General features: G+C 72.9%; 215 protein-coding genes, 3 tRNA genes and 3 pseudogenes (2 of these 221 only partly in view). 73 read left to right on the forward strand and 148 right to left on the reverse strand.

The features are described 5' to 3' along the window. The 3 genes from thyX to AB0C17_RS01040 form a co-directional block, all read right to left on the reverse strand. Positions 1–308, reverse strand: the 5' end (the start) of a protein-coding gene (gene thyX / locus AB0C17_RS01030) for an FAD-dependent thymidylate synthase (protein ID WP_357382768.1). 430 nt of this gene lie to the left of the window's left edge; only the first 308 of its 738 coding nucleotides appear in the window; it begins with the start codon at positions 306–308; its stop codon lies beyond the left edge, outside the window. A gap of 124 nt (positions 309–432) precedes the next feature. Next, positions 433–1,038: a DUF2752 domain-containing protein gene (locus AB0C17_RS01035; protein WP_357382494.1), complete on the reverse strand. Its 606-nt coding sequence runs from the start codon at positions 1,036–1,038 to the stop codon at positions 433–435. Further along, positions 1,028–2,257: a crosslink repair DNA glycosylase YcaQ family protein gene (locus AB0C17_RS01040; RefSeq protein ID WP_357382492.1), complete on the reverse strand. Its 1,230-nt coding sequence runs from the start codon at positions 2,255–2,257 to the stop codon at positions 1,028–1,030. The genes AB0C17_RS01035 and AB0C17_RS01040 overlap by 11 nt, the downstream gene beginning before the upstream one ends. A gap of 95 nt (positions 2,258–2,352) precedes the next feature. On the opposite strand from AB0C17_RS01040, the gene AB0C17_RS01045 reads away from it, so the two are divergent. Further along, on the forward strand, positions 2,353–2,898 hold the full coding sequence (locus AB0C17_RS01045) for a GNAT family N-acetyltransferase (RefSeq protein ID WP_357382490.1): 546 nt from the start codon (positions 2,353–2,355) through the stop codon (positions 2,896–2,898). Here the strand turns inward: AB0C17_RS01045 and AB0C17_RS01050 are convergent. After that, entirely contained in the window at positions 2,803–4,107 is a 1,305-nt protein-coding gene (locus tag AB0C17_RS01050; protein WP_357382488.1) for a glycosyltransferase family 87 protein, read from the reverse strand. The genes AB0C17_RS01045 and AB0C17_RS01050 overlap by 96 nt on opposite strands. A 35-nt stretch (positions 4,108–4,142) precedes the next feature. Between AB0C17_RS01050 and AB0C17_RS01055 the strand changes: the two genes are divergently transcribed. After that, on the forward strand, positions 4,143–4,721 hold the full coding sequence (locus tag AB0C17_RS01055; RefSeq protein ID WP_357382486.1) for a GNAT family N-acetyltransferase: 579 nt from the start codon (positions 4,143–4,145) through the stop codon (positions 4,719–4,721). 113 nt (positions 4,722–4,834) lie between these two features. Here AB0C17_RS01055 and AB0C17_RS01060 read toward each other — a convergent pair whose 3' ends face one another. The 19 genes from AB0C17_RS01060 to rimP form a co-directional block, all read right to left on the reverse strand. Next, entirely contained in the window at positions 4,835–5,302 is a 468-nt protein-coding gene (locus tag AB0C17_RS01060) for a GNAT family N-acetyltransferase (RefSeq protein WP_357382484.1), read from the reverse strand. Positions 5,303–5,375: 73 nt separating this feature from the next. Continuing rightward, positions 5,376–6,137 carry a 4-hydroxy-tetrahydrodipicolinate reductase gene (dapB, locus tag AB0C17_RS01065; RefSeq protein ID WP_357382482.1) on the reverse strand — a complete coding sequence of 254 codons (762 nt, stop codon included), beginning with the start codon at positions 6,135–6,137 and terminating at the stop codon, positions 5,376–5,378. Positions 6,138–6,189: 52 nt separating this feature from the next. Further along, positions 6,190–7,530, reverse strand: coding sequence for a pitrilysin family protein (locus AB0C17_RS01070; RefSeq protein ID WP_357382479.1), 1,341 nt, complete (start codon positions 7,528–7,530; stop codon positions 6,190–6,192). 154 nt (positions 7,531–7,684) lie between these two features. After that, complete coding sequence (locus AB0C17_RS01075) at positions 7,685–10,048, reverse strand: polyribonucleotide nucleotidyltransferase (RefSeq protein WP_357476200.1); 2,364 nt, start codon at positions 10,046–10,048, stop codon at positions 7,685–7,687. Between the two features lie 220 nt (positions 10,049–10,268). Continuing rightward, entirely contained in the window at positions 10,269–10,538 is a 270-nt protein-coding gene (gene rpsO / locus AB0C17_RS01080; RefSeq protein WP_013284678.1) for a 30S ribosomal protein S15, read from the reverse strand. A 181-nt stretch (positions 10,539–10,719) separates the two neighbouring features. After that, the gene (locus tag AB0C17_RS01085) at positions 10,720–11,646 is read right to left on the reverse strand and encodes a bifunctional riboflavin kinase/FAD synthetase (protein WP_357382475.1); all 927 of its coding nucleotides are present in this window, start codon (positions 11,644–11,646) and stop codon (positions 10,720–10,722) included. A gap of 31 nt (positions 11,647–11,677) precedes the next feature. Next, entirely contained in the window at positions 11,678–12,562 is an 885-nt protein-coding gene (gene truB / locus AB0C17_RS01090) for a tRNA pseudouridine(55) synthase TruB (protein ID WP_357382473.1), read from the reverse strand. A gap of 138 nt (positions 12,563–12,700) precedes the next feature. Beyond that, complete coding sequence (locus AB0C17_RS01095) at positions 12,701–14,023, reverse strand: MATE family efflux transporter (RefSeq protein WP_357476202.1); 1,323 nt, start codon at positions 14,021–14,023, stop codon at positions 12,701–12,703. Positions 14,024–14,070: 47 nt separating this feature from the next. Beyond that, positions 14,071–14,580 (reverse strand): adenylate kinase, encoded by a 510-nt coding sequence (locus tag AB0C17_RS01100; protein WP_357476204.1) that lies wholly within the window; start codon positions 14,578–14,580, stop codon positions 14,071–14,073. A gap of 534 nt (positions 14,581–15,114) precedes the next feature. Further along, positions 15,115–15,324, reverse strand: coding sequence for a DUF6186 family protein (locus AB0C17_RS01105; RefSeq protein ID WP_357382766.1), 210 nt, complete (start codon positions 15,322–15,324; stop codon positions 15,115–15,117). Next, positions 15,324–15,731 carry a hypothetical protein gene (locus tag AB0C17_RS01110; RefSeq protein WP_357382467.1) on the reverse strand — a complete coding sequence of 136 codons (408 nt, stop codon included), beginning with the start codon at positions 15,729–15,731 and terminating at the stop codon, positions 15,324–15,326. Before AB0C17_RS01110 ends, AB0C17_RS01105 begins: the two co-directional genes overlap by 1 nt. Positions 15,732–15,803: 72 nt before the next feature. After that, positions 15,804–16,823: a bifunctional oligoribonuclease/PAP phosphatase NrnA gene (locus tag AB0C17_RS01115; RefSeq protein ID WP_357476206.1), complete on the reverse strand. Its 1,020-nt coding sequence runs from the start codon at positions 16,821–16,823 to the stop codon at positions 15,804–15,806. Further along, positions 16,820–17,308, reverse strand: a complete 489-nt coding sequence (gene rbfA, locus AB0C17_RS01120; protein WP_357382463.1) for a 30S ribosome-binding factor RbfA — start codon at positions 17,306–17,308, stop codon at positions 16,820–16,822. The genes AB0C17_RS01115 and rbfA overlap by 4 nt, the downstream gene beginning before the upstream one ends. A gap of 172 nt (positions 17,309–17,480) precedes the next feature. Further along, positions 17,481–17,774 (reverse strand): DUF503 domain-containing protein, encoded by a 294-nt coding sequence (locus AB0C17_RS01125; protein ID WP_357476208.1) that lies wholly within the window; start codon positions 17,772–17,774, stop codon positions 17,481–17,483. Between the two features lie 41 nt (positions 17,775–17,815). Then, entirely contained in the window at positions 17,816–18,859 is a 1,044-nt protein-coding gene (locus AB0C17_RS01130; protein WP_357467365.1) for an SAM-dependent methyltransferase, read from the reverse strand. A gap of 82 nt (positions 18,860–18,941) precedes the next feature. Then, complete coding sequence (infB, locus tag AB0C17_RS01135) at positions 18,942–21,947, reverse strand: translation initiation factor IF-2 (protein WP_357382459.1); 3,006 nt, start codon at positions 21,945–21,947, stop codon at positions 18,942–18,944. Positions 21,948–22,040: 93 nt separating this feature from the next. Next, the gene (locus AB0C17_RS01140; protein WP_357382457.1) at positions 22,041–22,376 is read right to left on the reverse strand and encodes a YlxR family protein; all 336 of its coding nucleotides are present in this window, start codon (positions 22,374–22,376) and stop codon (positions 22,041–22,043) included. A 15-nt stretch (positions 22,377–22,391) separates the two neighbouring features. Beyond that, positions 22,392–23,438 carry a transcription termination factor NusA gene (gene nusA, locus AB0C17_RS01145; protein ID WP_357382455.1) on the reverse strand — a complete coding sequence of 349 codons (1,047 nt, stop codon included), beginning with the start codon at positions 23,436–23,438 and terminating at the stop codon, positions 22,392–22,394. Continuing rightward, positions 23,435–24,085, reverse strand: a complete 651-nt coding sequence (gene rimP / locus AB0C17_RS01150; protein WP_357382453.1) for a ribosome maturation factor RimP — start codon at positions 24,083–24,085, stop codon at positions 23,435–23,437. Before rimP ends, nusA begins: the two co-directional genes overlap by 4 nt. 262 nt (positions 24,086–24,347) lie before the next feature. Here rimP and AB0C17_RS01155 point away from each other — a divergent pair, with 262 nt between their 5' ends. From AB0C17_RS01155 to AB0C17_RS01180, 6 genes are all read left to right on the forward strand, one after another. After that, on the forward strand, positions 24,348–24,797 hold the full coding sequence (locus tag AB0C17_RS01155; RefSeq protein WP_357382764.1) for a hypothetical protein: 450 nt from the start codon (positions 24,348–24,350) through the stop codon (positions 24,795–24,797). A gap of 53 nt (positions 24,798–24,850) precedes the next feature. Beyond that, a complete protein-coding gene (locus tag AB0C17_RS01160) occupies positions 24,851–25,291 on the forward strand; it encodes a ferritin-like domain-containing protein (RefSeq protein ID WP_357382762.1) in 441 nt (146 codons plus the stop codon). Positions 25,292–25,360: 69 nt separating this feature from the next. Further along, positions 25,361–25,942 (forward strand): PadR family transcriptional regulator, encoded by a 582-nt coding sequence (locus AB0C17_RS01165; RefSeq protein ID WP_357382451.1) that lies wholly within the window; start codon positions 25,361–25,363, stop codon positions 25,940–25,942. 19 nt (positions 25,943–25,961) lie between these two features. Continuing rightward, on the forward strand, positions 25,962–26,693 hold the full coding sequence (locus AB0C17_RS01170; RefSeq protein WP_357382449.1) for an ABC transporter ATP-binding protein: 732 nt from the start codon (positions 25,962–25,964) through the stop codon (positions 26,691–26,693). Further along, positions 26,690–29,368 (forward strand): ABC transporter permease, encoded by a 2,679-nt coding sequence (locus AB0C17_RS01175; protein ID WP_357382447.1) that lies wholly within the window; start codon positions 26,690–26,692, stop codon positions 29,366–29,368. The genes AB0C17_RS01170 and AB0C17_RS01175 overlap by 4 nt, the downstream gene beginning before the upstream one ends. A 50-nt stretch (positions 29,369–29,418) precedes the next feature. Further along, entirely contained in the window at positions 29,419–29,886 is a 468-nt protein-coding gene (locus AB0C17_RS01180) for a nitroreductase family deazaflavin-dependent oxidoreductase (protein ID WP_357382445.1), read from the forward strand. Between the two features lie 8 nt (positions 29,887–29,894). Here the strand turns inward: AB0C17_RS01180 and AB0C17_RS01185 are convergent, their stop codons facing one another. Continuing rightward, a complete protein-coding gene (locus AB0C17_RS01185; protein ID WP_357382443.1) occupies positions 29,895–30,149 on the reverse strand; it encodes a hypothetical protein in 255 nt (84 codons plus the stop codon). Beyond that, entirely contained in the window at positions 30,146–30,466 is a 321-nt protein-coding gene (locus AB0C17_RS01190; protein ID WP_357382441.1) for a DivIVA domain-containing protein, read from the reverse strand. Before AB0C17_RS01190 ends, AB0C17_RS01185 begins: the two co-directional genes overlap by 4 nt. Before the next feature lie 214 nt (positions 30,467–30,680). Here AB0C17_RS01190 and AB0C17_RS01195 point away from each other — a divergent pair, with 214 nt between their 5' ends. Both AB0C17_RS01195 and AB0C17_RS01200 read left to right on the forward strand, forming a co-directional pair. After that, complete coding sequence (locus AB0C17_RS01195) at positions 30,681–31,751, forward strand: helix-turn-helix transcriptional regulator (protein ID WP_357382439.1); 1,071 nt, start codon at positions 30,681–30,683, stop codon at positions 31,749–31,751. After that, on the forward strand, positions 31,736–32,230 hold the full coding sequence (locus tag AB0C17_RS01200) for a hypothetical protein (RefSeq protein ID WP_357382437.1): 495 nt from the start codon (positions 31,736–31,738) through the stop codon (positions 32,228–32,230). The genes AB0C17_RS01195 and AB0C17_RS01200 overlap by 16 nt, the downstream gene beginning before the upstream one ends. A 19-nt stretch (positions 32,231–32,249) precedes the next feature. Here the strand turns inward: AB0C17_RS01200 and AB0C17_RS01205 are convergent, their stop codons facing one another. Both AB0C17_RS01205 and map read right to left on the reverse strand, forming a co-directional pair. Continuing rightward, complete coding sequence (locus AB0C17_RS01205; RefSeq protein WP_357382435.1) at positions 32,250–32,966, reverse strand: VIT1/CCC1 transporter family protein; 717 nt, start codon at positions 32,964–32,966, stop codon at positions 32,250–32,252. Then, positions 32,963–33,820 (reverse strand): type I methionyl aminopeptidase, encoded by an 858-nt coding sequence (gene map, locus AB0C17_RS01210; RefSeq protein WP_357382433.1) that lies wholly within the window; start codon positions 33,818–33,820, stop codon positions 32,963–32,965. The genes AB0C17_RS01205 and map overlap by 4 nt, the downstream gene beginning before the upstream one ends. A gap of 94 nt (positions 33,821–33,914) precedes the next feature. Here map and AB0C17_RS01215 point away from each other — a divergent pair, with 94 nt between their 5' ends. Both AB0C17_RS01215 and AB0C17_RS01220 read left to right on the forward strand, forming a co-directional pair. Next, the gene (locus AB0C17_RS01215) at positions 33,915–34,229 is read left to right on the forward strand and encodes an STAS domain-containing protein (RefSeq protein ID WP_357382431.1); all 315 of its coding nucleotides are present in this window, start codon (positions 33,915–33,917) and stop codon (positions 34,227–34,229) included. Between the two features lie 374 nt (positions 34,230–34,603). Further along, positions 34,604–35,227: a DUF4352 domain-containing protein gene (locus AB0C17_RS01220; protein ID WP_357382429.1), complete on the forward strand. Its 624-nt coding sequence runs from the start codon at positions 34,604–34,606 to the stop codon at positions 35,225–35,227. A 107-nt stretch (positions 35,228–35,334) separates the two neighbouring features. Here AB0C17_RS01220 and AB0C17_RS01225 read toward each other — a convergent pair whose 3' ends face one another. The 8 genes from AB0C17_RS01225 to AB0C17_RS01260 all read right to left on the reverse strand — a co-directional run bounded on the left by AB0C17_RS01225 (position 35,335) and on the right by AB0C17_RS01260 (position 45,596). Beyond that, positions 35,335–36,582, reverse strand: coding sequence for an FUSC family protein (locus AB0C17_RS01225; RefSeq protein WP_357382427.1), 1,248 nt, complete (start codon positions 36,580–36,582; stop codon positions 35,335–35,337). Between the two features lie 54 nt (positions 36,583–36,636). Further along, entirely contained in the window at positions 36,637–40,305 is a 3,669-nt protein-coding gene (locus AB0C17_RS01230; protein WP_357467341.1) for a SpoIIE family protein phosphatase, read from the reverse strand. 205 nt (positions 40,306–40,510) lie between these two features. After that, the gene (locus AB0C17_RS01235; RefSeq protein ID WP_357382423.1) at positions 40,511–41,230 is read right to left on the reverse strand and encodes a gamma-glutamyl-gamma-aminobutyrate hydrolase family protein; all 720 of its coding nucleotides are present in this window, start codon (positions 41,228–41,230) and stop codon (positions 40,511–40,513) included. Positions 41,231–41,241: 11 nt separating this feature from the next. Beyond that, positions 41,242–42,009, reverse strand: a complete 768-nt coding sequence (locus tag AB0C17_RS01240; protein ID WP_357382421.1) for a 3-oxoacyl-ACP reductase — start codon at positions 42,007–42,009, stop codon at positions 41,242–41,244. Between the two features lie 5 nt (positions 42,010–42,014). Then, positions 42,015–43,370: an aldehyde dehydrogenase family protein gene (locus AB0C17_RS01245; protein ID WP_357382419.1), complete on the reverse strand. Its 1,356-nt coding sequence runs from the start codon at positions 43,368–43,370 to the stop codon at positions 42,015–42,017. Between the two features lie 119 nt (positions 43,371–43,489). Then, positions 43,490–44,854 carry a glutamine synthetase family protein gene (locus tag AB0C17_RS01250; RefSeq protein ID WP_357382416.1) on the reverse strand — a complete coding sequence of 455 codons (1,365 nt, stop codon included), beginning with the start codon at positions 44,852–44,854 and terminating at the stop codon, positions 43,490–43,492. A 200-nt stretch (positions 44,855–45,054) separates the two neighbouring features. Then, a complete protein-coding gene (locus AB0C17_RS01255) occupies positions 45,055–45,303 on the reverse strand; it encodes a flavin reductase (protein ID WP_357382414.1) in 249 nt (82 codons plus the stop codon). Then, positions 45,303–45,596 (reverse strand): hypothetical protein, encoded by a 294-nt coding sequence (locus AB0C17_RS01260; protein WP_225980672.1) that lies wholly within the window; start codon positions 45,594–45,596, stop codon positions 45,303–45,305. Before AB0C17_RS01260 ends, AB0C17_RS01255 begins: the two co-directional genes overlap by 1 nt. Before the next feature lie 408 nt (positions 45,597–46,004). Here AB0C17_RS01260 and AB0C17_RS01265 point away from each other — a divergent pair, with 408 nt between their 5' ends. Together AB0C17_RS01265 and AB0C17_RS01270 are read left to right on the forward strand one after the other, a co-directional pair. Then, positions 46,005–46,805 carry a helix-turn-helix transcriptional regulator gene (locus AB0C17_RS01265; RefSeq protein WP_357382412.1) on the forward strand — a complete coding sequence of 267 codons (801 nt, stop codon included), beginning with the start codon at positions 46,005–46,007 and terminating at the stop codon, positions 46,803–46,805. Beyond that, positions 46,796–46,990: a DUF397 domain-containing protein gene (locus tag AB0C17_RS01270; RefSeq protein WP_357382410.1), complete on the forward strand. Its 195-nt coding sequence runs from the start codon at positions 46,796–46,798 to the stop codon at positions 46,988–46,990. Before AB0C17_RS01265 ends, AB0C17_RS01270 begins: the two co-directional genes overlap by 10 nt. Before the next feature lie 40 nt (positions 46,991–47,030). Here AB0C17_RS01270 and AB0C17_RS01275 read toward each other — a convergent pair whose 3' ends face one another. The 6 genes from AB0C17_RS01275 to pcaF form a co-directional block, all read right to left on the reverse strand. Beyond that, complete coding sequence (locus AB0C17_RS01275) at positions 47,031–47,408, reverse strand: nuclear transport factor 2 family protein (RefSeq protein ID WP_357382407.1); 378 nt, start codon at positions 47,406–47,408, stop codon at positions 47,031–47,033. A gap of 30 nt (positions 47,409–47,438) precedes the next feature. After that, a complete protein-coding gene (locus AB0C17_RS01280; RefSeq protein ID WP_357382405.1) occupies positions 47,439–49,013 on the reverse strand; it encodes an amino acid permease in 1,575 nt (524 codons plus the stop codon). 262 nt (positions 49,014–49,275) lie between these two features. Further along, positions 49,276–49,776, reverse strand: coding sequence for a DUF456 domain-containing protein (locus AB0C17_RS01285; RefSeq protein WP_357382403.1), 501 nt, complete (start codon positions 49,774–49,776; stop codon positions 49,276–49,278). Positions 49,777–49,864: 88 nt separating this feature from the next. Then, positions 49,865–52,015 carry an EAL domain-containing protein gene (locus AB0C17_RS01290; protein WP_357382401.1) on the reverse strand — a complete coding sequence of 717 codons (2,151 nt, stop codon included), beginning with the start codon at positions 52,013–52,015 and terminating at the stop codon, positions 49,865–49,867. Between the two features lie 4 nt (positions 52,016–52,019). Continuing rightward, a complete protein-coding gene (locus AB0C17_RS01295) occupies positions 52,020–52,838 on the reverse strand; it encodes an SAM-dependent methyltransferase (RefSeq protein WP_357382399.1) in 819 nt (272 codons plus the stop codon). Positions 52,839–52,953: 115 nt separating this feature from the next. Continuing rightward, a complete protein-coding gene (gene pcaF, locus AB0C17_RS01300) occupies positions 52,954–54,159 on the reverse strand; it encodes a 3-oxoadipyl-CoA thiolase (RefSeq protein WP_357382397.1) in 1,206 nt (401 codons plus the stop codon). A 99-nt stretch (positions 54,160–54,258) separates the two neighbouring features. Between pcaF and AB0C17_RS01305 the strand changes: the two genes are divergently transcribed. From AB0C17_RS01305 to AB0C17_RS01320, 4 genes are all read left to right on the forward strand, one after another. Next, on the forward strand, positions 54,259–55,224 hold the full coding sequence (locus AB0C17_RS01305; protein ID WP_357382395.1) for a glutathione S-transferase C-terminal domain-containing protein: 966 nt from the start codon (positions 54,259–54,261) through the stop codon (positions 55,222–55,224). Beyond that, positions 55,217–55,885, forward strand: coding sequence for a DUF998 domain-containing protein (locus AB0C17_RS01310; RefSeq protein WP_357382393.1), 669 nt, complete (start codon positions 55,217–55,219; stop codon positions 55,883–55,885). Before AB0C17_RS01305 ends, AB0C17_RS01310 begins: the two co-directional genes overlap by 8 nt. 137 nt (positions 55,886–56,022) lie before the next feature. Further along, a complete protein-coding gene (locus AB0C17_RS01315; RefSeq protein ID WP_357476410.1) occupies positions 56,023–57,303 on the forward strand; it encodes a dicarboxylate/amino acid:cation symporter in 1,281 nt (426 codons plus the stop codon). A gap of 66 nt (positions 57,304–57,369) precedes the next feature. Continuing rightward, entirely contained in the window at positions 57,370–58,437 is a 1,068-nt protein-coding gene (locus AB0C17_RS01320) for an NADH:flavin oxidoreductase/NADH oxidase (RefSeq protein WP_357467323.1), read from the forward strand. Between the two features lie 88 nt (positions 58,438–58,525). Here the strand turns inward: AB0C17_RS01320 and AB0C17_RS01325 are convergent, their stop codons facing one another. The 7 genes from AB0C17_RS01325 to AB0C17_RS01355 all read right to left on the reverse strand — a co-directional run bounded on the left by AB0C17_RS01325 (position 58,526) and on the right by AB0C17_RS01355 (position 68,731). Continuing rightward, positions 58,526–62,011, reverse strand: coding sequence for an ABC transporter ATP-binding protein (locus tag AB0C17_RS01325; protein WP_357476210.1), 3,486 nt, complete (start codon positions 62,009–62,011; stop codon positions 58,526–58,528). A gap of 90 nt (positions 62,012–62,101) precedes the next feature. Beyond that, on the reverse strand, positions 62,102–62,695 hold the full coding sequence (locus tag AB0C17_RS01330) for a TetR/AcrR family transcriptional regulator (protein WP_357382387.1): 594 nt from the start codon (positions 62,693–62,695) through the stop codon (positions 62,102–62,104). Positions 62,696–62,705: 10 nt separating this feature from the next. After that, the gene (locus AB0C17_RS01335; RefSeq protein WP_357476213.1) at positions 62,706–64,856 is read right to left on the reverse strand and encodes a YhgE/Pip domain-containing protein; all 2,151 of its coding nucleotides are present in this window, start codon (positions 64,854–64,856) and stop codon (positions 62,706–62,708) included. Then, on the reverse strand, positions 64,853–65,560 hold the full coding sequence (locus AB0C17_RS01340) for an ATP-binding cassette domain-containing protein (RefSeq protein WP_357476215.1): 708 nt from the start codon (positions 65,558–65,560) through the stop codon (positions 64,853–64,855). The genes AB0C17_RS01335 and AB0C17_RS01340 overlap by 4 nt, the downstream gene beginning before the upstream one ends. Positions 65,561–65,652: 92 nt before the next feature. After that, positions 65,653–66,492: a GNAT family N-acetyltransferase gene (locus AB0C17_RS01345; RefSeq protein ID WP_357382381.1), complete on the reverse strand. Its 840-nt coding sequence runs from the start codon at positions 66,490–66,492 to the stop codon at positions 65,653–65,655. A 55-nt stretch (positions 66,493–66,547) separates the two neighbouring features. Then, positions 66,548–67,774, reverse strand: coding sequence for an MFS transporter (locus AB0C17_RS01350; protein ID WP_357382379.1), 1,227 nt, complete (start codon positions 67,772–67,774; stop codon positions 66,548–66,550). Between the two features lie 138 nt (positions 67,775–67,912). Further along, a complete protein-coding gene (locus AB0C17_RS01355) occupies positions 67,913–68,731 on the reverse strand; it encodes a methyltransferase domain-containing protein (RefSeq protein ID WP_357476217.1) in 819 nt (272 codons plus the stop codon). A 129-nt stretch (positions 68,732–68,860) separates the two neighbouring features. Here AB0C17_RS01355 and AB0C17_RS01360 point away from each other — a divergent pair, with 129 nt between their 5' ends. After that, positions 68,861–69,535, forward strand: coding sequence for a helix-turn-helix domain-containing protein (locus AB0C17_RS01360; protein ID WP_357467309.1), 675 nt, complete (start codon positions 68,861–68,863; stop codon positions 69,533–69,535). A gap of 56 nt (positions 69,536–69,591) precedes the next feature. On the opposite strand, the gene ispG is transcribed toward AB0C17_RS01360, so the two are convergent. From ispG to AB0C17_RS01390, 6 genes are all read right to left on the reverse strand, one after another. Further along, positions 69,592–70,767: a flavodoxin-dependent (E)-4-hydroxy-3-methylbut-2-enyl-diphosphate synthase gene (gene ispG, locus AB0C17_RS01365; RefSeq protein WP_216932527.1), complete on the reverse strand. Its 1,176-nt coding sequence runs from the start codon at positions 70,765–70,767 to the stop codon at positions 69,592–69,594. A 9-nt stretch (positions 70,768–70,776) separates the two neighbouring features. Further along, positions 70,777–72,021 carry a site-2 protease family protein gene (locus tag AB0C17_RS01370; RefSeq protein ID WP_357382372.1) on the reverse strand — a complete coding sequence of 415 codons (1,245 nt, stop codon included), beginning with the start codon at positions 72,019–72,021 and terminating at the stop codon, positions 70,777–70,779. Next, complete coding sequence (gene dxr / locus AB0C17_RS01375) at positions 72,018–73,241, reverse strand: 1-deoxy-D-xylulose-5-phosphate reductoisomerase (RefSeq protein WP_357382370.1); 1,224 nt, start codon at positions 73,239–73,241, stop codon at positions 72,018–72,020. The genes AB0C17_RS01370 and dxr overlap by 4 nt, the downstream gene beginning before the upstream one ends. Before the next feature lie 129 nt (positions 73,242–73,370). After that, complete coding sequence (locus AB0C17_RS01380) at positions 73,371–73,997, reverse strand: Uma2 family endonuclease (RefSeq protein WP_357382368.1); 627 nt, start codon at positions 73,995–73,997, stop codon at positions 73,371–73,373. A 269-nt stretch (positions 73,998–74,266) separates the two neighbouring features. Beyond that, on the reverse strand, positions 74,267–75,496 hold the full coding sequence (locus AB0C17_RS01385) for a PP2C family protein-serine/threonine phosphatase (RefSeq protein ID WP_357476218.1): 1,230 nt from the start codon (positions 75,494–75,496) through the stop codon (positions 74,267–74,269). Positions 75,497–75,558: 62 nt separating this feature from the next. Then, complete coding sequence (locus AB0C17_RS01390; protein ID WP_357382364.1) at positions 75,559–76,104, reverse strand: GNAT family N-acetyltransferase; 546 nt, start codon at positions 76,102–76,104, stop codon at positions 75,559–75,561. Positions 76,105–76,155: 51 nt separating this feature from the next. Between AB0C17_RS01390 and AB0C17_RS01395 the strand changes: the two genes are divergently transcribed. Beyond that, a complete protein-coding gene (locus AB0C17_RS01395) occupies positions 76,156–76,998 on the forward strand; it encodes a YhjD/YihY/BrkB family envelope integrity protein (RefSeq protein WP_357382362.1) in 843 nt (280 codons plus the stop codon). 9 nt (positions 76,999–77,007) lie between these two features. Here AB0C17_RS01395 and AB0C17_RS01400 read toward each other — a convergent pair whose 3' ends face one another. Both AB0C17_RS01400 and AB0C17_RS01405 read right to left on the reverse strand, forming a co-directional pair. Beyond that, complete coding sequence (locus AB0C17_RS01400) at positions 77,008–78,177, reverse strand: alkaline phosphatase PhoX (protein ID WP_357382360.1); 1,170 nt, start codon at positions 78,175–78,177, stop codon at positions 77,008–77,010. 106 nt (positions 78,178–78,283) lie between these two features. Further along, a complete protein-coding gene (locus tag AB0C17_RS01405) occupies positions 78,284–78,700 on the reverse strand; it encodes a 50S ribosomal protein L7/L12 (RefSeq protein WP_357382358.1) in 417 nt (138 codons plus the stop codon). A 68-nt stretch (positions 78,701–78,768) separates the two neighbouring features. On the opposite strand from AB0C17_RS01405, the pseudogene AB0C17_RS01410 reads away from it, so the two are divergent. The 7 genes and pseudogenes from AB0C17_RS01410 to AB0C17_RS01440 form a co-directional block, all read left to right on the forward strand. Further along, positions 78,769–79,632: pseudogene (locus AB0C17_RS01410) on the forward strand (NAD(P)-binding protein); the annotation flags it as partial. Further along, the gene (locus AB0C17_RS01415) at positions 79,536–81,014 is read left to right on the forward strand and encodes a recombinase family protein (RefSeq protein WP_357476220.1); all 1,479 of its coding nucleotides are present in this window, start codon (positions 79,536–79,538) and stop codon (positions 81,012–81,014) included. The pseudogene AB0C17_RS01410 and the gene AB0C17_RS01415, both read left to right, overlap by 97 nt. A 434-nt stretch (positions 81,015–81,448) precedes the next feature. Then, the gene (locus AB0C17_RS01420; RefSeq protein ID WP_357476222.1) at positions 81,449–81,604 is read left to right on the forward strand and encodes a hypothetical protein; all 156 of its coding nucleotides are present in this window, start codon (positions 81,449–81,451) and stop codon (positions 81,602–81,604) included. Positions 81,605–82,131: 527 nt separating this feature from the next. Continuing rightward, positions 82,132–82,500, forward strand: a complete 369-nt coding sequence (locus AB0C17_RS01425; RefSeq protein ID WP_357476224.1) for a hypothetical protein — start codon at positions 82,132–82,134, stop codon at positions 82,498–82,500. A gap of 588 nt (positions 82,501–83,088) precedes the next feature. Continuing rightward, the gene (locus AB0C17_RS01430) at positions 83,089–83,334 is read left to right on the forward strand and encodes an HNH endonuclease signature motif containing protein (RefSeq protein ID WP_357476227.1); all 246 of its coding nucleotides are present in this window, start codon (positions 83,089–83,091) and stop codon (positions 83,332–83,334) included. Between the two features lie 1,560 nt (positions 83,335–84,894). Next, positions 84,895–86,067, forward strand: a complete 1,173-nt coding sequence (locus AB0C17_RS01435; protein ID WP_357476229.1) for a phage major capsid protein — start codon at positions 84,895–84,897, stop codon at positions 86,065–86,067. A gap of 169 nt (positions 86,068–86,236) precedes the next feature. Beyond that, on the forward strand, positions 86,237–87,304 hold the full coding sequence (locus tag AB0C17_RS01440) for a phage portal protein (RefSeq protein WP_357476231.1): 1,068 nt from the start codon (positions 86,237–86,239) through the stop codon (positions 87,302–87,304). Positions 87,305–87,741: 437 nt separating this feature from the next. Here the strand turns inward: AB0C17_RS01440 and AB0C17_RS01445 are convergent, their stop codons facing one another. Beyond that, positions 87,742–88,044, reverse strand: coding sequence for a hypothetical protein (locus tag AB0C17_RS01445; RefSeq protein WP_357476233.1), 303 nt, complete (start codon positions 88,042–88,044; stop codon positions 87,742–87,744). Positions 88,045–88,416: 372 nt separating this feature from the next. Between AB0C17_RS01445 and AB0C17_RS01450 the strand changes: the two are divergent. Then, positions 88,417–89,355: pseudogene (locus AB0C17_RS01450) on the forward strand (FAD-dependent oxidoreductase); the annotation flags it as partial. A 53-nt stretch (positions 89,356–89,408) separates the two neighbouring features. On the opposite strand, the gene AB0C17_RS01455 reads toward AB0C17_RS01450, so the two are convergent. Further along, positions 89,409–90,998: a Rieske 2Fe-2S domain-containing protein gene (locus AB0C17_RS01455; RefSeq protein WP_357476235.1), complete on the reverse strand. Its 1,590-nt coding sequence runs from the start codon at positions 90,996–90,998 to the stop codon at positions 89,409–89,411. A 247-nt stretch (positions 90,999–91,245) separates the two neighbouring features. Here AB0C17_RS01455 and AB0C17_RS01460 point away from each other — a divergent pair, with 247 nt between their 5' ends. Then, positions 91,246–91,470, forward strand: a complete 225-nt coding sequence (locus AB0C17_RS01460; protein ID WP_081635946.1) for a hypothetical protein — start codon at positions 91,246–91,248, stop codon at positions 91,468–91,470. A gap of 78 nt (positions 91,471–91,548) precedes the next feature. On the opposite strand, the gene AB0C17_RS01465 is transcribed toward AB0C17_RS01460, so the two are convergent. From AB0C17_RS01465 to AB0C17_RS01510, 10 genes are all read right to left on the reverse strand, one after another. Next, positions 91,549–92,799, reverse strand: coding sequence for a DivIVA domain-containing protein (locus AB0C17_RS01465; protein ID WP_357382351.1), 1,251 nt, complete (start codon positions 92,797–92,799; stop codon positions 91,549–91,551). A gap of 22 nt (positions 92,800–92,821) precedes the next feature. Continuing rightward, the gene (gene rlmN / locus AB0C17_RS01470) at positions 92,822–93,967 is read right to left on the reverse strand and encodes a 23S rRNA (adenine(2503)-C(2))-methyltransferase RlmN (RefSeq protein WP_357382349.1); all 1,146 of its coding nucleotides are present in this window, start codon (positions 93,965–93,967) and stop codon (positions 92,822–92,824) included. 104 nt (positions 93,968–94,071) lie between these two features. Then, positions 94,072–95,379, reverse strand: coding sequence for a phosphatidate cytidylyltransferase (locus AB0C17_RS01475; RefSeq protein ID WP_357382347.1), 1,308 nt, complete (start codon positions 95,377–95,379; stop codon positions 94,072–94,074). Positions 95,380–95,633: 254 nt separating this feature from the next. Next, positions 95,634–96,191, reverse strand: coding sequence for a ribosome recycling factor (gene frr, locus AB0C17_RS01480; protein WP_030504243.1), 558 nt, complete (start codon positions 96,189–96,191; stop codon positions 95,634–95,636). Positions 96,192–96,279: 88 nt separating this feature from the next. Continuing rightward, positions 96,280–97,047, reverse strand: coding sequence for a UMP kinase (gene pyrH / locus AB0C17_RS01485; protein ID WP_357382344.1), 768 nt, complete (start codon positions 97,045–97,047; stop codon positions 96,280–96,282). A 155-nt stretch (positions 97,048–97,202) separates the two neighbouring features. After that, on the reverse strand, positions 97,203–98,030 hold the full coding sequence (tsf, locus tag AB0C17_RS01490; protein WP_357382342.1) for a translation elongation factor Ts: 828 nt from the start codon (positions 98,028–98,030) through the stop codon (positions 97,203–97,205). Positions 98,031–98,158: 128 nt separating this feature from the next. Further along, complete coding sequence (rpsB, locus tag AB0C17_RS01495) at positions 98,159–99,049, reverse strand: 30S ribosomal protein S2 (protein ID WP_357476237.1); 891 nt, start codon at positions 99,047–99,049, stop codon at positions 98,159–98,161. Between the two features lie 236 nt (positions 99,050–99,285). Beyond that, positions 99,286–100,329, reverse strand: coding sequence for a hypothetical protein (locus AB0C17_RS01500; RefSeq protein ID WP_357476239.1), 1,044 nt, complete (start codon positions 100,327–100,329; stop codon positions 99,286–99,288). 95 nt (positions 100,330–100,424) lie between these two features. Then, positions 100,425–100,940, reverse strand: coding sequence for a hypothetical protein (locus AB0C17_RS01505; RefSeq protein WP_357476241.1), 516 nt, complete (start codon positions 100,938–100,940; stop codon positions 100,425–100,427). Between the two features lie 20 nt (positions 100,941–100,960). Next, positions 100,961–101,176: a hypothetical protein gene (locus AB0C17_RS01510; RefSeq protein WP_357476243.1), complete on the reverse strand. Its 216-nt coding sequence runs from the start codon at positions 101,174–101,176 to the stop codon at positions 100,961–100,963. Positions 101,177–101,328: 152 nt separating this feature from the next. Here AB0C17_RS01510 and AB0C17_RS01515 point away from each other — a divergent pair, with 152 nt between their 5' ends. Genes AB0C17_RS01515 through AB0C17_RS01525 form a run of 3 tightly spaced genes read left to right on the forward strand, consistent with a single transcriptional unit; the run spans position 101,329 to position 104,385 of the window. Then, positions 101,329–101,688, forward strand: coding sequence for a YraN family protein (locus tag AB0C17_RS01515; RefSeq protein WP_357382332.1), 360 nt, complete (start codon positions 101,329–101,331; stop codon positions 101,686–101,688). A 1-nt stretch (position 101,689) separates the two neighbouring features. Next, positions 101,690–103,210 carry a YifB family Mg chelatase-like AAA ATPase gene (locus tag AB0C17_RS01520; RefSeq protein ID WP_357476245.1) on the forward strand — a complete coding sequence of 507 codons (1,521 nt, stop codon included), beginning with the start codon at positions 101,690–101,692 and terminating at the stop codon, positions 103,208–103,210. Further along, positions 103,207–104,385 (forward strand): DNA-processing protein DprA, encoded by a 1,179-nt coding sequence (locus tag AB0C17_RS01525; RefSeq protein ID WP_357382328.1) that lies wholly within the window; start codon positions 103,207–103,209, stop codon positions 104,383–104,385. The genes AB0C17_RS01520 and AB0C17_RS01525 overlap by 4 nt, the downstream gene beginning before the upstream one ends. A gap of 5 nt (positions 104,386–104,390) precedes the next feature. Here AB0C17_RS01525 and AB0C17_RS01530 read toward each other — a convergent pair whose 3' ends face one another. Further along, complete coding sequence (locus AB0C17_RS01530; protein ID WP_357382326.1) at positions 104,391–104,732, reverse strand: hypothetical protein; 342 nt, start codon at positions 104,730–104,732, stop codon at positions 104,391–104,393. A 398-nt stretch (positions 104,733–105,130) separates the two neighbouring features. On the opposite strand from AB0C17_RS01530, the gene AB0C17_RS01535 reads away from it, so the two are divergent. Beyond that, a complete protein-coding gene (locus AB0C17_RS01535; protein ID WP_357382324.1) occupies positions 105,131–106,111 on the forward strand; it encodes a tyrosine recombinase XerC in 981 nt (326 codons plus the stop codon). 119 nt (positions 106,112–106,230) lie between these two features. Continuing rightward, positions 106,231–107,412: an aminotransferase class V-fold PLP-dependent enzyme gene (locus AB0C17_RS01540; protein WP_357390574.1), complete on the forward strand. Its 1,182-nt coding sequence runs from the start codon at positions 106,231–106,233 to the stop codon at positions 107,410–107,412. 13 nt (positions 107,413–107,425) lie between these two features. On the opposite strand, the gene AB0C17_RS01545 is transcribed toward AB0C17_RS01540, so the two are convergent. Then, positions 107,426–107,956: a M23 family metallopeptidase gene (locus AB0C17_RS01545; RefSeq protein WP_357390578.1), complete on the reverse strand. Its 531-nt coding sequence runs from the start codon at positions 107,954–107,956 to the stop codon at positions 107,426–107,428. 227 nt (positions 107,957–108,183) lie between these two features. Between AB0C17_RS01545 and AB0C17_RS01550 the strand changes: the two genes are divergently transcribed. Beyond that, on the forward strand, positions 108,184–108,843 hold the full coding sequence (locus AB0C17_RS01550; RefSeq protein WP_357390572.1) for a class I SAM-dependent methyltransferase: 660 nt from the start codon (positions 108,184–108,186) through the stop codon (positions 108,841–108,843). Further along, positions 108,840–109,946: a sulfite oxidase gene (locus tag AB0C17_RS01555; RefSeq protein ID WP_357467288.1), complete on the forward strand. Its 1,107-nt coding sequence runs from the start codon at positions 108,840–108,842 to the stop codon at positions 109,944–109,946. The genes AB0C17_RS01550 and AB0C17_RS01555 overlap by 4 nt, the downstream gene beginning before the upstream one ends. A 25-nt stretch (positions 109,947–109,971) precedes the next feature. Here the strand turns inward: AB0C17_RS01555 and AB0C17_RS01560 are convergent, their stop codons facing one another. From AB0C17_RS01560 to proS, 12 genes are all read right to left on the reverse strand, one after another. Continuing rightward, complete coding sequence (locus tag AB0C17_RS01560) at positions 109,972–110,295, reverse strand: DUF2469 domain-containing protein (RefSeq protein ID WP_011905215.1); 324 nt, start codon at positions 110,293–110,295, stop codon at positions 109,972–109,974. Next, positions 110,292–111,173: a ribonuclease HII gene (locus AB0C17_RS01565; protein WP_357390568.1), complete on the reverse strand. Its 882-nt coding sequence runs from the start codon at positions 111,171–111,173 to the stop codon at positions 110,292–110,294. The genes AB0C17_RS01560 and AB0C17_RS01565 overlap by 4 nt, the downstream gene beginning before the upstream one ends. After that, positions 111,167–111,634 carry an NUDIX hydrolase gene (locus AB0C17_RS01570; protein WP_357390566.1) on the reverse strand — a complete coding sequence of 156 codons (468 nt, stop codon included), beginning with the start codon at positions 111,632–111,634 and terminating at the stop codon, positions 111,167–111,169. Before AB0C17_RS01570 ends, AB0C17_RS01565 begins: the two co-directional genes overlap by 7 nt. Before the next feature lie 90 nt (positions 111,635–111,724). Then, positions 111,725–112,357 carry a signal peptidase I gene (lepB, locus tag AB0C17_RS01575; RefSeq protein ID WP_357390564.1) on the reverse strand — a complete coding sequence of 211 codons (633 nt, stop codon included), beginning with the start codon at positions 112,355–112,357 and terminating at the stop codon, positions 111,725–111,727. After that, the gene (gene lepB, locus AB0C17_RS01580; RefSeq protein WP_357390562.1) at positions 112,354–113,235 is read right to left on the reverse strand and encodes a signal peptidase I; all 882 of its coding nucleotides are present in this window, start codon (positions 113,233–113,235) and stop codon (positions 112,354–112,356) included. The genes lepB (AB0C17_RS01575) and lepB (AB0C17_RS01580) overlap by 4 nt, the downstream gene beginning before the upstream one ends. Positions 113,236–113,403: 168 nt before the next feature. Further along, positions 113,404–113,763 carry a 50S ribosomal protein L19 gene (gene rplS, locus AB0C17_RS01585; protein ID WP_013284591.1) on the reverse strand — a complete coding sequence of 120 codons (360 nt, stop codon included), beginning with the start codon at positions 113,761–113,763 and terminating at the stop codon, positions 113,404–113,406. A gap of 143 nt (positions 113,764–113,906) precedes the next feature. Continuing rightward, entirely contained in the window at positions 113,907–114,695 is a 789-nt protein-coding gene (gene trmD / locus AB0C17_RS01590) for a tRNA (guanosine(37)-N1)-methyltransferase TrmD (RefSeq protein ID WP_357390559.1), read from the reverse strand. A 14-nt stretch (positions 114,696–114,709) separates the two neighbouring features. Further along, positions 114,710–115,249 (reverse strand): ribosome maturation factor RimM, encoded by a 540-nt coding sequence (rimM, locus tag AB0C17_RS01595; RefSeq protein ID WP_357390557.1) that lies wholly within the window; start codon positions 115,247–115,249, stop codon positions 114,710–114,712. Next, a complete protein-coding gene (locus AB0C17_RS01600; RefSeq protein WP_030500803.1) occupies positions 115,249–115,509 on the reverse strand; it encodes an RNA-binding protein in 261 nt (86 codons plus the stop codon). The genes rimM and AB0C17_RS01600 overlap by 1 nt, the downstream gene beginning before the upstream one ends. Beyond that, positions 115,484–115,942 (reverse strand): 30S ribosomal protein S16, encoded by a 459-nt coding sequence (gene rpsP / locus AB0C17_RS01605; RefSeq protein ID WP_357390555.1) that lies wholly within the window; start codon positions 115,940–115,942, stop codon positions 115,484–115,486. The genes AB0C17_RS01600 and rpsP overlap by 26 nt, the downstream gene beginning before the upstream one ends. A 242-nt stretch (positions 115,943–116,184) precedes the next feature. Next, complete coding sequence (locus AB0C17_RS01610) at positions 116,185–116,832, reverse strand: DUF402 domain-containing protein (RefSeq protein WP_357390576.1); 648 nt, start codon at positions 116,830–116,832, stop codon at positions 116,185–116,187. Positions 116,833–116,907: 75 nt separating this feature from the next. After that, positions 116,908–118,323, reverse strand: a complete 1,416-nt coding sequence (gene proS, locus AB0C17_RS01615; RefSeq protein ID WP_357390553.1) for a proline--tRNA ligase — start codon at positions 118,321–118,323, stop codon at positions 116,908–116,910. A gap of 70 nt (positions 118,324–118,393) precedes the next feature. On the opposite strand from proS, the gene AB0C17_RS01620 reads away from it, so the two are divergent. Both AB0C17_RS01620 and AB0C17_RS01625 read left to right on the forward strand, forming a co-directional pair. After that, positions 118,394–118,924, forward strand: a complete 531-nt coding sequence (locus tag AB0C17_RS01620; protein ID WP_357390551.1) for a hypothetical protein — start codon at positions 118,394–118,396, stop codon at positions 118,922–118,924. A 25-nt stretch (positions 118,925–118,949) separates the two neighbouring features. Further along, a complete protein-coding gene (locus AB0C17_RS01625; RefSeq protein ID WP_357467281.1) occupies positions 118,950–119,543 on the forward strand; it encodes a TetR family transcriptional regulator in 594 nt (197 codons plus the stop codon). Positions 119,544–119,584: 41 nt separating this feature from the next. On the opposite strand, the gene AB0C17_RS01630 is transcribed toward AB0C17_RS01625, so the two are convergent. The 8 genes from AB0C17_RS01630 to ftsY form a co-directional block, all read right to left on the reverse strand. Further along, positions 119,585–120,667, reverse strand: coding sequence for an amidohydrolase family protein (locus AB0C17_RS01630; RefSeq protein WP_357390548.1), 1,083 nt, complete (start codon positions 120,665–120,667; stop codon positions 119,585–119,587). 18 nt (positions 120,668–120,685) lie between these two features. Then, positions 120,686–121,264, reverse strand: a complete 579-nt coding sequence (locus tag AB0C17_RS01635) for a Uma2 family endonuclease (RefSeq protein ID WP_357390546.1) — start codon at positions 121,262–121,264, stop codon at positions 120,686–120,688. A gap of 67 nt (positions 121,265–121,331) precedes the next feature. Further along, positions 121,332–122,885, reverse strand: a complete 1,554-nt coding sequence (ffh, locus tag AB0C17_RS01640) for a signal recognition particle protein (protein ID WP_357390544.1) — start codon at positions 122,883–122,885, stop codon at positions 121,332–121,334. Positions 122,886–123,071: 186 nt separating this feature from the next. Further along, complete coding sequence (locus tag AB0C17_RS01645) at positions 123,072–125,336, reverse strand: [protein-PII] uridylyltransferase (RefSeq protein WP_357476248.1); 2,265 nt, start codon at positions 125,334–125,336, stop codon at positions 123,072–123,074. Between the two features lie 17 nt (positions 125,337–125,353). Continuing rightward, complete coding sequence (locus tag AB0C17_RS01650) at positions 125,354–125,692, reverse strand: P-II family nitrogen regulator (protein WP_174537509.1); 339 nt, start codon at positions 125,690–125,692, stop codon at positions 125,354–125,356. 25 nt (positions 125,693–125,717) lie between these two features. Then, positions 125,718–127,073: an ammonium transporter gene (locus AB0C17_RS01655; protein ID WP_357390540.1), complete on the reverse strand. Its 1,356-nt coding sequence runs from the start codon at positions 127,071–127,073 to the stop codon at positions 125,718–125,720. Positions 127,074–127,240: 167 nt separating this feature from the next. Further along, positions 127,241–128,104 carry an aminoglycoside phosphotransferase family protein gene (locus tag AB0C17_RS01660; protein ID WP_355015018.1) on the reverse strand — a complete coding sequence of 288 codons (864 nt, stop codon included), beginning with the start codon at positions 128,102–128,104 and terminating at the stop codon, positions 127,241–127,243. Between the two features lie 8 nt (positions 128,105–128,112). Next, entirely contained in the window at positions 128,113–129,303 is a 1,191-nt protein-coding gene (gene ftsY / locus AB0C17_RS01665; RefSeq protein WP_357390537.1) for a signal recognition particle-docking protein FtsY, read from the reverse strand. Between the two features lie 148 nt (positions 129,304–129,451). Between ftsY and AB0C17_RS01670 the strand changes: the two genes are divergently transcribed. The 5 genes from AB0C17_RS01670 to AB0C17_RS01690 all read left to right on the forward strand — a co-directional run bounded on the left by AB0C17_RS01670 (position 129,452) and on the right by AB0C17_RS01690 (position 134,383). Next, the gene (locus AB0C17_RS01670; RefSeq protein ID WP_357390535.1) at positions 129,452–131,164 is read left to right on the forward strand and encodes an alkaline phosphatase D family protein; all 1,713 of its coding nucleotides are present in this window, start codon (positions 129,452–129,454) and stop codon (positions 131,162–131,164) included. A 13-nt stretch (positions 131,165–131,177) separates the two neighbouring features. After that, positions 131,178–131,603 (forward strand): MarR family transcriptional regulator, encoded by a 426-nt coding sequence (locus tag AB0C17_RS01675; protein WP_357390533.1) that lies wholly within the window; start codon positions 131,178–131,180, stop codon positions 131,601–131,603. A gap of 103 nt (positions 131,604–131,706) precedes the next feature. Further along, positions 131,707–133,296: an MDR family MFS transporter gene (locus tag AB0C17_RS01680; protein WP_357390531.1), complete on the forward strand. Its 1,590-nt coding sequence runs from the start codon at positions 131,707–131,709 to the stop codon at positions 133,294–133,296. A gap of 2 nt (positions 133,297–133,298) precedes the next feature. Next, on the forward strand, positions 133,299–133,787 hold the full coding sequence (locus tag AB0C17_RS01685) for a universal stress protein (protein WP_357390529.1): 489 nt from the start codon (positions 133,299–133,301) through the stop codon (positions 133,785–133,787). Between the two features lie 68 nt (positions 133,788–133,855). Further along, positions 133,856–134,383 (forward strand): DinB family protein, encoded by a 528-nt coding sequence (locus AB0C17_RS01690; RefSeq protein WP_357390527.1) that lies wholly within the window; start codon positions 133,856–133,858, stop codon positions 134,381–134,383. Between the two features lie 6 nt (positions 134,384–134,389). Here the strand turns inward: AB0C17_RS01690 and AB0C17_RS01695 are convergent, their stop codons facing one another. From AB0C17_RS01695 to AB0C17_RS01705, 3 genes are all read right to left on the reverse strand, one after another. Next, positions 134,390–135,007: an HAD-IA family hydrolase gene (locus AB0C17_RS01695; protein ID WP_357390525.1), complete on the reverse strand. Its 618-nt coding sequence runs from the start codon at positions 135,005–135,007 to the stop codon at positions 134,390–134,392. Next, positions 135,004–138,603 (reverse strand): chromosome segregation protein SMC, encoded by a 3,600-nt coding sequence (gene smc, locus AB0C17_RS01700; RefSeq protein ID WP_357467258.1) that lies wholly within the window; start codon positions 138,601–138,603, stop codon positions 135,004–135,006. The genes AB0C17_RS01695 and smc overlap by 4 nt, the downstream gene beginning before the upstream one ends. A gap of 315 nt (positions 138,604–138,918) precedes the next feature. Then, positions 138,919–139,113 (reverse strand): hypothetical protein, encoded by a 195-nt coding sequence (locus tag AB0C17_RS01705; protein WP_013284566.1) that lies wholly within the window; start codon positions 139,111–139,113, stop codon positions 138,919–138,921. A 373-nt stretch (positions 139,114–139,486) separates the two neighbouring features. Between AB0C17_RS01705 and AB0C17_RS01710 the strand changes: the two genes are divergently transcribed. Beyond that, positions 139,487–140,605, forward strand: coding sequence for a CAP domain-containing protein (locus tag AB0C17_RS01710; protein ID WP_357476251.1), 1,119 nt, complete (start codon positions 139,487–139,489; stop codon positions 140,603–140,605). A gap of 77 nt (positions 140,606–140,682) precedes the next feature. Next, positions 140,683–141,552, forward strand: coding sequence for an endo alpha-1,4 polygalactosaminidase (locus AB0C17_RS01715; RefSeq protein WP_357390109.1), 870 nt, complete (start codon positions 140,683–140,685; stop codon positions 141,550–141,552). Positions 141,553–141,761: 209 nt separating this feature from the next. Here AB0C17_RS01715 and AB0C17_RS01720 read toward each other — a convergent pair whose 3' ends face one another. The 11 genes from AB0C17_RS01720 to AB0C17_RS01770 all read right to left on the reverse strand — a co-directional run bounded on the left by AB0C17_RS01720 (position 141,762) and on the right by AB0C17_RS01770 (position 153,641). Further along, positions 141,762–143,984, reverse strand: coding sequence for an MMPL family transporter (locus tag AB0C17_RS01720; protein ID WP_357476253.1), 2,223 nt, complete (start codon positions 143,982–143,984; stop codon positions 141,762–141,764). A gap of 239 nt (positions 143,985–144,223) precedes the next feature. Then, on the reverse strand, positions 144,224–145,081 hold the full coding sequence (gene mutM / locus AB0C17_RS01725; RefSeq protein WP_357390105.1) for a bifunctional DNA-formamidopyrimidine glycosylase/DNA-(apurinic or apyrimidinic site) lyase: 858 nt from the start codon (positions 145,079–145,081) through the stop codon (positions 144,224–144,226). Further along, positions 145,074–145,865, reverse strand: coding sequence for a ribonuclease III (gene rnc, locus AB0C17_RS01730; RefSeq protein ID WP_357390103.1), 792 nt, complete (start codon positions 145,863–145,865; stop codon positions 145,074–145,076). The genes mutM and rnc overlap by 8 nt, the downstream gene beginning before the upstream one ends. After that, the gene (locus AB0C17_RS01735; RefSeq protein WP_357390119.1) at positions 145,862–146,821 is read right to left on the reverse strand and encodes a phosphate acyltransferase PlsX; all 960 of its coding nucleotides are present in this window, start codon (positions 146,819–146,821) and stop codon (positions 145,862–145,864) included. Before AB0C17_RS01735 ends, rnc begins: the two co-directional genes overlap by 4 nt. 132 nt (positions 146,822–146,953) lie before the next feature. Further along, positions 146,954–147,127, reverse strand: coding sequence for a 50S ribosomal protein L32 (gene rpmF, locus AB0C17_RS01740; protein ID WP_073830392.1), 174 nt, complete (start codon positions 147,125–147,127; stop codon positions 146,954–146,956). Between the two features lie 5 nt (positions 147,128–147,132). Continuing rightward, positions 147,133–147,696 (reverse strand): YceD family protein, encoded by a 564-nt coding sequence (locus AB0C17_RS01745; protein WP_013474351.1) that lies wholly within the window; start codon positions 147,694–147,696, stop codon positions 147,133–147,135. Positions 147,697–147,820: 124 nt separating this feature from the next. Beyond that, positions 147,821–148,318, reverse strand: coding sequence for a hypothetical protein (locus tag AB0C17_RS01750; RefSeq protein WP_262014767.1), 498 nt, complete (start codon positions 148,316–148,318; stop codon positions 147,821–147,823). A gap of 277 nt (positions 148,319–148,595) precedes the next feature. Beyond that, entirely contained in the window at positions 148,596–149,072 is a 477-nt protein-coding gene (coaD, locus tag AB0C17_RS01755; protein WP_357390100.1) for a pantetheine-phosphate adenylyltransferase, read from the reverse strand. Continuing rightward, positions 149,069–149,632, reverse strand: coding sequence for a 16S rRNA (guanine(966)-N(2))-methyltransferase RsmD (rsmD, locus tag AB0C17_RS01760; protein ID WP_357390098.1), 564 nt, complete (start codon positions 149,630–149,632; stop codon positions 149,069–149,071). Before rsmD ends, coaD begins: the two co-directional genes overlap by 4 nt. A 197-nt stretch (positions 149,633–149,829) precedes the next feature. Further along, positions 149,830–152,031, reverse strand: a complete 2,202-nt coding sequence (gene recG / locus AB0C17_RS01765) for an ATP-dependent DNA helicase RecG (RefSeq protein WP_357390096.1) — start codon at positions 152,029–152,031, stop codon at positions 149,830–149,832. Beyond that, positions 152,028–153,641 (reverse strand): DAK2 domain-containing protein, encoded by a 1,614-nt coding sequence (locus AB0C17_RS01770; protein WP_357467246.1) that lies wholly within the window; start codon positions 153,639–153,641, stop codon positions 152,028–152,030. Before AB0C17_RS01770 ends, recG begins: the two co-directional genes overlap by 4 nt. Before the next feature lie 210 nt (positions 153,642–153,851). Here AB0C17_RS01770 and rpmB point away from each other — a divergent pair, with 210 nt between their 5' ends. Next, complete coding sequence (gene rpmB / locus AB0C17_RS01775; RefSeq protein ID WP_013284551.1) at positions 153,852–154,043, forward strand: 50S ribosomal protein L28; 192 nt, start codon at positions 153,852–153,854, stop codon at positions 154,041–154,043. Between the two features lie 218 nt (positions 154,044–154,261). Continuing rightward, positions 154,262–155,518 (forward strand): ATP-grasp domain-containing protein, encoded by a 1,257-nt coding sequence (locus AB0C17_RS01780; protein WP_357390092.1) that lies wholly within the window; start codon positions 154,262–154,264, stop codon positions 155,516–155,518. Here the strand turns inward: AB0C17_RS01780 and AB0C17_RS01785 are convergent. Both AB0C17_RS01785 and AB0C17_RS01790 read right to left on the reverse strand, forming a co-directional pair. Further along, complete coding sequence (locus AB0C17_RS01785; protein WP_357390090.1) at positions 155,515–155,982, reverse strand: GNAT family N-acetyltransferase; 468 nt, start codon at positions 155,980–155,982, stop codon at positions 155,515–155,517. The two genes, AB0C17_RS01780 and AB0C17_RS01785, sit on opposite strands and share 4 nt — an antisense overlap. Positions 155,983–156,133: 151 nt before the next feature. After that, a complete protein-coding gene (locus AB0C17_RS01790) occupies positions 156,134–157,084 on the reverse strand; it encodes a thiamine-phosphate kinase (protein ID WP_357390088.1) in 951 nt (316 codons plus the stop codon). Positions 157,085–157,247: 163 nt separating this feature from the next. On the opposite strand from AB0C17_RS01790, the gene AB0C17_RS01795 reads away from it, so the two are divergent. Next, entirely contained in the window at positions 157,248–157,481 is a 234-nt protein-coding gene (locus AB0C17_RS01795; protein ID WP_088646044.1) for an Lrp/AsnC ligand binding domain-containing protein, read from the forward strand. Then, complete coding sequence (locus AB0C17_RS01800; RefSeq protein WP_357390086.1) at positions 157,482–158,072, forward strand: DUF3515 domain-containing protein; 591 nt, start codon at positions 157,482–157,484, stop codon at positions 158,070–158,072. Between the two features lie 38 nt (positions 158,073–158,110). On the opposite strand, the gene AB0C17_RS01805 is transcribed toward AB0C17_RS01800, so the two are convergent. Beyond that, on the reverse strand, positions 158,111–159,214 hold the full coding sequence (locus AB0C17_RS01805; protein WP_357390084.1) for a D-alanine--D-alanine ligase family protein: 1,104 nt from the start codon (positions 159,212–159,214) through the stop codon (positions 158,111–158,113). 166 nt (positions 159,215–159,380) lie between these two features. Then, a complete protein-coding gene (locus AB0C17_RS01810; protein ID WP_357390082.1) occupies positions 159,381–159,599 on the reverse strand; it encodes a hypothetical protein in 219 nt (72 codons plus the stop codon). A gap of 233 nt (positions 159,600–159,832) precedes the next feature. On the opposite strand from AB0C17_RS01810, the gene AB0C17_RS01815 reads away from it, so the two are divergent. Together AB0C17_RS01815 and AB0C17_RS01820 are read left to right on the forward strand one after the other, a co-directional pair. Beyond that, entirely contained in the window at positions 159,833–160,684 is an 852-nt protein-coding gene (locus tag AB0C17_RS01815; protein ID WP_357390080.1) for a helix-turn-helix transcriptional regulator, read from the forward strand. Next, a complete protein-coding gene (locus tag AB0C17_RS01820) occupies positions 160,681–160,881 on the forward strand; it encodes a DUF397 domain-containing protein (RefSeq protein WP_357390078.1) in 201 nt (66 codons plus the stop codon). The genes AB0C17_RS01815 and AB0C17_RS01820 overlap by 4 nt, the downstream gene beginning before the upstream one ends. 11 nt (positions 160,882–160,892) lie before the next feature. On the opposite strand, the gene AB0C17_RS01825 is transcribed toward AB0C17_RS01820, so the two are convergent. The 5 genes from AB0C17_RS01825 to AB0C17_RS01845 form a co-directional block, all read right to left on the reverse strand. Beyond that, the gene (locus AB0C17_RS01825; RefSeq protein WP_357390076.1) at positions 160,893–161,942 is read right to left on the reverse strand and encodes an ROK family protein; all 1,050 of its coding nucleotides are present in this window, start codon (positions 161,940–161,942) and stop codon (positions 160,893–160,895) included. 85 nt (positions 161,943–162,027) lie between these two features. Further along, a complete protein-coding gene (locus tag AB0C17_RS01830) occupies positions 162,028–162,819 on the reverse strand; it encodes a putative protein N(5)-glutamine methyltransferase (protein WP_357390074.1) in 792 nt (263 codons plus the stop codon). A gap of 172 nt (positions 162,820–162,991) precedes the next feature. After that, a complete protein-coding gene (locus AB0C17_RS01835; protein ID WP_357476255.1) occupies positions 162,992–164,110 on the reverse strand; it encodes a cystathionine gamma-lyase in 1,119 nt (372 codons plus the stop codon). An 11-nt stretch (positions 164,111–164,121) separates the two neighbouring features. Continuing rightward, positions 164,122–165,129 carry an NAD(P)H-dependent glycerol-3-phosphate dehydrogenase gene (locus tag AB0C17_RS01840; RefSeq protein ID WP_013284538.1) on the reverse strand — a complete coding sequence of 336 codons (1,008 nt, stop codon included), beginning with the start codon at positions 165,127–165,129 and terminating at the stop codon, positions 164,122–164,124. After that, a complete protein-coding gene (locus AB0C17_RS01845) occupies positions 165,126–165,851 on the reverse strand; it encodes a lysophospholipid acyltransferase family protein (RefSeq protein ID WP_357390070.1) in 726 nt (241 codons plus the stop codon). Before AB0C17_RS01845 ends, AB0C17_RS01840 begins: the two co-directional genes overlap by 4 nt. Positions 165,852–165,947: 96 nt before the next feature. Here AB0C17_RS01845 and cofC point away from each other — a divergent pair. The 4 genes and pseudogenes from cofC to AB0C17_RS01865 form a co-directional block, all read left to right on the forward strand. Further along, positions 165,948–166,556: pseudogene (gene cofC / locus AB0C17_RS01850) on the forward strand (2-phospho-L-lactate guanylyltransferase); the annotation flags it as partial. A gap of 39 nt (positions 166,557–166,595) precedes the next feature. After that, complete coding sequence (locus AB0C17_RS01855) at positions 166,596–166,793, forward strand: cold-shock protein (RefSeq protein ID WP_357390117.1); 198 nt, start codon at positions 166,596–166,598, stop codon at positions 166,791–166,793. 216 nt (positions 166,794–167,009) lie between these two features. Further along, complete coding sequence (locus tag AB0C17_RS01860) at positions 167,010–169,148, forward strand: RNA degradosome polyphosphate kinase (RefSeq protein ID WP_357390115.1); 2,139 nt, start codon at positions 167,010–167,012, stop codon at positions 169,146–169,148. A 7-nt stretch (positions 169,149–169,155) separates the two neighbouring features. Continuing rightward, positions 169,156–170,073 (forward strand): NUDIX hydrolase, encoded by a 918-nt coding sequence (locus AB0C17_RS01865; protein WP_357390068.1) that lies wholly within the window; start codon positions 169,156–169,158, stop codon positions 170,071–170,073. Positions 170,074–170,107: 34 nt separating this feature from the next. Here AB0C17_RS01865 and AB0C17_RS01870 read toward each other — a convergent pair whose 3' ends face one another. The 4 genes from AB0C17_RS01870 to leuC all read right to left on the reverse strand — a co-directional run bounded on the left by AB0C17_RS01870 (position 170,108) and on the right by leuC (position 175,102). Further along, positions 170,108–172,141, reverse strand: coding sequence for an endonuclease/exonuclease/phosphatase family protein (locus AB0C17_RS01870; RefSeq protein ID WP_357467203.1), 2,034 nt, complete (start codon positions 172,139–172,141; stop codon positions 170,108–170,110). A gap of 134 nt (positions 172,142–172,275) precedes the next feature. After that, positions 172,276–172,896 carry an HU family DNA-binding protein gene (locus AB0C17_RS01875; RefSeq protein ID WP_357388141.1) on the reverse strand — a complete coding sequence of 207 codons (621 nt, stop codon included), beginning with the start codon at positions 172,894–172,896 and terminating at the stop codon, positions 172,276–172,278. 160 nt (positions 172,897–173,056) lie between these two features. After that, positions 173,057–173,644, reverse strand: a complete 588-nt coding sequence (gene leuD, locus AB0C17_RS01880) for a 3-isopropylmalate dehydratase small subunit (RefSeq protein ID WP_357388143.1) — start codon at positions 173,642–173,644, stop codon at positions 173,057–173,059. Between the two features lie 15 nt (positions 173,645–173,659). After that, on the reverse strand, positions 173,660–175,102 hold the full coding sequence (gene leuC / locus AB0C17_RS01885; RefSeq protein WP_357388145.1) for a 3-isopropylmalate dehydratase large subunit: 1,443 nt from the start codon (positions 175,100–175,102) through the stop codon (positions 173,660–173,662). A gap of 49 nt (positions 175,103–175,151) precedes the next feature. Here leuC and AB0C17_RS01890 point away from each other — a divergent pair, with 49 nt between their 5' ends. After that, positions 175,152–175,838 (forward strand): IclR family transcriptional regulator, encoded by a 687-nt coding sequence (locus tag AB0C17_RS01890; protein ID WP_013284529.1) that lies wholly within the window; start codon positions 175,152–175,154, stop codon positions 175,836–175,838. A 320-nt stretch (positions 175,839–176,158) separates the two neighbouring features. On the opposite strand, the gene AB0C17_RS01895 is transcribed toward AB0C17_RS01890, so the two are convergent. The 4 genes from AB0C17_RS01895 to AB0C17_RS01910 form a co-directional block, all read right to left on the reverse strand. After that, positions 176,159–176,231 (reverse strand) — tRNA-Glu (locus AB0C17_RS01895). 152 nt (positions 176,232–176,383) lie between these two features. Next, a tRNA-Glu gene (locus AB0C17_RS01900) sits at positions 176,384–176,456 on the reverse strand. Between the two features lie 77 nt (positions 176,457–176,533). Then, positions 176,534–176,605 (reverse strand) — tRNA-Gln (locus AB0C17_RS01905). Positions 176,606–176,712: 107 nt separating this feature from the next. After that, complete coding sequence (locus AB0C17_RS01910; protein ID WP_210898861.1) at positions 176,713–177,516, reverse strand: fumarylacetoacetate hydrolase family protein; 804 nt, start codon at positions 177,514–177,516, stop codon at positions 176,713–176,715. A gap of 215 nt (positions 177,517–177,731) precedes the next feature. Between AB0C17_RS01910 and AB0C17_RS01915 the strand changes: the two genes are divergently transcribed. Next, complete coding sequence (locus AB0C17_RS01915) at positions 177,732–179,393, forward strand: hypothetical protein (RefSeq protein WP_357476257.1); 1,662 nt, start codon at positions 177,732–177,734, stop codon at positions 179,391–179,393. A 34-nt stretch (positions 179,394–179,427) separates the two neighbouring features. Next, positions 179,428–180,312, forward strand: a complete 885-nt coding sequence (locus AB0C17_RS01920; protein ID WP_357388152.1) for a 3-methyladenine DNA glycosylase — start codon at positions 179,428–179,430, stop codon at positions 180,310–180,312. 25 nt (positions 180,313–180,337) lie between these two features. Here AB0C17_RS01920 and AB0C17_RS01925 read toward each other — a convergent pair whose 3' ends face one another. The 9 genes from AB0C17_RS01925 to AB0C17_RS01965 form a co-directional block, all read right to left on the reverse strand. Beyond that, a complete protein-coding gene (locus AB0C17_RS01925) occupies positions 180,338–181,459 on the reverse strand; it encodes a cellulose binding domain-containing protein (RefSeq protein ID WP_357476259.1) in 1,122 nt (373 codons plus the stop codon). 87 nt (positions 181,460–181,546) lie between these two features. After that, positions 181,547–182,119 (reverse strand): GNAT family protein, encoded by a 573-nt coding sequence (locus AB0C17_RS01930; RefSeq protein WP_357476261.1) that lies wholly within the window; start codon positions 182,117–182,119, stop codon positions 181,547–181,549. Between the two features lie 49 nt (positions 182,120–182,168). Further along, positions 182,169–182,594 (reverse strand): alternative ribosome rescue aminoacyl-tRNA hydrolase ArfB, encoded by a 426-nt coding sequence (arfB, locus tag AB0C17_RS01935; protein ID WP_357388158.1) that lies wholly within the window; start codon positions 182,592–182,594, stop codon positions 182,169–182,171. Between the two features lie 9 nt (positions 182,595–182,603). Further along, a complete protein-coding gene (locus AB0C17_RS01940; protein ID WP_357388160.1) occupies positions 182,604–182,900 on the reverse strand; it encodes a hypothetical protein in 297 nt (98 codons plus the stop codon). A gap of 140 nt (positions 182,901–183,040) precedes the next feature. Continuing rightward, entirely contained in the window at positions 183,041–183,901 is an 861-nt protein-coding gene (locus AB0C17_RS01945) for a trypsin-like peptidase domain-containing protein (RefSeq protein ID WP_357388162.1), read from the reverse strand. 39 nt (positions 183,902–183,940) lie between these two features. Continuing rightward, complete coding sequence (locus AB0C17_RS01950; protein ID WP_357388164.1) at positions 183,941–184,900, reverse strand: VWA domain-containing protein; 960 nt, start codon at positions 184,898–184,900, stop codon at positions 183,941–183,943. Beyond that, positions 184,897–185,913, reverse strand: a complete 1,017-nt coding sequence (locus tag AB0C17_RS01955) for a DUF58 domain-containing protein (RefSeq protein WP_357467176.1) — start codon at positions 185,911–185,913, stop codon at positions 184,897–184,899. Before AB0C17_RS01955 ends, AB0C17_RS01950 begins: the two co-directional genes overlap by 4 nt. Continuing rightward, positions 185,910–186,959: a MoxR family ATPase gene (locus AB0C17_RS01960; RefSeq protein WP_357476263.1), complete on the reverse strand. Its 1,050-nt coding sequence runs from the start codon at positions 186,957–186,959 to the stop codon at positions 185,910–185,912. Before AB0C17_RS01960 ends, AB0C17_RS01955 begins: the two co-directional genes overlap by 4 nt. Before the next feature lie 189 nt (positions 186,960–187,148). Then, positions 187,149–187,676, reverse strand: a complete 528-nt coding sequence (locus AB0C17_RS01965) for a hypothetical protein (protein WP_357467173.1) — start codon at positions 187,674–187,676, stop codon at positions 187,149–187,151. A gap of 276 nt (positions 187,677–187,952) precedes the next feature. Here AB0C17_RS01965 and AB0C17_RS01970 point away from each other — a divergent pair, with 276 nt between their 5' ends. After that, a complete protein-coding gene (locus tag AB0C17_RS01970) occupies positions 187,953–188,933 on the forward strand; it encodes an endonuclease/exonuclease/phosphatase family protein (RefSeq protein ID WP_357476265.1) in 981 nt (326 codons plus the stop codon). Position 188,934: 1 nt separating this feature from the next. Here AB0C17_RS01970 and cimA read toward each other — a convergent pair whose 3' ends face one another. Continuing rightward, positions 188,935–190,533, reverse strand: a complete 1,599-nt coding sequence (cimA, locus tag AB0C17_RS01975; protein ID WP_357388174.1) for a citramalate synthase — start codon at positions 190,531–190,533, stop codon at positions 188,935–188,937. Positions 190,534–190,847: 314 nt separating this feature from the next. Between cimA and AB0C17_RS01980 the strand changes: the two genes are divergently transcribed. From AB0C17_RS01980 to AB0C17_RS01995, 4 genes are all read left to right on the forward strand, one after another. Then, a complete protein-coding gene (locus AB0C17_RS01980) occupies positions 190,848–191,408 on the forward strand; it encodes a peroxiredoxin (protein ID WP_030500869.1) in 561 nt (186 codons plus the stop codon). Positions 191,409–191,410: 2 nt separating this feature from the next. Then, a complete protein-coding gene (locus AB0C17_RS01985; RefSeq protein WP_357388176.1) occupies positions 191,411–191,941 on the forward strand; it encodes a carboxymuconolactone decarboxylase family protein in 531 nt (176 codons plus the stop codon). A gap of 192 nt (positions 191,942–192,133) precedes the next feature. Then, positions 192,134–192,598: a PRC-barrel domain containing protein gene (locus tag AB0C17_RS01990; protein ID WP_357388178.1), complete on the forward strand. Its 465-nt coding sequence runs from the start codon at positions 192,134–192,136 to the stop codon at positions 192,596–192,598. 50 nt (positions 192,599–192,648) lie between these two features. After that, on the forward strand, positions 192,649–193,389 hold the full coding sequence (locus AB0C17_RS01995; protein WP_357388180.1) for a tyrosine-protein phosphatase: 741 nt from the start codon (positions 192,649–192,651) through the stop codon (positions 193,387–193,389). 101 nt (positions 193,390–193,490) lie between these two features. On the opposite strand, the gene AB0C17_RS02000 is transcribed toward AB0C17_RS01995, so the two are convergent. Continuing rightward, a complete protein-coding gene (locus tag AB0C17_RS02000) occupies positions 193,491–194,585 on the reverse strand; it encodes a branched-chain amino acid aminotransferase (protein WP_357388182.1) in 1,095 nt (364 codons plus the stop codon). Between the two features lie 189 nt (positions 194,586–194,774). Then, positions 194,775–195,806 carry a 3-isopropylmalate dehydrogenase gene (locus tag AB0C17_RS02005; RefSeq protein WP_357388184.1) on the reverse strand — a complete coding sequence of 344 codons (1,032 nt, stop codon included), beginning with the start codon at positions 195,804–195,806 and terminating at the stop codon, positions 194,775–194,777. 217 nt (positions 195,807–196,023) lie between these two features. Here AB0C17_RS02005 and AB0C17_RS02010 point away from each other — a divergent pair, with 217 nt between their 5' ends. Together AB0C17_RS02010 and AB0C17_RS02015 are read left to right on the forward strand one after the other, a co-directional pair. Then, positions 196,024–196,896, forward strand: coding sequence for an FAD:protein FMN transferase (locus tag AB0C17_RS02010; RefSeq protein ID WP_357388186.1), 873 nt, complete (start codon positions 196,024–196,026; stop codon positions 196,894–196,896). A gap of 325 nt (positions 196,897–197,221) precedes the next feature. After that, entirely contained in the window at positions 197,222–197,575 is a 354-nt protein-coding gene (locus tag AB0C17_RS02015; protein ID WP_357388188.1) for a hypothetical protein, read from the forward strand. Between the two features lie 60 nt (positions 197,576–197,635). Here the strand turns inward: AB0C17_RS02015 and serA are convergent, their stop codons facing one another. From serA to AB0C17_RS02040, 5 genes are all read right to left on the reverse strand, one after another. Continuing rightward, positions 197,636–199,234, reverse strand: coding sequence for a phosphoglycerate dehydrogenase (serA, locus tag AB0C17_RS02020; RefSeq protein ID WP_357388190.1), 1,599 nt, complete (start codon positions 199,232–199,234; stop codon positions 197,636–197,638). Between the two features lie 315 nt (positions 199,235–199,549). Further along, entirely contained in the window at positions 199,550–200,563 is a 1,014-nt protein-coding gene (ilvC, locus tag AB0C17_RS02025) for a ketol-acid reductoisomerase (protein WP_357388192.1), read from the reverse strand. 58 nt (positions 200,564–200,621) lie between these two features. Next, positions 200,622–201,137, reverse strand: coding sequence for an acetolactate synthase small subunit (gene ilvN, locus AB0C17_RS02030; RefSeq protein ID WP_357388194.1), 516 nt, complete (start codon positions 201,135–201,137; stop codon positions 200,622–200,624). Next, positions 201,138–203,033 carry an acetolactate synthase large subunit gene (locus AB0C17_RS02035; RefSeq protein ID WP_357388196.1) on the reverse strand — a complete coding sequence of 632 codons (1,896 nt, stop codon included), beginning with the start codon at positions 203,031–203,033 and terminating at the stop codon, positions 201,138–201,140. 180 nt (positions 203,034–203,213) lie between these two features. Then, positions 203,214–205,649 carry a bifunctional diguanylate cyclase/phosphodiesterase gene (locus AB0C17_RS02040; RefSeq protein ID WP_357467135.1) on the reverse strand — a complete coding sequence of 812 codons (2,436 nt, stop codon included), beginning with the start codon at positions 205,647–205,649 and terminating at the stop codon, positions 203,214–203,216. Positions 205,650–205,759: 110 nt separating this feature from the next. Between AB0C17_RS02040 and ilvD the strand changes: the two genes are divergently transcribed. After that, positions 205,760–207,607: a dihydroxy-acid dehydratase gene (gene ilvD, locus AB0C17_RS02045; RefSeq protein WP_357388200.1), complete on the forward strand. Its 1,848-nt coding sequence runs from the start codon at positions 205,760–205,762 to the stop codon at positions 207,605–207,607. 82 nt (positions 207,608–207,689) lie between these two features. Further along, a complete protein-coding gene (locus tag AB0C17_RS02050; protein ID WP_357476268.1) occupies positions 207,690–208,412 on the forward strand; it encodes a hypothetical protein in 723 nt (240 codons plus the stop codon). 92 nt (positions 208,413–208,504) lie between these two features. Here the strand turns inward: AB0C17_RS02050 and AB0C17_RS02055 are convergent, their stop codons facing one another. Together AB0C17_RS02055 and AB0C17_RS02060 are read right to left on the reverse strand one after the other, a co-directional pair. Then, positions 208,505–208,678, reverse strand: a complete 174-nt coding sequence (locus AB0C17_RS02055; RefSeq protein WP_357388203.1) for a hypothetical protein — start codon at positions 208,676–208,678, stop codon at positions 208,505–208,507. 44 nt (positions 208,679–208,722) lie between these two features. Beyond that, the gene (locus AB0C17_RS02060; RefSeq protein WP_357388205.1) at positions 208,723–209,418 is read right to left on the reverse strand and encodes a TetR/AcrR family transcriptional regulator C-terminal domain-containing protein; all 696 of its coding nucleotides are present in this window, start codon (positions 209,416–209,418) and stop codon (positions 208,723–208,725) included. Between the two features lie 83 nt (positions 209,419–209,501). On the opposite strand from AB0C17_RS02060, the gene AB0C17_RS02065 reads away from it, so the two are divergent. After that, on the forward strand, positions 209,502–210,239 hold the full coding sequence (locus AB0C17_RS02065) for a DUF4386 domain-containing protein (protein ID WP_357388207.1): 738 nt from the start codon (positions 209,502–209,504) through the stop codon (positions 210,237–210,239). Here the strand turns inward: AB0C17_RS02065 and AB0C17_RS02070 are convergent. The 6 genes from AB0C17_RS02070 to AB0C17_RS02095 form a co-directional block, all read right to left on the reverse strand. Further along, the gene (locus AB0C17_RS02070) at positions 210,236–211,930 is read right to left on the reverse strand and encodes a SulP family inorganic anion transporter (RefSeq protein WP_357388209.1); all 1,695 of its coding nucleotides are present in this window, start codon (positions 211,928–211,930) and stop codon (positions 210,236–210,238) included. The genes AB0C17_RS02065 and AB0C17_RS02070 overlap by 4 nt on opposite strands. Further along, positions 211,927–212,265 (reverse strand): metalloregulator ArsR/SmtB family transcription factor, encoded by a 339-nt coding sequence (locus AB0C17_RS02075; protein ID WP_091419334.1) that lies wholly within the window; start codon positions 212,263–212,265, stop codon positions 211,927–211,929. Before AB0C17_RS02075 ends, AB0C17_RS02070 begins: the two co-directional genes overlap by 4 nt. A 77-nt stretch (positions 212,266–212,342) precedes the next feature. Next, positions 212,343–214,790 (reverse strand): glycoside hydrolase family 2 protein, encoded by a 2,448-nt coding sequence (locus AB0C17_RS02080; RefSeq protein WP_357476270.1) that lies wholly within the window; start codon positions 214,788–214,790, stop codon positions 212,343–212,345. Further along, positions 214,787–215,647, reverse strand: a complete 861-nt coding sequence (locus AB0C17_RS02085; RefSeq protein ID WP_357388213.1) for a carbohydrate ABC transporter permease — start codon at positions 215,645–215,647, stop codon at positions 214,787–214,789. Before AB0C17_RS02085 ends, AB0C17_RS02080 begins: the two co-directional genes overlap by 4 nt. Further along, on the reverse strand, positions 215,644–216,657 hold the full coding sequence (locus AB0C17_RS02090) for a sugar ABC transporter permease (RefSeq protein ID WP_357388215.1): 1,014 nt from the start codon (positions 216,655–216,657) through the stop codon (positions 215,644–215,646). The genes AB0C17_RS02085 and AB0C17_RS02090 overlap by 4 nt, the downstream gene beginning before the upstream one ends. Before the next feature lie 70 nt (positions 216,658–216,727). Beyond that, positions 216,728–218,011, reverse strand: coding sequence for an extracellular solute-binding protein (locus tag AB0C17_RS02095; protein WP_357388217.1), 1,284 nt, complete (start codon positions 218,009–218,011; stop codon positions 216,728–216,730). Between the two features lie 348 nt (positions 218,012–218,359). Here AB0C17_RS02095 and AB0C17_RS02100 point away from each other — a divergent pair, with 348 nt between their 5' ends. Then, positions 218,360–219,385 (forward strand): LacI family DNA-binding transcriptional regulator, encoded by a 1,026-nt coding sequence (locus tag AB0C17_RS02100; RefSeq protein WP_357388219.1) that lies wholly within the window; start codon positions 218,360–218,362, stop codon positions 219,383–219,385. 11 nt (positions 219,386–219,396) lie between these two features. On the opposite strand, the gene AB0C17_RS02105 is transcribed toward AB0C17_RS02100, so the two are convergent. Continuing rightward, the gene (locus tag AB0C17_RS02105; protein ID WP_357476272.1) at positions 219,397–221,751 is read right to left on the reverse strand and encodes an EAL domain-containing protein; all 2,355 of its coding nucleotides are present in this window, start codon (positions 221,749–221,751) and stop codon (positions 219,397–219,399) included. A gap of 571 nt (positions 221,752–222,322) precedes the next feature. Between AB0C17_RS02105 and AB0C17_RS02110 the strand changes: the two genes are divergently transcribed. After that, entirely contained in the window at positions 222,323–222,706 is a 384-nt protein-coding gene (locus tag AB0C17_RS02110; RefSeq protein ID WP_357388223.1) for a PH domain-containing protein, read from the forward strand. Positions 222,707–222,713: 7 nt separating this feature from the next. Here AB0C17_RS02110 and AB0C17_RS02115 read toward each other — a convergent pair whose 3' ends face one another. Beyond that, positions 222,714–223,640, reverse strand: coding sequence for a 2-hydroxyacid dehydrogenase (locus AB0C17_RS02115; protein ID WP_357388225.1), 927 nt, complete (start codon positions 223,638–223,640; stop codon positions 222,714–222,716). Between the two features lie 143 nt (positions 223,641–223,783). Between AB0C17_RS02115 and AB0C17_RS02120 the strand changes: the two genes are divergently transcribed. The 3 genes from AB0C17_RS02120 to AB0C17_RS02130 form a co-directional block, all read left to right on the forward strand. Continuing rightward, positions 223,784–225,589: a SpoIIE family protein phosphatase gene (locus AB0C17_RS02120; protein ID WP_357476274.1), complete on the forward strand. Its 1,806-nt coding sequence runs from the start codon at positions 223,784–223,786 to the stop codon at positions 225,587–225,589. 86 nt (positions 225,590–225,675) lie between these two features. Beyond that, a complete protein-coding gene (locus AB0C17_RS02125) occupies positions 225,676–226,851 on the forward strand; it encodes a PQQ-dependent sugar dehydrogenase (RefSeq protein WP_357388229.1) in 1,176 nt (391 codons plus the stop codon). A gap of 54 nt (positions 226,852–226,905) precedes the next feature. Then, on the forward strand, positions 226,906–227,094 hold the 5' portion of the coding sequence (locus tag AB0C17_RS02130) for a metallophosphoesterase (RefSeq protein ID WP_357476277.1). 1,425 nt of this gene lie beyond the right edge of the window; 189 of the gene's 1,614 nt are visible here — the first part of the coding sequence; the start codon lies at positions 226,906–226,908; its stop codon lies off the right edge, out of view.

A 227,094-nucleotide genomic window follows, 5' to 3' on the forward strand; every position in this document is an offset into this window, starting at 1 on the left:
TGGGACAGCTGCGAGTAGGAGAAGTGCCGGTGCCGGATCAGCTCGTGCGTGAACGACCGGGAGACGCCGCTGAAGTAGAAGCTCACCGAGCCGTGCTCCAGCACGCTCAGGTGGCCGACCTCGAGGATGTGCGCCAGGTAACCGGCGTTGGTGGCGGTGGCCGGGTTCGGCTTCTTCCAGCTCTGGTAGCAGGCCCGGCCGGCGAACTCGGCGAGCGCCTGCCCGCCGTCGGCGTCGGTGGACCAGGGCACCTCTTCCGGCGCCTGGAACTGGGTCCACGCGATCAACTTGACCTGGGGCTGAACCATCTCCGGCATTCCTGCGACTGTAGTTGGCCCGCGCCCGGCGCGGAAATCGGGCACGCGGCCGGCCAGCGGGCGCTCCGCCCAGGTGTCCAAGATCCCGGACAGCGGAGCGCTCCGGCGGAGAAGGCTAGACGTAGAGCGAGGTGAAGGGAGCCCACGGCAGGTTACGGGCGACCGAGAAGACCGCCCAGGCGGCCAGGAACACGCCGACGACCTTGGGGCTGAACTGCGCCTCGGGCAGCTTCCAGCCGAACGCCCGGTTGCCGGCCCAGGCCACGAAGAGCCAGGTCAGGAACGGCAGCGCGAAGACGAACAGGAAGTGGTGCCGGGCCGCGGCGGGCAGGTCGCCGTGCAGCACGTACCAGAGGGCGCGGGTGCCGCCGCAGCCCGGGCAGTCCAGCCCGGTGGTGAGCTTGAGCAGGCAGGACGGCGGGGCGTCCGGGTCGCTGCGGGTCGGGTCGCTGATCATCGCGTACGCGATGCCGACGCCGACACAGCCGAGCGCGGCGAGCGGCACCGCCCAGCGCGGGGCGCGGGCGTGCAGGCGCAGCACCATCCGGGTGAACCGGTCGGTCTCGACCGGCTGGTACGCCACCGGGTAGGGCCACGACCCGTCGGGAGCCTGCGGCCCGTGCGGGTACGACAGGTGCGGGTGCGGCTCGGTGTCCGGGCGCGTGTGCGGGTCGGTCGCGGTGGCAGGCCGGTCAACGCTCGTCACGCGCTCACCGTACACCCGCCACGCCCACCAGCGCGGCGGCCAGCGGCCCCGCCAGGTCGCCCGCGACGGGCGGGGCGACCGCGTCCAGGCCGAGCCAGCCGGCCAGCCGGTACAGCTCGGCGGCGAGCGCCACGGCGGTCTCCCCCGGATCGGCGCCCGGCTCGACCCAGGCGGCGGGCACCAGCAGCACCCCGGCCTTCCGGTCGGCCTTGAGGTCGACCCGGGCGGTGAAGCGCTCGCCCTGGCGGAACGGCAGCACGTAGTAGCCGTAGACCCGCTGGGGCGCCGGCACGTAGATCTCGATCCGGTAGGTGAAGCCGAACAGCCGCTCGGTGCGCGCCCGCTCCCAGACCAGCGGGTCGAACGGGCTCACCAGCGTGTTGCCGCGGACCCAGCGGGGCAGCCGCGCGTCGGCGTGCAGGTAGGCCTGATGCCGCCAGCCCTGCACCGTGACCGGGGTCAGCTCGCCCGCCTCGACCAGCTCGGCCACCGCCCGCCGCGCCCCGGCGACCGGCAGCCGGAAGTAGTCGCGCAGCTCCGGCTCGGCGGCCACGCCGAGCGAGCGGGCGGCCATCAACACGAGCGTGCGGTGTGCCTCGGCGTCGGCCGGGGTGGGCGCGTCCAGCACGGCGGCCGGCAGCACCCGCTCGGGCAGGTCGTAGCGGCGGGCGAACGAGTTGGTGCGGTCGGCGGCGGTGACCTCGCCGGCCCAGAACAGGAACTCCAGCGCCCGCTTCACCGCCGACCAGTTCCAGCCCCAGTTGCCGGTCTCCCGGGGCGCGTCGTGCTCGATCTCGGCGGCGGTCAGCGGACCCCGGGCGGCCACCTCGTCGCGGACCCAGGCGACCAGCTCGGGCTGCTCCTGCGCGATCCGGCGCATCCCGCCCCACGCGTCGTCGCGAGCCTTCGCCATTCGCCAGCGCAGCACCGGGTGCAGCCCGACCGGCACCAGCGAGGCCTCGTGCGCCCAGTATTCGAACAGCTCGCGGGGGCTGCGGTAGGCGGCGGAGTCGAGCAGGGCCGTCGGGTAGGGCCCGAGACGGCTGTAGAGCGGCAGGTAGTGCGCCCGCTGGAGCACGTTCACCGAGTCCATCTGGATCAGCCCGACCCGGTCGAGGACCCGGCGCAGGTGCCGCCGGGTGGGCACGCCGGTGGGCGCCGGGTCGGCGAAGCCCTGGGCGGCCAGGGCGATCCGGCGGGCCTGGGCAAGGGAGAGCGATTCCGGTGCGGCCATCGTCGGCGACCCTAATCCAGACCTCCGACACGACGGGTCCAGGTCGCCGGGAGCGGCGGCTGGACCGATCGCCCGTCGGGGCATAGAACGGACAGGTGCTCACCATCCGCCGGGAGGAACCGGACGACGCCGAGGCGGTCGCCCGGGTGCACGTCCACGGCTGGCAGGCCGGTTACGCCGGGATCATGCCCGCAGAGGTGCTGAACCGGCTGAACCCCCGCGCCTGGGCGCAGCGCCGGCGCGACCTCGGCACCGCCGACCCGGAGCACCCGTTCACCACGCTGGTCGCCGAGGACGACGGGGTAGTCGTCGGGTTCACCACGTTCGGGCCGTACCGGAACAACCAGGACCGCGGCGACCTCGACCCGGCGCACGGCGAACTGGTGGCCATCTACCTGGAGCCGGCGCACTGGGGCTCGGGGGCCGCCCGGACGCTGCTCGCGGCGGCCCGCGACGGCCTGGCCGAGCGCGGCTGGACCGGGTACCGGCTGTGGGTGCTGGCCGACAACGCCCGGGCCCGCCGCTTCTACGAGCGGGCCGGGCACTCACCTGACGGGGAGGAGTCCACCTACGCGGTGCCGTTGCACGGTGGACGCGCCCCGATCCTGCTCCGCGAGCTGCGGTACACCGCCGGAGGCTGACCCGGCCGGGACGTCCACGCCGTGCCGCTCACCGCCGGCCGGTGTGAGCCAGCGGCGAATCGGCAGCCCCAGCAGCAGCGCCAGGCTGATCCACACGTATGTGTTGCTGCCGAGGAACCCGTCCACGCCGGAGAAGTCCTTCTCCCAGGACCAGACGATCCGGCTGCACAGGAGCGCGTACCCGATAAACGCGGCGGCCAGCAGCAGACGGCGCCGGCGGCTGCGCGCGGGCGCCGCCATGCCGTTGTCGACCAGCAGGATCAGACCCGGCAGCAGCCAGACCAGGTGGTGCACCCAGGTCACCGGGCTGACCAGGCACATCACCGCGCCGGTGAGGGCCAGGCCGGTGGCCTCGTCGCCGGCGGCGACCGCCGCCCGCGACCGCCACGCCCACACCACGAGCGTCAGGAGTACGAGCACCAGCCACGCGATCGTGCTGGGGTGCTGCGGGTCGAGCCGGGCCACCACCCCGCGCAGCGACTGGTTGGAGACGAACGCCAGCTCACCGACCCGGTCGGTGTTCCACAGCGCCTCGGTCCAGAACTCCCGGGAGGCGTCGGGGAACAGCCCGGCCGCCACCAGCGTGGCCACGGCGGCCGTGCCGACTGTCGTCAACGCGGCCCGCCAGCGGCCGGTGACCAGCAGGTAGACGATGAAGATGCCGGGCGTCAGCTTGATCGCGGTGGCCAGGCCGATGCCCACACCCGCCCAGCGGCTGCGCGCCGGCAGCAGCCACAGCAGGTCCACCGCCACCAGGAACAGCAGCAGCATGTTGACCTGACCGAAGTTGACCGTCTCGCGCATCGGCTCGTACGCGGCGGCCAGGCAGAGCGCGACCGCGAGCGCGAACCAGCGGGTCCAGCCGGACCGGCGGGCCACCGGGTCCAGCAGCCGCCAGATCACCACGGCGCTGGCCAGCACCGTCGCGGTCACGCTGACCGTGATCGCCGCGATCCACGGCAGGTACGCCATGGGCAGCATCACCAGCGCGGCGAACGGCGGATAGGTGAAGCCGTACTGGGTGCCGGGGCGCAGGAAGTCGTAGATCTCCCCACCGTCACGAGCCCAGAAAGTCAATGCGCCGTAGTAGACCTGGAGGTCGAAGAAGCCGTGCCGGACCGCCGCCACGGAGAGGAACACGGTGACCGCCGCGGCGAGCGCCGCCACGGCGACGACCTGCGTGATCGTCCGCCCGGCACCCTGCGCCACAGTCACCCTCCTCGCCCTGCGTAGGCTCACGTGCCATGGCTGCAGGCTACGTCCGGCCCGCGCGTCCCGAGGACGCCGGCGAGATCGCACGCATCCAGCTCGCGACCTGGCGGGTCGCGTACCGCCGGATCCTGCCACGGCACGTGCTCGACAACCTCGACGAGGCGTACCTCGCGCGGCGGTGGAGCGCGGCGGTGCAGGAGCCGCCCTCGGGCGCGCACCGGGTGCTGGTCGCCGTCGAACAGGCGGCGCAATCCTATCTGGTGGGGTTCGTCGCCTCCGGTCCGGCCGATGCCGACGCGCTCGCCCCGGACGAGCCGGCCGAGGCGCTCGGCTCGGGCGTCGCGGCGGTGACCGACCTGCTGGTCGAGCCCCGGTGGGGGCGGCGCGGGCACGGCAGCCGGCTGCTCGCCTCGGCCGTGGAGCACTGGCGGGAGGACGGGCTGACCCGGGCGGTGGCGTGGGCGTTCGACGCCGACGCGGCGACCCGCGACTTCCTCGGCTCGACCGGCTGGGAGCCGGACGGCGCGACCCGCGCGCTGGACGTGGACGACATGCTGGTCCCCCAGCTCCGCTTCCACGTGGCGACCGCGGAGGAAGACCCGACCGCGTAGCGATGAGTTCCGCTCGTCTCGCCGGTCCACCCTCACGTGGTGGGCCGGCGGTCCCGGCACGGGGCAGGACCGCCGTCACCCCCGCCCGCACGCGGGCGAGCCCGGGTGACGGGTCAGGCCGGGCGGAGTTCGGCCACCAGCTCGTCGTCCTCGAACGCGCCCGTGGGGCGGAACCCCAGGGCCGTGTAGAGGGCGGCGGCGGGCCTGTTGTCGGGGTGGTAGCTCAGGCGGATCGGCTCGCCCGCCTCGGCGAGCCAGCCGGTGAGCGTCCGCACCGTGGCACCGCCCAGCCCCCGGCCCTGCTCGGCGGCGTCGATCACCATGCCGCCGATCCAGCGCGACCCGTCGTCGTCCACGCCCCACATGACGTGGCCGACGACCGTCTCGTCGGCGTAGACCGCGAGCGAGTTCCAGACGTCCGAGCGCTCGGTCAGCAGCAGGTAGCGGGCGGCGAGCGCGGCCACGAAGGCACGCTGGTCGTCGCGCGGCGCGACGTCCGCCACGGCCCGCCAGTTGTCGTCGTCCACCGGCCGCAGCGTCACCCGGCGGCCGGTGCGGTCGGAGTGTCCGGAATCGATCATGGACGCAGCCTAGGCTGGTGGCCCCGACCAGGCAAAACGGTTTACCGCAGCGGGCCGGGGCACGCGCGGCGGGTCAGTCGAGCAGGGCGTCCAGGCCGACCGTCAGGCCGGGCCGGCGACCCACCTCCCGGACCGCGAGCAGCACGCCGGGCATGAACGACACCCGGTCGTACGAGTCGTGCCGGATGGTCAGCGTCTCGCCCGTGGTGCCGAACAGCACCTCCTGGTGGGCGACCAGGCCGGTGGCGCGTACCGCGTGCACGCGTACCCCGTCGATGTCGGCGCCCCGCGCGCCCGCCACCTCGTCGCGGGTGGCGTCCGGCGCGGGCCCCAGGCCGGCGTCGGCGCGGGCGGCGGCGATCAGCCGGGCCGTGTGGGTGGCGGTGCCGCTCGGCGCGTCCAGCTTGCGCGGGTGGTGCTGCTCGACGATCTCGACCGACTCGAAGTAGCGGGCAGCGCGCGCGGCGAACTGCATCATCAGCACCGCGCCGATGCCGAAGTTGGGGGCGATCACCACGCCCACGCCGGGACGGCCGGCGAGCCACTCGCGTACCTGGTCGAGCCGCTGCTCGGTGAAGCCGGTGGTGCCGACCACCGCGTGCACGCCGTGCTCGACACACCAGCGCAGGTTGTCCATGACCGCGTCGGGGGTGGTGAAGTCGACGACCACCCCGGCACCCGCCTGCGCCACCGCGTCCAGGTCGTCGCCCTGGTCGACCGCGGCCACCAGTTCCAGGTCCGCCGCGGAGTCGACCGCCTTGCAGACCTCCATGCCCATCCGGCCCCGGGCGCCCAGCACACCGACCCGGGCCACCGTGTTCTGCTGCTCAGTCACGGGCCACAACCTATCCCAGCGCGCGGCGCGCGGTCCGGCGGACCGGTACGGCTCAGCCCGTGACCGTGAAGCTGCCGGAGTCGAACGGGCCGACCACCGCGAGGGACATCGGCCGGCCGAGCAGCTCGGCGGCGAGTGTGTTCACGTCCGCGAGCGTCACCGCGTCCACCCGGGCCAGCAGGTCGTCCACCGGCATCAGGTTGCCGTAGAGCAGTTCGCCCTTGGCGAGCCGGCTCATCCGCGAGCCGGTGTCCTCCAGCCCCAGCACGAACGAGCCCTTGCTCATCCCCTTGCCCCGGGCCAGTTCCGCCTCGGTGATCCCCTCGGCGGCCACCCGTGCCAGCTCGGCGCGGATCAGGTCCAGCACCTCGTCCACCTTGCCCGGCGCACAGCCGGCGTAGACGGCGAACACGCCGCTGTCGGCGTACTGGCTGGCGTAGGAGTAGACCGAGTACGCCAGCCCTCGCTGCTCCCGGATCTCCTGGAACAGCCGGCTGGACATGCCGCCGCCGAGCACGTTGTTCAGCACGCCGAGGGCGAACCGCCGGTCGTCGGTGCGGTCGATCCCCGGGCAGCCGAGGATGACGTGCGCCTGCTCGGTCTCCTTCGGCTCGACGAGCGTGGCGGCCGGCTTGGTGCGTACCGCCGGGGTGGCCGCCCGGTGCGGCGCCGGCGCGGCCGGGTCGGTGTCCAGCGGGGTGCCCCGCAGCGCCTGCCGGACCAGCTTGACCACTGCGGCGTGGTCGAGGTTGCCGGCGGCGGCGATCACGATCTGCGGGGCGGTGTAGCGGCGGCGGTAGAAGCCCTGGATCTGCCGCCGCGTCATCGGCGTGACCGTCTCCTCGGTGCCGGAGATGAGCCGCCCCAGCGGGTGGTCGCCGTAGACCGCGCGGGCGAACAGGTCGTGCACCTCGTCGCCCGGCTCGTCGTCGTGCATGGCGATCTCTTCGAGGATGACGCCGCGCTCGGTCTCCACGTCGGCGGCGGCCAGCACCGAGTCGGCGACCGCGTCACACATCACGTCGATGGCCAGCGGCAGGTCCTCGTCCAGCACCCGCGCGTAGTAGCAGGTGTATTCCTTCGTGGTGAAGGCGTTCGTCTCGCCGCCCACCGCCTCGATCTCGGCGGAGATATCCAGCGCGCTGCGCTTGTTTGTGCCCTTGAACAGCAGGTGCTCCAGGAAGTGCGCGGCGCCGGCCTGCGAGCCGGTCTCGTCACGCGAGCCGACCGCAACCCAGATGCCGAACGACACGCTGCGCATCGCCGGGATCGCCTCGGTGAGCACCCGCAGCCCGCTGGGCAGCACGGTACGGCGGACGGTGCCGCCGAGCGGGTCGTCGCTGAGCGTGCGGGTGACCGCGCGGGACGCCGAACCCGGCCCGGTCGACGTCACCCCCCGTCCCGTCGAGGCGGCTGACGAACTCACGAGCACCTGCTCTCCGGATGACGAGGAACGGCGGGACGTACGACGGCTCCAGCTCGCGCGGGCGACCTGGAGCCGTGGGCCGGCCCGGGTGACGCGGAGGTCACCCGGGCCGGTCGGTGGATCAGCTGTGCCGGGTCCGGCGACGCGGACGGGACTCGCCGCCGCCCTCGCCACCCTCGGAGCGACCCTCGCCGCCCTCGGAACGGCGCTCCCGGTCACCCCGGTCACGCGGGCCACGGTCGCCGCCGCGGTCCCGGCCGGACGGACGGTCGCCGCCGGCGGCCCCACCCGCGGCCGGCGCCTCGGCGCCCTCCGGGCGGATCTTGTCCAGGTAGATCTTGCCGCGGGCGTCGATGTCCGCGATCTCCACCTCGACCTTGTCGCCGACGTTGAGGAAGTCCTCGACCTTCTCGACCCGCTTGCCGTCGCCGACCTTGGAGATGTGCAGCAGGCCGTCGCGGCCCGGCAGCAGCGAGATGAAGGCGCCGAAGGCGGCGGTCTTCACCACGGTGCCGAGGAACCGCTCGCCGACCTTGGGCAGCGTCGGGTTGGCGATCCCGTTGATCCGCTCGACCGCCGCCTGGGCGGCCGGGCCGTTCGTCGCGCCGACGTAGATCGTGCCGTCGTCCTCGATCGAGATCTCGGCGCCGGTCTCGTCCTGGATCGCGTTGATGGTCTGGCCCTTCGGGCCGATCACCATGCCGATCTTATCGACCGGGATCTTGACGGTGGTCACCCGCGGCGCGTAGTCCGACATCTCGGCCGGCGCCTCGATGGCCCGCTGCATCACGTCGAGGATGGTCTGCCGGGCCTCGTGCGCCTGCTGCAGCGCGGCGGCCAGCACGTCCGACGGGATGCCGTCCAGCTTGGTGTCGAGCTGGAGCGCGGTGACGAAGTCCCGGGTGCCGGCGACCTTGAAGTCCATGTCGCCGAACGCGTCCTCGGCGCCGAGGATGTCGGTGAGCGTCACGTACTGGGTCTTGCCGTCGACCTCGTCGGAGATGAGGCCCATGGCGATGCCGGCGACCGGCGCCTTCAGCGGCACACCGGCCGAGAGCAGGCCCAGCGTCGAGGCGCAGACCGAACCCATCGAGGTGGAGCCGTTGGAGCCCAGCGCCTCGGAGACCTGCCGGATGGCGTAGGGGAACTCCTCGCGCGAGGGCAGCACCGGGATCAGCGCCCGCTCGGCGAGCGCGCCGTGGCCGATCTCGCGCCGCTTCGGCGAGCCGACCCGGCCGGTCTCACCGGTCGAGTACGGCGGGAAGTTGTAGTTGTGCATGTAGCGCTTGCGGTTCTCCGGGGACAGCGTGTCCACCATCTGCTCCATGCGCAGCATGTTCAGCGTGGTGACGCCCAGGATCTGGGTCTCGCCGCGCTCGAACAGCGCCGAGCCGTGCACCCGCGGCAGCACGCCGACCTCGGCGGTCAGCGGACGGATGTCACGCGGGCCGCGGCCGTCGATGCGGACCTGCTCGCGCAGCACCCGGTTGCGGACCTCGGACTTGGTCAGCGAACGGAACGCGGCGGAGAGCTCCTTCTCGCGGCCCTCGAACCGGCCGGTCAGCTCCTCGGCGACCTTGGCCTTGATGCGGTCCAGGGCCTCCTCGCGGTCGGCCTTGCCGGCGATCTTCAGCGCCTCGGCGACGTCGGCGCGCGCCACACCGGCCACCGCGTCGTACACGTCGTCCTGGTAGTCCAGGAAGATCGGGAACTCGGCGACCGGCTTGGCGGCCACCTCGGCCAGCTCGCTCTGCGCCCGGCACAGCTCACGGATGGCCGGCTTGGCGGCCTCCAGGCCACTGGCCACGATCTCCTCGGTCGGCGCGGTGGCGCCGGCCGAGATCAGGGCCACGGCGTTCGGGGTGGCCTCGGCCTCGACCATCATGATCGCGACCTCGCCGTCGGCCAGGGTGCGGCCGGCCACGACCATGTCGAAGGTGGCCCGCTCCAGCTCCTCCAGGGTCGGGAAGGCGACCCACTGGCCGTCGACGTTCGCGACCCGGGTCGCGCCGATCGGGCCGGAGAACGGCAGGCCGGAGAGCTTGGTCGACATCGACGCGGCGTTGATCGCCACGACGTCGTACGGGTGCTGCGGGTCGAGCGCGAGGATGGTCTCGACGACCTGGACCTCGTTGCGCAGGCCCTTGACGAACGACGGGCGCAGCGGCCGGTCGATCAGCCGGCAGGTGAGGATGGCGTCCTCGCTGGGCCGGCCCTCGCGGCGGAAGAACGAGCCGGGGATGCGGCCCGCGGCGTACATCCGCTCCTCGACGTCCACGGTCAGCGGGAAGAAGTCGAACGACTCGCGCGGCTGCTTGCCGGCCGTGGTGGCGGAGAGGACGACCGTCTCGCCGAGCTGGGCGACGACGGAGCCGGCGGCCTGGCGGGCCAGACGGCCGGTGGAGAAGGTGATCTCGCGGGTGCCGAAGGCCCCGTTGTCGATCACCGCGGTGCGGGATTCGGTGCCGAGGTTGGTCTCGGTCATGTGCTGTGGTGCTCCTTCGCGTCGTCGGCCGACGACACGGGAACTGCTCAGGCGGCCGGTCTTCGATCGAAGCGCCCGGGATGGCCGGCGTCGTGCCGGGATTCCCGGGGGCCACTACCGGAGACCGGTGCTGACCGGCTCCCTCTTCGGGTGTCGCGCGGCCGGGTTCTTCGGTGGTACCGCAACGGGGGAGCGGCCAGGCGGCCACTCCCCCGTCAGGTCATCGGCGCAGGCCGAGCCGCTCGATGAGCGACCGGTAGCGGTTGATGTCCTTCTTCTGGACGTAGTTCAGCAGCCGGCGGCGCCGGCCGACCAGCAGCAGCAGCCCACGGCGGCTGTGGTGGTCGTGCTTGTGCACCTTCAGGTGCTCGGTGAGCTCCGCGATCCGCTTGGTCAGGACCGCGACCTGCACCTCGGGCGAGCCGGTGTCGCCCTCGGCGGTCGCGTACTCCTGGCGGATCTTGGCCTTGGCTTCCTGGTCGAGCGCCATGTTCTCCCTGTTTCGTGGGTCATTCGATGAGGTCCGGAGCGGTCGTGGTGACCGGTGCAACGGACCGGTTCCTCGCACCCGCGGCGTCGTGCAGGCACGCGAGGCCCCCGTCGGTCAGCCGACGTCTCCGCCAGCCTACCAGCCCTCGCGCCGGACGGCCGGTCAAGGTGGCCCAGGCGGGTCAGAGCACCGCCCGGCGGGTGCGCTCCACGTCCTCGGCGATCTGGGCCACCAGCGGCTCGATCGCGTCGTACGTCCGCTGTTCACGCAGGTGCGCCACGAAGTCCAGGGCCAGCCGCTCGCCGTACAGGTCGCCGGCGAAGTCCAGCGCGTACGCCTCCACCCGCCGCTCCCGCCCGGAGAACGTCGGGTTGGTGCCGATCGACACCGCCGCGGCCAGCGGCTCGCCGTCGCGGCGCACCAGCCGGGCCGCGTACACGCCGTCGGCCGGCACCGCCGCGTACCTGTGGGTCAGCAGGTTGGCCGTCGGGTAACCCAGCTCACGTCCGCGCTGGTCACCACGGACCACCACGCCCTCGACCCGGTGCGGGCGGCCCAGCGCCGCCGCCGCCGCGCCCACGTCGCCCGCGTCGACGCAGGACCTGATGTACGTGGAGGAGAAGACCGTCCCCCGCTCGGCGACCAGCGGCGCCCCCTCGACGGCGAACCCGAAGGTGCTGCCCAGCCGCTCCAGCAGCGGAACGTCGCCCGCGGCCCGGTGCCCGAACCGGAAGTTGTCGCCGACCACCACCAGCGCGGCGTGCAGGTGCTCGACCAGGACGTCGTGCACGAACGCCTCGGGTGGCAGCCGGGAGAACTCGACTGTGAACGGCACCACGCAGAGCACGTCCACGCCGAGCGCCTCGATCAGCTCGGCCTTGCGGGCCGGCTCGGTCAGCACCGCCGGATGCGAGCCGGGGCGCACCACCTCGGCCGGGTGCGGGTCGAACGTCACCACCACCGACTTGACGCCCAGCTCCCGGGCCCGCGCCACGGTGTGCCCGATGGTGGCCTGGTGCCCCCGGTGCACGCCGTCGAAGACGCCGATGGTGACCACCGAGCGGCCCCAGCCGCCGGGTGCCGCCTCGTACCCCCGCCACCGCTGCATGCCGTTCCTCCCCTGTCCGCCCGCGTGCCGTTCAGGCCGGGGCCAGCACGATCTCCGCGCGGGCCCGACCGTCCCGCTCGCTGACGATAGCGATCAACCCGCCCGCCGGGTCGAAGACGGCGTACGGCCCGGTGATCCCGGCCGGCGTCAGCGGCCCGCCGTGGGACAGCACCCGGGCCTCGTCGGCGGTGGCGTCCCGGCGCGGGAAGAACCGCTCGGCGGCGGCGTCAAGCGGCAGGTTCACCACGTCCGGCGCGCGTGCTTCGAGCTGGTCGAGCGTGGCCGCCTCGGCGAGCGTGAACCCGCCCACGGCGGTCCGGCGCAGCGCGGTGAGGTGGCCGCCGACGCCGAGCGCGGCCCCCGCGTCGCGGGCCAGCGCCCGGATGTACGTCCCGGACGAGCAGGTCACGTCCACGTCCACGTCCACCACGTCCGGGGTGTCCCGGCGGATCGCGCGCACCTCCAGCCGGGACACGGTGACGCGCCGGGCGGGCAGGTCGACCGCCTCGCCGTCGCGGACCCGCTTGTACGCCCGCTGTCCGTTGATCTTGATGGCGCTCACCGCGCTCGGCACCTGGTCGATCTCGCCGGTGAGGGCGGCCAGCGCGGCGCGTACCCCGTCGTCGGTGACCGCGCCGGCCGGGGTGGTCGCGACCACCTCGCCCTCGGCGTCGTCGGTGACTGTGGACTGCCCCAGCCGGATCGTCGCGGCGTAGCTCTTGCCGGCGCCGATCACATAGGTGAGCAGCCGGGTCGCCCGCCCCACGCCGATCACCAGGACGCCGGTGGCCATCGGGTCGAGCGTGCCGCCGTGACCGACGCGGCGGGTACGGGCCAGCCGCCGGATGCGGGCCACCACGTCGTGCGACGTCATGCCGCCGGGCTTGTCGACCACGATCAGACCGTCTGTGCTCACGACCGCCAAGCCTGCCAGACGCCGGTGATCGGCCCTGCGGGGGATACCGCCGGCCGCCGGGGCCACCGACGCGGACCGACGCCCTGTACGACCTGGACCGCCCGATCAAGGGCCCCAACCCGTGCTGAGGCCGGGTGGTCAGCGCACCGCGCCGACCACCGCCCACGCGCCCGAGCGCATCCGCAGCAGCAGGCCGGCCAGCCGCAGCACCACGAACAGCGTCAGCCCGGCCCAGATCCCGCCCAGCCCGAGGTCGAACCCGTAGGCCAGCCAGATCGCCGGCAGGAACCCGCCGAACGCGCAGACGATGGTGAGGTTGCGCAGGTAGCGCACGTCGCCCGCGCCGATCAGCACCCCGTCCAGCGCGAACACCACGCCGCCGATCGGCTGGAGCGCGACGAACCAGGGCCAGGCCGTCATGGCCTGCTCGCGTACCTGCGGATCCGAGCTGAACCACGCCGGCACCACGCCGGCGCCGGCGGCGATCAGCACCGCGAAGGCCACGCCGCACAGCCCGCCGAGCAGCGCGACGCGGCGGGCCAGGAACCGCGCGCCGGCCGCGTCGCCGCCGCCGAGCGCGGCGCCGACGAGCGACTGCGCGGCGATGGCCAGGGCGTCGAGCACCAGCACGGTGAAGAACCACAGTTGGACGGCGATCTGGTGCGCGCCCACCGCGGCGGCGCCGAAGCGGGCCGCGACGGCGGTGGCGGACAGGAAGCTGGCCTGGAACGCGACGCCCCGCACGAGCAGGTCCCGGCTGAGCACGAGTTGCTGCCCGATCACCCGGGGCCGGGGACGCAGCGAGACCCGCTCGCGCACCAGCGCCGCCGCGAACAGGACACCGGAGAGCGTCTGCGCGATCGCGTTCGCCACCGCCGAGCCGACCAGGCCGAGCCCGGCCGGATAGACCAGCAGCGGGCAGAGCAGCGCGGAGAGCAGGTTCGGGCCGAGCACGAACAGCAGCGGGCGGCGGGTGTCCTGGATGCCGCGCAGCCAGCCGTTGCCGGCGGCGGCGAGCAGCAGGCCGGGCGCGCCGAGCGCCGCGACCCGCAGCCATCCGGCGGCGGCGTCGGCCACCTCGCCGGGGCCGCCGACGAGGGTACGCGCCAGCGCGCCACCACCGATCCCGATGGCGATCGCCACCAGCACTCCGGTGGCCAGCGCGAGCCACGACGCCTGCACGCCCTCGGCCACCGCGGCGGCCCGGTCCCCCGCACCGAAGCGGCGGGCCGATCGCCCGGTGGTGCCGTACGCGACGACGGTGCCGACCCAGGCGGTGAGCGTCATGACGGTGCCGCCGACGGCGAGCGCGGCCAGCGGCACCCGGCCGAGGTGACCGACCACCGCGGTGTCGACCAGGACGTAGAGCGGCTCGGCGGCCAGCACCACGAGGGCGGGCAGCGCGAGCGCGGCGATCCGCCGCGGCGAGGCGGTGACGGCGGGGGCGGCAGTGGTGCTCATCGCCGCCGATCCTGGCACGCCCCCAGTAAGGTCCGCAAGGCGCGGTACTACTTACCCACGTCGGCCAGGAACCGGGCCGTGTCACGGCGCCCCCGCAGGCGGCGCACCGGCAGCCCGGGGGCGTGCTCGGACAGCGCGGCCAGCACCCGGGGCCGGGAGTCGCGGGGGTAACGCCAGACGTAGGGCAGGAAGTCGAGATCGAGCCGCTCCAGACAGCCCTCGGGCCGGTCGGGGCGGGACGCGGCGCGATGCACCCACCGGCGGCGGACGATCCGGACCAGGCAGCGCAGCCGGGAGGTGTCGCAGAGCACCAGCAGGTCGGCGCGGGGCAGCCGCAGGTCGAGCGTGCTCGCGTAGTTGCCGTCCATCACCCAGGCCGGGCGGGCGGCGAGCGCTGCCACCTCGGCGCGGAAGTCAGCCGGGGCGGAGGCGGTCCAGCCGGGGCGCCAGTAGTGCCGGTCGAGGTGGATCAGGGGAAGGTCGAGTCGCCGGGCCAGTTCACCGGCGAGCGTGCTCTTGCCGGCGCCGGAACTGCCGACCACGAGGATGCGTCGCACCGGGCGACGGTAGCGCGGGAGCGGTTTCCGCGCGGCGGTGACGTCGGCGGCGGGCTGCGGGTGCGGCCCGGCCGGCGTCACCGCCGGACGGCGTACGTCACTGACGGGTGTCCATCGAGGTCTGCAGCGCGCGGCGCATCTGCTCGCGCGCCTCGTCGGTGGTGGTCTCGGTCCGCGGCTTGCGCTTGCTGGGCATCTGAAGGTCCTTCCAGGGTGCGGACCGCCGGGACATGGCGGTCCTACGGGCGCCCGGCGCTCCGGGTCGGCGCGACGACACATCGCGCCACGACCGGGAGTCGTCGGCGGCTGAACGCCCGGCAGCGGTCCGGGATCACCGGAGCGGCTCGCCTGGCAGCGGGAGCCCGGGTCGGTCTGACCCTGGAGGGAGGCGAGGCCGGGTGCGGCACCACCGCCCGTGACCAGCGCCGCGAAGCGCCGGTCCCGCACCCAAATTAACGTTCACTTTCCAGATGCTGCCCACTGTTCCCGAAATGCGGAAAGATCAATGTCGTCGTCCCGCCCCGGCGAGGGCGGTCAGCGGGCCAGGAAGTGCCAGCCCAGCCACCACCAGAACCCGAACAGGCCGATCCGGCCGACCGGCACCGGGCCCACCTCGTAGCGCATCACGAACGCGCAGACGTCTGCCATCGACGGGATCCGCGAACCCTCCCGGCGCGCGGCCCACTCGACGACCGCGAACAGCACGATCGAGACTCCGAACCCGCCGATCGCCAGTGCCCGCATCATCGGCGCACCAGTCCCCAGAACGTGGACAGCCACGCGAACCAGGCCGCCGAACGGACCAGGCTGTCCTCCAGCAGCGGATCGGCCAGCCGGGAGAAGGTGGGGAAGTCGTCGCCCGCCGCCATCACGAACGTCGCCCCCTCGAAGACCCCGAAGACGGTCACCGGCACCAGCCACCAGAGCGCGACCGACGGCAACCGGCGCGGCGCCGGACGCCGGGGCACCCGGTTGCTCAGGCCGACCCAGATCAGCCCTCCGCCGGTGGTGACGATGTAGAGGTTCGCGGCGGTCGAGAAGGACGGCATCTGGCCGCCGACGAGGGACAGGCAGATCAGCACCGGCACGGAGACGACCGGCCGGTCCCAGGCCCGGGGCGCCTCGACGGTGAGCTCACGGGGATGATCCATCAACCGATTGTCCCCAGCGTCACGCACGGCGGAAAGCCCGGCACGCGTCGTGCTCCCCCGAAAACGCGCCGATCAGCTCACACTTGCGGTGGCCAGCTCCGCGCGGATCAGCCCGACCACCTCGTCGAGCGCCCCCCGCCCGGTGAAACCGGCGGCGAACCGGTGCCCGCCGCCGCCGAGCGCCACCGCCACCGCGCTCACGTCCACCGCGCCCTTGCTGCGCAGCGACACCGCCCACTCGGCCTCGCCCGCCTGCTTGACCACGCAGCTCACGTCCGCCTCGGCGGTGCAGCGCACCGAGTCGATCAGCGCCTCCAGCACGTACGCGGGCTGGTCGTGGCGGACCAGGTCGTCGCGGGTGGCGTACGTCCAGACGAGGCCGTGCCCGGCGGCCGCAGCCGGTTCCAGCGTGGCCCGGCCGAGCACCTCGCCGAAGAGGCGGACCGCGCCGAACGGGCGGGTGTCGAAGACCCGCCGGGAGATGTCGCCCGGGCGGATGCCGGTGGCCACCAGGCGCGCGGCCGTCTCGTGCACGGCCGGGGTGGTCGCCTCGAAGCGGAACGAGCCGGTGTCGGTGGCGAGCGCGACGTACATCCCGGTGGCGATCTCCGCGTCCAGCGGCACGCCGAGCCGGTCCAGCAGCTCCAGCGCGACCACCGAGGTGGCGGCGGCGTGCGGGTCGACCAGGCTGATCCGGCCGAAGCCGCTGTTCGAGGCGTGGTGGTCGAGCACCAGCGACGTGCCAGCCGTGTCCAGCCGGTCGGCCAGGTCGCCCAGCCGGGACTCGCTCGCCGCGTCGAAGCAGATCACCAGGTCCGGCGCCGGGTACGCGTCGTCCTGCGGCACCAGCAGATCCACGCCGGGCATCCAGCGGAACGGCTCGGGCACCTCCGGCGGGCCGGGGAAGGTGGCCTGGAGATCACGTACGCCGAGCCGGCGCAGGCCCAGCCCGAAGCCGAGCATGCTGCCCAGCGCGTCCCCGTCCGGGTTCACGTGGCAGATCAGCAGCACCCGCGCGTCGGCGGGGAGGTCGCGTACCGCCGCGACGGCGGCGGCCCACGCGGTCTCGGTGGGCCCGGCGGCCTCGGTCACCGGCTCTCGCCGGCGCGCGGCTCGTCGTCGTCGGCGTCCCCGGCCGGGGCGTCGTCGGCGTCCTCGTCGTCCTCGACCCGGTACGGCTGGGCCTCACCGGCGTACGAGGCCTTGGCGGCCAGCCGCTGCACCTCGGCGTCGGCGGTACGCGCGGCCGCGAGCAGATCGTCGATGTGCTTGACCTGGTCCTGCACGTCGTCGAGGACGAAGGTGAGCGTCGGCGAGTGCCGCAGCCCGAGCGCCTTGCCGACGGTGCTGCGCAGCATGCCGTTGGCGCTCTCCAGCGCGGCGGCGGTGCTCGCCTGGGCCGCCGCGTCGCCGAGCACCGTGTAGAAGACTGTGGCGTCGCGCAGGTCGGCGGTGATCCGGGCGTCGGTGATCGTGATCATCCCGAGCCGGGGGTCCTTGATCTGGCTACGCACCACCGACGCGACGAGTTCCCGGATGCGCTCCGCGTGCCGGCGAACCTTTGCCTGATCCGTCATGTCCCCCACCTCCGGGATCACCTTTACCCACGACGACGCCGGATCTCCGTGCGATCCGGGCCGTCGGCCGGAGACGGGGCGCGTGGGCGCCGCCGGGTCCGACCGCCCAACGCTGAAGAACACTACCCGCGCCCGGCCGGCGCCCGCGCGGCACGGCCGCAGTGCCGCGCGGTCAGTCGTCCGTGCCGTGCAGGCGACGGCGTACCGACAGCAGCTCGGTCTCCGGGCGGGCGGCGACCAGCCGCTCGCAGGAGTCGAGCACCTCGCGGACATGAGCCGGCTCGGCGGCCACCACGGCCACCCCGATCTCGGCCCGGCCGTGCAGGTCCAGCGCCCCCACCTCGGCGGTGGAGACCTCGAACTTGCGCAGCGCGGCGACGATCGGCCGGACGTACGACCGCTTGGCCTTCAGGGAGCGGGAGTCACCCGGGAGCAACAGGTCGAACAGCGCGGTTCCGGTATACACGGCGAGCAACGGTACGCCGGGCGGCGCACCCCGGCACCCGATTAAGGCGCGACCGCCACCAGCACGTCCCGCTCGATCGCCTGGTCGACCCGGTGTGCGAAGTCACCGAAACCGGGGCCGTCCAGCACCCGCAGCCCGGCGTCGGCCAGCACCGCCTCCGCCCGCGCCCGCGGCGCCACGTGCGTGTTCCAGGACAGCCCGAGCGCGCCACCCGGGCGCAGCAGCTCCCGCCACACCGGCACGGCGGCGGTGAGCAGCTCCAGCGGGCTGCGGGACAGCCCCTGACCGGTACGGCTGCCGTGCGCCACCCCGTACGGCGCGTCGGTGACGATCACGTCGGCGCAGCGGGCGCGCAACGCCTCGCGGGCCCGGGTGGTGTCGGTGTTCAGCACTGTGATCCGCTGCGTGGCGCCGGCCCGGTGCTCGTCCCGCGACGGTGCGACGACGGCCTCGAACCGGCGGGCGACCAGCTTGCGGTCCCGGCGCACCGACGTCGACTCGGTGGTGTGCTTGAGCCGCTTGCGGCGCAGCCAGGTACGCAGGAACGCCGCGTACGCCTCCACGTCCTGACTGTCACGCTCGATGCCGATGCCGTCGTAGCCGTACATGAGCGCCTGGTTGAGCGTGGTGCCCCGGCCGCAGAGCGGGTCCAGCACCACCACCGGCCCGTCCAGCATCCGCGGCGCGGCGGCGGAGGCGAGCACAGTGACGTTGAGCAACAGGCGGGTGAACTGCTCGTTCGTCTTTCCGGCGTACTTGGGGATGGTGATCAGGTCGGAGTCGTACCGGGCCAGCGGGCGCAGCGGCACCGGCCGCAGCAGGTCGTCGCCGACCCGCTCGAACAGCGCGTACGCCGCCGACAGGTTCGCCAGGTAGGCCAGGTCCCGCTCGCCGAGCCCGGGTTCGGCGGTGCCGAACGTCAGGTACTCCACCCCGCCGATCTCCGTCACCTCCGCGTCGGCCGGTACGGCGCCGAGGACGCCGGAGCCGGCGAACACGGCCAGTTCGGCGCGGGCCAGCCGGGCCGCCGCGTCGGCGTAGACGCGGTTGGCGGAGGGGGCGAGGAGTAGTGCGTACCGGATCACGCCGCAGATTGTCGCAGCCTGCGGAGACGGCGACGGCCGGGGCCCGAAGGCCCCGGCCGCCGGCCGGTCGTACGCGTGGTCGTCAGGCGCGCGGCTTCTCGCGCATCTCGAACGTCTCGATGACGTCGCCGACCTGGACGTTGTTGTAGCCGCCCAGCGTCAGACCACACTCGAAGCCCTCGCGGACCTCGGTCGCGTCGTCCTTGAACCGCTTCAAGGAGCTGATCGTGAGGTTGTCCGCCACGACCGCACCGTCCCGCAGCAGCCGCGCCTTGGCGTTGCGGCGGATGAGGCCGGACCGGACGATACAGCCGGAGATGTTGCCGATCTTGGACGAGCGGAAGACGTCGCGGATCTCCGCGGTGCCCAGCTCGACCTCCTCGTACTCCGGCTTGAGCAGACCCTTGAGCGCGGCGTCGATCTCCTCGATGGCCTGGTAGATGACGGTGTAGTACCGGATCTCCACGCCCTCGCGGTCGGCCATCTCGCGGACCTTGTTCGAGGCCCGAACGTTGAAGCCGATGATCGTGACCGCCTCGGACGAGGCGCTCGCGAGCATGACGTCGCTCTCGGTGATCGCACCCACGCCCCGGTGGATGATCCGAAGCTGGACTTCCTCGGGGATGTCGAGGTTGAACAGCGCGTCCTCGAGCGCCTCCACCGAACCGGAGACGTCGCCCTTGAGCACCAGGTTGAGCGAGGTCTTCTCGCCCTCCTTGAGCTGCTCCATGAGCGTCTCGAGAGTGGCCCGGCCACGGGAGTTGGCGAACGAAGCCGCCCGCCGCCGTGCCTGCCGCTGCTCGGCGATCTGCCGCACGGTCCGGTCGTCCTCGGCGGCCAGGAAGGTGTCACCCGCACCCGGCACCGTGGTCAGACCCAGCACCATGACCGGACGCGCCGGACCGGCCGAGTCGACCGGCTTGCCGTTCTCGTCCAGCATGGCCCGCACGCGGCCGTGCGCCCCACCGGCGACGATCGAGTCACCGGCACGCAGGGTGCCCTTCTGCACCAGCACGGTCGCCACCGCGCCACGGCCCTTGTCCAGGTGCGCCTCGATGGCGACACCCTGCGCCGGCCCGTCGATCGGAGCGGTCAGCTCCAGCGACGCGTCGGCGGTCAGCAGCACGGCCTCGAGCAGTTCCTCGATGCCGATGCCGGGCTTGGCCGCCACGTTGACGAACATGGTCTCGCCGCCGTACTCCTCGGCGACCAGGCCGTACTCGGTCAGCTGCTGGCGGACCTTGTCCGGGTTCGCCTCGGGCTTGTCGACCTTGTTGACCGCGACCACGATCGGCACGTCCGCCGCCTTGGCGTGGTTGAGCGCCTCGATGGTCTGCGGCATCACGCCGTCGTCCGCCGCCACCACCAGGATCACGATGTCCGTGACCTGGGCGCCACGGGCACGCATGGCGGTGAACGCCTCGTGACCCGGGGTGTCGATGAACGTCACCGCGCGGTCCTCGCCCTCGTGCGGGACGTGGACCTGGTAGGCGCCGATGTGCTGGGTGATGCCACCCGCCTCGCCGGCCACCACGTTCGCCTTGCGGATCGCGTCGAGCAGCTTGGTCTTACCGTGGTCGACGTGACCCATGACGGTCACCACCGGCGCACGGCTGACCAGGCGGTCCTCCGCGACCTCGGCGTCGAGGTCGATGTTGAACTGCGCGAGCAGCTCGCGGTCCTCGTCCTCCGGGCTGACGATCTGCACGTCGAAGCCGAGGTGCTCACCCAGCAGCTGCAGGGTCTCGTCGGAGCACGACTGGGTCGCCGTCACCATCTCGCCCAGGTTGAACATCTCCTGGACCAGCGAACCCGGGTTGGCGTTGATCTTGTCGGCGAAGTCCGACAGCGAGGCGCCACGGGACAACCGGACGACCTGACCCTGACCGCGGGGCGCGCCCGAGGACATGGTCGGCGCCGACAGGTTGTCGAACTCCTGTCTGCGCTGCTTCTTGGACTTGCGACCACGGGTCGGCCGGCCGCCGGGACGCCCGAAGGCACCCGCCGCGCCACCGCCACGGCCACGGCCGCCGCCGCCGGGACGGCCACCGCCGCCGACCGGACCACCCGGACGGAAACCACCGCCGGGAGCACCGCCACCGCCGCCGGGACCGCCGCGGTAACCACCGCCACCGCCGCCACCACCGGGACCGCCGCGGTAACCACCGCCACCGCCACCGCCGCCGGGACCGCCGCGGTAACCACCGCCGCCGCCACCGGGACGACCGGCGCCACCGCCGGGTCCGCCACGACCGCCACCGGGGCCGCCGGGACGGCCGGTGGTCGGGCGCTGGCTCGGCATGGAGGCCGGGCTGGGCCGAGGCGGCATCGAGGCCGGGCTCGGCCGCGGCGGCATACCGGCCGGGCTGGGACGGGGACCGCCCGCGCCCGCGGCCGGGGGCCGCTGCTGCTGCCCGCCCTGGATACCGAACGGGTTGTTACCGGCGCCACGCGCCGGCGGACGCCCACCGGGCCGGGCACCGGGGCCCTGACCCTGTCCCGGACCACCGGGACGGCCGGCGGCCGGGGAACCCGGACGCGGCGGCATGGCGTTCGGGCCGGGACGCGGGCCGGGACGGGGACCGCCCTCGGCCGGAGGCTCCCGGCGTACGGTCTCGCGCTGCTGCTGGCGGGCGGCCTGGGCGGCCTTGACCGCGGCCTCCTGCTCAGCCTTGAGCGCGGCGGCACGCGCCTCGGCGGCCGCCACTTCGATGTCGTGCGCGCTCGCCGGCTTGGCGACCGGAGTCGCCGGCTGCGGCGGGCCGGGGACCGGGCCCTTGGGCTTCGGTCCAGGGGTCGGCGCGGCCGGACGCCGGGGCGGCATCGGCCTGGCCGAGACCCGGGGGGCACCCGGGGTCGGGGTGGGCGTCGGGGTCGGTGCCGGGCCACTGGGCGCGGCAGCCGGCGGACCGGCGGGCGCCGACGAACCGGCTACGAACGCGCTACGCAGCCGTCGGGCGACAGGCGCCTCGACGGTGCTGGACGCGGACTTCACGAACTCGCCCATCTCCTTGAGCTTGGCGAGAACGGTCTTGCTTTCGACCCCGAGCTCCTTGGCAAGCTCGTGTACGCGGGCCTTTCCTGCCACTGCACTCCTCACTCCGAGGTCGTGCGGGCAGCACCCGCAGCGACCTCACTCCTGCACTTGAAGCCTGGTCATTTCAGGGACTTCATCGTGTGCTCATGTCGGTCGTCCTACCTTGCTAGCGACCCTCGACCGGTCGGGTTGACCGGTCGTCGGGGGTTGCGCGTCGACGTGCTCCGCAAGCGCACCGTGGTCGGGGACCCCGGTGAGGCGCAGTGCCCGCCCGAAGGCGCGGCGACGCACCGCCTGCGCGAAGCAGGCCGGATCAGGGTGCATGTTCGCTCCCCGACCCGGCAGTCTGCGGGCCGGATCGGGCCGGAGGCTGGAATGACCAGCCTCGTCACCGATCGCGACGACCCGCAACAACTCGCTGGCCGGCGCTCGTTTCCGGCAGCCCACACAGGTGCGCTCCGGCAGCGCGCGTCGTGCCACTGAGAAAGTCTACCCCTAGCTGCCCGAGATCGCGCCGCCCGGCTCCCGTACGTGATCAGCTCCGCCCCGGCCACCGCCCGGCGCGGCGGTCTCCGCGTCGGACCGGATGTCGATGCGCCAACCGGTCAGGCGTGCCGCGAGGCGGGCGTTCTGCCCTTCCCGGCCGATCGCGAGCGAGAGCTGGAAGTCCGGGACGGTCACCCGGGCGGTACGGGTGGCCAGGTCGACCACCTCGACCCGCAGCGCCTTGGCCGGCGACAACGCGTTGCCGACGAACGTCGCCGGGTCGTCCGACCAGTCGATGATGTCGATCTTCTCGCCGTGCAGCTCGCTCATCACGGCGCGCACCCGCTGGCCCATCGGCCCGATGCAGGCGCCCTTGGCGTTCACGCCGGGCGTGGTCGACCGTACGGCGATCTTCGTACGGTGACCTGCCTCACGCGCGATCGCGGCGATCTCCACGGTGCCGTCGGCGATCTCCGGAACCTCCAGCGCGAACAGCTTCTTCACCAGCGCCGGGTGCGTGCGGGACAGCGTGATCTGCGGCCCGCGCATGCCCTTGGCGACGTGCACGACCACGCAGCGGATCCGCTCGCCGTGCTGCGGATCCTCGCCCGGGACCTGCTCGGACTGGGGCAGGACGCCTTCCAGCTTGCCCAGGTCGACGCTGATGATGCCCTTCTCCCGGCGCGTCTCGTGCGCCTGCACCACGCCGGTGACCAGGTCACCGTCGCGGCCGACGTACTCGCCGAAGTGCACCTCGTCGGTGGCCTCGCGCAGCCGCTGGAGGATCACCTGCTTGGCGGTCATGGCGGCGATCCGCCCGAAGTCGTGCGGTGTGTCGTCCCACTCCCGGGTCACCGTGCCGTCGGCGTCCAGTTCCTGCGCGAAGACCGAGGCGGCCCCGCTCTTGCGGTCGATCTCCACCCGGGCGTGCGGCTCGGCGCCGTCGGTGTGCCGGTAGGCGGTCAGCAGCGCGGTCTCGATCGCCGCGAGGATCGTGTCGAACGGGATCTCCCGCTCGCGCTCCAGGGCGCGCAGCGCCGCGAGGTCGATGTTCACCTCTCCTCGTCCTCCAGATCTTCGTCGTCGTCGGTGTCGTCACCGAAGTCCTCGTCGGCCAGGTCGTCCAGGCGGTTGAACTCCACCTGGACCCGGCCGGGCCCGAGTTCGGCGTACGGGTGTTCGGCGGGGCCGGCGTCGGTCTCCAGCACCACGCGTTCGTCGTCGGCGGCCGTGATGCGGCCGGTGAGCTGGCGGTCCCCCGCGTCGCCGCGGACGGTGACCTTTACCAGCCGCCCGGCGTTGCGCCGCCAGTGCCGGGGCAGGGTGAGCGGGCGGTCCACGCCGGGCGAGCTGACCTCGAGCTGGTACTCGCCGGCGACGATGTCGCCACCGGCCTCCTCGGCCGCGTCCAGCGCCGCCGAGACCGCGCGGGAGACGTCCGCCACGGCGTCCAGGTTGATCCCGCCGTCGGCGTCCACGATCACCCGGACCACGTGCCGCCGGCCGGCGCGGGAGACGGAGAGGTCCTCCAGGTCGTAACCGGCCGCCGTGACGACCGGTTCGATCACCTCGCGCAGCCGGTTGCGGCGGGCGGCGAGGTCGCCGCGGGGTGCGCCGCTCCGGTCCGTGCCGCGGGGCCCGTCGGACCGGCGGGGCCGCCCGGCGGGCCCCGTCGGCCGGGTGGCACGGCCACGCTGCGTCATTGCGCGCACCTCTCCTGCTGTTGCCACGACCCGCGGGCCGTGTTGTCCGGGCCGGTGCGGGCGTTCGGCCCGCCATACCGGCGCGCCACCGGGGCGTCCGCGCCCGGTGGTTGCGCAGAGCGTAACGCTTGTGGCCGTCGACGGACCCGGCGGCGCACCGAGACCCTGACCCACAAGGCAGCGCGGATGGTGTTGACTCTGTCAGGTGGGGATCGGCAGAACACCAACCAACCAGGTCGGAGCGGGGCATTCCCGGCGCTGGCTGCTACGCGCCGGCGGGCTCGTGGCGCTCGGCGGCGCGACGGCGCCGCTGACCGGTTGTGATCTTTTCGACCGCGACAAGGAGCCACCGGCGCCGGACGCGCTGGAGCCGCTGGCCGCCGAGGCGCTCGCGCTGGAGGCCCGCTACCGGGCCGCCGCCACCGCCGCGCCGGCGCTGGCCGGGCGGCTCACCCCGATCGCCGACGCGCACCGGGCGCACGCCGAGGAGCTACGCCGGGTGATCGGCCGGCCGGCACCCTCCGGCGCCCCGGCGGCCGGGGCCTCGGCGAGCGCGCCCGCCCCCGACGCCGTGCTTCCCGAGCTGCGCCGGGCCGAGCAGGAGGGCCGCGTGAACGCGGCCCGGGCGTGCGCCGAGGCGCCGGCCGAGCGGGCCGCGCTGCTCGGTTCGATCGCCGCCGCGCGCGCCACCCACGTGGAGGCACTCAAGTGAACGAACGCACCGAGCGGAGCGAGGGCCGTGCGGGCACGCCCGGCCGGAACAGCGTGAACCCGACGAACGGCCCGGCCACGGCCCTCGCCGACGCGCTCGCCGCCGAGTACGCGGCGATCTGGGCGTACGGGGTGATCGGCGTGCACCTGACCGAGGCGGCGCGTACGGCGGCCCGCGCCGCCGAGGCGGCCCACCGGTCCCGCCGCGACGCGCTGCTGCTCCAGCTCGCCGAGGGTTCCGGGCAGGTGCCCGCCGACCGGGCCGGATACGCGCTGCCCTATCCGGTGACGGACCGGGCCAGCGCGCTGCGCCTGGCGGTGGAGATCGAGGAACGGACGGCCGGGCACTGGCGGGCCGCGCTGCCGCACACCACCGGCGCGGACCGCAACACCGCGCTTGCAGCGCTCACCGACTGCGCGTTGCGCGCCACCCGCTGGCGCCGCACGGCGGGCGTGACACCGGTCACCGTCGCGTTCCCGGGCCGCCCCGCGTGAGCGTGCGGCCGGTCACCCGGCGGAACCCTCCGGTTGCGTAGCGCATACCAGGTATGCATACTCACGACCATGTCCATCCGTCACGGCCTGCTCGCCCTGCTCGAACGCGGTCAGATGTACGGCTACCAGCTCCGTGCCGCGTTCGAGGAGTCCACCGGGTCGACCTGGCCGCTGAACATCGGACAGGTCTACACCACGCTGGCCCGGCTGGAACGTGACGGCCTGGTGCGCCCGCTCCCGGAGAACGAGAGCGGGCAGCGGCCGTACGAGATCACCGACGCCGGACGCGCGGACCTGGCGCTCTGGTTCGCCACGCCGATCAGCCGCGCCGACCGCCCCCGCGACGAACTGTCGATCAAACTGGCGCTGGCGCTCACCACCCCGGGCGTCGACGTGCGGGCGGTGGTGCAGACCCAGCGCACCGCCACCATGCGCGCGCTCCAGGAGTTCACCCGGTTGAAGTACACGAGCGACAAGCCGGAGGATCTACCCTGGCGGCTGGTGCTGGACGCGATGATCTTCCAGACCGAGGCCGAGGTGCGGTGGCTCGACCACTGCGAGACGAGCCTGGTCCGGCACCGCCCGGCGCCGATCCGGGCGGTCGACCACTCCGAGGCGGTGGACCGGGCCGGCGACGAAGCCCGCCGGTGACCCGGCACGGGAGGCACTGATGGACCCGATCGACGGGGTGCTGGAACTGCGGGACGTACGCCGGACCCACGGCGCCGGCGAGGCCGCCGTGCACGCGCTGCGCGGCGTGAGCCTGACCGTGCGGGCCGGTGAACTGGTGGCGGTGATGGGCCCCTCCGGGTCCGGCAAGTCCACGCTGCTGGCGCTGGCCGGCGGCCTGGACCGGCCCACCGGCGGCGAGGTGGTGGTCGAGGGCGAGGCACTGGTCGGGCTCTCCGCCCGCGAGCTGGCCCGGCTGCGCCGCCGCCGGATCGGATACGTCTTCCAGGACCTGAACCTCCTCGGCAGCCTGACCGCCGTGGAGAACGTGGCGCTGCCGCTGGAACTGGACGGCACCGGCGTACGGGCGGCCCGCCAGTCGGCCCTGGCCGCGTTGCGCGAGGTCGACCTGGAGGACCTGGCCGACCGCTTCCCGGACCAGATGTCCGGCGGCCAGCAGCAGCGGGTGGCGATCGCCCGGGCCCTCGTCGGCGAGCGCCGCCTGGTCCTCGCCGACGAGCCGACCGGCGCGCTGGACTCCCAGACCGGCGAGGCGGTGCTGCACCTGCTGCGCCGCCGGGTGGACGCCGGAGCGGCGGGGGTGCTGGTCACCCACGAGGCCCGGCACGCCGGCTGGGCGGACCGGGTGGTCTTCCTGCGCGACGGCGTGATGGTCGACTCGACCGCCCCGCTGATCGGCGTCGACCACCTGCTCAGCGGCAGCATCCGGTGACCGGCGGCCGCCTCGCCGCCGTAAACGGGTCGTGGCGGACCGCGCTGCGGATCGCCCGCCGGGAGGCCCGGCGGGCCCGGCGGCGCACGCTGCTGGTGCTGGTGATGATCGCGCTGCCGGTGTTCGGCCTCAGCTTCGCCGCGGTCAGCTACGACATGGGCGATCTGACCCGGGCCGAGCGCATCGAGCGCCAGCTCGGCGGCGGCGACGTCGCGCTGCGCTGGGAAAGCCTGGTGCCTGTGACGCAGGACGCCTGGGGCGAGTCGGCCTGGCCGGTCCAGGGCGAATGGGTCGGCCGGACCCGCCCGGCGACCGCCGAGGAGGTGCGCGCGCTGCTGCCCGAGGGCAGCCGGGTCGCCCGCACGCGCTGGTGGATGACGTTCTCGACGCGGGTCGGCCGGCACGTCGAGTCGATCGAGGCGCGCGCCCTGGACCTGACCGACCCGCTCACCCGGCCGCTGGCCGAGGTACGCGACGGCCGGCCGCCGGTACGCCCCGACGAGATCGCGGTCAGCCCGGCGGCGCTGCGCCGGCTCGAGACCCGCATCGGCGACCCGGTACGCAGCATCGACGGCGCCACGTACCGGGTGGTCGGGGTGGTGGAGTACCCGGACAACCTCCGGGACGTGGTCACGATGGCCGGGGTGATCCCGGAGGCCGCGGTCGGCAGCGACACCTGGCTGGTGGACCTGCCCGGCCCGCTGGACCCGGGGCTCGTCGACCGGCTGAACGCGCAGGGCATCCAGGTCGTCGTCCGTGACCCGCTGCCGGGACGGCAGGAGTTCACCCGCGGCATGCGCGTACCGGACGCTGACGAGGCCGGCGTCGTCGGAGTGGTCGGCGGGCTGGGCCTGCTGGAGGTGGTGCTGCTGGTCGGCCCGGCCTTCGCGGTGAGCGTCCGGCGTCGGCGGCGGGACCTCGCGCTCGTCGCGGTGGCCGGTGGCGACGCCTCCCACCTGCGCCGGATCGTGCTCGCCGACGGGGTGGTGCTCGGCGCCGGCGGGGCCGCCCTCGGCCTGCTGCTCGGCATCGGCGCCGCGTTCGCCGGCCGGCCGCTCGTCGAGCAGTACGTGCTCGGGGAGCGCCTCGGGGCGTACCGGATCTTCCCGAGCGCGCTGGTGGCGATCGCCGCGACGGCGGTGCTGGCCGGGGTGCTGGCGGCGATGGCGCCGGCCTGGACGGCGGCCCGGCAGGACGTGGCGACCGGCCTGGCCGGCCGGCGCGACGCGACCCGGCCACGCCGCCGCTGGCTGCTGATCGGGGTGGCGCTCACCGTCGCCGGAACCGCTCTCGCCGCGTTCGCCGCCGGCCGCACCTCGCAGACCGGTGTGCTGGCCGGCGTCGCCCTGGGTGAGCTGGGGCTGGTGTTCTGCACCCCGACGCTGGTCGGGGTCCTGGGCCGGGCCGGCCGGCTGCTGCCGCTGACGCCCCGGCTCGCGTTGCGCGACGCCAGCCGCAACCGGTCGTCGGCCGCGCCCGCCATCTCGGCGGTGATGGCCGCGGTCGCCGGAAGCGTCGCGATCGGCGTCTACGTGGCGAGCGACGAGACCCGCTCCCGGGAACTCTGGCAGCCGGGCCTGCCGCCGGGGAACGTGCTGCTCACCCACTCCGGCGACATCCCGGCGGATCCTCCGTCGGCCGACGTCGTCGCCACCCGGGCCCGCACCGTCCTGCCCGACGCCACTGTGACGCCCGTCGCGATTCCCGGCTGCGCCGGCAGCGTCCGGGAGAAGGACGACTGCGCCGCGTACGCGGTCGTTCCGCCCGAGCAGCGCTGCCCGTACACCTCCTCCGACCCGGTCCCCGACTCGGCCCGGCGCGATCCGCGCTGCGTGATCCCCTTCCAGGAGCCGGTCGACGTGTACCTGCCGGTGCTCGTGGACGACGGCGCCGCGCTGGCCCCACTCACCGACGCGCCCGCCGACGAACTGGCCGCCGCGCGCCGGACGCTCGCCGCCGGGGGCGTGGTGGTCACCGACGCCCGGCGGGTGACGGACGGGCAGGTCCGGGTGGAGGTCAACTACAACTCCGGCGGCCCGCCCACCGGGCGTCTCCTGCCCGGGTACGCGCTGCGCGGCGGTCTCAGCGTCGACCGGCTGGTGCTCTCCCCCGCCGCCGCGGACGCGCTCGGCCTGTCCGCCGTGCCGTTGGGCTACCTGCTGGACACCGCCGGCTCGCCCACCGAGCAGCAGACCGAGATGCTGACCGACGAGCTGTTCGAGATCGGGCCCATGTCGGCGCAGGTGGCGACCGCCGACCCGCCGTCGGACCAGCGGCCGATGCTGCTCCTGCTGGCGGTGGCCTCCGGGGTGATCACGCTCGGCGCCGCCGCCGTGGCCACCGGCCTCGCCGCGGCCGAGGGCCGCCGGGACCTGTCCACGCTCGCGGCGGTCGGCGCCGATCCCCGGGTACGACGCCTGCTGTCGCTCTGCCAGGCCGGGGTCATCGCGGTCCTCGGCTCCGCACTGGGCATCGTCGCCGGGCTCGGCTCCGCCGTGGTCGTCCTCGCCGCGCTCAACCAGCGGTACGCGGACTCCTGGCCGGTGCAGCCGCCGTACCCGGTGACGGTGCCCGGCGTGACGCTCGCCGCGCTGGTCGTGGTACCGCTGGTGGCGATGGGCGGCGCCGCGCTGTTCACCCGGTCCCGCCTGCCGATCGAACGCCGCCTCGACTGACTGACCGTCCGAGGGATGACGGACCACGGTGCGGGCGGCACACTTGTCGGATGTCAGCCCTGGGATCCCTCACCCGCCGTCTCGGTCACCAGCGTTGGTTCGGCGCCACCATGCGCCTGCTCGTCCCGGCCGACCGGCTGGTCGGCCGGATGACGAAAGGGCGCGTGGTCGCCTTCGGGCTGGTGCCCACGCTGGTGCTCACCTCCACCGGCCGCCGCTCCGGCAAGCCCCGCAGCAACCCCCTGGTGTACGTCCCCGACGGCGACGCCTACGTGGTGATCGGCTCGAACTGGGGGCAGCAGCACCAGCCGTCCTGGACGTTCAACCTGATGGCCAACCCGGGCGCCGAGGTGGACGTCAAGGGGCGCCGGATCCCGGTCACCGCCGAGCAGGTCACCGGCGAGGAACGGGAACGGCTGTTTCAGCGGCTGGTGCAGGAGTGGCCCGCGTACCGCACGTACGTCGAGCGGGCCGGTGGCCGCGAGATCCGCGTGTTCCGGCTGGTCCCGAACGCCTGAGCGAGGGCTCACCGTGGCCGGAGTCGCGACGAGCAGTCGCCGTCGTGATCCGGTCGGAGCAGGCAGCGGCGTCCCTCGGCCAGGTTGCGGTCGCAGAAGACCCAGTGCCGCACGTTCTGATCGTCCTCGGGAGAGACGCTGGTGCCGCCTGGTTCGGTCTGCGGGAGGACGTGGCTCCAATGTGCGACCACACGGGCGAGTCGCTGCGCAGACACGAGGTCGTTGACGACCATCGGCAGATGGATGATCCACCGCTCGGTCATCGCTCCTGCTCCTGCTCCCGCCCGGCCCGCGCACGGGCCTGCTCGGACTGCCAGCGCCGCAGGGCGTCCTTCACCCGGCCGGTCTCCCGGCGGCTCTCGGCCAACGCGTCATAGACCGTCGCGAGATCGCCCGCCACCAGGTCCAGGAACTCCCGGACCTGTTCGGGATCGAGCCCGCGTCGGCCCAGCGGTGCGGAGCTGAACGTTCGTTCCCGTACCTGCCAGGGGCGCAGCGTCTGGTACGCCGCAGAGCGATAGCACATCGCATGGCGCTCGGGCCGACGGTCGCGTCGGCGTCGGAACGGGATGATCCTCATCGAACCTGTCCTTCGTCGGTGCCATCCGGCCGTGGAGAGCGGGCCGATTACAACCCGCTCCCGGCACCTGTCGTCGCAGCGTGATCGCGGTACGCCGACAGGGCTCACACGGGCCGCTCCGAATAGGTCGGCGTGGGTAGCATCCCGATTACGCAGAGCAGGGGCAGCGGTGAGCAGTGGGCCCACACGCAAGCCCACAGCCGGAGAGGGCGGCATGGACCGTTTCGGGGACATACTCAGGCAGCATCGGGTAGCCGCGGGTTGGTCACTGCGGAAGTTCGCCGACCTCATCAGGTACGACTTCGGCTACCTCGGGCAGATCGAGCGTGGCGACCGCCCCGCCAACCCTGCCGTCGTGGCCGCCTACGACCGGGCGCTGTCGAAGAACGGCTCGCTCAAGAAGGCGTACGACAGCAGCTGTGCCGACGACATCGACATGCCGAGAAGGTCGGTCCTCCAAGCCATGACTTCGCTCGCCGCTCTTCCCACAGTCGACCGGCTGGTCGGCTGGGAGGCGCTGCGGCACGGCCTCGACACAGCGGTCGACGTCGGCTCCGACGCGTGGGGAGAAATCGTCGCCTCCTACGGCACGGCCTACTATCGCCAGCCACACGACCAGCTGATGACCCAACTCGGCCGGGATCTGACAGTCCTCCAGCATCAACTCGCCGCAGCTGACGATCGGCGCCGCCCACAGCTGCTACGTGCCGCCGCGGCGCTGTCGGTGATCGTCGCGCTCAGCCTCGTCGCGTCGGGACACGCCCTGCTGTCGAGGAGATGGTGGGCCAGCGCCCAGAGAGCCGCCGACGAATCCCGCGATCCCGACACACGAGTCCTGACGCGTGCCTGGGACATCGTCAACGGCTGCTACGACGGTCGACGGCCTGACGCCGTCGTCACGATCTCCGAAGAGGTCCTGCCGCTCGTCGCCAGGCCGTCCGCAGCCACTTGCGGTCTGCTGGCGGGCCGGGCGCAGGCGCTCTCCCTCGCCGGCCGGCACGACGAGGCGGTCGCGACCGTGCGTCATCTGAGCGAGCAGATCGAGAAGCTCCCGGCAACCGTCGTCGGGGACGTCGAGTCGCTGTGGGGCTGGCCGGAACACCGCCTGCGGCCCTGCGGCGGTTCCCGGCGGACGTGCTGGCGGTCGCCGTACACGGTCCGCTCGCGCACGGCGACGACGACGGCGGCGGGGACCGCGAGGTCGGCCTGCTGGTCGTCACCTACCGGCCCGGCGCCGGGCCGCCGCCCGCCACGCGGCGGGTGGACGGGGTGCTCGTCGACCTGACAGTGGCCGGGGCGGACGACTACCTGCGCCGGGCGACGACGATCACGTCCCGCTGGCCGCTGGCAGCGGACCGGTACGTGACCACCCGCGCCCTGCACGATCCGACCGGCTGGCTGCGGAAGCTGCGCGACGAGCACCTGGCGCGGCTGGCGCGGGCCCGGCCGGCCGAGTTCACCGGTGTCGCGCGGCAGGCGTGGTACCGGGGCAGCGCGGCGCACGCCCGCGCGTTGCGGCTGGCCGAGTGGTACGAGACGGACCAGGCGCTGCTGATGCTCGGCGAGGCGCGGCTGGCCGCCGCGACGGTGCAGGGACTGTTCAGCCGCACCTACTTCCGCGACCCGGGGGACGCGGTGCGGCGTACCGGGCTGGCCGGGGCGGACATGACGGAGGTCGGCGCGGTGCTGACCCGGCAGGCCGAGGAGCTGGCCGCCCGGGGACGGCCGGTCGACGGCACCATCGACGACCTGCTGTCCGGTTGACGGCCGGGGTGGCTCAGCCTCAGCCGATACCGCCGCTGACGCCGATCAGCGCGCCGATCAGGTAGGTCGCGCCGGCCGCCAGCGCGCCGAGCAGCAACTGCCGCAGACCGGCACGCCACCAGGCGCGGTTGGTGAACCGGGCCACGATCGCACCGGCGACGAAGAGGCCGACGCCGCCGACGGCGAGCGCCAGCCAGAGGCTGGTGAAGCCGAGAAGGTACGGCAGCAGCGGCACCAGCGCGCCGATCGAAAAGCAGACGAACGACGAGATCGCTGCGGCCCACGGGCTGGGCTGGTCGTCGGGGTCGACGCCCAGCTCCTCCCGTACGTGCACCCGCAGCGCCTCCTCCGGGTTGGCGCGTACCGCCTCGGCGACCTGTGTCGCCAGTTCGCGGGACAGTCCACGGGCGACCCAAGCGTCTGCGAGTTCCCGGGCCTCGGCCTCCGGGTGGCGTTCCAGCTCGCGCCGCTCCTTGGCCACCTCGGCGGCGACCTGCTCGTTCGCCGACCGGACGCTCGTGTACTCGCCGAGGCCCATCGAGATGGCGCCGGCCACCAGGCCGGCCGCGCCGGTGAGCACCACGCTGCGCGGCGACACCCCGCCGCCGCCCACACCGGCGATCAGCGCGATGTTGGTGACCAGCCCGTCCATCGCGCCGAAGACGGCCGGACGCAGCCAGCCGCCGGAGACGTCCGCGTGGTGCGCCTCGCGCAGTGCCGCAGGGGTGTCGGTCACGGCAGCGTCAGGATCTCGTAGCCGTCGTCGGTCACGACGATGGTGTGCTCGAACTGGGCCGTCCACTTGCGATCCTTGGTGACGACCGTCCAGCCGTCGTCCCACATGTCGTACTGGTAGGTGCCGAGCGTGATCATCGGCTCGACGGTGAACGTCATGCCGGGCTCCATCACGTCGGTGGGGCGCGGGCTGTCGTAGTGCGGCACGTAGAGGCCACTGTGGAACGCCTCGCCGATGCCGTGCCCGGTGAAGTCGCGGACCACGCCGTAGCCGAAGCGCTTCGCGTACGACTCGATCACCCGGCCGATGACGTTGATCTGCCGCCCCGGCGCGATGGCCTTGATGCCGCGCATCATCGCCGTGTGGGTCCGCTCGACCAGCAGGCGGGCCTCCTCGCTCACCTCACCCACGCAGAACGTCGCGTCGGTGTCGCCGTGCACACCGTCTAGGAACGCGGTGACGTCGACGTTGATGATGTCGCCGTCCTGGAGCACCGTGGTGTCCGGGATGCCGTGGCAGATCACCTCGTTGAGGCTGGTGCAGCACGACTTGGGGAAGCCCCGGTAGCCGAGCGTCGACGGGTAGGCGCCGTGGTCGCAGAGGAACTCGTGCACCACCCTGTCGATCTCGTCGGTGGTCACCCCGGGCTTGCAGTGCTCTCCGGCGAGCTGGGTGGCCTGCGCGGCGAGACGCCCGGCCACGCGCATCTTCTCGATGGTCTCCGGCGTCTGCACGTGCGAGCCGCGCCACTCCTGCGGGCGCTTCTTACCCACGTACTCCGGGCGCGGGATGTGGGCGGGAACCGCTCGCCACGGGGAGAGCGTGCCGGGGGTCAGCGGCGCACGGACGGTCATGCTCCAAGCCTATCGCCGGGGCGGATGTGCCCCTCGCCACAGGCCCGCCGGGCAGATTATTGCCGTGCCGCAAACGCTGTGCCATTGTTGCTCCGTGGATCAAGGGGGCGCGGCGCCCGTCTTCTCCGTGACGGCGCAGGTCGACGGCGACCAGGTGCGCGTCCAGGTGACCGGCGAGGTCGACATGGCGACCGCCGACACCATGTTCCAGACCGCGCTCCGCGAGCCTGCCAAGCAGCTCACGCTCGACCTGCGGGCGGTCACCTTCTTCGACTCGGCCGCCATCCACGCGGTGGTCCGGCTCGCGCAGCGGTTCCCGGCCGCGCTCACCGTGCTGCCGTCCCCGCAGGTCCGGCGCGTGCTCGACATCTCCGGCCTGGGCGACCAGGACTGGCTCGCCCGCACCTGACCGCGCGGAACCTGTCCGGATTCCGGAGGCGTGCTCGCCCGTTCCGGCCATTCCCCTACGACTGCGGTGGAATTCTCGCGGCCGTCGAGGTCACGGTGCGCGAACTGTTCGGGTGAACGCGGTCGGGCACCGGACAATGAACGATCTATGCGGGCCAAGGGCTATGTGGCAGCGTCGGTGATCGCCTCCGCGGGGCGCGGGGGCACATCTCCTGGGAGCGCATCACCATGACCGCACCGCATAACCCTGGCTCGTACCCGCCACCGCCCGGTCCCCCGGGCTCCTATCCCCCGCCGCCGCCCGGTCCCCCTGGCGCGTATCCGCCTCCGCCCGGTCAGCCTGGCTTCGGACCGCCGCCGAAGAAGAAGTGGCTCATGCCGGTGCTCATCGGTGTCGCCGTCGTCGTGGTGTTCTGCTGCGGTGGACCGGCCCTGCTCGCCCTGACCGGCGACGACAAGAGCCCCGGCGCGGCCGGCAGCGGCGCTTCCGTCGCCCCTGCTGCTGACGGCGCCGGGCTGGCCTCGACCTCCGCTCCCACCTCGGCCGCCGCACCACCGCCGGTCAAGAGCGAGAAGCCCGCCGACGCGCCGAAGGTCTACCGGATCGGCGACACGGTACGCGGTGGTGACTTCGAATTCACCGCACACAGCATCAAGTGCGGCATCGCCAAGGTCGGCAGTGACTTCCTCAACAAGAAGGCGCAGGGCAGCTTCTGCCGGGTCGTCCTGACCGCGAAGAACGTCACCAAGAAGGCGAAGCTGTTCCACGCCGACGGCACCGTCAGCGCACACGACGGACGCGGCCGGGAGTACGAGGCCGACGGTGAGGCGGCGATCTACGGCAACGAGGACGGCGAGGGCTTCCTCGACGAGATCAACCCGGGGAACGCCGTGAAGGCGAACGTCTACTTCGACGTACCGAAGGGAACGAAGCTGGTGAAGCTGGTGTTCGACGCCGGGCTTTTCACCCTCGCCGAGGACGCGGAGGTCATGCTCTGACCGGCACGCCAGCCTGACCTGGACGACGTCTCCTGTGCCGGAGCAGGTCCAAGGCCCAGTTCCCGGTTGAGAGCTGGGCCTTGGACCGCGACTCGGTTGCCCTCCGGCTAAGAGGCCTCTCCCATCCCGGGCGACAGGCCCTGCCCCGGTTCCGGCCGCCCCGGACCCGACGCGGGGTGCCGCTCTCCCGTCTCCCCCGCGGTGTCCGGGGCGAGATCACGACGCAACGACTCGGCGTCGCGCTTGCGCACCCCGCTCGCCCGGATCGTGTTCACCGCGATGATGGTGAGTTCGTTCGCCACGTTGATGCCGCCGACGCGCAGACCGCTGCGCAACGCCTCCTGGGCCAGACGGAGGGCCGACATCGCGGCCCGCTGGGATCGGGAGGGCCGGTCGGTGGACGGGGACCAGCCCGCAGCGACGGTGCGCGCGGCCTCGGCCAGGCACCGCACGGCCTCGGCGAGCGACGGCGGAACGGGCTCGTCGTCACGGATCGCGCGTTCGAGGTTGAGCGCGACGTCGCGGCTGTGCAGCAGGGACCGGATCATGAGGATGGCGCCGTGCCGCCACCCCTGCAGCGCGCTCTGGTTGTGCCACCGTAGCGGCGAGATGCGGACGACCTCGTCGGCTGCCGACAGCACGGTCTCCACGTCCGAGGTGTCGAGCCGGCGCAGGGTGTCGAGGACCTGACGGGCCAGCTCGGCGTCCCGGGCCAGGGCCGCGTCGGCCAGGCGGTCCAGCCCGGCGGCCATCTGGTTGAGCAGGGGCCGGCCGGCCCGCCGGATCCGGTAGATCGGGTTCAGGGGCAGCACCACGACCGCGACCAGGATGCCGACCGCCCCACCGACGACGCCGTCGAGGAAGCGGGGCAGCGCGATGTCGGTCCGGGCCGGGAACAGCACGGCGATCACCATCGCGCTGCCGCCGACCTGGGTGACGAACGCGCCCTCGTCGCTGAGCAGGACGGCGACGAGGATCGCGGCGGCGACGATGACGCCGATCTGTACGTATCCCTGCCCGACCCAGGAGACCAGCAGGTCGCCCAGCATGATGCCCACCGCCACGCCGGCGACCAGCAGCAGCGTACGGCGGAAGCGCTGGCTCACCGAACTGGCGATGGTGCCGACCGCGACGGCGGGCGCGAACAGCGGTTGCGGGTTGTGGATCAGGTCCTTCGCGACCCACCACGCGACTGCGGCGGCCACCCCGCACTGCACCGCCACGAGCAGGCTCAACCGCACCCGCCGCAGCCGATCCCGCACAGTGTCCCGGCCGGTACGGCGAATCGCCGTCCACGCCGCACCTACCGGGTCGTTCCCGCTGCCGTGGGAAGGACGGAACGGCTCACGCCCCATGAGGCGATCCTAGTAATTTCGCCGCATTTGATCCGCTTTACGCGGCAAACAGCCTCAGTCCCGGTCGGTCAGCCGGCGGCGCAGCGTCAACTCGGTGCCCTCCTCGGTACGGGTCACGTTCATCTCCCCCAGCGCCTGGATCAGCGCCAGCCCGCGTCCCCGGAAGCTCGACCCGCTCGACTCCCGCCAGCGCCCGCTGTCCCGGATGGTCGCGGTGACCGTGCGGTCGGCGATCGTCACCTCGACCTCGATCGTCGGTTCCGCCGGGTCGACCGGGTGTTCGATCGCGTTCGCCGCCGCCTCGGACACCGCCACCGTCAGGTCGAACAGGTCGGTCTCGCCGACCTGGTGGGCGACGAGGAAGTCCTCCAGCCGCTTGCGCAGCACGCTGAGCCGGGTCGGGTCGGCGGGCAGGCGCAGCGCGAACCGGTTCAGTTCGGCCGCCTCCAGCGCGAGCACCGCCACGTCGTCGTGCCGGGACCGCCCGGCCACCCGGGCCATGACGGCGTCGACCAGGTCCGCCACGTGCCCGGCGCGCGTCGACGCGTCCGCCCGCAACTGGCCCAGCCCGGCGTCGATGCCGGCGGAGCGGTCCTCGATCAGGCCGTCGGTGTAGAGCAGGAGCCGGTGGCCCGGGGCGATCTCCCCCTCGGCGGCCGGGTAGACGGCGCCGGGGATCGCGCCGATCGGCGGTCCGAGGGCCCGATCGTGCAGGAACGCCACGTCGTCTCCTCGGATCAGCAGGGGTGAGGGGTGGCCCGCGCTGGCGTACCGGATCCGCCCGGTGCGCGGGGAGAAGCCGAGGCAGACCACTGTGGCGAAGGAGCCGCTGCCGGCGGAGTGGACCAGCCGGTTGAGCCGGGTCAGCGCCTCCCCCGGGTCGTAGCCCTCCAGGACGTACGCCCGCAGCGCGTTGCGGAGCTGGCCCATCGCCGCGGCGGCCCGCACGCCCTTGCCCACCACGTCGCCGATGACGAGCACCAGGTCGTCGTCGGGGGTGGCCATCACGTCGTACCAGTCGCCGCCGACCTCCACGTCGGCGCTGCCTGGCAGATAGCGGCTGGCCACCACCGCGCCGGGCAGCTGCGGCAGCGTACGTGGCAGCAGGCTGTGCTGGAGCGTGGTGGCGATGTGGTGCTCGGCCTCGTAGAGCTGGGCGTTCTCCAGCCGTACGCCGACCAGCCGGGCCAGCTCGGTCAGCGCCGCCTCCTCGGTGCCGCCGCCCTCCCGGCGCCACACCAGCAGCTCGCCGAGCTGCTCGCCGGAGGTGCCGGTGAGCGGCAGCACGACGCTCGGCTCGGCGGGCAGGTCGCCGCCGGCGTCCTCCTCGTGGCGGGCCCCGGTGGCGGTGACCCGGACCCGTCCGGCCTCGGCCAGGCGCAGCGCGTGCCGGGCGGCCACCCGTACCACCTCGGCGGTGGACCGGGCGGTGTTGATCTCCACGGCGGCGTCGGCGAGTGCCCGCAGCCGGCGGATGATCTGCCCGCGCAACTGGCCCAGCTCGACGTTGGCCCGCACCCGGGCCACCAGCTCCTGACTGGAGAACGGCTTGGTCAGGTAGTCGTCCGCGCCGGTGGACAGGCCGGCGACCTCCTCGGCGGCGCCGGCCCGCGCGGAGAGCAGCACGATCGGCACGTGCCGGGTGGCCGGCTCGGCCCGCAACGCGGCGACCAGCCCGAAGCCGTCCAGCCGGGGCATCATCACGTCGGTCAGCACCAGGTCGAACGGGGTCTCGACGGCCAGCCGCAGCGCCTCCACGCCGTCCGGCACGGCCACCACCTCGTACGCCGGGGAGAGGAGCCGGCAGACGTGCTCGCGCAGGTCGGGGTTGTCGTCGGCGAACAGGATGCGGCCGGACCCACCCGGCGAGCCGGACGGCTCCGGCAGGCCGGTGGGACGGGCCACCTCGTCGGTCCAGAGTGCCGTCTCGGCGACGTACAGGCGGGCCTGCTCCGGTTCGCTGAGCGGCACCGGCGACAGCGCGGCCACCCGGTCGGCGGGCAGGTGCGCGTACCCGAACGGCAGTGTCACGGTGAACGTGGTGCCGCGGTCGACGACGCTGCGCGCGGTCACCGTGCCGCCGTGCATCTCGACCAGCTCGCGGACCAGCGCGAGCCCGATGCCGGTGCCCTCGTGGGTACGGGAGCGGGCGCCGGCCACCCGGTGGAACCGCTCGAAGACCTGCGGCAGTTCCTCCGGCGCGATGCCGACGCCGGTGTCGGACACCTCCAGGACGGCGGCGCCGTCGGTCGCGCGGACCCGGACCCGGATCTCGCCGTCGAAGGTGAACTTGACCGCGTTCGACACCAGGTTGAGGACGATCTTCTCCCACATGTCCCGGTCGACGTAGACCGGCGCGGGCAGCGGCGGGCAGTCCACCACCAGGCGCAGCCCGGCCCGCTCGGTGGCCGAGCGGAACGTGCTGGCCAGCCGGGACGTGTGGTCGGACAGGTCGGTGGGCTGGTAGCGGGCGGCCAGGCGGCCGGACTCCAGCCGGGAGAAGTCGAGCACCGTGTTGACCAGCTTGAGCAGGCGCAGCCCGTTGCGGTGCATGACGGTGAGCCGGTCGAGGTAGCGGTCCGGCAGCTCCCGGTCGGCGAGCATCTCCTCCATCGGTCCGAGCACCAGCGTGAGCGGGGTACGGAACTCGTGGCTCACGTTGGCGAAGAAGTTGGTCTTGGCGCGGTCCAGCGCGGCCAGCTCGGCGGCGCGGGCGCGTTCCTGCTCGTACGCCCGCTGCTTGCCCACGGCCCGGGACACCTGCGCGGCGACCAGGTCGACGAAGTCGCGGTAGTCGTCGGTGAACGGCAGCCGGCGCGACACCCCGAGCAGCAGTACGCCGGCCGGCTCGTTCGTGGCCGTCAGCGGCAGCAGGAGCGCCTGGTCGGCGGCGTCCGGCGGCACCGCGCCCGGCAGCTCGGCGGTGGCGATCCAGCGCGGCTCGGTGAACGGCTCGCCGTCGGGCAGGCCGGGCGGCGGACCGGCGACGGTGGCCGGATCCACGCCCGAGCAGCCGCCCGGCACGAGTGTGCCGCGCTCGTCGGCGAACCACAGCGCGCTGAACGGCACGTCGGCGCGGTGGGCGTCGAGCACCCGAGTGACGGCTTGGCCCAATTCGAGCAGGCCCGGCACGTCGCCCAGCTCGTTGCCCAGCTCGGCGAGGGCGCGCAGCCGGCGCTCGCCGAGCACCCGGCCGGTGGTCTCGTTGACGAAGCAGAACAGACCGCCGACGGTGCCGTCAGCGCTGCGGATCGGGTCGTACGAGACGTCGAAGTAGACGTCCTCCAGGAAACCGTGGCGGTCGAGCACGAAGGGGTGGTTCTCGCCCCGGTACGGCACGCCGGTGCGGCGCACGCCGTCCAGCAGCGGGCCGAGCACGTCCCAGGTCTCCGCCCAGTGCCGCCGGGCGGGCTGCCCGATCACGGCCGGGTGCTTGTCGCCGATGGTCGGCCGGTAGGCGTCGTTGTAGAAGGCCAGGTGCTCCTCGCCCCAGAAGACGACCATCTGGGCGCGGGACGACAGCATGGTGCTCACGGCGTGGCACAGCGCCGCGGGCCAGCGGTCCGGGCTGCCGAGGGCGGTGGTGGACCAGTCGAAGCCGCGCAGCCGGCCGCCCATCTCACCGCCGGCGGCGAACGCCGCGGCGAGCAGCGGCGGTAGTGACGCCTCGCCGGCCGCGGGGGACGAACGACCGTCCTCCCCGCCCCCGTGGGCCGAGCTCATGTAGCCTCCCGCTCCGGCCATGATCGTGACGGCCGGCGATGCTCCGCCGACCGTCCCCGCCTACTACCCCGACGGAGGAGCAACGTAACGCACCCGCACCGTTCGACGCTGGTTACCTCGGCCTCATCCTGGCGTAACCGACGGCCCGGTGCGACTCGGGCGGTCACCGCCCCGGCGACGGGACCGCCGATCCGCCCGTCCCCACCTACGAAACGCGGGTGTGTGATCTGGCCGACACGGCGGCCCGGACCAGCGCGACCACCGGCCGCGGATCCGGTTCGTTCTCCGGATGCCACTGCACCCCGAGCACGAAGCGCCGCGCCGGATCCTCCACCGCCTCGATCACCCCGTCGCCGGCCCAGCCGGTGACCGCCAGGCCGCCGGGGTCGGCCACCGCCTGATGGTGGTACGAGTTGACCCGGTCCACGCCGGCCATCACCCGCCCGGCCAGGCTGTCCTCGGCGAAGCGCACCGGATGCGACCCGTAGACGCCCGGCGCGGGACGGTGCCCGTCGTGCCCGACCACGTCCGGCAGGTGCTGGTGCAGCAGACCGCCGTACGCCACGGCGAGCAACTGCATGCCCCGGCACACGCCCAGCACGGGCAGGTCGGCGGCGAGCGCGGCGGTCAGCAACGTCGTCTCCCCGGCGTCGCGCTCCGGCCGGCTCTCGGTGCGCGGGTCCGGCGGCTCGCCGTACCGCTCCGGGCCGACGTCCGCGCCGCCGGCCAGCAGCAGCCCGTCCAGCAGCCCCAGCACGTCCGCGTCGAGATCGTCAGGGGGCAGCACCACGGCCCGGCCGCCGGCAGCGGTGACCGCCCGGACGTACGCGTGCGGCACGAGCGTCGCCGGTACGTCCCGCCACACCGCCCAGCCGGCCGGCTCGACGTACGCGGTGATGCCGATGACCGGCCTTCTCGCGCTCACAGTGCGCGCTCTCACAGGGGTGTGACGTAGGCGCCGGTGATGCCGCCGTCGACGACGAACTGCGCGGCGGTCATGAACGACGCGTCGTCGCTGGCGAGGAACGCCACGGCTGCGGCGATCTCGGTCGGATCGCCGAACCGGCCCATCGGCACGTGCACCAGCCGCCGGGCGGCCCGCTCCGGGTCCTTGGCGAACAGCTCCAGCAGCAGCGGCGTGGCCACCGGCCCGGGGCACAGCGCGTTGACCCGGATGCCCTCGCGGGCGAACTGCACGCCCAGCTCCCGGGTCATCGCCAGCACCCCGCCCTTGCTCGCCGTGTACGCGATCTGCGACGTGGCCGCGCCCATCAGCGCCACGAACGAGGCGGTGTTGATGATCGAGCCCTTGCCCTGCCGGCGCATGTGCGGGATGACGTACTTGCAGCACAGGTAGACGCTCGTGGTGTTGACCCGCAGCACCCGCTCCCATGCGTCCAGGCCGGTCTCCAGGATCGAGTCGTCGTCCGGCGGCGAGATGCCGGCGTTGTGGAACGACACGTCCACCCGGCCGTGCCGCTCCACCACCCCGTCGAACAGGTCGCGGACCGCCGTCTCGTCGGCCACGTCGGCGGCCACGAACTCGCCGCCCACCTCCTGCGCGGCCCGGGTGCCGGCGTCGGCGTCGATGTCCACGCACACCACCCGGGCGCCCTCGGCGGCGAAACGCCGTACGGTGGCCAGCCCGATGCCGCTGCCCGCGCCGGTCACCACCGCCACCCGGTCGGAAAGCCGTCCCTGCACTGTGATCACTCCTCGGTGCCGATGAACACGTTCTTGACGTCGGTGAAGGCGTGCAGCGCGTCCGGACCCAGCTCCCGGCCGAGGCCGGAGCGCTTCATCCCGCCGAACGGGGTCCAGTAGCGCACCGAGGAGTGCGAGTTGACGCTGAGGTTGCCCGACTCGACCGCGCGGGCCACCCGCACCGCCCGCCCGACGTCCCGGGTCCAGATCGAGCCGGAGAGCCCGTACTCGGTGTCGTTGGCGAGCCGGATCGCGTCCGCCTCGTCGTCGAACGGCAGCACCGAGACGACCGGGCCGAATATCTCCTCCCGCCAGTGCCGGTCGGCCGGGGAGCCGGCGAGCAGCACCGTCGGGGCGTGCCAGAAGCCGGGGCCGTCGGGGCACGAGCCGGTGAAGGCCACGTCCGCCCCGTCGACGTACCCGGCGACCCGGTCCCGGTGCGCGGCGGAGATCAGCGGGCCCATCTCGGCCGTGTCCCGGGACGGGTCCTCCACCCGCACCGCCCGTACGGCTGGTTCGAGCAGTTCCAGGAACCTGTCGTACGCCTGGCGCTGGACCAGGATCCGGGAGCGGGCGCAGCAGTCCTGGCCGGCGTTGTCGAAGACCGCGTACGGCGCGGTGGCCGCCGCCTTCTCCAGGTCCGCGTCGGCGAAGACGATGTTCGCCGACTTGCCGCCCAGCTCCAGCGTCACCCGCTTCACCTGGGCGGCGCAGCCGGCCATGATCCGGGTACCGACCTCGGTCGAGCCGGTGAAGCAGATCTTGCGGACCGCCGGGTGGGTGACGAACCGTTCGCCGACCACGCTGCCCCGGCCGGGCAGCACTGTGAACACGCCCTCGGGCAGGCCGGCGTCGCGGGCCAGCTCGGCCAGGCGCAGCGCGGTGAGCGGGGTCAGCTCGGCCGGTTTCAGCACCACCGTGTTGCCGGCGGCGAGCGCCGGGGCGAATCCCCAGCCGGCGATCGGCATCGGGAAGTTCCACGGCACGATCACGCCGACCACGCCCAACGGCTCGTGGAACGTGACGTCGAGCCCACCGGGCACCGGGATCTGGTGCCCGGTCAGCCGCTCCGGCGCGCCCGCGTAGTAGTCGAGCACGTCGCGGACGTTGCCCGCCTCCCAGCGCGCGTTGCCGATGGTGTGCCCGGCGTTGCGCACCTCAAGGAGCGCCAGTTCCTCCAGGTGCGCGTCGACCTGTGCGGCGAACCGCCGCAGCAGCCGCCCCCGATCCCCGGGCGCCACCCGACGCCACCCCTCGAACGCGGCGGAAGCCCGCGCGACGGCCGCGTCCACGTCGTCAACGGAGCACCCCGGAACGACCCCGATACCGGCCCCGTCGACGGGCGAAATCACCTCACCCACGCGCGTCCCCCTCCCCCTCGCCCCCGCGATCTTGCACTTGCCGCCCCGGCAAAAGTCGCATGACACCCGCACCCGGGGCCGCAAGTGCAAGATCGGCGCGGAGACTGGGGGCGGACACCTCAGAGGCGTTCGAAGCCACGGGTCAGTTCCCAGTCCGTCACGGCGGCGTCGAAGGCGGTCAGCTCGACCTTCGCCTGGTTGGCGTAGTGGTCGGCCACCTCGTCGCCGAACGCCTCCCGGGCCACTGTCGAACGCTGCCACAGGTCCAGCGCGTCGCGCAGCGTGGTCGGCACCCGCTCGGCGTCCGGGTCGTCGTACGCGTTGCCGGTGCACTCGTCGGCCAGCTCCAGCTCGTTCTCGATGCCGTGCACCGCGCCGGCCACCAGCGCGGCGATCGCCAGGTACGGGTTCACGTCGGCCCCCGGCACCCGGTTCTCCACCCGCATCCCCTGCCCGTGCCCGACCAGCCGCAGCGCACAGGTGCGGTTGTCGGTGCCCCAGCGCAACGCGGTCGGCGCGAACGAGCCGGGCTGGTAACGCTTGTAGGAGTTGATGTTCGGCGCGAAGAACAGGCTGAACTCGCGCATGGTGGCCAGCAGCCCGGCCAGCACCCGCTGCCCGGTGACGCTCAGGTGCGCCGGCCCGTCGCCCAGCATGGCCGAGGAGCCGGACGCGTCGCGCAGCGAGAAGTGGATGTGGCAGGAGTTGCCCTCCCGCTCGTTCGGCTTGGCCATGAACGTGATCGACATGCCCTCCTGGGCGGCGATCTCCTTCGCGCCGTTCTTGTAGATGACGTGGTGGTCGGCGCAGCGCACCGCCTCGTCGTACCGGAACGCGATCTCGTGCTGGCCGAGGTTGCACTCGCCCTTCGCGCTCTCCGGGGTCAGCCCGGCGCCGGCCATCTCGGTGCGGATGCGGCGCAGCAGCGGCTCGACCCGGGCGGTGCCCAGCAGCGAGTAGTCCACGTTGTACTGGTTGGCCGGGGTCAGGTCGCGGTAGCCACGCTGCCACGCCTCCTCGTACGAGTCGCGGTAGAGCACGAACTCCAGCTCGGTGCCCGCGTACGCGGTGAGCCCGTGCGCGGCCAGCCGGTCGAGCTGGCGGCGCAGGATCTGCCGGGGCGAGGCGACCACCGGGCCGGAGCCGTCCAGCCACTCCAGGTCGGCGAGCAGCAGCACGGACCCGGGCTGCCAGGGCGTCCGGCGCAGCGTCTCCAGGTCGGGGCGCATGGCGAAGTCGCCGTAGCCGCGTTCCCAGCTCGACATCGCGTACCCGTCGACGGTGTTCATGTCGACGTCCACGGCGAGCAGGTAGTTGCAGCCCTCGCTGCCGTTCGCGACCACCTGGTCGAGGAAGTAGGGCGCGTGGAACCGCTTGCCCTGCAGGCGCCCCTGCATGTCGGTGAGGCCGAGCACCACCGTGTCGATCTCACCCTCGGCGACGGCGACCCGCAACTGTTCCAGCGAGAGCGGCGTTGGTTTCATCAGGGGCCTCCATCACCAAGGTCTACTGGCAAACCGGATCACCGTCAATGCCCCGGCGGGGCCGGGTGCGAAACCGAGGAGAGCGCATGCGCCGTCGTACCGTCGCGGTCGTGGCCGGCGACGACCGCATCCTCCGCTTCCCGCCCGCCCACCGCCGCGCCACGAGCTGACCCTGGGGTACGCGGACAGCCCACCCGGCGTCAGCCACGAACCCGCGCCCAGTCCAGGAAACGGCGGTGCAGGTCCGGCGCGTGGTCGGGATTCAACTGGGCGAGTTGTTCCCGCGCCTCGGCCATCAGCCCGCCGAGATGGAGCAGCAGCGCGGTGCGGTCCTCCCGGTACTCGACGAGTAGCGACAGCCGGGCCGGCTGGCAGGGCCACTCCGCGCCGCAGTTGCGGCACCGCCAGAGCGGACGCATAGGCAGGTGCGGAACCACGCGACGGCCCATCACCGCAGCCTTCGAGCGATTGCACGCGCCTCGTCGTCGCTGAGCGGAAGGAACCAGAAGAACCGCCTGACGATCTCGGGCGGTTCGGGCCCCTCGACTCGGCCACGCAGATCCCGGATCGCGCCGCGCACGAGGAACGCCATCATCCGGATGAGCGCTGCCGGATCGAGCTGATCGCGCGGAATGCGACGCAGAGTGGGACACGGCCACGGCTCCTGACAGCGCTCGCATTTCCAGTCCGGCTGGTACCCGATGTGCCCGATGGCGCTGAGGACACCGACCAGAGCCGTCACCAACGGCCCCCGTTCGCCCGCCACTCCTGCGCCCGTGTCAGACGACCGGGGCTGCCCGGGCGAACCGTGGGAAACACCCGGGTCGGCTCGCGCATCCACGCCGGCAGGTTGCTGCCGGGGTCGCGCTTCGGCAGGGTGGGCAGCTCCCGGGTACGGCACCGGAACCATCGGACACGCACATCGGCCTCCTCGTTGTATGGAGGGGGCCGCCCGGCATCGTCGGGACCGGGCGGCCCCGGGCTGGAATCCGCCCGTGCTCGCCTGCGACGAGCGGATCCGCATGCGTGACAGTCTGGTGAGGACACCGCTACGGTCGGAAGGCATCGAGCCTGGTCACGGCGCACGAGTGAAGCACCGGGCCGGCCGGCAGATGTCGAATGAAGTTCACGCACGGACTGTGGAGGAACTGTGGAGGAACCGACAGCCGATCTCATCCGATCGCAGCTCCGCCGCCTACGGAACGTTGCCGGTCTCAATCAGGAGGAATTCGGCCGGTTGGTCCACTACTCGCCGTCAATGGTGTCCGCCGTCGAAACCGGCAGCCGTCCGTACGACCGGCTCTTCTTGGCTCGTGCCGACGAGGTGCTGAACTCCGGCGGCCTGCTGGTGTCCCTGCTCAAGATGGCCGAACGCGAGGGCTTGCCGTCCTGGCTCCGACCATGGCTCGATGCCGAACGCAACGCTCGACAGCTCCGGTGCTTCCACCCGACTCTCGTTCCAGCCCTGCTTCAGACGGAGAACTACGCCCGAGCGGTGATTCGCTGTGACGACCTACTCAGCGATGCCGACGTGGAGAGCCGCGTGGCAGCCCGCATGGATCGCCAGGAAGTCCTGCGGCAGCCGTCTCCGCCCCAGCTCGTCGCTGTACTCGACGAGGGAATGCTGCACCGCCGCGAAGAGAGCTTCCGTGGGCTGATGGCTCAGCAGATCGAGCACCTGGTCGTCTGTGCCGAGCGCCCGCACATCAGTATTCACGTGCTTCCACTACAGGTCGGGTTGCACATCGGCTTGTCCGGTCCGTTCACTCTGGCGAGAGGCGCGGAGGGCGGTTGGGTCGCCAGCATGGAATGCCAGCTCACCACGAGCGTGATCGACGGTGACGCCGACGTGGCTACGCTTCTGTCGAGATGGGAGATGATCCGGAGTGAAGCTTTGCCCCGCCGGCAGTCTCTCGAGCTTCTGAAAGAGGTGGAGACGTCATGGATGTGAGCGGCGCGACCTGGCGAAAGGCGACCCGGAGTGGCAACACCGACTGCGTCGAGGTGGCTGACAACCTGACGGAAGTGGTGCTGGTACGCGACTCCAAGGACCGGGACGGCGGGACGCTCCACGTCACCCCGACATCGTGGCGGTCGTTCGTCACACTGGCCAAGCAGATGGGGCCTGCGACCTGACCGACAAAGCCATCGCCAAGATCTCCGGACAGCCCAGCGCTCACATCGGCTGGACCCAGGCGGCTCGCCACTGCGGGGACGGGTCCTGGCCGAGGCTGGTCCAGTACTCCCGGCCCTCGACGATCCGCCCGTCGCGCACGGTCCAGAACGACGCGACCCGGTGCACGCCCATCCCCTCGTGCGGCACCTCCACCTCGGACACCACCGTCTCCCCGGACGCCACCACCCGCAGTACCCGGATCGACCAGCCCTCCGGGTACTCGGCGTTGATCTTCACGTAATTGTCGCGGCCCACGATCCGCTCGGCGCTGGCCGGCCACTCCACCACCACGTCGTCGGCCAGCAGCTCGCCGACACCGGTCCAGTCGCGGGCCTGCATGCGATCCCACAGCGCGCGTACCACCGCTTCCGCATTCATAGGCCGGATCATGGCAGGCCCCACCGACAGCTACGACGGCTCGGCGGGCTCCGGCTCCGGATCCGCCTGGTCGACGGTACGGCGCGGGCCGGTGAACCACTTGCGGGCCGAGGCGTACCACCAGATGGCGACGCCGAGCAGCACGCCACCGATCGCGATCGGCGCGTAGTTCACCGCCGTCCAGCTGAAGTCGGGATTGCCGGGCACACCGGCCGGGACGATGGGCAGCACGAAGTAGACCGAGATGACGGCGATCTCGACCACCGCGATCCAGCCGAGCAGCTTGTAGCGCCGGCCCAGGGTCCACGGGCCCGGAGTGAACCGGTCGCCCATCCGCAGCCGCAGGAAGATCGGGATGATGAAGGACAGGTACAGCCCGATCACCGCGACCGAGACCACCGCGTAGAACGCGACCGGGATGCCGCCGCGCTGGTAGAGCGCGGGCAGCGTGAGCACCAGCCCGGCCAGCGTCGCGCCGATGATGGCGTTCACCGGCGTGCCGTTGCGGTTGACTGTCGACCAGAGCCGCCAGCCGGGCACCGCCCGGTCGCGGCTGAACGCGTACGCCATCCGCGACATCGACGTCACGCAGCTCATGCCGCAGAAGAACTGCCCGATGGTGGAGATGATGATGACGGCCTTGAAGAAGAACGGCGTCAGCGCTGACTCGAAGATCGCCCCGGAGAAGCCGCCCGCCTCGTTTATCGCGTCCACGTCGGTGGCGGCGAACAGGAACGCCAGCAGCAGGATCCAGCCGCCCACCGCGGAGTAGAAGATCGACCGCCACAGCCCCTGCGCGGCGGCCTTCGACGCGCCGCGCGTCTCCTCCGAGACGTGCGCGCAGGCGTCGAAGCCGGTGATCGTGTACTGCGTGAGCAGGAAGCCCAGCGGCAGCACGTAGAACCAGAACGCCAGCCCGCCGGTGTCGCCGTCGCCGAAGCCGGAGTTGTTGAACCGCTCGGTGAAGACGAACTGGAAGCTCTGGTGCTTGTCCGGGACCAGGACCAGGATCAGCACCACGGCGGCCGCGCCGGCCACGTGCCACCAGACCGAGACGTTCTGGAGTACGTCGATGATGTGGTGACCGTAGATGTTGATCAGCCCGTGCAGCGCGAGGATCACCACGAACAGCCCGAACGTCTGGTGCCCGGTCCCGGCCCAGCCGTCGAACAGCGCCGACAGCGTCAGGTTGAGGAAGGTGGCGCAGCCGTAGTCGACCGACGCGGTCACCGCGACCAGCCCGATCAGGTTGAGCCAGCCGGTGAACCAGCCGTGCACCGGCCGGCCCATGGTCGCCGCCCACCAGTAGATGCCGCCCGCCGTCGGGTACGCCGACACCAGCTCGGCGAGGCAGAACCCGATGATCAGGATGAACAGCGAGATCAGCGGCCAGCCCCAGGAGATCGCCACCGGGCCGCCGTTGTTCCACGCCTGGCCGAACGTGGTGAAGCAGCCGGCCAGGATCGAGATGATGGAGAACGAGATCGCGAAGTTGGAGAAGCCGCTCCACTTGCGGCGCAGCTCCTGCTTGTAGCCGAGTTCGGCGAGTCGTCGGGCGTCGTCGTCCATCGGCTGCTCGGCGGTCGGCGCGGGCGTCGTGGCCACTGCACACCTCCTCGAGGCGATCCTCGTGCGAGTGCTCGCAGTGTGCTCCCAGCCGATCAAGCCGGTCAATACGTACCCCGGTAATTGCGTTGTGGCCGGATCCCGCCGCGGGCATCATTGTGGGCGTGACCAGGCCCGACCCGACGGGCCGGCACCGGGCGCTCGGCAACGCCCGGTCCGCGGCGGCGCGCGGCGTCCACCTCTCTCTCACTGATGTACGGCGATCGGCCGTACCCTCCGGACGCCCCGCGCCGCCGCACCTCTAGACGAACAGCAGCCCCGCGACCCACAGCGCGGCGATCATCAGGCCGGCGGTGAACTCCAGGACCATCGACAGGCCGGCCGCCTTCAGCGCCTGCACGGTGGCCGGCCAGGCGAGGCGGGTGTCGCCGAGCCGCAGCCGCTCGGCGCCGAAGATCCCGCCGACGAAGCCGATCGGCAACCCGACCACCGGGATGACGAAGAACCCGACCACGCCGAGCAGCCCGCCGGCCAGCAGCGACATGGTGGGCACCCCGGTCCGCTTCAGATTCCGCCCCGGCCAGAGGTACTTCAGCACGGTGCCGCCGGCGGCGATCACTGTGGCGGCGGCGAGCACCGCCCAGCGGCCCGGCCCGGCGTCGCCGAACAGCGTCCACACCAGCACGCCGCCCCAGCACAGCGGCAGTGCCGGCAGCCCCGGCACGATCACCCCGGCCAGCCCGGCGACGATCGCCAGCGCGGCGACCACTGACACCACGGCCTGCGAATCGGTGAGGCTCACCGGATCTCCCTTCCTCGCCTGCCGCGTGCGCGGAAGGTGTTAAGCGGGGCCCCCTGCTATACCGGAGGCGTTAATAGGGGGCCCTTCCTTACCCGCCCAGGCGGGCGCGGATGCCGTCGGCGGGCATGGGGGCGCCGAACAGCCGGCCCTGCCCGGTGTCGCAGCGCAGCGCCCGCAGCCGTTCCGCCTGCACCTCGGTCTCCACCGCCTCGGCCGTCACCGACAGCTCCAGCGCGTGCGCCAGCCGGACCAGCGCGTCCACGATCCGCTCGTCCCGGTGGTCGGCGACCTCGTCCCCGCCGTCACCCCTTATCCCCTCGACGAACGGGCCGGCCAGCTTCACGCAGTGGATCGGCAGCCGCCGCAGGTACGCCAGGTTCGAGTAGCCGGTGCCGAAGTCGTCGATGGCCAGCCGCAACCCGAGGTCGGCGAGCTGGTGCAGCGTCCGCAGCGGCTCCCCGGCGCTGCCCATGACGGCGCTCTCGGTCAGCTCCAGCTGCAACAGCTCGGCCGGCAGGCCGGTGTGCTGCAACGCCTCGGCCACCGTCTCCACGATCGCCGCGTCGTCGGCCTGCCGGGCGGCGAGGTTGACGCTGACCACAGGCGTCGTGTCCGGGTACGCGCGCCGCCACGACTCGGCGTCGCGGCACGCCTGACGCAGCACCCAGGCGCCGAGCCGGACGATCAGACCGGTCTCCTCGGCCAGCCCGATGAAGCGATCCGGCCCGATCAGCCCCAGCTCCGGGTGCTGCCAGCGCACCAGCGCCTCGACCGCCACCATCGTGCCGTCCAGCAACGACACGATCGGCTGGTAGTGCAGCACGAACTCGCCCCGGTCCAGCGCGGCGGGCAGGTTGGCGGCCAGCGCGGAGCGGGCGATGTCGGCGGCGCTGCGCTCCGGGTCGTACACCGCCCACCTGCCCCGGCCCTCCGCCTTGGCCCAGTAGAGCGTGGTGTCGGCGGCCTTCATCAGCTCGCCGGAGCTGGTCTCGGCCGCCGGGCAGTCCACGATGCCGATGCTCGCCGACACGGCGAGCTGCTGGTCGCCGACGTGCACCGGCGCGGAGACGGCGGCCAGGGCCAGCTCGGCGACCTCCACCGCGTCGTCGATGCCGCCGTCGGAGTCGACAAGGATGACGAACTCGTCACCGCCCATCCGGGCCACCAGGTGGCCGCGCCCGGCCACGCAGTCGCTGAGCCGGCGGGCGATCACCTTGAGCAGCCGGTCGCCCAGGTCGTGGCCGAGGCTGTCGTTCACCGCCTTGAAGCCGTCCAGGTCGATGAAGCAGAGCCCGACGCGCTGGTCCGGGCCCGCGCCGTCGAAGACCCGGCCCAGCTCCTCGAAGAACAGCGTCCGGTTGGGCAGGCCGGTCAGCGGGTCGTGCAGCGCCTGGAAGCGCAGCCGCTGCTGCAACTCGTACCGCTCGGTGATGTCCTCCACCATGGCGACGGTGAACCGGGGCCGGCCGTCGTCGTGCCGGATGAGCGAGACCGCGAGGTCGGTCCAGACCACGCTGCCGTCCTTGCGGTAGTAGCGCTTCTCCACCCGGGCGCTGTCCCGCTTGCCCTCGATCAGCTCCTGGTAGACCTCCCACATCCCGGCCGCGTCGTCGGCGTGGAACAACGCCGACACGTTCATCCGCCGCATGTCCGCGACGGTGTAGCCGAGCATGTCCGCGAAGGACTGGTTGACCTCGATGATCTGCCCGTCGACCCCGGCGATGCCGATGCCGATGACAGCGCCGGTGAAGACGGCCCGGAAGCGCGCCTCGCTGTCCCGCAGCGCCTGCTCGACGGTGTCCCGGGCCTGCCAGGCGGAACGGGCGATCCGCTCCTGCTGGCTGAACACCCGGTCGCGCAACGCGCGGGCGAAGCCGGCGGCGAACGCGCCCTGGAGCAACGCGACCCGCTCGCGCAGCTCGGGCGACTCCGTGCGGGACGGCAGCACCCAGGGCAGGAACCGGTCACCGAACGCCTGCACCGACCAGTCGAGCACGCCCGGCTCGGTGAGATGCGCCTCGACCAGGGCACGCCCCACCTCCTCCGCCGGGAAGGCGGAGAAGGTGGGGGCGAGCAGGGCCTCGCCGAGCCGCTCGGTGAGCGGCACCAGCAGGCGCTCGGTCTCGGCCGCGCTCAGCGGCACGAACCCGATGCGGCGCACCGCGCGAGCCCACTCGGCTGCGTACGCGGCGGCGCCGGGCCGGCTGACGTCTCCCCCGTCGCTGTCCGGGGCGCGCACGGGCTCAGCCGGCGACGCGGTCGTGCCGGGCCACGCCGCCGAAGGCGCCGAACCGCTCCGGGTGCTCGTCCACGTCCGACGGCGCGTCGGGCCGCCACAGCGGCATGTGCACCACGCCCGGTTCGAGGATCGTCCAGTCGCCGAAGAAGCCGGTGATCTCGGCCCGCGAGCGCAGCGTGATCTCGGTGGCGGTACGCGCCGACAGCCGCTGCGCGTCCAGCATCTCCTGCGGCTGGTCCTCGAACGTGGAGTGGGAGATGACCAGGTAGCTGCCGGGTGCGGCGGCGGCGCGCAGCGTGGCCAGGATGTCGGCCGGGCGGTCGGCGTCCGGCACGAAGTGCACCACGCCGGCGAGCAGGATGCCCAGCGGCCGGTCGAAGTCGATCAGGCCGCTGGCCCCGGCGTGCTCCAGGATCAGCTTCGGCTCGCGCAGATCGGCCAGGATCGCGGTGGCCCGGTCGTTCCCGGCGAGCAGTTCGTGGCTGTGCGCCACCGCGACCGGGTCGATGTCCACGTACACGATGCGGGCGTCCGGGTCGGCGGCCTGGGCGACCTCGTGCACGTTGCCGACGGTGGGAATGCCGGAGCCGATGTCGAGGAACTGGTCGATGCCGGCGTCGAGCAGCACCCGTACGGCCCGGCGCAGGAACTCCCGCCCGGAGCGCATGGTGGCGGCCAGGTTCGGCGTCATGGCCGCGATCTGTTCGGCGAGCTGCCGGTCGATCTCGAAGTTGTGCGCCCCACCGAGGAAGTAGTCGTAGACCCGGGCGGCGCTCGGCCGGGTCAGATCGATCTCGGTGGGCAGGCTCTCCGGCGTCTGCATCGCTCGGTCCCCCAGGTCGTCGTCCGCCGTCGATGGCGGATCATGTGGTCCAGACCACTCTAGGCCGGTACGGCCAGGTATGGGAGATCCACAAGAGGCGATGCTGCCGCCGGTGTCAGGCGTCCGACTCCAGCAGCAGCGAGATGCCCTGGCCGACGCCGACGCACATGGTGGCGAGCGCCCGCCGACCGCCCCGGCGGCGCAGTTCCAGCGCGGCGGTCAACGCCAGCCGGGCGCCGCTGGCGCCGAGCGGGTGACCGAGCGCGATCGCCCCGCCGCCCGGGTTGACGTGCTCGGCGTCCTCCGGCAGCCCCAGCTCGCGCAGCACCGCCACCGACTGCGCGGCGAACGCCTCGTTCAGCTCGATCACGTCCACGTCGGCCAGCGACAGGCCGGCACGGTCGAGCAGCTTCCGGGTCGCCGGGACCGGCCCGATGCCCATGATCCGTGGCGGTACGCCTGCCGACGCGGCGCCGCGTACCCGGGCCAGCGGGGTGAGGCCGTAGCGCTCGACGGCGGCCGCGGAGGCGACGAGCAGCGCGACGGCGCCGTCGTTGACGCCGGAGGAGTTGCCGGCGGTCACGGTGCCGCCCTCGCGGAACGGGGTGGGCAACGCGGCCAGCTTTTCCAGCGTCGTCTCGCGGGGGTGCTCGTCGGCCTCGACCAGCTTCGTCTCGCGCCTGCCGGCGGGCACCGTCACCGGGACGATCTCCTCGGCCAGCCGGCCGTCGGCCTGCGCCTTGGCGGCCCGCTGCTGCGACCGGTACGCGAAGGCGTCCTGCGCGGCCCGGTCCACGCCGAACTCGGCCGCCACGTTCTCCGCCGTCTCCGGCATCGAGTCGATGCCCCAGCCCTCGCGCATCAGCGGGTTGACCAGCCGCCAGCCGATCGTGGTGTCGTACACCTCGGCGGTACGGGCGAACGGCGTGGCCGCCTTCGGCATGACGAACGGCGCGCGGCTCATGCTCTCCACGCCGCCGGCCACCACCAGGTCGGCGTCCCCGGCGACGATCGCGCGGGCGGCGGAGGCGAGCGCGTCCAGGCCGGAGCCGCAGAGCCGGTTGACGGTGCTGCCCGGCACCTCCTCCGGCAGGCCGCCGAGCAGCGCGGCCATCCGGGCCACGTTGCGGTTGTCCTCGCCGGCCTGGTTGGCGCAGCCCAGGATCACGTCGTCGGTACGCGCCCAGTCGACCGAGGGGTGGCGGGCCACCAGCTCGCGGATGACGTGCGCGGCCAGGTCGTCGGGGCGGACCCCGGCCAGCGCGCCGGCGTACCGGCCGATCGGGGTACGGACTCCGGCAACGAGATAGGCCACTGTCATCGCGCGTACGTCCTTCGAGGGTGGGGAAGGGGTCGGTCGGCGGGTCGCGGGGGTACCCGGCGCCAGGATATCCGTGACCGGAGCGGATAGGTTTGCCGCATGTCCGGGGCCCAGTTCAGCGCAGAGACAAGCGGCGGCGGCGCGTTCGTCCGCCAGCCCAACCGGTTCACCGGCCGGGTCACCCCGCACTCCACGTCACCCGAGGGCGGCGGGCCGGACGAGGCGGGACGCTGGCCGCTGGAGGCGGGCCGCTACCGGCTGATCTGGTGCCGGGCCTGCCCGTGGGCGCACCGGGCCCGGATCGTGCGCGGCCTGCTCGGCCTGGACGAGGTGATCTCGCTGGGCACCGTCGACCCGATCCGGGACGAGCGGGGCTGGCGGTTCGCGCTCGACCCGGACGGCTTCGACCCGGTGCTCGGCGTCGGCTTCCTGTCCGAGGCGTACCTGTCCACCGACCCGGACTACACCGGCCGGGTGACGGTGCCGGCACTGGTGGACACGCTCACCGGACGGGTGGTAACGAACGACTATCCGCAGCTCACGCTGGACTTCTCGACCGAGTGGCGACGGTTCCACGCGCCGGACGCCCCGGATCTCTACCCGGTCGAGCTGCGCCCGGAGATGGACGCGCTGATGGCGGAGATCCACCGGGACGTCAACAACGGTGTCTACCGGTGCGGCTTCGCCACCTCACAGGAGGCGTACGACGAGGCGTTCACCGCGCTGTTCGCCCGCCTCGACGCGCTGAGCGAGCGGCTGGCCGGGCGGCGCTACCTGATGGGCGACACGATCACCGAGGCGGACGTGCGCCTGTTCACCACGCTGGTGCGCTTCGACGTGGCGTACCACGGGCACTTCAAGTGCAACCAGCGCAAGCTCACCGAGATGCCGGTGCTGTGGGCGTACGCGCGGGACCTGTTCCAGACACCCGGCTTCGGCGAGACGGTGGACTTCGACCACATCAAACGGCACTACTACGCCACCCACGACATGATCAACCCGACCCGGATCGTGCCGCTCGGCCCGGATCTCTCCGGCTGGACCACCCCGCACGGACGTGGCTGAGGGCACACCGCGCCGGATCGCCGCCGCGTTCGCCGCCGTCTGCCTGGTGGCCGGTGTGACAGCGGTGACGATCGCGGTGGTCGCCGGTCCCGTTCCCGGCCCGTCCGCGTACGTCAGCGAGGCCGGCATCACCGACAGCGGGTACGCCGGGGCGTACCGGATGGGGATCTTCTCGGTGGCCGCGTCGCTGCTGCTGCTCGCCGGGGCGCTGCCGCCGGGGTTGCGCGCGGCGGCCGGCCTGCTCGGCGCCGGCGCGGTGGCCACTGTCGTCTCCGGCGCGGTGACGTGCAGCGAGGGCTGCCCGCTGCCGCCGTTCGAGGCGCCCACGGTGGCCGACCTGGTGCACGGCGGGGCCAGCATCGTGGCGACCGCCGCGGTGGTGCTCGCCATGCTGGTGCTGCTGTTCTCCCCGGCGGCGGACCGGGGGCTGCGGCGGATCGCCACGGTCGGCGCGGCGCTGGCGCTGCCGGTGGCCGCGGTGGTCGCGGCGGCCCTGCTGCTGGTCGGGCGCAGCGCGCTCCTCGGGGTGTCGGAGCGGGTGCTGCTCGCCGTGGTCGCCGCCTGGGGACTGGCCACCTCCGGCTACCTGGCTGTAAGGAGCCTCACCGGCAACGGTCCTTCCCTTCCGGCCCGGGACGGGAGTAACGTGTCGCGACGATGACCAATGTCTGGTGCCTCACCGAGCGCCTGTACGTCGATCTCCGACGGCAGGCCAGCGGCGTCTGTCCGGCGTAGCTCCACGCCCCGACGCCCGCTTTTTCCTCTCCAGACCCTGGATCAGTCCTCATGACCTCCGCCCTGCGCAGAATTCCCTTCTCCGTCCAGATCCTGCTGGGCCTCGTGCTCGGCGTGGCGCTCGGTTTCCTCGCCCGCGCCGCCGACCTCGCCTGGCTGACCAGCACGCTCGACACCGTCGGCGGCCTCTTCGTCCAGCTGCTCAAGCTCGCCGTGCCGCCACTGGTCTTCACCGCCATCGTGGTCAGCGTGGTCAGCCTGCGCGGCGTCGCCAACGCCGCCCGGCTCGCCGTCAAGACACTGCTCTGGTTCGCCGTCACCGCGCTCATCGCGGTGAGCATCGGCATCGGCCTCGGCCTGCTCACCAATCCCGGCCGGGGCGTCGACCTGGACCCGGCCGGCGCCACCGCGCCGAAGACCACCGGCTCCTGGATCGACTTCCTCACCGGCATCGTCCCGACCAACCCGGTCGGCGCGTTCGTCGAGGGCAACGTCCTCCAGATCGTCTTCCTCGCCCTGGTGGTGGGCGCCGCCGCGCTGCTGGTCGGTGACGCCGCCGAGCCGTTCGTGGCGCTCAACCGCTCGCTGCTGTCGATCGTGCAGAAGGCGCTCTGGTGGGTCATCCGGCTCGCCCCGATCGGCACGCTCGGCCTGATCGGAAACGCCGTCGCCTCGTACGGCTGGGACCTGCTCGCCCCGCTCGCCAAGTTCACCACAGCCGTCTACGTCGGCTGCGCGATCGTGCTGTTCGTGGTCTACCCGGTGCTGCTGGCGGTGGCCGGCAAGCTCAACCCGCTGCGCTTCTTCGCCGGCGCCTGGCCCGCCATCGAGCTGGCGTTCGTCTCCCGCTCCTCGGTGGGCACCATGCCGGTGACCCAGCGCTCGGTCGAGCGCCTCGGCGTCCCCCGCGAGTACGCCTCGTTCGCGGTGCCGTTCGGCGCCACCACGAAGATGGACGGCTGCGCCGCCATCTACCCGGCGCTCGCCGCGATCTTCGTGGCGCAGGTGTTCGGCGTGAACCTCGGCGTCACCGACTACCTGCTGATCGCGTTCGTCTCGGTGGTCGGCTCGGCCGCCACCGCCGGCCTGACCGGCGCGATCGTCATGCTGACGCTGACCCTGAGCACGCTGGGCCTGCCGCTGGCCGGGGCCGGCCTGCTGCTGGCCATCGACCCGATCCTGGACATGATCCGCACCGCCACGAACGTGGCCGGGCAGGCGGTGGTGCCGACCATCGTGGCCGCCCGGGAGGGCACGCTCGACCGGGCCGCGTACGACTCGGCCGGCAAGCGCGACCTCATCGAGCCCGCCGAGACCGAGCGGCTCGACCCCGTACCCGCCTGATCCACACCCAACGGGTGCGTCTCCCACCGGAGGCGCACCCGTTGCCCATGACCGGAGGATCCGAGAATGAGCGCCCTGTTCACCCCGCTCGCCCTGCGCGGCGTCACCCTGCCCAACCGGATCGCGCTGGCGCCCATGTGCCAGTACAGCGCCGACCCCGACGGGCTGCCCACCGACTGGCACCGCGTCCACCTGGGTTCCCGGGCGGTCGGCGGGACCGGCCTGGTCATCACCGAGGCGACAGCTGTGGTGCCCGAGGGCCGGATCAGCCCTCAGGACACCGGCCTCTGGTCCGGCGCGCACGTCGACGCGTGGCGGCCGATCACCGCGTTCGTCGCCGAACACGGCGCGGTTCCGGCCGTGCAGCTCGCGCACGCCGGGTTCAAGGCGTCCACGTACCGGCCGTGGGCGCCGGCGCGTGGCGGCGTGCCGGACGCCGAGGGCGGCTGGACCCCGGTCGGACCTGGTGACCAGCCGTTCGTGCCGGACTACCGCACGCCCACCGCGCTGGACGAGGCGGGCATCGCGGCAGTGGTGGACGCCTTCGCCACCGCCGCCGGGCGGGCGCTCGACGCCGGGTTCGCCGCCGTGGAGATCCACGCCGCGCACGGCTACCTGCTGCACGAGTTCCTGTCCCCGCTGACGAACCGGCGCACCGACGGCTACGGCGGTGACCGGGCCGCCCGGATGCGGCTCACGCTGGAGGTGGCCCGCGCGGTACGCGCCACGGTCGGCGAGTCCGTGCCGGTGCTGACCCGGATCTCCGCCACCGACTGGACCGACGACGGCTGGACCGTCGAGGACAGCGTGGTGCTCGCCGGGGAACTCGCCGCCGCCGGGGTCGACCTGGTCGACACCTCCTCCGGGGGCGCGGCGGTCCAGGCGTCCATCCCGGTCGGACCCGGCTACCAGGTGCCGCTGGCGGCCCGGATCCGCCGCGATGCCGGGGTGCCGACCGGCGCGGTGGGCCTGATCGTCGAGCCCGAGCAGGCCGAGCAGATCGTCGCCGGCGGCGAGGCGGACCTGGTGCTGCTGGGCCGCGAACTGCTGCGCGACCCGTACTGGCCGCTCCGCGCCGCCGCCAAGCTGGGCGCCACCCCGACCTGGCCCAACCAGTACGCCCGAGCCTTCTAGCCTTGAGCGTCGATCATGAAGTTGGCGGCGTTCTGCGTCCGATTTGTCGCCGCCAACTTCATGATCGACAGGGCGGAACCCCGGGCGGTCAGCCGGCCAGGTGGTTCCAGCGGGGTTCCAGGTCGGTCCAGGTGCCCTGGTCGGCCACGGTGCCGTCGATCAGCACCACCACGTGGTCGGCCCGGACCAGCGCGGCCCGCTTCGCGGTCGAGCCGACCACAGTCACGCCGTGCTCGCGCAACGCCGCCCACAGCGCCAGCTCCGTGCTGACGTCCAGCGCCGACGACACGTCGTCGGCCACCAGCAGCTCGGTACGCGGGGCGAGCGCGCGGGCCAGCGCCAGCCGCTGGAGCTGACCGCCGGAGAGCCGGGTGCCCTTGTGCCCGATCAGCAGCCCGAGCCCGCCCCCGGCGGCGGCCAGGTCGTGTTCGAGCTGGGCGGTCGTGACCGCCCCGGCGGCGTCCACCTGGTGGCCGAGCGCGATGTTGTCGGCCACCGTGCCGGAGAGCACCCGGGGCAGCTGGCCCACGTACCCGACCTGGTTGGGGCGCAGGAACATCTCCGGCTCGGTGACCGGGTCGCCGTTCCAGCGCAGCTCGCCGACGTGGTGCACGATCCCGGCCAGCGCCCGCAGCAGCGACGACTTGCCGGACCCGACCGGGCCGACGACGAGCACCAACTGCCCGCGCTCGACCACCAGGTCGACGTCGCGGACGGCGAGCATGCCGTCGGAGTGCAGCGCGCCGAAGCCGGACAGCTCCAGGCGGCGCAGCGGGTGCCGGGGCGGCGGCTCGGGCGCGGGCGCGGTGCCGGCGACCAGGTCCAGGCCGGGCACCGGCGCCGCGTAGACGGCCTCGCCGGTCATCGCCACCGTCCGCCTGGTCCACACCCGCGCCGACGGGTACTGCGACACCAGTGACGCGGTGGTCCACGCGAACCAGCGGGCCGCGCCCAGTGTGGACACCGCCACCAGCGTGGCGCCGGCGGACAGCCCACCGGCCAGGTAGAGCGCCCACGCGCCGATCGGCAGCAGGCCGCTGGCGACCGACGGGGTGGACCGGGCCCACACCTGCATCGCGATCTCGCGCCGCTGCCGCTCGCTGCGTACCTCGTCCAGCCGGGCGAGGTGGCGCAGCACCGGGCGGGTCGCGCCGGCCAGCTTCACCGTACGGGCGGCGGACAGCGCGGAGACCAGCGCGGTGGCGAACGCGGCGCGCGCCTTCACCGTGCCGGCCGCGGTGCGTTCCAGCCGGGGACCGAACAGCGTCGCCGCCAGCCCGGAGACCACCATCGTGCCGACGAAGAACAACGCCGGTACGAGGCTGCCGGTCACCAGCGTCATGGTGACCACGATGACCAGCGAGATGAACTGGTCCATCAGGTTGTCGGCCAGGTGCACCACCCGGTCGGTGTCGCCACCCTGGGCCACCACCTCGGCCGGGGTGTGCCCGCTGACCCGGCGCGCGCCGGTCTGCCCGTGCACCAGCCGGGCGCTGATCCGCAGCATCTGCCGGATCCACCACTGCGGGAACCACAGGTTCGTCAGGTACGGCAGCGGCAGCACCACCAGCAGCGCGGCCACGATGCCCAGCGCCGGCAACCACGGGTCACCGCCGCCGACCAGGTCGGCCCAGAGCCAGGGCAGGACCGCGCCGTCCATCCCGAGGACAGTCATCACGATGAACAGGCCGACCGAGATCAGGCCGTACCGGGGATCGTTGGTGCCCAGCCGGAGGATCTCCCGCATGGTCCGCGCGGGCGGCGCGGGCGGCGCGGGCGGCGGGTCGGCTCGCGGCACGGCGACCGGCCGCGTCGCGGGCGCGGCAGGCGTGGCGGGCGCGTCGTCCCAGGCGGGCGCGTCGAGCAGTTCCACCCCGCCGCGCCGGGTGCCCACCCCGGCGTACGCACCGGCGTGGCTGGTGGCGAGCAGCTCGGCGAAGCGGGCGGACTCGCGCAGCGGACCGGCCTCCAGCACGGCGCCGTCGGCCATCACCACCACCTCGTCGCAGCGGCGCACCGAGGAGAGCCGGTGCGCGATGACGATGCCGATCCGGTCGGTGAGCAGCCGTTCGGTGGCCTCGCGGACCCGGTTCTCGGTGACCGGGTCGAGCCGCGCGGTGGCCTCGTCGAGGATCACCACGTGCGGGTCGCGGACCAGGATGCGGGCGAACGCGACGAGCTGCTCCTGCCCGGCGGAGAGCACATGGCCGCCGTCGCCGAGCCGGGTGTGCACCCCGTCGGGCAGTTCGGCGATCCAGCCGGTCAGGCCCAGCTCGGCCAGCGCCCGTTCGGCGGCGTCCAGCAGTTCCGGGTCGAACAGCGCCACGTTCTCGGCAAGCGTGCCGGCCAGGATCTCGGTGCGCTGCGGCACCACGGCGATCCACCGGCGCAGCTCCTCGACGTCCAGGTCGACCAGGTCGGTGCCGCCGAGGAACACCGTGCCACGCGGCACCTCCACCGCCCGGGTGAGCACCTTGGCCAGCGTCGACTTGCCCGAGCCGGTACGCCCGACGAGCGCGTACGAGCGGCCGCGGACGAAGTCGAGGTGCACGTCGCGCAGCGCCGGCCCACGGTCGTCCCCGCCGGCCGGGTAGCGGTAGGTGAGCCCGCGCACGGTCAGGTCGCCGTCGACCGGGGTGGCCCCGCCGTCCGGCTCCTGCGGCGACCCGGCCAGCAGTTGCACCCGGCCCCACGCGCCGAACGCCTGCTGCAGGTGCGGCACCCAGCGGGCGATGTGCTCGACAGTCGCGCCGAACGCGATGGCCAGCAGCCAGATCGCGGTGAGCCGGGCGGCGTCCACCCGGCCGGTGGCGAGCGCCCACGCGCCGCCCAGCACCACGCCGGCGATGCCGACCCGGACCGCGCCGGCGGCGGCCGCGGTGACCCGGGCGGAGAGCCGGAACACCCGGACGCACCTGGTGATCACCTCGGCCGCGCGACGGGCGTAGAGGCGCAGCACGTACGGCCGGGCGAGGCTGGTGCGAACGTCGTCCTGCCCGTGCACCGCCTCCTCCATCACGGCGGCGAGGTCGGACCACGCCTCCTCCTCGGCCATCCGGGCCGGGGCGATCCGGCTGGTCGGGCGGCGCAGCGTCACCGCGAGCAGGGTGGTGAGCGCGATCATGCCGACGCCTGCGGGCCACCAGACGATCAACGCGCTGACCGCCGAGAGGGCGCAGACCGCGAGGCCCTGCGCCAGCCGTACGCCGGTGTTCCGCATCTCGGCGGCGACCTGGTAGACGTCGTTGTCGATCCGGTCGAGCAGTTCGCCGACCGGTGTGGTCTCCAGGGTGGGCAGGTCCTGGCCGAGCGCGACCCGGCAGAGCCGCCGCCGCACGTCGGCCGACCAGTCGGCGGTGAGCCGGGCCATGATCAGGCCGATGAGCAGGTCGGTGACGACAGCGGCGACGAGCGCGACGGCGAGCGCGACGAACCAGCCGGACGAGCGGAGCACCAGCACCGGCCCGGCCAGCGCGGAGGCGGCCGCCTGACCACCGGCGCCGAGCACGATCAGCAGCAGGACCGCCGCCATCCGCCGGGGTGCCGTGGCCCAGAGATCTCGGAGCAGGCGCATGGGAGGTCCTCCGGACTCGGATCGGTGGGGGCGGTGCCCCCACCCTCACCCTTCCGGCGGCCCGGTATCAACCGAATTACCGACCGCTGGTCAGGTCCGGGCGACCCGCCGGACGATGCCGAGCAGCGACTCCTGCACCTCGTCGATCGGCCGCTCCGGCGAGAAGACCAGCCAGTCCACAGCCACCACCAGCCCGACACCGAACAGCGCCGAACTCGCGGTACGCACGTCCAGGTCGGCGGGGAGGTCGCCGCTGTCCACCCCGGCCTGCACCGTGTCGGCGATCACCGCGATGGCCTCGCCGCGCAGCAGCCGCAGCGTCTGCTGCCACTCCCTGTTGGTCCGCCACATCTCCGAGAGCAGGAGCTGGGCGAAGGCGCGGTAGCGGCGGATGTACTCCAGCTGGGCACGGACCAGCGCGCCGAGCGCCTCCAGCGGCGGCAGCCCGTCGACGGCGGCCCGGAAGTCGGCGGTGAGCAGGCCGATGCCGTGCCGCAGCAGCTCCTCGAACAGGACGGTCTTGGACTCGAAGTTGTAGTAGACGGTCCCCTTCGCCACACCGGCCCGGGCCGCGATGTCGTCCACTGTGGTGGCCGAGAAGCCCTGTTCGGCGATGAGGTCCACCGCCGCCACGAAGAGGCGCTGGCGGGTGTCCTCGCGTCGGCGCGTCCGTCCGTCCGTCACCGGCTCATCCTCACATGGTCAGTTCGGGGTGCAGCTTCGACGGGGTCAGCCGGCGGGACCGGCGGGCCGCGCCGACGGTGAGCGCCATCGCGCCCAGCCCGAACGCGAGCAGCACCAGCGCGGCCTCCACCACCGGGGCGGTCGTGCCGCCGTTGATGGTGTGGCGCAGGCCGTCCACCACGTACGTCATCGGCAGCCAGGGGTGGATGGCCTGGAAGAAGCCGGGCGAGGTCTGCACCGGGTAGGTGCCGCCGGAGGAGGTGAGCTGGAGCATCAGCAGCGCCAGCGCGGCCAGCCGCCCGGCCGGGCCGAGCGCCACGCCGAGCAATTGCATGATCGCGGTGAACGCCAGCGAGGTGAGGGCGAGCAGCCCGAATGTCGCCGGCCCGTGCCTCGGGTCGAGCCCGAGCGCCAGCGTGACCACCGTGTAGAGCACCGCGACCTGGGCCAGGCCGATGCCGGCGGCGGGGAGCCACCCGGCGAGCACGACCCGCCAGCCGGGCGCGCCGGACATCACGTGCCGCCGGTTGACCGGCCGCAACAGCATGTACGTGATCATCGCGCCGACCCAGAGCGCCAGCGACAGGAAGTACGGGGCGAAGCCCACGCCGTACGAGCCGGCCGGGTTCTGCGAGTCGCGGATCAGACCGACCGGGTCGCCGAGCACCTCGGCGCGACTGGCCGCGTCGTCGTACCCGGGAAGTTTCCGTTCGCCGGCGGCGAGCCCGTCGGCGAGCTCGCCCGCGCCGCCCTCCAGCCGGGTCAGCCCGTCGACCAGCCGGTTGCTGCCGCTGCCGAGCTGGGCCAGGCCGCCGTCGAGCTGGCGGGCCCCGCTGGAGAGCCGGTAGAGGCCGCCGCGCAACTGGTTCGCGCCGGTCGACGCGTCGCCGAGCCCGTCGCGGAGCTTGGCGCTGCCCTGCGCCAGCGTGGTCAGCCCGCCGGCCAGCTCGTTCACCTTGGCCCGGGCGGAGGCGACGTCGTCGGCCAGGTGCGGTGCGGCGGCGGCCACCTCGCGGGCGGTCCTGGCGACGTCTGTCATCTGCTGGCGCAGCGTGGCCATGTCGGTCTTGTTCAGCGCTGCCACCACTGAGCGCGCCTGGGTGACGGCCCGGTCGGCGGCCGTGCGGGCGGCGGCGAAGTTCGGGTCGTCGGCCAGCTCGGGATGTTCCTTCGCGACCGCGTCGAGCCGGTCGCGGACCTCCTCGGCGGTGGCGACCACCTCGGCGGCCTTGCCGGGTAGCGCGTCCAGCCCGGCGGCGAGCTGCTGCGCGCCGTCGGCGACGAGCGTGGCCGCCTTCTGGATCCGGTCGGCGTTGCGGCGCAGCACCGGCTCGTACTTGTCGGCGGCGGCGTTGACGGTGGCCGCCGCGGCCTTGGTCTCGGTGGCCGCGCGGCCGGCGCCGTCGGCGAGCTGGGCGGCGCCGGTACGCAACTGGTCGAGGCCCTTGGCGAGCTTGTCCGCACCCTGGACCGACTGGTTGAGTCCGCCGGCGAGCTGCCCGGCGCCGTCCTCGGCGTCACCGAGGCCGTCGGCGAGCTGGCCCGCACCCCGCTGGGAGCTGCCGAGCCCGTCGGCGATCTTCCCGGCGCCGTCGGCGGCGCGGCCGGTCTCGGCCTTGGCGTCGGTGAAGCCGATCAGCATCTTGTCGAAGTACGTGGCGGCGGTGCTCTGCGCGGCGGCGGCCCGGATCTCGCTGAACGCCGACCTGGCGAGCAGCCCGGAGAGGTAGTTGGTGGCGTCGTCGTTCACCACCTTCAGCTCGCCCTGCCGGGCCGGGCGGTCCGGTTCCGGGCCGGCGGCGAGGGTGGCGGAGAAGTCCTCCGGAATGGAGAAGACCAGGTGGTAGCGCCCGTCGCGCAGCCCCTTCGTGGCGTCGGCCTGGTCGGTGACGGTCCAGCCGAACACCTTGCGGTCGAGCAGCTTCTCGGTCAGGTCGCGGCCGGCGTGCACCTCGCTGCCGTCACCGGCGGTGGCCGGGCGGTCGGCGTTGACCAGGGCGACCGGGATCCGGTCCATCTTCCCGTAGGGATCCCAGAACGCGTACAGGTAGAGCGCGCCGTAGAGCAGCGGGACGATGGTGAGCACGGCCAGGGCGGCGCGCGGCAGCCGGCCCCGGGTCATCCGGCGCAGCTCGAACAGGGCGAGTCGCAGGACGCTCATGCAGGCACCTCGGCGGGTTCGGTGGGCACGGTCAGGACGGGGATCGGCGGCGCCGGATCGCCGATGCGGTGCACTGTGGCGGCCACTCCGGGTTCGACGGCGCGGGCGCTGGCGACCACGGCGTACCCCTGGCCGGCGAGGCGTTCCAGCGCGCCCCACATCCACTCCCGCTCGGGACGGTCGGCGCCGGCGTCCACGTCGTCGGCGACGATCAGGCTGGGGCCGCCGAGGCTGGCCAGCACCAGGCCGAGCACCTGCCGCTCGACCGGGGTGAGGTCGCGGCCGTACCGGTCGGGGTCCAGGGGCGCGTCGGTGAGTCCGGCACCGGCGATGGCGGCGGCGTAGGCGTCTCGGCGGTAGGCCCGGCGGGCCCGCACCGCCGCCACCGGGACCAGCCGGCGCCGGCGGCGCGGCACCGGGCCGAGCAGCAGCAGGCGTTCGGTGATGTGCTCGGCGACGGTGAGCGTCGGGTCGGGTTCGTGCACGCCCGCCACCTGGCCGAGCGCGGCCGGGCCCCGGCGGCGCAGCTCGCCGTGGTTGTGCGGGAAGCGCCCGGCCAGTGCGAGCAGCAGCGAGGTGCGCCCGCTGCCGGGCGGGCCGGTGACGGCGTGCAGCTCACCGCTCGCGGCGGTGAGGTCGACGTCCCAGTAGACCCAGCCCCGGCGGGTGCGCAGCCCCAGGCCGCTGGCCTCGACGATGTTCATCCCGCTCCCGAATTCTGAACTGACTAGTCAGTATAAAACATGCCCAGCATAACGCCGGGTGTCCGGTTCGGGACCTCTGGCGGGAGTGATCCTCAGAACAGCACTGTGGCGAGCGTGCCCACCGGGCGGAAGCCGCAGCGCTCGTAGACCCGCCGGGCGGGGAGGTTGAAGTCGTTGACGTAGAGACTCACTGTGGGCGCGACCCGGTCCAGCGCGTCGCGGACCACCGCGGCCATCGCGGCGGTGGCGATGCCCCGGCCGCGCCACTCCGGCGCCACCCAGACGCCCTGCACCTGCGCGGTCCGGCGGGTCACCACGGCAAGCTCCGCCTTGAAGACCACCCGCCCGTCGACGAAGCGGGCGTAGGCGCGGCCGGCGCGCACCAGCTCGGTCACCCGCCGCCGGTAGCCGCGCCCGCCGTCCTCGGCCAGCGGCGACACCCCGACCTCCTCGGTGTACATCGCCACCGCCGCCGGGAACAACCGGTCGACCTCGTTGCCGCGCACCCGGCGCACGTGCGGGTCGGGCGCCACGGCGGGCAGCGCGTCAGTCGCCAGCAGCGGCTGGTTCGGGCGTACGTCCCGAGCCGGTCCCCAGTGCGCGGAGAGGCGGTCCCAGAGCCCGAGCACCGCGTCGGCGCGGCCCACTATCGAGGAACAGAGCCGCTCCTCGGCGCTCAACTGGTCGGCGAACGCGGTCACCGCCGACTCGGACGCGAGCACCGGGGTCAGGTTGCCGCCCAGCCAGCAGATCGACTCCAGGTTGCGGCGGGCGCCGTAGCCGAGGATCCGCGCCTCGGCCCGCCACCACGCCAGCCCTCGTGCCGCCACCCGCTCGGCGACCTGCGCGCCGGCGTACGGGTCGAGATCGAGCAGCCGCTCGACCGCGCGGCGCTCCGACTCCCCCAGTTGGCGTACCGGCATCGTGAGCACGGTTACCAGCCTGCCAGATCCACCCCGGCACACGCGGCCCGACCGGGCACCCCGCTCAGGCGGCCGGCACCGGCAGCGGCTCGGGTACGGCCGGCCGGGTCCGGGCGGCCCACCGCACCACCGGCGGCACCAGCGCGCCGAGCAGCAGGAAGACCACGCCGAGCACCAGCCAGCCGGGCACGCCCCACCCGATCGCCAGCGTGGTCACCACCACCGGGGCGACCATCGAACCGAGTTGCATGCCCATGCCGTACGCGCCCTGGTACTGGCCGTGCGCGTGCGCCGGGGCCAGGCCGAAGGAGATGCCCCAGCCGGCCGCCGCGTGCCACAGCTCCCCCACGACGTGCACCAGCGCACCGGCCAGCAGCAGCGGCACCGCCACCGTCACCGGCACGCCGCCCCCGGCCGCGAACAGCACGCAGGCACCGGCGAGCAGGATGCCCGCCCGGCGGGCGGCCCGGCCCGCGCCGGTCAGGTCCTCGGTGCCCCGCGAGGCGCGGACCTGGAACAGGATCACCACCACCGTGTTGACGAGCAGGCAGACGGAGATCAGCCAGTTCGGCGCCGTGGTGTGCCCGGCGATCCACAGCGGCAGGGCGATGTTGATCAGCGAGAAGTGCATGGACATGAGCCCGTCCAGCACGGTGAAGGCGAGGAACGGGCGGTCCCGCAGCGCGATCAGCCGTGGCCCGTGCGCCGGGGCGGGCATCGGGGGCACGGGCGGGAGCCGCAGCAGCACCGCCGCCGCCAGCACATAGGTGGCGGCGTCGAGCAGGATCAGCGTGACGTACGCGCCGCGGGTGTCGGCTGCGAGCGCGAACCCGGCCAGCACCGTGCCCACCGAGATCCCGACGTTGGTGACCGCGCGGAGGTAGGCGCGGGTGCGTACCCGCTGGTCGGGCGGGACAGCACCGGCGATCAGCGCGCCCCGGGCGCCCCGCGTGCCCGCGTCGGCGACCGCCATCAGCACACCGACGACCAGGAAGCCGGCGAACGAGCGCACCGCGACCAGCGCGACGGTGCACCCGGCCGAGGCGAGCAGCGCGGCCAGCTGGAGCCCACGCGGGCCGAGGCGGTCGGCGAGGTAGCCCATCGGCGTGCTCGCCACCAGGCTGACCAGCGCGGTGAGCGTGAGCGCCACACCCACCTGGGCGACAGTGAGCCCGACCGACCGGGTGAGGAACAGCGCGCTGGCGGTGAGCCACGTGCCCCGCCCCACGGTGTTGACGAGCGTGGAGAGGGCGAGGGTCCGGGACGGGCCCGGCTCAGGAAGCAGGCGCACGCCAGAAGCTTAACAGTACGTACGTACGGTTTGCAGCCGAGTTCTGCGGGCGTCTTGTCCCTCTCCGCCATCCGCGCCGAGTCCGGGTGAGCACCGCTGCCGCGACGGCACACCGGCCGGACGGCGGCCGGCGTGCCGTCAGGCGCGGCGCGCGGTGAAGAGCAGGTACTCCCAGCGCATCACGCCGCCGTCCAGGTGCCGGGCGGCCAGGTCCGTCAGCGCGCGGTCGAGCCCGGCCGTGCGCTCCGGGTCGCCCGCGTTCGCCCGGTAGACCGCCACCGTGGGGCCGTAGTGGGTGGCGAAGAAGTCCCGGAACTGTCCCGGAGTCGCGAACCGGTTCACCACCACGGCGTCGCGCCCCAGCGTGAGCGCGTCCACCCGGTCGCCGAACAGCTCCCGGACGTGGTCCTCGTCGCCCCAGAGCGGGGGCGGCTGCGCGCCCGGCGGCGGTGGCGGCGCGTACGGCCGCATGGCCGCGAACAACTGGCCCACGAAGCCCTCCGGAGTCCAGTTGACCAGGCCGATCGTGCCGCCCGGCCGGCACACCCGCAGCACCTCGTCGGCGGCGACCCGGTGCCGGGGCGCGAACATCACGCCCACACAGGACAGGACCGCGTCGAACGCGGCGTCGGCGTACGGCAGCGCCTCCGCGTCCGCCTCCTCCCAGGCCAGCGTCAGGCCCTCCCGCTCGGCCGACGCCCGCCCGACCGCGAGCAGCTCCGGGGTGAGGTCACTGGCCACCACCTCCGCACCGGCCCGGGCCGCCGGCACCGCCGCGTTGCCGGTCCCGGCCGCCACGTCCAGCACCCGCATGCCCGGCGCCACCCGTGCCGCCCGGACCAGCGTCGCCCCCAACTGCGGGATCACCTGCGCGGCCACGGCGGAGTAGTCGCCCATCGCCCACATCGCGCGGTGCCGGGCCTTCACCCCCGCGTCCCGCTCCCGTTCCTCGATCATCAGTCGCTCCTCACCTGTCGTCTCTGCCAGGGACGCTAGGCAGCGGACGACCCGGCCCCCAGTACGAGATCTGTACCGCTTCCGACAGGCAGCTGGCCGGACCTTCGAGCCGGGCGTAGCGTGCCCGCCATGGGGGCCTCCTACCACCAGTTCTGCCCCGTGGCGAAGGCCATGGAACTGCTCGACGAACGGTGGACGCTGCTCGTGATCCGGGAGCTGGTAAGCGGCTCGGAACGCTTCAACGAGCTGCGCCGGGGACTGCCCCGGATGTCGCCCACACTGCTGTCCCGCCGGCTGCACCAGCTCGTCCGCGCCGGGGTGGTGGAGCGGCGGGTCGACGGCGCCGGCGTGCGCTACGTCCCGACCGCCGCCGGGCGCGAGCTGCGGCCCGTGCTGGAGGCGCTCGGCGCCTGGGGCGTGCGCTGGATCGGCGAGCTGGGCGACGCCGACCTGGACCCGAAGCTGCTGCTGTGGGACATGCACCGGCACGTCGACCACGACGCGGTCCCGCCGGGGCGTACCGTCGTGCGGTTCCGCTTCCGGGACGTGCCGGCGGCGCAGAGCGACTGGTGGATGGTGATCGCCGGAGGTGAGGCCGACGTCTGCGACGTCGACCCCGGGCACGACGTGACGGTGACCGTCACGGCGGACCTGCGCGCCCTGGTCCAGGTCTGGCTGGGCGACCTGGAGTGGGCTGCGGCGCTGCGCGGCGGCGCGGTGGAGGTCACCGGGCCGGAGGCGCTGCGGCGCGCCGCGCCCGGCTGGTTCACCCTCTCCCCCTTCGCCGCCGTGCCCCGGCCCTGAGACGGCGCGTGCGGCCGTCCCCGAGGGGAACGGCCGCACGGCGACGCGGAAGTGGATCAGTGCACGGTGACTGTGGCGCCGCCGGGCACCAGGTCGCGCAGTTCCTCGGGGATCTCGGCGCCCATCTCGTCGGCGATCCGCAGCGCCTCCTCGATCAGCGTCTCCACGATCTGCGCCTCGGGCACGGTCTTGACGACCTTGCCCTTGACGAAGATCTGGCCCTTGCCGTTGCCCGAGGCCACACCGAGGTCGGCCTCCCGGGCCTCACCCGGGCCGTTCACCACGCAGCCCATGACCGCGACGCGCAGCGGCACCGGCAGGCCCTCCAGACCGGCGGTGACCTCCTCGGCCAGCTTGTAGACGTCGACCTGTGCCCGGCCGCAGGACGGGCAGGAGACGATCTCCAGGCCGCGCTCACGCAGGCCCAGCGACTCCAGGATCGCGGCGCCGACCTTGATCTCCTCGACCGGCGGGGCGGACAGCGACACGCGGATGGTGTCCCCGATCCCCTCGGCCAGCAGCGCGCCGAACGCCACCGCCGACTTGATCGTGCCCTGGAACGCCGGGCCCGCCTCGGTGACGCCGAGGTGCAGCGGGTAGTCGCACTTCTCGGCCAGGAGCCGGTACGCGCGGATCATCACCACCGGGTCGTTGTGCTTGACCGAGATCTTGATGTCCCGGAAGCCGTGCTCCTCGAACAGCGAGCACTCCCACAGCGCCGACTCCACAAGCGCCTCGGCGGTGGCCTTGCCGTACTTGGCCAGGAGGCGCTTGTCCAGCGAGCCGGCGTTGACGCCGATCCGGATCGGCACGCCCGCGTCGCCCGCGGCCCGCGCGATCTCCTTGACCTTGTCGTCGAACTGCCGGATGTTGCCCGGGTTCACCCGCACCGCGGCGCAGCCGGCGTCGATCGCCGCGAAGACGTACTTCGGCTGGAAGTGGATGTCGGCGATCACCGGGATCTGCGACTTGCGCGCGATCGCGGGCAGCGCCTCGACGTCGTCCTGCGACGGCACCGCGACCCGGACGATCTGGCAGCCGGACGCGGTCAGCTCGGCGATCTGCTGGAGCGTGGCGTTGACGTCGGCGGTGAGGGTGGTGGTCATGGACTGCACCGAGACCGGCGCGCCACCACCGACCGGCACCGAACCGACCATGATCTGGCGGCTGGCCCGGCGCGGGGCCAGCGGCGGCGGCGGTACGGGGGGCATACCGAGACTGACAGCGGTCACTTCAGGCACTCACCTTGAGAAGAGCGTGATGGGGTTGATGACATCAGCGGTGATGGTCAGCAGCGTGAACGCGCCACCGATCAGGATCACCGCGTACGTGAAGGGCATGAGTTTGAGGTAGTCGACGCGGCCGGGGTCGGTGCGGCCGATGCGCGCGTAGAGCCAGGACCGCGCCCGTTCGAACCAGGCGATGGCGATGTGGCCGCCGTCCAGCGGCAGCAGCGGCAGCAGGTTGAACACGCCGATGAAGAAGTTCAGCGACACGAAGAGCATGAAGAACACCATCCAGGCGTTGTTCTCCACGGCCTCGCCGCCGAGCCGGCTCGCGCCGACCACGCTGATCGGGGTGTCCATGTCGCGCTCGCCGCCGGTGATCGCGTTCCACAACGCGGGCACCTTCTGCGGGATGCGCTGCATGGCGTGGGCCGTCTGCACCGCCATGTTGCCGGTGAAGTCGGCGGTGGCGCCGAACGCGGCGATCGGGCCGTACTCCACCCGGGTCGGGGTGCTGGGCGAGAGCGCCACGCCGAGCGCGGAGACCGACGAGGTGGCCCCCTTCGGGTCGTTCAGCGGCGGGCGCTGCACCGCGGCCAGGTCGACCTTGGCGTCCTGCGACCGGCCGTCGCGCACGAAGGTGACGGTGGCCGTGCCGGGCGGGGTGGCGCGGACCACGTCCTGCATGTCGCCCCAGGTGGAGACCGGCTTGCCGTTCACCGCGGTGATCCGGTCGCCGTCCTTCAGCTGGGCCCGCGCGGCCGGGCTGGCCGGGTCGCCGGACTCGCAGGCGCGCACCTTGTCCACCGTGACGCACGGCGTGAGGGCGACCACCGCCGGCTCGGCCCGGTAGCCGGCCTCGGTGCTGGGGAACTTCGGGTTCGGCAGCCCGACCGACACCGCGATGATCCAGAGCGCGATCAGGGCCAGGGCGAAGTGGGTGATCGAGCCGGCGGACATCACGATCGTCCGCTTCCACACCGGGTAGCGCCACATGGCGCGCTTCTCGTCACCCGGCTCGACGTCGTCGTCCTGCGGCGTCATCCCGACGATCTTGCAGAAGCCGCCGAGCGGGATGCCCTTGACGCCGTACTCGGTCTCGCCCCGCCGGAACGACCACAGCGTCGGGCCGAAGCCGACGAAGTAGCGCGTGACCTTCATCCCGAACGCCTTGGCGGTCAGCATGTGACCCGCCTCGTGCAGGCTCACCGAGATGAGAATCGCCAGGGCGAACAGCACCACCCCGAGCAGATAGCTCATCGAGCTCCTTCCCCCGACCCGACGATGATCTCCTGGGCGTGCGCCCGTGCCCACGACTCGGCGGCGAGCACGTCCTCGACGGTACCCGGTTCGTCGAAATCGGGAGCGTCCTCCAGCACTCGCTGGAGGGTGTCGACGATGCCGAGGAACGGCAGCCGACCCGCGACGAACGCGGCCACGCACTCCTCGTTCGCCGCGTTGTAGATCGCCGGACGGCAGCGCCCGGCCTCACCCGCCGCCTTGGCCAGCGCCACCGCCGGGAACGCCGCGTCGTCGAGCGGGAAGAACTCCCAGGTGTGGGCGGTGGTCCAGTCGACCGCCGCGGCGGCGGCGGGTACGCGGTCCGGCCAGCCGATGCCCAGCGCGATGGGTAGCCGCATGTCCGGCGGGCTGGCCTGGGCGAGCGTGGAGCCGTCGGTGAACTCGACCATCGAGTGGATCACCGACTGCGGGTGGACCATCACCTCGATGTCGGCGTACGGCACGTCGAACAACTCGTGCGCCTCGATCACCTCCAGCGCCTTGTTGACCATCGTGGCGGAGTTGATCGTGACGACCGGGCCCATGTTCCAGGTCGGGTGCGCCAGCGCCTGCTCCGGCGTGACCGCTGTCAGCTCGTCGCGCCGCCGCCCCCGGAACGGGCCGCCGCTGGCGGTGACCACCAGCCGCCGCACCTCGCCCCGGGCGCCGCCACGCAGACACTGCGCCAGCGCCGAGTGCTCACTGTCAACAGGAACGATCTGGCTGTGACCCGGATGTCGCGAGAGCGCGGCCTTGACCAGCGGGCCGCCGGCCACCAGGGACTCCTTGTTGGCCAGGGCGAGGGTACGCCCGGCGTGCAGCGCGGCCAGCGTCGGCGGCAGGCCCAGCGAGCCGACCACGCCGTTGAGGACCACGTCGCACGGCCACTGCGCCAACTCGGTCATCGCGTCCGGACCGGCCACGATCTTGGGCAGCTTGAAGTCGCCGGTGGCCCAGCCACGCCGGCTCGCCTCCGCGTAGAACGCGAGCTGGAGATCCTGCGCGGCGGACGCGCGGGCCACGCCGACCGCCTCCACGCCCAGCTCCAGGGCCTGCGTGGCGAGCAGTGCCACGTTGCCGCCACCCGCGCCCAGCGCCACCACCCGGAAGCGGTCCGGGTTGCGCTTGACGATGTCGATGGCCTGGGTGCCGATCGAGCCGGTCGAACCGAGCAGCACGAGATCTCGGGGAGTGGTCACCGGCCCATTGTTCCCCAGCGCCTCACCCCGGTTCGTCCCGGAGTGCCCGGCGGCATGATCGACTCCACTTCACCGAGGTGGCGGCATCAGCGGCGCCGCGATGCCACCACTTCGGCGAATCGGTGTTGATCACGCCTGGGGTGCCTCCTCGTCGAGCAGGTCGGCCGGATCGACGCTGAACTCGAACGGCTCCCGCATCACGAACGTCGTACCGGCCGCCGCGGCCGCCAGCGGCCGGTACTCACCCTCAGCCAGTTCGTAGAGGGCGAGCGCCGGCACCCGGTTGCGCAGGTCGACCCGGAGGAAGTACGGCACACCGGCGGCCGCGTACTCCCGTGGCCGGTCGATCACGTCCTTGCGCCGGCTGCCGGGCGACACGATCTCACCGAGGAGCACGGCCTGGCCGATGTCGACGGCGGATCGACCACCGCCCGAGGACCGCAGCACGGCGATGTCGGGGATGAACAGATCCTTGCCGGAAACCAGGTTGATCTCGGGGTAGACCCAGAGCCCGCTGCGCCGGGCGGCCCGGTGCAGCCGATACGGCAACTCGCGTTCGACCGACTGATGGTCGATGCCGGCATGTGGTGTCACGATCACGCTTCCGCTCAGGACCTCGACCTTCGGGCCGTTGGTCTCCGGCAGGAGATCGAGAGCGAGCTGCGCGGTCCAGGGCTCGTCGCGCCAGCGGAGCACGTCGAACGACGGCTCGGCCGGCTGCGGCGCCGGCTCGGGCGCGAATGCGGCCTGGGCCATCAGGCTCACCCCCTCAGCGGATAATCGTGCTACCACTCACCCTAGCGGCGCTGTCCCGTTCCGCCCTGCTCGCACACGTTGTCCGTCCCCTCCCGGCCATCACCACCGCGTACACCCTCGGGGTGCCGGTGGCGAACTCGCGCGCCCACAGGCCCCATCGACCGGCGTACGGCGCTCAGCGCTCCCGCCACAGCCGACCCGATCGCACGCCTCGGCCGGGGTCGGTCATCCGCCCGTGGCGCACGTGCGGCTGGCGCTGCAGGACGAGGCTACGGAGACACGATCGTCCTGTCGGGCGCGGTGAGGTGCTCCAGGTGCCCCAACGGCAGGTGCGGGGGCTGCCACTCCAGGAACATCGCGGTGGCGTCGTCGTCGAGCTGGTCCTGCTGGTAGGCGAGGACGGCGCGCACCAGCCGGCGCATCGTCTCGGGGCTGGGCAGCCGGTCGTTGAGGGCACGCTCGACGAAGTCGACAAGTCGGTCCAGCCCGAACCGTTCACCGTCGTCGCCCCGGGCGTCGGTGATGCCGTCGGTGTAGGCGAGGACGCGGTCGCCCGGGTGTAGCGCCTCCTCGTGCGCCCGCGGACGCCGCGTCGACAGGTTGCCCAGCCCGAGCGGCAGCGCGGTCGGCCCGGGCAGTGCCCGGACGGCCTTGCCGTCCCGCAGCAGCATGGCGCCGGGGTGGCCGGCGTTGATGATCCGCAGCAGGCCGGTCCGCCGGTCGAGTTCGGCGAGCAGCGCGGTCGCGAACATGCCGGGGTGTTCGGAGCGGACCCACCTGTCGATGCTGATCGCCGTGTCGATCAGGTCGAGACCGGTGCGCCGGGCGTTGCGGTACGCGCTGACCACGAGCGAGGCCATCGCGCTCGCCTTGATCCCGTGCCCGCAGGTGTCGAAGAGCCCGACGCTGAGCACGTCGCCGTTGAGCGCGTAGTCGAAGATGTCCCCGCCGACGTCGTAACACGGTTCGAGAACGGCGGTGACCACCAGGTCGTCCGTCGCGAAGGTCAACGGCGGCAGCAGCCCCCACACGATCTCGGCGGCGACCTGCATCGGCAGGCGGCGGCGGATCCGTTCCACGACGTCGCCGTAGAGCCGGCGGTTCACCAGGACCTGGGCGACGGCGACCGCCACCTCCCAGGCCGGCCGGTCCAGCGCGGGGTCGCTGGCGCGCGACGACACGATCTCCAGCGCGCCCAGCCGTTCGCAGCCGAGCAGCAGTGGCACCCAGAGCCGGTCCGGGTGGTCGGGAGCGCGCTGCACCTGGAGGCCGGTGAACGCCCGACCGGCCAGCGTCGTCTCGATCGTGAGCTCGTCCCGAGGCGCGCCCGCGCCGACCAGGGGTACGAGCGAGGACTGTGTGTAGTCGGCCAGGTAGATCACCATGTCGGTGGCCCCGATGGCGGGAGCGACCCGGTTCACCAGGAGCGACAGGTCGTCCGGACCACCCCGGGCGGCGTTGAGGTGCAGCCAACGCGCCGCGTCGCCACCGTCGACCATCCGCGCCTCCCCCGTGTCTCCACCACCGTAGGAGGCCGAGGGCGAACTGCCAACGGCGCGGCTCAGGTCGGGCGTTCCAGGACGAACGTCTCCAGTTCGGCGCCGCCGTACCAGTCGGTGCGCACACCCACGTGCGTCATGCCGAGCCGCCGGGCCACCGCCATCGACGGGTCGTTCCCGGCCATCACCACCGCGTACACCCTCGGGGATCCGGCGGCGAACTCGCGCTCCAGCACCGCACGGGCCGCCTCGGTCGCGTAGCCGTTGCCCTGGGCGTCCGGGTGCAGATGCCAGCCGACCTCGATGTCGTCGGTCAGGGTGACGCCGTCACGTCCCGGCAGCGGCTTGAGCAGGACGCTCCCCGCCACCGGCCCACCGTCGCGCGGCTCGACCGCCCACAGACCCCAGCGACCGGCGTACGGCGCCCAGCGCTCCCGCCACGACCGGACCCGCTCGCACGCCTCGGCCGGGTTGGTCATCCGGCCCTTGCCGCCGCCCAGCCAGCGCATCACCTCGTCCCGGGAGTAGATGTCGTAGACCCGGGCCAGGTCGTCCGGCGACTCGGTCCAGTCGCGCAGCACCAGCCGGTCGGTCGTGGCGATCGTCATGCCGCCGGATCGTAATGCGTGGCGCGGTGCCGTACGGGGAACGACAGGGCGATGGGCGACGGGTGGGAGCGGACGAAGCGGATCACGGCTGCGGCGTTCCGGCCGGTCCGCGGCCGGGACCTGTCCCTGCACGCCGCCGCGATCACCTTCTACGGCGCGATCGCCGTGGTGCCGGTGGCACTGCTGGCGATCTGGCTGACCGGGCTGCTCGCCGGAGCGGACCGGGTGCGGCGGCTGACCGGGTACGCGATCGACACGCTGCCCACCGAGATCGGCGCGAACCGGGCGGTGGCCGCGCTCGTCGAGGCCGGGCTGGGGCTGACCCCGCTGCTGGCGCTGGCCTCGCTGCTGCCCGCCTCGCTGTACGGGGAAGGGCTGCGCCGCGCGTTCGTCTCGGTGGCCGAACCGCGCGCCGAGTCCGGTGCGCTGGTCGGCTGGCGGGGCCGGCTGCTGCTGCTCCCGCTGCTGGCACCGGCCCCGGCGCTGCTGCTGTCGATCCTGCTGGCGCTGCCGCTGACCACCCGGCTGGTGCGCCAGGGCGGCTGGCTCGGCGCGCTCGGCGTGGTGTTGTCGTTCCTGGCGGTGTGGCTGGTGCTCACACCGGTGCTGATCTGGGTGTTCCGGGTGGTCGGCCCGGCCTCGCCGGACTGGCTCTCCACAGTCGGCCTGGGCTCGTTCACGGCCGCGAACCTGTCCGGCTTCCTGCACGGGTTCGTGCTGTTCTGCTCGCTGCCGCTGGACCTTGGCGTGCCGTTCGGCGGCTTCGACGAGATCGGCGGCGGCGTGGCGGTGCTGCTCTGGCTCTACCTGTTCCACGTGATCGTGCTGTCCGGCTACTCGGCCACGCTGGCGGCGAGCCGGTGGCGGGCCGCCCGGGTGGCGGCCCGCGCCTGACGGCTGCGGTCAGCGCCGGAACGGGCCGCGCACCTCGTACGTGATGCCGCCGGTGCCGGCCCGGGCGCCGCTGGCGCCGCGTTGCGAGGAGAAGTAGAGCCGGCTGCCGTCCGGGGAGAACGCCGGACCGGTGATCTCCGACTCGGACTGCCCGAGCAGCCGCAGGAACGGAGCCACCACACCGGCCGGCGTGATCACGTTGATCTCCATGTTGCCGCCGTCCTCGGCCACGTAGAGGTCACCGCCCGGGGTGCCGGTGATGTTGTCCACCCCGGTCAGGGGCGCGGCACCGGCCGGCACCAGCGAGTCGTCGTACGCGAGGTCGAGCCGCTGGTTCGCCGCGTCGTACGCCCACACCCGGTTGTCGCCCTTCGTGGTGAACCAGCAGGTGCCGTCGGCGTACCAGCAGCCCTCGCCGCCGTCGAACTCCTGCGCCGCGCCCACCTGGAAGCGGGTGGGCACCGGGAACCCGTCGCGGTCCGGCAGGTCCCGCCAGGTCACCGGGCCGGTCACCTGGCCGTCCGGGGCGCAGAGCACCTGGACCTTGCCGGTACGCAGGTCACCCCAGGTGTCCGGGACGAAGCGGTAGAAGCAGCCGTCCGGCTCGTCCTCGGTCAGGTAGACCACCCGCCGCACCGGGTCACAGGCCGCCGCCTCGTGCTTGAAGCGGCCCATCCGGGTCCGCTCCTCGCCAGAGCGGCCGCCCTCCGGCCACGTCTCGAACACCCGGCCCAGCGGCACCTCCTCGCAGGACAGCCACGTCCCCCACGGGGTCGGCCCGCCGGCGCAGTTGACGTTGGTGCCGCCGAGGATCCGGTACGCGGCGGCGATCGTGCCGTCGGCGGCGAACCGCACCGCCGAGGCACCGCCGACGAGCGGGACCTCGGAGTTGGAGACGTAGATCCAGCCGTCGCCGGACGGGAAGCAGGCGCCGCCGTCGGGCGCCGGGTGCCAGGTGTACGAGGTGCCGGCGACCCGCTGCCCGGAACGCGCGATCACCCGGCTGGTGAAGCCCGCCGGCAACTGGAGGCCGTTGGCGTCGGCGGCGAGCAGGTCGCCGTACGGGCCGGCGCCGGGCTGGGCGGGCTGGGCCGGGGCGGCCGCGGCGGCCCAGAGACCACCGGCGAGAGCGGCGGCGCCACCGGCGGCGGTGGCACGCAGGACGGTACGACGATCCATCGGGGGGTGACCTTCCCGGAGGCGGTGGGTGTCTCCTCGACGGTAGAACGGAAACGCATCGACCGCCGCCACTACAGGGTGAACGACTGGTGACGGCGCTCCGGGGTCAGAGGCTCTCGACGTACCGCTTGGCGTCGGCCAGCGACATGTGCGTGTGCTCCCGTACCACCTTGATCGCCTGGATCTTCTTCCCCCGGTGCAGCAGCCGCGCGGCCTCGGCCCGCACCGCCTCGTCAACGCCCTTTCCGGGCGCCGGGGCGCCGGGCGGCCAGGTGCCGCCGGCCGCCAGCGCGTCCACCGCCCGCTTCGCGTCCAGCAGCGACAGCCCGGTCTGCTCGCGCATCACCTTGACCGCCTCGACCTGACGACCCGCGTGGATCAGGCGGAGCACCTCGGCCTGCCCGCCGGCGGGACGATCAGCGGCGACCAGATCCCGGGGACGGTCGCGCCGCAGCACGAGCAGGAGGAGGAGCACCACCACGACGAGCGCCACCGCGAGCGCGACCTGGACAGCCGGGGACATGCCGGGAACGGTAGCGCCCCGCCGCGAGCCCTCCCGCCGGGGTCCCGCCGCAGTTACGCTCCGATCCTATGAGCGACGCGAGTGAGCTGCCGTCCCGCGCCGACGTCGTGGTGGTCGGCGCCGGGCACAACGGCTTGGTCTCGGCGATCCTGCTGGCCCGCGCCGGCCTGGACGTGCTGGTGCTGGAGGCGTCAGGCGTGATCGGCGGGGCGACCCGCACCGAGAACCCGTTCCCGAAGGTGCCGGGGCTGCGTCACTCCACCGGGTCGTACCTGCTCGGGCTGATGCCGCCGGAACTGCTGGCCACGCTGGACGTGAGCATCCCGGTGCTGCGCCGCGACCCGCACTACTTCCTGCCCACGCCGGGTGGGCTCGGCTCGCCGTACCTGCTGGCCGGCAGCGACGTGGCGGCGAGCCGGCGGCAGCTCGCGGAGATGTTCTCCCCCGCCGACGTCGCCGCCGACGACGCGCTGCACGCCGAGCTGGCCCAGCTACGGGAGGACCTCGCCCCGGCGTGGCTGGCCGAGCCGCTGCCGGTCGAGGAGACCGCCGAACGCTACGTGCGGCCCGCGCTGCGGCGGGTCTTCGTCGACCTGGTGCGCAGCTCGGTCGCCGACCACCTGGCCCGCTTCGACTTCCGCTCCGAGCTGCTGGTCAGCATGTACGCGGTCACCGACGGCCTGTCCGGGCTCAACGCCGGGCCGGACGACCCCGGCACCGGCCACAACTTCCTGGTCGGCAACTATGGCAAAATGTCGACATGGCTTCCCCCTTGCAGAGCGGGCCCACCGGCCCCGTGACCGCCGTTTATGTACGCATCTCGATTGACACTGAGGTGTCCGTCAGCCTTGAGGCTCAGGAAGCGGAGTGCTTGGCCCTCTGTGAGCGCAACGGCTGGACTGATGTTGAGGTGTACCGGGATGAGTCCCGGTCGGCTAGTAACGCTCAGAAGGTGCGGCCCGCGTACCGGCAAATGGTTGCCGACGTGAAAGCGGGCAAGGTGGCCCGGATTGTGTTCCGTGATGATGACCGGCTAGTGCGGCAGCCTATCGAGCTTGAGCAGCTTATTTACGTTCTTGAGGAACGGGGCGTGCCGCTGTATTTCGCCCACGGCAGCCTGTTGGATTTAACCACCCCGGAAGGCCGGGTTGCGGCCCGTATGGGTGCCGCTATGGCTCGCCTTGAGGTTGAGAAGAAAAGCAAGCGGCAGAAGTCTTCTAACCGGCAGCGTGTCGCCAACGGTTCCCCGGTGGGCACCGTTCGGCCGTTGGGTTACCAGCGGGCCCGTAAAGACGGGGTTGCCACGTTCACGATTGTTCCGGCGGAAGCGGAAGCTATCCGGTGGGCGGCTGAGCATGTCCGCGCCGGGGGAACGCTGATGAGTGTTGCCCGGGAATGGACGGCCCGGGGAATCATGACCCCTAAGACGGGGAAGCCGTATACGTGGATGGCTGTTAAGGGTGCGCTGACGAACCCGTATCTTGCGGCGAGGATCGCCTACCAACCCACCAGCATTCTCACGGCCGGTCAGTCTGACCGGGCCCCTAAGTACCGGGTTGAAACTGTCCCCGGCAATTGGGAACCCATCCTGTCGTACCAGGAATGGACGGACCTTGTCGCGCACGTTACCCGGGTCCGTCAGGCCACGGGTAACAACGTGAAATACCTGGGTGGCGGTATCTACGTTTGCGGCATGTGCGGGCAGCCTGCCCGCAACAATTGGACCCGTACCCGCACCGGGGCTAAGAAGCGTGTCTACCGTTGCGCTGAGAAGTGTTGGCAGCTTCGGGCGGAACAGATTGACGCTTACGTGACGGCTACCGTGGTTGAAATGCTGACGGCTGAGGATTTGGGCCAGGGTGGCGACCAGGGGCCCACGGTTGACCGGGAAGCGTTGGACGCTGAGCGGCGGGAGCTTGAGGGGGAGCTAACCGCGCTTATGGATATGTTCAACCGGCGGGCCCTCACGGTGTCTCAGCTTGAGCAGGGCAATAAGCGAATCCTTGCCCGGTTGGCTGAGATCCAAGACGCGCTAGCGGAGCCTGAGCCGGGGGCGTTGCCGGAGAGTGTGCCGGTGACGGTAGAGCAGTTTGAGGCTTTGACTATTGAGCAGCGGCGCATGCTGGTTAAGGCTGTCACTGGCTCTGTACGTATCTTCCCGGCCGGAAACGTTGTGCTTCCGCCTACGGCGGTTTACGTGCACATCTATGACCGGCGGGGACGGTTGCGGCCGTTGCCGACCGGGCCGGATGAGTACGCGGTGTTCCAGCGTCAGGCGGAGCACGCTAAACGGTACGGGAGAGCGGTTGACTAAACCGCCTCAGAGGTTCTGAGAGCCGTTGAACGGCCCCGGCGGGTAGTCAGGTACCCCCGGGGCTTTTTCGTGCCCCAGGGAGGCTTACAGGGCTTTCCCGTTTACACGCTGCCGCCGGGGACTGTTACAGCCGTGGGATGCTTGACGGCTGCCAGGATTCCCGAGCGTTGGGGGCCCGTATTCTGTGACCGCAACGGCCCAACTGCGGGGCCTTGTGTAACAGGTTTTGGGCGAGTTTTCGGCCGTTTCCCCTGCTCACAGTTGGTTGTGATCGGAGTCACTCCTGCAACCATCCGGTTTTACATCCAGACATATACGGGTGAGGTGCCGATTTAATGCGGCACCCGTGAGGGGCCCACATGGGCCCTTTCTTTGTTTCAACGTCCAACAGGCTTGGCTACCGCCATGCCTCAAGCAAGCAAGGGAGATAGTTGATGCTTACGTTCGGAACCCTGCTCGGTCTGTCCCTGGGGTTGATTATCGGCCTGCTGTTCGGGGTGCTGTTGATGCTGCATGTCACCCGCCCTGAGCGCACCTACTACGCCTTTAGGGCCGACTGCGTTAAGGGGGTTCGCCGTGGCGACCGTTGAGCGGTTCACCAACGAAACCCGCCGGTGCCCGGTGTGCCGGGAAAGGTTGCACGTTTACCTGTTCGCCTACCGGAACCGTAGGACCGGTGAGCGGGATTTCTCCCGCTGCCTGCCCTGTAAAAGCGCTGAGGGGGTCAAGTGACTGAGGAAATGATGGCGCTGCTGCGTCGGCTGGTTGTCGCCACCGAGGAAGGGAACGCGCTTAAGCGTATTGAGATGCGCCGCCGGGGGTTGCTGCCGGATGACGGCCGACCCCCTAAGCGGTAACAGCGGGAAGGTAGCAAGCAAGCATGAGAGAACCGACGTGCCCGCATGGCACTAAAACACTTTCCCCCCGGGGAGACTTTTGGAACTGCCCGGCTATCGGGATGGGTTCATGTCCGCCGGAACCGGTGAACGAGGCTGCCACTGGTGCCACCGGGCACCAGGAGGTGACCACTACGACCGGGGCCCCGGCGGGGGGCCCTGCGGTTCCCGGGGTGGTCGAGGGGAAGCCAACCCGGAAGCCACCCACGGGACCACCGAGGATGCGCGGTGACTGGCGTATCCGGTGGCGGCAAGCCGTGATGTTGGCTAAGCGGCCCAACGGCCGGGGGTTGACCATGACGGCGCTTAGGGCTGCCGTCGCTATCTCTGATTCGTTCGCTGACAAGCCGGTGCCGCCGCCTACACGCGGCACATGGGTTTCTCAGGATGAGTTGGTGCGCCGTACCGGTCTGTATGACCGGAAGGAGTTTAAGAGCGGCTACCGGGAGTTGGTTGATGCCGGGTTGTTGCGGGTGCTGACCGGCAATCAGGCGGAAGCGCACGTTGCCGCCGCAATGGGTGACAGCTACGACGCTGGCAAGCGTCCTCAAAACCGAACCGTTTACATTCCCCTACTTCCCGAAAGCTAGGGGGGTCACCACCCCCCTAGGGAGGGGGGGTCACCACCCCCCGGGTGGGGGGGGTAAAGGAGGGGGGGTGGTCACCCCGCCATATCTCTCTAAAGAGAGAGGGAACCTCTAACGAGGTTCCTACTAGCTATAAACCAAAAAGGGGCCTAACGGCCCCGTCTGTATAGCGAACTACGTTCGCAGCTTCGCTCTCAGCCTGACGGCTGACGCTCGCTATGCCGGGGTGGAAGTGAAACGACAACCACGGCTTAACAGGTTGCTTCGCTTGAGGCTACGCAACCTTTAACCCACCCAGGGAACGGCAGAGCCTAGCTCTGCCTACTACTACGGCAACCCTTGAGGGGTTGCCTACTACTGGCAACACCTATTCAACCCACCCAGGAACACTAAGAAAGAGTTCCGCGTTGATCTTGAAGGGGGTGGGAAGCTATCAGCTTCAACACCTGCACTAAGTGCCGGAAGCTAATCCCGATGGGCACCGGCTCACGGTGCCCGGGATGCAAACCTAAGCCGTTCGCTGGTGTGCAACGGCCGTACGCCTACAGCCGCAGCCACCCGCCGGAATGGTACGGCCCTAGGGCTAGACGCATGCGTGCCGCTTTCCTGGCAGCTAACCCGAGGTGCCATGAGTGCGGCGCACACGCCACGCACGTTGACCACACAATCCCGGTCAGTTCCCGGCCGGATCTGTTGATGGACGTAGACAACTGGCGTCCGCACTGTGCCACCTGTTCGGCACGGCAGGGTGCCAGGATCGCTAACAGCCGACGGAATAGCGGCAACAGTAAGCGGCCTTCCGCGCGACCTGACCCGTACTCACCAGACGTGCTGTAAAACCCGCTGAGACGCACGGAGAGCGCCTAACAGACGCGGCGTAGGGAATGGGTAGGGTCGGCCGGTACGGGCCCTCAGAATGGCTTACAGCGGGCTACCTTGTACGCGGGCACCAGCGGACCGGCCCCGCCGGGGGTTATCCGAAACTTTCCCGCACTTTCCCATAGTCCCAGCTCCCCACCCGCATTTTTGTGGGCGTGACTTCGTGACATTCGCGTCACGTTCTGGCGCTATCCGGGGCCTGAGCTGGGGAAACGCGAAAGCAACTGTGACAACTGCCGTGACATTCGCTGTCACGTTTTCAGCAAGCAAGGAGGTTTGCCATTCACAACTTCAAGAAGTGTCGTGTCTGCGGTTCCCCGGTCAGGGGCAACCGCTTTTATTGCCCTGAGATGGAGTGTCAGCGTCGCGCGGCGGCTGACAGGAAAGCGCGTAGCCGTGCCGGTGTGTCTAAGCCTCACCGGCCACCCCCGGCCGTAGGTGAGGCGCACCAGGGCCATGACCAGGGTTGGACGCTTGACGCTTTCCTAGGCGCACACCCTCACCCCGGCCGTTATGAGCACGCCACATTTGGCGGAACTATCGGGAACCACGGGTTCCCGTTGGATGAGGTTTACAGATTCCTCACGGAAGCGTCCGGTTGGCTTCCGGGGCCTGTTCCGCCGCCGTCACCGTATTACCTGCCGGATCACCTTGAGGACGCTTTCAAGATGTGGAGGGCTGCCCGATGAACCGTAGCCGTGATTACCGTTGGTGTTCCGTTCACCGGGTGGGTCACCCGCTTGCCGGTGGGGACTGCCCGGAATGGTTGGACGCTCTCAGCGTCCGTGAGGCTGTGCTAGAGCAGCGGCGGCAGGAATGGCGACGGGGCAAGAATCGTAACCAGCGTTACCGGAACTGCATCGTTTGTGGCCGCCGGTTTGACGGTGGGGCCCCTAAGCGTGGTCGGCCTCAAGAGATGTGTTCGGCTGCCTGTCAGGAGATCCGGGATAACGATTTGCGGAAGCTGCGGCGCGCGGGTGTCAAAACCCGCCGGAAGCGGCCTGCTCACGGTTTGCGTACCCGGGGTGTTCTGAGGGCCACCCCGGAACTGTTGGACTTTCTGGGCGCGTTCCCGGATGGCTGGTCATACGAGACACAATCCGCCGAATAAATCAGTATAGGTGAGTGAGCAGACTCCTGGGTTGGGTGAGCCCTGCGGGAAAGGGGGTCCGGTGCTACGGCACCGGGCCCCCTTTTTGTTGTGTATCTACGAGGGAAGGGGCCACTAGTGGAGAGCCTTGTTTGTGCGTTCCGTGAGCTGGACGCGAACGATCTTGATTGTATGGCTGGCGAGTTTTACGAGCGCACCGTTAAGTGCCTTGAGGATGGTAAGGGAAATTGGGCGCGGGTGTATGCGCTGATCGCGTGCGCAGCAATTGACGCCCTGAACGCTAAGTAACGGCCGGCCGAACTGTGCGTCACAACTGAATAGCTAACTCCATACCAACTGAATAAGCAACTCACACGTCAGCCGTCCCATCCGGGGGCGGCTTTTTTTGTTGATTGGAGCTAACAGCTTTGACTATTCGTGCTGCGGCTGAGCTTGCCGGTAAGCGTGCCACCCTGGTTGAGAACCTGATTCAGATTGCCGATAACGGCACCCTTCCGGTTGAGTCGCGTAACGCTGCGCTTGACGCTCTTACCCCGGCTGTGACTGCCACCGAGGCGGCCCCGGTTGAGAACCGTGCCGCTGTTGACGCTGAGCAGCGTTCCGTGATCGCTGCCAACCCGGTTGGTCTGCCTGGCGCCCGCACTGAGGTGCGTGCCGGTGACCTGCTCGCGGCTGAGATGCGCGCTATCGGTGGCGCTGCCGGTATGGGTGCCGCTTTCACCCCGGCCGATAACGCCACGTTCGTTCTCGATTTTCTGGCTAAGCAGTCTGTCATCTTCCGTTCCGGTGTGAACGTCATTCGCACCACGGGTGACAGCATCATTCTTCCGCACCTGACTTCGGATGGCACGGCCGGTGCCGTCGCTGAGGCTGGCACCATTCCCCTGTCGGACCCGAACGCGGAAAGCCTTACCGCTGTCCCCCGGAAGTTCGCTCAGGGTGCCCGCGTCGCAAACGAGGTTCTGGCTGACAGTAAGCCTGCCGCGCTGGATGCTCTGGCTAAGAGCCTGATTCGTTCGGTCGGACTCGCGTACGACCTTTCCGCGTTTGAGGGCAACGGCACTGCGCCTAACGTGCGTGGCCTTAAGAACGTTTCCGGTATCGGCGCTGTTTCGATGGGTGCCAACGGTGCTGCCCTGACCAATCTCGACCCGATTGCGGACGCGCTGGGAATGCTGGCGGAGGCGAACGCGGATGAGGAATCGGCCGTGATCGTTATGGCCCCTAAGGTGTGGAAGGCCATTCTTAAGCTGAAGGAGGCGACTGGTTCCAACAAGTCGCTTATTCAGGACAGCGCCGGTAGCGCGTCCGGTGGTGTTACCCGGGCCCTGTTCGGTCGGCCGGTGTTCCTGTCCGGCAACCTGAGCACCAATGAGACCCAGGGCACCGGAACCAACGCTTCGTCGGTTTACGTCTATGTGCCGTCGGAGGTGTACGCGGTTGTCCGTGAGGATGCGGTTTTCGACGTTAACCCGTACGTCTACGGCGCGACTGACGAAACCCTGGTGACCGCGAAGATGCGTGCTGATCTGCTGGTGCCGAACCCGGGTGCCGTGGTTCGTATCGCTGGCGTTCTCTAATTCATTCCGTGAGGTGCCCGGCCCTATTTGGGGTCGGGCCCTTTCCCTGTAAGGAGGTGGCCCTATGGGGTTTTGGGATCGAATGAGGGAACGTCGGGCAGCACCAGCGGCCACTAGCGGTACTCTTTCCGCTCTCGCCAACCAGGGCCCCACATGGTCCGGGGTGGCTGTGAGTCAGGAAACGGCGCTTTCGCTGTCAGCCGTTTACACCTGTGTTTCGTTGATCGCTGACGCTGTTGCGGCTTTGCCGGTTGACGCGGTGCGGAATACCGGTGACACCCGTAAGCCGGTTACCGGGCCGGTGTGGCTGAGTCAGCCGAACCCGTTTGATACGCCGTTCGACTTTTGGCAAAAGGTCATGACGTCTCTGTTGACGGACGGGAACGCTTTCGTTCGTGTCTTCCGTGGCGGCAACGGGAAGGTTGTTGCTGTGCTGCCGCTTGACCCCCGGACGGTGCGGGTTGAGTTGACGGAAGACGGCTCGGGGGTGCTTTACAGGGTCGCTGACGTGACCCTGACCGGCCGGGACGTTATCCACGTTAAGGGGTTCGCTACGGCGAACAGTCTGCGCGGCCTGTCGCCGCTTGAGAATGCGCGGCAAACCATTGGTGCTGGTTTGGCTACTGAGGAATACGCGGCGCGTTTCTTCGCTCAGGGTGCCACGGTTTCCGGGGTTGTCGAGCACCCCGGCAACCCTAAGCCGGATGAGGTTGCCATGATGGCGCGGATGCTGCGGAAGTCTCACAAGGGCGTCAAGCAGAGCCACGGTATCGGCATTCTCACGGGCGGTGCCACATGGAAGCAGGTTTCGGTGACCCCGGAGCAGGCGCAATTCCTTGAGACTCAGCGTTTCAACCGGCTAGCTATCGCCGGGGTTTTCCGGGTGCCCGCTTACATGCTTGACCCGACTACGGCTAGTTCGTGGGGTTCCGGTGTGGAGGAACAGCACAACTGGTTTGTTACGCAAACGTTGATGCCGTGGCTGGTGCGTATTGAGCAGGCTTTCTCCGCTCTGTTGCCTGCCGGTCAGGGTTTGCGGTTCAACGTGAATGCGCGGATGCGGGTTAAGACGGTTGAGCGTTACGAGGCTTACCGGACCGGCATCCAGGCGGGTTTCTTGTCCGTTGATGAGGTGCGGGCCCTTGAGGACCGGGAACCACTTCCCGGCGGTAAGGGAAGCACGTTCGTCCAGCCGTTGCATATTCCCCCCACCGGGGAGTCCGGCGACACCAACTAAGTAGCCCCCGGGCCCCGTGATGGGGCCCGGGGCCATTTTTTGTTTGGGGAGGATTCCTGTGGATGAGCTTATGTATGACTGGCCCGGGTGGGTTCTGCTGCATTCTGAGCGGCAGGGTGAGTGCCTTATCTGGCGGGGTGAGTTCCGGTCTAAGGATGCGCTTTGCTGGTTTACGCTCCCGGACGGGAAGCGTGTAAACGTCCGGCTGTTTCTGATGCATGAGCCGGGAGACCCGCACGTTAAGCGGTTCCGCACGTCTTGCGGCTATCGGCGCTGCATTCATCCGGCGCACCAGGCGTGGCAGTTTTTCCGTGGGCCCGGGGTTGATCTGTCCGGGGTGTGCCCGTCGGGCCTCCTAGAACGGCCGTAGGGGCGACGAACGGCCGGGGTGGCACCTCTACCTACCCCCGGCCGTCGTCGGGTGTTGTGGCGGCTTGTCAGCCGCCCGGTTTCGGGGCGGTCCACGCTAGGAACCTGTCGAACAGTTCCCCGGGCTGCGGGCCCGGGTTCGGGTTGAGTGCCAACAGGTCGCCGGTGGCGTCGAACAGACACGACGACATGTAGACGGACAGGGACACCCGGTCTTGTCGGTACTCGATCCGTAGCAGCATCCGGGCCGTGGCGCACGGCCAGGGGGCGGCGCACACCCGGCACAGCCACAGGGGCCGCATCGGCAAGTGCTGGTAGACGCGGTGAACGTTGCTCAGGGGGTGGCGTTTGCTGTGCTCGCTGGTGGGCATACCGCGATGTTTCCCGGCCCCTTTACGGGTCGTCAAGGGGGGCTAGTTGACGTGTCGTAAAGGTTCACGTTCGGAAGGTTCGGCCAATGGCGGCCCCGGTTATGGCTATGGCTGAGATTGCCGAGTTCCTAGGCATCTCCCGGCAGCGTGCCAACACGCTTGCCGACCGGCCCGACTTTCCGGCACCGCTGGCTCATCTGACGGTGGGCCGGGTGTGGGCTACCGAGGACGTGCGTGCGTGGGCTGCCCGGCGTCGCGCGGAGCTTGAGGGTGACACGACGCTAGACGGCTGAATCCCTTACGCCGCAACGGTTCCAGCCCTCGCCGGGGGCCCGGCAGGGGTCACGACACGCCGTCACACGTTTGTTCATGTTCGCGGTGCACAACATGTGCCGGCTGCCGGGCGCGGACGGCACCTGGATGATCACCCGGGGCGGCATGGGCACGGTGTCCCGCACGTTCGCCGAGGCCGCCGTGCGCGCCGGGGCGCGGATCGTGGCCGACGCGCCAGTCACCGCGATCCGGCTGGCCGGAGGCGCCGCCGCCGGGGTGACGCTCGCCGACGGGCGGGAGGTGGACGCCCCGGTGGTGCTCGGCGCGTGTGACCCGTACCGGCTGATGGAGCTGCTGCCCGACGGCGCGCTCCCGGCGGAGCTGGGCGCGCGGATGGCGGCGGTCCGCCGCCCCGGCACCACACTCAAGCTCAACCTGGCGCTGACCGGGCTGCCGCGCTTCTCCTGCCTGCCGGAGGACGCGCCGAGCCCGTTCGGCTCGACCATCCACCTGCTGCCCGGCTCGGCGTCGCTGGTCGGCGAGGGCGGCGAGTCACCGATGGCCGCGCTGCGCGGCATGTGGGCGGACGTGCGGGCCGGACGGCTGCCGGACGAGCCGACGATCGAGTGGTACCTGCACACCACTGTCGACCCGTCGCTGTCCGACGACGCCGGGCACCACTCGTCGGCGCTGTTCGTGCAGTCGGTCCCCTACGAGCTGGCCGGCACCACCTGGGAGGCCGCGCTGCCCGGCTACGTCGAGCGGCTGATCGCGATCTGCGAACGGTACGCCCCGGGCGCCGGTGACCTGGTCGCGGACGCGGTGCCGCTGCCGCCGCCGGGCATCGAGGCGCACTTCGGCATCACCGGCGGGCACATCCACCACGTCGACAACACGGTGTCGTTCACCGACCGGATGCCGTACGCGACCGGTGTGGACGGCGTGTACGCGGGCAGCGCCGGCTGCCATCCGGCGGGCAGCGTGATCGGCGCGGCCGGGCACAACGCGGCCCGCCGCATCCTCGCCGACCTGGGTTGAGTCCTCCCGGCCGTCGGGCGCCTCCTGGCCGGCGGACGGCGGCGGCGGAACCGTCAGACGGCCGCTTCCCCGGCCGGTGCCGGGGTCTCCGCGTCGGCGCGGTGCGCGCGGATCTTGTGCCCGACGCTGGTCAGGCAGCGCCCGCTGGCCAGGTCGAACTTCCAGCCGTGCAGCTGGCAGGTGAGCTGGTCACCCTCGACGATGCCGAACCGGCTCAGGTCCGCCTTCAGGTGCGGGCAGCGCCGCTGCACCACCCAGCCGTCGAGCGTGATGTCCTCGGCGTCGACCGCCCGCTCGTGCTCGTCGTACCAGCCCTCTGCGTACTGGAGGCGCTCCTCGGACAGGCACTTGAAGAAGGCGTAGACGAACTCGTTGTACTGGCCGATGCGGGCCGCGGAGAAACGGCAGGAGAGGAAGAGCGAGTTGACCCAGTCCACCTCGCCGATGTGCAGCAGGTGCTCGATCAGCGCCCGCTCGGTACGGAAGCGGTAGCGGACCTTCTCGTCCGCGTACGGCCGGACCTCCTTGCCCGGGAAGTCCACCACGATGGATTCAATGGTCTTTCCGCCTGTGCCGTCAGTGCCGACCAGGTCGAAGCGGACCGGCCCGCCGACGCCCTTGGCCAGGTAGATCGACTCGTCGAGCAGCGGCTCGATCCGGCGCTTCATCTCGCCCAGCACGTCCACCTCGGGGTGCCGCCAGGACGCCTTCTCGGCCTCGATGACCGGGCGCTTGCGCTCCCGCATCTCCTCCAGGTGGGCGACCTTGTTCGCGAAGAACTCCTCCACCGGCACCGGGTGCGTGGTGGTCGCGCCCTCGGTGGTGATCTCCGAGACGCTGCCGGGCAGCAGCACGACGCCGTTGGTGCCGCCGACCTTGGCGTACTCCGACAGGAACACCGACTGGTCGGGGAAGATGTTGCCCTCGTCGCCGAAGATGTCGTTGAACTGCCACAGGTCGTCGTCGAGGAAGCACGGCGGGCCGGCGATCGGGAAGACGTGGTCGGCCTTCAGGTCGTCGATGTAGCGCCAGGTGCGGTCGAACTGCCGGTCCCGCTTCTGCTTCCCGAACGCCGTCTTCGCCGCCTGCGGCAGCTCGTAGACCATCGGGTACCAGATCGCGCCGGAGAACTGGAGCATGTGCGCGTGCACGTGGCCCAGCTCGGCGAACACGGTCAGGTCGGTCGGGCGGGCGTCGTTCTGGTTGAGCAGCCGGACGCCGTCGTACTCGACCCAGAGCGAGGAGTCGCCGATCGGGCCGTCGGTCGGGCTGGTCAGCGCCTGAATCATGATCTTCAGGCCGCCGGGCAGCTCCACCACCTGCTCGTTCGGGGCCTTGAGGAACTTCGTGAAGCCCAGCTCCCGGAACTCGTCCTCCATCTCCGAGGTGGGGAACTCGGGCAGCAGGACGGTGGCGTCCTTCGACACGAAGTCGCGCAGGTGCTTCGCGTCGAAGTGGTCCCGGTGAAGGTGCGACACGTACAGGTAGTCGACCTGGCCGAGGGTGGCCCAGTCGAGCTGGGAGTTGTCCGGGAAGGGGAACCACGAGGCGAAGTAGGCGGGGTTGACCCACGGGTCGCACAGGATGCTGCCCGCGGCCGTGTCGATCCGCATGCTGGCATGCCCCGTACCGGTCACTCGCACCGCAGTCCTCCTCAAAAAGGCATCAGGTGTACGTCAAGACGCTACCGGAGGCAGTGTGCTCGCCGTTCCGCGACGCCGGTAGTGGCCTTCCGCCCCGACCGGGACGGGACCAACGACCCGGGCCGGCCGGACGGTCCGCTGTCGCCCGCCCGGGTCATCCCCGGCACAGGAGGTCGGACCCTGCGCCGGGCCCGGTTACCGGCGTGCCAGACTGATCGGAGATCCGATCGCGAGGGAAGGACCGACAGTGGCAGGAGACGAGCCGGTAACCGCGCCAGATCAGCACAAGCCCGGACACCGCAAGTCCGGACGGATCGGTGCGGTGCTGTCGGCGTTGGCCTTGGTTCTGATGGCGTTCTGCGGGATCGAGGAAGGCCGGGTGGAGCACATCTGGCTGTTCGGGATCGCCGGGCTGCTGATCGCCATCGTCATCGGCGACGCCGTGCTGCGCCGCAACGGCCTGCGGTCCTGACGCGCGGCGCCCACGGTAGTGCGCGAAGGGCCCGCCCCCTGTCCGGGGGGCGGGCCCTTCGTCGTCTCGTGACCGCCGTCAGCGGCCGAGCAGGATGTCCTGCACGTCCTTGAGCGCGGCGTCGACCTCGGCCTCGAAGTAGCCACCGGGCACCAGCCCGAAGCGCAGCGTGTCGAGTTCCTTCGGGCTCACCGGCATCGGGTTGCGCCCCTGCATGCCCCCGAGCAGCGTCTCGAAGAACCGGTCGACCTGGTCCGGGTCGTACCCGCTGCCGAACCGGCGGACCTGGAAGCTGCGCCGGATCTGGTCGACCCGGTGCAGGTCGCTGCCGGGCGGGCCGGCCATCGGCGGCCCCACCATCGGCGGACCGGCGACCGGCGGACCCACGAGCGGCGGGCCGGTCATCGACGGGCCCGGGCCGTAGCCGTGGTCCGGCGGACCGTAACCCGGGTCCGGCGGGCCGTAGCCGGGCTCGGGAGCGCCGTAGCCCTGCTGCGGCAGCGCGGGCGGACCACCAGGGCCACGACCACGCAGCTCGCGCTCGGGCATGCGGATCTCGGCGGTCATGTCGGCCCGTCCCCGCCGGCCGGCCTCGAACCCGTCGAAGCGGTCCTCCGGGCCGCCGTATCCACCGGGGCCGCTGTCCGGACCGTAGCCGCCCGGGCCGCTGTCCGGCGGACCGTATCCACCAGGGCCGTTGTCCGGGCCGTACCCACCGGGGCCCTTGTCCGGGCCGTACCCACCGGGACCGTTGTCCGGGCCGTAGCCGCCCGGGCCGGGCGGCAGACCGCGCGGCGGCGGGCCGCCGTGCCCCATCGGCGCACCCGGGCCCATCGGGCCGGGGCCACCCGGGCCACGCGGGCCGTCGTAGCCACCGCGCGGGCCGTCGTAGCCACCGGCGAACGCGCCGGTCGGCTCGTCGTAGCGGCTGCCGTAGCGGTCGGCGGGCGGGCCGGGCTGGGCCGGCATCTGCCGGGGCGGCATCGGCGGCTGCGGCACCGGCGACATGCCCCGGTCGTCGCGCATCGGTGGGCCCAGCCGGTCGGCCATCCGGGGGTCGCCACCGCGCCCGGCCGGTGCGCCACCGCGCTCCTCCAGCTCGGCGAGCTGCCGCTCGACCCGGTCGAGGTGCAGGTCGACCTGCCACTCGTCGTAGCCGTTGAACCGGACCCGGAAGACGACGTCGTGGACCTCCTGGGAAGCCACGGGCGCGCCGACCGGCTGGCCTTCGAGTGTCGCCTCGACCCGGTCCAGGAAGGCGTCGACCTCGTCGACCTTGTAGCCCCGGCGGAGTGCCTTACGCCGGAAACGCTGACCCTGACTCGCCACTATGTCTCCTGGTCTCGTACCGCTACGCCGTTGCCGCGCGTGAGTCGCCGTCCGTGTCCTCGGCGGCGGCGAGCTGCCCACAGGCCCCGTCGATCTCGCGTCCCCGGGTGTCGCGCACCGTGGTCGACACACCGGCGTCGCGCAACCGCCGGACGAACTCCCGCTCGACCGGCTTCGGGCTGGCGTCCCAGCGGCTGCCCGGGGTCGGGTTGAGCGGGATCAGGTTCACGTGGGCCAGCTTGCCGGCCAGTAGCCGCCCGAGCAGATCGGCTCTCCACGGCTGGTCGTTCACGTCCTTGATCATCGCGTATTCGATGGACACGCGACGTCCCGTCGTGGCCGCGTAGTCCCACGCCGCGTCCAGCACCTCGGACACCTTCCAGCGCTGGTTGACCGGGACGAGTTCGTCGCGCAGCTCATCATCGGGGGCGTGCAGCGACAACGCAAGGGTCACCGAGAGGTCTTCGCTGGCCAGTCGGCGGATCGCCGGCACCAGGCCGACTGTCGAGACCGTGATGTGCCGCTGCGACAGGCCCAGCCCCTCCGGCGCCGGGGCGACCAGCCGGCGGATCGCCGCCACCACCCGCGAGTAGTTGGCGAGCGGCTCGCCCATGCCCATGAACACCACGTGCGACAGCCGCGGCGGGGACCCGGCCACCACGCCGGAGGCGGCCACACCGGCCAGGTAGACCGCCTGGTCGACGATCTCGGCGGTGGACAGGTTGCGGGTCAGCCCGGCCTGGCCGGTGGCACAGAACGGGCAGGCCATGCCGCAGCCGGCCTGGCTGGAGATGCAGACCGTCACCCGGTCCGGGTAGCCCATCAGCACGCTCTCCACCAGCGAGCCGTCGTGCAGCCGCCAGAGCGCCTTGCGGGTCGCGCCGTCGTCGCAGGCCAGCTCGCGCACCGGGGTCAGCAGCGTGGGCAGCAGCTCGCCCGCCAGCCGGTCCCGGGTCGCCGCCGGCAGGTCGGTCATCCGCTCCGGGTCGCGCACCAGGCGGCCGAAGTAGTGGTTGGAGACCTGCTTGGCACGGAACGCGGGCTCACCCAGCTCGGCGACGAGCGCCTGCCGGCCGGGCAGGTCCAGGTCGGCGAGGTGGCGGGGAGGCATCGAGGGCCGGCGGCCGCGGGCGTCGGGGTCTACGGAGATCAGCGGGAGACTCGTCATGGCGCGTCCAGTCTGACACGCTCCCGCCCGGACGCACCCGTCCGTACGTGTCGAATCGCCCCCGGCCGGCCGGGCCGCCCCGGCTCGACGCCGTGATTCATGCCTCAGCCCGTCACCGGGACGAAGACCGCGAGCAGCAGGTACGCCACCGGCACGGCGAACAGGATCGAGTCGAGCCGATCCATCAGGCCGCCGTGCCCGGGCAGCAGGTTGCTCATGTCCTTGACGCCGAGATCCCGCTTGATCATCGACTCGGCGAGGTCACCGAGCACCGCCGCGACCGAGATCGCCATCCCGAACAGCGCACCCCACCAGGGGGCCACGTCGAACAACGCCCACAGCAGCGCCGCGCTGCCCGCCGCCGCGGCGGTCACCGAGCCGGCGAAGCCCTCCCAGGACTTCTTCGGGCTGATCGTGGGAGCCATCGGGTGCTTGCCGAACGACACGCCCGCGGCGTACCCGCCGGTGTCGGAGAGCACCACCGCCGCCAGCGTCACCAGCACGCGCAGGGCCCCGTCGCCCGGCGCCGCCGCGAGCATGGCCGCGAACCCCGCGAGGAACGGCACGTACACCGCGATCAGGGTGGCCGCGGTGAGGTCACGCTGGTAGTCACCGGGCCCGTCGCCCAGCCGCCAGATCATCGTGCCCAGCACCGTGACCAGCAGCCCGAGGCAGAGCGCGTCGGGCCCCGCGTACCAGGCCAGACCCACTGTGATCACGCCACCGGCGACGAGCGGCGCCAGCGGGGGGTGGGCGCCGCTGCGGCGCACCGCGCGGGCCATCTCCCAGATGCCGATGCCCACCGCGGTCGCGAGCACGGCGAGGAACGCCGGCATGAAGAAGAACAGCGGCACCACGACCGCCGCGCCGAGGGCCACCCCGACACCGATCGCCGCCGGCAGGTTGCGCCCCGCCCGGGACGTCTTCGGCGCGACGGTCGGCGGACGCTCCGGGCTCGCCCGCCGCCGCCCCCGGCCCCGGCGACCGGCCGGCGGCTCGGGCTCGGGCACCGGCGCGGGCTCGTCGCGTACCGCCGGGATCTGGTCGGTGGGCTCGTCCCGCACCGGCGCGATCTGCGCGGTCGGGTACTCGTCGTCGCGTGCGGGCTCGCCCCACGGGCCGTCGTGCTCCGGCCCGGTGGGCCGCCCACGGTCGCCGGCCGGCGGTCCGTCGTACCGGCCCGGGCCGTCGTGGTGCCGCGAGGTCGTCGGGTACGCCCCGGCGTACGTCTCCGTACCCGGGTAGGTGTCCGGGCGGGCGTAGGTGTCCGGCTCGGCGGGTGAGGTGTGCGCGGCCGGGCCGGGTCGCCAGGGACCGGGCTCCAGGTCGGTGTCCGGCCAGGGCAGGGCCGGGGCGGCCGGGCGGTCCCAGCCGCGCGGCTCGGTGCTGCCGTAGGGGTCGGGGTGGGACATCACGCACCGGCAGCCGGTACGAGAGCCACCACATGACGCAAGACCAAGACCATCCCCTACCGGCGTGAGACTTCCTGTTTACCGACCGACGGCCGGGCGACTCCCGCCGTTCACCCCGTGGTGGTCGGGAATCGTGCCGAGCCTACTGCACCCGCCGGAGCGCCGAGGGTGTGCGCCGCCGGGCACGACGACGGCACCGGGCCGCCGCCCCGACGGGCGACGGCGGCGCGGTGCCGTGCGAGGTACGCGGGTGCTCAGACCTCGAGCAGCTCGCTCTCCTTGTGCTTGACCAGCTCGTCGACTCCTGCGACGAAACGGTGGGTCAGGTCGTCCAGTTCCTTCTCCGCGCGCCGGCCCTCGTCCTCGCCGACCTCGCCATCCTTGACCAGGCGGTCCAGCTCCTCCTTGGCCTTGCGGCGGATGTTGCGGACGGCGACCTTGGCCTCTTCGCCCTTCTGCCGGGCGACCTTGATCATCTCCCGGCGCCGCTCCTCGGTCATCTGCGGCAGGACGATGCGGAGCTGGTTGCCCTCGTTGTTCGGGTTGGCCCCGAGGTCCGAGTCGCGGATCGCCTTCTCCATGGCGCCCAGCTGCGAGTTGTCGTACGGCTTGATGATCACCATGCGGGGCTCGGGCACCGCGATGGAGGCCATCTGCGGCAGCGGGGTCGGGCTGCCGTAATAGTCGATGACGATCCGGGAGAACATGGCGGCGTTGGCGCGTCCGGTACGGATCCCGCCGAACTCCTCCTTGGCGTGCTCGATGGCACGCTCCATCTTCTCCTCCGCCTCGAGGAGGGTGTCGTCGATCACCGGTCTCCTCGCCTCCTTCTGTCGCTCGTCGGGTGTGGTGCGGGTGCTGCCGTGGCAGAGAGGGACCGTTGCCGGTCCGGCGGGCCGGTCAGGCCGTGATCAGGGTGCCGATCTTCTCACCGCCGACGGCGCGGACGATGGTGTCGTCGCCCTGCGCGCCGAAGACCAGCATCGGCAGGCCGTTCTCCATGCAGAGGCTGAACGCGGCGGCGTCGGCCACCCGCAGGTTACGGCGCAGCACCTCGGAGAAGGTGATCGAGTCGAGCTTGCTCGCGGTCGGGTCGATCCGGGGGTCGGCGGTGTAGACCGCGTCCACGCCGTTCTTGCTCATCAGCACCACGTCCGCGCGGATCTCCAGCGCCCGCTGGGCGGCCACCGTGTCGGTGGAGAAGTACGGCATGCCGGCGCCCGCGCCGAAGATGACCACGCGGCCCTTCTCCAGGTGCCGGATCGCGCGCAGCGGGATGTACGGCTCGGCGACCTGGGCCATGGTGATCGCGGTCTGCACCCGGGTCTCGATGCCCTCCTTCTCCAGGAAGTCCTGGAGGGCCAGGCAGTTCATGACCGTGCCGAGCATGCCCATGTAGTCGGCGCGGGCCCGGTCCATGCCGCGCTTCTGCAGCTCGGCGCCGCGGAAGAAGTTACCGCCGCCGACCACCACGGAGACCTGCACGCCGCGGCGCACCACGGTGGCGATCTGCCGGGCGATGCCCTGCACGACGTCGGGGTCGACGCCGATCGCGCCGCCGCCGAAGACCTCGCCGGAAAGCTTCAGCACCACCCGGCGGGACCGACCGGGCGGAGGTGCGGTCGGATCCTCCACCGCCAGGTTCCGGTCACTCACAACCTGCGTCATCCGCCCCGCCCCTTCTCCCCGCGCATCGCGCGGTGTCGCGTACGTGCCCCTGCCGACCCTATGTGACGAGGAGGCCGCGGTGCCTGTCGCGTACACCGGCGGCCTCCTCGTCGACGTCTCCCCTGTGCCCGGGCCGGACGGCCCGGCGCGGCGGCTCAGGCCTGGCCGACCTCGAACCGCAGGAAGCGCGTCACCTCGATGCCGGCGTCGGCCAGCACCTGCTTGACGGTCTTCTTGTTGTCGGCGACCGACGCCTGCTCCAGCAGGACGAAGTCCTTGAAGAAGGCGTTGACCCGGCCCTCGACGATCTTCGGCAGCGCCGCCTCGGGCTTGTTCTCCTCGCGGGCGGTCTGCTCGGCGATGCGCCGCTCGGACTCGACGGTCTCGGCCGGCACCTCGTCGCGGGTGAGGTACTTCGGCCGCATCGCGGCGATCTGCATGGCCACGGCGCGGGCATCGGCGTCGGCCGCCTCGTCGCTCTTGCCGGTGAACTCCACGAGCACGCCGACCGCCGGGGGCAGGTCCTGGCTCTTGCGGTGCAGGTAGACGGCGGTGGTGCCGTCCAGCTTGGCGAAGCGGTTGAGCACCAGCTTCTCGCCGATCTTGGCGGACTGCTCCTGGATCAGGTCGGCCACGCTCTTGCCGTCGATGCTGCTGGCGAGCAGCTCCTCGGCGTTGGTGGCGCCGCTGGCCACGCCGTGCTCGACCAGCTGCTGGGCCAGCGCGATGAAGGCGTCGTTCTTGGCGACGAAGTCGGTCTCGCAGTTGAGCTCGAGCAGCGCCTGGCCGGAGTGGGCGATGAGGCCGTTGGCGGCGGTGCGCCCGGCCCGCTTGCCGACGTCCTTGGCGCCCTTGACGCGCAGGATCTCGACGGCCTTGTCGAAGTCGCCCTCGGCCTCGGTCAGCGCCTTCTTGGAGTCCATCATGCCGGCGCCGGTGAGGTCGCGGAGCTTCTTGACGTCCGCGGCGGTGAAGTTGGACATGACTCTCTCTTCGGTGTCAGTGAGGTGGTCTGGGGTGCTGGTTACCCGTTTCCGGGCCGGTGCTGCCCGGCGTACCCGTCACGTCCCCACCGCCGGCGATTCCCGGCGGTGGGGACGCGACGGCGAGATCACTCCGCGGCGGCGGTCGCCGGCTGCTCGGCGGCAGGCGCGGCGGGCTCGGCGGCAGGCGCGGCCGGCTCGGCGGCGGCGGCGGGCTGCTCGTCGGCCTTCTTCGGCTCCTCGAGCAGCTCGCGCTCCCACTCGGCCAGCGGCTCGCCGGCGGCGACCTGGCCGGCCTCGGGCTTCTCGTCCGCGCCCCGGTTACGGCCGGAACGGGCGATCAGGCCGTCGGCGACGGCGGCGGCGACGACCTTGGTCAGCAGCTCGGCCGAGCGGATGGCGTCGTCGTTGCCCGGGATCGGGAAGTCGACCTCGTCCGGGTCGCAGTTGGTGTCGAGCACGGCGATCACCGGGATGCCCAGCTTGCGGGCCTCGTCGACGGCGATGTGCTCCTTCTTGGTGTCGACGATCCACACCGCGGCCGGGAGCTTCTGCATGTCCCGCAGACCACCGAGGGTCTTGGTCAGCTTGATCTTCTCGCGGGAGAGCTGGAGCGTCTCCTTCTTGGTGTAACCGGCGGCGGTGCCGCTCAGGTCACCCAGGGCCTCCAGCTCCTTCATCCGCTGCAGCCGCTTGTACACGGTCTGGAAGTTGGTCAGCATGCCACCGAGCCAGCGGTGGTTGACGTACGGCTGGCCGACCCGGGTCGCCTGCTCGGCGATGGCCTCCTGGGCCTGCTTCTTGGTGCCGACGAACAGGATGCTGCCGCCACCCGCGACGGTGGTGCGGACGAACTCGTACGCCTTCTCGATGTAGTCGAGCGTCTGGCGCAGGTCGATGATGTAGATACCGTTGCGCTCGGTGAAGATGAAGCGCTTCATCTTCGGGTTCCAGCGCCGGGTCTGGTGCCCGAAGTGCACACCGCTTTCCAGCAGCTGACGCATGGTCACGACGGCCATGGTGGGTTACTCCTACGTTGTCCCTGGTTGTCCGTCCGGCCGGCGGCCGGACGCCTGGCGCCCGGTCGCCGGCCAGGGTGGGCCCGGTACGTCATACCGGGACCAGGGAGGCCGTCGCCCCACGGAGAGACCGTGGAGAGGGCACGCGAGGTCGACCGCGCGAGGCGGTCGCCAGTCGACCAGTGTACGCGCCCTCTCCGCTGCCCGGCCCCCGGGTGCGGAGCACGCCCGCCCGGTCAGCCGGCGGCGAGCGCGGCGGCCAGGAACAACACCAGCCCGACGGTCAGGTACGCCGTCGGCGGGCGCAGCCAGCCCCGGCTGCCGTCGGCGAGCGCCAGCCCTCCGGTGCGCAGCCCGTACAGGCCGGTGCCGAAGATCGGCAGGCCCACCACCAGGAACATGCCCACCACGACGTGCGACGTCGACACCGGGTCACCGAAGATGCCGTGCAGCAACACCCGCACCGCCGGCACCTCCAGCACCAGCACGAGCACCGCCAGCAGGACCGCCAGCGCCGGGCGCCGGGTCCGGTAGACGCCGTCACCGGGCGGCGGCCCGTCCGGGCGCGGCAGCACAGCGGGCATCGGACCGGTCGGCATCTCCAGCGGGTGCGGGGTCGCCGCCGGCTGGGCGGGACCACCCGGGCGCTCGCCGATCCGCAGCGGAGTGGGCTCGCCGGGGTTCAGCCGACCGGCGGCGGAGGGCTCGGCCCCGTCCGGGCCCACGGCGCCGGGCGCGGCCGGCTCGACCACCGGGTAGCCGCCGACCGGGCTGAGCCGGGGCTGGTCGACGCCGCCGACCGCGCTCCGGGCGTCGGCGCCCCCGGCCGGGTCGCTGCCGTGGGCGATGAGGCCGTACGGGTCGGCGCCGGCCGGGGAGACGCCGGCCGGGGTGGCCGTCGGCGTACCGAGCGGGCTCGCCAGCGGGTTCCCGTGCGCGGCGGTGCCGAGCGCGTCGACGCCGCTGCGGGACACCGAGCCGAGCGGGTCGGCCGACTCGCGCGCCGCGCGGCGGGCGGCTCGCGACCCGGGCAGCTCCCCGGAGACCTCCGGGTCGTCCGGCCGCTGCGACCGCCAGCTGCTCGTGTCGTCCACCAGCGGATCGGCGGCGGAGTACCGGCCCGGCTCGGCGTACCGGTTCTCACCGGCCCGCTGCTCAGGCGTGCGGTAGTCGTCGTCGCGGTAGCGGGGCTCACCCGCGGCGCGCCAGTCCGACTCGTATCCGCGGTCGCCCCAACGCGACCCCTGCTCATCCTCGGAATAGCTCCGTCGTCCGTCCACGACCGGCACGGTATGCGACACGCACCAGCCGCGCCATTCGGACACCCGGCTATATCGGCCCAGGTCAGCACCGATATCGAGGGGTCGCCGCCGCACTACTTTGGGTAGTCGTGCGATGTGAAGGTCGGTGCGGCACCCGGGTACGGGAAATCGTCGGGGAAGGCGGTCACCACGGCTTCGCGGTTGAGCACGTCGACCAGGAAGTGCGCCAGGCAACCGTCGAACAGGTGCCACTCGTCGAAATCCCGGGCGCCGTTCACCGCGATGCGCCACCGATCCGGCGCGTCGCCCGGGTCGCGCACCCAGTAGACGGTGTCTCCGTTGTCGGTCAGGGCCGCCGCCGTCAGACCGTCGACCGGTGCGGGTAGTGCCTCCCCGCTGGAGGCGTACGCGCGCAGCACTTCGGCGGCCTCCGCGACACCGCGCGCGAGGTCCAGCCGCGCAACCGGATGGCCGGGCGCGAGCAGCGCCAGGAAGTCGTCGAACTTCCCCGGCCCGTACCGGTCGACGAGATCCTTGTAGTCCCCGGGGAGTGCGGAATCGAGCGAGCGCTCCACCGCCGGCCAGTCCGGCGGCGCGCTCAGGCGGGCCGGAGGCGGCACCATCCGCACGAGCCGCTCGACGTACCGGTTCACGCGAGCCTGAAGTCACTTCTGGTGACCCCGTACTCGCCGGGCACCACCAGGTAGTTGAAGCGCAGGCCGGGGAGGCCGGACTCCTCGACACCCAGGTTCAGGGCGAGCACTGCCGCATCCGTCCTCCGAACCCTGGATTCGGCGTCCGCCTCGCGGAACTCCGCGATCCCGCCGCAGGCCGAAGCGTCGAACGACGTGTTCCGAGCTGCCACGGCACTCCACTCTCGCTGTCGGACCGGCTCATCATGCCTGTCCCTAGCAGATCGACGACATGATCGTCGTTCCGTCCACAGGCCCACCCCTGTCCACAGGCCACCGGACCGGACCACCCGCGATCAGGGACGCCGGTCGCATCCTGACCGGCATGACGAACCGGAACCGAGCCGTCGGGGCGTACGGCGAGCGGTGCGCGCTGCGGCACCTGATCGAGACGGGCCTGCGCCCGGTCGCCCGCAACTGGCGCTGTCCCGAGGGCGAGATCGACATCATCGCCTGGGACGGCCCGGTCCTCGCCATCTGCGAGGTCAAGACCCGCCGTACCGAGCGGTTCGGCTCCCCCGCCGAGGCCGTCGTGCAGGCCAAGGCCCGTCGGCTGCGCGGCCTGGCCGCCCGCTGGCTCGCCGAGACCGGCACCACCGCCGACGAGGTCCGCTTCGACGTCCTCTCCGTCCGGCTCCCGCTCACCGGCCCCGCCCGCGTCGAACACCTCCGCGGCGCGTTCTGACATGGGGTACGCGAAAGTGCTGAGCGTCGGCCTGGCCGGAGTCGCCGGGCACCTCGTCGAGGTCGAGGCCGACCTGGCTCCCGGACTGCCCGCCGTGATCATCTCCGGCCTGCCCGACACCGCCCTGCACGAGGCGCGCGACCGGGTCCGCGCCGCGATCGTCAACTCCGGCCAGAAGTGGCCCAACCGTCGCATCACCCTCAACCTGCTCCCCGCCACCCTGCCGAAATACGGCTCGGCGTTCGACCTCGCCATCGCGCTCGCCGTCCTGGCGGGCTCGGGTGAGCTGCCGCCGGTGGCCCTGGACGCCACCGTCGTGCTCGGCGAACTCGGCCTCGACGGCGCGGTACGCCCCGTCCGCGGCACGCTGCCCATGGTCGCCGCCGCCGCCCGCGCCGGGCACACCCGCGTCGTCGTACCCGCCGGCAACGCCGCCGAGGCGGCGGTCATCCCGGGCGTACGGGTGCACGCCGTCGACACCCTGCACCGGCTCGTCGCCCACGTCCGCGACGGCAGCCCGCTGCTCACCCCACCCGCCCACGTCCCGGGCGGCGGCACCGTCGGGCCCGACCTGGTCGACGTGGCCGGGCAGCCGCTCGGACGGCGCGCACTGGAGATCGCCGCCGCCGGCGGCCACCACCTCGCGCTGCTCGGTCCGCCCGGCGCCGGTAAGACCATGCTCGCCGAGCGACTGCCGTCGATCCTGCCCGAACTGGACGACGAGGCAGCTCTGGAGGTGACCGCGCTGCACTCGATCGCCGGCCTGCTGCCACCCGACGGCGGCCTGCTGCGCCGTCCCCCGTTCCAGGCGCCACACCACACCGCCACGGTGCCCGCGCTCGTCGGAGGCGGCTCCGGGCTGGCCCGGCCCGGCGCGGTGTCGCTCGCCCACCGCGGGGTCCTGTTCCTCGACGAAGCGCCCGAGTTCAGCAAGGGCGCGCTGGAGGCGTTGCGGCAGCCGCTGGAGAGCGGCCGGGTGCGGGTGGCGCGTACCCGGGGCGCCACCGAGTACCCGGCCCGCACCCAACTGGTGCTGGCGGCCAACCCCTGCCCCTGCGCGAAGCCCTCCGGTGACGTCGACTGCGAGTGCCCGCCGCTGACCCGGCGGCGCTACCTGGGACGCCTGTCGGGTCCGCTGCTCGACCGGGTGGACGTGCAGGTCCGGTTGACCGCGGTACGCGCGGCGGAGCTGCTGCGCACCGACGCCGCGCACGAGTCCTCGGCCACCGTCGCCGCCCGGGTCGTCGCCGCGCGGCACGCCGCCGCCGACCGTTGGGCGGCCACCGGGCACCGGGTCAACGCCGACGTTCCCGGCCCGTACCTGCGCCGGCCGCCGTGGCACCTGCCCGCCCGGGTCACCACGGATCTGCGCCGCCGGCTCGACACCGGTTCGCTGTCCGCGCGCGGCTACGACCGCGTACTCCGTCTCGCCTGGACCATCGCCGACCTGGACGGGCGGGATCGGCCCGGCCGCGACGACGTGGCGGAGGCCATCCAGCTCAGGACGGGAGAGGTCGCGTGAGCGCCGACGACCACCGGCTGGCGCGGGTCGCGCTCACCTGGCTCGCCGAGCCCGGCACCCGGTCGGTGTACGCCCTGGTCAAGCGGATCGGCCCGGTCGCCGCGCTCGACCTGCTGCTGTCCGGCGAAGCGCCGGACCGGGCGCTGCGGTCGGCCGTCGCGGCGCGCGGCGCCGCCGGTGACGCCCGGACGGTCGCCGCCGACGCGCTGGCGCGCGGCGAACGACTCGGCGCCCGGCTGGTCACCCCGGACGACGACGAATGGCCCACCCAGGTCGGGGACCTGCGCCGGCTGGCGATGTCCGGGGCCACCCGGCGGGTCGACGTGGAGACCGATCCGCCGCTCTGCTTCTGGGTACGCGGCGCGTGGCCGCTCGACGAGGCGCTGGCACGCTCGGTGGCGGTGGTCGGCGCCCGGGCGGCCACCCCCTACGGCGCGCACATCGCCACCGAGCTGGGCTACGGCCTCGCCGATCGGGAGTGGACAGTCCTGTCCGGTGGCGCGTTCGGCATCGACGCCGCGGCGCATCGCGGGGCGTTGACAGCGGGCGGGCGCACCGTCGCCGTGCTCGCCTGCGGCGTGGACCGCCCGTACCCGATGGGCAACGCCGCGCTGTTCGACCGCATCGCCGACACCGGCCTGCTGGTGAGCGAGTGGATTCCCGGCGCGGAGCCGCTGCGCCCACGATTCCTCATCCGCAACCGGGTCATCGCCGCGGCGACGAACGGCACGGTGCTGGTCGAGGCCGCCGCCCGCAGCGGCGCCACCCAGACGCTCAACCGGGCGCTCGGCCTGCACCGCCCGGCGATGGTGGTGCCGGGCCCGGTGACCTCGGCGATGTCCGTCGGCGGGCACGAGGTGCTGCGGGAACACCCACGGGCCCGGCTGGTCACGAACGTCGCGCACGTGCTGGAGGAGGTGGGGCGCATCGGGTACGACCTGGCCCCGCCCGCCCGGGCCCCCGAACGTCCACGGGACCGGCTCGACGAGGAGGCCACCCAGGTGCTGGAGGCGCTGCCGCGCCGCCGGGCGCTGGACCTGGAGAGCGTCGCGGCACGCGCCGGCGTGGACCTGCGCACCGCCATGCGCAAGCTGTCCATGCTGGAGGAACTGGCGATGGTGGTACGCCGCGACGACGGCTACGCGCTCGCACCCCCACCGGCCGCCCGCACGTGACCGCCTCAGTCGCCCTCGAACCGGATCTCGGCGTCGCGGCGCTCGGCACATCGGCGGACGAGCCGGGCCAGCCGGTGCACGTGGTCGACCTCCGCCTGCGCCCGGGCCACCTCGGCCAGGCACCGCAGCTCGGCGAGCAGGTGCGGCATCCGCTCGGTGCCCACTGTCAGCTCACCGAGCGGGTCGACGCGGTCCAGCAGCGGGGTCCGGCCACCGCCGCGCACACGCTTGAGCAGGTCGAGCAGCAGATCCTGCGGATCCGCCACGACCTCGATCGAGACGTACGCGGGCCGGCGACGGCTGTCGCCCGCCGACACCTGCCGGTAGAGGACGGCGTCCACTCCCACTCTCGGCCCTCCTCGTAGCGGCGTCACCGACGCGGGGACGCGTTCGTCTGATCGCGGCCGGATCGACCTCCGTCGGGGCCGGTCCGGGCCACGCTGCCCGCCGGTCGCCGCACCGGAGCGTGCCGCAGCATGAGTTTCCCCTGTCCAGACCCGCTTTTGCCACCCCACTCAGCGCGTCGGCGGGTAATCCACGCCGGGAAGAAGCGGACGGCAGTGGCGGACGGCACAACGCACGGGCGACGGCCCGGCCCACCGCGAGGACGGAAACGGTAGCCGGGCGGCACGGCGAGCGGCGGGGCGGCGGCACGGCGAACGTGGGCGCTCCGGCCTTACGCTGGGGCGGTGATCGCTGTCCGCCACCGCCGCCGCGACCGGGTGCGCCCGGACCGGACGCCGCGATGAGTCAGCGGCGGCGTGGCACGCGGGACGCGCACGAGGAGCTGCCCGCGTCGATGCGCGAGGCGGTGGACGACTTCGCCGACCACCTGTCACGGGTGCGCAACCGCTCCGTCCACACCGTCCGGGCGTACGTCACGGACCTCGTGTCGCTGCTGGATCACGCCGTCCGGATGGGCTGCGCCGACCTGCCGGAGCTGGACCTGGCAATGGTGCGTAGCTGGCTGGCGAAGCAGCGGACCATGGGCGCGGCCCGGACGACCATGGCGCGGCGTGCCGCCTCGGTCCGCACGTTCAGCGCCTGGGCGCACCGGACCGGCCTGCTCGCCGACGACGTGGCCGCGCCGCTGGCCAGCCCCCGGGCCCGGCGGGAACTGCCCACAGTGCTGCGGGCCGACCAGGCCGCCGTCCTGATGGAGGCGGCCCGGCCCGCGGACGCCCCGCAGCCCGTGGAGACGGCGGGTGCGGACACACCCGCTGCGGTGCTGCTGCGTGACCGGCTGCTGCTGGAGCTGCTCTACGGCACCGGGGTACGCGTCAGCGAGGCGTGCGGCCTGGACGTCACCGACGTCGACCAGGCCCGCCGGGTGGTACGCGTGCTGGGTAAGGGCGGGCGGGAACGCTCGGTGCCCTACGGGGTGCCGGCCCAGCGGGCGCTCGACACCTGGCTGCGCGACGGCCGGCCCGTTCTGCTGACCCCGGGCTCGGGCCGGGCGCTGCTGCTCGGGGCTCGGGGCGGACGGCTCAACCCGACCACGGCGCGACGGATCGTGTCCGGCTGGGCCGGTGCCGCGGGGGTGCCGCGGGTGACGCCGCACGGGCTGCGCCACTCCGCCGCGACGCACCTGCTCGAAGGGGGCGCGGACCTGCGGGCCGTGCAGGAGTTGCTGGGGCACTCGTCGCTCGCCAGCACCCAGATCTACACGCACGTCTCGGTGGAGCGGCTCCGCGCCGCGTACCGCCAGGCGCACCCCCGCGCCTGACCGCAGAAAGCGTCGGTGGAACGTCATGGGTGTCCGCGGGGCCGGGAGACACCCATGACGTTCCACCCGAGCGGGCGAATCCGGCCGGGGCATGATCCATCCCGGGCTAGGATCGGTGGATGACGGTGCCGCAGCCGCCCGAGCCGATTCCCGGGGCTCGGCTGCTCTTCTCCCTCGATCCCTCCGTCAGTCACCTCAACCACGGCTCGTTCGGCGCCGTACCGATCGCCGTGCAGCGCGCCCAGCAGCGCCTGCGCGACGAGATGGAGGCCAACCCGCTGCGGTTCTTCACGCAGGGCCTGGTCGACCGGATCGCCCACGCACGGCGGCACCTGGCCGCGTTCCTCGGCGCCGACCCGGACGGCACCACGCTCGTCGGCAACGCCACCGCTGGCGCGGCCGTGGTGCTGCAGTCGCTGGCCCTGCGCCCCGGCGACGAGATCGTGACCACCGACCACGGGTACGGCGCGGTGGCGCTGTCCGTCGCCCGGGAGTGCGCCCGCACCGGTGCGGTGTCCCGCACCCTGCCGGTGCCGTTGACCACCACCGACGAGGAGGTGGTCGAGATCATCCGCGACGGGCTGCGCCCCGGGCGCACCAGGCTGCTGATCGTCGACCAGCTCACCTCGCCGACCGCCCGGCTGTTCCCCACCGCGGCGATCGTCGCGGTGGCCCGGGAGCAGGGCGTGCCGGTACTGGTCGACGCCGCCCACGCACCGGGCATGCTGCCGGCCACCGTCGCCTCCGTCGGCGCCGACTTCTGGGTCGGCAACCTGCACAAGTGGGCGTACGCGCCACGCGGCACCGCCGCGCTCGTGGTGGCCCCGCAATGGCGGGAGAGGATCCAGCCGCTCGTCGTCTCGTGGGAGCAGGACAGCGGCTTCCCGGTCCGGGTCGAGTGGCAGGCGACGCTCGACTACACCGGCTGGCTGGCCGCCCCGGTGGGCCTGTTCACGTTGCGCAGCCTCGGCGTGGACCGGGTACGCGCACACAACGCGGCGCTGGCCGCGTACGGGCAACGGGTCGTCGGGGACGCACTCGGTGTGGCGCCCGAGCGGCTGCCGGAGCCCGGCGGGCCTGCGGTCGCCATGCGGCTCGTGCCGCTGCCGCCCGGTGTCGCGACGACGCTCGACGCGGCCCGGGAGCTGCGGACCCGGATCGCCGAACGGCTCTCCGCCGAGGTGTCGATCGCCGGCTGGAACGGGCGCGGCTACCTGCGGCTGTGCGGCCAGGTCTACAACACCCCCGACGAGTACGACCGGCTGGCCGTCCGGCTGCCCACGCTGCTCGCCCAGGGCTGAGCGATACACCCGATCACCCGGCGGGGACGGGGTGCAGCGGGAGCAGCCGGACCCGACCGAGCCCGAGCAGGGCCAGCGGGTCGAGATATTCGGTGTCGCGTCGCAGTCCCCAGTGCAGGCAGGCCGCCCCGGCGCAGCCCTGATGCCCGGCGAGCAGGTCGCCGACCGGCGCGCCGGCGGCCACCGGCGTGCCGGCGGTGAGCCGGGAGCGGACCGGTTCGTATGTGGTGCGCAGCCCGTCGGAGTGGCCGACGGTGAGCACCGGCCGGCCCGCGACGATGCCGGCGAACAGGACGGTCCCGGCGCCGGCAGCCAGCACCGGCGCGCCGGGAGCGGCGGCGAGGTCGACGCCCCGGTGCCCGGACAGCCAGGGCTGCGGCGGCGGGTCGAACCGCCGCACCACCCGCGGCGCACCCGTCAGCGGCCACCGGAACCGCCCGCCGGGCGCACCCCGAAGTCCCGCAGCCGATCCGCCCGCCGCCGAAGCCCCGGAGCCCGGGACAGCCGCAGGAGACCCCGGCAACGGCCGGACCGAGGACGACAGCGCCGCCCGGGACGGCACGGAGACACCCGGCAGGCAGACGACGAGGCACAACACCACCAGCCCGGCCCTGCCCGCTACAGAGATCGAGGAACGCACGCCGACCACCCTGCCGCCCCGGGCACCGTCCCGCGAACCCCACCCGGCCGCCCTGTGGACGGCGCACCGCCTGTGGACGAGCGCCGAAATCGGGGCCGATCTGCTAGGCCCTGGACGCCTATGCTGGCCGGGTGACGAAGGACTGGTACGCCTGGCACAGCGACTACGACCAGCCCGAGTCCGCACTGGCGCGGCGGCTCGCCGAGGTGCGGCAGCGTGTCTCCGACGCCCTCGACGCGGCGCCGCCCGGTCCGCTGCGCGCGCTGAGCCTCTGCGCGGGTCAGGGGCGCGACCTGATCCCGGTGCTGGCCGCCCACCCCCGGGGGCGCGACGTGACCGCCCGCCTGGTCGAGCTGGACCCACGAAACGCCGATCCGGCCCGCCGCGCCGCCGCCGACGCGGGGCTCACCGGCGTGGAGGTGGTGACCGGGGACGCCTCGCTGACCGACCGCTACGCCGATCTGGCCCCGGCGGATCTGGTACTGGTCTGCGGCATCTTCGGCAACATCGGCGACGACGACATCCGGGCCACGGTGCGGCACTGCGCCTCGCTCTGCGCCACCGGCGGCACCGTGCTGTGGACGCGGCACCGGCGCGAGCCGGACCTGGTGCCGGTCATCTGCGAGTGGTTCGCCGAGGAGGGCTTCGAGCCGGTCGCTGTGGGCAGCCCGGCCGACGGTGTGGGCGTCGGCGCGCACCGCTTCACCGGCACGCCGCGCCCGCTGGCGCCGGGGGTGCGGATGTTCACGTTCGTGGGCTACGACGTGCTGGAGCGGACGGAGCAGGAATGACCACAGTGGACGATGTCAGTCTGCCCTCCCGGGTGGCCGGGCCGGACGAGGCGATCAGCGTCGAGGAGCTTCAGCTCGCCGCGCGCAACCACGGCATCCCACTGGAGGCCCTGCGGTACGACGTGACCCCGGCGGGCCTGCACTATCTGCTCATCCACTACGACATCCCGGACGTCGACCCGGCCGCGTACGCGCTGGGCGTGTCCGGCGCGGTCGAGCGTCCACTGCGGCTGGACCTGTCGGCGCTGCGCGAACGGCCCCGGGTGACCCACCGCGTGACGCTGGAGTGCGCCGGTAACGGCCGGGCGCTGCTGCGTCCCCGCCCGGTCAGCCAGCCCTGGCTGGTGGAGGCGGTGGGCAACGCCGAGTGGACCGGTACGCCGCTGGCGCCGCTGCTGCGCGAGGCCGGCATGTCCGGCGACGCGGTCGACGTGGTGTTCACCGGCGCGGACCACGGGGTGGAGCGCGGTGTCGAGCAGGACTACCAGCGGGCGCTGCCGGTGGCCGACGCGCTGCGCGAGGAGGTGCTGCTGGCGTACGAGATGAACGGCGCTCCCCTGCTGCCGCAGCACGGGGCGCCGCTGCGCCTGATCGTGCCCGGGTGGTACGGCATGGCACACGTGAAGTGGCTGCGCGACATCACTGTGACGACTGAGCCGTTCGACGGCTACCAGAACGCGGTGGCCTACCGGCTGCGGCGCGACGCCGACGACCCGGGCGTGCCGGTGACCCGGATCGAGCCGCGCGCGCTGGTGCGTCCGCCCGGCTTCCCGGACTTCATGTCCCGCACCCGGGTGCTTCGTCCGGGACAGTGCACTCTGGACGGTCGGGCCTGGTCCGGCCACGCGCCGGTGACCTCGGTCGAGGTGACGGTGGACGGCGGCGAGACGTGGACACCGGCGCTCCTCGACGAGCCGGCCGCCGGCGAGTGGGCGTGGCGCCGCTGGTCCGTGAGCTGGACGGCGACGCCGGGGCGCTACGTGCTCGGCGCCCGGGCGACCGACGCCTCGGGGCGCACCCAGCCGGTCGAGCAGCCGTGGAACCGGGGCGGGTTCGCGAACAACCTGGTGCAGCGGGTCGAGGTGGTCGTGCCGGCGGAGTGAGCCGGGGGCGTTGCGCCGCCTGCGGTCAGCTCCCGAATCCGGAATCTGCGGGAAGCGAGATGTCGGGCTTTTCGAGCTCTTCCACATTGACGTCCTTGAACGTCATCACTCGCACATTCTTGACGAAACGGGCAGGACGGTACATGTCCCACACCCAGGCGTCGTGCATCTCGACCTCGAAGTAGACCTCGCCGTCGGAGTTGCGCACGTGCAGGTCGACCTGGTTGGCCAGGTAGAAACGGCGCTCGGTCTCCACCACGTAGGAGAACTGGCGGACGATGTCCCGGTACTCCCGGTAGAGCTGCAGCTCCATCTCGGTCTCGTACTTCTCGAGATCTTCCGCGCTCATCGCACTCCGCCTTCCATGACCACATCTTCCCCCACCGACGCCGGAGGTCGCGGCTGCTCGCCCAACGCCACGCCGACGGTACCCCCTGACACGCCGCAGCGCCCCATCGGCTCGTCCGGGCGGCCGGCGAACGCGCCGGGCGACAGCCCTGGCAGCCCGGCCACGGGCTCGGATGGCGCCCCGTCGGCGCCGGCACCCGCCGGACGGCGGGCGCGGGGAGGCCGGCCGTCCCGCCCGGAGACGGCGGCCACGTTCACGTACGAGAAGCGGTGTTCCCGGCAGGGCCCGAGCGCGCGCAGCGCGGCGCTGTGCTCGGCGGTGATGTAGCCCTTGTGCTCGGCGAACCCGTAGCCGGGGAACCGCCCGTCCAGCTCCACCATGATCCGGTCCCGGGTGACCTTCGCCAGCACGCTCGCCGCCGCCACACACGCGGCCACCCGGTCGCCCTTCCAGACCGCCAGGCCCGGCACGTCCAGCCCGTCGACGCCGAAGCCGTCGGTCAGCACGTACTCGGGGCGGGTGGTGAGCGAGGCGAGCGCCCGGCGCATCGCGGCGAGGTTGCACACGTGCAGTCCGCGCGCGTCGACCTCCTCGGCCGGGATGACGACCACGGCGTACGCCAGGGCCCGTGCCACCACCTCGTCGTGGACGCGCTCGCGGGCGGCGGCGGTGAGCAGCTTCGAGTCGGCCAGTTCGTCGATCTCACCACGCCGGCCCTCGGGCAGGATCGCGGCGGCGGCCACGAGCGGCCCGGCGCAGGCGCCGCGACCGGCCTCGTCGGCGCCCGCCACGTGCCGGAAGCCGCGCCGTTGCAGGGCCCGCTCCAGCGCGTAGAGGCCGCCGTCGCGGCGGACCACGGTGCGCGGCGGGGTCAGCACGCGCCACCTCCGGTCAGTACGGCGCCGAGCCGGCCGGGCAGGTCCGGCGGGTAGTAGCGCTCGGTGCAGGCGGCCAGCTCGGCGACCGGCCACCAGCGGTGCCCGTGCACGCTCGCCCGCTCGACGTCGTTGAAGCCCGCGGTGTCGACCTCCCAGCCCGGCACCCGGACCAGGTAGAACTGCTGCTCCTGGCGGTACCAGACGCCATCGAACGGGAACTCGACGATGTCCGACCAGACCGGCGTGCCCAGCTCGGCCGGGGCCAGCCGCAGACCGGTCTCCTCGGCCAGTTCCCGGGCGGCGCCGTCGGCCGGGGCCTCCCCCGGCTCCAGCCCGCCGCCGGGCGTGAACCAGTAGCGGTGGCCCGGCCGGGCCGGATCACTGCCCTCGAACAGCAGCACCCGGTCGGACGCGTCAACCAGCAGCACCCGGGCCGCGCGACGAGGGGTGTAGACGGTCACCGGACCAGCCTGCCAGACGCCTGTGACGAACGACCACGCCCTCCCGCCGCCGACGCCGGGCCGGCGTGCCGGAGCGTGGCGCGGACCCGCTCAGGGATTGGGGATCCCGTCGAACTGCTCGGGCACGGTGAGCCAGGTCGCACGGCTGACCGGCCAGAAGATGGTGAACGCCCGGCCGACGACCTCGCCCTCGGGGATGGTGGCGACGTTGATGTCCTCGCCCGACTGCTGCCAGTGCTCGAGCGAGTCGCCGGACGCCTCCCGGTGGTCGCCCATGACCCACAGGCGCCCCTTCGGCACGGTGATGTCGAAGTCCTGGTCGGCGGGCTTGTTGCCGGGGAAGATGAACGGCTCGTCGATCGGCTTGCCGTTGATGATCAGCCGTTCCTGGCCGCCGGTGCGGTCGCAGCAGACCACGTGATCGCCGCCGACGCCGATGACCCGCTTGATGAAGTCCTCGCCGTCGGGGTTGCCGCTCCACTCGGTGGGGGCCTTGAAGACGATCACCTCGCCCCGGTGCGGCGACCGGAAGTCGTAGACCAGCTTGTTGACAAGCACCCGATCGTCGATCTTGAGGGTGTTCTCCATGGACGGCGACGGGATGAAGAAGGTCTGCAGCACGAAGGCACGCACCAGCACCGCGACCAGGATCGCCACGCCCAGGAGGATGGGCAGCTCCTTCCAGAAGGAGCTGCGGGGCTTCTCGGTCTGCTCGTCGATCACGGGAGGAGCCTACGTCGCCCGGTGCGGCGCGGTCGCCCCGAACCCGCCAGAACGGTGAGCGTCGCCGCGACCGGAAGGATCAGGACGACTCCGCCCACCGGGTCGGGATCGACCGGGACCGGCCCGGCCGGCGCGGCCTCCGCGCGCGGCACGCTGGTGAACGTCTCCGGTACGGGCAGTGTGGTCCACCGCTGCGACGGCCAGACGATCATGAAGGCGCGGCCGACCACGTTCTCGATCGGCACCGGCCCCTGACATCGGGCGTCCTGCGAGACGAGCCGGTGGTCACCCATCACGAAGATCTGCCCCGGCGGCACCACCACCTCGGTGAACTGCCGCGACCGGCACTCCTTGGGGTTCGGCGGCAGGTCGACCGGGGAATCTTCGGAGACGTACGCCTGCTCGTCCAGCGGCACCCCGTTGACCACCACCCGGCCGTCGTCGCAGCACCAGATCTTGTCGCCCGGTACGCCGATGACGCGCTTGATGAAGTCCTTCTCGCCAGGGCGGCTGACGCCCACCAGGTCGCCGAGCGTACGGCCGACCCGGCCGGCGAAGTTCGTCGGCGGCGCGGGCGCCTCCTGGGCGACCCAGCGGTCGGTGCCCCGGAACACCACCACCTCGCCGCGGACCGGGTCGCGGACGTCGTAGACGACCTTGTTGACGAGCACCCGGTCGCCGACGAGCAGCGTGTCCTCCATCGACCCGGAGGGGATGAAGAACGCCTGGAGCAGGAAGGTGCGGATCAGCACCGCGAGGCAGAACGCCACGATCAGCAGCAGCGGCAGCTCCTGCCAGAGCGGCATCTGGCGGCGGCCACGCCGGGCTCGCCGGCGCCAGGGATCGACGGCACCGTCCTCGTCAACCATCTGCACCATGCCACTCTCCGGTCCGCGGAAACGACACTACCGCCCGGGAGTCCCCTCGGAGACCCCACGGGCGGTAGTGGACCGTTTCGCACCGTCCGGTCGCGCCCGTACCGACCAGAGTAATGCGATCCGGTCGATACGACATCCGCGCAGCTCGGGCGGCGTGGCGAACGAAAGTCAGTTCGCCGGCTGCTTCTCCCGCAGCTCCTTGATCTTGGCCTTCTTGCCGCGCAGCTCACGCAGGTAGTAGAGCTTGGCGCGACGCACGTCACCGCGGGTCACGACCTCGATCCGGTCGATGCCGGGGCCGTTGAGCGGGTAGGTCCGCTCGACGCCGACGCCGAAGCTGACCTTGCGGACCGAGAAGGTCTCGCGCAGACCGTCACCCTGGCGGCGGATGACGACGCCCTGGAAGATCTGGACCCGGGACCGGTTGCCCTCGACGACTCGCGCGTGCACCTTGACGGTGTCACCGGCACGGAAGTCGGGCAGGTCGGTACGCTTCGACTGGGCGTCAAGGGCGTCCAGGATGTTCATCGCTGCGTCCTCGTGAGGCTCACGGCGCATCGTCAGTCGATGCGCGAACGGGTGATTCTGACCCCCGGGTGGTGACCGGCGAGGCCGGCCCCGGTCGAGGGTCCTCGCAACCACCCACGGCGTGGACGGATGCGGCAACCCCTCTACTTTGCCACATGCTCCGGTGGCGAGGAAAATCCGCCCCGGTCCAGCGCCGCCCGGTCCCGCTTGTCGAGCGTCTCCGGGGGCAGCGCGCCGATCATGTCGGGGCGGCGCTGCGCCGTGCGCAGCAGCGACTCGTCGCGCCGCCAGCGGTCGATCCGGGCGTGGTCGCCGGAGCGCAGCACCTCGGGCACGTCCAGCCCGCGCCAGCTCGCCGGCTTCGTGTAGAGCGGGGCCTCCAGCAGGCCGTGCGCGTGCGACTCCTCGTCCAGCGAGCCGGCGTTGCCGAGCACACCGGGCAGCAGCCGGGTGACCGCCTCCAGGATCACCAGCACGGCCACCTCGCCGCCGAAGAGCACGTAGTCGCCGAGGGAGACCTCGGTCACCGGCATCCGGGTCGCGGCGTGGTCCAGCACCCGCTGGTCGATGCCCTCGTACCGGCCGCAGGCGAACAGCAGGTGCGACTCGGCGGCCAGCTCGTGCGCAAGGGCCTGGGTGAACGGGACGCCCGCGGGCGACGGCACGAGCAGCCGGGGCAGCGTGTGCCCGTCCGGGCTCAGCTCGTCCGGCGCCAGCGCGTCCAGCGCCTCGCCCCACGGCTCCGGCCGCATGACCATGCCGGGACCGCCGCCGTAGGGCGTGTCGTCGACGGTGCGGTGCACGTCGTGGGTCCAGGTCCGCAGATCGTGTACGGCCAGCCGCAGCGTGCCGTTCGCGCGGGCCTTGCCGATCAGCGACAGGTCCAGCGGGGCGAAGTACTCGGGGAAGATCGACACGATGTCGACGCGCATGCGGTGGGCTCCAGCTAGAGGTCGAGCAGGCCACCGGGCAGGTCGACGACGACGCGACCGCCGGCCAGATCCACCTCGGGCACTATCGCCTTGACGAACGGGACCAGCGCGGTACGCCCCTCGGGCCGCCGCAACACCAGCATGTCGGACGCGGGCGCGTGGTCGATGCGGGCCACCTCGCCCACGTGCTCCCCGTCCCGGGTGACCACGGCGAGGCCGACCAGCTGGTGGTCGTGGAACTCCTCCGGGTCCTCCGGCGGGGCCACGTCGGCGCTGTCCACGCCGAGCAGCGTGTTGCGCAGCGCCTCGGCGACGTCGCGCCCCAGCACGCCCTCGAACACGACGAGCAGGCGGCCCTGATGCCAGCGGGCCGACTCGACGGTGAGCGTCGGCGGCACCCGCCAGGCGCCGGGCTCCGACGGGGTCACCCCCGGCTCGGTGGTCAACACCGAACCGGGGGCGAACCGTGCTTCGGGCTCATCGGTGCGCACTTCCACGGTGACCTCACCGCGGATGCCGTGCGGCTTGCCGATCCGGCCGACGACGAGAAGCATCAGTACGAGTCGACGATGTCGACGCGTACCCCACGCCCGCCGATGGAGCCGATCACCTGGCGCAGCGCCTTGGCGGTCCGGCCGGACCGCCCGATCACCGTGCCGAGGTCCTCGGGGTGCACGCGGACTTCGAGGCGCTTGCCCCGACGGGAGTCGACCATGCGCACCCGGACGTCGTCCGGGTGGTCGACGATGCCCTTGACCAGGTGCTCCAGGGCGGGACGCAGTGCCATGTCAGGCCTGCTCGCCGGACTCGGCACTGGCCTGCTCCTCGGCCTTGGGGGCCTCGGCCTTCGGCTCCTCCGCCTTGGCGGCGGCCTTCTTGGCCGGCTTGGCCGGGGTGTCCGCCACGCCGGCGGCGGCCTTCGCCTCGGCCTCGTACGCCGCCTTGCGGTCGGCCCGCTCGGGGGCGACCTTCAGCGGCGGCGGCGCGGGCAGGCCCTTGAACTTCTGCCAGTCACCGGTCAGCTCCAGCAGGCGCTGCACGGCCTCGCTCGGCTGGGCGCCGACCGAGAGCCAGTACTGGACCCGCTCCGACTTGACCTCGATCACCGAAGGGTCTTCCTTCGGCTGGTACACACCGACGAACTCGATCGCGCGACCGTCACGCTTGGTACGCGAGTCGGCGATGACGATGCGGTACTGCGGGTTGCGGATCTTGCCCATCCGCAGGAGCCGGATCTTTACGGCCACAGTTGTTTCGCTCCTGTTGCGATCTCACCGGCCCGTACGGGCGGTGTGGCGGGTGAGCGCCGACCGGCACAGTGGGGTTTGGGCCGGAGACTGCTCGGTGAACTGGCGACGCGCCCGGGTTAGAGGGCGCCGGACGCGCGCCGGATACCAGCGACCCATTCTGCCAGATCCGGCCCCGAACACTCACACCGGACCCGGGCACCACGCCCGGGGCGGGCCGGGTCGTGACGGAGGACACCGGTTCAGCGCACCGGCGGGCGGTCCCACCCGGGCGGAAATTCGTTCGGTACGTCCCATTCCGCGGGTGGGGTGAAGTCGCACCAGGTGCCGTCGAACGGGAACTCCCCCGCCTCGGCGATCCGGATCACCCGCTCGCCCTCGGCGCGTACCGCCTTCTCGTCGGTCACCCAGTAGTGCTCCGGGAACGCCAGCCGCTCGGCGAACTCGTCCTCGTCCTTCCACTCCCAGCTCAGGTCCGGGTGGACCACGACGTCGAGGTCCTGGTCGATCATGTCGACGCCGGCCACCGCGCTGTCGTCCCAGCGGACGCCGGGCTCCTCCAGGTTCACGTACCAGTTCTGGAAGCGGCCGTCGGCGTCACGGAACCACCAGACCGAGTGGGCCGCGCCGGTGGGCAGGAACTTCAGCACCGGCGGGCCGTTCCACCGCCCCCGGGAGAGCCGGTAGGACGACGTCACCCACTCGGCGAACGGCACGGCGCGCATGCCCAGGCCGGCCGCTGTCACCTCGTACGCGACGGGCGTGCCCCGGGGCACCCAGAGCAGCAGCCCGCGCTCGTCGTCGGAGACCACGCGGGCCGACCGGACCCAGCCGATCCGGCCGTGCCGGACGTTCCGGTGCATGATCAGCCGCCCCGGCTCGAACCGCACACTCACCCCCGCCGTCGTGTTAACAAGGGCCCCCGCCTATGCAGAATGCGTTAAGAGGGGGCCCTTCCTTACACCTCAGTACGCGCGGGCGAGGATCGCCACCAGGTCGGGCTCGTCCTCCGAGTCCGGCACCGAGCCGTCGGCGCGCACCAGGCAGCGGACCGTCACGCCCTGGCCGTTCGCCTCGGCCTCACCCTCGACGCCGACCGCCGACCACGGCACCCGCGCCCAGCCGGTGGCGGACGCCTCGATCGCCTCGGCCAGCGTCGACACCTCGACGGTGCGGGACCGGCGGAACTCCAGCGCCTGGTCGTGCAGCGCCCGTTGGTCGGCCTCCAGCGCGGCCACCACCGCGCCGACCAAGTCGGCGACCGGCGTCGGGGCCTTCGAGCCGTCCGTACGCCGGACCACGACCGCGTTGCCGGCGGCCAGGTCACGCGGGCCGACCTCGACGCGGACCGGGTAGCCGCGCAGCTCGGCGTCGACGGCGCGGCGGCCGAACGCGGTGTCGGTGCGGTCGTCCAGCGCCACCCGCACCCCGGCGTCACGCAGCGCGTCGTGGAGCTTCCGGGCCGCCTCGGCAGGGCCGCCCGGGCCCTCGCCGTCCTTGACGACCATCACGTACGCCTGGACCGGCGCCAGCTTCGGCGGCACCCGCAGCCCGTTGTCGTCGCCGTGGCACATGATCAGGCCGCCGAGCATCCGGGTGGACGTGCCCCAGGAGGTCGTCCACGCGTGTTCCCGGCCACCCTCGGCCGAGGAGTAGCTGATGTCGAACGCCTTGGCGAAGTTCTGGCCCAGCTCGTGGCTGGTGCCCAGCTGCAGCGCCTTGCCGTCGCCCATCATGCCCTCGCACGTGTACGTGGCGGTGGCGCCGGCGAAGCGCTCCCGGGCGGTCTTCAGGCCGACCACCACCGGGATGCCGAGCACGTTGACCATCAGGTCCTCGTACGCCTCGTGCAGGATCCGCCGCGCGTAGGCGCGCGCGTCCTCGCGGGTGGCGTGCGCGGTGTGCCCCTCCTGCCAGAGGAACTCGCTGGTACGCAGGAAGATCCGCGGGCGCAGCTCCCACCGGACCACGTTGGCCCACTGGTTGAGCAGCAGCGGCAGGTCGCGGTACGAGTCGATCCACTTGGCCATGAACTCGCCGATGACCGTCTCGCTCGTGGGGCGCACCACCACCGGCTCGGCGAGCTGCTTGCCGCCACCGTGCGTGACCACCGCCAGCTCCGGCGAGAAGCCCTCGACGTGCTCGGCCTCCCGCTTGAGGTAGCTCTCCGGGATGAACAGCGGGAAGTACGCGTTCTCCGCGCCCGCCGCCTTGATCCGGGCGTCCATCTCGGCCTGCATCCGCTCCCAGATGGCGTAGCCGGCCGGTCGGATCACCATGGTCCCCCGGACCGGGCCGTTGTCGGCCAGCTTCGCCTTGGCGATCAGGTCCTGGTACCAGCGGGGAAAGTCCTCCGCACGGGGAGTGAGCACGCGTGCCATGACCGCACATCCTATGCGTCCCGTGACGGGCCGGCGCAGCCGGGCGCGCCCCCCACTACCATCTGCCGTCATGCTCCTCCCCACCCCCGACCCGGCGCCGGTCCTGGCCCCGCTCGCCGCCCGCTGGGTGGCCTGGGTGGCCGCCCACCGCCAGCCGGTCAACCCGCTCAAGGACACCACCGGCCGGCACGGCGGGCGTCACCAGCCCGACGACGTGTGGTTCCTCGCGGGCACGCAGGGCGGCGGGGTCGCCCGGCGTTGCGTGGTGCCGGCGGGCCGCCCCCTGTTCTTCCCGGCGATCTGCTGCTGGCGGGTCGGCCGCCGGGACGACCCGGTCCCGCCGATGCCCCATGCCGAAGGGCACGCCGAGCTGGACGGGGTCGCGGTGCCGGTGCACCCGGCGGGCTCACCCGCCTCGTTCCCGGTGCGGGGGTTCTTCAACAACGTCGTCACCGCGTGGCCGTGGCCGGTACACGTCTCCTGCTGGGGCCTGTGGGGCCTGGTGCCGCCGCCCGCGCCGGGGACGCACCACCTGACCTTCGGCGGCCACGACGGCGGGCCGTTCCGGGTCGAGGCGGAGTACGAACTCGTGGTGCGCTGAGCGGCGACCGTAGACTTCGATCATCATGCCTAAGCCGAGGAACGTCACGCCGGTGCGTGGCACGATCGTCGACGCCGCACGGTCGCTGACCGTCACGACGGGTTGGGCCGGGGTCCGGATGGGTGCGGTCGCGAGCGCGGCCGGGGTGAGCCGGCAGACGGTCTACAACGAGTTCGGCACCAAGGCGGGCCTGGGCGAGGCGCTGGCCCGGCACGAGGTGGACCGGTTCGTCGGCCAGGTCCGGTCCGCGCTGGACGAGCACGACTCCGACGTGCGTGCGGCCGCGTACGCGGCGATCCACCGCACCCTCGCCTCGGCCGCCGAGAACCCGCTGGTGAGGGCGGTCCTGACCAGCACGCCGGGCGGCTCGGAGGAGCTGTTGCCCTATCTGACCACCCGGTCCGAGCTGGTGCTCGCCGAGGCCGCGAGGGCGCTGCTGGAGTGGACCGGTGAACGCCTGCCCGACGCCGACCCGGCGGCCCTGGCGTTCGCGGCGGACAGCGTCGTACGCCTGGTGGTGAGCCACATCGTGCTGCCCGGCGGCCCGGTCGACGAGACCGCCGACCGGCTGGCCGGCCTGGCGGTCCGCCTGTTCCTGACGGCGGCCACGACCCGCTAGGCCGGCCGACGGCGGCAATCGGCCAGCGGACGGCCGGCCCGTCAGCGGACGACGCGGCCGCGCAGCACGATCCGGCTGGGTGCCCGGACCACGCGCAGGTCGCGGCGCGGATCCTCGGGGTAGACCACCAGGTCGGCGAGGCCGCCCTCGACCAGCCCGGGGAAGCCGAGCCACTCCCGGGCCCGCCAGGAGGCGGCGGCGAGCACGTCCGGGGCGGACATGCCGGCCTGCTCGTGCAGCAGCATCATCTCCTCGGCCGCGAGCCCGTGGTCGATGCCGCCGCCCGCGTCGGTCCCGACGTAGATCGGCACGCCCGCCTCGTGCGCGGCGCGCACCACCTCGGGGAAGCGGTCGCGTAGCGCGAGCATGTGGTCGGCGTACCCGGGGAACTTGGGCCGGGCCTGCTCCGCGATGTGACCGAACGTCCGAATGTTGATCATCGTGGGGACCAGCGCGGTGCCCTGCCGGGCCATCAGGTCGATCAGGTCGAGGCTCAGCCCGGTGCCGTGCTCCACCGAGTCCACCCCGGCCCGCACCATGATCTCCACGGCCGACTCGGAGAACGTGTGCACCGCCGCGCGTACCCCGGCGGCGTGTGCGGCGGCGACCGCCGCGGTCATGGTGTCGGCGTCCCAGGCCGGCGCCAGGTCGCCCACTCCCCTGTCGATCCAGTCGCCGACCAGCTTGACCCAGCCGTTGCCGGCCGCGGCCTGCGCGGCCACCGCCGCGGCGACCTCCGCCGCGCCGACCTCCACGCCGATGTCGCGCAGGTAGCGCTTCGGCGGGGCGACGTGGCGGCCCGCGCGGGCCAGTCGCGGCAGGTCCGGCTCGTCCTCCAGTTCGGGGTACGGGTACGGCGACCCGGCGTCCCGGATCGCCAGCACGCCCGCGTCCCGGTCGGTCCGGGCCAGCTCTCGCGCCTGGTCGAGGGAGGTGATCGGGCTGCCGCCGCGGGCGATGCCGATGTGGCAGTGCGCGTCGGTCAGGCCGGGCAGCACGAAGCCGCCGTCGGCCACCGTCTCGGCGCCGGGCACCGGTTCGAATGTGACCCGGTCGCCGACCAGCCAGACGTCCCGGACCTCGTCGTCGGGAAGGAACACACCGCGCACGTGCAGAGCAGCCATGTGCACAGTCCTACCCGATCAGTCCTCCTCGCCGGCGAGCAGGTCGTCGCGGCGCGCGGTCAGCGCCGGCAGGTCGACCGAGACCTTCCAGGGCCGCTCGGTGACGAACAGGTCCTCGGCCTGACTGACCTGCTTGTACTCGCGATTGGCGCCGAGCACGTACTCGGTCAGCGTGATCTTCTCCTTGACCGGGTCGAGCACCCAGTAGGAGCGGACACCGGCGTGCGCGTAGACCCTGGCCTTGTCGTACATGTCGCGGAAGGTGGAGGTCGGCGAGATGACCTCGACGGCGAGCACAGCGTCCTCGACCGGCAGCGGGCTCCGGTTGGCGTTACCCCGCACGACCGCGACGACGTCCGGCCGAGGCTCGTTACGGCGGTCGACCCGCATCGACAGATCGATCCCGACCTGGTACTCCTTCGGGCAGTTCACGCGGAGCGCGAGCAGCAACTCGACGCACATGTCCTGGTGCAGCAGAGTGGGCGACGGCACGATCAACCTTCCGTTGATCAGTTCGTACGGAAGGTCCTTGGGCAGCTCGCCCAGGTCGTCGACCGTCCACTCGTGCCGCTCCGGCAGGATCGGGGCCGCGGTCATTGACATCTCCTTCCAGGGGGCGACATCACTTTAAGAGACAGCGATGTCGCCCACCGTCACCGACACGCTAGCGAGGGCCCTTGTCGCCGCCCTTGCCGAGCTTGTTGAAGTCGATCTTCGGGAGCTTGAAGCCCGGCGGCAGGCCCTGCCCACCGGCCAGGTCGCCCGGGTCCAGGCCCGGCGGCAGCTGCGGCATCCCGCCCGGGAAGCCGCCCGGCATCCCGGCGCCGGTACGCGGCCGTCCGCCGCCCTTGGTGCCCTTACGCTTGTTCTTCGGCGACTTGGTCGCCTTGCGCCGGCCACCGCCGGGCAGGCCCATCATGCCGCCCATCTGCTTCATCATCTTCTGCGCGTCGGTGAAGCGGTTGAGCAGCTGGTTGACGTCCATGACGGTGACGCCGGAGCCGTTCGCGATCCGGGCCCGGCGGGAGCCGTTGATGATCTTCGGGTTGGTGCGCTCGGCCGGGGTCATCGACCTGATGATCGCGGTGACCCGGTCGAAGTGCTTGTCGTCCAGCTCGGCGAGCTGGTCCTTCATCTGCCCCATGCCCGGCATCATGGCCAGCACGTTGGCGATCGGGCCCATCCGCCGGACCGCGATGAGCTGATCGAGGAAGTCCTCCAGCGTGAAGGTCTCCCCGCCCATCAGCTTGGCGGTCATCTTCTCCTTCTGATCGGAGTCGAAGGCCGCCTCGGCCTGCTCGATCAGGGTGAGGACGTCGCCCATGCCGAGGATCCGGCTGGCCATCCGGTCCGGGTGGAAGACGTCGAAGTCCTCCAGCTTCTCGCCGGTGGAGGCGAAGAGGATCGGCTGGCCGGTCACCTCGCGGACGGAGAGCGCGGCGCCACCGCGGGCGTCGCCGTCGAGCTTGGACAGCACCACGCCGGTGATGCCGACGCCGTCGCGGAACGCCTCGGCGGTGCGCACCGCGTCCTGGCCGACCATCGCGTCGATGACGAAGATGACCTCGTCGGGCTGGACCGCGTCGCGGATGTTCGCGGCCTGCTGCATCATCTCGGTGTCGATACCGAGCCGGCCGGCGGTGTCGACGATGACGATGTCCCGGGCGGCGCGGCGGGCGTGCTCGATCGAGTCGCGGGCCACCTGCACCGGGTCACCGACGCCGTTGCCGGGCGCCGGGGCGTACACCTCGACCCCGGCCCGGCCACCGAGCACCTGGAGCTGCCCGACGGCGTTGGGACGCTGGAGGTCGGCGGCGACGAGCAGCGGCTGGTGGCCCTGGCCCTTGAGCCAGCGGGCCAGCTTGCCGGCGAGCGTGGTCTTACCGGAACCCTGGAGGCCGGCCAGCATGATCACGGTCGGCGGGTGCTTGGCGAACTGGAGCCGCCGTCCCTCGCCGCCGAGGACCTTGATCAGCTCCTCGTTGACGATCTTGACGATCTGCTGAGCCGGGTTGAGCGCCTGGGAGACCTCGGCGCCGCGCGCCCGCTCCTTGACGTTCGCGATGAAGCCCTTGACCACCGGCAGGGCGACGTCGGCCTCCAGCAACGCCATCCGGATCTCGCGCGCGGTGGCGTCGATGTCGGCGTCGGTGAGCCGGCCCTTGCCGCGTAGCTTGGTGAAGATCCCGGACAGGCGGTCACTCAAGGTGTCAAACACGCGAACATCCCGTTTGTCGTTTTCGGCGGGCACATGCTGCCGGGCCGGTGGTCCAGCCCACCGTTAGGGTAGCCCGCCGCCCGCACCCCCGCTCCGGCCCGGCCGTCCACGGGCCCGCACCGCTCGTCGGCGGGGTGTTAACAGGGGCCCCTTCCTCTACCGGAGGCGTTAACAGGGGGCCCTTCCTTACACGGAGCCCAGCACGGCGGCCTCGATCCGCGCCCGTTCCTCGTCCGGGGGCCAGCCGCCGACCAGGTAGAACGCGTCCACCACGTCGCCGCCGAGCGTCGAGATCCGGGCCGCCCGCACCTGGGCGCCGGCCTCGTCCAGCGCGCAGGTCACCCGGTACAGCAGCCCGGCCGCGTCGGCGGCCCGCAACTCCAGCAGGACCGCGTCGGTGGCCGCCTCCCGGTGCCACACCACCCGGGGTGCGGCGCCCTGGCTGCGGGCGGCCAGCGCCCGGCCACGCAGCCGCTGGATGACCGAGACGTCGCCGCCGACCGCGCGGCGCAGGTCGGCGCTGAGCGCGATCGGGTCCGGGGCCAGCCCGTAGCGCGGCTGCACCCGGCACTCGACAAGGGCCCGGCCGTCGACTGTGGCGGCGTCCGCGGAGATCACCTCCAGGCGGTGCAGCGCCAGGCACCCGGCCACCGTCGCGAGCAGCCCGCGCCGATCGGCGGCGGCGACCGACACCCGATCCTCCCGCAGGTGTACGACAGGCAGCGGCCCGGCCACGAGCACCGGGTCCGGGGCCGGCGGGGCGGGCACCACGCCGGTGTCCAGCGTGGTCCGCACCCGGCTCACCAACTCGGCGATCAGCCGGCCCTTCCAGCCGGACCAGGCGGCCGGGCCGGTGGCGGCGGCGTCGGCGCGAACCAGGGCGTGCAGCAGTTCCAGCGTGCCGGTGTCACCGACGCGCTCGGCGACCCCGGCGACGGTCTTCGGGTCGGACAGGTCGCGCCGGGTCGCCACGTCGGGCAGCAGCAGGTGCAGCCGGACCAGCGTCCCGATGAGCGCCGCCTCGTCCGGCGGCAGCCCGATCCGGGTGGCGACCGCCTCGGCCAGCGGCGCACCGACCACGGAGTGGTCGCCTTCCAGCCCCTTGCCGATGTCGTGCAGGAACGCGCCGAGCAGCAGCAGGTCGGGGCGTTCCACGTCGCGGGTGTGCCGGCTGGCCTCGTACGCGGTCTGCACGAGGTGCCGGTCGAGCGTGAACCGGTGCACCGGGTTGTGCTGGGGCAGGCTGCGCATCCGGGTCCACTCGGGCAGCCAGCGGTCGATCAGCCCGTACCTGTCGCAGGTCTCCCAGGCGGGCACCAGGCCGGGACCGGCCCCGAGCAGGGTGATCAGCGCGGCCCGGGCCGCCGGTGGCCACGGCGCGGGCAGCGGTGGGCAGTACGCGGCCAGCCACTCGCAGGTGGCGCGCGCGATGGGCAGCCGGGTGGTGGCGGCAGCGGCGGCCACCCGCAGTGACAGGCTCGGGTCGGGGCGGGCCCCGATGGCGGTACGGGCGAGCACCAGTTCGCCGTCCTGCTCCACCACGTCCCGGGCGACCGGGCGGCGCAGCGGGCGGCCCGGGGCGGCGCGGTGCCGGCCGGAACGGAGCCGGTCGGCGGCGCGCCAGGCGTCGTCCAGGGCGTGGCTGACGGTGCGGGCGTCGCCGGCCACCAGCCGCAGGAGCGCGTCGCCGTCCTCGGCGCCGAGCAGCCGCGCCACGCCGTCGCGCTCCTGCGCCACCAGGCGGTCGACCCGCCGGCCCACCTGCTGGTGCAGCGCGTCGCGGGTGTCCAGCAGCCGCCGGTGCGCGGCGTACACGGCCGGGCGGAGCGCGTCGGTGACCCCGGCGGTGGCGATGGCCCGCAGGATGCCCACGTCCCGCAGCCCGCCGGCCGCCTCCTTGAGGTCCCCTTCGAGCAGGAACGCCAGCTCGCCGTGCGCCTCCCACCGGGCGGCGGTGATCTCGCGCAGGCCGGGGAGCTGGCGGATCGCGGTCCGCCGCCAGTGGTCGGTGGCGGTCCGGGCGAGCTGGTCGGTCAGGGCCGGGTCGCCGGCCACGTGCCGGGCGTCGAGCAGGCCGAGGGCGACCTTGACGTCGTCCTGGGCCACCGACAGCGCCTCGGCGACGGTACGCACCGAGTGGTCCAGCCGCAGCCCGGCGTCCCAGATCGGATACCAGAGCGACGCGGCCAGCTCGTCGATGCCGGGTACCCCGGCGTGCAGCAGCACCAGGTCGAGGTCGCCGTAGGGGGCGCACTGCCGGCGGCCCAGCCCGCCCACCGCCACCAGCGCGACTCCGTCCCGGGCCGGGAAGGTCCGGCGCAGCCAGGCCTCGAGCGCCTCGGCCCGCGCGATCCGGGCCGGCTCACCGATGCCGCCGGGTACGCCGACGACCTCGTTGACCACGGGCACGTCGTCCCCGGTGGGGGCGGCGGCCGTGGTCAACGAGGTCATGTCAGCGGGTTCGGCCGTCAGAGGGCGTCGAGCCCGCGCTCGCCGGTGCGTACCCGGACGACCTCCTCGACGCCGGTCACCCAGACCTTGCCGTCGCCGATCTTGCCGGTCCGGGCGGCGCCGACGATCGCGTCCACGATCTTGTCGACGTCGATCTCGTCGGTGAGCACCTCGACCCGGATCTTGGGCAGGAACTCGACCGTGTACTCGGCACCCCGGTAGACCTCGGTGTGCCCCTTCTGCCGGCCGTAGCCCTGGACCTCGCTGACCGTCAGCCCGGCCACGCCGAGCGCGTGCAGGGCCTCCTTCACCGCGTCCAGCTGGTACGGCTTGATGACCGCGGTCACCAGCTTCATGTCCAACCCCTCCATCCCAGGAACGTTAACCGGCGACCTTCTCGCTTACCGGCGCGGACTCGTCGGCCTCGACGGCGGGCTCCGAAGCCGGCTTGCCGGCGCCGATCCCGGCCATCGCGAACGCGCCACCGCTGCTGCCCGTGGTGGGCGACAGGTCGTAGCCGCTCTCGGCGTGCTCGGCGATGTCGATGCCGTCGACCTCGGCCTCGGCGGAGACCCGGAAGCCGATCGTCTTGTCGATCACGAAGCCCAGGACGAAGGCGACCACGAAGGAGTAGACGGTCACGATCAGCGCGCTGATCGCCTGCTTGCCGAGCAGCGTGGCGTCGCCGCCGACGAACAGGCCGTCGGTCTCCACCAGCGAGCTGACCGACGCGGTGCCGAACAGGCCGATCCAGAGGCAGCCGATCCAGCCGCCGACGAAGTGCACGCCGACCACGTCGAGCGAGTCGTCGTAGCCGAGGCGGTACTTCAGGCCGACCGCGAGGGCGCAGACCGCGCCGGCCACCACACCCAGCAGCACCGCTGCGGCCGGGGTGATGAACGCACAGGCCGGGGTGATGGCGACCAGACCGGCGATGGCGCCGGAGGAGGCACCGACCAGGGTCGGCCTGCCGTCGCGCACCCACTCCACCACGATCCAGCCGAGCAGCGCCGCGGCGGTGGCGACCTGGGTGTTGATGAACGCCAGCGCGGTGACCCCGTCGGCGGTCAGCTCGGAGCCGGCGTTGAAGCCGAACCAGCCGAACCACAGCAGCGCGGCGCCGAGGGCGACCATCGGGACGTTGTGCGGCTTCATGCTCTCGCGCGGCCAGCCGACCCGCTTGCCGAGCACCAGCACCAGCGCGAGGGCCGCGGCACCGGCGTTGATGTGCACGGCGGTACCACCGGCGAAGTCGAGCGCGCCGATGTCGCCGCCGATCAGCCCGCCGCCCCAGACCATGTGGGCGACCGGGAAGTAGACCAGGGTGGCCCAGCCGAACGCGAACAGCAGCCAGCCGGCGAACTTCGCCCGGTCGGACAGCGCGCCGCTGATCAGCGCCACGGTGATGATCGCGAACATCATCTGGAAGGCGATGAAGACGTAGATCGGGATGCCCGTCTCGCCCCACAGGTCGTTCTCGCCGACGAAGGTCTTGGTGCCCAGGTACTGACCCAGGTCACCCCAGAACTTGCCGCCCTCGCCGAAGGCGACGGTGAAGCCGTAGAAAAGCCACAGGATGCTGACGAGCCCGATGGACGAGAAGCTCATCATCATCATGTTCAGAACGCCCTTGGACCGGTTCAGGCCGCCGTAGAACAGCGCGAGACCGGGGGTCATGAGCAGCACGAGGGCAGTCGAGACAAGCAACCAGGCAGTGTTCCCGGTGTCGATCTCCACGCTGCCTCCTCTCGTTGTCGTATTCCTCCCTCCGACTGAAGACCTGGCAGCATCGCCCGTCAGCCGGTTGCGCGGAAGCTTTGTCGCCGGCTGTTTCCTTCAGCGACACCGCGCGATTTCCGACGCGTGACGGGTTGTTTCCGGCGTGTGAAGAACGCCGATCTTGCTCAGCGGAGCGCGGCCTCCAGCTGGTGCCGCTCGTAGTCGAGCAGCCGCAGGTCGCGCATGGGACGACGCAGGTGACCCTTGTGGACGATCCGGACGAACGCCGGCTCACCGGCCGCGGCCATCCGCCGGATGCCCTCGACGTGGTCGACGATGCGCTTGCGGATGGTCCGGATGAGGCGGTGCCGGTCGCGCGGGATCAGCCCGTACGCGTCGGCGAACAGCCGCAGCCGGCGCGCCCGGTCCGGGTGCTTCCAGCCGAGCGTTATCGAGTCGCGGTCGGAGAAGATCGGCACCCAGGTCCAGGCCGCGTACGCCACGTCGTAGATGCGGGCACCCGGCGAGGCGAGGTCGAAGTCGATCAGACCCAGCGTGCCGTCCGGCCGCCAGATCACGTTGTGCGGCGCGGCGTCGTGATGGCAGATGACCTCGGTGTCCGGCGGGGGCGGCCCGAACGAGCGCCAGACCGCGCCGGGCGGCGGAGTGAAGCCGTACTGCGCGTCGTGGAACATCCGCAGCATGGTGGCCACCGTGACCAGGGCCTCGTCGGTCACCCAGTGCGGGGCCAGCGGGTACTCCCCGCACTCCCCCTCCAGGTACGACAGGACCTCCCGGTTGCGCTCGTCCATGCCGAGCGCCCGGGGAGCGCCGGTGAAGCCGACGTACTCCAGGTGGCGCAGCAGCGCGTGCACGGAGGGCGTCCACGGGCCGGCGTTGCGCCGGACCGTGTCTCCCACACGGACCACGGTGCTCACGTTCCCGCCGTGCAGCGGGATCTCCTGCGAAGTCACGTACGGTCTCCCGAGGCGTGGCGACGGGTGGCTGGGGTCGCGCCACCCCGCGTAGGCGCGATCGTCAGTCGTCACGGGAGAGGCTACGCGTCCCGGGCGAGCGGCTCGGTGCCGAGCAGCGCGTCGACGAACTGTGCCGGGTCGAACGGGGCGAGGTCGTCCTTGCCCTCGCCGAGGCCGACGAGCTTGACCGGGATGCCGAGCTTGCGCTGCACGGCGATCACGATGCCGCCCTTCGCCGTGCCGTCGAGCTTGGTCAGCACCACGCCGGTGACGTTCACCGCCTCGGTGAAGACCCGCGCCTGCTCCAGCCCGTTCTGGCCGGTGGTGGCGTCGAGGATCAGCAGTGTCTCGTCGATCGGGCCGTGCTTCTCCACCACCCGCTTGACCTTGCCCAGCTCGTCCATCAGGCCGACCTTGTTCTGCAGCCGGCCGGCGGTGTCGATGAGCACCGTGTCCACGCCGGTGTCGATGCCGCGCTTGACCGCGTCGAACGCGACGCTCGCCGGGTCGGCGGCCTCGGGCCCGCGGACCGTCTCGGCGCCCACCCGGCCGCCCCAGGTCTCCAGCTGGTCGGCGGCGGCGGCCCGGAACGTGTCGGCCGCGCCGAGCAGCACGCTGCGGCCGTCCGCGACGAGCACCCGCGCGATCTTGCCGCAGGTGGTGGTCTTGCCGGCGCCGTTGACGCCGACCACGAGCACCACCGCCGGGACGCCCTCCTTCGGCGCGGTGCGCAGCGAGCGGTCCAGCGTCGGGTCGAGCGCGTTCACCAGCTCGGCGGCGAGCAGCGCCCGCAGTTCGTCACCGGTACGGGTGCCGAGCACCCGGGTCCGCTCGCGCAGCCGGTCGACGATCTCCCGGGTGGCGTCGATGCCGACGTCGGCGGTGATCAGGCTGTCCTCGATCTCCTCCCAGGTGTCCTCGTCCAGCCGGTCGCGGCTGAGCAGGCCGAGCAGGCCCTTGCCGAAGACGTTCTGCGAGCGGGACAGCCGCGACCGCAGCCGGACCAGCCGGCCGGCGGTCGGCTCCGGCACCTCGACCGGGGGCGCCTCGACCGGAGGGGCGGGCGGCGCCTCGACCACCACGCCGGTGGTGAGTTCCGCCTCCGGGGCCTCGACCGGCGGGCCGGCCAGGTCCTCCTCCGTCCGGGTGTCGACCTCCGTGCGCGGCAGCGGCGGCTGCGGGCGCCGGCGCAGCCGGGGCACCACGAGGCTCAGGCCGCCGATGATCAGCACGCCGAGCAGGGCGAGAGCGACGAGGAGGTATTCCGTCATGCCCGAAATCCTGTCAGATGGCGGCGACGGCGTCCCACTCACCGCCTCGGCACGCGAACAACCTGCGGGTACGCTCGCACCGGAAGGCGTACCGCAACCGCCGGCCGGGTAGGGAACAGCCGAAACGATCTTGTCGGAGGTGGATGTCGTGCCCGGTTCCCGCCTGCTCATCGGCCCGTTGCTGCGCCGGGTCGTCGACACGCGGGCGACCGTCTGGGTGGAGACCAGCTCGCCCGCCGTGGTCACCGTCCGCACGGCCGACGGCGCCACCGGCAGCGCGCCCACCTTCTCCGCGTACGACCACCACTACGCGATCGTCGTGGTGACCGGGCTCACCCCGGACAGCGCCACGACGTACGAGGTGCTGATCGACGACGAGGTGGCGTGGCCGCTGCCGGACTCGTCGTTCCCGCCCAGCGTGATCCGGACCCGCGCGCTCGACGACGCCGACCAGCCGGTGCGCCTGCTGTTCGGCTCCTGCCGGGAGACCACCCAGCACTCCACCGCGCGCAAGCTGCCGCCGGACGCGCTGGACGCGTACGCCCGGCGGGTGATGGCCGCGCCCGAGCAGGCCGTGCTGCCCGACCTGCTGGTGCTGCTCGGCGACCAGGTGTACGCGGACGAGACCTCGCCCACCGTGCGGCGGCTGCTCAAGCGGCGCCGGAAGCGGCCGAAGGACGCCCCGGCGACGCAGGTGGTCAGCTTCGACGAGTACACGAAGCTCTATCTGGAGTCGTGGCGCGACCCGGAGATCCGCTGGCTGCTCTCCACCGTGCCGAGCGTGATGATCTTCGATGACCACGAGGTGATCGACGACTGGAACACCTCGCAGTCGTGGCGCGCGGACATGCGCGAGCAGCCGTGGTGGGCCGAGCGGATCCGCAGCGGCCTCGCCTCCTACTGGGTCTACCAGCACCTGGGCAACCTGAGCCCGGACGAGATCGCCGCCGACCCGGTGTACGCGAAGGTGATCGCCGCCGAGGACGCCACCGGTGTGCTGCACGAGTTCGGCGAGCGGGTCGACAAGGAGGCCGACCTGGCGCACGACACCGAGCGCTGGCGGGCCGTGCAGTACCAGTGGAGCTACGCGCTGGACCTGGGCCGCACCCGCCTGGTCATGCTGGACAACCGGTCCAGCCGGGTGCTGCTGCCCGGCAGCCGGGCGATGCTGCCGCCGGGCGAGTGGTCGTGGTTCCTCGACCAGGCGCACGGCGAGTACGACCACCTGGTGGTGGGCAGCTCGCTGCCGTGGCTGCTGCCGCCGGGTATCCACCACGTCGAGGCGTGGAACGAGCGCCTGGCCGACTCCAGCCGTCAGTGGGTGGCCCGGCTCTCCGAGCAGATCCGCCGGGCCCTGGACCTGGAGCACTGGGCGGCGTTCCGGCGCTCGTTCGAGGCGCTGGGCGAGCTGTTCGCGCGGCTGGGCAGCGGCACCGCGCCGCGCACCGGGGCGCGGGTGGGCGCCGGGCCGGCGTACGCGCGACCGGCGTCGATCAGCGTGCTCTCCGGCGACGTGCACCACTCGTACGTGGCGCGGGCCCGCTTCGCCGACCGCGACGTCCGCACGCCCGTGCACCAGCTCACCTGTTCGCCGATCCACAACCAGGTGCCCGCCGGCATGCGACCGCTGATGACGCTGGGCTGGAATCCGGGGCCGGCCGGGGCAACCCGGGCGCTGGCGCGTTCGGCCGGGGTACGCCGCCCGCCGGTGCGCTGGCGGAAGCTGGCCGGGCCCTATTTCGGCAACGCGGTGGCCACGCTGACCCACCAGGGGCGCAAGGCGGCCGTGGTGATCGAGGGCACGACCAGCGACGGCGAGCTGCGGCCGGTGGCGCACCAGCAACTCAGCGACGGGGACTGAGTACCCTCTGAGCGTGGACGAGACGCTGCGCGCCGTGGAGCACGAGTTGACCGCGTTGCTGCGCAGGGGCCGGGCGTTGTCCTGGGAGATCGCCCGCGAGGTCCACCCGAATCTGGAGCCCAACGCGTACGGCCTGCTGCTCTGGCTGCGCCGCTCCGGCTCGATCCGGCTCACCGACCTGGCCGCGAAGCTGGGCATCGGCAAGGGCACGCTCAGCCGCCAGATCGGCGGTCTGGAGGCGCTGGGCCTGGTCCGCCGCGACCCGGACCCGACCGACCGGCGGGCGGCCCAGCTCAGCCTGACCGACGAGGGCACCCGGCGGTTCGACGCGGCCCGGGCGGCCCGACTCGGACAGATACGACGTTCGCTGGAAAGCTGGCCGCAAGAGGACGTGGCGGCCTTCGCCCGGCTGATGCACCGCTTCAACGAGTCGTTCTAGCCCTCGGCGGGAGGGAACAATCCCGGCCCGGCCCTGGTTGTTGCTCAAGGCAACGACTTCGGTTGCCCGAGGCAACCTTCTCCCCACACGGAGGCAACCCACGATGACCCAGGCGACCGCGCCCGTGCGGGCGACCGCCGTCGACATGTCCCACCGGCAGATCCTGGAGGCACTCTCCGGCCTGCTGCTGGGCATGTTCGTCGCGATCCTCTCCTCCACCGTCGTCTCCAACGCGCTGCCACGGATCATCACCGACCTGCGCGGCGGCCAGTCCGCGTACACCTGGGTGGTCACCTCGACGCTGCTCGCGACCACCGCGACCACGCCCATCTGGGGCAAGCTGTCCGACCTGTTCAGCAAGAAGCTGCTGGTCCAGATCTCCCTGGTGGTGTTCGTGCTGGGCTCGGTGCTCGCCGGGCAGGCACAGACCACAGGCGAGCTGATCGCCTGCCGGGTGGTGCAGGGCGTCGGCGCGGGCGGCCTCACCGCCCTCGCCCAGGTGATCATGGCGACGATGATCGCCCCGCGCGAGCGCGGCCGGTACAGCGGCTACCTCGGCGCGGTGATGGCAGTCGGCACCATCGGCGGCCCGCTGATCGGCGGCGTGATCGTGGACACCTCCTGGCTCGGCTGGCGCTGGTGCTTCTACGTCGGCGTGCCGTTCGCCGTGCTCGCACTGATCGTGCTCCAGCGGACGCTGCGCCTGCCGGTGGTCAAGCGCGAGGTGAAGATCGACTGGTGGGGCGCCACGCTCATCACCGCAGCCGTCTCGCTGCTGCTGGTCTGGATCACCCTGGCCGGTGACCGGTACGACTGGATCTCCTGGACCAGCGGCGCGATGGTGGCCGGTGCGGCGGTGCTCGGCGTGCTCGCCGCCCGGGTCGAGACGCGTGCCGCGGAGCCGATGATCCCGCCGCACCTGTTCCGCAACCGCACCATCACGCTCGCCGTGATCGCCAGCATCGCGGTCGGCGTCGGCATGTTCGGCGCCTCGGTGTTCCTCGGGCAGTACTTCCAGATCAGCCGCGGCGCCAGCCCGACCATGTCCGGCCTGATGACGCTGCCCATGATCGGCGGCCTGCTGGTCTCCTCGACGGTGGTCGGCCGGATCATCACCAGCACCGGCCGCTGGAAGAGCTGGCTGGTCATCGGCTCGGTGCTGCTCACCGCCGGCTTCGCGCTGATGGGCACCATGCGCGCGGACACCCCGTACTGGCGTCTCGCCGTGTTCATGGCGCTGATCGGCCTCGGCGTCGGCATGAGCATGCAGAACCTGGTGCTCGCCGTGCAGAACACGGTCCGCCCGGACGAGCTGGGCGCCGCCAGCTCGGTGGTGGCGTTCTTCCGCAGCCTCGGCGGCGCGATCGGCGTGAGCGCGCTCGGCGCGGTGCTCGGACACCGGGTCACCGGCTACCTGGCCGACGGCCTGAGCCGCCTCGGCGTCCCGGCCTCCGGGTCCGGTGGCGGCGGGCTGCCGGACGTGCACACGCTCCCCGGCCCGGTCCGCACTGTGGTCGAGGCCGCGTACGGGCACGCCGCCGGTGACATCTTCCTGGCCGCCGCCCCGTTCGGGCTGCTCGCCCTGATCGCCGTGGTCCTCATCCGGGAGGTGCCGCTGCGCCGCAGCAACGCCGAGCCGGTCCCCGCCGTGCGGGAGACGGCCGAGGCCGTCCCGGCCGGAACGAAGGACTGACGATGGACGCCGCGGAACGCGAACGGTACGGCCCGCGGACCCGTCCGCTGCCCTACGAACGGGGTACGGACGGGCCACGGGTGGTGCTCGTCGGCGTGGACGGCAGCCGCACCTCGATGCGTGCCGCCGCGTACGCCGCCGGACTGGCCCGGCGGCAGGGCGCCACGCTCGTGGCGGTGTTCGTCAGCTCGCCGGCCACCTACAGCGCGATGCTCTCCGGCGTGGTGGCCGGGGCGGTCCAGCAGACCCACGACGAGCTGGCCGACGAGCTGCGCGCCGAGTGCCGGCGCGGGGCCGAGGAACTGGACCTGCCGGTGACGTTCCTGTGCCGGCGCGGCGACGCCTACACCGAGCTGTGCCGGGCCGCCGACGAGCACCGGGCCGACATGGTGGTGGTCGGCTCGTCCGAGCAGGCCGGGCACAAGCTGGTCGGCTCGGTCGCCACCCGGCTGGTGCGTACCGGCCGCTGGCCCGTCATCGTGGTGCCCTGAGGGTGTAAGGAAGGGCCCCCCGTTAACGCCTCGCGTTGTACAGGGGGCCCCTCTTAACATCTGCGCCCATGACCTGGACCGTTCCTGAGATCGACCGCCGCCACGAGCCCTACGTCGCCGACGAGCGCACCATGCTCGAAGGCTGGCTCGACCACCATCGCGACACCCTGGTGCACAAATGTGCCGGGCTGACCGCCGAGCAACTGCGTACCCGAAGCGTGGAGCCCTCCGGGCTGACGCTGCTCGGCCTCGTCCGGCACATGGCCGACGTGGAGCGCTGGTGGTTCCGCGTCCGCGCCACCGGCCAGGAGCTGCCCGACCTCTACGACTACGACGCCGACCCGGACGCGGACCTCAACCATGTCGCCGACGCCGACCCGGCCGAGGCGTTCGCCACGCTGCGCGCCGAGATCGAGGCGGCCCGGGCGGCAGTGGCCGGCCTGCCGCTGGAGCACACCTTCCACCACCGCCGGGGCGACGCCACGCACGAGATCAGCCTCCGCTGGGTGTACGTCCACATGATCGAGGAGTACGCCCGGCACAACGGCCACGCCGACCTGATCCGGGAACGCATCGACGGCGTCACCGGCGCCTGACCCGGCTCAGTACGCCAGGGCCGCCCGCAGGTAGCGCAGGTCGGCCGGGCCGCTCCACCGGTGCGCGGACAGGCCGGCCACCCGGGCGCCCGCCACCGCGCGGTCCTCGTCGTCGACGAACAGCACCCGCCCCGGCGGCGTCCCCAGCGCCTCGCAGGCGGCCTGGAAGTACTCCTTGGCCGGCTTGTGCACCCCGACGACCGAGGAGTTCACGATCACGTCCAGCTCGCCGGTCAGGTCCAGCGCGGCCAGGTCGGCGTCGAGCAGGTCGGTGGCGTTCGTGCCCAGCCCGACCCGGATGCCGCCCGCCCGCACCTCGCGGATGAACGCCAGCACGTCCGGGTCGACCTCGCCGCGGTAGCTCTGCCACTCCTGGACCGCGGCGCGGGCCCGGTCCGCGCCGACCACGGGGGTCAGCGCGTCGGCCACGCTCACCATCCACTGGGCGTGGCTGACCTGGCCGGTCAGCACCGGCTGGAGCAGCCCCCAGGACATCGCGATCTCACCGAGGACCCCCTCGGTCAGCCCGTACTCCCGCTCGACGCCGGCGGCCACCGCCGGATCCCAGCGGCGCAGCACGCCGTCGAAGTCCACCAGGAGCGCCGTGGCGCGTTCCCGACTCACTCGCTCGTCACCTGTTCCTCGTCGTCGGCCCGGTTGAGCCGCTGGCTGATCACCTGGGTCACGCCGGCGCGCATGGTCACCCCGTAGAGCGCGTCGGCGATCTCCATGGTCCGCTTCTGGTGCGTGATCACGATCAGCTGGCTCTTCTCCCGCAACTGTGCCAGCAGCGTGATCAGGCGGCCCAGGTTCACGTCGTCGAGCGCCGCCTCCACCTCGTCCATGATGTAGAACGGGCTGGGCCGAGCGCGGAAGATCGCCACGAGCATCGCCACCGCGGTGAGCGACCGCTCCCCGCCGGAGAGCAGCGAGAGCCGCTTGATCTTCTTGCCCGGCGGACGGGCCTCGACCTCGACACCGGTGGTGAGCAGGTCCTCCGGGTCGGTGAGCACCAGCCGGCCCTCGCCGCCGGGGAACAGCACCGTGAAGACCTGCTCGAACTCCCGGGCCGTGTCCTCGAACGCGCTGGCGAAGACCTCGAGGATCCGGTCGTCCACGTCCTTGACCACGGTGAGCAGGTCGCGCCGGGTCGCCTTGAGATCCTCCAGCTGCTCGGAGAGGAACTTGAAGCGCTCCTCCAGCGCGGCGAACTCCTCCAGCGCCAGCGGGTTCACCTTGCCCAGCAGGGCGAGTTCCCGCTCCGCCTTCGCGGCCCGCTTCTCCTGCACCGGGCGCTCGTAGCGCACCGGGTCCGGCACCGGACGGCCGTCTTTCTCGGCCAGCGCCACGTCCGCGTCGGTGGGCGGGACCGGCCGGTCCGGGCCGTACTCGGCGACGAGCGTGGCCACGTCGAGGCCGAAGTCCTCGGCGGCCTTCGCCTCCAACTGCTCGATGCGCATCCGCTGCTCGGCGCGGGCCACCTCGTCACGGTGCACCTGGCTGGTGAGCCGTTCCAGCTCGGCGGCGAGGCGCTTGGCCGCGCCGCGTACCTCGGACAGCTCGGCCTCGCGGGCGGCGCGTTCGCGGGCGACGGCGTCGCGGTGCTCCTCGGCCCGGGCGATCGAGACGGTGAGCCGGCTCAGCGCCTCCCGGGCGCCGCCGACCACGGCCCGGGCGATCTGGGCCCCGCGGGTGCGGGCCGCGCGGCGGGCGGCGGCGCGCTCCCGCGCCGCCCGCTCGGCGGTGGCCTGCCGGGCCAGCGAGTCGGCCCGCCCGGCGATCGAGGCCACCCGCTCCTCGGCGGTACGCACGGCGAGCCGGACCTCCATCTCGTTCTGCCGCGCCTGCGGCACCATGGCGGCGAGCTGGTCGCGTTCCTCGGTGGACGGTTCGGCGTCGATCGGGGTCGCCTCGGCCAGCCGCAGCCGTTCCTCCAGCTCGGCGAGCGCGGCGAGATCCCGTTCCCGGGCCGCCTCGGCGCGGGAACGGGACTCGCCCAGCCGGTCGGTCTCCGCCTTGGCCGAGCGGGCGGCGGCGCCCAGTTCGGCGAGGCGGCGCGCGGCGGCGTTGCGGTGGCTCTCCGCCTCCCGCTTGGCGGCGGCGGCGTGCTGCACGGCCTCCTTGGCGGTGGCCACCTCGGCGCGCGCCTCGGCCAGTTGCTCCCGCAGCTCGGCGGCGGTGCGTTCGGCGGTGGCCCGGTTGGCCCGCGCCTCCTCGACGGCGGCCTGCACCTCGATGAAGCTGGGCGCCTTGGCCGACCCGCCCGCAGCCGCGTACGCGCCGACCACGTCGCCGTCCGGGGTGACCGCGCGCAGCTCCGGGTTCGCCGCGACGAGCGCGGACGCGGCGGCCAGGTCGTCGACGAGCGCCACGTCGCGCAGCGCCCGGTGCACGGCGGGGCGGATCGCGGCCGAGCACTCCACCAGGTCGGGGGCCCAGCGGGTGCCCTCGGGCAGCTTCGGGCGCAGCGCGTCGGCGGAGCCGTCCATGCCCGGTCCGGCGGGGCTGCCGACGAGCAGCCCGGCCCGCCCGGCGTCGGAGATCTTGAGCAGCCGCATCGCCTCGACCGCCTCGTCCACGCCGCTGACCGCCACCGCGTCGGCCAGGCCGCCCAGCGCGGCGGCGAGCGCCGCCTCGTCGCCGGGGGCGACGGTGAGCAGCCCGGCGAGGCTGCCGAGCAGGCCGGGCACCTGGTCGGCGCGGGCCAGCAGCTCACCGGCACCGTCCTTGCGGCGCAGGCCCATGGCGAGCGCCTCCTCGCGGGCCTTCCAGGTGGCGGCGTCCTTCTCGGCGGCGCGCTCCCCGTCGGTCAGGCTGCGCACCGCCGCCTGGGCCCGCTCGTGCACGGCCACCGCCTCGTCGTGCCGGGCGTCCAGGTCGGCGTTGTCCCGGTCGGCCTCTGTGGACTGCTCGGCGACCGCGTCCAGGTCGGCCTGCGCCTTCTCGGCGCGGCCCAGCGCGTCGGTGTGCGCGGCGGCGAGCCGTTCGATCTCCTCACCGGCGCTCGTGGTCCGCGCGCGGGCGGAGTTGACCTGGCCGGTGAGGCGGGCCAGCCCTTCGCGCCGGTCGGCGATCGCCTTCGCGGCGGCGACCAGCTCCCGCTCTGCGGCGGCGAGCTGGCGTTCCAGCTCCTGTCGGTGCTCGACCGCCTCGGCCAGGCGGATCTGGTCCTCGGTGAGCGCGGCGCGCAGTTCCTCCTCCTGCTCGCGGATCCGCCGCGACTCCGCCTCCAGCTGCTCCGGGTCGCGCCCGGGGCGCTCGTCGTCGCCGGCGGCGCTGAGATGACGCAGCCGCTCCCGGGCCAACTGCTCGATCGAGCGGAACCGCTCCTGGAGCGCGGAGAGGCGGTACCAGGTGTCCTGCGCCGCCGCGAGCAGCGGGGCGTCCTCGGCCAGCGCCGCCTCCAGCTCGCCGAGGCGGCCCTGCACCTCGCCGTGCTCGGCCTCGATCAGCTCGCGCCGCTCGCGCAGCGCGGTCTCGTCGGCGATCTCCTTGTCCAGCGTGGTCCGCAGCGTGTGCAGGTCGTCGGCGAGCAGCCGCAGCCGGGCGTCGCGCAGGTTGGCCTGGATCGCGGCGGCGCGGCGGGCCACCTCGGCCTGCCGGCCCAGCGGCTTGAGCTGGCGGCGCAGCTCGGCGGTGAGGTCGGTCAGGCGGTTGAGATTCACTTGCATCGCGTCGAGCTTCCGCAGCGCCTTCTCCTTGCGCTTGCGGTGCTTGAGGACGCCCGCCGCCTCCTCGATGAACGCCCGCCGGTCCTCCGGCTTGGCGTGCAGCATGCCGTCGAGCCGGCCCTGCCCGACGATGATGTGCATCTCGCGGCCGATGCCGGAGTCGGACAGCAACTCCTGGATGTCCAGCAGGCGGCAGGAGTCGCCGTTGATCTCGTACTCGCTCTCGCCGGACCGGAACATCCGGCGGGTGATGGAGACCTCGGTGTACTCGATCGGCAGCGCGCCGTCGGTGTTGTCGATGGTGAGGGTGACCTCGGCCCGGCCCAGCGGCGCCCGCCCGGCGGTGCCGGCGAAGATGACGTCCTCCATCTTGCCGCCACGCAGCGCCTTCGCGCCCTGCTCGCCGAGCACCCAGGCGATGGCGTCGACGACGTTGGACTTGCCGGAGCCGTTCGGGCCCACCACGCAGGTGATCCCGGGCTCCAGCTTCAACGTCGTGGCAGAGGCGAAGGACTTGAAGCCCTTCACCGTCAGGCTCTTGAGATGCACCTTCTCGATCCTCGTCCGGTGGCCGCCGTACCGTCGCCGGCTGCGCGGACCTGGTGAACCCGCAGACTAACCCGGGACCGCGACGTCGCCGCGACGCGACCCACCCGACGCCCGCGGTGTCCGTTTTCCGCCCGGCCGTCGCGGAGGGAACGGAAATGCATGATCACAATTACCGGGCGCAATTCCGGGCGGTTTCGCAAGATCGAGAATTACGGCGGGAACCACGAAAAGGGGTACGCACATGGCTGCGCGCCGGCACTTGAGTGTCGGCGCGCTTTTCGGTGTGGTGCGATTCAGTTTTCCGGCGACTGGAGATCAGGTCAGCGCGGGCTCGGCAAGACGGAGGAGGTCGTCGGCCTCCGCCGCTGCCGCCGCGAGCCGATCGTTGTCGGCACGCAGACGCGTGATCTCGAACTCCAGTGCCTGAACCCTGGCACGCAGACGGGTGACCTCGTCGAGCAGACGCCGGTCGGGCGCTGCACTTACGTGGCCGTAGAGGGCCTTCGCCATGCTGAACTCCTTGATGTGCGCTGCCGGAAAGGCCGGCCAACGCGCGCCCATGATGTTCGCGGCTGCCATTCCCGTTGCATCGGGGCATGACTGGGCGCGACTGGCGACACCTACATATTGAGCCGAAAACCCCTCCGGCGTCAAGTTGACCAAGGCCGTAGATCATCTCCACGTCGGCCGGTCCACTCGTCAGGGGGCTGCCAGAAGGCGCGGACACGCTCTGTCCGGACGCCTTTACTGTACGCCCGGAACGCGCGAACGCCGCACCCTCCGAGCCCGCTTCGCCTTAACTCTTTCTTAGCCACGTTGCCGCAGCTCCGGACGCGCCCGTAGCGTCACCCCGGCCCGCAACCGACCCGTGGAGGGGACAGGCGTGTACCGCTGGAACGACCCGATCGACCCGGAGGGCACCGCCCGACGCCCCGAGCAGCCGACCGACGAGGGTCCGGCGTGGCTCAGCGACCGGCCCGAGCCGCGGTCGTCGTACCTGTTCGGCGACGGTGCACAGCAGCCGCCCCGCGACCGCTGGAACGGCGAGGAGCAGCCCACCGCCGCGTGGCAGGGCGAGCAGCCCGCGTGGCAGGGCCGGCAACAGCCGGCGGTGTGGCAGGGCCAGGAACAGCCCACCGCCTGGCACGGTCACGAGCAGCCGGCCGGCGGCTGGGAGCAGCCCACCGCGACCTGGCAGCCGGCCACCGACACCCCGGCCGACGAGCGGCGGCGCCCGAAGCGGCGCCTGTCCCGGCCGCTCGTGATCGGCGGGGCCGCCGCCGCGGCGACGCTCGTGGTGAGCCTCGGCGTGGGCGCCGTCCTGCTGCCCGGCGGCGACCAGGGCACGAAGCGCACCTCCGCCGACGCGCCGGTGGCCGCCGCGCCGCAGGGGCCCGAGGGCACCGAGGAGGCGCCCGCCGACGTGCTCGCCCCGGAGCCGGCCAGCCCGTCCGCCGTACCGACCACCGCCGCGCCGAGCCCGACGAAGAAGGCCACGCCGAAGCCGAGCCGCAGCACCGCGCCGTCACGGCAGCAGGAGCGCAGCAGCGCCCCGGGCGGCGGCTCGTCGAGCGGCGGCACCGGGGGCACCGGCACCAAGGCCGCCGCCACGACCGGGCTCAGCGCCGAACTCCAGCAGGTCGTCACGATCGTGAACCAGGAGCGGGCCAAGGCCGGCTGCAAGGCACTGACCGTGAACGCCAAGCTGAACCTGGCCGCCCAGCGGCACAGCCAGGACCAGGCCGACCACAAGAAGATGGACCACACGGGCAGCGACGGCAGTCAGCCCTGGGACCGGGTCAAGGCCGCCGGTTACTCGTACAGCATGGTGGGCGAGAACGTGGCCTGGAACTACCAGACCCCGGCCGCGGTCATGGAGGGCTGGATGAACTCCGAGGGCCACCGGAAGAACATCCTCAACTGCTCGTACACCCAGATCGGGGTGGGCGTGGCGCGCAGCAACGGGCCGTACTGGACGCAGGTCTTCGCCACCCCGCGCTGACCGCGCGTCGTGACCGGCCCGACGCTCGTTGACCCATCGGGGGCGGCGCCGGGCCGCCCGCGTCCGGGGAGCTGTCGATGCGGATCCGGCCGGTGTGGGCCGTGCCGCGCCCCCGGCCGGCCCGCGTCCGCCGACGTGGTCCGCGCCGGGGCGTGGCGCTCGCGCTGACCGCCCTGCTGCTGGTCCCGGTGCCGGCCTGCCGCCGGCCGATCACCCCGCCCGGCGCACCGACGCCCTGGCCGGCCGCGCAGGCCGACAGCTGGCGGTGGCAGTGGCAGCTCACCACGCCGGTGGAGGTCGCTGTCGACGCCGACGTCTTCCTCCTCGACCCGGTGGCGGCCACCTCGGCCGAGACCGCCGCGCTGCGCGGGCGGGGCCGCCGGCTGGTCTGCCACGTCCGGGTCGGCACGTACGCCGCCGATGACCCGGACGCCACCCGCTTCCCCGCCGCCGTGCGCGGCGCCGCGGTGCCGGGGCGGCCGGGGAGCCGGTTCCTGGACGTACGGCGCTGGGACGCGCTCGCGCCGGTGCTGGCCGACCGGTTCCGGCTGTGCCGCGGCAAGGGCTTCGGCGCGGTGGCCCTGGCCGACGCGGACGGCTACCGGCACCGCACCGGCTTCCCGCTGGACTTCGACGACCAGCTGCTGTTCAACCGCCGGCTGGCCGGGCTGGCCCGCGAGCTGAGCCTCTCCCCCGGCCTGGTCGACGACGTGACACAGGTGGCCGCGCTGGCCCCCGACTTCGACTTCGCGGTCAACCAGGAGTGCGTACGCCGCCGCCAGTGCGCGAAGCTGCTGCCGTTCGTCGACGCCGGCAAGCCCGTCTTCCACGTCGAGTACACCGGCGAGCCGGCGGACTTCTGCGTCACCTCGGTCGGCTACGGCTTCGCCTCGATCCGCAAGGATCGGACACTGGACGCCTGGCGGGAGCCGTGCGCGCTGCCGTGACGCCTCGGCGTGTTCCGCGCTCAGCGGGTGGCCAGGTCCTCCGGCGGCCTGCCCTCGGCCTCGACGCAGCCTCCCGGCCGGGCAGAAGTACGGAAGCCGTATGCCTGAGAGTCATGATTATGACTCCCAGGCATACCCGCCACATGTGGATGCCGTCTCGGCGGGCGGCACGGGCCGGACCGGGTGTCGAGCCACCCCGGCCGGCCGGGTCAGCCGGCGCCGACCAGCTCCGGTGCCGGGGCCGGCGGCGGCTCGACCGCCGGGGCGGCGGTACGGCGGCGCATGAAGCGCGGCGCCCACCAGTTCGCGTCGCCCAGCAGCGTCATCACCGAGGGCAGCACGACCGCGCGGATGATCGTGGCGTCCAGCAGGATCGCCGCCGCCAGGCCGATGCCGAGCTGCTTGAAGTCGATCATGCTGAGCGTGGCGAAGATGGAGAACACCGCCACCATCACCACCGCCGCGCTGGTCACCACACCGGCCGAGGAGGTGATGCCGTGCGCCACCGCCTCCCGGTTGGGCATGCCCCGGTCGACCGCCTCGCGGATCCGGCTGACCACGAAGACGTGGTAGTCCATGGACAGTCCGAACAGCACCACGAACAGGAACAGCGGCAGCCAGGTGACGATCGCGTCCATCGAGGTGAAGCCGAGCAGCCCCTCCGCCCAGGTGCTCTGGAAGACCAGCACCAGCAGCCCGTACGCGGCGCCGGCGGAGAGCAGGTTCAGCACGATCGAGGTCAGCGCCACCACCACCGACCGGAACGTCCACGCCATCACCAGGAACGTCAGCGCCAGCACGAACGCCGCGACGACCGGCAGCTTCGCCCAGATGTGTGCGGCGTAGTCCTCGCTGGCGGCCACGCCGCCGCCGACCGCGTACTCCACGCCCGGGATGCCGCCGAGCGTGGCGGGCACCAGGTCCTCGCGCAGCTCGTGCAACGACCGGGACGCCTCGTCGGAGCGGCTGGCGTGCGGCGTGGCCACCTCCAGCACCGACACCCGCCGGTCCGCCGACACCTGGATCTCCGGGCCGTCCCCCTCGGCCGGCGCGAAGAGCGGGTCGGCGACGGTACGGCCGGCCAGGTCGGTGAGCGCGGCCCGCACCCGGTCGGCCTGCTCGGCGGGCGCCCGCACGGCCACCGTGTGGCTGGTGCCGTTGCTCGGGAACGCGGCGGTGAGCCGGTCGTACGCCTGCATGGCGGCGGTGGTGCGTGGCACGTCCTCCGCGCCGGGGAACTTCAGCTTCATGCCGAGCGCGGGCGCGGCGAGCGCGAGCAGCAGCGCGACCGAGATCAGCAGCGTGGCCACCGGCGCGCGCAGCGCCGGCTTGAGCACCGCCGGCCAGAACCGGGGCCGGGCCGGCTGCCCGTCCCGCCCGTCACGCGGGGCGGTGAGGCGCCACAGCAGCGGCACCCGCGGCCGGTCCACCCAGCGGCCCAGCTTCGCCAGCAGCGCCGGCAGCACGGTGAGCGAGCCGATCACCGCGACCGCCACCACCAGGATCGAGCCGACCGCCAGCGAGGAGAAGATCGCGTCCTGGGCGAGCAGCAGACCGCCCATCGAGATGATCACGGCGGTGCCGGAGACCACCACGGCGTGCCCGGAGGTCTCCGCCGCGATCTCCACCGCGTCCAGGCCGGACCGGCCCTTCGCCCGTTCCTCCCGTTCCCGCCGCACGTAGAACAGCGAGTAGTCCACGCCGACCGCCATGCCGATCAGCAGGATGACGCTGGCCGTGGTGTCGGTGGCCGGCACCAGGTGCGAGGCGAGTGTGGACAGACCCATCGCCGCGGCCACCGAGGAGAGCGCCAGCAGCACCGGCACCCCGGCGGCGATCAGCGCGCCGAACGCGATGATCAGGATGGCCAGCGTCACCGGCAGGCTGAGCAGCTCGGCGCGCTTGAAGTCCTTGCCGAGCGTGTCGTCGAGCGCCTTGTCGATGGACGGGCCGCCGACCTGCTCCACCCGCAGTCGCGGGTGCGCGTCCTGCACCTTCGCGGTGGTGTCCCGCAGCGGCTGCACCCGGTCGCCGGCGGTGCCCGGGTCGCCGGACATGGTGATCGGCACCAGCAGCGCGCTGCCGTCGCGCGACGGCATCGGCGTACCGATCGAGGCCACGCCGTCGACCTGCCGCAGCCGGTCCGCCGCGTCCTGCGCCGCGGCCTTCGCCGCGGCCTGGTCGAGCGAGCCCGAGCGGGCGGTGATCAGCACGTTCTCGGTCGCCGGCCGGTCGAACCCGCCACTGTCGACGATCAGCTGTGCCTGTCCGAACTCGCCGATCGCCTGATCCTCGTCGGTCGCCTCGTTCAGCCCGGCGGCGCTGCCGCCCACGAAACACACCGCCACGAAGACCACCCACAACGCGATCGCGCGCCACGGATGCTCCGCACTCCACCGTGCCAGCCGCACGGTAACCGGTCGCCTGCCCATGTCCCGGGTTCCACCCTCCTGATGCCGGCCCTGTGCCGACCCCAGATGACGCTAGGCAGCAGGCGGGGCCCCGGCATCGGGGAACGGCCCCCGCTCGTCCCCGATCCGGCGGGAGCGGTCCGAGCGGCCGGAACCGGCCGCGCGGACCGGGCGGAAAAGGGCATCTCCGGGTACGCTCCGGCGCGTCTCCGGGGACCGTCCGGCGATGCACACCGGTGCAACCCCGAACCGGCTCGGGGTCATCCCCGGAGGGTGCCCCTGGGCCGGGGCTGGCATCGCGGGCAGCTGTAGGAGGAGCGGTTCATGAACGCCTCCCGCCGGATCGGCGCGCCGCAGCGCGGGCAGGGCTCCCCCTCCCGGCCGTACGCGTTCAGCGACCTGTCGAAGTAGCCGCTCTCGCCGTTGACGTTGACGTACAGCTCGTCGAAGCTGGTGCCGCCCTGCTTGATCGCCTCGGCGAGCACGTCCCGGACGTGCCCGAGCAGGCGCAGCGCGGCCGGACGGGTGAGCGCGTCGGCCGGGCGGGTGCCGTGCAGCTTCGCCCGCCACAGTGCCTCGTCGGCGTAGATGTTGCCCACCCCGGAGATCAGCGTCTGGTCGAGCAACGCGCGTTTGATCTCCGTACGCCTGCGGCGCAACGCCGCCACGAACGCCTCGTCCGAGAACTCCGGGTCCATCGGATCGCGCGCGATGTGGGCGATCTCGGCGGGCAGCTCCGCCCCACCGGCGGACACGGACAGCCCGCCGAACGTGCGCTGGTCGACGAAGCGCAGCTCCGGCCCGTCGTCGGCGAACCGGAACCGGACCCGCAGGTGCAGCTCGTCGGCCGCGCCGACCGGCTGCAACAGCAGCTGGCCGGACATGCCGAGGTGGCCGATCACCGCGTCGCCGCTGTCCAGCGGCAGCCAGAGGTACTTGCCCCGGCGCCGCACGCCGGTGACCGTCCGGCCGGCGAGCACGTCGGCGAAGTGCGCGCCACCGGGCGCGTGCCGGCGAACCGCCCGGGGGTGGCGCACCTCGACGGCGGCGATCCGCCGGCCGATCACCCACTGCGCCAGCCCCTGCCGGACGGTCTCGACCTCGGGCAGCTCAGGCACGGCCGGCGCCCGCCTCGACGTCCGCCGCCTCGTCCCGGGCCGCGGCCTCGGCCCGCGCCGCCGCCTCGGCCTCGGCCTGCTCGTTCAGCGTCCGCCAGGCCGACTCGGCCGCGCGCTGCTCGGCCTCCTTCTTGCTGCGTCCCTCCGCGCCGCCGTAGCGGTTCCCGGCGACCACCACCCAGGCGGTGAACGTCTTGAGGTGATCCGGCCCGGTGCCCTCGATCCGGTACTCGGGCACGCCGAGCCCCAGCGCGGCGGTCAGCTCCTGGAGGCTGGTCTTCCAGTCCAGCGCCGCGCCCCGGCCCGCCGACTCGGCCATCAGCGGGTCGAACAGCCGGTGGATGACGATGGCCGCGGTGTCCAGGCCGTACTGGAGGTAGATCGCGCCCAGCAGCGCCTCCAGCGTGTCGGCCAGGATGCTCGCCTTGTCCCGTCCGCCGGTGGCCTCCTCGCCCTTGCCCAGCAGCAGGTACGCGCCCAGCCCGTCCGGGCCCAGGCCACGCGCCACGTCGGCGAGCGCCCGCATGTTGACCACGCTGGCGCGCAGCTTCGCCAGCTGCCCCTCGGGCAGGTCGGGGTGGTTGTGGAACAACGCGGTGGTGATCACCACGCCGAGGACCGAGTCGCCCAGGAACTCCAGCCGCTCGTTGGTGGGCAGGCCGCCGTTCTCGTACGCGTACGAGCGGTGGGTCAGCGCGCGTTCCAGCAGTTCCGGGTCGAGCGACACCCCGAAGGCCGCCTCCAGGTGGCCGACGGGAGCACGCCGCCGCTTGTCGTTGGTCATGGTGCTACCTCGGTGTCGTGTCGGTCAGGTGCGAGATCGTGCGGGATGCCGGCGAGCAGCGTGCGGACCGTCCCGGCGGCGTCGCGGCGCCACAGGTGGGCGGCCAGCGCGATACCGGAGGCGACGTCCTCGGAACCGGCCGCGCCGTGGCACACGACCACGGTGCCGCCCACCCCGAGCAGGGCCGCGGCACGCGGGGCGCCACCGCGCGACGGCGGGCCGCCGGCCATGGCGTACGCGCCCTCGATGGCCTTGAGCAGGACGTTTCCGGTGAAGCCGTCGGTCACCACGACGTCGGCGCGGGCGCCGAGCGAGATGTCGTACCCCTCGACCAGGCCGACGTAGCGGCCGTCGCAGGGCAGCGGCGCGGCGGCGAGCGCGGGCGCGGCGACCCGGCGCAGCCGGTCGCCCTTGCCGGTCTCGTGGCCGACGGAGAGCAACCCGACGCGGGGTGCGGTGACGGCGTGTGCCACCGACGCGTAGGCGGCGCCGAGGAGGGCGTGCCGGGCCAGCGTGGCGGGGCCGGGTTCGAGCGTGCCGCCGACGTCGAGCAGCACCACAGGTCCCTCGACGGCGGGCAGCGTGGCGGCGAGCGCGGGGCGGCGGATCCCGGTCCAGCGGCCCAGGCCGAGCGCGGCGGCGGTGACAGTGGCGCCGGTCGAGCCGGCCGAGACGACCGCGTCGGCGAGCCCGTCGCGGACGGCCTGCACAGCGGTGCGCACCGTGCTCTCGCCACGGGCGGCGGTGGGGTGGTCGGCCATGCCGACGGCGGTCCGCACCGGGCGGACCGTGACCCGGGCGCGCTGGGCCGGTTCGAGCGCGCCGATCAGCTCGTCGGCCACCTCGATCGGGCCGACGAGCATCAGGTGCAGGGCGGGGTCCGTGCGTACCGCTCGCAGAGCGCCGTCAACCACGACGGCGGGAGCATCGTCCCCGCCGAGGAGGTCGACGGCGATCCGCGCGGTGCCCGGCTCCGACGGTCCGCCGGCCGGAAGCCGGTCGGCGGCGCAGGGAGCCGGGGCACCGGGCGAGAGCCTTGGTGCGCGCGTCACCCGACCGGTGGTCGGGGACGTCACTCGGCAGCCGCGTCAGACCTCGAGGACCTGACGACCGTTGTAGGTGCCGCAGACGGAGCAGGCGGCGTGCGGCAGCTTGGCCGACTTGCACTGCGGGCAGGCCACGGTCGCCACCACCGAGGCCTTCCAGTTCGCCCGGCGGGCGCGGGTGTTGCTGCGCGACATCTTGCGCTTGGGGACGGCCACGGTTCTTACTCCTCTGTACGGGTCAGTTGCGTCAGGCTCGCCCAACGCGGGTCGACCTGCTGATGGCTGTGGTCGGCCGGCAGATCGTCCCAGTGCACCCCACACTCGGGGCACAGCCCTGGGCAGTCCTCCCGGCAGAGCGGGTTGGTCGGCAGTGCCAGCACCACCGCGTCCCGCAACGCCGGCTCCAGGTCGATCAGATCGCCCTGCATCCGGCCCACCTCGTCGGTGTCGGTCGTGTCGTCCGTGGCGCTGTTCTCGTACGCGTACAGCTCCTGGATCGTCACGGCCAACGAGTCGTCGATCTCGCGCAGGCAGCGCCCGCACTCGCCCTTGACGGGACCGGTGACGGTCCCGGAGACGAGCACGCCCTCGGACACCGACTCCAACCTCAGGTCGAGGTCGAGGTCCGCGCCCTCCGGCACGCCGATCAACTCCACGCCGAGGTCCGCCGGTGCCGGCACGACCCGCTTGTGCGTACGCAACGCACCAGGTCGGCGCGGCAGTTCCCTCGTGTCGAGGACCAGCGGCGACCTGGGGTCGAGTGTGCTTGGCGAGTGTTTGGGCATAGTCAGACTCCGGCCGTCGAGAGGCCGACAAAGAAGGTTACCTGCCAGACGGGCGAACCGTCGAACCGGGGGTTCACCTCCGGCCCGACGGCAGCCGGCTGTCGGCGACCGGCCCGCGCGCCGCTCAGAAGGGTAGCGGGCGGTCCGCCTCGTCCCCGCCGAAGGTGCCGATCTCGCGCAGCGCGTGCATCTTGTCCCGGCCGCGCTCTATCGAGGCCAGCGCCCGGGTGAGGAACTGCTCGAAGTTGGCCAGCGCGGTGTCGACGTAGTCGTCCACCTCCTCGCGGAGGCGCTGCGCCTCGGCCCGCGCCTCGGCGATGATCCGCGCGCCCTCGTGCTCGGCCGAGACGGTGATCTCGTTCACCGAGACCAGCCGGGCGTGTTCCGCCTCACCCTCGCTGATGATCCGGTCGGCCTCGCGCTTGCCGGCCTCCATGATCTTGTCCCGCTCCTCCAGCAGCGCGGCGGCGCGCCGCAGGTCGGCGGGGAGCTCCGCGCGCAACTCGTCGAGCACGGCGATCATCTCGCCCCGGTCGACCATGCAGTTGTTGCGCGACATCGGGACGGAGCGGGCCTGCTCCACCATGGCGATCAGTTCGTCGATGCGATCGAGCGGGTCCACCGGTACCTCACTCCTGTCTTCGTCGGCCGCCCTCCATCATGCGGCCTGCGCCCGGTCTCGGCGCTGCCACACATCATGTCGCGCCCGAGCCACAAGCACCCCACCCGCCCCACCCGGCGCGTCGTCCTCCCCGCCCATCGCCCTCGCCCCCGTCGCCCGCCCCCGTCGCCCTCCCCCCGTCGATCTTGCACTTTCGGCCCGGCGCTCGCCCCTTACGGGAGGAATGTCCGGGCCGAAAGTGCAAGATCGCGTGGGCGGGGGGTAGGGGTGGGTGGGGTCAGGGGCGGAGGCGGGCGGAGAGCTGCTCGCGGACCAGGTCGGGGACGTGTGCGGAGATGTCGCCGCCCCACTTCGCCACGTCCTTGATCAGGCTGGACGAGATGAACGAGTAGAGCGGGTTGGTCGGCATGAACAGGGTCTCCACGCCGGCCAGGCCGATGTTCATCTGGGCCATCTGCAGCTCGTAGTCGAAGTCGCTCACCGCACGCAGGCCCTTGATCAGCACACTCGCCTGCTGCGCGCGGCAGAAGTCGACAAGCAGGCCGCGGAACGACTCCACCCGCACGTTGTCGTACGAGGCGGTGACCTCCTGGAGCATGGTGATCCGCTCCTCGACCGTGAACAGGCCCTGCTTGGACTGGTTGACCAGCACTCCGACGATCACCTCGTCGAAGAGCCGGCTGGCCCGGCCGATGATGTCGAGGTGTCCGTTGGTGACCGGGTCGAACGAGCCCGGGCAGACCGCACGTCTCATGATCGGCGACCGTACCAAAGAGTGGTCTCGCCGTAACGCCTGCTGCGCTCCGGAGTGACACCTTCCACCCACGTGACCGGTCCGGTACGGCTGGACCGCTCGACGATCACCAGGGCGTCCGGGGCGAGCCAGCCGCCGTCGACGAGCGCGGCCAGATTCGCGGTGATCTCGGAGTCCGGCACCGCGTACGGCGGATCGGCGAAGACCACGTCGTACGGCTCCCCGTCCGGGCCGGCCGCCAGCACGGTGGCGACCTTGCCGGTGACCAGGCGCGCGGCCGGCGCGGCGCGGAGCGCGGCGATGTTCTCCCGGATCACCCGGGCGGCCCGCGCGTCGGACTCGACGAGCAGCACGTGGGCCGCGCCCCGGGACAGCGCCTCCAGGCCGACCGCGCCGGAACCGGCGTACAGGTCGGCGAAGCGTGTCCCGTCCAGGTCGACGTGCGAGTCCACGGCGCTGAACAGCGCCTCCCGCACACGGTCGGAGGTGGGCCGGGTGCCGGCACCCGGTGGCGCGGCGATCCGCCGGCCGCCGAGCGTGCCGGCCACGATCCGGGTCACCGTCGCTCCCTGCGCATGCCCCGACGCTACGCGACGCCGCGAGGCGGGCACGACGTACCCGGCGCGTCGTGGTGGCCCGTCGCCGCCGGATCCGCTTCACCGCCTGACCCGCACCGAGGGCGCGTCGACCACCCGGCCGGCGCGAGCCTGGGCACGCCACGCGCGTGCCGCTGCCCCGCGACGGCGCCGGCCCGCCGTCAGCCCTTCTCCAGGTATTCGGCGCGTTCCTCGTCGACGAGCGCGGCGACCGACGCCGCCAGCGCCGGGTGCCGGGACAGATCCGGATCGTCCTCGACCAGTTCGATCGCCTCGGCCCGCGCGTCGCGGATCAGCTCGGCGTCGCGTCTCAGCGACAGCAGCCGCAGGTGCGAGCGGCGGCCGGACTGGGTCGCGCCCAGCACGTCACCCTCCCGGCGCTGTTCCAGATCGAGTTCGGCCAGCTTGAAGCCGTCGGTGGTGGAGGCGACCGCGTCCAGCCGCTCCCGCGCCGACGAACCCTCGACCGCCTCGGTGACCAGCAGGCACAGACCGGCGGCCGAGCCCCGGCCGACCCGGCCGCGCAACTGGTGCAGCTGGGAGACACCGAACCGGTCGGCGTCCAGCACGATCATCACCGTCGCGTTCGGCACGTTCACGCCGACCTCGACCACAGTGGTCGCCACCAGCACGTCCAGCTTGCCGTCGGCGAACGCGCGCATCACCGCGTCCTTCTCGTCCGCCGGCAGCCGGCCGTGCAGCACCCCGATCCGCAGCCCGTGCAGCGGACCCTCGGCCAGCAGCGGGGCCACCTCGGTCACCGCCAGCGGCGGGCGCCGGCCGTTGTCGTCCTCTCGCGGCGCCTCCTCGTCCGACACCGGCCCTTCTCCGATGCGCGGGCACACCACGTACGCCTGGTGGCCCTTGGTGACCTCCTCGCGCAACCGGCGCCAGGCCCGGTCGAGGAACGCCGGCTTCTCGGCCGCCGGGACCACGTGCGAGGCGATCGGCGAGCGGCCCTGCGGAAGCTGGGACAGCGTGGAGGTCTCCAGATCGCCGTAGACGGTCATGGCGACGGTGCGCGGGATCGGGGTCGCGGTCATCACCAGCACGTGCGGCGGCTGCTCGGCCTTGGCGCGCAGCGCGTCGCGTTGCTCGACACCGAAGCGGTGCTGCTCGTCCACCACCACCAGGCCGAGGTCGTGGAAGTCGACGCCCTCGTAGAGCAGGGCGTGCGTGCCGAGCACGATGCCGGCGCGGCCCTCGGCCACCTCGGCCAACGCCCGGCGTCGGGCCGCCGCGCCGAGCGAGCCGGTGACCAGCTCCACCCGTGTGGCGTCGTCGGCGGCGCCCAGCTCACCGGCCCGGCCGAGCGGCCCGAGCAGGTCGAGGATGCCCCTGTGGTGCTGGGCGGCGAGCACCTCGGTCGGCGCGAGCAGCGCGGCCTGCCCACCGGCGTCGACCACCTGGAGCATGGCGCGCAGCGCCACCACCGTCTTGCCGGAGCCCACCTCGCCCTGGAGCAGCCGGTGCATCGGGTGTGCCCGGGTCAGGTCGGCGGCGATCTCCCGCCCGACGACCTGCTGGCCGGAGGTCAGCTCGTACGGCAGCCGGGCGTCGAACGCGTCGAGCAGGCCGCCGGCCTTCGCCGGGCGGGCCCGTCCCGGCGACGCCGCCGCCCGGTGCTTGCGCTGCACCAGCGTGAGCTGCACGGCGAACGCCTCGTCCCACTTCAGCCGGCGGCGGGCCCGGTAGAGCGCCTCCTTGCTGGTCGGGCGGTGGATCTCGCGCAGCGCGGTGCCGATGTCGGCGAGGTTGCGGGTGGCCCGCACGGTGGCCGGCAACGGGTCCTCCGGCGGGGTGAACGTGTCGAGCACGACGCGGACGCAGCGGGCGATCACCCAGGTCGGCACCGCCGCCGCAGCCGGATAGACCGGGATCATTGCCCCGGCGAACTCCTCGACCTCCTCGTTTGCGGCCGCCTCGCCCTCGCCACCCTCGCCGAGCAGGACGTACTCCGGGCCGTTGAGCTGCCGCTTGCCCCGGAACTCGGTCACCTTGCCGGCGAACAGCCCCCACCGGCCGGGCCGCAGCTCCCGCTCCCGCCACGCCTGGTTGCCGAAGAACGTGCAGGTGAGCACGCCGCCGGAGCCGTCGCCGACGGTCACCTCCAGCAGGTTGCCGCGCCGCTGGCGCATCGGGCGCACGGCGGTGCGCTGCACCTGGGCGAGCACTGTGACCTGCTCCCCCACGTCGAGCGAGCGGATGTCGGTGTGCTCGCCGCGCTCGTCGTACCGGCGCGGGAAGTGGTAGATCAGGTCGCCCGCGGTGTGCAGGTCGAGGTGCCCGGCCAGCGCCTTCGCGGTGCGCTCGCCGACCAGCTTCTTCAGCGGCGTGTCGACAGTGGCCGCTTCACCAGTCATTCGACCCCCACCAGGAGCGGATAGTGCGGCTGACCGCCCTCGTACGCCTGCACCTCGACGAACGGCCACGCCCCCTCGACGTGCGCGCGGACCCGGTCGGCCAGCCCGGCCGGAGCGTCAGCGCCGCAGAGCAGCGTGACCAGCTCACCGCCGCCGCCGAGCATCCGGTCCACCACTGCGGTGCAGGTGTCGACCAGATCCTGCCCGATCAGGTGCACCTCGCCCTCGACCAGGGCCAGCACGTCGCCCGGGCGGGCCGGGCCGGCGACGGTGAGCGCCTCCCGGGCGGCGTGGCAGACCTCGGCGTACCGGCAGGCGCCGGCCGCCTCGGCCATCGCGATCACGTCGTCCTCGAACCGCCGCTTCGGATCGCGCACGGCCAGCGCCGCGAGCGCCTGCACCGGCGAGCGGGTCGGCACCACGCTCACCTTCACGCCGAGGCCGTGCGCCTCCCTGGCCGCCGCGCTCGCCACCGACTGGGTGTTCGGGTCGTTCGGGAGCACCACCACCCGGGCGGCGCCGGTGGCCCGGATCGCGTCGAGCAGCTCGCCGGTGGACGGGTTGGCGGGCACCACCACGGCGCCCTCGGCCGCGAACAGCTCCGCGATGCCCGCGCCCGTGGCCACCACCACGGCGGCCCGCCCCTCGGGCAGCGGCGCCCGCGGTCCGGGCGCCGGGGCGGCCTGGTCGGCGAAGCGGGTCACGTTGATCCGGTGCGGGCGGCCGGCGACCACGCCCGCCTCGACCGCCGCCCCGATGTCGTTGACGTGCACGTGGACGTTCCAGGTGCCGGCGCCGTCGCCGACGATCGCGAGTGAGTCACCGAGCGCGTCCAGCTCGGCGCGCAGCCGGGCCACCGCCTCGTCGGTGGCGTCGAGCAGATACTGCACCTCGTAGGCGTACGCGTCGGAGCCGCTCTCCCGCACGGCGGTGGCCGGCGCGCGGCGGGTGGGCGGCTCGGACGCCGGCTGCGCCAGGCTCTCCCCGGTGATCACCTCGACCAGCGCGTCCAGCAGCAGGCACAGGCCGCGCCCGCCGGCGTCGACCACGCCCGCGCGGGCCAGCTCCGGCAACTGCTCGGGGGTACGCGCCAGCGCGTGCGCCGCCGCCTCGGCGGCGGCCCGGGCCACGGCGCGCAGGTCGTCGGTGTCCGCCCGGCGGGCGGCGTGCGCCGCGGCGGAGACCACGCTCAGCAGCGTGCCCTCGACCGGCCGGGCGACGGCGGCGTAGGCGGCGGTGGTGGCGTCGGACAGGGCGTCGGCGAGCTGTCGCCCGCGCACCGCGGGCACGGCGGCGAGCGTGTCGGCGAGGCCACGCAGGATCTGCGAGAGGATCACCCCGGAGTTGCCGCGCGCCCCGAGCAGCGCGCCCCGGGCCATCAGCCGCAGCGCGTGGCCGTGCGGGGTGTGCCCGTCGTCGGGAAGCGTGCCGAGGTCCATGGCCAGGGCCTGCTGGGCCGAGGTGAGCGTGAGCACCAGGTTGGTGCCGGTGTCGCCGTCGGGCACCGGGTAGACGTTCAGGTCGTCGATCTCGCCCTGGTGGGTGCGGAGGGCGGCCAGCCCGCTCGCGCACCAGCGGCGTACCGCTGCGGCGTCGAGGGTCTCCAGCACGTCGGGAAGCCTACTGGCGCGCACCGACACGCGCCGGGGTCGTCCACCGCGTGTCCGCCCCGGCGGACGGCCCGGCCGGGACGCCGGTACGCTGGGTGGGCTCGCGAAAGGGCCGGTTGGGCGTACCGACTGTCATCGGGTAACCTGACCAGGTTGCCCGGGCAGCGCCTGGCGGCGACCTCATGAACGTTTCAATCCCAGGAGTATCCCGTGGCTAGCGTGTGCGACGTCTGTGGCAAGGGGCCGGGCTTCGGCCACAACGTGTCCCACTCGCACCGGCGGACCAACCGCCGCTGGAACCCGAACATCCAGTCGGTGCGTACCCCGGCCGGTGGCGGCACCACCAAGAAGTTGCAGGTCTGCACCTCGTGCATCAAGGCCGGCAAGGTCACCCGCGCCTGACGCGGTAGCGCCACCGGAACATCGTCGGTCGCCGGCGGATCCCTTCGGGGTCCGCCGGCTTCTGTCGTGTCCGGCGACCGCCGTGCCCACCGGCCCGGTATCGGCCGACCCGCCCCCGCACCCCTGACCGACCGTACGGCGACCGCCTCGATCCGGCCGGTTAGGGTGCTGCTGCGCCGGCCGTCCGGTTCCGGCGCGAGCCGTGGGGAGGGTGACCGGTGGACCTCGATCTGGGTCGCGAGCAACTGGTGGTGGTGGGCGCGTCGTTCGGCTCGCTGAGCTGGTTCGACCAGGAGCTGCCGTCGGGCAGCGTGGTGCTGGTCGAGGAGCCGGACGTGATCGCCCGCCGCGACCTGGCCCGGTTCGCCGAGCGGCTGCCGATGATCGGGCGCCTCGTCGCCGCCGAGTACCAGACCGGCTTCGACCCCGACGCCCTGCTCGCCCGCGAGCCCGGCCTCGCCGACGCCCGGCTGGTCCTGCCCGGCCTGGAGTACGCGGTCGGCGCCACCGCCCGGCTCGCCGAGCGGCTCGGCCTCCCCGGCGCCGGGGTCGAGGCCGCCGACGTCTTCTCCGACAAGCACCGGATGCGGCTGCTCGCCGACCGGATCGGGCTCGCGAACCCGGCGTACGAGCTGGTCGACGACCCGGCGCGGGCGGTGGAGTTCGCGCGGGCGCACGGCGGCCGGTGCGTGCTCAAGCCCACCCGCCGCTCCGGCAGCCTGGGCGTGCAGCTGATCACCGACCCGGCCGAGGTGCCGGCCCGCTGGGCGGCAAGCGCCACCCCGCCCGACCCGGCCGAGGCGACCGAGCGCGGCCTGCCCACCGGCGTGCTGGTCGAGGAACTGCTGGTCGGCTCCGAGCACAGCGTGGAGCTGCTGGTGGCCGAGGGCGACGTGGTCTTCGCAAACGTCACCGACAAGCGGATCGCCGGTGGCCGGTACCCGGTCGAGACCGGCCACACCGTGCCGTCCGCGCTGCCCGCCGCCGCGCACGACGCGCTGCGCGCCGCCGCGGTACGCCTCGCCGAGGCGGCCGACTTCCGCAGCGGCATGCTGCACAGCGAGTGGATCCTGGTCGACGGCGTCCCGACGCTCGTGGAGTGCGCGGCCCGGATGCCCGGCGACATGATCACCGCGCTCATCTCGATCGCCTACGAGCGGGACGTCATCGAGGCGTACCTGCGGATCCTGCGCGGTGAACGGCCGGCGCTGCCGGCGCGGGCCAGCGGTGCGGCGGCGATCGAGTTCCTGATCGCGCCGCCCGGCCGGGTCACCGCCGTGGACGGCCGGCGCGACGCGCTGCGCGTGCCGGGCGTGCTCGACGTGCGGGTGGAGACGAAGGTCGGTCAGACAGTGCCGGAGCTGCTCTCCTCGGCGCACCGCAGCGGGCACCTGATGGCCTGGGGCGCGACACCGGACGAGGCGGCGGACGCCGCCCGCCGCGCCGCCGGGACGATCCGCATCTCGGTGGACTAGAGGGTACGGCCGTACGACAGGCAGCCCGGGGCGTCCTTGTAGAAGCCGAAGTTCGGGATCCGCTCGTAGCCGGCCGAGGTGTACATGGCGATCGCCTCGGGCTGCTTGTCGCCGCACTCCAGCACGATCCGCTTGCGGCCGTGGTCGCGGGCGGACCGCTCGACCGCGGCGAGCACCGAGCGGGCCACGCCCCGGCCCCGGGCCGCCGGGTCGGTGTACATCCGCTTCAGCTCGGCCGTGTCGCCGTCCTCGCCGTGGCTGCGCCAGCCGCCGCAGCCCACCGGCCGCCCGTCCAGGTAGGCGACGAGGAACACGCCGTCCGGCGGGGTGAACTCGGCCGCGTCGACGGGGGTCTCGTCGCCGCTGCCGCCGTACCGGGCGCCGAGGTCGGCCAGCGCCGCCCGGATCAGCGCCCGCGACTCGGGCGCGTCGAAGCGCCGCTCCCGGATCTCGATCTCGCTCACCGTGCCAGGTTACGACCGCCACCGGCCCGGCTTCGGGCGGCCGGCCCGGGGTCGGACGCAGATCACTCCGGCCCGCTGGTCCGCCGCGCGACCCGCTGATCCGCCGTCCGGCGGCCGTACCAGCTGGTCCGCCGTCCGGCGGCCGTACCAGCTAGTCCGCCGTCCGGCGGAAGTGGTCCCAGCCGCGCGGGCCGCTGTAGGCGCCGCCGTCGACGGTGACCCCGGCGCCGTCCGCCACCCGCCCGACCGGCCGCCAGCCGTCGGGCAACGCGGCGTCCGCCGGGAAGGTCGCCGCCAGCGCGTGGTCCTCGCCGCCGGCCAGGATCCAGGTGTACGGGTCGACGCCGAGCGCCTGCGCCGCGTCCCGCATCTGCCGGGGCACCTCGAACGCGTCGCGGTTCAGGTCGATCGCCACGCCGCTGGCGGTCGCCACGTGCCCGAGGTCGGCCAGCAACCCGTCCGACACGTCGATCATGGCGGTGGCCCCCGCCGCTGCGGCAGCCGGTCCGGCGGCGTACGGCACCTCGGGGCGGCGGAACGCCTCGACCAGCAGCCGGGGCGTGCGGAAACCCCGGGACAGCACCGTGTAGCCGGCCGCCGCCCAGCCGGTGCGCCCGGCCAGCGCCACCACGTCGCCGGGGCGGGCGCCGGAGCGGACCACCGGGTCGCGGCCGGCCAGGTCGCCGAGCGCCGTCACCGCGATGGTGAGCGTCGGGCTGCCGGACATGTCCCCGCCGACCACGCTCGCGCCGACCAGTGCCGCCTCCGCGCCCAGCCCGTCGGCCAGTTCCTCGGCCCAGGCCGGGTCCAGCTCGGCCGGCATGCAGAGCGCGACGAGCAGCGCGGTCGGGGTGGCGCCCATGGCGGCGATGTCGGCGAGGTTGGCCGCCGCCGCCCGGTGCCCCACGTCCCGCGCCGACGACCAGTCCCGGCGGAAGTGCCGCCCCTCCACCAGCACGTCGGTCGAGGCGACCACCCGCCGGTCCGGCGCGGCCACCACCGCGCCGTCGTCGCCGGGGCCGAGCAGGCAGTTCCGTCCCTGCGCCAGCCGGGCGGTCACCCGGCCGATCAGGCCGAACTCGCCGACATCAGTGACAGTCATTCCGTCCCCTCGCTCCGCTGCGTCGTTCCGCACGTTCCACCCCTACCCGTACCGGCGTGTGCTCGCTCACCGCGTCCGACCGGCAACCGATAGGGATCACAGCCGCTCAGTACGGTAGTTTCACCCTTCGGGTCGCCCGGAGGCGACGGACGGAGGTCGAGTCGTGGTACAGGCGTACATCCTCATCCAGACCGAGGTCGGCCGGGCGCGTGACGTGGCCGGTCTGATCGCGGATCTGGCCGGCGTGGTACGGGTCGACGCCGTCACCGGGCCGTACGACGTGGTGGTGCTCACCGAGGCGAACACCGTCGACGAGCTCGGCAAACTCATCGTCAGCAACGTGCAGATGGTGCCCGGCATCACCCGCACGCTCACGTGTTCGGTGGTGCGGCTGTAAGTGGACGAGAAGGACACCTCCTCTCCCCGCCGGGACGGCGGCACCCGCCGTGCCGCACTCTGGGCCACACTCGTCGCGGTGCCGGTGACCGTGGCGGTGGCCGCGTTCACGTTCGCCAAGCTGGCCCCGGAGTCGCCGGAGGCCGAGCCGAGCGCGTCGGCGAGCCCTCGGGCGCAGTCCAGCGCGCCGGTCGAGATGCCCGCTCCGGCGCTGGCCGAGCGCCCGACAGTGCTCTGCCGGGCCCTGATGTCGCAGCTTCCGGACCGCGTGCGTGACCTGCCGCAGCGCCCCGTCACCGCGGGCCCGGAGCAGAACGCCGCGTACGGCGATCCGGCGCTGACCATTGCGTGCGGCGGCAGCCCGGCGCAGTTCCCGCCCACCGACGAGGTGTGGACTGTCAACAAGGTCTGCTGGCACGCGGCCGAGGAGGCCGACGCCACGGTGCTGACCACCGTCGACCGGGAGACCCCGATCCGGGTCCGGGTACCGAAGTCGTACGAGCCGCCGCTGCAGTGGGTGACCTCGATCTCCGACACGATCGTCAGCTCGGTCCCCTCGGCGAAACAGGCCCCCTCGGGCTGCTCCGCCTGACGCCCGCCGGCCGGCGGCCGGCGTGGCGGGACAGGCGGTCAGCGGCCGGTGTGGCGGTGCAGGGCGGTACGAATCAGCCGGTTCACCAGCTTCGGGTACTCCAGCCCGCTGGCCGACCACATCCTCGGGAACATCGACGTCGGGGTGAAGCCCGGCATCGTGTTGATCTCGTTGAGGTAGACGTCCATCTGCGGGGTGACGAAGAAGTCGACTCGGGCCAGGCCGGAGCAGTCCAGGGCGGTGAAGGCCCGGGTGGCGTAGTCGCGCACCTGCCGGGCCACCGGCTCGGGCAGGTCGGCCGGTACGTCGTACTCGCAGACCTCGTCGGCGAAGATGTACTTGGCCTCGAAGTCGTACCAGTCGCGGTCGCCGATCATCCGCACCTCGGCGAGCACCGACGCCTCGGGGGCGCCACCGGCTTCGCCCTCCAGCACGCCGCACTCGATCTCGCGGCCCACCACGGCGCCCTCGACGAGCACCTTGCTGTCGATCTCGCGGGCGGTGACGAGCGCGGCGTCCAGGTCGGCCCAGTCGTCGACCTTGGTGATGCCGAACGAGGAGCCGGCCCGGGACGGCTTGACGAAGACGGGCAGCCCCAGGCGCTCCTTGTCCTCCTCGCTGAGCGACATGCCGGCGCGCAGCACCGCGTACGGGCCGACCGGGATGCCCTCGGCGGCACAGAGCTTCTTGGTGAACTCCTTGTCCATGGCGGCGGCGGAGGCGAAGACGTTCGCGCCGACGTAGGGGATGTCGGCCATCTCCAGCATCCCCTGGATCGTGCCGTCCTCGCCGTACGCGCCGTGCAGCACCGGGAACACCACGTCCACGTCGGCCAGTGCCACCGGCCCCTGGGCGGGGTCGAGCACCATCAGGCCGCCGACGGCGGGGTCGGCTCGCAGCACCAGTTCGGCGCCGGAGCCGGCGGTGATCTCGGGCAGTTTGCGGTCGGCGATGGCGAGCCGGCTCGGGTCGCCGCTGGCGAGCACCCACTGGCCCTGCCGGGTGATGCCGACCGGGACCACCTCGAACTCGTCCGGGTCGAGGGCGGCCAGCACGCTGCCCGCGCTGACGCAGGAGATGCCGTGTTCGGGGCTGCGGCCGCCGAAGACGATCGCCACGCGGGTCTTACCTGGGGTGGTCATTGTCACCTCATCGTTCGCGACTGCGGCTGGCCGTGCTCGCCGGTGGCGCTCACCCGACTGACCTTACTGTGCGTTGCCGCAAGCGGTGGTCGTTACCCGGGGAGACACGGAGTCGCGTGGCAAACGGTCAGGGTGACATATACGGGGAGTAACGGAACGGTGGTGCTCAGCAGGCCGGATGCCGGGGCCGGCGGCCGACCGCGATGACCTTCACCCGCTGCCGTCCGGCCCGCACCATGCCCAGCGCCATGAACGCGCCGGCGATCCGGTCGGCCGCCTCCCGGCTGCTCGCGCCGACCACCTGACGGCGGCGCTCGGGGCTGGTCCGTTCGTCGCGCCACATGCCTTGGCGCACGTCGGTGAGGACCACGAGGAACCTGGTCATCGCGGCACCCCTCCCCGTCTCGTGGACCGGCAGGGCACGCGACGGCCGGATCGTGGGGGAGTAAGAATCCGACCGCCGCGCGCCCCATCCCCTCCGGTCGCTCACCACCACCGTCGCCACGACAACCGGCGGTGAGGACGCCGTCACACATTGACATGTTTATGAGCATGAATGCAACTCTCATCGACTTTCTCTCACGCCCGCATTCCCAAGAGATGTGCGATCATCGATGCATGGCGCCGAAAACCGCCCGGGCCCGACGGCTCGGCATCGCCCTGCGGACCCACAGGGAGGCCGCCGGCCTCACCCTGGAGGCCGCGGCCGACGAGATCAACAGCACCCGGAGCACGCTGTCCCGCTACGAGAACGCGCAGACGCTGATCAGTCCCGCCACCGTGCGCGCGCTGCTGACCAGCTACGGCGTGGGCCCGGACGAGATCGCCGCGGCAGTGGAGCTCGCCAAGGACGCCCGCAAGCCCGGCTGGTGGGTGTCCTACTCGTACCTGCTGGACCGCCGGACCATCGACTTCATCGCGCTGGAGGCGGAGGCCACCGGCATCGCGAACTTCGAGCCGTCGGTGGTGCCCGGCCTGCTCCAGACCGCCGACTACATCCGCGGCGTGATGCGCGGCGGGCCGCACACGCTCAGCGACGAGCAGGTGGAGCAGCGGGTCCGGCTACGGCTGGACCGCCAGCAGCGGCTCTCCGGCGCCGAGCCGCCGATCCTCGACGCCATCATCGACGAGGCCGCGCTGCTGCGCCCGGTCGGTGACCGCTCGGTCATGTCCGGCCAGCTGCGGCATCTGCTCAAGACGACCGAGCTGCCGAACGTGACGGTGCAGGTGATCCCGCTGGCCGCCGGCTACCACCGGGGCACCCGGGGATCACTGCACATCCTGGAGTTCGCCGACCCGGCGGATCCGATCATCGCCTCGGTGGAGACCGTCGCCGGGCAGATGATCCTGGACCGGCCGGGTGACCTGCGTACCTGCGTCAAGATCATGGAGCATCTGCGGACCGTGGCGCTGAGCCCGGCGGCCAGCCGGGACCAGCTCCTCCGCCTGGAACGAGAGGTGACCAGATGAACGGCACGAACCGCGCCGCACCGGCGCCGGCCGGCTGGCGCAAGAGCAGCCACAGCGGCGACGAGGGCGCCTGTGTGGAGATGGCCCCGCTGACCGGCGCGGTGGCGGTCCGCGACTCGAAGGATCCGGCCGGCCCGGTGCTGGTGTTCCCGCCGCACGCCTGGGCCGCGTTCACCGCCGCGCCGCCGCGCGCCTGAGCGGCCCGGCCTCAGCCGAGCGGGGCGGCGGCGTTGAGGGTGCCGCGTACCGCCTCCAGCGCCGCGATGGCCACCCCGCGCGCCCCGGCCATGTCCCGGTCCGGCACCAGCGCGAAGGTGGCCACCGCCCGCTGCTCCTCCCGGAGCACCGTGTGCTCGGCGACCGTGGCGAGGAACCAGTCCCGGAACTCCGGCGCCGCCTCCACCACACCGCCGCCGACGAAGTACGCGTGCGGATCGGTGAAGTTGGCCGCGATGGTGAACAGCCGGCCCAGCGCCTTGGCCTGCTGGGTGAACACCAGGCGGGCCAGCGGGTCGCCCCGCTCGCCGTAGCCGCGCAGCAGCTTCGCCGCCCGGTCCGGCTCCTCCGCCGCGAGCGGATGCTCCGGGTGCCGGGCCAGCCAGTACGGCAGCAGGTTACGCCGGATCGCGGTGAGCGAGGCGACGCTCTCCGCGTCCCCGGTGAAGCCGCAGGCGCAGACCGGCGCCGCCTGGTCCGGCTCGACCAGGCCGTCCAGCGGGATGTGCACGTGCCCGAACTCGCCGGCCATGCCGGCCGCGCCGCCGACCACCCGGCCGGACTCCACCACGCCGCCGCCCAGCCCGGTGCCGACGATCGCCGACACCGACGACCGGGCCATCGCCTCGGCGCCGAAGTGCACGTGGTGGGCGTAGAGCGCGGCGGCGTTGCCGTCGTTCGCGTACACCACCGGCAGGCCGAGCCGCCGCTCCAGCGCGCTGCGCACGTCGAAGCCCCGCCAGGCGGGCTGGGAGAAGTTCGTCGAGCCGCGCGAGGAGATGACGCCGGTGGCGCTGGCCGGGCCGGGCGTGTCCAGCCCGACCGCGCGGACCAGGTCACGCGGCACACCGGTGTGCGCCAGCACGCCGTCGAACGCCCGCGCCAGCGCCTCCACCGCCGCCTCCGGGCCGGCGCCGACCTCGCTCGGGATCTCCAGCAGCCCGTCCACCAGGAACCGGCCGTCGACGGTCAGCACCGTGGCGTTGTCACTCGTGCCCCCGTTGTCCAGCCCCACCACCACCGGCACCCCTGCGCTGCCCACCGCCACCGCCTCCCGCCGCGCCTGACCCGAGGCTAGTTCCCGCCCGGGCCACCCGCCACGCCCCCGCGCGGACTCCCCGTGGCGGTCAGCCGGCACGGCGGGCGGTGACCGCCGTGGCCTCCCACTCCTCGTCGCGTACCACGTCCGGGTCGAGCCCGGCGGCGGTGAACACGGCGCACAGTTCCGGGGCCTGCGCGACGCTCGTCTCGACCACGACGTGCCCGCCCGGGGCGAGCCATTCGGCCGCGCCGGAGGCGACCCGGCGCAACACGGCCAGGCCGTCCGCGCCGCCGTCCAGGGCCACCGGCGCCTCGTACAGGCGTGCCTCGGCCGGCAGCGAGGACACCGCGGCGGTCGGCACATACGGCGCGTTCGCCACCACCAGGTCCAGCCGCCCACGCCGGCCGGCCGGCAGCGCGTCGAACAGGTCGCCCTGGTAGACCGGGACACCGAGTGGTTCGAGGTTGCGCCGGGCGCAGGCCACCGCCACCGGGTCGATGTCGGCGGCGGCCAGCCAGCGGGGCGCGAGCCGCTCGTGCAGCACCACCGCGGCGGCACCGGAGCCGCAGCACAGGTCGAGCACCGCCGGCGCCGGCCCGGCCAGCGCCGCCGCCGCGTCGACCAGCAGCGCGGTACGACCCCGCGGCACGAAGACCCCCGGGTGTACGGCGATCCGCCGGCCGCAGAACTCGGCCCAGCCGAGCAGGTGCTCCAGCGGCAGGCCGGCGACGCGACGGTCGACCAGCCGGGTCAACGCCTGCGCCGAGTCGGCGGCGGCGATCAGCAGGTCCGCCTCGTCCTCGGCGAAGACGCAGCCGGCGGCGCGCAGCCGCCGGACGAGGGCCGGACGATCGGGGGTGAACACGGTGGATGCCATGGCAAGCCTTTCGGGAAGCGCTCGTCGGCGCCCCCGGCGTCGCCTCAGCCCCGAGGCGACGCGGACTCGGAGGGAGCGCCGGTCCTCTGCTTGTGGATCGGACTCACCTCCTCGGGTCGGGGCCGCACGGGCCGTGGCTGCCCGTCACGATAGCCCAGCGGCCGGTACGCCGTCAGCCCGCCGCGTCGAGCGCGGCGGCCACGTCGGCGAGCAGGTCGGCGGTGTCCTCGACGCCGCAGGAGAACCGCACGAAGCCCGGCGTCGTGGCGTCGCCCCACTGGGCCCGCCGGTCGGCAGTGGTGTGCAGCCCGCCGAACGAGGTCGCGGCGGCCACCAGCCGCGAGGCGCCGAGGAAGCGGGCCACCCGGCCCTCGTCGCCCAGGTCGAACGAGAGCACGCCCGGCACGCGGCGCATCTGTGCCGACGCGACCGGGTACGCCGGGTCGTCCGGCCGGCCGGGCCACCGCACGCCGGTGACGTCCGGGCGGGCCGCGAGCAGGTCGGCCAGCGCCCCCGCGTTCGCGGTCTGCCGGGCCAGCCGCAGGTCCAGCGTGGCCAGTGACCGGTGGGCCAGCCAGCAGTCGAACGCACCCGGCACTGCGCCGGTGGCGTTGCGCCAGGTTGTCGCCGCGTCCCGCAGCCCGGCGTCCCGGGTGGCCAGGTAGCCCAGCAGCAGGTCCGAGTGGCCGGTCAGCGCCTTGGTGCCGGAGGCGACCACCACGTCCGCGCCGAGGTCCAGCGGGCGCTGCCCGAGCGGCGTGGCGGTGGTGTTGTCCACCGCCACCAGCGCGCCGGCGGCGTGCGCGGCCCCGGCCACCGCCGCGACGTCGACGACGTCCAGGCCGGGGTTCGCCGGGGTCTCCAGCAGCACCAGCCGCACACCCTCGAACGACGGGTACGGCCCGGCGGTCGGCACGAGCACCACGCGTACGCCGAGCCGTTCCAGGGTGTCCGAGGCGAACGAGCGCACCGCGTAGTAGCCGTCGGCGGGCAGGAGCACGGTGTCACCGGGACGCAGCACTGTCAGCAGCAGCCCGGTGATGGCGGCCTGGCCGCTGGCGAAGACGCGGCAGTCGCCGCCCTCCAGCTCGCCGATCGCCGTCTCCAGCAGCCGCCGGGTCGGGTTGTCCGGCCGGCCGTACCCGTCCGCCGCCGCCGACGGGCCGCGCTGCGGGTCCAGGTGGTACGGCGCGGCGAAGACCGGGCCGGGCAGGAACGGCTGCCCCGGTACGGCGTCCGGCAGGCCGGCGTGCACGCTGCGCGTCCCGTCACCCCAGTGCTCGCTGCTCATCCCGGCTCCGCTCACTCGTACGACTCGGGCTTGGCGGTACGGCTCATCAGCGCGTCCACCGCCAGGCGCGGATCCATCCCCTCGTGACAGATCCGCTCGATCTGCTCGGTGATCGGCATCTCCACCCCGTGCGCCCGGGCCAGGTCGCGGATGGCCAGGCAGCTCTTGACGCCCTCGGCGGTCTGCCGGGTGGCCGCCTGGGCCTGCTCCAGCGTCTCCCCCCGGCCCAGGTGCTCGCCGAAGGTGCGGTTGCGGGCCATCGGCGACGAGCAGGAGGCGACCAGGTCACCCATGCCGGCCAGCCCGGCGAACGTGATCGGGTCGGCGCCGAGCGCCACGCCCAGCCGGGCGGTCTCGGCCAGGCCGCGGGTCATCAGCATGGCCCGGGTGTTGTCGCCGAAGCCCATCGCGGTGGCGATGCCGTACGCCAGCGCGATCACGTTCTTCACCGCGCCGCCCAGCTCGCAGCCGATCACGTCGTCGTTCGTGTACGGGCGGAAGTACGGCGTACGGATGGACGCCTGTACCAGCGCGGTGCGGCGGCTGTCGGTGCCCGCGACCACAGTGGCGGCCGGCTGCTCGGCGGCGATCTCCGGTGCCAGGTTGGGCCCGGAGACGACCACCACCCGGTCGGCGGGCACCCCGGCGGTCTCCGTGATCACCTGGCTCATCCGCTTGGTGGTGCCCAGCTCGATGCCCTTCATCAGCGACACTAGCGTGGCGTCCGGCGCCAGGTACGGCGTCCAGTCGGCGAGGTTGCCGCGCAGCGTCTGCGAGGGCACCGAGAGCACCACCACCTCGGCCCCCTCGATCGCCTCGGCGGCGTCGCCGGTGGCGGTCACCCGCTCGGGCAGGCGGATCCCCGGCAGGTACTCCGGGTTGTGCCGCCCGGTCCGGATCGCCTCGGCCACCGCGGCCCGGCGGGCCAGGACCGTGACGTCCCGCCCGGCGTCGGCGAGGATCTTGGCGAACGCGGTCCCCCAGGAACCGGCGCCCAGCACGGCGACGTGCCCGCTCATTCGGTGACCTCCCGGGTGCCGGTGCGGGCGGGCCGCTGCCAGAGCGGCGGTGGCGTGCCGCCGCGGATCTCCGCGACCAGATCCCGGATGCGCAGCATGATGGTGTCCGTCATCTCCTCCAGGATCGGCCGGGTCGGCGTGGCGCCGGCCCAGGGGCTCAGGTCCACCGGCGGTCCGGCGATCACCGTCACCGGGGTACGCGGACGCAGCCCGAACCGGGCCGTACGCGGGTCGAACATCCGTTCCGGGCCGACCATGGCGATCGGGACCACCGGGGCGCCGGTGGCCAGCGCCAGCCGGGCCGCGCCGGTCTTGCCCTTCATCGGCCACAGGTCCGGCTCGCGGGTGGTGGTGCCCTCCGGGTAGATCACCACCGCGCCCCCCTCGGCCAGCGCGGCGACCAGCTTGTCCAGCGACTTGACCGCCTCGACGGTGCCGCGCTCGACCGGGATCTGCTGGCACCGGTGCAGGATCCCGCCGACCACCGGCACCCGGAACACGCTCGCCTTGCCGAGGAAGCGCGGCCAGCGCCCGGCGTCGTAGATGTAGTGCGCGACCACCAGCGGGTCGGCGTGCGAGATGTGGTTGGGCACGAGGATCACGCCGCCGTCGTGGCGCAGGTGCTCCATGCCCCGCCAGGTGCGCCGGGTCCAGACCGTCATCAGCGGTTTCACCAGCACCACGGCGAGTCGTCGCCAGAACCCCAGCCTCCGCCGTGCCACTGTGCCTCCTCGATCCGCCCACGCGCCCCGGCACAGAATCATGCCTGTTCGCCCCCGCTGCGGCCAGTGCGGGTACCAGCGCTCTCCGCTGGCAGGATGGTCGGCGTGTCTGAGGCCCGCTGGACCGTGGTGACGCCGGTGAAGCGCCTGGCAGCGGCGAAGAGCCGGCTGCGGGGCGCGCTGCCCGGCGTACCCCATGAGGAGCTGGCCCTGGCCCTGGCGGCCGACACGCTGCGCGCGGTGCGGGCGTGCCCGGCGGTCGCCGGGGTGCTCGTGGTCACCGACGACCCGTCGGTGGGCGCGGTGGCGGGCGCGGCCGGCGCCCGCGTCGTCGGCGACCCCGGCGGCGGGCTGAACGCGGCGTTGCGGCATGGCGCGGCAGTGGCCGGGCCGCGCGCCGCCGTGGCCGGCCTGACCGCCGACCTGCCGGCGCTGCGACCGGCCGACCTGGCCGCCGCGCTGCGGGCCACCCAGGGGGTACGCGGGTTCGTGGCGGACGCCCCCGGCACGGGCACGGTGCTGCTCGCCGCGCCGGCCGGGGTGCCGCTGGCGCCGGAGTTCGGGCCGGGCTCGGCCGCCGCGCACGCGGCGAGCGGGGCGCTGCCGCTGGCCGGTGACTGGCCCAGCCTGCGCCGGGACGTGGACACCCCGGCCGACCTGGCCGACGCCGCCGGGCTGGGCGTGGGGCCGCGCACCGCGGCGCTGCTGGACCGGGTCGCCGGAGCGTTCCGGTACGGTGCTGGCATGCAGGGCACGGTGGCGACCTACGACGCGTCGACCCGCAGCGGTGTGCTGCTGCTCGACGACGGCACCGAACTGGCGTTCCCGGCCCGCGCGTTCGACGCCTCCGGGTTGCGGCTGCTCCGATTGGGGCAGCGTGTCCGGATCGAGCGGGACGCCGACGGCGAGGTGATCCGGGTGACCTTGCCGACGATGGCGTGAACAACCTGGCCCGAGTTCATTTTCCGTTCACCCTCTTCGGGGAATCATGAGGTGGTGAGCACCCCTCGCGAGCACCCCGACGGTCCGCCGCCGATCCTCGACCCCGGCACGCCCCGCAACGGCCACCCCACCCGGGGCCCGGACGGGCGGTTCCGCCAGACCCGGCCCCCGGAGGAGCGCCTCGGCGCCGACCCGGACGCGGCCGGCGCGACCGGGCTGGACGAGCCGCTCGACCCGGTCGAGGGCCCGGCCGACGAGTCCGCCGCCGACGCCGCCCCGCCGGCCGTGCCGCCGCTGCCGGAGGACCGCTTCCTCAACCGGGAGCTGTCCTGGCTCGACTTCAACGCCCGGGTGCTGGCGCTCGCCGAGGACCCGCGCACCCCGCTGCTGGAACGGGCGAAGTTCCTGGCCATCTTCGCCAGCAACCTGGACGAGTTCTACATGGTCCGGGTGGCCGGGTTGAAGCGGCGGCTCTCCGCCGGCCTGCCCGTACGCGGCGGTGACCGGCTGCCGCTGCGCACCCAGCTCGAACTGATCACCGAGAAGGCGGCCGGGCTGGTCGCCCGGCACGCCGCCTGCCTGGTCGACGACGTGCTGCCGAAGCTCGCCGCCGAGGACATCCGCATCCTGCGCTGGAGCGACCTGGACGACGCCGAGCGGGAGCGGCTGCGCACCTGGTTCCGGGAGCACATCTTCCCGGTGCTCACCCCGCTGGCCGTCGACCCGGCGCACCCGTTCCCGTACATCTCCGGCCGGTCGCTGAACCTGGCCGTGTCGGTACGCGACCCGGACGGCGGCTCGGAGCTGTTCGCCCGGGTCAAGGTGCCGAACAACGTGCCCCGGTTCGTCCGGGTGCACCGCGACCAGCCGGGCGTGCGGTTCCTGCCGGTCGAGGACCTGATCTCGGTGCACCTGGGCCAGTTGTTCTCCGGCATGCAGGTGGTCGAGTGCCACCTGTTCCGGGTGACCCGCAACGCCGAGGTGGAGGTGGACGAGGACCGCGACGAGGACCTGCTCCAGGCGCTGGAACGGGAACTGGCCCGGCGCCGGTTCGGCCCGCCGGTACGCCTGGAGGTGGCCGCCTCCATCTCCGACCACATGCTGGAGCTGCTGGTCCGCGAGCTGGACATGGACGGCCACGACGTGCTGCGGGTGCGGGGCCTGCTCGACCTCTCCGCGCTCTGGCAGCTCTACGGCGAGGCCGACCGGCCCGACCTGAAGGACCCGCCGTTCGTGCCGGCCACCCATCCGCGGCTGGCCGAGGGCGAGGTGCCGCGCAGCGTCTTCGCCACACTGCGCGACGGCGACGTGCTGGTGCACCACCCGTACCACTCGTTCGCCACCAGCGTGCAGCGCTTCGTCGAGCAGGCGGCGGCCGACCCGAACGTGCTCGCCATCAAGCAGACGCTCTACCGCACCAGCGGCGACTCCCCGATCGTGGACGCGCTCGTCGACGCCGCCGCCGCCGGCAAGCAGGTGGTGGTGCTGGTGGAGCTGAAGGCGCGCTTCGACGAGGTGGCGAACATCGGCTGGGCGCGCACGCTGGAACGGGCCGGCTGCCATGTGGTGTACGGCCTGGTGGGGCTCAAGACGCACTGCAAGACCGCACTGGTGGTACGCCAGGAGGGCAACCAGATCCGCCGCTACTGCCACATCGGCACCGGCAACTACCACCCGAAGACGGCCCGGCTCTACGAGGACTTCGGCATGCTCACCGCCGACCCGGAGATCGGCGCCGACCTGACCGACCTGTTCAACGTGCTCACCGGCTACAGCCGGCAGACCGCGTTCCGGCGGCTGCTGGTGGCGCCGCAGGGCATCCGCAGCGGCCTGATCGAACGCATCGACAGGGAGATCGAACACGTCCGGCTGGGCATGCCCGGGCTGGTGCAGTTCAAGGTGAACTCCCTGGTGGACGAGGAGATCACTGACGCGCTCTACCGCGCGTCGCGGGCCGGCGTGCACGTGGACCTGCTGATCCGGGGCATGTGCACGCTGCGGCCGGGTGTGCCGGGGCTGTCGGAGAACATCCGGGTCCGTTCGATCCTCGGCCGGTTCCTGGAACACTCCCGGATCTTCCGGTTCGGCAACAACGGCGACGCCGAGTTCTGGATGGGCTCGGCCGACCTGATGCACCGCAACCTGGACCGCCGGGTGGAGGCGCTGGTGCAGGTGAGCGACCCGGTGGCCCGGGCCGAACTGGACCACGTCCTCACCGCCGCGTTCGATCCCGACGTGGACGCGTTCGAGCTGGCCCCGGACGGCACCTGGCACCGCCGTACCGGGGACGGCCACACACCGCTCACCCACCTGCAGGATCTGTTGCTGCGCCGGGTCGGCGGACGGGCGGACTGAGCGGGCCGTGGCGCGTGGCGGGCGGGCATACGGTGAGCGGGTGAGCGACGGCGAACCGGTACGGATCCGGGCCGCGGGCGGCGTGGTGTGGCGCCCGGGTCCGGCCGGCGTCGAGGTGTGCCTGGTGCACCGCCCCCGGTACGGCGACTGGTCGCTGCCGAAGGGCAAGCTGGACCGCGGCGAGCACCCGCTCGTGGCCGCCGTCCGGGAGGTGGCCGAGGAGACCGACGTACGCGCCGTGCCGCAGGTACGCCTGCCCACGGTCCGCTACCGCAGCGAGGGCCACGCCAAGGCGGTCGACTACTGGTCCATGCGGGCCGTCGGCACCGGCGGTTTCCAGCCCGGCACCGAGGTCGACGACGTGGCCTGGTTCCCGGTCGACGACGCGGTACGCCGCGTCAGCTACCCGCACGACGCCGAGGTGATCGCCGCGTTCGCGCCGCTGCCGCCGGTCACCGCGACGGTGCTGCTGGTCCGGCACGCGCACGCCGGCAAGCGCGGCACCTGGACCGGCCCGGACCACGGCCGCCCGCTGGACGAGCAGGGCTGGGCGCAGGCGCGGGCGCTGGTCCCGCTGGTCGCGCTGGTCCGCCCGGCGCACCTGTTCTCCGCCTCGGCCCGGCGTTGCGTGCAGACGCTGGACCCGGCGGCGGCCCGGCTGGACCTGCCGATCGAGGTCTGCGGCGACTTCGACGAGCCGGTGCCGGGCCAGCAGGCCGAGGAGTGCGCGCTGGCGGCCGCGGCGCGGCTGACCGCGCTGGCGCAGGCCGCCGGGACGGTGGCGGTGTGCAGCCAGGGCAAGGTGATCCCGGGCGCGCTGGAACGGCTCACCGGCCGCGTGGACGACGACTTCACCACCGCCAAGGGCGGCGGCTGGCTGCTGCCGTTCGCCGGTGACCGGCTGGTCCTCCCCGACCGGTTGTGAGACCTGCCGCGGCCGGCGCCGGTGGTGGCGGCCCTCAGGGCAGCGTGACGGTGAGCGTCACCGGGAGGTGGTCGCTGGCCTCGGTGCGCGGTGCGCGTACCTCGGTGGCGGTCAGGCCCGGCGAGACGAAGACGTGGTCGATCTGGGTGCGCGGATCGTCGGCCGGGCTGGTCCGCAACGGCCGGGCCGGCCCCAGCGCGTCCACCAGACCCGCGCGGGTGAACTCGGCGAACGCCGGGTCGTCCGGCTCGGTGTTCAGGTCGCCGCCGAGCACCAGTGGACGGCCGTTCGCGTACCGGCCGGCGAACGCGGCCACCTCGCCCGCCTGCTCGACCGGATCCCGGCCGGGCGGCGGTTGCAGGTGCGTGGCCACCACTGCCAGTTCCCGGCCGCCGAGGTCGAGCGTGACGCCGAGCGCCTGCGCACCGGTCGGCGCACCGTGCGCGGTCAGCCGCCGGGTCTGCCCGGAGCGCGCCGGGAAGCGGCTGAGCACCGCGTCGCCCCAGACCGGGTCGGCGGCGGGCGCGAAGACGTACGGCATCCCCAGCCGCCCGGCCAGCGACGCCAGCGTGTCGTGGCCGCCGTTGAGCCACCAGCCCCGGTCGACCTCGCTGAGCAGGATCACGTCCGCGCCGCGCAGTTCCCGGGCCACCGCGTCCAGGTCCAGCCGGCCGTCCAGGCCGAATCCCATCCGGATGTTGTACGCGGCGACCCGCACCGCCGCCGGGGTGGTGGCGGCCCGGGCGGTGGTGGGCGGCACGTGCAGCGTGGCGGCGAGCCCGGCCAGCGCCGTCAGGCCGCCCAGGGCCGCCACCCGGGCCGTGGTGGGCAGCGCCGGGGCGGATGACGTCACGCCGGGCCGGAGGGACGCGCCGACCGCCACCAGAGCCACCAGGACGGCCGTGGCGACCGGTGCCCACCCGTTGGGGTACCCCAGGTCGTAGGCGGCGTAGTAGGCCACCGTGGCCACCGCGAACACCAGCATCCCGAGCGCCGCCGCCCGCCCGCGCCGCGCCCCCGCCCGCCCGTCGTCGGCGGCCCGGTCGTCGTCGGCGGCCGAGTCGGTGAGCGCCAGGCAGCCGCCGAGGCCGGCGGCGGTGAGCAGGTACGCCGGGACGAGACGCCCGGCCACGAACAGCACCGAACCGGCGAGCAGCGCCAGCGGCCACACCACCCGGGCCAGGCGCATCGGTGCCCGGAACAACGCCGTCGCCAGGAACAGCAGCACCGCGAGCGCGCCCGGCAGGGCGCCGTTGCCGGGGCGGGCCAGGCCGGGGAAGTCGGGCGATCCGCCACCGGCGGCGGCGCTCCACAGCGCCGGGACGAGCGCCACCTGGCCGGCCAGCAACAGCGCCGGCCCGCACAGCAGCCAGGCCCGGCGGCCCGGGGTGGGCGCGCGCGGCCCGGCGTCGCCGTCCACCACATCCGCCGCCGGGGCGGCCGTCCGCTCCCCGTCGCTCACATCCGCCGGCGCGGCCGTCCGCTCCCCGTCCCTCACGTCCGCCGGCGCGGCCGTCCGCTCCCCGTCCCTCACGTCCGCCGGCGCGGCCGTCCGCTCGCGCCGCGCCGCAGTGGACGCGGCCAGGAACGCCGACACCAGCAGGACGCTCAGGCTCCAGCCGAGCGTCCCGCCGCGCCACACCAGATCCTCGGTGCCCAGCAGGGCGTGGCCGACGGCGTTGCCGGCCAGACCGAGCGCCAGCCCGGCAACCGGTCGCGCTGCCGACGCGGCGACAGCGGCGAGCCAGACCAGGCCGGCGAGCAGTCCGGCGCAGGCCAGCCAGAGTTGGGCCGGGCCGCCCGGTTGCGCGGTGAGCGCCAGCCGGGCCGCCGCCAGCACACCCGCGGCGACGAGTCCGACCGGGCCGGCGCCGACGCGGCGTACGAGCGTGGGCGCGGCGAGGGCCAGCAGGAACCAGCCGAGCGCGAACGCGCCGAGCAGCTCGGCGGGCGTCTCGGCGGCCCGCCCGAACAGGGTGATGACCGACGGCAGCCAGACTCGCAGCACGTCCAGCAGAACCGCGATACCGAGCGCGAGCGTGAGGGTGGAGAGGTGACGGTGCCGCACGGGCGCCTCTTCTCGTGACCGACGGGGGTTTTCGGCACGGCGATTCTGCGGCGCGCGACGGCGGGTGGTCAACGCGTACCCGTGCGAAAGGGCGCCCACCGCGAACGGTGGGCGCCCTCTGCCGGGTCGTCCGGTCAGCGCCGGGTGGCGGCCTTCTTGGCCGGCGCCTTCTTCGCGGGGGCCTTCTTCGCCGCCGTCGTCTTCTTGGCCGTGGCGGACTTCGCCGCGGTCGTCTTCTTGGCGGCGGTGGTCTTCTTCGCCGCGGTGGTCTTCTTCGCCGCGGTGGACTTCGCCGCCGTGGTCTTCTTCGCCGCCGTGGTCTTGGTCGCGGCGGCCTTCTTCGCCGGCGCGGCCTTCTTGGTCGCGGTGGTCTTGGTGGCCTTCGCCGCCGTGGTCTTCTTCGCGGCGCCGGTGGTCTTCGCCGCCGTCGCCTTGGCGGCCCCGGTGGTCTTCTTCGCGGCGGCGGTGTCCTTCGGCACCTTGCCGCTGGCCACCATCTCCTTGAAGCCCGCGCCGGCCCGGAACGTCGGGACGGAGGTCTTCTTGACCTTCACCGCCTCGCCGGTTCGCGGATTGCGCGCTGTTCGGGCTCCCCGGACGCGCTTCTCGAACGCTCCGAAACCGGTGATCGCCACCTTCTCGCCCTTGGTGACCGCCGCCTGGACCTCAGCGAGAACCGCGTCGAGCGCGGCCGTCGCCGTCTTCCGGTCCCCCAGGCGAACGGCGAGCGCCTCGATGAGCTCGGCCTTGTTCACGACTTCCTCCCGATTGTGCAACTGACTCGACGCGAGCCATTCTGCGCGCACGGTATGCCCTGTGCTGCCTGGACACAAACATTCGGTGGAAAAAAGCCCTTGTGTCGCAACGGATTCGCCCCCACCGGATACACCGGTGGGGGCGAGAAGCCGTCTGCGGTCAGGCTACCGACGGCAGGAACGACGGCCGGGACGCCTCGAAGGCACTGATCTCGGCCTGGTGCCGGAGGGTGAGTCCAATGTCATCCAAGCCCTCCATCAACCGCCAGCGGCTGTGGTCGTCCAGCGGGAAGGCCCAGGTGGCGTCCCCGGCGCGGACCTGGCGGGCGGCGAGGTCGACAGTGATCGGAGTGCTCGGCTCCGATTCCACGAGGCCCCACAGTTCCTCGACGGCTTTCAATTCCAGCTCTACCGGAAGGAGTCCTTCCTTGAGCGCGTTGCCCCGGAAGATGTCGCCGAAGCGAGGCGAGATGACGGCCCGGAAGCCCCAGTCCCGCAGCGCCCAGACGGCATGCTCCCGGGAGGATCCGGTGCCGAACTCGGGACCGGCGATCAGAATCGACGCGCCCGAATGAGCCGGATCGTTGAGCACGAATGCCGGGTCCTCCCGCCACGCGCTGAACAGCCCGTCGGCGAAACCGGTCCGGGTCACCCGCTTGAGGTACACCGCCGGGATGATCTGGTCGGTGTCCACGTTGGATCGGCGCAGCGGCACGGCCGTGCCGGTGTGGGTGGTGAACTTGTCCATCTCTCGGCTGCCCTTCTACAGGTCGGCGGGAGCGGCCAGGCGGCCGACCACCGCGGTGGCGGCGGCGACCGGCGGGGACACCAGGTGCGTACGCCCGCCCCGGCCCTGCCGTCCCTCGAAGTTGCGGTTGGAGGTCGAGGCGGAGCGCTGGCCCGGCTTCAGGGTGTCCGGGTTCATGCCCAGGCACATCGAGCATCCGGCGAAGCGCCACTCGGCGCCGGCGTCGGTGAAGACCTTGTCCAGCCCCTCGATCTCGGCCGCCTCCCGGACCGCGGCGGAGCCGGGGACCACGAGCATGCGTACGCCCTCGGCGACCCGCCGCCCGCGCAGCACCTCGGCGGCGGCCCGCAGGTCCTCCAGGCGGCCGTTGGTGCAGGAGCCGACGAACACCACGTCCACCGCGAGGTCGCGCAGCGGCGTGCCCGGGGTGAGGTCCATGTACTCCAGGGCCCGCCGGGCGGCTACCTGCTCCGGCTCCGTGACGAAGTCCTCCGGGCTCGGCACGGCGGCGCCCAGCGGCACGCCCTGCCCGGGGTTGGTGCCCCAGGTGACGAACGGCGTGATCCGGCTCGCGTCCAGCGTGACCTCGGTGTCGAAGGTCGCGCCCTCGTCGGTGGGCAGCGTCCGCCAGTACTCCAGCGCCGCGTCCCAGTCGTCGCCCTGGGGAGCGTTGGGCCGCCCCTTCAGGTACGCGAACGTGGTCTCGTCCGGCGCGATCATGCCGGCCTTGGCACCCCACTCGATGGACATGTTCGCGATCGTCATCCGCCCCTCCATCGAGAGGTCGCGGATCGCCTCGCCCCGGTACTCGACGATGTGTCCGCGCCCGCCGCCGGTGCCGACCTGCGCGATCAGCGCGAGCACCAGGTCCTTGGCGGTGACGCCGGGCGCCAGCTCGCCGACGACGTTCACGGCCATGGTCTTCGGGCGGGCCTGGGGCAGCGTCTGCGTGGCCAGGACGTGTTCGACCTCACTGGTGCCGATGCCGAACGCCAGCGCCCCGAACGCGCCGTGGGTGGCGGTGTGCGAGTCGCCGCAGACGATCGTCATGCCGGGCTGGGTGAGGCCCAGCTGCGGGCCGATGACGTGCACGATGCCCTGGTTCTCGTCGCCCAGCGGGTGCAGGCGGATGCCGAACTCGGCGCAGTTGCGGCGCAGCGTCTCGATCTGGGTGCGGGAGGTGGGGTCCGCGATCGTGAGCAGGTCGCCGCGCCGGGAGCGGAACGCCGGGTCGTCGTACCCGGTCGGGGTGTTGTGGTCCTCGGTCGCGATCGTCAGGTCGGTACGGCGGACCCCGCGCCCGGCCAGACGCAGCCCGTCGAACGCCTGCGGGCTGGTCACCTCGTGCAGCAGGTGCAGGTCGATGAAGAGCAGGTCCGGCTCGCCGTCGGCGGAGCGGACCACGTGTGCGTCCCAGACCTTCTCGGCCAGGGTCCTCGGTTGAGTGACTCCCACCATCTGGACATCCTAAATTCTGGGAGGTAAATTTCGGCTTGTGGGACACAGTATGAGCGGTGTCGGCGTTCTCGACAAGGCGGTGGTCATCCTGGCCGCCTGCGTCGACGGCGCCAGCCTGGCCGAACTCGTTGAACGCACCAAGCTGCCCCGGGCCACCGCGCACCGGCTGGCACAGGCGCTGGAGATCCACCGGATGCTCGTCCGGGACACCCAGGGGCGCTGGCGCCCGGGTCCACGCCTGGGCGAGTTGGCGAACGCGGCCCCGGACGTGCTGCTGACCGCCGCCGAGCCGCTGCTCGCCGCGCTACGGGACGCCACCGGCGAAAGCGCCCAGCTCTACCTGCGCCGCGCCGACGAGCGGATCTGCGTGGCCGCCGCCGAGCGCGCCAGCGGCCTGCGGGACACCGTCCCGGTCGGCTCGGTGCTGCCGATGACAGCCGGTTCGGCGGCGCAGATCCTGCTGGCCTGGGAGCCCCCGGAGGCGGTCATGCCGCTGCTCCCCCGCTCCAAGTTCACCGGCCGCACGCTGGCCGAGGTGCGGCGGCGTGGCTGGGCCCAGAGCGTCGCCGAGCGGGAGGCGGGTGTGGCGAGCGTCTCAGCGCCGATCCGCGACCGCACCGGCCGGGTGATCGCCGCGATCAGCATCTCCGGCCCGATCGAGCGCCTCGGCCGCCGCCCCGGCGAACGCCACGCCATGGCCGTCGTCCGGGCCGGCCAGCGCCTCTCCGGCCTCTAACCCCGGCTGCCCGGCTGCCCGGCTGCCCGGCTGCGAGATCTTGGTACGAAACGGCCCCTGGAGGGACTGTTCAGTCCCTCCAGGGGCCGTTTCGTACCAAGATCTTCGCTTGCCCGGAACGGCGACACGCCCACCCCTCCCCCCGCCCCTGATCAAGGAGTTTGCGGCGTATCGGGGCGGCAAGGGTGACCCAAACTCCTTGATCACCGGGGGGAGGGCCGGGGCGGGGCGGGGTGGGCACGGGGCGGGGCCGGGGCGGGCGGGGGTGGGAATGCGGAACGGCCCGCCTCGCTCGACGCGAGACGGGCCGTTCGATGACGTAGCCCCGACCGGATTCGAACCGGCGCTACCGCCTTGAGAGGGCGGCGTCCTGGGCCGCTAGACGACGGGGCCAGGCACTTTTCGTGCTTCACCGCCCTGCCGGGCGGCGTGGCAGTAGTCTAGCGGCATCCGTCCGGCGTCACGCGGAGGGGGTCACCCCCTTGCGCACGGGGGCCGGACAGCAGAAAGCCCGCCCCGGACAACGGGACGGGCAGTCGGTGCTGTAGCCCCGACCGGATTCGAACCGGCGCTACCGCCTTGAGAGGGCGGCGTCCTGGGCCGCTAGACGACGGGGCCAGAACCTTCATTGCACTCCGCCAGCGGTGAGCTGCCGGAATCCAGCGTCCGAGGGTTCTTGCGAACCCTCGGTTGCGCTGGGGTACCAGGACTCGAACCTAGACTAACTGAACCAGAATCAGTCGGGCTGCCAATTACCCCATACCCCATTGGCCCCTTGCGGCGCCGGGAATGAACTTTACCCTCCCGGTGCCGACAGGCCAAATCCAACCCCTCGAACCCCATCTGACCAGCGGAAACGAGGCATCGGACCGAATCAGGCGACCGGGACGACAGGGTTGCTGAGCTCCCCGATCCCCTGGATCCGCACGGTGACCGTATCCCCCTCGGTGAGCGGGCTAACCCCCGCCGGCGTGCCGGTCAGGACCACGTCGCCGGGCAGCAGCGTCATCACGTGCGAGATGTACGACACCAGCCCCGGTACGTCGAACACCATGTCCTTGGTCCGGCCGATCTGGCGTACCTCCATCTCCTCCGGGTTGCGGCCCACCTCACAGCGGATCTCCAGATCGCTGACGTCGAGCCCGGTGGTGATCCACGGCCCGATCGGGCAGAACGAGTCGAAGCCCTTGGCGCGGGTCCACTGCCCGTCGGAACGCTGGAGGTCCCGCGCGGTGACGTCGTTGGCGCAGGTGTAGCCGAAGATGGCCCGTTCGGCGGCGGCCCGGTCGGCCCGGCGGGCGCCCGGGGCGCCGATCACCACGGCGAGTTCCGCCTCGTGCTCGACCTGCTTGGAGAAGATCGGCAGACGGATGGCGTCGCGTGGGCCGATCACCGAGGTGGACGGCTTGAGGAAGAGCAGCGGCTCCTTCGGCACCTCGCTGCCGTGTTCGGCGGCGTGTTCGGCGTAGTTGCGGCCGACACACACCACCTTGCTGGGCAGGATCGGCGACAGCAGCCGGACGTCGGAGAGCGCCCAGCGGGCGCCGGAGAACTGGATCTGTCCGAACGGGTGGCCCTCGATCTCGGCGATGGTCAGGCCCTGCGGCCCGGCCTCCGGCTCGCCCTCGACGACCCCGAACGACATTCCCTTGGCATGAGCGAAACGAGCGATACGCACCCGGCCAATCTATCCCCGCCCGGCCGCAGCCCGGCGGACACCGGCAGGCGGCGTGCCCGGCCGCCGCGCGGCCCACCCGCACCGGCAGCCGCCGGCCTCCACACGGCGACGTCGCGGCAGGGTACGCGCGATCGCGCCGGACGGGGCGGGAATGGCGGCTTCGTACCCGCCCGGCGGTCCCCGGCCCATAGCTTCGGGTCCGGAGGTTCGTTGGTATGCCTGCATCGAGACGACACCACAGGGCCCTGGCAGTGTTCGTGAACTGCCTCGGCGTCATCGCCGCCGTACCGGCGCTGTCCCCGGCGACGCCCCGCGCGGCCGCCGCCCCCGCCCATCCGGCCCCGCCCGCGGCGGTCATCCCCGGTGCCGCGGCCACCCCGATCCCGACCGGCGTGCCGGCGGTGCCCCCGGCGGTGCCGACCACCGGCCCGGCGCAGGTCCGGCCGACGATGCCCCCGGTAAGCGTGGCGGTGGGCGCGTCGGGTACCCCGGCGCCGGGGTACCGGATCGAGGTCCGCAACGCCGGCACGGCACCCGTCGACACGATGGTCCGGCAGGAGTTGCCGAACGGGTCGCGGGCCACCGCTGTGACAGGCGGTGGCCGGGCCAGCCGGCCCGCCGGGGCGAGCGCCGGTGAGGTGACCTGGCGGCTGCGGCTGCCGGCCAAGAGCACCACCACCTTGCACACCGCGCTGTCGGTTCCCGGCCAGGGCCGGTCGGTGACCGCGCCCACCTGCGTCTACGGCACGGACGGCACCCGCCCGTTCGACTGCGCCACGGCGACCTGGGTGGGGGCCGCGACGGCTCCGGCGGCCCAGATCACCGCCGCCCCGGCCTGGCGGCGGCCGCCCGTGCTGCTCGCCGCGTTCACCGCGCTGCTGGTGGTCACCGCCGGCGTGCTGTGGTGGGCCGTGCGGCGCCGCCGGCGCGCGGCGGCGGGAAGCGCCGCGCCCGGCGTCATGGTCCGCGGCGGGACGACACCTGCCGGGGGTACGCCCGGAGGCGGCGCGACACCCACCGGCGCCCCCGGAGGCGGTGCCCGCCACACCGGCGTCGTGCCCGGCCTCGGCATACCCGGCGAAAGCGGGCCGGGCCAGGCCGGATCGGCCCAAGGCGGACCGGGTCAAGGCATGCCGGGTCAGGGCGGACCGACCCAAGGCGGACCGACCCAAGGCATGCCGGGTCAGGGCATGCCGGGTCAGGGCATGCCGGGTCAGGGCATGCCGGGTCAGGGCGGACCGGGTCAGGGCATGCCGGCCCGAGGCGGTCCGGGTCGAGGGCCGGTCGAGCGGGGCACCGTCTATCCGCGGACGTCCGTACCGTCGCCCGCGAGCCGCCGTCGGAGGCCGCCGGTCTGGCTCGTGGTCGGCGTGGCCGCGGCCGTGCTCGCGGGTGTGGTCGGCGCGGCGGCCTGGTCGGCCACGCAGCGGGTGGCCGCGATGGACACCACCAAGCAGCCGACGAGCGGCGCGTGGGTGGGCACCAGCGTCACCGGCGCGCTGGGCCAGCCACTGCGCGAGAACGCGTTCGAGTTCACCGTCTACCGGCTGAGCTGCGGCGCCGACGTGCTGCCTCCGGCGCCCGGTGGCGGCCGGCCGTGCCTGGCCACGATCGGGGTGCGCAACCTCACGTCCGAGGACCAGACGTGGCACGGGCAGTTGCAGCGCGCGTACCTGCCGAGCGGGAACTGGGTGGCCGCCGACGAGGACGCGACCCGGGTGGCGAACCTGGGCCGGGACGTCTTCACCCAGCCGGTGGCAGCCGGGCGGCGGGTGCTGCTGCCGCTGGTGTTCACCATGCGTGGGGACGAGCCGCCGAAGCGGCTGGAGCTGCGCAGCGGCGTCTTCTCCGCGGGCGTGCGGGTGGACGTGACGTGATCCGGGCACGGGCGGCGGTCGTACCCTGGGGTGTGTGACCGCCGCCCTCGCCCCCGCACTCGACCGGGCCGACTGGCAGGCCCGCCGGCAGGCCCACGAGGCGCGGGTGGACGCCTGGCTGACGCCGCACCTGGCCCGCCGTCGCACCGGGGTGAAGCACCCGGTGGAGGACTTCCTGTTCACCTACTACTCGCACCGCCCGGCGCAGTTGCGCCGCTGGCACCCGGGTGCGGGCGTGGTGCTGCGCGACGCCGAACCGGCCGCCTTCGGCCCGGACTACACAGCGGGCGCCGCCGGGCTCACCCTGGACACCGACCGGGTACGCGCGCGCCGCGCCGAGTCGATCGCCTGGATCCGTACGCTGCTCGCGGCGACCGCCGCACGCCCGGCGCACTTCGGCTGTTTCGGCATGCACGAGTGGGCGATGGTCTACCGGCAGACTCAGGAGCAGGTGCGGCACAACGCCTGGCCGCTCCGGCTGAGCCCGGCGGCGACGGCGGCTGTGGTCTCCGAGCGCGGCGTGCGGTGCAGCCACTTCGACGCGTTCCGCTTCTTCACCGCGCCGGCCCGGCCGCTGAACGTGCTCCAGCCGACCCGGGAGGGTCAGCACGCGCTGGAGCAGCCGGGCTGTCTGCACGCCAACATGGATCTCTACAAGTGGGCCTACAAGCTGTCGCCGCTGGTCCCGTCGGAGCTGGTGGCTGACTGTTTCGCGCTGGCCCGGGAGATCCGGGCGCTGGACATGCGGGCCAGCCCGTACGACTTGGCCGATCTGGGCTACCCGCCGGTGCGGGTGGAGACGCCGGAGGGCCGGGCCGAGTACGCCGCCGCCCAGCGCGAATTCGCCGAGCGGGCCGCCGGGTTGCGGGCCCGGCTGCTGGCCGCGCTGGACCGCGCGACGCCGGCCGACCACCGCTGAGCGCGGGGCCGGCCGGCGCGGCCGGTCAGTTCGCGGCGCAGGTCACCGTCGGCGCCGGGTTCGGGGCGGCACCGTCGGCCAGGAACCCGAACGTGGTCTGGGCGGCCGGGGCCAGGGCGCCGTTCCAGCTCGCGTTCCGGGCGGTCACAGTGGTTCCGGTCTGCGTCACGTCGGCGCTCCACGCCTGGCTGATCCGCTGGCCGCCGGCGAGCGGGAAGCGCACGGTCCAGCCGGCGATCGGCGCGGTGCCGTCGTTGCGCACGGTCACCTCCCCCTGGAATCCGCCCGGCCACTGGCCGGCGAGGCGCCAGGTGGCGGTGCAGCCGCCGGGCGTCGACGTCGGGCCCACGGTGGGCGACGGGCTGAGGCTGAGGCTGACGGTCGGCAACGGCGTGGGGCTCGTTGTCGGGCCGGGCGTGGTGCGGCCGAGCGCGGCGACCAGCGCGGGGTACCACCTGTCGGACATCTTCTGGTCCCCGGCCGCGTTGGGGTGCACTCCGTCGTAGGTGTCGGTGGCGGTGCTGAACCCGGTCCACTGGTCGACGACCACGATCGGTGAGGCGGCTGTGGTCTTCCCGGCCGCCCAGCCGTCGATCAGCGCGTTGAGGGCCGCGGTCCGCTGGCCGCACTCGGGGCAGCTCGCCGGGTTCATCGGGATGATCTTCGCGACCAGCACTGTCGTGGCCGGGTTGGCGGCGCGCATCTGGTCCACCAGTTTCGAGTACGCGGCCAGGATCGTGGCGGGCGCGATGTTGCTCCACACGTCGTTGGTGCCGAAGTGCATGAGCACGACGTCCGGGCGGGTGGCGGCCAGCCAGCCGGGCAGCAGGTTCTGGTTCGCCACGTTCGTCGCGAGGTAGCCGCCGTGGCCCTCGTTGTCGCCGTCGTAGGGCACGCCGCAGCCCTGCGGCCCGAGTGTGCCGACGAAGTCGACGTCGGTGTGGCCGGTGGACTGGAGGCGGTTCCAGAGCAGCGCCCGCCAGCAGCCGGGCGACCCGGTGATGGAGTCGCCGAGCGGCATGACGCGGATCGGGGTGGCCGCCGCGGCGGCCGGGGGCGGGGTGGCGGTGAGAGCGAGGCCGAGGGCGAGGACCGGCAGCAGCGCGGCGAGTGCGGTCAGCGCGGCGCGCAGGGGGTTTCGGGACATGCGGAAGGGACTCCTGTCACTGTGACGTGGTGGTCGGTGACGGCCCTGAAGCTCCCATACGCATTGAAGCGCTTCGACGCCTTCGGCTCAACCCTCCGGGTTGCCCCGGTGCTCGTTCCACTCCGGGGCGAGAATCGACATGACCGTCGCGTCCACCCAGTCGTCGCCGTCGCGCAGCACCTGCCGCAGCGCCCCCTCGGCGACGAAACCCACCTTCTCGTAGGCACGCCGGGCGCGCGGGTTGAACGCGAACACCTCCAGGCCGATGCGGTGCAGGCCGAGCTGTTCGAAGCCGTACCCGACGACGAGCCGGACCGCCTCGGTGCCGAGGCCGCGGTCGCGGCCGCCGGGCCCGATCAGCGTGCGGAAGTTGCAGCTGGCGTTGGCCCGGTCCCACTCGTTGAGCACCACCTCTCCGACGCAGGTGCCGCTGACCCGGTCCACCACCGCGAGGTCGAGCCGGTCGCCCTGGCTGTTGCGGGTGCCGTACCAGGCGCGCAGCCGGGACGGCTCGAACGTCTCGCCGGCCGGGCTGCCGGTCAGCCGGGCCACCTCCGGGTCGGCCAGGATCTCGGCGAGCGCCGGCAGGTCGTCGTCGTGGAACGGGCGCAGCACCACGCGCTCGCCGGTGAGCGTGGGCTTGACGGAGAAGTCGATCACGGAGCGGAATTCTCCGGGCGGCGTGCGCGACGGCTCAACCGGATTTCGGTCAGTCGCCGTCCACCCGGCGGTCGCGTTTGCGCTGGGACTGACGTTTCTTCTCGGCCAGGCGGCGTTCCTTGGCGCCGCGCGACGGGCGGGTCGGCCGGCGCGCCTTCGGCGGCGGGGCGACCGCGTCGCGCAGCAGCGCGGCCATCCGCTCGCGGGCCGCCTCCCGGTTGGCCAGTTGCGCGCGGTGTTCGCTGGCTGTCACCGTCAGCACACCGCCGACCAGGCGGCCGGCCAGCCGGGCCAGCGCCCGTTCCCGCAGCGCCTCCGGCACGCTCGGCGAGCCGCCCAGGTCGAAGCTCAGCTCCACCCGCGAGTCGGTGGTGTTGACTCCCTGCCCGCCGGGCCCGGATGACCGGGAGAACCGTTCCCGCAGTTCGGCTGCGGGCAGCACGAGCCGGTCGGTCACCCGCAGTCCGTCGTCCACGCCCCGAGGCTAGCGCCCGGCGCGGTGACTCGGGGTGGGGGTGGCGCTCGGCGTGGGACCGGCCCGCTCCTCGCCGCCGCCGGCCGCCGCGTACGCGGCCGCGCCGAAGAGCAGCAGGGCGATCACGGCGAGCTTGACTGCCACGCCCCGGATCGCCAGCCAGGCGTTGCGCCGGGCGGTGGGGACGGTGGTCCGGGCCGTCCGGTAGTCCGTCCAGCCACGCTTCGCACGCGCGTAGGACGCGCCGACTCCGGCGCCGATGATCAGGCCCACCAGGAGGAGGGCCGCGATGACAGCTTGCTCCACCTCCGCCAGTATCCATACTCAGCGTAATATTTCTATGCTCGGATGATTTCGCGCCGGATATCCGACACTTCGCACCGATCTTGCACTGCTTGTGCAGGTCAGCGCCCTGCGCGGGGCGGCGGGCCGCCCGCGCGGGCGGCTCAGCCACCCCGGCCGATGATGGTGTCGGCGGTCTGCTGGACCTGGTCGATCGGGATGGCGAAACCGATGCCGATCGAGCCGCTGCCGTCGATGGTCGCGATCGCCGTGTTCACGCCGACCACCTCACCGCGCGCGTTCACCAGCGGCCCACCGGAGTTGCCCGGGTTGATCGAGGCGTCGGTCTGCACCGCCGTGTGCCGGCCGTTGCCGATCCGCACCTGCCGGTCCAGGGCACTGACGATGCCCGCGGTGACGGTCCCGGCCAGCCCGAGCGGCGACCCGACCGCCAGCACCGGCTCCCCGACCCTCGTCGAGTTCGCCTTCGCGAGCGGCAACGGCGGCAGCCCGGCCGACGCGGGCACCTTCAGCACCGCGAGGTCGCTGCCCGGCTCCCGGCCCACCACCTCGGCCGGGAAGCGCCGCCCGTCCGAGGTCTCCACAGTCACCGCGCCGGCGCCGCCCCGGGCCAGGATGTGGTCGTTGGTGACGATGTGCTGCTCGTTGTCGATGGCGAACCCGGAGCCGGACGCGGACGCGCCGGAGCGGCCCCCCACCATCACCGAGACCACCCCGGGCACCGTCTTGCCGGCGGCGGTGACCAGTTCGGCCGGCACCGGCGCGGCGGACGCCGCCGCCGGTCCCGGCGCGCCCCGGTCGGCCGCCCAGGTGCCGGCCGCCGCGCCGGAGACGGTGGAGAGCGCCACCACCGCCGCCACGCTCAGCAACCGGTGCCGGAGGCTCCGCCGCCCGGCCTCCGGCCCGCCCCCGGGTACGTCCCGGTAGCCGCGCCCGTCCGGGTCCAGCTCCGGCGAGACGAACCACGGGCCGCGTGGCTCGCCGAGTCCGGTCTGCACTGCCATGCCTGGCTCCTCACGTGTCGTGCGGTAGTGGTGTGCGGGTCAGGGCAGCCGGGAGAACCACCGCAGCGAGCCGGCCGCGGCGCCCATCGCCAGGACCAGTCCGAGGCCGATGAAGCGGGCCGAGACGTCCTGCCGCTCGGTGCGGTAGCCCACCGAGGTGCCGATGTCCTCGTAGACGTCCTTCAGCTCGGCGCTGGTGGACGCCTCGTGGAAGCCGCCGCCTGTCGCCTCGGCGACCGCCCGCAGCGTCTGGCCGTCCACCGGCACCTGGATCGCCCGGCCTCCCCTGTCGACCGAGCCGCCGGGCGTGCCGAAGGAGATGGTGTGCACCGGCACCTTCGCGGCGACCGCCTGGTCGGCGGCCTCCATCGGGTCCATGCCGGAGGTGTTCGCGCCGTCGGAGAGGATGATGATCCGGGCCGGCGGCGGGTCCTTGGCGGCGGTGGCGTCCAGGCTCTTGACCGCGCCGAGCGAGGTGCTGATCGCCTCGCCGATGGCGGTGCCCTGCACGCCGGTGATGCCCTCGGCCAGCCGCCCGATGCCGTCGTGCAGCGCCTCCCGGTCGGTGCTCGGCGGCACCAGCACCGCCGCGCTGCCGGCGAACGCGACGAGGCCGACGTTGAACTCGTCGGGCAGCCCGTCGACGAACCGCCGGCCCGCCTCCTTGGCCGCCGTCAACCGGTCCGGGTCCACGTCACCGGCGAGCATCGAGGTGGAGACGTCCACCGCGACCATCACCGTGGCCCGCTCCCGGGGCACCCGCACCTCCGCCTCGGGCCGGGCGAACCCGACCACGAGCAGCGCCAGCATGGCGAGGAACAGGCCCGCCGGGACGTGCCGCCGCCAGGCCGGGCGGCGCGGTGCGACCCGGTCGAGCAGGCGCAGGTTGGTGAAGCGCACCGCGTACCGGCTCTGCCGCCGTTGCAGCACCAGGTAGCCGGCGACCAGGGCGACGACGGCGAGCAACAGCCAGAGGCGGGCGGGTGACTGCCAGGTCATGCGACACCTCCGCGGGCCGCGGCCGGCACGGTGGCCAGCCGGCGCTGCTCGTGCACGTACCGGACGACGTCCGCGCACCAGTCCCGGTCGGTGCGCAGCGCCAGGTGGGTGGCGCCGGCCCGGCGCAGCGTGCGGCGTACCTGGTCGCGCTGCTCGGCGGCGGCGTGCGCGTACCGCTCGCGCAGGGCCGGGTCGCCGGTCCACACCTCGCGGTGCCGGCCGCTCTCCGGGTCGACCAGCGTGACCAGGCCGACGTCCGGCAGCTCCAGCTCACGCGGGTCGGTCACCTCGACCGCGAGCACCTGGTGCCGGACCGCGAGGCGGCGCAGCGCCGCGGCCCAGGGCGGCGGCGCGGCGTCCGGGTCGTCGGGCAGCTCGTCGAGGAAGTCGGAGACGATCACCACGAGACCGCGCCGGGTGGCCACGCGCTGGAGGCCGTCCAGCCCGTCGACCAGGCCCGGCGCCGCGTCCGTCCGGCCCGCGCCGGCCGCGCCGACGCCGTCGGAGTCCGGCAACTCGCCGGTACGCGGGGCGCCGAGCAGCGCGCGGAGCAGCCCGAGCAGATGGGTACGCCCGCTGCGGGCCGGGAACCGGCGCAGCCCGTCCGGGGTGAGCACCTGGGCGCCGAGCCGGTTGCCGACTCCGGCGGTGAGGAAGCCGATCGCCGCCACGGCGGCCACCGCGAGTTCCCGTTTGTCCAGCGTGGACGTCCCGTACTCCATGCTGGGGCTGGCGTCGACGAGCAGCCAGGTGGTCAGTTCCCGGTCCGCGTCGACCTCCCGTACGTGCGGAACCGTGGTCCGGGCGGTGACCGCCCAGTCCATCCGGCGTACCTCGTCCTCACCGGGCCGGTACTCGCGGCTGCCGGCCGCCTCACTGCCGGGACCGGGCAGCAGGCCGCGATAACGGCCGTGCAGCAGGCCGTCGAGCCGCCGGGTCACAGTCAGCTCCAGCCGGCGCAGCCGCTGGTCCGGGGCGAGATCGGCGAGCCCGGGCTCGGCCGCGCCGGTCATGCCGCCGCCAGGTCGGACACCGTCTCCGTGGGCCCGTTCACCAGCCGGGGCGGCGGCACCGCCTCGATCACCCGGCGCACCACGTCCTCGCCGGAGATCCCGTCGGCGATGGCGTCGAAGGAGAGCACGAGCCGGTGCGCCAGCACGTCCACAGCCAGTTCCCTGATGTCCTCGGGGAGCACGTAGTCCCGGCCGTGGATGAGCGCCTGGGCGCGGGCGGCGGCGACCAGGCCGAGCGTGGCCCGGGGGCTGGCCCCGTACGCCAGCAGGGGCACGACGTCGGCCAGGTCGAAGCGCTGCGGGTCGCGGGTGGCGAGGATGAGGCGGACCACGTACTCGGCGAGCGCGTGGTGGACGAAGACGTCGGTGGCGCGGCGCTGGAGGTCGCGCAGCCGGACCGGATCGAGCACGGTACGCGCGGTGGGTCGCGCGGTGCTCATCCGGTAGAGGATGGCCAGCTCGTCGGCGTCGCTCGGGTAGTCGACCACGACCTTCATCAGGAAGCGGTCGCGCTGTGCCTCGGGGAGCTGGTAGACGCCCTCGGACTCGATCGGGTTCTGGGTGGCCAGGACCAGGAACGGGTCCGGCACCGGCCAGCTCCGGCCGGCGATGGAGACCTGCCGTTCGGCCATCGCCTCGAGCAGCGCCGACTGCACCTTGGCCGGGGCCCTGTTGATCTCGTCGGCGAGCACCAGGTTCGCCATGATCGGCCCCAGCTCCACGTCGAACTGTTCGGTGGAGGCGCGGTAGATGCGCGTGCCGACGATGTCGGAGGGAACCAGGTCGGGGGTGAACTGGATGCGGGAGAACGTGCCACCGACCACTGTGGCGAGCGTCTGCGCCGCCAGCGTCTTCGCCACCCCCGGTACGCCCTCCAGCAGGCAGTGCCCGTCGGCGATCAGGGCGGTGAGCAGGCGGTCGACGAGCCGATCCTGCCCGACGATCACGCGTTTGACCTCGGCGAGGGTCTGTTCCAGCTCGACGCCGCTCGCGTCGGCATCGACCGGGCTGGGCACGCTGGCGCGGGTGTCCGAGATGTCCGTCACGGTGCTTGCTTCCCGTGCCGGACCGGCGACAAACGTCGGATTATCGGCCCCTGGGCGGTGGTCGCCGGGCCGGACCGGCAGCATCTCCCCAGCCGGGGCGCAACGGCACGAACCGGCGCGGCACCGGCCGGACCGGCACGGAACACACCGGCCCCCGCCGGAGCGGGGGCCGGTGCGGGGTGGGGCCTGTCAGTTGGCGATGACCAGGTGGAACGGCCGGTCCGCGGCACCGCCGGTGGAGTTGCGCGTCTGCACGAAGACCGCGTTCGGGGTCAGCGTGCGGGGCGCGACCGACACCTCACCGGCCGGCGGCACGTTCGCCGTGTCGTTGGTGCCGATGGTCGCCACGTACGCCTTGGCGGACACGTTGTAGTCCAGCAGCACCTGGTACTGCCCGGGGGACACCCCGGTGCCCGGGGCGAACCGGAACGCGGACACCACGTTGCCGGAGTGCTGCAGCAGCGTCCCGTTGGCCGCCACGACGGCCCAGGCGACCTGCCCGGCGGCGGGCGGGGCCAGGGTGGCCCGCATGGCGGTGCGGGCGGCCTGCCGCTCGACGGCGGTCACCGGCGGCTGCGCCGTGGCGTGCCGGACGCCGGGCTGCGGCTGCGGCTTCGCCTCCGGCTGGGCGGCCGCGGCGATCCCGCCACCGGCCAGGCTGAGCGACAGCGCGGCGAGCGCCACCACCGTCGCCTTTCGCTTGAAGAATGTGGCCATGAGTTCTCCCTTGGTAGGCCGTGGTGATACGGCGACTGCGCGCGTCGAATTGCGGATCATCGGGATTCCGCCGGGAGCGCACCGCTCGTGAGCTGGCCTTACTACAGAGAGTCGCGACATCTCAATCAGGTGGAACCTAGCACCGGAAAATGCGGGGGGTCAATAGCGTCATTGCGTGTCCGAGCCACGGGAAAGATGCTCAAAATTGCGAGGAACAATTCGCGAAATTGTTTCGGAGGGCGTCGCGCCGGCGTCGCCCCGGGTAGTCTGACCGCCATGATCACCATGTCGGGGCCGCCCCGGGGCGGACGCCCGGCCACTGCCGCGTGCTGGCTCGCTGTCGCGCCGGTCGCCGCGTGGGCGCTGATCCGCCTGACCGGGCTGGAACGCGGTCCGCTGGTCCAGGCGATCGCCTTCACGCCGTACGTGGCCGCCACGGCCCCGGTGGTGGCGCTGGCGGCGCTCGCCCTGCGGCGACGTGGCCCGGCGGCGGTAGCGGTGCTGGCCGCGCTGGCGCTGATCGGCGCGGTGGCGCCCCGCGCGATACCCGGCGACCGGCCCGCCGCAGACGGGCCGACGGTACGCCTGCTCACCGCCAACCTGCGCCTCGGCTCGGCCGATCCGGCCGCGCTGGTGGACCTGGTCCGCACGCGGCGGGTGGACGTGCTCACGGTGCAGGAACTCACCCCGCCGCTGGCCGCCGAGCTGGACCGGCTCGGCCTGGCCACGCTGCTGCCGCACCGGTCGTCGAACCCGGAGGTCGGCTCGACCGGCTCGGGCGTCTACGCCCGCCACCCGCTGCGCGACGGCGGTCACCGCCGCAACCAGGGCTTCTTCTTCACCCAGGCGTACGCGACAGTGGCGGTGCCCGGTGCGCCGCCGCTTCGCGTGGAGTCCGCGCACCCGGCCGCGCCGTACGCCCTCGACGTGGTCCCGGACTGGTGGACCGACCAGCGCGCCCAGCCACCGGCCACCCCCGACGGCGGGCTGAGCGTGCTGGCCGGGGACTTCAACGCCACGCTCGACCACGCGGCGCTGCGGGACCTGATCACCACCGGCTACACCGACGCGGCGGACGCGGCCGGAGCCGGGTTCGGCGGCACCTGGGGCCCGTACGACGGCGACCCGATCCCGCCGATCACCATCGACCACGTACTGGTGGACCGGCGCGTCGCGGTGGTCGCCGCCGGCACCTTTCCGGTGCCGGGCAGTGACCACCGCGCGCTGCTGGCCGAGCTGCGCCTGCCGGCCGGCTGAGTCAGGCGGCCGTACCGCCCGCCACCCGGGACCGGTCCAGGCCGTAGGTGAGCGCGTCGACGAGCGCGTGCCAGCTCGCCTCCACCACGTTCGGGTGCACGCCGACTGTGGTCCAGTCCCGGCCGACGCCGGCGGTCTCCACGAGCACCCGGGTGACCGCGCCGGTGCCGTGGGTGCCCTCCAGGATGCGCACCTTGTAGTCGGCCAGCTCGAACTCGCGCAGCTCCGGGTAGTGCCGGGCCAGGCCGACGCGCAGCGCCTCGTCCAGCGCGTTCACCGGGCCGTTGCCCTCGGCGGTGGCGATCACCCGCTCGCCGCGTACCCGGATCTTCACCGTCGCCTCGGAGACCACCGCGCCGTCCTCGCGGTGCTCGACGATCACCCGGTACGACTCCAGCGCGAACGGCCGGGCCGGCGCGGCATCGGGCAGCTCGGAGCGGACCAGCAGCTCGAACGAGGCGTCGGCGGCCTCGAACGACCAGCCGTCGGCCTCCAGCTCCTTGACCCGCCGGGTGACCTGGGACAGGGCGTCCGGATGGCCGGCCAGGTCCAGACCGAGCTCGCGGCTCTTGAGCTCGATGCTGGCCCGGCCGGCCATCTCGGTCACCAGGATCCGCATGTCGTTGCCCACCACAGCGGGTTCCACGTGGTTGTAGAGCAACGGGTCGACCTTGATCGCGCTCGCGTGCAGCCCCGCCTTGTGAGCGAAGGCGGCGGCCCCGACGTAGGCCTGGTGGGTGTCGGGGGCGATGTTGGCGATCTCGGCGATGGCGTGCGAGACCCGCACCATCTGTTCCAGGCAGCCCTCCGGTAGGACGGGCATGCCCAGCTTGAGCTGGAGGTTGGCGACGATCGCGAAGATGTCGGCGTTGCCGGGGCGCTCGCCGTACCCGTTGGCGGTGCCCTGCACGTGCCGGACGCCCGCCTCGACTGCGGCGATCGTGTTGGCGACCGCGCAGGCGGTGTCGTTCTGCGCGTGCATGCCGAGCAGTTCCGGCGCGATCCCGGTCCGCGCCACCAGTCCCTCGATCACGGCGGTGACCTGCGACGGCAGCATGCCGCCGTTGGTGTCGCAGAGCACGAACCGCTCGGCGCCGGCGGCCAGCGCGGTCTCCGCCACCGCTGTGGTGTAGCCGGGATCGAACCGGAACCCGTCGAAGCAGTGCTCCCCGTCGACGAAGACGCGCCGCCCCTGCGCCACCAGGTGCGACACGGTGTCGCGGATCATGGCGAGGTTCTCCTCGGCGGTGGTGCGCAGGGCGCGCTCCACGTGCCGCAGGTCCGCCTTGGCGACCAGGGCGACGGCCGGGGTCTGCGCGTCGAGCAGGCCGCGCACCTGCGGGTCGTCCTCGACGGCGAGGCCGGCCTTGCGGGTGGCGCCGAAGGCGACCAGGATCGCGTGCCGCAGCGTCAGTTCGGTGCGGGCGCGGCGGAAAAACTCGGTGTCCTTCGGCACCGCGCCCGGCCAGCCGCCCTCGATGAAGCCGACTCCGAGGTCGTCCAGCAGGCGGGCGACCGCCAGCTTGTCGACCACCGAGTACGTGAGCCCTTCGCGCTGCGCGCCGTCACGCAGCGTCGTGTCGTACACCTGGAACGTCATCGGAGTCCTCTTCTCGTGCCCTGGGGAGCAAACAAAAAGACCCCCCGCGGGATGCGGGAGGTCTGCGCGCTCGGCGAGGGAGAGCCGGCGCGCTAGCTGCTAATGATCAGGACGAAGCTGGTCACGACACGTACTCTGCCACCCCACCCCGGTTTTTGGGAGGTCTAACCCATATTTCGGGACGACGACCCGGCCGGTGATCACCTTCACACACGGCGACGCCCGCCACGAGCACGAACCGGGCTCCGGAAGAATCTTGAACTGATCCAGTTACTGGCCCGGCGGTATCGCCGGGCCACGCTCAAGGAGGACCCGTGCTCACTGTCGGTGACCACTTCCCCGAGTACGAACTCACCGCCTGCGTGTCGCTCGACGCCGACAAGGCGTTCGAGACGATCAACCACAAGTCCCACGAGGGCCAGTGGCGAGTCGTGTTCTTCTGGCCGAAGGACTTCACCTTCGTCTGCCCGACCGAGATCGCCGAGTTCGGCCGCCTCAACGGCGAGTTCGCCGACCGCGACGCCCAGGTGCTCGGCGTCTCCGTCGACAACGAGTTCGTCCACTACGCCTGGCGCAAGGACCACCCGGACCTGCGCGAGCTGCCCTTCCCGATGCTCAGCGACATCAAGCGTGAGCTGACCTCCGCCTGCGGCGTGCTCGGCGCCGACGGTGTCGCCCAGCGGGCCACCTTCATCGTGGACCCGAACAACGAGATCCAGTTCGTCATGGTGACCGCCGGTTCGGTCGGCCGCAACGTCTCCGAGGTGCTGCGGGTGCTCGACGCGCTCCAGACCGACGAGCTGTGCCCGTGCAACTGGAACAAGGGTGGCGCGACGCTCGACGCCAACGCGCTCCTCGCCGGCGCCGGGGCCTGACCATGGGTCTGGACGCGATCAAGGCGGGCCTGCCGGAGTACGCCAAGGACATCCGGCTCAACCTCGGCTCCACCATCACCACCTCGACGCTGAAGCCGGAGCAGGCCTGGGGCACCGCCCTGGCCTGCGCGGTGGCGGCCCGCAACCCGGTGGTGCTGCGGGAGATCGCCGCCGAGGCGGCCGGTCACCTCACGCCCGAGGCGGTCACGGCGGCCAAGGGCGCGGCCGCGGTGATGGCGATGAACAACGTCTACTACCGGGCCAAGCACCTGATCGGCGACGAGCAGTACGCGTCGCTGCCGGCCCGGCTGCGGATGCAGATCATCGCCCGGCCCGACGTGGAGAAGACCGACTTCGAGCTGTGGTGCCTCGCCGTCTCGGCGATCACCGGCTGCGGCGTCTGCCTGGAGTCGCACGAGAAGACGCTGCGCGCCGCCGGGTTCAGCCGTGAGCAGGTGCACGAGGGGCTGCGGATCGCCGCCGTCGTACACGCCGCCGCGGTGACCCTGGACGCGGAGGCCGCCCTGGCCTGACCCACCGGCCCGCGCGGCCCGACCGGTCACCGCGCGGCTGACGGCCCGAGGGGCCGGCGTCACCACCGTGGCGCCGGCCCCTCGGCGTCGGCGGGTCGGCCGCCGGCGGGTTGGCGCCCGGACAGGGTGGGTAACCGTCCCGACTGACGACGGCGCCGCGACGGCCGCGGCCCTGGGGACGGGAGGCGGCACATGGACGGACTGGACCCACGCAGCACGCACGGCGGCACCGAGCCGATCCTCGACGACGGCCGGGGCGCGGTCGCCGGGGGCGCTCCGGCGGGCGCCTTCGACCCGTGGCGCTACCGCGACGAGGCGGGCGTCGCGAGCGCCGACCTGACCGGCTACAAGGTCGAGGCCACCGACGGCGCCATCGGCAAGATCGACCGGGCGAGCCACGAGGTGGACGACAGCTACCTGGTCGTGGACACCGGGCCGTGGATCTTCGGCAAGAAGGTGATGCTCCCGGCCGGCACCGTGAACCACGTCGACCACGACGCCCGCACCGTGCACGTCGACCGGGAGAAGGACCAAATCAAGGCCGCCCCGGAGTACGACGAGTCCAGCCACGCCGATCCGGGCTACCGGGACCGGCTCGGCGGCTACTACGGCGAGAGCCACTCGGCGCTGCCGCCGGACGTACCGCCGCGCATCTGACAGCTCGGCGACGGCCGGCGGGGACGTGCTGACGCCCGCCGGCCGTTACCGTGTCGGATGTGGACGCCCCGCAGAGCCCCTTCCCCACCCTGTTCAACTTCCGCGACGTCGGTGGGTACGCCGCTCGCGACGGGCGCACCGTGCGTCGCGGCCGCCTCTACCGCTCCGACTCGCTGCACCGCATCGACGAGACCGACCGGAGCGCGTTCACCGCGCTCGGCATCCGCACGGTGATCGACCTGCGCCGGCCGTCAGAGGTGGAACGCGACGGCCGGGTGCCCGCCTACGACGGGCTGGCCTACCGGCACATCCACCCCGAGCACGCCGACTGGGGCGCGAAGCGGTTCGGTGACTCCGGCGTCAGCCTGGCCCGCTACCTGGCCGACCGGTACGCCGACCTGGCACGCACCGGCACGGCGGGGCTCGCCGAGGCGGTCGGGCTGATCGCCGACAGCGCCAACGCGCCGGTGGTGGTGCACTGCGTCGCCGGGAAGGACCGCACCGGCATCGTCTGCGCGCTCACGCTCTCCGTGCTCGGGGTGCCCGACGAGGACGTGGTGGCCGACTACGCGCTCAGCACCGCCGCGTCGCGGCGCTTCACCGAATGGGTCCGCGCCACACTGCCGGACGCGGAGGAACCACCGCCGCCGTTCCTGGAGTCACCGGCCGAGACGATGGAGCTGTTCCTCGCCGAGTTGCGCACCGGCTACGGCTCCGTCGAGGGCTACCTGGCCCACGCCGGCGTCACCGAGACGCAGGTGGAGTCCCTCCGCACCCACCTCCTGGGCTGACCGCCGCGCCGCCCCGACCCTGCCCAGCGGTGATCAAGGAGTTGGTGTCCTCGTCCGCGCCGGAACCGGACGCAAACTCCTTGATCACCGCGGGAGGACAGTCAGAGGACGCGGGTGACCCAGCCGTGCCGGTCCTCGGCGCGGCCGCGCTGGATGTCCACCAGCTTCTGCCGCAACGCCGTGGTGGCCCGGCCCGGCTCGCCGCCGCCGATGAGGAACTCGCCGTCCGGGAAGCGCACGCCGCCGATCGGGGTGATCACGGCGGCGGTGCCGCAGGCGAACACCTCACGCAGCCGCCCGCTCGCGGCGTCCGCCTGCCAGTCGTCGAAGCTGACCGGCGCCTCCCGCACCTCGTGCCCGGCCTCGGCGGCCAGGGTGAGGATCGCGTCGCGGGTGATGCCCGGCAGGATCGTGCCGCCCAGCGGCGGGGTGACGATGCTGCCGTCGTCGTAGACGAAGAAGACGTTCATGCCGCCCAGCTCGTCGACGTACCGCCGCTGCACCGCGTCCAGGAACACCACCTGGTCGCAGCCCGCCTCGATCGCCTCGGCCTGCGCCGCCAGCGAGGCGGCGTAGTTGCCGCCGCACTTGGCCGCGCCGGTGCCGCCGGGCGCGGCCCGGGTGTAGTCCGGCGAGACCCACACCGTCACCGGCTTCACGCCGCCGGCGAAGTACGCGCCGGCCGGCGAGGCGATCACGCAGTAGAGGTATTCGTTCGCCGGGCGGACGCCGAGGAACACCTCGCTGGCGAACATGAACGGACGCAGGTAGAGGCTGGCGTCCTCGTGCTCCGGGATCCACGCCTGGTCGATCTCGACCAGGCGGCGCAGCGAATCCACGAACGCCGCCTCCGGCAGCTCCGGCATGGCCAGCCGGCGGGCCGACGCGACGAACCGGGCCGCGTTGGCCTCCGGGCGGAACATCGTCACCGCGTCACCGGTGCGGTACGCCTTCAGCCCTTCGAAGATCTCCTGCGCGTAGTGCAGCACCGCCGCGGCCGGGTCCATCGGGATCGGCGCGCGCGCCTCCAGGCGGGCGTCGTACCAGCCCTTGCCCTCGGCGTAGCGGATCGTGACCATGTGATCGGTGAAGACCCGGCCGAAGCCCGGGTTCGCCAGCAGGGCGGCCCGGTCGGCGGCGGATACCGGCGCGGGATTCGGACGGATCTCAAAATCGAGCATGTCACCACCGCTCATCGCGCTGACCTCCCTGCGGGTTCCCGGCGTGCGGGATCGCACGCCGACGTCACTGGTGCCAGAAACTTACCCCGAACGGTCGTTCAGCGGATAGCGCCGCCCCGGCGGACGCGACGCGCCGGACGGTCGGGGTGGGTCCGGTGACGGGTCTGGCGGCCCGGTACCGGGCCGCCAGGAGGGTCGGCCCGGTCAGGCTACGGCGTACGCGGCGAGCCGGTCGCCGACCTCCTCGGTGCGCAGCGATGCCCCCGGCGTACGCCCCGCCAGCTCGGTGCCGACCGCGGCGGTGACCCGGGCGGCGGCGTCGGCGTGGCCGAGCTGGTCCAGCAGCAGCGCGGCGGACAGCACCGCGGCGACCGGGTCGGCGACGCCCTGGCCGGCGATGTCCGGCGCCGAGCCGTGCACCGGCTCGAACATCGACGGGTAGCGCCCCTCGGGGTTGATGCAGCCGCTGGCCGCCAGCCCGATGCCACCGGTCACGGCGGCGGCGATGTCGGTGAGGATGTCGCCGAAGAGGTTGTCGGTGACCACCACGTCGTAGCGGGACGGGTTGGTCACCAGGAACATCGCGGCGGCGTCGATGTGCTGGTATTCCGTGGTCACATCCGGGTGCTCGGCGGCCACCGCGGCGAAGGCGCGCGCCCAGAGCGACCCGGCGTGGGTGAGCACGTTCGTCTTGTGCACGAGCGTGACCTTGCGGCGCTCCCGGCGGCCGGCGCGGGCGAACGCGTCGCGGATCACCCGCTCGACGCCGTGCCGGGTGTTCAGGCTCTCCTCGGTGGCCACCTCGGCCGGGGTGTCCCGGTGCAGCGCGCCGCCGGCGCCCGCGTACAGCCCTTCGGTGCCCTCGCGGACCACCACGAGGTCGACCTCGCCGGGCTTGACCGCGGCGAGCGGACCGGCCACGCCGGGCCAGAGCCGGGACGGGCGCAGGTTGACGTACTGGTCGAAGGCGAACCGCAGTTTGAGCAGCAGACCGCGCTCCAGCACGCCCGGCGGCACGGTCGGGTCGCCCACCGCGCCGAGCAGGATGGCGTCGTGACCGGCCAGCTCGTCGAGGACGGAGTCGGGCAGCACCTCGCCGGTGCGGTGATAGCGCGCCGCGCCCAGGTCGTACTCGGTGGCCTCGATCCCGGGCACCACCGCGTCGAGGACCTTGCGGGCCTGCGCGACCACCTCGGGTCCGATGCCGTCGCCGGCCACCACCGCGATGTGTGCCACCTGACGCTCCTCGTCTCGTCGTTAGGCGCCACGGTAGCCGTCGTCCCGGCTCCCGGTACGAATCGTCCACCATTCGGGAATCCTCAATCACAGGATGCTCCCAGCCGGCACTCATGGTGTGGTCATCTCCACTGCTTAGGGTCGGGTTCACCGGGTCGACGAAGCCCGGGACCGGCCACCGCCGTGACACGGCGGCGACCACGAGGGGGCAGGTGTCATGCGGATCGAGCACCGGCGGGCCCACTGGGCGGACCAACAGCCACGCACCCGCTGGGTCGACCAGTCCGCCTTCCGCCCGGTCCGCCCCGACCTGCACCTGGGCGCCAGCAGCCACCGCGTCGAGCGGCCCGGTGCCGGCGCGTCCGGCCGGATCAGCGTCCGGCACACGGTCAGCACCTCGACCGCCGACTACACGTTGCTGCTCAACGCGCCCGAGTGGCTGGGGCACCGGGTGGTCGGCGAGGCGCTGCGCGACGCCGTCGCCGAGCTGCGCGCCATCGACCTGACCTACGGCCCGAACCGGCCGGAGAGCCTGGTCTCCCGGCTGCGCCGCGACGAGATCAGCCCCGACTCGTACCCCCCGCTGGCCGACCTGGTCGACCTCTGCGCCGCCATGCGCGCCGCGACCGACGGCTGGTTCGACGCCTGGGCCGTGCCCGGCGGCTTCGACCCGGGCGGCCTGCTCGGCGGCTGGGCGGTGGAGCGGGCCGCGGCGCGGTTGCGCACCGCCGGCATCGACGACTACGCCGTGCTCAGCGGCGCCGACCTGACGGTACGCGGGCGCGCGGCGCACGGCGGGCCGTGGCGCGTCGCGGTGCACCACCCCACCGACACCAGGCGTACGCCGGTCGTGCTGGAGATGACGTCGGGCGCGGTGGGCACCTCCGGTGTCACCGGGCGGCGGGGGCACGTCGTCGACCCGCACACCGGCGAGCCGACCGATCGCCTGTCGGCCGCCACCGTGATCGGTCCGGACCTGGCCGTCGCCGACGCCTACGCCACCGCCCTGTACGCCGCCGGACCGGCCGGGCTGGCCTGGTTCCGCCACGACTGCGAATACCGGCCGCTGTTCGCGCACCACCGGCGCTGATCTGCTGCCTGCCCGCACGACACCGGCGGGGAGCGCGATCGGCCCCCACGGTCTCGGCAACGACCGTGAGGGCCGGTCAGCGACGAGTGCGCGTGGCTCGCGCAATCGAGGGGTGCGGGCCGAGGGGCCGGGTGCCCGGCCGCGCCACCCGAAGACGGGCCGGGAATCGACTCAGCGGTAACCGCACCGGTACGCTAGCGAATCGACGCAACTCGACGCAAGAGTCTCCACAGCGGACGCCGGGTGAACGAAGTCGCGGATCAGCGGTGAACGCACGGTGGGGCAGAGGTGACGGGCGCGGGCCCGGGATGGCACGCTGTCCGCCGTGAGTTTCGATCTGAGCGTGTGGGCCCTGTCGAACGGGGCGACACCGGAGCAGGTGCGGGCGGCGGCGCAGCAGTGCCGCGAGGGCTGGCACGGCAGGCAGCAACCCGACCCGAGGTTGGTCGCGTTCTACCGGGAGATCACGGCGAGCTACCCCGACGGTCCGGCCCGGCCGGGCACGCCGTGGGAGGCGCCGCTGCACACGGCCGCCGACCACATCGAGATGAACCTGAACCCGGCCTGCCCCGATCAGGTCCTGCTGGACATCGAGCGGCTGGCCGGCGAGCACGACCTGATGCTCTTCGACGCCCAGGACGGTTCGGTCTACCCGCCACCGGCCCGCGTCCGTTCCTGACCCACGGGGACGACGAAGGGCCCGGCCGATCCGGCCGGGCCCCGATCTGTCCTGTCCGGACTACACGTCGCGCAGGTCGGCCGCGCTGGCCGCGACCGCCCCGATCGAGTCGGCGGCGGAGGTGAGCAGGTCGGCGCCGAGCGCCTGGTCGACGGTGAGCGTCATCAGCGTCTCGCCACCGGCCTCGCGGCGGGCCACCTGCATGGCGGCGATGTTGACGCCGGCCTCGCCGAGCAGCGTGCCGACGGTGCCGACCACGCCGGGCCGGTCGGCGTAGCGCAGGAAGACCAGGATGCCCTCCGCGCCGATCTCCACGTCGAAACCGTCCACCTCGGTCAGCTTGAACACGTCGCGGGTCCCGGTGTGCGCCACAGTGCCGGAGACGCGGACGGTACGCCCGTCCGGCAGCGCCCCGCGCACGGTCACCAGGTTCGGGTGGTCCACGGTCTCGCCCGGCGTGGCGAGCGTGACCTCGACGCCCCGCTCGGCGGCCAGGTGCGGCGCGTTGACGTAGGTGACCTGCTCCTCCACCACGGAGCTGAACAGCCCCTTGGTCGCGGCGAGCTTGAGCACCGACACGTCGTGGGCGGCGATCTCACCGCGCACCTCGACGGTGACGCTGGCGGCCACCCCGCCGGCCAGGGCGGTGAACGCCCGGCCCAGCCGCTCGGCCAGCGGCAGCAGCGGACGGACGTCCTCGGCGACCACGCCGCCGGCCTGCACGTTCACCGCGTCCGGGACGAACTCGCCCTGCAGCGCCAGCTTGACGCTCTTTGCCACCGCGAGACCGGCCTTGTCCTGCGCCTCGTTCGTGGAGGCGCCCAGGTGCGGGGTGGCCACCACGTTGTCGAAGGCGAACAGCGGCGAGGAGGTGCACGGCTCCTTGGCGTACACGTCGACGCCGGCACCGGCGACCCGGCCCTCGGCGATCGCGTCGGCGAGCGCCTGCTCGTCGACCAGACCGCCCCGGGCGGCGTTGACGATCCGGACGCCCGGCTTGACGATCGCCAGCTCCTTCTCGCCGATCAGGCCCACCGTCTCCGGCGTCTTGGGCAGGTGGATCGAGATGAAGTCGCTCTCCCGCAGCAGCTCCTCCAGCCCGACCAGGCGGACGCCGAGCTGGGCGGCGCGGGCCGGCTGGATGTACGGGTCGTACGCGATCAGCCGGGTGCCGAACGCGGCGATGCGCTGCGCGAACAGCACGCCGATGCGGCCGAGGCCGACCACGCCCACGGTCTTGCCCTGGATCTCGACGCCGGTGTACTTGGACCGCTTCCACTCCCCCGCCTTGAGCGCGGCGCTGGCGCTGGCGGTGTTGCGGGCCACTGCCAGCAGCAGCGCGACCGCCTGCTCGGCGGCGGAGACGATGTTCGAGGTGGGCGCGTTGACGACCATGACGCCCCGCGCGGTGGCGGCCGGCACCTCGACGTTGTCCAGGCCGACGCCGGCCCGCGCGACCACCTTCAGCCGCGGCGCGGCGGCGATCGCCTCGGCGTCGATCTGGGTGGCGCTGCGTACGATCACCGCGTCCGCCTCGGAGAGGGCGGAGAGCAGGGCGGGGCGGTCGGTGCCGTCCACGTGGCGCACGTCGAAGTCGTACGCGAGCACCTCGATGGCGGCGGGGGCGAGTTCTTCGGCGATCAGTACGACAGGATTCATCGGTCCTCGTAGACGCTCGGTAATGGTTCGGCCTGGGACGCCGGGGCGCCGCACTGCGCCCTGCGCCGATCCGTGCCACGGCCGTCGGGTGCGCTCGGGCACCACACCAAGGATGGTAGGTGGCCGCCCGCCCGGCGTGTCCCGGACTGCGGGGTGAGGGCCCTCACACAGGCCCGTCGCACGCCTGTCATCCCCCGTTCACCGGGGACGGCACGGCACGAGGTGTTACTCACCGTGTCCCAGCACGTGAACGGATGCGGCCCGCGGTCCGACGCCGGGGAGAGCGTCGGGCCACGGGCCGCACGGGGGAGAAAATCAGGCGGTCTCGGTGATCGGCCGGTCGACCCAGCTCATCATGCCGCGCAGCTTCTGCCCGGTCTCCTCGATCGGGTGCGCCGCGCCCTCGGCCCGCCACTTGGCGAAGTTCGGCCGGCCGGCCTCGTCCTCGGCCACCCACTCGCGGGCGAACTCGCCGGACTGGATCTCCCCGAGGATCTTGCGCATCTCGTCCTTGACCCGCGAGTCGATGACGCGCGGGCCCCGGGACAGGTCGCCGTACTCGGCGGTGTCGGAGATGCTGTAGCGCATCCGGGCGATGCCGCCCTCGTACATCAGGTCGACGATCAGCTTCAGCTCGTGCAGGCACTCGAAGTAGGCCACCTCGGGCGCGTAGCCGGCCTCGGTGAGCACCTCGAACCCGGTCTGCACCAGCGCCGCCGCGCCACCGCACAGCACCGCCTGCTCGCCGAACAGGTCGGTCTCGGTCTCCTCGGTGAACGTGGTCCGGATCGCGCCGGCCCGGGTGCCGCCGATCGCCTTGGCGTACGCCAGGGCCAGACCGAAGGCGTTGCCGCTGGCGTCCTGCTCGACCGCGACCAGGCACGGCACGCCCTTGCCGTCGACGTACTGGCGGCGGACCAGGTGACCGGGGCCCTTCGGGGCGACCATCGCCACGTCCACGTCGGCCGGGGGCGTGATCAGGCCGTACCGGATGTTGAAGCCGTGCCCGAAGAACAGCGCCTTGCCGGCGGCCAGGTTCGGCGCGATGGCCTCGGCGTACAGGCCACGCTGGGCGGTGTCCGGCGCCAGGATCATGATCACGTCGGCCTCGGCCGCCGCCTCGGCGGGCGTGAGCACCCGCAGGCCCTGCTCCTCGGCCTTCGGCCGGCTCTTCGACCCGGCGGGCAGGCCGATCACCACGTCGACGCCGGAGTCGCGCAGCGACAGCGCGTGCGCGTGGCCCTGGCTGCCGTACCCGATCACGGCGACCTTGCGGCCCTGGATCAGGCCCAGGTCGGCGTCGTCGTCGTAGAACACCTCAACGCTCATTGACTTCCCTTTCGTACGGCGGTGCCCGTCGGCCCGTCGAAAAACTTGTGGGTACGGATCAGGCGGCGCGCAGGGACGGTCCGGCGGTGATGGCCCGCGAACCCCGCCCGATCGCCACGGTGCCGGACTGGACCATCTCCTTGATGCCGAACGGCTCCAGGTCGCGCAGCAGCGCGTCGAGCTTGTCCGGTGTGCCGGTGGCCTCGATGGTCAGCGTGTCCGGCGCGACGTCGACCACCCGCGCACGGAACAGGCCGACCGTCTCCAGCACCTGGGCGCGGGCCGCGCGGTCCGCGCGGACCTTGACCAGCAGCAGCTCGCGCGCCACCGACACCTGCGGGTCCAGTTCCACGATCTTGAGTACGTTGACCAGCTTGTTGAGCTGCTTGGTCACCTGCTCCAGCGGCGAGGACTCGGCGTTGACCACGATGGTGATGCGGGAGACGTCCGGGTTCTCGGTCTCGCCCACGGCGAGGCTGTCGATGTTGAACCCACGCCGGGAGAACAGCCCGGAGACCCGGGCCAGGACACCCGGCTTGTTCTCCACCAGCACGGACAGCGTGTGCATAGTCATTTAGAGTTCGTCCTCGTCGAACGCGGGGCGCACACCCCTGGCGAACATGATCTCGTCGTTGCTGGTGCCGGCGGCGACCATCGGCCACACCATCGCGTCCTTGCCGACCACGAAGTCGATGACCACCGGCGCGTCGTTGATCGCCATGGCCGCCTCGATGGTCTTGTCCACGTCGGCGGCGTTCTCGCAGCGCAGCCCGACGCAGCCGAGCGCCTCGGCGAGCTTGACGAAGTCCGGGATGCGGTGCTTGTGCGTGCCCAGCTCGGTGTTGGAGTAGCGCTCCCCGTAGAACAGGGTCTGCCACTGCCGCACCATGCCCAGGTTGCCGTTGTTGATCACGGCGACCTTGATCGGGATGCCCTCCAGCGCGCAGGTGGCCAGCTCCTGGTTGGTCATCTGGAAGCAGCCGTCACCGTCGACCGCCCACACTGTGGTTTCCGGCTTGCCGACCTTCGCGCCCATCGCGGCCGGGACGGCGTAGCCCATGGTGCCCAGGCCGCCGGAGTTGAGCCAGGTGTGCGGCTTCTCGTACGAGATGAACTGGCTGGCCCACATCTGGTGCTGGCCGACGCCCGCCACGTAGATCGCGTCCGGGCCGGCGATCTCGCCCAGCCGCTTGATCACGTGCTGCGGGGAGAGGGTGCCGTCGGCCGGCTCCTCGAAGCCCAGCGGGTACCGCTCGCGCAGGTCGTCGAGCTGGGCCCACCAGTCGGTCAGGTCCACCGACGGGTGGGCGGCCTGCTCGGCGGTGACCGCCGCGATCAGCTCGTCGATCACGTGCCGCGCGTCACCCACGATCGGGACGTCGGCGTGCCGGTTCTTGCCGATCTCGGCCGGGTCGATGTCGGCGTGGACCACCGTCGCGTCCGGCGCGAACGAGTCCAGCCTGCCGGTCACCCGGTCGTCGAAGCGGGCGCCCAGCGCCACGATCAGGTCGGCCTTCTGCAGGCCGTACACAGCGGCGACGGTGCCGTGCATGCCGGGCATGCCCAGGTGCTGGCGGTGCGAGTCGGGGAACGCGCCCAGCGCCATCAGGGTGGTGACCACCGGGATGCCGGTCTGCTCGGCCAGCTTGCGCAGCCCTTCGGTGGCGTCGGCCTTGAGTACACCGCCGCCGACGTAGAGGACCGGACGGCGGGCGCCGGTCATCAGCCGGGCCGCCTCGCGGATCTGCTTGCCGTGCGGGTGCAGCGTGGGCCGGTAGCCGGGCAGGTCGAGCGTGGGCGGCCAGGAGAAGGTCGCCGGCGCCTGGAGCACGTCCTTGGGGATGTCGACGAGGACCGGGCCGGGGCGGCCGGTCGCGGCCAGGTGGAACGCCTCGGCCAGCACCCGGGGGATCTCGTCAGCGGTCTGCACCAGGAAGTTGTGCTTGGTGACCGGCAGCGTGATGCCCTGGATGTCCGCCTCCTGGAAGGCGTCGGTGCCGATCGACGGCCGGGCCACCTGCCCGGTGATCGCCACCATCGGCACCGAGTCCATGTACGCGTCGGCGATCGGGGTGACCAGGTTCGTCGCGCCCGGTCCGGAGGTGGCGATGCACACACCGACCCGGCCGGTGGCCTGCGCGTACCCGGTGGCGGCGTGCCCGGCGCCCTGCTCGTGGCGGACCAGGATGTGCCGGACCGTGGAGTCGTAGAGCGGGTCGTAGGCGGGCAGGATCGCGCCACCCGGAATGCCGAAGACCACGTCGACGCCGAGCGCCTCGAGCGACCGCACGAGCGAACCGGCGCCCGAGACCTGCGCGGTGGCGGTCTCCCGTACGGGCGTCTCGGCGTGCGCGGCCGCCGGAACGGCACGGCCGGGGCGGGCGGCGGGGTCGGAGTCACCGGCCGCGCCGGTGCCGGAGCGGGCCCGGCGGGCGGAGTGGGCGAGGGTCTCTGGCGTGGGTCTCGTCATGGCGGTTCAAAGCCTTCGGAAGTGAGTGGGTGACGCGCTTCTCAGGATGGGACGCGGAGGTCCCTCGGTGGTCCGACGGCAACAAAAAAGCCCTCGTGCAGGTTGCACGGGGCCAGCGCACTCTCGGTGGGAGAGTGCGCTCAGGTAAGTACTCGCGGCGACCGGTTCGACGACATGCGGCTAAGCCTGACGCATCTCACGCGATGAGTCAACTGATCCCACATTCTGGTTCACGGACGTGGGCGTGTCGCCCGCCGGCACCCCCTCCGCGCCCGGTGCCACCTGCGAAGATCCCCCCATCGGGGGACGCGGGGCGGGTGGGTTGTCGCGCAGCCGGGGTAACAGCGGAGACGGGGTGCGCGCCGGCGGGGCGGGCGGCGCCGGCGGCATCGCCGTGTGCCGGTTACCGGGCGCCGTCGCCGCCTCCAGCATCGCCTCCAGGTGCTCGGCCGGTACGCCCCAGCCGAACAGCGCGCCCTGACCGAACCGGCAGCCGGCGGCCACGACCGCGGCCAGCTCGGCCGGGTTGGTGACGCCCTCGGCGATCACCTCCAGCCCGAGCTGGTGGCCCAGGCGCATGACGATGTCGACCATCGGGGCGAACGCCGGGCCGTCCCGGCCGACCGGCCGGACCGGCTCGTGCTCGGCCACCAGACTGTGATCGATCTTGAGGATGTCGATCGGCAGCCGCCGGAGCTGGCCGAGCGACGAGTAACCGGCGCCGAAGTCGTCCAGCGCGATCCGCACGCCGGTCAGCCGCAGCGCGGTGAGCCGCCGGATCAGCTCGTCCACGTCGGTGGCGACGGCATGCTCGGTCACCTCCAGCACCAGCCGTTGCGGCGGTACGTGGTGCGCGCGCAGCGCGTCGGCGACCTGGACCACGTACTCCGGGGCGTGCAGCTCGCGCGGTGAGACGTTCACCGACACCCAGACGTCGTGCCCGTCGGCCAGCCAGCGGGAGAGCTGGTAGCAGGCCTGGTGCAGCACCCACGCGCCGAGCTTGGCGATCATCCCGCACTCCTCGGCGAGCGGGATGAACTCGTCCGGCCGCACGTTGCCCAGCTCGGGGTGCCGCCAGCGCAGCAGCGCCTCCGCGCCGACCGGCCGCACCGACGGCAGCGAGGCCACCGGCTGGAAGACCAGCCGCAGCTCGTCGCGCTCGATCGCGCCGCGCAGCTCGTGCTCCATCCGGGTACGCCGGCTCAGCAACTGGTCGTACGTGGCGTCGTAGCGCTCGATCCGGTTCTTGCCCCGCTGCTTGGCGTAGCGCAGCGCCAGGTCGGCGTTGCGCAGCAGCAGCTCGACGTCCTGCTCCCCCTGGCCGGCGGCCACCCCGATGCTCACCGAGAGGAAGACCGGCCCGTCCCCCTGCTCGTACGGACGGCCGAGCACCCCGAGCAGGCGGTCGGCGACCGGGCCCGGATCGGCCGGCCCGGGCATCAGCACCGCGAACTCGTCGCCACCGAGCCGGGCGGCCAGGTCACCCGGGCGCAGGTTGCCCCGCAGCCGCCGCCCCACCTCGATCAGCACCGCGTCGCCCACGTCGTGCCCGCGCATGTCGTTGACGTTCTTGAAGCCGTCCAGGTCGAGCCCGAGCAGCACGCACGGGCGGCCCGACTCGGCGCAGCGGTGCAGGGCACGCAGCAGCCCGCGCCGGTTCGCCAGCCCGGTGAGCGGGTCGGTGTGCGCCAGCTCGCGGAAGTGCGCCTCCCGCTCGGCCAGCCGGATGGCGTAGCCGCGTACGTCGCCGAGAGCGAGATACTGCCGGGTCACCAGGGCGAAGCCCTCGACGGTGCCGGCCACGATGGCGTACCCGTCGAATCCGCCGCCCTGCACCAGGTGGTACATCGCGGAGGCGGCCATGGCGAACATCGGCACGAAGGCGTACTCGCCGTCGCGGCGGATGAAGTCGACGTCGAGCTGCGTCAGGTCGGCACGGCGCCCGGCGACGGCGGTGGCCAGCAGGCCGGCGGCGGTCAGCACGGCGCCGGTGAGCACCGTGCCCGGGCCGGCCTGGCAGAGCCCGGCGGCCACCGCCAGCCCACCGGCCGCCACCGCTGTCGCCCCGGCGGCGAGCAGCGTCAGCCACCCGCGCCGCGGCGCGACCCGCAGCACGACGATCACGGTGAGCCCGATGGTGAGCGCCGCGCTCACAGTGGCCAGCACGATCGGCAGGCAGGCGACCGGGGTGGCGTCACCGAGCAGCCGGGTCGGCTCGCTGACCGCCACCCAGCCGACGAACCAGAGCGCGCTACCCATGATCAGGCCGTCGAGCAGCAGCCGGGCGGTGGCGGCCCGGGTCGCGGTGGCGCCGGGCAGCCGCAGCACGGCGGCGCCGAGACCGAGCGCGGCGAGCGTCGTGCCGACGGCGACGAGGACCGCCCACGCGGTCCGCTGGCCCTGCCGGTGCGCCCAGTGGTCACCGGCGGCCAGCAGGCCGCCGAGGCCGATCAGCAGGCTGAGCAGGGCCGCCCCGGCGGCGCACGCCAGCAGCAGGTGGGCCGGCCCGCGAGGGCCGGTGCGGCGCCGCGCGGACACGGCGAGCAGCACCGTGGCGGCGGTCGCGGCGACCCCGCTCAGCGCCGCGACGGTGACCATCCCCGGGGACGACTGCACGGGTCAACTCTGCCGGATGAGCGCCTCTTGTGGGGCACCGGGTGTGCAACTGTTGGGACACAGGGCGCGCGCCGCCGGATCGCCGCGCGGATGGTGTCAGACTTGTCCTCATGCCTGAGCTGCGGTCGAGGACCTCCACCCACGGTCGGACGATGGCCGGCGCCCGGGCCCTCTGGCGGGCCACCGGGATGACCGACGACGACTTCGGCAAGCCGATCGTCGCCATCGCGAACAGTTTCACCCAGTTCGTACCCGGTCACGTCCACCTCAAGGACCTCGGCGGCCTGGTCGCCGACGCGGTGGCCGAGGCCGGCGGCGTCGGCCGGGAGTTCAACACCATCGCCGTGGACGACGGCATCGCCATGGGCCACGGCGGCATGCTCTACTCGCTGCCCAGCCGGGAGCTGATCGCCGACGCGGTGGAGTACATGGTCAACGCGCACTGCGCGGACGCCCTGGTCTGCATCTCCAACTGCGACAAGATCACCCCGGGCATGCTCCTGGCCGCGCTGCGCCTCAACATCCCGACCGTCTTCGTCTCCGGCGGCCCGATGGAGGCCGGCAAGACGGTGGCGATCGAGGGCGTCGTCCACTCCAAGATCGACCTGATCGACGCCATGATCGCCTCCTCGAACGAGGCGGTCACCGACGACCAGCTCGGCGAGATCGAGCGCTCCGCGTGCCCGACCTGCGGCTCCTGCTCCGGCATGTTCACCGCCAACTCGATGAACTGCCTCACCGAGGCGATCGGCCTGGCGCTGCCCGGCAACGGCTCGACGCTGGCCACCCACGCCGCGCGGCGGTCGCTGTTCGTCGAGGCCGGGCGCACGATCGTGGAGATCGCCAAGCAGTGGTACGAGAACGACGACGCCTCGGTGCTGCCGCGCTCGATCGCCGGCCGGGAGGCGTTCGAGAACGCGATCGCCCTCGACGTGGCCATGGGCGGCTCGACGAACACCGTGCTGCACCTGCTCGCCGCCGCCCGCGAGGCGGAGCTGGACTTCGGCGTGGCCGACATCGACGCGATCTCCCGCCGGGTGCCGTGCCTGGCCAAGGTCGCCCCGAACTCGCCGAACTACCACATGGAGGACGTGCACCGGGCCGGCGGCATCCCGGCCATCCTCGGCGAACTGGACCGCGCCGGGCTGCTGCACCGCGACGTGCGGTCGGTGCACTCCCCCAGCCTCGACAAGTGGCTGGCCGACTGGGACGTGCGCGGCGGCGCGGCCCGGCCGGAGGCGATCGAGCTGTTCCACGCCGCCCCGGGCGGCGTGCGCACCACCGAGCCGTTCTCCACCACCAACCGCTGGTCGTCGCTGGACACCGACGCGGCCGGCGGCTGCATCCGCGACGGGGAGCACGCCTACAGCGCGGACGGCGGCCTGGCCATCCTGCACGGCAACCTCGCACCGGCCGGCTGTGTGGTGAAGACCGCCGGTGTGCCCGAGGAGTGCCTGACGTTCCGCGGCCCGGCCAAGGTCTACGAGTCGCAGGACGACGCGGTCACCGCGATCCTCGCCAAGGAGATCGTCGCCGGGGACGTGGTGGTGATCCGGTACGAGGGCCCGAAGGGCGGCCCCGGCATGCAGGAGATGCTCTACCCCACCTCGTTCCTCAAGGGCCGTGGTCTGGGCCGGTCCTGCGCGCTGCTGACCGACGGCCGGTTCTCCGGCGGCACCTCCGGCCTGTCCATCGGGCACGTCTCCCCGGAGGCGGCCTCCGGTGGGCTGATCGCGCTGGTGCGCGACGGCGACGAGATCGTCATCGACATCCCGGGCCGGTCGATCGAGCTGAACGTGCCCGCCGACGAGCTGGAGGCACGCCGGGTGGCCGAGGAGAAGCGGGACCGCCCGTACACCCCGCTCGACAGGCAGCGCCCGGTGTCGGCGGCGCTGCGCGCGTACGCGTCGATGGCGACCTCGGCCAGCGACGGCGCCTACCGCCGCGTCCCCGAGTGACGTAAGGAAGGGCCCCCTATTAACGCCTCCGGTAGAGGAGGGGGCCCTTCTTAACGCCCGCGCGCCGGTAACGTCCGGCGGCGTGGAGACGACGGTGAGCTACGCGCGACTGGTCCGGCCGGCGATCGACCGGGTGTACGTGGGCACCCGCTGGGCAGCCCGTGCCCGGATGGAGGCGTTCTACGCGGAGCGGGGCTGCACACTCGGCGCGGAGAACAGCTTCTTCTCCGGAGTGCTGGCCCGCCCGATGCCCGCCGAGGCGCTGACCGACGGCCTGATCTACACCTCCGGCAGCATGGACGAGGAACTGGAGCGGGGCGTCGTCGTCCGGGACGACGAGGGCGCGTGGCACCTCACCGACCTGGGCCGGGAGCTGACGCTGTTCGCGCAGCGGGCCACCGGCGAGGCCGCCGAGGAACTGTGGGCCATGCTGCCCGGGGTGCTGCCCGGCCTGGGCATCGTGCCCCGGCTCGCCGAGCTGGTCGGCCGGGTGCTGGCGCATGCGCAGGCCACCGGCGGGCCGGTGTTCCGGGCGATGTCCCCGCCGTACGAGCCGGAGGACGCCTCCCCGGCGCTGCTGCTCGTCACCCGGCTGGGCTCGTTGCGGCACCACCGCGCGGACGCGCACCGGGCCGCGTGGCGGGCCGCCGGGCTGACCGCCGACGAGATCCGGGCGATGACGGACGGGCCGCAACGCGCGGCGATCGAGGCGGACACCGACCGCCGCGACGAGCCCGCGTACGCGATCCTCACCGAGGCCGAGCGGTGGGAGCTGCTGGCCGGCCTCGCCGCCCTGCCGAACTAGCGCCGGCCGGTGGAACGTCATGGGTGTCACACGCGCCCGCAGACACCCATGACGTTCCACCGACGCGCACACCGCTGACGGCGGCGGGCGCGTCAAGGACGGGGCGGATCTTCCTGGGCCGGGGCGGTGCCGTCGATGGGCAGGCCGAACTCGGCAGGCGAGTTCTCGTCGGTGCCGTCCAGGTCCGCGTGCGGCTCGTCCGGGGTGACGTCGTCGGGGTCGGCGCCTCCGGCGTGCAGTTCGGACAGCTCAACCGGGTCAGTCATGCCGTCCTGGTACCCGCGCGACGCCGTCCGAACCCGCCCGGGCGTCAGCGCGGCAGGTGCCGCTCCAGGCCGTCGAAGAGCAGGTCGAGGGTGAACTCGAACTCGGTCTGGCTGTCGCACCAGCCCAGCGTCGGATCCGCCGCGTCGTGCGTCTCGGCGGCGACCATGGCGGCCAGGTGCGGCAACTGCTCGGCCAGCGCCGTCATCTCGGCCTCCGCCGTGTCGGCCTCCCCGCCCGCGTCCGGCCGGAACACCTCCTGTGCGAAGCCGAGCGCCATACTGCCGAACGCGTGCAGCGCCCGGTGGGCGATCCGGTACGAGAAACCGCCGTCGACGAGCGTGGCGAGGATGGCGTCGTAGTAGGCGTACACCCCGGCGGGGACTGTGGGGCGGGAGCTGAGCAGCGCGGGGGCCCACGGGTGCCGCAGCATGACCGCGCGCGCGGCGAGGAAGCGCAGCCGCAGCCGGGTACGCCAGTCGCCACCGGGCGCGTCCGCCTCGGCCCGTTCGGCGGCTGAGGTGATCTCGGCGGCGACCGCGTCCACGAGGCCGTCGAGCAGTCCGGCCTTGCCGGGTAGGTGGTGGTAGAGCGACATCGCCTCGACGCCGAGTTCGGCGGCGAGCCGGCGCATGGTGAGCGCCGCCATCCCCTCGGCGTCGACCAGGGCGATCGCGCTGGCCAGTGCCCGCTCACGGCTGAGCGGTTCCCGAGGTTTCCGCGCTCCCATCCGGCTCTCCATCTCCCTTGACCTTACAACGTATGGTTGGCCTTACGACGTAAGGCAACAAGTCACGGACCGTCGATCACCCCCAAGGAGCCGCCATGCCACAGCTGATCCGTACCGCCCGGGTGACCGGGCTGTTCTACCTCGGGCTCGCCGTCACCGGCGCGCTGGGGTTCCTCACCGTCCGGCCGATGCTCTTCGACGCCGACGACGCGGGCGCGACACTGGCCAACCTGGTGGCCCACGAGTCGCTGGCCCGTGCCGGCATCGCCCTCGAACTGCTGGTCGTCCTCACCCAGGCGCTCACCGCCGTCTGGTTTTACCGCCTGTTCCGTACTGTCGACAGCACCGCCGCGGGCAGCATCGCCGCCTTCGGGCTGGTGAACGCCGTCGCGATCCTCGGCAGTGCCGCCGTGCTCGGGACGGCCCTGCGGGTCGCGACCGGCGGGCCGGGCGACGCCGACACCGTCCAGCTGCTCTACCTGGTCAGCGGGAACCTGTGGGAGGTGGGCGGCCTCTTCTTCGGCCTCTGGCTGGTGCCGATGGGCTGGTGCGTGCTCCGGTCGGGCTGGCTGCCCCGGCCGCTGGGCTGGATCCTCGTCGCCGGTGGCGTCGGCTACGTGCTCATGACGTTCGTCGCGTACCTCGCCCCCGGCGCCGGCATCGCCGGCGACCTGCTGGTGGTGCCCGCCACCGTGGGCGAGGTCTGGATCCTCGGCTACCTGATCGCCTTCGGCGTGCGGAAGCAGGCCGGGGCAGGCGCAGGCGCGCGGAAGCAGGCAGGCGCAGGCGCGCAGGCGCGGGCGGAGGCGGGCGCCGGCGCGACCGCAGCCTAGGCCGGGCTCGCGGCGAGGGCGACACCCCGGGCGTACCGGATGGCGGCCGGGGTGTCCGCGAACACCAGGCCCTCGCGGCGCAGCTCGTTGGCGACGCCGAGCGTGCTGAGCACCTGGTCGTGGCCCGGGGTGATGCCGGAGAGCAGCACGGTGATCCCCCGGGCGCGCAGCCGGGCGACGGCGTCGCCGAGCACCTGGGCGCCCGTGGCGTCGATGGTGGAGACGCGGGACATCCGCAGGATCACCACCCGCACGTCGGCCACCTCGGCCAGCTCCAGCAGGAAGGTGTGCGCGGCGGCGAAGAAGAGCGGCCCGTCCAGCCGGTACGCGACGATGTGCTCGGCGAGCAGCGCGTGCTCCTCGTCGCTGTGCTCGCCGGTGTCCAGCGGCACCTGTTCCAGCTTGGCGCTGCGGGCCACCGCGCGCAGCGCCAGCACGACCGCGACGGCGAGACCGACGACCACAGCCGTCACCAGGTCCCAGATGACAGTGACGGCGAACGTCAGCACCAGCACCACCGCGTCGGCCCGGGTGGCCCGCATCAGCGCCAGCAGGGAGGCCGCCTCCACCATCCGGATGGTGGTGGCGAGCAGCACCCCGGCCAGCGCGGCCAGCGGGATGCGGCCCACGAGCGGGGCGGCGGCGAGCACGATCGCGGCGAGGGCGACCGCGTGGGTGAGCGCGGCGAGCTTCGAGGACGCCCCGGCGCGCACGTTGACAGCGGTACGGGCGATGGCGGCGGTCGCCGGGATGCCGCCGAAGACCGGGGAGGCGAGGTTGGCCAGGCCCTGGCCGAACAGTTCCCGGTCCGGGTCGTGCCGCTCGCCGACGGTCATGCCGTCCGCCACCGTCGCGGAGAGCAGGCTCTCCAGGGCGGCGAGCGCGGCCACTGCCAGGGCGCTCGGCAGCAGCACGCCCAGCGCGCCGAGGTCGACGAAGTCCAGCGACGGCGCGGGCAGCCCCTGTGGCAGCTCGCCGATCCGGGCCAGGTCGATCGGGGCCAGTTCGGCGAGGATCGTCGCGGCGGCCACCCCGACCAGGGAGAACGGCACGGCGGGCCGCCACCGGCCGCCGAGCAGCATCAGCGCGGCCACGCCGAGCGCCACGACGATCGCGGCGGGCCGGGGCTGCGCGGCGAACCGGGCGACCGCGTCGGCGGCCACCGCCCACACCTTCTCGCCGTGTGCCCCGGCGACGCCGAGGGCGGCGGGCACCTGTTGCAGCGCGATCACCACGGCGATGCCGGCGGTGAAGCCCTCGATCACCGGGGCGGGCAGGTAGCGGACGTACCGGCCGAGGCGGGCCAGCGCGAGCGCGATCAGGATCAGCCCGGCCAGCGCGCCGACCATCAGCACGCCACCGGCGCCGAACTGCTGCACCACCGGCACGAGCACGACTGTCATCGCCCCGGTGGGGCCGGAGACCTGAAGGTTGGAGCCGCCGAAGACGGCCGCGACCGCTCCGGCGACGACCGCGGTGACCAGGCCGGCCTGCGCGCCGAGCCCGGAGGTGACGCCGAAGGCGAGCGCCAGGGGCAGCGCCACCACGGCGACGGTGAGCCCGGCGAGCAGGTCGCGCCGGGGTGAGCGGCGCACGGCGGCCCAGTCGGCCCGGCCGGGCAGCAGCCCACGGAACAGCTGGCCCGCCTGCCGGAGGACGTCTCTCGCGCGGAGGACCGCCGCCGCGCTCACCGGTCCGTCCCGGAGGCCCGCAGCTCGTCGAGCAGGGCGTCCCGGTCGGTGAGGACCGCGCCGAGGATGCGCCGCCCGGCGGCGAGCAGGTCGGCCACGTCGGGGGTGCTGAGCGCGTACATCACCAGCGGACCGTCCCGGTACGAGGTGACCATGCCGGCCCGGCGCAGCACGGCGAGCTGCTGCGAGAGGTTCGACGCCTCCACGTCGATGGCGGCGAGCAGGTCGCGTACCGGCAACGGCCCGTCCTGGAGCAGTTCGAGCACCCGGATGCGGACCGGGTGCCCGAGGGTCCGGAACAACTCCGCCTTGGCCTGGTACAGCGGCACCGACATGACACACCTCCGACGACTCTGAAGACTTTAACACTTGCAGAAATCTTCAAATCGATGGAGATGGGGGGATGGCCGTCTCAGGCCAGGTCGTTGACGCAGCGCAGCACCGGGCGACGGGTGAGCGCGTCGGCGTCCAGCGGGCCGGGCGCGTGCACGACGAACGTCGCGCTCTCCCCCGGCAGCAGCGTCACCAGGGCCCGGTCCACCCGCGCGGCCGGGTCCAGGCGATCAGGGAACAGCGTCAGGTCGCGCAGCACCGTCCGCGCGGTCACCCGCACCCGCCATCCGCCGTCGACCGGCTCGACGCTCGCGTCCCACTCCGCCCTCGGCCACCGCACGTCGCGGTCCTCGGCGAAGAACCACAGCGCCCGCTCCGCGCCGTCCCCGGCGTCCGCGACGAGCAGTTCGGCCCGGCCGTCGTCCGGCCGTGCCACCTCCGCCGGCAGCGCCAGCACCACCGATGAGTACGCCGGGACGTCGAGGTCGACCGAGGTCTTCGCCCTCGGCTCCCCGGTGAGGGTCAGCCGGGTGACGGTGGCCGGCCCGGTCCACGCGTCGGCTGTCTCGTTCACCGCCACCAGCGCCGGCCCGCCGTCGCGCGGCTGCACCGTCAGCAGCCGGTCGGCGTAGGCGCGGCGCAGCGCGTACCACAGGGGTTTGCGGCGGCCGTCGCCGTCGATCGCCGACCAGGAGGTGACCGGCCAGCAGTCGTTCAGCTGCCACACGACGGTGCCGGCGCAGACCGGCCGGTGCGAGCGGAAGTGCTCGACGCCGAGCTGGATGGCGCGGGCCTGGTTGAGCTGGGTGAGGTAGTGCCAGTCGTCGAAGTCGGCTGGCGGTGGCAGGTGCGCGTCGAGCCCGCGCCGGAGCTTGCGGTCCCCGTCTGCCGCCTTCTGGTGATGAGCCATGCCGGGCGAGTCGGGCGCGAGCGGATCGTCCGAGAGGGCCCGGCGCAGCGTCGCGTACGCGGGCGGCGCCTGGTAGCCGAACTCGGCCACGAACCGGGGCACGTAGTCCCGGTAGCGGGTGTAGTCGTCGGTGTTCCACACGTCCCAGATGTGCGTGGTGCCGTGCGCCGGGTCGTTGGGGTGGAGCTCCTCGCTGCCGGACCACGGGCTACCCGGCCAGTAGGGGACGGTCGGGTCCAGCTCGCCGACGATCGCCGGGAGCAGGTCCAGGTAGTAGCCGCGTCCCCAGGTGCGCCCGGCAAGGGGCTCCTGCCAGTCCCAGTCGTGCCAGCCCCAGATGTTCTCGTTGTTGCCGGTCCACAGCACCAGCGACGGGTGCCCGGCCAGCCGGGTCACCTGTTCGCGCGCCTCCGCCTCGACCTCGGTGCGGAACGGTTCCTCCTCCGGGTACGCCGCGCAGGCGAACAGGAAGTCCTGCTGCACCAGCAGACCGAGGGCGTCGGCGAGGTCGTAGAAGTCGTCCGACTCGTACCGGCCGCCGCCCCAGACACGCAGCAGGTTGACGTTCGCGCCGGCCGCCTGCGCGAACCGCCGCGCCAGGCGGTCGCGGGTGACCCGGTTGGGGAACGCGTCGTCGGGGATCCAGTTGACGCCCCTGACGAACATCGGGACGTCGTTGACGTGCAGGGCGAACGGGGTGCCGTGGGCGTCGGGCGTGGTGTCCAGCCGTACCGAGCGGAACCCGATCCGCCGGGACGCGGTGTCCAGCTCCCGGCCGTCGGCGCCGAGCAGGCTCACGTCGAGGTCGTAGCGCGGCTGGTCGCCGTACCCGATGGGCCACCACAGCGCGGGGTCCGCGACGGTGAGCGTCACGACGGCGGTCCGCTCCCCCGCCGGTACGGCGACCTCGGCGGTGACCCCGGCGACGGCGGCGCGGACGGTCAGCGGCTCGTCCGACGTCCGCTCGACCTCGGCGCACAGCTCGACCCGGCCGACTCCGCCGGCCACCGTCACGAGCGGCCGCACCGACGCGAGCCGGGCGGTGGACCAGGCGTGTAGGCCGATGTCGCGCCAGATGCCGGCGGTGACGAGGGTCGGTCCCCAGTCCCAGCCGAAGTTGCAGGCGGTCTTGCGGATGAAGTGGAACGGCTCCGGGTACGCGTTCGGCCGGTCGCCGAGCCGGTACCGGTGCGCCTCGGCGTACCGGTACGGGGAGTCGAAGCGTACGGCCAGGGTGTTGCCGTCCGGGCGCAGCAGCGCGCGGACGTCGAAGCGGTACGAGCGGTGCTGGTTCTCGGTGCGGCCGACCTCGACGCCGTTGAGCGTCACTGTGGCGACCGTGTCCAGACCGGCGCAGACCAGGTCGACCCGGTCCTCGTCACCGGGCTGCCAGGCGAACGTGGTCTCGTAGGCCCAGTCGGTGCGGCCGATCCAGGCGAGGCGGTTCTCGTTGTCGTCCAGGTACGGGTCGGGGATGAGCCCGGCCGCCAGCAGGTCGGTGTGCACACAGCCGGGCACCGTGGCCGGCACCGCTGCCCCGGCGATCTCCGGCGGCACCGCCGGGCCGCGCTCGGCCCGCAGCGTCCACCCCTCGTGCAGCAGCGTTCGACGGCTCACGACTTCACCGCGCCTTCCATGATTCCGCGGACGATCTGACGTCCACCGACGAACAGCATGACCAGCAGGGGGACGGTGGCGATGAACGCGCCCGCGAGCACCCGCCGGTAGATCACGTAGTTGCCGCTGGCCAGGTCGGAGACCGCCACCATCGACGTCGGGTAGTCGGTGCCGCTCAGCGTGATCAGCGGCCACTGGAAGTCGTTCCAGGTGGCCACGAACGTGAGCAGGCCGAGCACCGCCAGCGCCGGGCGGATCGCGGGCAGCACTATCGTCGCGTACACCCGCATGGTCGTGGCACCGTCGACCCGGGCCGACTCGATCAGCTCGTCCGGGACGGTGTTCACGATGAACTGCCGCATGTAGAACACGCCGAACGCGGTGACCAGGCCGGGCGCGATGACCGCGAGCAGCGTGCCGTTCCAGCCGAGTTTGCCCATCACGATGTAGAGCGCGACGATGCCGAGCTGGTTGGGCACTGTGAGCGTGAGCACCACGAACAGCATCAACGCACGGCTGCCCCGGAAACGCAGCTTGGCGAAGGCGAAGCCGGCCAGCGAGCAGAAGAACAGCACCGAGGCGGTCACCGCCGCCGAGACGATCACGCTGTTGACGAGCGACGCGGCGAAGTAGACGTCCTGGAGGGAGAAGACCTCGTCGACGTTCGTGAGGAACCGGTCGCCGGGGATCACCGCCGGTGGCAGCTTCGCCAGCGCCTCGTCGTCACTCGTGGCGATGACGAACATCCAGTAGAGCGGGAACGCGGCGAACAGCATGCTCACCGCGAGCAGCAGGTAGGTCCAGAGCCCGGCCGGGGTGTCCTGTGGCGCGCGGGCCACCACGCGTCGCGTCGTCACCGGCGGCCTCCGGAGAGTCGGTTCGTCAGCAGGTAGTTGAGACCGGCGACGACCAGGATGATCAGGAACAACGCCCAGGACATCGCGGCGGCGTAGCCGAGGTTGAGGTCCTTCCAGCCGACCTTGTAGATGAGCTGCGCGATGGTCTGCCACTCGCCGTCCGGCCCGCCGGTCGCGGCCTGGGCGTTCGGGTCGAACAGCATCGGCTCGGTGAACAACTGCAACCCGCCGATGGTGGAGAGGATGACGGTGAACAGGACCACCGGCTGGATCATCGGCACGGTGATGCGCCAGAGCTGCTTCCACTGCCCGGCGCCGTCGATCGCCGCCGCCTCGTAGACGTCGCGCGGGATGGACTGCATGGCGGCCAGGTAGAGCAGCGCGTTGTAGCCGATCCACTTCCAGTTGACCATGGTGGCGATGGCGATCCAGGCGTGCAGCTTGTCCGCCCGCCAGTCGATCGGGTCGTCCGGGCCGCCGACGCCGAGCAGGCCGAGCGCCCAGTTCGCCATGCCGAAGTCGCGGGAGAAGAAGACGCTGAACACCATCGTCGAGGCCACGATCGGTGTCACGTACGGCAGGAGCACGCCCACCCGCCACCAGGTCTGCGCCCGCAGCTTGCGGTTGAGCAGCGACGCGACGAGCAGCGCGAGCAGCAGTTGCGGGACCGTGGAGAGCAGGAAGATGCCGAACGTGTTGACCAGGGCGTTCCAGAAGTCCTCGTCGGCGAACAGGCGGCTGAAGTTCTCGGTGCCGGCCCAGTACGGCAGCGTCGGGTCGTCCAGCCGGTAGTTGCGCAGCGACACGACCGCGTTGAACAGCAGCGGGAACAGCCCGAACACGACGAAGAGCAGGAAGAACGGCGCGATCATCAGGTACGGCATGTAGCGCATGTCGAAGCGGTACAGCCGGTCCCGCCAGCTCATCCGCCGGTCGCCGGCGCCGGTACGGCCGGGCTTGCGCGCGGGTGGGCGGCCGGGCGGCGCGGGCGCGGCACGGGTGCTGGACATCTGTTCACTCCAGGGCCGGGAGATCGGACGGCGACGGGGCGGACCGGGCCGCCCCGCCACCGCTGACACGTCAGGACTTGGCGGCCTTCTCGGCCTCCTTGACCGCCTCGGACCAGGCGGCGTCGGACTTGAGCGACTTGTTCTCCACCCGCCGGATCACGTTCTCCACAGCCACCCGGGTCGGGCCGTTCTTGCGGCCCAGGTACTGCGGGGTGAGGCCCTGCGCCATCTTCGGGAAGATCTGGCCCACCGGGGCGTCGTTGAAGAACGGGTTCGTGAAGTCGGCGATGGCCGGATCGGTGTAGAGCGCCGGCTGCGACGGCAGGTTCCCCACCTTCTTGAAAATCTCGATCTGCTGCTCCGGCGCGACCAGCCAGGTCAGCAGCTTGTACGCCTCGTCGACGTTCTTGCCCTGCTTCGGCAGGGTCAGGAAGGAGCCACCCCAGTTGCCGCCGCCACCGGGTACCGCGGCGATGTCCCACTTGCCCTGGGTGCCGGGCGCGGTGTCCTTGATGTGGCCGAGCATCCACGCCGGGCAGGCGAGCACCGCGAACGCGCCGCTGGTGAAGCCCTTGTCCCAGTCGGCCTGGAAGCTGACCAGGTTGGCCGACAGCCCGGCGCCCACGGCCTTGACCGTGTAGTCGAACGCGACCTTCGGGCCCTGCTCCATCCGGAGCTGGTCCTGCTCGTCGTAGAAGCCGACCGGCTGCTGGCCGAGGATCGGGTTGAACAGGTTGGTGCCGGCGTCGATGAACTTCTTCTTCGTCGTGGCTGTGTACTGCTGGCCGACCTCGATGAACCTGTCCCAGGTGGGCCAGAGCGCTGACACCTTGTCGCGTTCGGTGGGCAGGCCGGCGGCCTTGAACAGGTCGGTGCGGTAGCACATGGCCAGGCCGCCGACGTCGGTGCCGAGGCCGATCTGCGTCTTGCCGTCGGCCGACAGCGACTGCCTCCACTTCCAGGGCAGGTACTTGCTCTCGTAGGAGCCGGCACCCTTGTCGAGCAGGTTGACGAACTTGTCCGACTGGCTCCGGAACTGGACCATGAAGCCCTCGTCGATCGCCGCGATGTCCGGCGCGCCGTTGCCCGCCACGAGCTTCTTCTGCAGGTCCTCGTGCTGGGCGTTGTACTCGCCCGAGTTGAGCTGGATCTTGACGTTCGGGTGCTCGGCCTCGTACTTGGCCTTCAGGTCCTGGAGCCCGAAGTCGCCCCAGAAGTTGATTTTCAGCGTCACCTGACCACCGGCCGAGTCCGAGCCGCCGGTGGTGCTCCTGCCGCTGCAGGCGGCGACCATGACCAGGCTGACGGCACCGACGGCGGCCACCCGCGCCAGGTGCGTCCAGGACCGTCTCATCTCATCCTCCGCGCCAAATGGGAACGCTCCCGACATCGAGGAACGTTGACTGAACCGGATAAGTGACGCCACCGTACGGTCCTCATTCATGACTGTCAACGGGCGGTTACCGATGTTCTCGTCCGGCAATCTCACCGCCGCTCACCACGGTGGTTCGGCCGTTCACGGCAGGGCGGCCGGCGATCGGCCCTCTAGGCTGAACCGCGCAAGCGGCGAGCGCCGTAGGCCGCCCGCCGCCACCACCGGTGGCACCCCGGCCCGGCGCGGCGTGCAGTAGCGTCACCAGACGCCGGTGATCCGGCGACCGCAAGTGCCCGCGAGGGCCGGACACAGTGGAGGAACGCTTCGGTGAAGCGGCCGACCATCGCCGACGTCGCCCGGCGTGCCGGGGTCTCCAAGGGCGCGGTGTCGTACGCGCTCAACGGCCAGCCCGGGGTCTCCGAGGCGACCCGGCAGCGGATCCTCGCCATCGCCGCCGAGATCGGGTTCCGTCCCAGCAGCGCCGCCCGCGCGCTGTCCGGCGCCACCGCCAAGGCGGTCGGGCTGGCGCTGTGCCGCCCCGCCCGGATACTCGGCATCGAGCCGTTCTTCATGGAACTCATCAGCGGCGTCGAGGCCGAACTGTCGGCCCGCTCGTACGCGCTCACGCTCCAGGTGGTCAGCGACCAGGACGCCGAGATCGCCGTCTACCGGCGGTGGTGGGCCGAGCGCCGGGTGGACGGCGTGCTCGTCTGCGACCTGCGCACCGACGACCGGCGGGTGCCGGCGCTGGAGGAACTGCAACTGCCGGCGGTGGTGATCGGCGGGCCCGGGCACACCGGCGGCCTGGCGAGCGTCTGGGCCGACGACGCTGCGGCCCTCGTCGAGACCGTGGAGTACCTGGTCGCGCTCGGCCACCGGCGCGTCGCCCGGGTCGGCGGGCTGCCCTCGCTGCTGCACACCGAGATCCGCACCGAGGCGTTCACGGCCGTGTGCCGCCGGCTCGGGCTGGACGAGGCGGCCACCGTCTCGTCCGACTACACCGGGGAGGAGGGCGCGCGGGCCACCCGGCGGCTGCTCAGCTCCCCCGGCCGGCCGACCGCGGTGATCTACGACAACGACGTGATGGCGATCGCCGGGCTCTCCGTGGCGCAGGAGATGGGCCTGAGCGTGCCCGGCGACCTGTCCATCGTGGCCTGGGACGACTCGCCGCTCTGCCGGCTGGTGCACCCGCCGCTCACCGCGCTGGGCCGGGACATCCCGGCGTACGGCGCGCACGCCGCCCGCCGGCTCCTCGCGGTCATCGCGGGCGAGCCGGCCGCCGCCGTGCAGGACGAGACGGCGCACCTCACGCCGCGCGGCAGCACCGCCCCACCGCGTACGAGCGCTCGCTGAACCGGTTCAGCTCAGCGCGTGGTGGACGGGTACTCCTCGAACCACGCCTCGACCCGCTCGGCGGTCGCCGGGCGGGCCAGCGCGAACCCTTGGCCGTACCGGCAGCCCGCCCGGCGCGCACCTGCCACCTGCCCCTCCGACTCCAGCTCCTCGACCACCAGCTCCACCCCGAGCCGGTCGGCCAGGTTCGCCACCACGTCGATCAGCGGGCGCTGCCCGTCCCCGCCCGCGCCGACCAGGTGCGGGCCCACCTTGATCAGGTCGATCGGCAACCGGCGCAGCTGCGCGAGCGAGGCGTGCTCGGCCCGGAAGTCGTCGAGCGCGATCCGCACGCCGATCGACCGCAGACCGGCCAGCCGGGGCACCACAGTGGACAGCTCGGCGCCCACCACCGGCTCGGACACCTCCACCACCAGCCGGTCCGGCACCACGTCGTAAGCGGCCAGCGCGGTGGCGGTACGCGCCACGAAGTCCGGCGCGGCCAGCTCCCGCGGCGTCACGTTCACCGCCATCCACAGCTCGCGACCGCCGTCCGACCACGCCGCGAGCTGGCGGCAAGCTCGATCCAGCACCCACCGCCCGATCTCACCGGTCAGGTCGAGATCGGCCGCCACCGGCAGCAGCTCGGCCGGCAGCACCGTGCCCAGCGCCGGGCTGCGCCAGCGCAGAAACGCCTCGGTGCCCACCGGCATCCGGTCCGCGAGCGCCACCACCGGCTGGTAGACCAGGTCCAGCTCACCGCGCGCCACCGCACCGGGCAGTTCCCGCTCCAGGTCCAGGCGGCGGACCAGTTGCTCCTCCAGGTAGGCGTCGTACCACTCGACCCGGTCCCGGCCGAGCTGCGCCGCCCGGCGGCGGGCCAGGTCCGCCTGGCGCAGCACGTCCTCCGGATCGCCGCCGCTGGTCTCGGCCAGCCCGACGCTCACCCCCAGCCGGACGACCCCGCCGGGCCGGGGGTACGGCTCGGCCAGCGCCGCCAGCAGCCGCAGACCGAGCGCGTACGCGAGCACCGGACCGAGGTCGGTGAGGACCGCGTGCTCGGTGTCGCCGAGCCGGGCGACCAGATCGTGCGTCTCGGAGCCCGCCCGCAGGCGACGCGCCGCCTCGATGAGCACCGGCCCGTCCGGCACGGCGCCGCCCGTACCGTGCAGGTCGACGACGAGCAGCGCGCCGCCGCTGCGGTGCGCCATCACCCGGACCAGATCGGCGCGCGTCAGCAGCACGGGCCCGGCCGTCCCGGCGGCCGGTCCGAGCCGGCGCCGCAACCACGCCTCGCGGGCGGCGAGCCGCTGCACCCGGCGGCGCTGGTCGGCGGCGGCGAGCAGTTCACCCACCATGATCGGCGGTATGACGGCCAGCCCCAGTGCCATCGCGCCGGTGCTGAACTCCCCGGCCGCGCCCAGGTGGATCCCGGCGGCGAGCCCGGCGATCCCGGCCGGCGCCGTGAGGCGCGGCCACGCGGCAGACGCCACGTCCCGATCCGGCCGTTCCCCGCCCGAGGTGCGCCGGACACCGGCGACTGTGAGCAGCGCCCCGGCCACCAGCGGCGCCGCGACGACCGGCAACGCCCGGTCCGGCGCGTCGTACGCCAGCAGCACCACAAGTAGCGTCAACCCGCCGATTGTCAGCGCGGCCCCGGCGTGGCAGCGCGCGGCACCCGGCCGGCGGCGGCGTTCGGCGACCGCCACCACAGTGAGCACGGCGAGCACCACCGCGCCGCCCGTCGCAGCGGTCGCGGCGACGGCCGGGACCGGGCCGCCCGGCAACAGCATCCAGCCCGCGAAGACCAGGCTGACGCCGAGCGCGAGCACGTCGACGGTACGGCGCACCAGCTCCGGACCGGACAGCCGCGACCGGCCGGGCAGGCGCAGCAGGGCCGCCACGTGCAGCGGACCGGTGAGGGACAGCCCGGCCAGTGCGATCGGCAACCGGTGCGCGGGGGCGCTCAGCGGCAGCACCGCCACGGTGAGCCCGGCGGCCAGGACGGCGGCGTCCAGGAACGCGGCGACCCGGCGCGACAGCGCGGCCCGGCGAGCCCGCCGCCCGGTCACGGGCCGATCCGTCGGCGCATGCTGGTCGTTCGACGCGGGCAGGTTGTTCGACGCGGGGCGGCCGGTCGGCGCAGGCAAGCCGTTCGGCGCGGAACGGCCGGTCGGCGCAGGCAAGCCGTTCGGCGCGGAACGGCCGGTCACTGCGGGACCGTCGGCAGGTGCGGGATGGTCGGCCGGCGCGGCGGCTCCGGCCAGCCAGGCGAGCCGGACGCAGGCGAGCGCGAAGCCTCCGGCGACGGCGAGCGCGGCGGCGGCCGGGCCGGGCAGGGCACCGGCGACGCCCGCCAGGAGGAAGGCCGCGCCGATGAGCGACACGGCGACATCGTGCAGGGCTGATCGCCGACGGGGGGCGACGGGAGGGGGGACGGGCACGGCGGTCGCCTTCGTGAGGGGGCACGGGGGCGGTGCGGTTGCGGTACGCGGTACGACGTGCGGGCTGGCGGGGCGCATCGGCGGGGACCACTGCGGCCACGCCTAGAAACGATCCCGGAAGCGCCCAGCAACGTCACCCAGCCAGTGACATCCGTCACACCGCCCCTCCGCAGTGCCGGCTCACGATCGCCTGCAAGCCGCTCACTCCCGCCGATCCCCCCGGCCCACCAGACCTTGGAAGCAAACGGCCCCCCAAGAGGCCCAACGCTTCCAAGATCTCCGACCCGCGCAGATCTTGGTATCGGACCGCCCCGGGAGGGGCGGAGCCGTACCAAGATCGTCGGTGGGCACCGGCTACGCGGTGCGGCGAGCGGTTCGGACGGGGTGGCTCGCACGGCGGGGGACTCGGACGGAGGGTGGCTCGGACGGAGGGTGGCTCGGACGGGGGGTGGCTCGGACGGGGGTGGGGACGCCCGCGGGGTGGGGTGGGCTGGGCGGGTGGGATCATCGGGGGGTGAGCCGCGCCGATACCGTACGTTTCCGTCACAACCAGGCCATCCTGGTCGCCGCGATCGTCGCCACCATCGGCGCGCTTCCAGTGGCCAGTGCCCGCTGGTGGCTGCTCTGGGTGTTGCTCGTGCCGCTCGCCGTCGTGGTCTGGGCGTGGCGCGCCGGCACCGACGCCGACGCCCGGGAGCTGCGACTGCGGGCGCTCGCCGGGCAGCGCCGGGTGCCGTGGAACCGGGTCGCCGAACTCGCAGGTGATCGCAAGGGACGGGCCGTCGCCCGCCTCGACGACGGCGAGGTGGTGGTGCTGCCGGCGGTACGCGCCACCGAACTGCCCCGGCTGATCGCCGTCACCGGGCAGGAGCTACCGGACGCCGAAGCCGATCGGTGAGCAGGGATCAGTAGCCGTCGACCACCCGGTTCGTCAGCTCCGCCCCGGCCACGTACCGGCGCAGTTGCTCCCCCACCAGCCGGTACGCGCGCGGCAGCAGTCCGCGTACGGAGCCGCCGACGTGCGGGGTGAGCAGCACGTTCGGCAGCTCCCACAGGGGATGGTCGGCGGGCAGCGGTTCCGGGTCGGTGACGTCCATCGCCGCGCGCAGGCGACCCGAGGCCAGCTCGGCGACCAGCGCCGACGTGCGGGCCACCGGACCGCGGGCGGCGTTGACGAGCAGCGCGCCGTCCGGCATCGCGGCGAGGAAACGCTCGTCGACCATGCCCCGGGTCTGCTCGGTCAGCGGCACCAGCAGCACCACCACGTCCGCCTCGGGCAGCAGCGCCGGCAGCTCGTCGACGCCGTGCACGCCCTGGCCGGGGCGCGGCGTACGGGCCACCAGCGTGAAGCTCACCTCGAACGGGGCGAGCCGATCGCGTACCGCGGTGCCGATCGAGCCCGCGCCGACGATCAGCACCCGCTTGCCGGCCAGCTCGTCGGTGGGCGCCACCTCGTCGTACGCCCACTCGCGCCGCGCCTGCGCGCGGGCCAGCGGCGCGAACCCGCGTAGCGAGGCGAGGATCGCGGCGACCACCCATTCGGCGGTGGGCGAGTCGTGCACGCCCCGGGCATCGCAGAGCGTCACGCCGTCGGGCATCCGTCCCGCCCAGGCGTCCGCGCCGGCGGAGAGCAGTTGCACCACCTCGACGTCGGGCAGCTCGGCCAGGAGCGCGCCGGCGTCCGGGCCGGACAGGAACGGCGGAACCCAGAACCGCATCCCGGCCGGGGAGGACGGAAGCCGCCGGGGGTCGTCCAGCACCTCCACGGTGACGCCGGGCGGCAGCTCGCCGAGCAGTCTGCGGCCCTCGGGGTGCGGGATCCATGCCTTCACGACCGCCGACGATATCGGCCCCGGGCCGGCCGGCGCGGCGTGACCCGTGACGAACACCGCGCCGGGAATGGAGTGGCGGCCCAGCGGGGTATAACCGAGAGCGGGATGCCGCTCGGGTGTTCCGCTTGCCGAGGGCGGTGGCGATGAGCGAGGACGGCCGGGGACGGGTGTCCGTGCCGATTCCGGCGCTCGCCGATCCCGACCGATTGCGCTCACTCGACGAGACCCGGCTCGACGCCGTACCGGACGAGGCGTTCGACAGGTTCGCCCGGCTGGTCGGCGACCTGCTGGACGTGCCCGTCGCGCTCGTCTCCCTGGTGGACGCCGACCGTCAGTTCTTCCCCGGCGCGACCGGGCTGCCGGAGCCGTGGGCGGCCCGCCGGGAGACGCCGCTGACCCACTCGTTCTGCCAGCACGTCGTCGACGTCGAGATGCCGCTGGTGCTGCCCGACGCCCGCCTCTCCCCCCAGGTACGCCTCAACCTGGCCGTCGAGGACCTGGGCGTGGTGGCGTACGCGGGCATGCCCCTGACCGACCTGGACGGGCGGGTGCTCGGCTCGCTCTGCGCGATCGACAGCAAGCCCCGGGCCTGGACCGGGGAACAGTTGCGTACGCTCGCCGACCTGGCCGCCGCGTGCTCCTCCGAGCTGCGGCTGCGCATCGCGGTCCGGGGTGCCGAGGAGGCGCGCCGCCGCGCCGAGGAGGCGCACGACCGGCTCGCCATGCTGGCCGGTATGAGCGAGATGCTCGGCGGCACGCTCGACGTGGCCACCGCCGTCGACCGGCTCGGGCGCGCGATGGTGCCGCTGCTCGCCGACTGGTGCCTGATCACGCTCGTCGACCCGGCCGGCCGGCCACGCACGGTCACCGGCCTGCACCGGGACGCCGAGCGCGCGGCCGACGTGACCCGTTTCGCCGGGCTGCTGACCACCGGGCTCAGCGCGGAGTCGCAGATCCGGTCGGTGCTGCGTACCGGGCGGCCGGCGGTGCGGGCCACGGCCGACCTGGACGACGTGGCGCGCGGCACCACACGCCCGGAGCTGGTGCCGCTCGCCGACCGGCTCGGCATCGGTTCCCACCTGACCGTGCCGATCACCGCCGTCGGGGACCGGGTGATCGGGGCGGTCACGCTGGTCAACCGGCCCGGACGGCGCGGTTTCGACGCCAGCGACCTGCGCACCGCGCAGGACATCGGGGTACGCGCCGGACAGGCGGTCGGCAACAGCCGCCTCTACGGGGAGCAGCGCCACGTCGCCGAGGTGCTCCAGCACAGCATGCTGCCGAGCCTGCCGGCCGTGCCCGGGATGGAACTGGCCGCCCGCTACCTGCCGGCCGCCGACCGGGTCGAGGTGGGCGGCGACTGGTACGACGCCTTCGTCCAGCCCGACGGCGAGGTGGTCGCCGCGATCGGTGACGTCGCCGGGCACGACATCGAGGCGGCGGCCACCATGGGCCAGCTGCGCAACCTGGTGCGGGGCAACGCGTACGGGCGGGACGATCCGGTGGAGGACCTGGTGACCCACCTCGACCGGGCCATGGGCGGGCTGCGGGTGCCCACCGTCGCCACCGCCGTGCTGGCCCGGGTCCGCCCGGCCGCCGGCGGGCTGGTGGTCTCCTGGTGCAACGCGGGACACCCGCCGCCGCTGCTGGTCCGCGCCGACGGTTCGGTAGCGGTGGCGGACGGTCGCGGGCCGCTGCTCGGCCTGGCCCGCCCGCCCCGGCGCACCGGCCGGACGCTGACCCTGGCTCCCGGCGACACGCTGCTGCTGCACACCGACGGGCTGATCGAGCGCCGGGACCAGCCGATCGACGAGGGGCAGGCCGAGCTGCTCGCCCATCTCGGCACCGCCGGGCCGGGCGTTTCGCTGGACCTGCTCTGCGACCGGCTGCTCGCCGCCGCACACCAGCGGGAGGACGACGTCGCCCTGCTCGCGCTGCGGGCCGGCTGAACAGCACTCCCCCGAACGGGCCGGGTACGGGCCGCCGTCCGCGCGACGCGCCCGGTTCGCCGGTCCACACGGCTAGGCTGGGGCGGGTGAGCCCGCGTCTTGCGTACCCCCGTGTCAGCCGCCTCCGGACGGCGCTGGCGGCGTCCTGCGCGGCGCTGCTCCTGGGCGCCGCCGGCTGTGCCCTCGGCGAGCCCGAGCCGGATCCGGCCGGCGCCCCGCCCAACCTGCCCACACCGTCGAGCACCGCGAGTCCCGGCGGGGCCGGCCAGCAGGCGGTCGCCACGGTGCTGGCCAAGGGGCTGGAGGTGCCGTGGGGCATCGCGTTCCTGCCCGACGGCGGCGCGCTGGTGACCGAGCGGGACAAGGGGCGGATCCTCCAGGTCGGCCCGGAGTCCGGCCCGGAGGGCCTGGCGGTGCGGCCGGTGCAGACCGTGCCGGACGTCGCCGCCGGCGGCGAGGGCGGCCTGCTCGGCATCGCGGTCTCCCCGGCGTACGAGCGGGACCGCACGGTCTTCGTCTACTACACCGCCGAGAACGACAACCGGATCGCGAAGATGCAGCTCGGGCAGGCGCCGAAGCCGATCCTGACCGGCATCCCGAAGTCCGGCACGCACAACGGCGGCGGGCTGGGCTTCGGCCCGGACGGCCACCTCTACGCGAGCACCGGGGACGCCGGGCGCACCGAGAACGCCCAGGACGCCAAGAGCCTCGGCGGCAAGATCCTCCGGATCACCCCGGACGGCAAGCCGGCGCCGGGCAACCCCACCGCCGGGTCGCCGGTCTGGTCGACCGGCCACCGCAACGTCCAGGGCTTCGCCTGGACGCCGGACAAGAAGATGTACGCGGTGGAGTTCGGCCAGAACACCTGGGACGAGATCAATCAGATCAACAAGGGCGGCAACTACGGATGGCCCCGGGTCGAGGGGCGTGGCGACGACAAGCGCTACGTGAACCCGATCACGCAGTGGCCCACCGGTGACGCGTCCTGCTCCGGCCTGGCGGCGGCGGACCGCGTGCTCGTCGCCGCCTGCCTGCGCGGCCAGCGGCTCTGGCTGGTGGAGCTGGCCGGCAACGGCACCGTCCTCGGTCAGCCACGCGACCTGCTCACCGGCCGGTACGGTCGGCTACGGGCCGTCGCGGCGGCGCCGGACGGCTCGCTGTGGGTGAGCACCTCGAACCGGGACGGCAGGGGCACCCCCACCGCCGAGGACGACCGCATCCTGCGACTCGTGTTCGCCGACGGGGGCGCCGGCCGGAGCTGATCCGGGCCGGGCGGGTTTGTCAAGATCGCGCAAGGGGCAGGTCAGGATCTCAGCATGGACGGCCACGAGAACGAACAGCACCGCACCGGGGACGAGACGTCTCCGGAGCGCGGGCGTGCCCGCCGCGTGACGGCGTGGCGGCCCGGTAACCGGCTGCGCCGGCTGGGTGTCGTGCTGGCTCTGCTCGCTGTCACACTCGGCGGCATCGTGATCGGCACGTACGCGGGCGGCCACGTCGGCACC

Source organism: Micromonospora sp. NPDC048887 (assembly GCF_040649715.1).
Taxonomy (GTDB): Bacteria; Actinomycetota; Actinomycetes; order Mycobacteriales; family Micromonosporaceae; genus Micromonospora.

Excerpts from the sequence above, each read along its gene's own strand:
- AB0C17_RS01040 (WP_357382492.1), bottom strand. The coding sequence starts at position 2,257 with ATGGCCGCACCGGAATCGCTCTCCCTTGCCCAGGCCCGCCGGATCGCC.
- AB0C17_RS01055 (WP_357382486.1), top strand. The coding sequence starts at position 4,143 with ATGGCTGCAGGCTACGTCCGGCCCGCGCGTCCCGAGGACGCCGGCGAG.
- AB0C17_RS01060 (WP_357382484.1), bottom strand. The coding sequence starts at position 5,302 with ATGATCGATTCCGGACACTCCGACCGCACCGGCCGCCGGGTGACGCTG.
- AB0C17_RS01075 (WP_357476200.1), bottom strand. The coding sequence starts at position 10,048 with ATGACCGAGACCAACCTCGGCACCGAATCCCGCACCGCGGTGATCGAC.
- rpsO (WP_013284678.1), bottom strand. The coding sequence starts at position 10,538 with ATGGCGCTCGACCAGGAAGCCAAGGCCAAGATCCGCCAGGAGTACGCG.
- AB0C17_RS01085 (WP_357382475.1), bottom strand. The coding sequence starts at position 11,646 with ATGCAGCGGTGGCGGGGGTACGAGGCGGCACCCGGCGGCTGGGGCCGC.
- AB0C17_RS01095 (WP_357476202.1), bottom strand. The coding sequence starts at position 14,023 with ATGAGCACCACTGCCGCCCCCGCCGTCACCGCCTCGCCGCGGCGGATC.
- AB0C17_RS01105 (WP_357382766.1), bottom strand. The coding sequence starts at position 15,324 with ATGCGGGCACTGGCGATCGGCGGGTTCGGAGTCTCGATCGTGCTGTTC.
- AB0C17_RS01110 (WP_357382467.1), bottom strand. The coding sequence starts at position 15,731 with ATGGATCATCCCCGTGAGCTCACCGTCGAGGCGCCCCGGGCCTGGGAC.
- rbfA (WP_357382463.1), bottom strand. The coding sequence starts at position 17,308 with ATGACGGATCAGGCAAAGGTTCGCCGGCACGCGGAGCGCATCCGGGAA.
- rimP (WP_357382453.1), bottom strand. The coding sequence starts at position 24,085 with ATGACGCAGCGTGGCCGTGCCACCCGGCCGACGGGGCCCGCCGGGCGG.
- AB0C17_RS01165 (WP_357382451.1), top strand. The coding sequence starts at position 25,361 with ATGTCCATCCGTCACGGCCTGCTCGCCCTGCTCGAACGCGGTCAGATG.
- AB0C17_RS01170 (WP_357382449.1), top strand. The coding sequence starts at position 25,962 with ATGGACCCGATCGACGGGGTGCTGGAACTGCGGGACGTACGCCGGACC.
- AB0C17_RS01180 (WP_357382445.1), top strand. The coding sequence starts at position 29,419 with ATGTCAGCCCTGGGATCCCTCACCCGCCGTCTCGGTCACCAGCGTTGG.
- AB0C17_RS01185 (WP_357382443.1), bottom strand. The coding sequence starts at position 30,149 with ATGACCGAGCGGTGGATCATCCATCTGCCGATGGTCGTCAACGACCTC.
- AB0C17_RS01190 (WP_357382441.1), bottom strand. The coding sequence starts at position 30,466 with ATGAGGATCATCCCGTTCCGACGCCGACGCGACCGTCGGCCCGAGCGC.
- AB0C17_RS01195 (WP_357382439.1), top strand. The coding sequence starts at position 30,681 with ATGGACCGTTTCGGGGACATACTCAGGCAGCATCGGGTAGCCGCGGGT.
- map (WP_357382433.1), bottom strand. The coding sequence starts at position 33,820 with ATGACCGTCCGTGCGCCGCTGACCCCCGGCACGCTCTCCCCGTGGCGA.
- AB0C17_RS01220 (WP_357382429.1), top strand. The coding sequence starts at position 34,604 with ATGCCGGTGCTCATCGGTGTCGCCGTCGTCGTGGTGTTCTGCTGCGGT.
- AB0C17_RS01225 (WP_357382427.1), bottom strand. The coding sequence starts at position 36,582 with ATGGGGCGTGAGCCGTTCCGTCCTTCCCACGGCAGCGGGAACGACCCG.
- AB0C17_RS01230 (WP_357467341.1), bottom strand. The coding sequence starts at position 40,305 with ATGAGCTCGGCCCACGGGGGCGGGGAGGACGGTCGTTCGTCCCCCGCG.
- AB0C17_RS01250 (WP_357382416.1), bottom strand. The coding sequence starts at position 44,854 with ATGAAACCAACGCCGCTCTCGCTGGAACAGTTGCGGGTCGCCGTCGCC.
- AB0C17_RS01255 (WP_357382414.1), bottom strand. The coding sequence starts at position 45,303 with ATGGGCCGTCGCGTGGTTCCGCACCTGCCTATGCGTCCGCTCTGGCGG.
- AB0C17_RS01270 (WP_357382410.1), top strand. The coding sequence starts at position 46,796 with ATGGATGTGAGCGGCGCGACCTGGCGAAAGGCGACCCGGAGTGGCAAC.
- AB0C17_RS01275 (WP_357382407.1), bottom strand. The coding sequence starts at position 47,408 with ATGAATGCGGAAGCGGTGGTACGCGCGCTGTGGGATCGCATGCAGGCC.
- AB0C17_RS01295 (WP_357382399.1), bottom strand. The coding sequence starts at position 52,838 with ATGCAGACGCCGGAGAGCCTGCCCACCGAGATCGATCTGACCCGGCCG.
- pcaF (WP_357382397.1), bottom strand. The coding sequence starts at position 54,159 with ATGACAGTGGCCTATCTCGTTGCCGGAGTCCGTACCCCGATCGGCCGG.
- AB0C17_RS01305 (WP_357382395.1), top strand. The coding sequence starts at position 54,259 with ATGTCCGGGGCCCAGTTCAGCGCAGAGACAAGCGGCGGCGGCGCGTTC.
- AB0C17_RS01320 (WP_357467323.1), top strand. The coding sequence starts at position 57,370 with ATGAGCGCCCTGTTCACCCCGCTCGCCCTGCGCGGCGTCACCCTGCCC.
- AB0C17_RS01325 (WP_357476210.1), bottom strand. The coding sequence starts at position 62,011 with ATGCGCCTGCTCCGAGATCTCTGGGCCACGGCACCCCGGCGGATGGCG.
- AB0C17_RS01335 (WP_357476213.1), bottom strand. The coding sequence starts at position 64,856 with ATGAGCGTCCTGCGACTCGCCCTGTTCGAGCTGCGCCGGATGACCCGG.
- AB0C17_RS01340 (WP_357476215.1), bottom strand. The coding sequence starts at position 65,560 with ATGAACATCGTCGAGGCCAGCGGCCTGGGGCTGCGCACCCGCCGGGGC.
- AB0C17_RS01355 (WP_357476217.1), bottom strand. The coding sequence starts at position 68,731 with ATGATCGAGGAACGGGAGCGGGACGCGGGGGTGAAGGCCCGGCACCGC.
- AB0C17_RS01360 (WP_357467309.1), top strand. The coding sequence starts at position 68,861 with ATGGGGGCCTCCTACCACCAGTTCTGCCCCGTGGCGAAGGCCATGGAA.
- AB0C17_RS01370 (WP_357382372.1), bottom strand. The coding sequence starts at position 72,021 with ATGAGCTATCTGCTCGGGGTGGTGCTGTTCGCCCTGGCGATTCTCATC.
- AB0C17_RS01380 (WP_357382368.1), bottom strand. The coding sequence starts at position 73,997 with ATGGCCCAGGCCGCATTCGCGCCCGAGCCGGCGCCGCAGCCGGCCGAG.
- AB0C17_RS01385 (WP_357476218.1), bottom strand. The coding sequence starts at position 75,496 with ATGGTCGACGGTGGCGACGCGGCGCGTTGGCTGCACCTCAACGCCGCC.
- AB0C17_RS01390 (WP_357382364.1), bottom strand. The coding sequence starts at position 76,104 with ATGACGATCGCCACGACCGACCGGCTGGTGCTGCGCGACTGGACCGAG.
- AB0C17_RS01395 (WP_357382362.1), top strand. The coding sequence starts at position 76,156 with ATGGGCGACGGGTGGGAGCGGACGAAGCGGATCACGGCTGCGGCGTTC.
- AB0C17_RS01400 (WP_357382360.1), bottom strand. The coding sequence starts at position 78,177 with ATGGATCGTCGTACCGTCCTGCGTGCCACCGCCGCCGGTGGCGCCGCC.
- AB0C17_RS01405 (WP_357382358.1), bottom strand. The coding sequence starts at position 78,700 with ATGTCCCCGGCTGTCCAGGTCGCGCTCGCGGTGGCGCTCGTCGTGGTG.
- AB0C17_RS01420 (WP_357476222.1), top strand. The coding sequence starts at position 81,449 with ATGCTTACGTTCGGAACCCTGCTCGGTCTGTCCCTGGGGTTGATTATC.
- AB0C17_RS01425 (WP_357476224.1), top strand. The coding sequence starts at position 82,132 with ATGCGCGGTGACTGGCGTATCCGGTGGCGGCAAGCCGTGATGTTGGCT.
- AB0C17_RS01430 (WP_357476227.1), top strand. The coding sequence starts at position 83,089 with ATGCGTGCCGCTTTCCTGGCAGCTAACCCGAGGTGCCATGAGTGCGGC.
- AB0C17_RS01445 (WP_357476233.1), bottom strand. The coding sequence starts at position 88,044 with ATGCCCACCAGCGAGCACAGCAAACGCCACCCCCTGAGCAACGTTCAC.
- rlmN (WP_357382349.1), bottom strand. The coding sequence starts at position 93,967 with ATGACGAGTCTCCCGCTGATCTCCGTAGACCCCGACGCCCGCGGCCGC.
- AB0C17_RS01475 (WP_357382347.1), bottom strand. The coding sequence starts at position 95,379 with ATGTCCCACCCCGACCCCTACGGCAGCACCGAGCCGCGCGGCTGGGAC.
- pyrH (WP_357382344.1), bottom strand. The coding sequence starts at position 97,047 with ATGACGCAGGTTGTGAGTGACCGGAACCTGGCGGTGGAGGATCCGACC.
- tsf (WP_357382342.1), bottom strand. The coding sequence starts at position 98,030 with ATGTCCAACTTCACCGCCGCGGACGTCAAGAAGCTCCGCGACCTCACC.
- rpsB (WP_357476237.1), bottom strand. The coding sequence starts at position 99,049 with ATGGCCGTCGTGACCATGCGTCAGCTGCTGGAAAGCGGTGTGCACTTC.
- AB0C17_RS01515 (WP_357382332.1), top strand. The coding sequence starts at position 101,329 with ATGACGAACCGGAACCGAGCCGTCGGGGCGTACGGCGAGCGGTGCGCG.
- AB0C17_RS01520 (WP_357476245.1), top strand. The coding sequence starts at position 101,690 with ATGGGGTACGCGAAAGTGCTGAGCGTCGGCCTGGCCGGAGTCGCCGGG.
- AB0C17_RS01535 (WP_357382324.1), top strand. The coding sequence starts at position 105,131 with ATGAGTCAGCGGCGGCGTGGCACGCGGGACGCGCACGAGGAGCTGCCC.
- AB0C17_RS01540 (WP_357390574.1), top strand. The coding sequence starts at position 106,231 with ATGACGGTGCCGCAGCCGCCCGAGCCGATTCCCGGGGCTCGGCTGCTC.
- AB0C17_RS01555 (WP_357467288.1), top strand. The coding sequence starts at position 108,840 with ATGACCACAGTGGACGATGTCAGTCTGCCCTCCCGGGTGGCCGGGCCG.
- AB0C17_RS01560 (WP_011905215.1), bottom strand. The coding sequence starts at position 110,295 with ATGAGCGCGGAAGATCTCGAGAAGTACGAGACCGAGATGGAGCTGCAG.
- lepB (WP_357390562.1), bottom strand. The coding sequence starts at position 113,235 with ATGGTGCAGATGGTTGACGAGGACGGTGCCGTCGATCCCTGGCGCCGG.
- rplS (WP_013284591.1), bottom strand. The coding sequence starts at position 113,763 with ATGAACATCCTGGACGCCCTTGACGCCCAGTCGAAGCGTACCGACCTG.
- trmD (WP_357390559.1), bottom strand. The coding sequence starts at position 114,695 with ATGCGCGTCGACATCGTGTCGATCTTCCCCGAGTACTTCGCCCCGCTG.
- rimM (WP_357390557.1), bottom strand. The coding sequence starts at position 115,249 with ATGCTTCTCGTCGTCGGCCGGATCGGCAAGCCGCACGGCATCCGCGGT.
- proS (WP_357390553.1), bottom strand. The coding sequence starts at position 118,323 with ATGGCACGCGTGCTCACTCCCCGTGCGGAGGACTTTCCCCGCTGGTAC.
- AB0C17_RS01620 (WP_357390551.1), top strand. The coding sequence starts at position 118,394 with ATGCTCCTCCCCACCCCCGACCCGGCGCCGGTCCTGGCCCCGCTCGCC.
- AB0C17_RS01625 (WP_357467281.1), top strand. The coding sequence starts at position 118,950 with ATGCCTAAGCCGAGGAACGTCACGCCGGTGCGTGGCACGATCGTCGAC.
- AB0C17_RS01630 (WP_357390548.1), bottom strand. The coding sequence starts at position 120,667 with ATGGCTGCTCTGCACGTGCGCGGTGTGTTCCTTCCCGACGACGAGGTC.
- AB0C17_RS01635 (WP_357390546.1), bottom strand. The coding sequence starts at position 121,264 with ATGACCGCGGCCCCGATCCTGCCGGAGCGGCACGAGTGGACGGTCGAC.
- AB0C17_RS01645 (WP_357476248.1), bottom strand. The coding sequence starts at position 125,336 with ATGACCTCGTTGACCACGGCCGCCGCCCCCACCGGGGACGACGTGCCC.
- AB0C17_RS01650 (WP_174537509.1), bottom strand. The coding sequence starts at position 125,692 with ATGAAGCTGGTGACCGCGGTCATCAAGCCGTACCAGCTGGACGCGGTG.
- ftsY (WP_357390537.1), bottom strand. The coding sequence starts at position 129,303 with ATGACGGAATACCTCCTCGTCGCTCTCGCCCTGCTCGGCGTGCTGATC.
- AB0C17_RS01680 (WP_357390531.1), top strand. The coding sequence starts at position 131,707 with ATGACCCAGGCGACCGCGCCCGTGCGGGCGACCGCCGTCGACATGTCC.
- AB0C17_RS01685 (WP_357390529.1), top strand. The coding sequence starts at position 133,299 with ATGGACGCCGCGGAACGCGAACGGTACGGCCCGCGGACCCGTCCGCTG.
- AB0C17_RS01690 (WP_357390527.1), top strand. The coding sequence starts at position 133,856 with ATGACCTGGACCGTTCCTGAGATCGACCGCCGCCACGAGCCCTACGTC.
- AB0C17_RS01705 (WP_013284566.1), bottom strand. The coding sequence starts at position 139,113 with ATGGCGAAGGCCCTCTACGGCCACGTAAGTGCAGCGCCCGACCGGCGT.
- AB0C17_RS01715 (WP_357390109.1), top strand. The coding sequence starts at position 140,683 with ATGCGGATCCGGCCGGTGTGGGCCGTGCCGCGCCCCCGGCCGGCCCGC.
- AB0C17_RS01720 (WP_357476253.1), bottom strand. The coding sequence starts at position 143,984 with ATGGGCAGGCGACCGGTTACCGTGCGGCTGGCACGGTGGAGTGCGGAG.
- rnc (WP_357390103.1), bottom strand. The coding sequence starts at position 145,865 with ATGACCAACGACAAGCGGCGGCGTGCTCCCGTCGGCCACCTGGAGGCG.
- AB0C17_RS01745 (WP_013474351.1), bottom strand. The coding sequence starts at position 147,696 with ATGCCCAAACACTCGCCAAGCACACTCGACCCCAGGTCGCCGCTGGTC.
- coaD (WP_357390100.1), bottom strand. The coding sequence starts at position 149,072 with ATGAGACGTGCGGTCTGCCCGGGCTCGTTCGACCCGGTCACCAACGGA.
- recG (WP_357390096.1), bottom strand. The coding sequence starts at position 152,031 with ATGACTGGTGAAGCGGCCACTGTCGACACGCCGCTGAAGAAGCTGGTC.
- AB0C17_RS01790 (WP_357390088.1), bottom strand. The coding sequence starts at position 157,084 with ATGACTGTCACTGATGTCGGCGAGTTCGGCCTGATCGGCCGGGTGACC.
- AB0C17_RS01805 (WP_357390084.1), bottom strand. The coding sequence starts at position 159,214 with ATGACCACCCCAGGTAAGACCCGCGTGGCGATCGTCTTCGGCGGCCGC.
- AB0C17_RS01810 (WP_357390082.1), bottom strand. The coding sequence starts at position 159,599 with ATGACCAGGTTCCTCGTGGTCCTCACCGACGTGCGCCAAGGCATGTGG.
- AB0C17_RS01815 (WP_357390080.1), top strand. The coding sequence starts at position 159,833 with ATGGCGCCGAAAACCGCCCGGGCCCGACGGCTCGGCATCGCCCTGCGG.
- AB0C17_RS01820 (WP_357390078.1), top strand. The coding sequence starts at position 160,681 with ATGAACGGCACGAACCGCGCCGCACCGGCGCCGGCCGGCTGGCGCAAG.
- AB0C17_RS01830 (WP_357390074.1), bottom strand. The coding sequence starts at position 162,819 with ATGGCATCCACCGTGTTCACCCCCGATCGTCCGGCCCTCGTCCGGCGG.
- AB0C17_RS01835 (WP_357476255.1), bottom strand. The coding sequence starts at position 164,110 with ATGAGCAGCGAGCACTGGGGTGACGGGACGCGCAGCGTGCACGCCGGC.
- AB0C17_RS01840 (WP_013284538.1), bottom strand. The coding sequence starts at position 165,129 with ATGAGCGGGCACGTCGCCGTGCTGGGCGCCGGTTCCTGGGGGACCGCG.
- AB0C17_RS01855 (WP_357390117.1), top strand. The coding sequence starts at position 166,596 with ATGCAGGGCACGGTGGCGACCTACGACGCGTCGACCCGCAGCGGTGTG.
- leuD (WP_357388143.1), bottom strand. The coding sequence starts at position 173,644 with ATGGACAAGTTCACCACCCACACCGGCACGGCCGTGCCGCTGCGCCGA.
- leuC (WP_357388145.1), bottom strand. The coding sequence starts at position 175,102 with ATGGTGGGAGTCACTCAACCGAGGACCCTGGCCGAGAAGGTCTGGGAC.
- AB0C17_RS01890 (WP_013284529.1), top strand. The coding sequence starts at position 175,152 with ATGAGCGGTGTCGGCGTTCTCGACAAGGCGGTGGTCATCCTGGCCGCC.
- AB0C17_RS01915 (WP_357476257.1), top strand. The coding sequence starts at position 177,732 with ATGCCTGCATCGAGACGACACCACAGGGCCCTGGCAGTGTTCGTGAAC.
- AB0C17_RS01925 (WP_357476259.1), bottom strand. The coding sequence starts at position 181,459 with ATGTCCCGAAACCCCCTGCGCGCCGCGCTGACCGCACTCGCCGCGCTG.
- AB0C17_RS01945 (WP_357388162.1), bottom strand. The coding sequence starts at position 183,901 with ATGGCAGTGCAGACCGGACTCGGCGAGCCACGCGGCCCGTGGTTCGTC.
- AB0C17_RS01950 (WP_357388164.1), bottom strand. The coding sequence starts at position 184,900 with ATGACCTGGCAGTCACCCGCCCGCCTCTGGCTGTTGCTCGCCGTCGTC.
- AB0C17_RS01955 (WP_357467176.1), bottom strand. The coding sequence starts at position 185,913 with ATGACCGGCGCGGCCGAGCCCGGGCTCGCCGATCTCGCCCCGGACCAG.
- AB0C17_RS01965 (WP_357467173.1), bottom strand. The coding sequence starts at position 187,676 with ATGGCCACATTCTTCAAGCGAAAGGCGACGGTGGTGGCGCTCGCCGCG.
- AB0C17_RS01970 (WP_357476265.1), top strand. The coding sequence starts at position 187,953 with ATGATCACCATGTCGGGGCCGCCCCGGGGCGGACGCCCGGCCACTGCC.
- cimA (WP_357388174.1), bottom strand. The coding sequence starts at position 190,533 with ATGACGTTCCAGGTGTACGACACGACGCTGCGTGACGGCGCGCAGCGC.
- AB0C17_RS01985 (WP_357388176.1), top strand. The coding sequence starts at position 191,411 with ATGGGTCTGGACGCGATCAAGGCGGGCCTGCCGGAGTACGCCAAGGAC.
- AB0C17_RS01990 (WP_357388178.1), top strand. The coding sequence starts at position 192,134 with ATGGACGGACTGGACCCACGCAGCACGCACGGCGGCACCGAGCCGATC.
- AB0C17_RS02000 (WP_357388182.1), bottom strand. The coding sequence starts at position 194,585 with ATGAGCGGTGGTGACATGCTCGATTTTGAGATCCGTCCGAATCCCGCG.
- AB0C17_RS02010 (WP_357388186.1), top strand. The coding sequence starts at position 196,024 with ATGCGGATCGAGCACCGGCGGGCCCACTGGGCGGACCAACAGCCACGC.
- serA (WP_357388190.1), bottom strand. The coding sequence starts at position 199,234 with ATGAATCCTGTCGTACTGATCGCCGAAGAACTCGCCCCCGCCGCCATC.
- ilvC (WP_357388192.1), bottom strand. The coding sequence starts at position 200,563 with ATGAGCGTTGAGGTGTTCTACGACGACGACGCCGACCTGGGCCTGATC.
- ilvN (WP_357388194.1), bottom strand. The coding sequence starts at position 201,137 with ATGACTATGCACACGCTGTCCGTGCTGGTGGAGAACAAGCCGGGTGTC.
- AB0C17_RS02035 (WP_357388196.1), bottom strand. The coding sequence starts at position 203,033 with ATGACGAGACCCACGCCAGAGACCCTCGCCCACTCCGCCCGCCGGGCC.
- ilvD (WP_357388200.1), top strand. The coding sequence starts at position 205,760 with ATGCCTGAGCTGCGGTCGAGGACCTCCACCCACGGTCGGACGATGGCC.
- AB0C17_RS02055 (WP_357388203.1), bottom strand. The coding sequence starts at position 208,678 with ATGACTGACCCGGTTGAGCTGTCCGAACTGCACGCCGGAGGCGCCGAC.
- AB0C17_RS02060 (WP_357388205.1), bottom strand. The coding sequence starts at position 209,418 with ATGGAGAGCCGGATGGGAGCGCGGAAACCTCGGGAACCGCTCAGCCGT.
- AB0C17_RS02065 (WP_357388207.1), top strand. The coding sequence starts at position 209,502 with ATGCCACAGCTGATCCGTACCGCCCGGGTGACCGGGCTGTTCTACCTC.
- AB0C17_RS02075 (WP_091419334.1), bottom strand. The coding sequence starts at position 212,265 with ATGTCGGTGCCGCTGTACCAGGCCAAGGCGGAGTTGTTCCGGACCCTC.
- AB0C17_RS02090 (WP_357388215.1), bottom strand. The coding sequence starts at position 216,657 with ATGTCCAGCACCCGTGCCGCGCCCGCGCCGCCCGGCCGCCCACCCGCG.
- AB0C17_RS02095 (WP_357388217.1), bottom strand. The coding sequence starts at position 218,011 with ATGAGACGGTCCTGGACGCACCTGGCGCGGGTGGCCGCCGTCGGTGCC.
- AB0C17_RS02120 (WP_357476274.1), top strand. The coding sequence starts at position 223,784 with ATGAGCGAGGACGGCCGGGGACGGGTGTCCGTGCCGATTCCGGCGCTC.